General features: G+C 60.1%; 217 protein-coding genes, 3 tRNA genes and 4 pseudogenes (1 of these 224 running past the window's edge). 113 read left to right on the top strand and 111 right to left on the bottom strand.

The window, feature by feature from the left end:
• Positions 1-2,267, top strand: the 3' portion of a protein-coding gene (gene ydiJ, locus ACJ8HT_RS17085) for a D-2-hydroxyglutarate dehydrogenase YdiJ (protein WP_197653411.1). 790 nt of this gene lie to the left of the window's left edge; only the last 2,267 of its 3,057 coding nucleotides appear in the window; its start codon lies off the left edge, out of view; the stop codon is at positions 2,265-2,267.
• Positions 2,264-2,680, top strand: a complete 417-nt coding sequence (gene menI / locus ACJ8HT_RS17080; RefSeq protein ID WP_016927938.1) for a 1,4-dihydroxy-2-naphthoyl-CoA hydrolase — start codon at positions 2,264-2,266, stop codon at positions 2,678-2,680. The genes ydiJ and menI overlap by 4 nt, the downstream gene beginning before the upstream one ends.
• 45 nt (positions 2,681-2,725) lie before the next feature.
• Here the strand turns inward: menI and ACJ8HT_RS17075 are convergent, their stop codons facing one another.
• Positions 2,726-3,130, bottom strand: coding sequence for a hypothetical protein (locus tag ACJ8HT_RS17075; RefSeq protein ID WP_047727659.1), 405 nt, complete (start codon positions 3,128-3,130; stop codon positions 2,726-2,728).
• A 527-nt stretch (positions 3,131-3,657) separates the two neighbouring features.
• Here ACJ8HT_RS17075 and sufA point away from each other — a divergent pair.
• From sufA to ACJ8HT_RS17040, 7 genes are all read left to right on the top strand, one after another.
• A complete protein-coding gene (sufA, locus tag ACJ8HT_RS17070; RefSeq protein WP_004931368.1) occupies positions 3,658-4,029 on the top strand; it encodes a Fe-S cluster assembly scaffold SufA in 372 nt (123 codons plus the stop codon).
• A 14-nt stretch (positions 4,030-4,043) separates the two neighbouring features.
• Complete coding sequence (gene sufB, locus ACJ8HT_RS17065) at positions 4,044-5,540, top strand: Fe-S cluster assembly protein SufB (protein WP_033638360.1); 1,497 nt, start codon at positions 4,044-4,046, stop codon at positions 5,538-5,540.
• Positions 5,541-5,583: 43 nt separating this feature from the next.
• Entirely contained in the window at positions 5,584-6,330 is a 747-nt protein-coding gene (gene sufC / locus ACJ8HT_RS17060; protein WP_004931365.1) for a Fe-S cluster assembly ATPase SufC, read from the top strand.
• The gene (gene sufD / locus ACJ8HT_RS17055; protein WP_197653412.1) at positions 6,305-7,591 is read left to right on the top strand and encodes a Fe-S cluster assembly protein SufD; all 1,287 of its coding nucleotides are present in this window, start codon (positions 6,305-6,307) and stop codon (positions 7,589-7,591) included. The genes sufC and sufD overlap by 26 nt, the downstream gene beginning before the upstream one ends.
• A complete protein-coding gene (gene sufS / locus ACJ8HT_RS17050; RefSeq protein ID WP_194572158.1) occupies positions 7,588-8,814 on the top strand; it encodes a cysteine desulfurase SufS in 1,227 nt (408 codons plus the stop codon). The genes sufD and sufS overlap by 4 nt, the downstream gene beginning before the upstream one ends.
• A gap of 36 nt (positions 8,815-8,850) precedes the next feature.
• Positions 8,851-9,267, top strand: a complete 417-nt coding sequence (gene sufE / locus ACJ8HT_RS17045) for a cysteine desulfuration protein SufE (RefSeq protein ID WP_194572157.1) — start codon at positions 8,851-8,853, stop codon at positions 9,265-9,267.
• 298 nt (positions 9,268-9,565) lie between these two features.
• Positions 9,566-10,579, top strand: a complete 1,014-nt coding sequence (locus ACJ8HT_RS17040; RefSeq protein ID WP_126179604.1) for a L,D-transpeptidase family protein — start codon at positions 9,566-9,568, stop codon at positions 10,577-10,579.
• Between the two features lie 140 nt (positions 10,580-10,719).
• Here the strand turns inward: ACJ8HT_RS17040 and ACJ8HT_RS17035 are convergent, their stop codons facing one another.
• From ACJ8HT_RS17035 to ACJ8HT_RS17005, 7 genes are all read right to left on the bottom strand, one after another.
• Positions 10,720-10,956, bottom strand: a complete 237-nt coding sequence (locus tag ACJ8HT_RS17035; RefSeq protein WP_004931354.1) for a major outer membrane lipoprotein — start codon at positions 10,954-10,956, stop codon at positions 10,720-10,722.
• Between the two features lie 308 nt (positions 10,957-11,264).
• A complete protein-coding gene (gene pykF / locus ACJ8HT_RS17030; RefSeq protein ID WP_060419184.1) occupies positions 11,265-12,677 on the bottom strand; it encodes a pyruvate kinase PykF in 1,413 nt (470 codons plus the stop codon).
• Positions 12,678-13,071: 394 nt separating this feature from the next.
• Complete coding sequence (locus ACJ8HT_RS17025) at positions 13,072-13,377, bottom strand: cupin (RefSeq protein ID WP_194572156.1); 306 nt, start codon at positions 13,375-13,377, stop codon at positions 13,072-13,074.
• A gap of 118 nt (positions 13,378-13,495) precedes the next feature.
• Positions 13,496-13,572 (bottom strand) — tRNA-Val (locus ACJ8HT_RS17020).
• A gap of 20 nt (positions 13,573-13,592) precedes the next feature.
• Positions 13,593-13,669, bottom strand: a tRNA-Val gene (locus ACJ8HT_RS17015).
• Positions 13,670-13,689: 20 nt separating this feature from the next.
• Positions 13,690-13,766: transfer RNA gene (locus ACJ8HT_RS17010), tRNA-Val, on the bottom strand.
• A gap of 180 nt (positions 13,767-13,946) precedes the next feature.
• Positions 13,947-15,323, bottom strand: coding sequence for an MATE family efflux transporter (locus ACJ8HT_RS17005; RefSeq protein WP_194571403.1), 1,377 nt, complete (start codon positions 15,321-15,323; stop codon positions 13,947-13,949).
• 237 nt (positions 15,324-15,560) lie between these two features.
• Between ACJ8HT_RS17005 and ACJ8HT_RS17000 the strand changes: the two genes are divergently transcribed.
• Together ACJ8HT_RS17000 and ACJ8HT_RS16995 are read left to right on the top strand one after the other, a co-directional pair.
• Positions 15,561-16,211 carry a riboflavin synthase subunit alpha gene (locus ACJ8HT_RS17000; RefSeq protein ID WP_110157762.1) on the top strand — a complete coding sequence of 217 codons (651 nt, stop codon included), beginning with the start codon at positions 15,561-15,563 and terminating at the stop codon, positions 16,209-16,211.
• A gap of 54 nt (positions 16,212-16,265) precedes the next feature.
• On the top strand, positions 16,266-16,559 hold the full coding sequence (locus tag ACJ8HT_RS16995) for an I78 family peptidase inhibitor (RefSeq protein WP_038874785.1): 294 nt from the start codon (positions 16,266-16,268) through the stop codon (positions 16,557-16,559).
• Positions 16,560-16,631: 72 nt separating this feature from the next.
• Here the strand turns inward: ACJ8HT_RS16995 and cfa are convergent, their stop codons facing one another.
• On the bottom strand, positions 16,632-17,783 hold the full coding sequence (cfa, locus tag ACJ8HT_RS16990) for a cyclopropane fatty acyl phospholipid synthase (protein WP_038874787.1): 1,152 nt from the start codon (positions 17,781-17,783) through the stop codon (positions 16,632-16,634).
• Positions 17,784-18,127: 344 nt separating this feature from the next.
• Positions 18,128-19,339 carry a purine nucleoside transporter PunC gene (punC, locus tag ACJ8HT_RS16985; protein WP_197653413.1) on the bottom strand — a complete coding sequence of 404 codons (1,212 nt, stop codon included), beginning with the start codon at positions 19,337-19,339 and terminating at the stop codon, positions 18,128-18,130.
• Between the two features lie 123 nt (positions 19,340-19,462).
• On the opposite strand from punC, the gene punR reads away from it, so the two are divergent.
• Positions 19,463-20,407, top strand: coding sequence for a DNA-binding transcriptional activator PunR (gene punR, locus ACJ8HT_RS16980; protein WP_197653414.1), 945 nt, complete (start codon positions 19,463-19,465; stop codon positions 20,405-20,407).
• Here the strand turns inward: punR and purR are convergent.
• Entirely contained in the window at positions 20,404-21,429 is a 1,026-nt protein-coding gene (gene purR, locus ACJ8HT_RS16975) for an HTH-type transcriptional repressor PurR (protein WP_033638375.1), read from the bottom strand. The genes punR and purR overlap by 4 nt on opposite strands.
• Before the next feature lie 324 nt (positions 21,430-21,753).
• Between purR and cydH the strand changes: the two genes are divergently transcribed.
• Positions 21,754-21,843 (top strand): cytochrome bd-I oxidase subunit CydH, encoded by a 90-nt coding sequence (cydH, locus tag ACJ8HT_RS16970; RefSeq protein WP_019455989.1) that lies wholly within the window; start codon positions 21,754-21,756, stop codon positions 21,841-21,843.
• A gap of 61 nt (positions 21,844-21,904) precedes the next feature.
• Here the strand turns inward: cydH and sodB are convergent, their stop codons facing one another.
• Entirely contained in the window at positions 21,905-22,483 is a 579-nt protein-coding gene (sodB, locus tag ACJ8HT_RS16965) for a superoxide dismutase [Fe] (RefSeq protein ID WP_004931333.1), read from the bottom strand.
• Between the two features lie 199 nt (positions 22,484-22,682).
• Positions 22,683-23,501, bottom strand: a complete 819-nt coding sequence (locus ACJ8HT_RS16960) for a C40 family peptidase (RefSeq protein WP_048233575.1) — start codon at positions 23,499-23,501, stop codon at positions 22,683-22,685.
• Between the two features lie 415 nt (positions 23,502-23,916).
• Here ACJ8HT_RS16960 and ACJ8HT_RS16955 point away from each other — a divergent pair, with 415 nt between their 5' ends.
• Positions 23,917-24,264, top strand: a complete 348-nt coding sequence (locus tag ACJ8HT_RS16955; protein ID WP_004931329.1) for a Grx4 family monothiol glutaredoxin — start codon at positions 23,917-23,919, stop codon at positions 24,262-24,264.
• 68 nt (positions 24,265-24,332) lie between these two features.
• Here ACJ8HT_RS16955 and rnt read toward each other — a convergent pair whose 3' ends face one another.
• From rnt to ACJ8HT_RS16925, 6 genes are all read right to left on the bottom strand, one after another.
• Entirely contained in the window at positions 24,333-25,016 is a 684-nt protein-coding gene (gene rnt, locus ACJ8HT_RS16950) for a ribonuclease T (RefSeq protein WP_038874795.1), read from the bottom strand.
• Positions 25,017-25,094: 78 nt separating this feature from the next.
• Complete coding sequence (gene gloA, locus ACJ8HT_RS16945) at positions 25,095-25,502, bottom strand: lactoylglutathione lyase (RefSeq protein ID WP_004931325.1); 408 nt, start codon at positions 25,500-25,502, stop codon at positions 25,095-25,097.
• A 338-nt stretch (positions 25,503-25,840) separates the two neighbouring features.
• Entirely contained in the window at positions 25,841-26,944 is a 1,104-nt protein-coding gene (locus ACJ8HT_RS16940; protein ID WP_197653415.1) for an alkene reductase, read from the bottom strand.
• 84 nt (positions 26,945-27,028) lie between these two features.
• Positions 27,029-27,649, bottom strand: a complete 621-nt coding sequence (locus ACJ8HT_RS16935; RefSeq protein ID WP_047727651.1) for a TetR/AcrR family transcriptional regulator — start codon at positions 27,647-27,649, stop codon at positions 27,029-27,031.
• 103 nt (positions 27,650-27,752) lie between these two features.
• Complete coding sequence (eptA, locus tag ACJ8HT_RS16930) at positions 27,753-29,390, bottom strand: phosphoethanolamine transferase EptA (protein ID WP_142109803.1); 1,638 nt, start codon at positions 29,388-29,390, stop codon at positions 27,753-27,755.
• A 138-nt stretch (positions 29,391-29,528) separates the two neighbouring features.
• A complete protein-coding gene (locus ACJ8HT_RS16925) occupies positions 29,529-30,170 on the bottom strand; it encodes an NAD(P)-dependent oxidoreductase (protein ID WP_004931317.1) in 642 nt (213 codons plus the stop codon).
• Between the two features lie 138 nt (positions 30,171-30,308).
• Between ACJ8HT_RS16925 and ACJ8HT_RS16920 the strand changes: the two genes are divergently transcribed.
• The 3 genes from ACJ8HT_RS16920 to ACJ8HT_RS16910 all read left to right on the top strand — a co-directional run bounded on the left by ACJ8HT_RS16920 (position 30,309) and on the right by ACJ8HT_RS16910 (position 32,495).
• Complete coding sequence (locus ACJ8HT_RS16920; RefSeq protein WP_197653416.1) at positions 30,309-31,238, top strand: LysR substrate-binding domain-containing protein; 930 nt, start codon at positions 30,309-30,311, stop codon at positions 31,236-31,238.
• Positions 31,239-31,259: 21 nt separating this feature from the next.
• Complete coding sequence (locus ACJ8HT_RS16915; protein ID WP_015377731.1) at positions 31,260-31,499, top strand: DUF1289 domain-containing protein; 240 nt, start codon at positions 31,260-31,262, stop codon at positions 31,497-31,499.
• A gap of 99 nt (positions 31,500-31,598) precedes the next feature.
• Entirely contained in the window at positions 31,599-32,495 is an 897-nt protein-coding gene (locus ACJ8HT_RS16910) for an aldo/keto reductase (RefSeq protein ID WP_197653417.1), read from the top strand.
• A gap of 62 nt (positions 32,496-32,557) precedes the next feature.
• On the opposite strand, the gene ACJ8HT_RS16905 is transcribed toward ACJ8HT_RS16910, so the two are convergent.
• Entirely contained in the window at positions 32,558-34,402 is a 1,845-nt protein-coding gene (locus tag ACJ8HT_RS16905; protein WP_197653418.1) for a polyurethane esterase, read from the bottom strand.
• 241 nt (positions 34,403-34,643) lie between these two features.
• Here ACJ8HT_RS16905 and sodC point away from each other — a divergent pair, with 241 nt between their 5' ends.
• Positions 34,644-35,165 carry a superoxide dismutase family protein gene (gene sodC, locus ACJ8HT_RS16900; RefSeq protein WP_194572096.1) on the top strand — a complete coding sequence of 174 codons (522 nt, stop codon included), beginning with the start codon at positions 34,644-34,646 and terminating at the stop codon, positions 35,163-35,165.
• Here the strand turns inward: sodC and ACJ8HT_RS16895 are convergent, their stop codons facing one another.
• Genes ACJ8HT_RS16895 through ACJ8HT_RS16885 form a run of 3 tightly spaced genes read right to left on the bottom strand, consistent with a single transcriptional unit; the run spans position 35,166 to position 38,303 of the window.
• Positions 35,166-37,196 (bottom strand): FUSC family protein, encoded by a 2,031-nt coding sequence (locus tag ACJ8HT_RS16895; protein ID WP_174134646.1) that lies wholly within the window; start codon positions 37,194-37,196, stop codon positions 35,166-35,168.
• 3 nt (positions 37,197-37,199) lie between these two features.
• Positions 37,200-38,063, bottom strand: a complete 864-nt coding sequence (locus ACJ8HT_RS16890; protein ID WP_197653419.1) for an efflux RND transporter periplasmic adaptor subunit — start codon at positions 38,061-38,063, stop codon at positions 37,200-37,202.
• A 3-nt stretch (positions 38,064-38,066) separates the two neighbouring features.
• Entirely contained in the window at positions 38,067-38,303 is a 237-nt protein-coding gene (locus ACJ8HT_RS16885; RefSeq protein ID WP_123894809.1) for a DUF1656 domain-containing protein, read from the bottom strand.
• Positions 38,304-38,483: 180 nt separating this feature from the next.
• Here ACJ8HT_RS16885 and slyA point away from each other — a divergent pair, with 180 nt between their 5' ends.
• Positions 38,484-38,915: a transcriptional regulator SlyA gene (gene slyA / locus ACJ8HT_RS16880; protein WP_004931301.1), complete on the top strand. Its 432-nt coding sequence runs from the start codon at positions 38,484-38,486 to the stop codon at positions 38,913-38,915.
• Positions 38,916-39,007: 92 nt separating this feature from the next.
• On the opposite strand, the gene ACJ8HT_RS16875 is transcribed toward slyA, so the two are convergent.
• On the bottom strand, positions 39,008-39,472 hold the full coding sequence (locus ACJ8HT_RS16875) for a glycine zipper 2TM domain-containing protein (protein ID WP_025159710.1): 465 nt from the start codon (positions 39,470-39,472) through the stop codon (positions 39,008-39,010).
• A 362-nt stretch (positions 39,473-39,834) separates the two neighbouring features.
• Between ACJ8HT_RS16875 and anmK the strand changes: the two genes are divergently transcribed.
• From anmK to pdxY, 5 genes are all read left to right on the top strand, one after another.
• Entirely contained in the window at positions 39,835-40,956 is a 1,122-nt protein-coding gene (anmK, locus tag ACJ8HT_RS16870; protein WP_194572097.1) for an anhydro-N-acetylmuramic acid kinase, read from the top strand.
• Between the two features lie 45 nt (positions 40,957-41,001).
• Positions 41,002-41,304: an MliC family protein gene (locus ACJ8HT_RS16865; protein WP_004931294.1), complete on the top strand. Its 303-nt coding sequence runs from the start codon at positions 41,002-41,004 to the stop codon at positions 41,302-41,304.
• An 88-nt stretch (positions 41,305-41,392) separates the two neighbouring features.
• Entirely contained in the window at positions 41,393-42,046 is a 654-nt protein-coding gene (gene pdxH / locus ACJ8HT_RS16860) for a pyridoxamine 5'-phosphate oxidase (protein ID WP_169318383.1), read from the top strand.
• A gap of 138 nt (positions 42,047-42,184) precedes the next feature.
• Positions 42,185-43,459 carry a tyrosine--tRNA ligase gene (gene tyrS / locus ACJ8HT_RS16855; RefSeq protein WP_021505454.1) on the top strand — a complete coding sequence of 425 codons (1,275 nt, stop codon included), beginning with the start codon at positions 42,185-42,187 and terminating at the stop codon, positions 43,457-43,459.
• Positions 43,460-43,542: 83 nt separating this feature from the next.
• Complete coding sequence (gene pdxY / locus ACJ8HT_RS16850; RefSeq protein ID WP_060419156.1) at positions 43,543-44,403, top strand: pyridoxal kinase PdxY; 861 nt, start codon at positions 43,543-43,545, stop codon at positions 44,401-44,403.
• A 39-nt stretch (positions 44,404-44,442) separates the two neighbouring features.
• Here the strand turns inward: pdxY and gstA are convergent, their stop codons facing one another.
• From gstA to ACJ8HT_RS16830, 4 genes are all read right to left on the bottom strand, one after another.
• On the bottom strand, positions 44,443-45,048 hold the full coding sequence (gene gstA, locus ACJ8HT_RS16845) for a glutathione transferase GstA (protein ID WP_038874842.1): 606 nt from the start codon (positions 45,046-45,048) through the stop codon (positions 44,443-44,445).
• Positions 45,049-45,140: 92 nt separating this feature from the next.
• Positions 45,141-46,025 carry a 4-hydroxy-tetrahydrodipicolinate synthase gene (gene dapA / locus ACJ8HT_RS16840; RefSeq protein WP_197653420.1) on the bottom strand — a complete coding sequence of 295 codons (885 nt, stop codon included), beginning with the start codon at positions 46,023-46,025 and terminating at the stop codon, positions 45,141-45,143.
• 361 nt (positions 46,026-46,386) lie between these two features.
• Positions 46,387-46,650, bottom strand: a complete 264-nt coding sequence (locus ACJ8HT_RS16835; protein ID WP_004938373.1) for a DUF3811 domain-containing protein — start codon at positions 46,648-46,650, stop codon at positions 46,387-46,389.
• Between the two features lie 95 nt (positions 46,651-46,745).
• The gene (locus ACJ8HT_RS16830; RefSeq protein WP_197653421.1) at positions 46,746-47,441 is read right to left on the bottom strand and encodes an HD domain-containing protein; all 696 of its coding nucleotides are present in this window, start codon (positions 47,439-47,441) and stop codon (positions 46,746-46,748) included.
• 201 nt (positions 47,442-47,642) lie between these two features.
• On the opposite strand from ACJ8HT_RS16830, the gene ACJ8HT_RS16825 reads away from it, so the two are divergent.
• Positions 47,643-48,035: a nuclear transport factor 2 family protein gene (locus tag ACJ8HT_RS16825; RefSeq protein ID WP_004938379.1), complete on the top strand. Its 393-nt coding sequence runs from the start codon at positions 47,643-47,645 to the stop codon at positions 48,033-48,035.
• Here the strand turns inward: ACJ8HT_RS16825 and ACJ8HT_RS16820 are convergent.
• On the bottom strand, positions 48,032-48,301 hold the full coding sequence (locus ACJ8HT_RS16820; RefSeq protein WP_004938382.1) for a hypothetical protein: 270 nt from the start codon (positions 48,299-48,301) through the stop codon (positions 48,032-48,034). The two genes, ACJ8HT_RS16825 and ACJ8HT_RS16820, sit on opposite strands and share 4 nt — an antisense overlap.
• A 276-nt stretch (positions 48,302-48,577) precedes the next feature.
• On the opposite strand from ACJ8HT_RS16820, the gene ACJ8HT_RS16815 reads away from it, so the two are divergent.
• A complete protein-coding gene (locus tag ACJ8HT_RS16815; protein WP_038874851.1) occupies positions 48,578-48,958 on the top strand; it encodes a nuclear transport factor 2 family protein in 381 nt (126 codons plus the stop codon).
• Positions 48,959-48,965: 7 nt separating this feature from the next.
• On the opposite strand, the gene ACJ8HT_RS16810 is transcribed toward ACJ8HT_RS16815, so the two are convergent.
• The gene (locus tag ACJ8HT_RS16810) at positions 48,966-49,346 is read right to left on the bottom strand and encodes a RidA family protein (protein WP_197653422.1); all 381 of its coding nucleotides are present in this window, start codon (positions 49,344-49,346) and stop codon (positions 48,966-48,968) included.
• 182 nt (positions 49,347-49,528) lie between these two features.
• Between ACJ8HT_RS16810 and ACJ8HT_RS16805 the strand changes: the two genes are divergently transcribed.
• Positions 49,529-50,383, top strand: coding sequence for an aminoglycoside phosphotransferase family protein (locus tag ACJ8HT_RS16805; protein ID WP_194572224.1), 855 nt, complete (start codon positions 49,529-49,531; stop codon positions 50,381-50,383).
• Here ACJ8HT_RS16805 and ACJ8HT_RS16800 read toward each other — a convergent pair.
• The 3 genes from ACJ8HT_RS16800 to ACJ8HT_RS16790 all read right to left on the bottom strand — a co-directional run bounded on the left by ACJ8HT_RS16800 (position 50,348) and on the right by ACJ8HT_RS16790 (position 52,815).
• A complete protein-coding gene (locus tag ACJ8HT_RS16800; protein ID WP_048233594.1) occupies positions 50,348-50,851 on the bottom strand; it encodes a cupin domain-containing protein in 504 nt (167 codons plus the stop codon). The genes ACJ8HT_RS16805 and ACJ8HT_RS16800 overlap by 36 nt on opposite strands.
• A 24-nt stretch (positions 50,852-50,875) precedes the next feature.
• Complete coding sequence (locus ACJ8HT_RS16795; RefSeq protein WP_194572225.1) at positions 50,876-51,541, bottom strand: O-methyltransferase; 666 nt, start codon at positions 51,539-51,541, stop codon at positions 50,876-50,878.
• An 86-nt stretch (positions 51,542-51,627) separates the two neighbouring features.
• Entirely contained in the window at positions 51,628-52,815 is a 1,188-nt protein-coding gene (locus tag ACJ8HT_RS16790; protein WP_142109812.1) for a benzoate/H(+) symporter BenE family transporter, read from the bottom strand.
• A 115-nt stretch (positions 52,816-52,930) separates the two neighbouring features.
• Between ACJ8HT_RS16790 and ACJ8HT_RS16785 the strand changes: the two genes are divergently transcribed.
• Positions 52,931-53,494, top strand: a complete 564-nt coding sequence (locus ACJ8HT_RS16785) for a helix-turn-helix domain-containing protein (RefSeq protein ID WP_197653423.1) — start codon at positions 52,931-52,933, stop codon at positions 53,492-53,494.
• Between the two features lie 194 nt (positions 53,495-53,688).
• A complete protein-coding gene (locus ACJ8HT_RS16780; RefSeq protein WP_197653424.1) occupies positions 53,689-55,782 on the top strand; it encodes a prolyl oligopeptidase family serine peptidase in 2,094 nt (697 codons plus the stop codon).
• A 76-nt stretch (positions 55,783-55,858) separates the two neighbouring features.
• Here ACJ8HT_RS16780 and dtpA read toward each other — a convergent pair whose 3' ends face one another.
• From dtpA to rsxD, 5 genes are all read right to left on the bottom strand, one after another.
• Entirely contained in the window at positions 55,859-57,373 is a 1,515-nt protein-coding gene (gene dtpA / locus ACJ8HT_RS16775) for a dipeptide/tripeptide permease DtpA (RefSeq protein ID WP_038873079.1), read from the bottom strand.
• Between the two features lie 604 nt (positions 57,374-57,977).
• On the bottom strand, positions 57,978-58,619 hold the full coding sequence (gene nth, locus ACJ8HT_RS16770) for an endonuclease III (protein ID WP_019455952.1): 642 nt from the start codon (positions 58,617-58,619) through the stop codon (positions 57,978-57,980).
• Positions 58,619-59,317, bottom strand: coding sequence for an electron transport complex subunit E (locus ACJ8HT_RS16765; protein ID WP_038873082.1), 699 nt, complete (start codon positions 59,315-59,317; stop codon positions 58,619-58,621). The genes nth and ACJ8HT_RS16765 overlap by 1 nt, the downstream gene beginning before the upstream one ends.
• Positions 59,314-59,943 (bottom strand): electron transport complex subunit RsxG, encoded by a 630-nt coding sequence (rsxG, locus tag ACJ8HT_RS16760; RefSeq protein WP_033652583.1) that lies wholly within the window; start codon positions 59,941-59,943, stop codon positions 59,314-59,316. The genes ACJ8HT_RS16765 and rsxG overlap by 4 nt, the downstream gene beginning before the upstream one ends.
• A 9-nt stretch (positions 59,944-59,952) precedes the next feature.
• Positions 59,953-61,038 (bottom strand): electron transport complex subunit RsxD, encoded by a 1,086-nt coding sequence (rsxD, locus tag ACJ8HT_RS16755; protein ID WP_197653425.1) that lies wholly within the window; start codon positions 61,036-61,038, stop codon positions 59,953-59,955.
• Between the two features lie 364 nt (positions 61,039-61,402).
• On the opposite strand from rsxD, the gene ACJ8HT_RS16750 reads away from it, so the two are divergent.
• The gene (locus tag ACJ8HT_RS16750) at positions 61,403-62,296 is read left to right on the top strand and encodes a helix-turn-helix domain-containing protein (protein ID WP_194572229.1); all 894 of its coding nucleotides are present in this window, start codon (positions 61,403-61,405) and stop codon (positions 62,294-62,296) included.
• Positions 62,297-62,330: 34 nt separating this feature from the next.
• On the opposite strand, the gene rsxC is transcribed toward ACJ8HT_RS16750, so the two are convergent.
• From rsxC to ACJ8HT_RS16730, 4 genes are all read right to left on the bottom strand, one after another.
• Positions 62,331-64,760, bottom strand: coding sequence for an electron transport complex subunit RsxC (gene rsxC, locus ACJ8HT_RS16745; protein WP_197819193.1), 2,430 nt, complete (start codon positions 64,758-64,760; stop codon positions 62,331-62,333).
• The gene (rsxB, locus tag ACJ8HT_RS16740; protein WP_004938428.1) at positions 64,753-65,325 is read right to left on the bottom strand and encodes an electron transport complex subunit RsxB; all 573 of its coding nucleotides are present in this window, start codon (positions 65,323-65,325) and stop codon (positions 64,753-64,755) included. The genes rsxC and rsxB overlap by 8 nt, the downstream gene beginning before the upstream one ends.
• Positions 65,325-65,906, bottom strand: coding sequence for an electron transport complex subunit RsxA (gene rsxA / locus ACJ8HT_RS16735; RefSeq protein ID WP_004938443.1), 582 nt, complete (start codon positions 65,904-65,906; stop codon positions 65,325-65,327). The genes rsxB and rsxA overlap by 1 nt, the downstream gene beginning before the upstream one ends.
• 135 nt (positions 65,907-66,041) lie before the next feature.
• The gene (locus tag ACJ8HT_RS16730) at positions 66,042-66,482 is read right to left on the bottom strand and encodes a DUF2569 domain-containing protein (RefSeq protein ID WP_047567683.1); all 441 of its coding nucleotides are present in this window, start codon (positions 66,480-66,482) and stop codon (positions 66,042-66,044) included.
• A 231-nt stretch (positions 66,483-66,713) separates the two neighbouring features.
• Between ACJ8HT_RS16730 and ACJ8HT_RS16725 the strand changes: the two genes are divergently transcribed.
• Complete coding sequence (locus tag ACJ8HT_RS16725) at positions 66,714-67,754, top strand: oxidoreductase (RefSeq protein WP_197653453.1); 1,041 nt, start codon at positions 66,714-66,716, stop codon at positions 67,752-67,754.
• 74 nt (positions 67,755-67,828) lie between these two features.
• The gene (locus tag ACJ8HT_RS16720) at positions 67,829-68,833 is read left to right on the top strand and encodes a bile acid:sodium symporter family protein (protein ID WP_197653454.1); all 1,005 of its coding nucleotides are present in this window, start codon (positions 67,829-67,831) and stop codon (positions 68,831-68,833) included.
• Positions 68,834-68,844: 11 nt separating this feature from the next.
• Here ACJ8HT_RS16720 and ACJ8HT_RS16715 read toward each other — a convergent pair whose 3' ends face one another.
• The 3 genes from ACJ8HT_RS16715 to ACJ8HT_RS16705 all read right to left on the bottom strand — a co-directional run bounded on the left by ACJ8HT_RS16715 (position 68,845) and on the right by ACJ8HT_RS16705 (position 71,391).
• Positions 68,845-69,390, bottom strand: a complete 546-nt coding sequence (locus tag ACJ8HT_RS16715; RefSeq protein ID WP_194572231.1) for an AAA family ATPase — start codon at positions 69,388-69,390, stop codon at positions 68,845-68,847.
• Between the two features lie 110 nt (positions 69,391-69,500).
• Entirely contained in the window at positions 69,501-70,499 is a 999-nt protein-coding gene (gene add, locus ACJ8HT_RS16710) for an adenosine deaminase (protein ID WP_019455941.1), read from the bottom strand.
• A 136-nt stretch (positions 70,500-70,635) separates the two neighbouring features.
• Positions 70,636-71,391: a DeoR/GlpR family DNA-binding transcription regulator gene (locus tag ACJ8HT_RS16705; protein WP_194571246.1), complete on the bottom strand. Its 756-nt coding sequence runs from the start codon at positions 71,389-71,391 to the stop codon at positions 70,636-70,638.
• 97 nt (positions 71,392-71,488) lie between these two features.
• Between ACJ8HT_RS16705 and ACJ8HT_RS16700 the strand changes: the two genes are divergently transcribed.
• Both ACJ8HT_RS16700 and ACJ8HT_RS16695 read left to right on the top strand, forming a co-directional pair.
• The gene (locus ACJ8HT_RS16700) at positions 71,489-72,085 is read left to right on the top strand and encodes an NUDIX domain-containing protein (RefSeq protein ID WP_060419136.1); all 597 of its coding nucleotides are present in this window, start codon (positions 71,489-71,491) and stop codon (positions 72,083-72,085) included.
• Positions 72,082-72,450 (top strand): NUDIX hydrolase, encoded by a 369-nt coding sequence (locus ACJ8HT_RS16695; protein WP_194571248.1) that lies wholly within the window; start codon positions 72,082-72,084, stop codon positions 72,448-72,450. Before ACJ8HT_RS16700 ends, ACJ8HT_RS16695 begins: the two co-directional genes overlap by 4 nt.
• Before the next feature lie 35 nt (positions 72,451-72,485).
• Here the strand turns inward: ACJ8HT_RS16695 and ACJ8HT_RS16690 are convergent, their stop codons facing one another.
• Both ACJ8HT_RS16690 and malX read right to left on the bottom strand, forming a co-directional pair.
• Positions 72,486-73,664 carry a MalY/PatB family protein gene (locus ACJ8HT_RS16690; protein WP_194571250.1) on the bottom strand — a complete coding sequence of 393 codons (1,179 nt, stop codon included), beginning with the start codon at positions 73,662-73,664 and terminating at the stop codon, positions 72,486-72,488.
• Positions 73,657-75,276, bottom strand: coding sequence for a maltose/glucose-specific PTS transporter subunit IIBC (malX, locus tag ACJ8HT_RS16685; RefSeq protein WP_049201912.1), 1,620 nt, complete (start codon positions 75,274-75,276; stop codon positions 73,657-73,659). The genes ACJ8HT_RS16690 and malX overlap by 8 nt, the downstream gene beginning before the upstream one ends.
• 221 nt (positions 75,277-75,497) lie before the next feature.
• Here malX and ACJ8HT_RS16680 point away from each other — a divergent pair, with 221 nt between their 5' ends.
• Positions 75,498-76,529 carry a Mal regulon transcriptional regulator MalI gene (locus tag ACJ8HT_RS16680; protein ID WP_195873664.1) on the top strand — a complete coding sequence of 344 codons (1,032 nt, stop codon included), beginning with the start codon at positions 75,498-75,500 and terminating at the stop codon, positions 76,527-76,529.
• On the opposite strand, the gene ACJ8HT_RS16675 is transcribed toward ACJ8HT_RS16680, so the two are convergent.
• On the bottom strand, positions 76,526-77,407 hold the full coding sequence (locus ACJ8HT_RS16675) for a LysR family transcriptional regulator (protein WP_049196838.1): 882 nt from the start codon (positions 77,405-77,407) through the stop codon (positions 76,526-76,528). The genes ACJ8HT_RS16680 and ACJ8HT_RS16675 overlap by 4 nt on opposite strands.
• A 206-nt stretch (positions 77,408-77,613) precedes the next feature.
• Here ACJ8HT_RS16675 and blaSRT point away from each other — a divergent pair, with 206 nt between their 5' ends.
• The gene (gene blaSRT / locus ACJ8HT_RS16670; protein WP_194571028.1) at positions 77,614-78,750 is read left to right on the top strand and encodes an SRT/SST family class C beta-lactamase; all 1,137 of its coding nucleotides are present in this window, start codon (positions 77,614-77,616) and stop codon (positions 78,748-78,750) included.
• Between the two features lie 26 nt (positions 78,751-78,776).
• Here blaSRT and ACJ8HT_RS16665 read toward each other — a convergent pair whose 3' ends face one another.
• Positions 78,777-79,685: a LysR family transcriptional regulator gene (locus tag ACJ8HT_RS16665; RefSeq protein ID WP_195873666.1), complete on the bottom strand. Its 909-nt coding sequence runs from the start codon at positions 79,683-79,685 to the stop codon at positions 78,777-78,779.
• A 102-nt stretch (positions 79,686-79,787) separates the two neighbouring features.
• On the opposite strand from ACJ8HT_RS16665, the gene ACJ8HT_RS16660 reads away from it, so the two are divergent.
• A complete protein-coding gene (locus tag ACJ8HT_RS16660; protein WP_197653455.1) occupies positions 79,788-80,954 on the top strand; it encodes a serine hydrolase domain-containing protein in 1,167 nt (388 codons plus the stop codon).
• A 41-nt stretch (positions 80,955-80,995) separates the two neighbouring features.
• Here ACJ8HT_RS16660 and ACJ8HT_RS16655 read toward each other — a convergent pair whose 3' ends face one another.
• Positions 80,996-82,528 carry a YdgA family protein gene (locus tag ACJ8HT_RS16655; RefSeq protein WP_194571542.1) on the bottom strand — a complete coding sequence of 511 codons (1,533 nt, stop codon included), beginning with the start codon at positions 82,526-82,528 and terminating at the stop codon, positions 80,996-80,998.
• Positions 82,529-82,668: 140 nt separating this feature from the next.
• The gene (manA, locus tag ACJ8HT_RS16650) at positions 82,669-83,847 is read right to left on the bottom strand and encodes a mannose-6-phosphate isomerase (protein ID WP_194571544.1); all 1,179 of its coding nucleotides are present in this window, start codon (positions 83,845-83,847) and stop codon (positions 82,669-82,671) included.
• Positions 83,848-83,964: 117 nt separating this feature from the next.
• On the opposite strand from manA, the gene ACJ8HT_RS16645 reads away from it, so the two are divergent.
• From ACJ8HT_RS16645 to fumC, 3 genes are all read left to right on the top strand, one after another.
• Complete coding sequence (locus ACJ8HT_RS16645; RefSeq protein WP_197653456.1) at positions 83,965-84,255, top strand: hypothetical protein; 291 nt, start codon at positions 83,965-83,967, stop codon at positions 84,253-84,255.
• Between the two features lie 68 nt (positions 84,256-84,323).
• Positions 84,324-84,656, top strand: a complete 333-nt coding sequence (locus ACJ8HT_RS16640; protein WP_197653457.1) for a hypothetical protein — start codon at positions 84,324-84,326, stop codon at positions 84,654-84,656.
• Between the two features lie 229 nt (positions 84,657-84,885).
• Positions 84,886-86,283, top strand: a complete 1,398-nt coding sequence (gene fumC, locus ACJ8HT_RS16635) for a class II fumarate hydratase (protein ID WP_197653458.1) — start codon at positions 84,886-84,888, stop codon at positions 86,281-86,283.
• 41 nt (positions 86,284-86,324) lie between these two features.
• Here the strand turns inward: fumC and ACJ8HT_RS16630 are convergent, their stop codons facing one another.
• Positions 86,325-86,990 carry a peroxiredoxin-like family protein gene (locus ACJ8HT_RS16630; RefSeq protein ID WP_197653459.1) on the bottom strand — a complete coding sequence of 222 codons (666 nt, stop codon included), beginning with the start codon at positions 86,988-86,990 and terminating at the stop codon, positions 86,325-86,327.
• Between the two features lie 102 nt (positions 86,991-87,092).
• Between ACJ8HT_RS16630 and ACJ8HT_RS16625 the strand changes: the two genes are divergently transcribed.
• From ACJ8HT_RS16625 to ACJ8HT_RS16615, 3 genes are all read left to right on the top strand, one after another.
• The gene (locus ACJ8HT_RS16625) at positions 87,093-87,983 is read left to right on the top strand and encodes a LysR family transcriptional regulator (protein ID WP_194571552.1); all 891 of its coding nucleotides are present in this window, start codon (positions 87,093-87,095) and stop codon (positions 87,981-87,983) included.
• Between the two features lies 1 nt (position 87,984).
• The gene (locus tag ACJ8HT_RS16620; protein WP_195873668.1) at positions 87,985-88,674 is read left to right on the top strand and encodes a helix-turn-helix transcriptional regulator; all 690 of its coding nucleotides are present in this window, start codon (positions 87,985-87,987) and stop codon (positions 88,672-88,674) included.
• 90 nt (positions 88,675-88,764) lie between these two features.
• Positions 88,765-89,133 carry a VOC family protein gene (locus ACJ8HT_RS16615; RefSeq protein WP_028128189.1) on the top strand — a complete coding sequence of 123 codons (369 nt, stop codon included), beginning with the start codon at positions 88,765-88,767 and terminating at the stop codon, positions 89,131-89,133.
• On the opposite strand, the gene tus is transcribed toward ACJ8HT_RS16615, so the two are convergent.
• Positions 89,123-90,061: a DNA replication terminus site-binding protein gene (gene tus / locus ACJ8HT_RS16610; RefSeq protein WP_194571701.1), complete on the bottom strand. Its 939-nt coding sequence runs from the start codon at positions 90,059-90,061 to the stop codon at positions 89,123-89,125. The genes ACJ8HT_RS16615 and tus overlap by 11 nt on opposite strands.
• Before the next feature lie 331 nt (positions 90,062-90,392).
• Here tus and ACJ8HT_RS16605 point away from each other — a divergent pair, with 331 nt between their 5' ends.
• Complete coding sequence (locus tag ACJ8HT_RS16605; protein WP_194571702.1) at positions 90,393-92,189, top strand: glycoside hydrolase family 3 protein; 1,797 nt, start codon at positions 90,393-90,395, stop codon at positions 92,187-92,189.
• A 129-nt stretch (positions 92,190-92,318) separates the two neighbouring features.
• Positions 92,319-93,605, top strand: a complete 1,287-nt coding sequence (locus ACJ8HT_RS16600; protein WP_197653460.1) for a glycoside hydrolase family 10 protein — start codon at positions 92,319-92,321, stop codon at positions 93,603-93,605.
• 51 nt (positions 93,606-93,656) lie between these two features.
• Here ACJ8HT_RS16600 and ACJ8HT_RS16595 read toward each other — a convergent pair whose 3' ends face one another.
• Complete coding sequence (locus ACJ8HT_RS16595) at positions 93,657-94,925, bottom strand: MFS transporter (protein ID WP_197653489.1); 1,269 nt, start codon at positions 94,923-94,925, stop codon at positions 93,657-93,659.
• A 147-nt stretch (positions 94,926-95,072) separates the two neighbouring features.
• Here ACJ8HT_RS16595 and ACJ8HT_RS16590 point away from each other — a divergent pair, with 147 nt between their 5' ends.
• The 3 genes from ACJ8HT_RS16590 to bioD all read left to right on the top strand — a co-directional run bounded on the left by ACJ8HT_RS16590 (position 95,073) and on the right by bioD (position 98,153).
• Positions 95,073-95,963 carry a LysR substrate-binding domain-containing protein gene (locus ACJ8HT_RS16590; RefSeq protein WP_049199177.1) on the top strand — a complete coding sequence of 297 codons (891 nt, stop codon included), beginning with the start codon at positions 95,073-95,075 and terminating at the stop codon, positions 95,961-95,963.
• A 159-nt stretch (positions 95,964-96,122) separates the two neighbouring features.
• A complete protein-coding gene (gene mlc, locus ACJ8HT_RS16585; RefSeq protein WP_197653461.1) occupies positions 96,123-97,343 on the top strand; it encodes a sugar metabolism global transcriptional regulator Mlc in 1,221 nt (406 codons plus the stop codon).
• Positions 97,344-97,487: 144 nt separating this feature from the next.
• On the top strand, positions 97,488-98,153 hold the full coding sequence (gene bioD, locus ACJ8HT_RS16580; RefSeq protein WP_049199186.1) for a dethiobiotin synthase: 666 nt from the start codon (positions 97,488-97,490) through the stop codon (positions 98,151-98,153).
• Between the two features lie 6 nt (positions 98,154-98,159).
• Here bioD and ACJ8HT_RS16575 read toward each other — a convergent pair whose 3' ends face one another.
• Positions 98,160-98,654 carry a DUF2938 family protein gene (locus tag ACJ8HT_RS16575; RefSeq protein ID WP_197653462.1) on the bottom strand — a complete coding sequence of 165 codons (495 nt, stop codon included), beginning with the start codon at positions 98,652-98,654 and terminating at the stop codon, positions 98,160-98,162.
• Positions 98,655-98,722: 68 nt separating this feature from the next.
• Here ACJ8HT_RS16575 and ACJ8HT_RS16570 point away from each other — a divergent pair, with 68 nt between their 5' ends.
• Complete coding sequence (locus tag ACJ8HT_RS16570) at positions 98,723-99,115, top strand: helix-turn-helix domain-containing protein (RefSeq protein ID WP_169318395.1); 393 nt, start codon at positions 98,723-98,725, stop codon at positions 99,113-99,115.
• Here ACJ8HT_RS16570 and clcB read toward each other — a convergent pair.
• The 5 genes from clcB to ACJ8HT_RS16545 all read right to left on the bottom strand — a co-directional run bounded on the left by clcB (position 99,112) and on the right by ACJ8HT_RS16545 (position 103,975).
• A complete protein-coding gene (gene clcB, locus ACJ8HT_RS16565) occupies positions 99,112-100,413 on the bottom strand; it encodes a voltage-gated ClC-type chloride channel ClcB (protein WP_197653463.1) in 1,302 nt (433 codons plus the stop codon). The genes ACJ8HT_RS16570 and clcB overlap by 4 nt on opposite strands.
• A gap of 125 nt (positions 100,414-100,538) precedes the next feature.
• Positions 100,539-101,678 carry an osmoprotectant ABC transporter ATP-binding protein OsmV gene (osmV, locus tag ACJ8HT_RS16560; RefSeq protein WP_197653464.1) on the bottom strand — a complete coding sequence of 380 codons (1,140 nt, stop codon included), beginning with the start codon at positions 101,676-101,678 and terminating at the stop codon, positions 100,539-100,541.
• On the bottom strand, positions 101,675-102,325 hold the full coding sequence (gene osmW, locus ACJ8HT_RS16555) for an osmoprotectant ABC transporter permease OsmW (RefSeq protein WP_197653465.1): 651 nt from the start codon (positions 102,323-102,325) through the stop codon (positions 101,675-101,677). Before osmW ends, osmV begins: the two co-directional genes overlap by 4 nt.
• Before the next feature lie 11 nt (positions 102,326-102,336).
• The gene (locus tag ACJ8HT_RS16550) at positions 102,337-103,194 is read right to left on the bottom strand and encodes a glycine betaine ABC transporter substrate-binding protein (protein WP_376787979.1); all 858 of its coding nucleotides are present in this window, start codon (positions 103,192-103,194) and stop codon (positions 102,337-102,339) included.
• Positions 103,195-103,258: 64 nt separating this feature from the next.
• Positions 103,259-103,975 carry an ABC transporter permease gene (locus tag ACJ8HT_RS16545; protein WP_004938551.1) on the bottom strand — a complete coding sequence of 239 codons (717 nt, stop codon included), beginning with the start codon at positions 103,973-103,975 and terminating at the stop codon, positions 103,259-103,261.
• Between the two features lie 509 nt (positions 103,976-104,484).
• On the opposite strand from ACJ8HT_RS16545, the gene ACJ8HT_RS16540 reads away from it, so the two are divergent.
• Positions 104,485-105,972 carry an MDR family MFS transporter gene (locus ACJ8HT_RS16540; RefSeq protein WP_197653467.1) on the top strand — a complete coding sequence of 496 codons (1,488 nt, stop codon included), beginning with the start codon at positions 104,485-104,487 and terminating at the stop codon, positions 105,970-105,972.
• Between the two features lie 50 nt (positions 105,973-106,022).
• Here the strand turns inward: ACJ8HT_RS16540 and ACJ8HT_RS16535 are convergent, their stop codons facing one another.
• The gene (locus ACJ8HT_RS16535; RefSeq protein ID WP_194572637.1) at positions 106,023-106,322 is read right to left on the bottom strand and encodes a DUF1161 domain-containing protein; all 300 of its coding nucleotides are present in this window, start codon (positions 106,320-106,322) and stop codon (positions 106,023-106,025) included.
• 89 nt (positions 106,323-106,411) lie between these two features.
• A complete protein-coding gene (locus ACJ8HT_RS16530; RefSeq protein WP_038873959.1) occupies positions 106,412-106,780 on the bottom strand; it encodes a DUF1283 family protein in 369 nt (122 codons plus the stop codon).
• 148 nt (positions 106,781-106,928) lie between these two features.
• On the opposite strand from ACJ8HT_RS16530, the gene ACJ8HT_RS16525 reads away from it, so the two are divergent.
• A complete protein-coding gene (locus ACJ8HT_RS16525) occupies positions 106,929-107,255 on the top strand; it encodes a YnfA family protein (protein WP_197653468.1) in 327 nt (108 codons plus the stop codon).
• A gap of 36 nt (positions 107,256-107,291) precedes the next feature.
• On the opposite strand, the gene ydfG is transcribed toward ACJ8HT_RS16525, so the two are convergent.
• The 6 genes from ydfG to ACJ8HT_RS16495 all read right to left on the bottom strand — a co-directional run bounded on the left by ydfG (position 107,292) and on the right by ACJ8HT_RS16495 (position 113,072).
• Positions 107,292-108,041 carry a bifunctional NADP-dependent 3-hydroxy acid dehydrogenase/3-hydroxypropionate dehydrogenase YdfG gene (gene ydfG / locus ACJ8HT_RS16520; RefSeq protein ID WP_025302722.1) on the bottom strand — a complete coding sequence of 250 codons (750 nt, stop codon included), beginning with the start codon at positions 108,039-108,041 and terminating at the stop codon, positions 107,292-107,294.
• A 125-nt stretch (positions 108,042-108,166) separates the two neighbouring features.
• Positions 108,167-108,688: a GNAT family N-acetyltransferase gene (locus tag ACJ8HT_RS16515; protein WP_197653469.1), complete on the bottom strand. Its 522-nt coding sequence runs from the start codon at positions 108,686-108,688 to the stop codon at positions 108,167-108,169.
• A gap of 198 nt (positions 108,689-108,886) precedes the next feature.
• Positions 108,887-111,238, bottom strand: a complete 2,352-nt coding sequence (fecA, locus tag ACJ8HT_RS16510) for a TonB-dependent Fe(3+) dicitrate receptor FecA (RefSeq protein WP_197653470.1) — start codon at positions 111,236-111,238, stop codon at positions 108,887-108,889.
• 115 nt (positions 111,239-111,353) lie between these two features.
• Positions 111,354-112,310: a ferric citrate uptake sigma factor regulator FecR gene (gene fecR / locus ACJ8HT_RS16505; protein ID WP_197653471.1), complete on the bottom strand. Its 957-nt coding sequence runs from the start codon at positions 112,308-112,310 to the stop codon at positions 111,354-111,356.
• Positions 112,307-112,831, bottom strand: a complete 525-nt coding sequence (fecI, locus tag ACJ8HT_RS16500) for a ferric citrate uptake sigma factor FecI (RefSeq protein WP_194572635.1) — start codon at positions 112,829-112,831, stop codon at positions 112,307-112,309. The genes fecR and fecI overlap by 4 nt, the downstream gene beginning before the upstream one ends.
• Before the next feature lie 58 nt (positions 112,832-112,889).
• A complete protein-coding gene (locus tag ACJ8HT_RS16495; RefSeq protein WP_194572634.1) occupies positions 112,890-113,072 on the bottom strand; it encodes a hypothetical protein in 183 nt (60 codons plus the stop codon).
• 187 nt (positions 113,073-113,259) lie between these two features.
• Between ACJ8HT_RS16495 and guaD the strand changes: the two genes are divergently transcribed.
• Complete coding sequence (gene guaD, locus ACJ8HT_RS16490; protein WP_197653472.1) at positions 113,260-114,576, top strand: guanine deaminase; 1,317 nt, start codon at positions 113,260-113,262, stop codon at positions 114,574-114,576.
• Here the strand turns inward: guaD and ACJ8HT_RS16485 are convergent.
• Positions 114,561-115,724 (bottom strand): MFS transporter, encoded by a 1,164-nt coding sequence (locus tag ACJ8HT_RS16485; RefSeq protein WP_197653473.1) that lies wholly within the window; start codon positions 115,722-115,724, stop codon positions 114,561-114,563. The two genes, guaD and ACJ8HT_RS16485, sit on opposite strands and share 16 nt — an antisense overlap.
• 103 nt (positions 115,725-115,827) lie before the next feature.
• On the opposite strand from ACJ8HT_RS16485, the gene ACJ8HT_RS16480 reads away from it, so the two are divergent.
• Both ACJ8HT_RS16480 and dcp read left to right on the top strand, forming a co-directional pair.
• Positions 115,828-116,742 carry a LysR family transcriptional regulator gene (locus ACJ8HT_RS16480; protein ID WP_197653474.1) on the top strand — a complete coding sequence of 305 codons (915 nt, stop codon included), beginning with the start codon at positions 115,828-115,830 and terminating at the stop codon, positions 116,740-116,742.
• Between the two features lie 106 nt (positions 116,743-116,848).
• Positions 116,849-119,050, top strand: a complete 2,202-nt coding sequence (gene dcp, locus ACJ8HT_RS16475; RefSeq protein ID WP_060419080.1) for a peptidyl-dipeptidase Dcp — start codon at positions 116,849-116,851, stop codon at positions 119,048-119,050.
• Between the two features lie 105 nt (positions 119,051-119,155).
• On the opposite strand, the gene ACJ8HT_RS16470 is transcribed toward dcp, so the two are convergent.
• Positions 119,156-120,058, bottom strand: a complete 903-nt coding sequence (locus tag ACJ8HT_RS16470; protein WP_197653475.1) for a LysR family transcriptional regulator — start codon at positions 120,056-120,058, stop codon at positions 119,156-119,158.
• Between the two features lie 106 nt (positions 120,059-120,164).
• Between ACJ8HT_RS16470 and ACJ8HT_RS16465 the strand changes: the two genes are divergently transcribed.
• The 3 genes from ACJ8HT_RS16465 (at position 120,165) to ACJ8HT_RS16455 (ending at position 122,909) form a co-directional block, all read left to right on the top strand.
• Positions 120,165-120,911 carry a sulfite exporter TauE/SafE family protein gene (locus ACJ8HT_RS16465; protein ID WP_197653476.1) on the top strand — a complete coding sequence of 249 codons (747 nt, stop codon included), beginning with the start codon at positions 120,165-120,167 and terminating at the stop codon, positions 120,909-120,911.
• A 98-nt stretch (positions 120,912-121,009) separates the two neighbouring features.
• Entirely contained in the window at positions 121,010-122,068 is a 1,059-nt protein-coding gene (locus ACJ8HT_RS16460) for a P1 family peptidase (protein WP_194572630.1), read from the top strand.
• 16 nt (positions 122,069-122,084) lie between these two features.
• Entirely contained in the window at positions 122,085-122,909 is an 825-nt protein-coding gene (locus ACJ8HT_RS16455) for a M55 family metallopeptidase (RefSeq protein ID WP_197653477.1), read from the top strand.
• A gap of 12 nt (positions 122,910-122,921) precedes the next feature.
• Here the strand turns inward: ACJ8HT_RS16455 and ACJ8HT_RS16450 are convergent, their stop codons facing one another.
• The gene (locus ACJ8HT_RS16450; protein WP_171555241.1) at positions 122,922-123,413 is read right to left on the bottom strand and encodes a DUF1003 domain-containing protein; all 492 of its coding nucleotides are present in this window, start codon (positions 123,411-123,413) and stop codon (positions 122,922-122,924) included.
• Between the two features lie 270 nt (positions 123,414-123,683).
• Here ACJ8HT_RS16450 and ACJ8HT_RS16445 point away from each other — a divergent pair, with 270 nt between their 5' ends.
• Genes ACJ8HT_RS16445 through ACJ8HT_RS16435 form a run of 3 tightly spaced genes read left to right on the top strand, consistent with a single transcriptional unit; the run spans position 123,684 to position 127,680 of the window.
• Entirely contained in the window at positions 123,684-125,906 is a 2,223-nt protein-coding gene (locus ACJ8HT_RS16445; protein WP_057523674.1) for a xanthine dehydrogenase family protein molybdopterin-binding subunit, read from the top strand.
• The gene (locus ACJ8HT_RS16440; RefSeq protein WP_194572628.1) at positions 125,906-126,364 is read left to right on the top strand and encodes a (2Fe-2S)-binding protein; all 459 of its coding nucleotides are present in this window, start codon (positions 125,906-125,908) and stop codon (positions 126,362-126,364) included. The genes ACJ8HT_RS16445 and ACJ8HT_RS16440 overlap by 1 nt, the downstream gene beginning before the upstream one ends.
• An 11-nt stretch (positions 126,365-126,375) precedes the next feature.
• Complete coding sequence (locus tag ACJ8HT_RS16435) at positions 126,376-127,680, top strand: c-type cytochrome (protein ID WP_197653478.1); 1,305 nt, start codon at positions 126,376-126,378, stop codon at positions 127,678-127,680.
• A gap of 118 nt (positions 127,681-127,798) precedes the next feature.
• Here the strand turns inward: ACJ8HT_RS16435 and ACJ8HT_RS16430 are convergent, their stop codons facing one another.
• Positions 127,799-128,689, bottom strand: a complete 891-nt coding sequence (locus ACJ8HT_RS16430; protein WP_197653479.1) for a LysR substrate-binding domain-containing protein — start codon at positions 128,687-128,689, stop codon at positions 127,799-127,801.
• Positions 128,690-128,799: 110 nt separating this feature from the next.
• Between ACJ8HT_RS16430 and ACJ8HT_RS16425 the strand changes: the two genes are divergently transcribed.
• From ACJ8HT_RS16425 to ACJ8HT_RS16400, 6 genes are all read left to right on the top strand, one after another.
• Positions 128,800-129,543: an SDR family oxidoreductase gene (locus ACJ8HT_RS16425; RefSeq protein WP_159317992.1), complete on the top strand. Its 744-nt coding sequence runs from the start codon at positions 128,800-128,802 to the stop codon at positions 129,541-129,543.
• Between the two features lie 165 nt (positions 129,544-129,708).
• Positions 129,709-130,554 carry an MBL fold metallo-hydrolase gene (locus ACJ8HT_RS16420; RefSeq protein ID WP_228286094.1) on the top strand — a complete coding sequence of 282 codons (846 nt, stop codon included), beginning with the start codon at positions 129,709-129,711 and terminating at the stop codon, positions 130,552-130,554.
• Between the two features lie 167 nt (positions 130,555-130,721).
• Positions 130,722-131,537, top strand: a complete 816-nt coding sequence (locus ACJ8HT_RS16415) for an AraC family transcriptional regulator (RefSeq protein ID WP_350429864.1) — start codon at positions 130,722-130,724, stop codon at positions 131,535-131,537.
• A 67-nt stretch (positions 131,538-131,604) separates the two neighbouring features.
• Complete coding sequence (locus ACJ8HT_RS16410; protein ID WP_197653480.1) at positions 131,605-132,237, top strand: LysE family translocator; 633 nt, start codon at positions 131,605-131,607, stop codon at positions 132,235-132,237.
• A gap of 127 nt (positions 132,238-132,364) precedes the next feature.
• Positions 132,365-133,114 (top strand): SDR family NAD(P)-dependent oxidoreductase, encoded by a 750-nt coding sequence (locus tag ACJ8HT_RS16405; protein ID WP_033634470.1) that lies wholly within the window; start codon positions 132,365-132,367, stop codon positions 133,112-133,114.
• A gap of 22 nt (positions 133,115-133,136) precedes the next feature.
• Positions 133,137-134,600 (top strand): aldehyde dehydrogenase family protein, encoded by a 1,464-nt coding sequence (locus ACJ8HT_RS16400; protein ID WP_194572621.1) that lies wholly within the window; start codon positions 133,137-133,139, stop codon positions 134,598-134,600.
• 39 nt (positions 134,601-134,639) lie between these two features.
• Here ACJ8HT_RS16400 and ACJ8HT_RS16395 read toward each other — a convergent pair whose 3' ends face one another.
• The gene (locus ACJ8HT_RS16395) at positions 134,640-135,554 is read right to left on the bottom strand and encodes an AraC family transcriptional regulator (RefSeq protein WP_194572620.1); all 915 of its coding nucleotides are present in this window, start codon (positions 135,552-135,554) and stop codon (positions 134,640-134,642) included.
• Positions 135,555-135,779: 225 nt separating this feature from the next.
• Between ACJ8HT_RS16395 and ACJ8HT_RS16390 the strand changes: the two genes are divergently transcribed.
• From ACJ8HT_RS16390 to ACJ8HT_RS16380, 3 genes are all read left to right on the top strand, one after another.
• Positions 135,780-136,982 (top strand): MFS transporter, encoded by a 1,203-nt coding sequence (locus ACJ8HT_RS16390; protein WP_197653481.1) that lies wholly within the window; start codon positions 135,780-135,782, stop codon positions 136,980-136,982.
• 494 nt (positions 136,983-137,476) lie between these two features.
• On the top strand, positions 137,477-138,532 hold the full coding sequence (gene add / locus ACJ8HT_RS16385) for an adenosine deaminase (protein ID WP_197653482.1): 1,056 nt from the start codon (positions 137,477-137,479) through the stop codon (positions 138,530-138,532).
• On the top strand, positions 138,529-139,512 hold the full coding sequence (locus tag ACJ8HT_RS16380) for a nucleoside hydrolase (RefSeq protein WP_197653483.1): 984 nt from the start codon (positions 138,529-138,531) through the stop codon (positions 139,510-139,512). The genes add (ACJ8HT_RS16385) and ACJ8HT_RS16380 overlap by 4 nt, the downstream gene beginning before the upstream one ends.
• Positions 139,513-139,535: 23 nt before the next feature.
• Here ACJ8HT_RS16380 and ACJ8HT_RS16375 read toward each other — a convergent pair whose 3' ends face one another.
• Positions 139,536-140,447, bottom strand: coding sequence for a LysR family transcriptional regulator (locus tag ACJ8HT_RS16375; RefSeq protein WP_197653484.1), 912 nt, complete (start codon positions 140,445-140,447; stop codon positions 139,536-139,538).
• Positions 140,448-140,598: 151 nt separating this feature from the next.
• Between ACJ8HT_RS16375 and ACJ8HT_RS16370 the strand changes: the two genes are divergently transcribed.
• Positions 140,599-141,519: an alpha/beta hydrolase gene (locus ACJ8HT_RS16370; RefSeq protein ID WP_194572615.1), complete on the top strand. Its 921-nt coding sequence runs from the start codon at positions 140,599-140,601 to the stop codon at positions 141,517-141,519.
• Between the two features lie 42 nt (positions 141,520-141,561).
• On the opposite strand, the gene ACJ8HT_RS16365 is transcribed toward ACJ8HT_RS16370, so the two are convergent.
• Entirely contained in the window at positions 141,562-142,731 is a 1,170-nt protein-coding gene (locus ACJ8HT_RS16365; protein ID WP_197653485.1) for a cupin domain-containing protein, read from the bottom strand.
• Between the two features lie 290 nt (positions 142,732-143,021).
• The gene (locus ACJ8HT_RS16360) at positions 143,022-143,933 is read right to left on the bottom strand and encodes a LysR family transcriptional regulator (RefSeq protein ID WP_100395832.1); all 912 of its coding nucleotides are present in this window, start codon (positions 143,931-143,933) and stop codon (positions 143,022-143,024) included.
• Positions 143,934-144,036: 103 nt separating this feature from the next.
• Between ACJ8HT_RS16360 and ACJ8HT_RS16355 the strand changes: the two genes are divergently transcribed.
• Both ACJ8HT_RS16355 and ACJ8HT_RS16350 read left to right on the top strand, forming a co-directional pair.
• Positions 144,037-144,603 (top strand): chromate transporter, encoded by a 567-nt coding sequence (locus ACJ8HT_RS16355; RefSeq protein ID WP_033634481.1) that lies wholly within the window; start codon positions 144,037-144,039, stop codon positions 144,601-144,603.
• Positions 144,600-145,121, top strand: a complete 522-nt coding sequence (locus ACJ8HT_RS16350; RefSeq protein WP_060440697.1) for a chromate transporter — start codon at positions 144,600-144,602, stop codon at positions 145,119-145,121. The genes ACJ8HT_RS16355 and ACJ8HT_RS16350 overlap by 4 nt, the downstream gene beginning before the upstream one ends.
• A 4-nt stretch (positions 145,122-145,125) precedes the next feature.
• Here ACJ8HT_RS16350 and ACJ8HT_RS16345 read toward each other — a convergent pair whose 3' ends face one another.
• Complete coding sequence (locus ACJ8HT_RS16345) at positions 145,126-145,479, bottom strand: AprI/Inh family metalloprotease inhibitor (RefSeq protein WP_197653486.1); 354 nt, start codon at positions 145,477-145,479, stop codon at positions 145,126-145,128.
• A gap of 411 nt (positions 145,480-145,890) precedes the next feature.
• On the opposite strand from ACJ8HT_RS16345, the gene ACJ8HT_RS16340 reads away from it, so the two are divergent.
• Positions 145,891-147,507: a serralysin family metalloprotease gene (locus ACJ8HT_RS16340; protein WP_197653487.1), complete on the top strand. Its 1,617-nt coding sequence runs from the start codon at positions 145,891-145,893 to the stop codon at positions 147,505-147,507.
• A gap of 42 nt (positions 147,508-147,549) precedes the next feature.
• Here ACJ8HT_RS16340 and ACJ8HT_RS16335 read toward each other — a convergent pair whose 3' ends face one another.
• Positions 147,550-148,200, bottom strand: coding sequence for a dihydrofolate reductase family protein (locus ACJ8HT_RS16335; RefSeq protein WP_195873673.1), 651 nt, complete (start codon positions 148,198-148,200; stop codon positions 147,550-147,552).
• A 69-nt stretch (positions 148,201-148,269) separates the two neighbouring features.
• On the bottom strand, positions 148,270-149,271 hold the full coding sequence (locus tag ACJ8HT_RS16330) for an alpha/beta fold hydrolase (protein ID WP_194571583.1): 1,002 nt from the start codon (positions 149,269-149,271) through the stop codon (positions 148,270-148,272).
• Positions 149,272-149,505: 234 nt separating this feature from the next.
• On the opposite strand from ACJ8HT_RS16330, the gene ACJ8HT_RS16325 reads away from it, so the two are divergent.
• The 15 genes and pseudogenes from ACJ8HT_RS16325 to ACJ8HT_RS16255 all read left to right on the top strand — a co-directional run bounded on the left by ACJ8HT_RS16325 (position 149,506) and on the right by ACJ8HT_RS16255 (position 161,503).
• Positions 149,506-149,937: a DcrB-related protein gene (locus ACJ8HT_RS16325; RefSeq protein WP_033655257.1), complete on the top strand. Its 432-nt coding sequence runs from the start codon at positions 149,506-149,508 to the stop codon at positions 149,935-149,937.
• A 31-nt stretch (positions 149,938-149,968) separates the two neighbouring features.
• Positions 149,969-154,264: an RHS repeat-associated core domain-containing protein gene (locus ACJ8HT_RS16320; RefSeq protein ID WP_206190087.1), complete on the top strand. Its 4,296-nt coding sequence runs from the start codon at positions 149,969-149,971 to the stop codon at positions 154,262-154,264.
• A complete protein-coding gene (locus tag ACJ8HT_RS16315) occupies positions 154,264-154,614 on the top strand; it encodes a DUF7716 domain-containing protein (RefSeq protein ID WP_038874581.1) in 351 nt (116 codons plus the stop codon). Before ACJ8HT_RS16320 ends, ACJ8HT_RS16315 begins: the two co-directional genes overlap by 1 nt.
• Positions 154,615-154,921: 307 nt before the next feature.
• Positions 154,922-155,693: pseudogene (locus ACJ8HT_RS16310) on the top strand (RHS repeat-associated core domain-containing protein); the annotation flags it as partial.
• A gap of 1 nt (position 155,694) precedes the next feature.
• Positions 155,695-156,030, top strand: a complete 336-nt coding sequence (locus ACJ8HT_RS16305; protein ID WP_244664455.1) for a hypothetical protein — start codon at positions 155,695-155,697, stop codon at positions 156,028-156,030.
• 395 nt (positions 156,031-156,425) lie between these two features.
• Complete coding sequence (locus tag ACJ8HT_RS16300; RefSeq protein ID WP_341534843.1) at positions 156,426-156,755, top strand: hypothetical protein; 330 nt, start codon at positions 156,426-156,428, stop codon at positions 156,753-156,755.
• A 209-nt stretch (positions 156,756-156,964) separates the two neighbouring features.
• Positions 156,965-157,342 carry a hypothetical protein gene (locus tag ACJ8HT_RS16295; RefSeq protein ID WP_197653569.1) on the top strand — a complete coding sequence of 126 codons (378 nt, stop codon included), beginning with the start codon at positions 156,965-156,967 and terminating at the stop codon, positions 157,340-157,342.
• A 243-nt stretch (positions 157,343-157,585) separates the two neighbouring features.
• A complete protein-coding gene (locus ACJ8HT_RS16290; protein WP_197653570.1) occupies positions 157,586-158,131 on the top strand; it encodes an SMI1/KNR4 family protein in 546 nt (181 codons plus the stop codon).
• A 122-nt stretch (positions 158,132-158,253) separates the two neighbouring features.
• A pseudogene (locus ACJ8HT_RS16285) lies at positions 158,254-158,767 on the top strand (RHS domain-containing protein); the annotation flags it as partial.
• 93 nt (positions 158,768-158,860) lie between these two features.
• Positions 158,861-159,082 (top strand): hypothetical protein, encoded by a 222-nt coding sequence (locus ACJ8HT_RS16280; RefSeq protein WP_197653571.1) that lies wholly within the window; start codon positions 158,861-158,863, stop codon positions 159,080-159,082.
• Between the two features lie 50 nt (positions 159,083-159,132).
• On the top strand, positions 159,133-159,483 hold the full coding sequence (locus ACJ8HT_RS16275; protein WP_197653572.1) for a hypothetical protein: 351 nt from the start codon (positions 159,133-159,135) through the stop codon (positions 159,481-159,483).
• A 135-nt stretch (positions 159,484-159,618) separates the two neighbouring features.
• Positions 159,619-159,969, top strand: coding sequence for a hypothetical protein (locus ACJ8HT_RS16270; protein WP_208523558.1), 351 nt, complete (start codon positions 159,619-159,621; stop codon positions 159,967-159,969).
• A gap of 229 nt (positions 159,970-160,198) precedes the next feature.
• Entirely contained in the window at positions 160,199-160,864 is a 666-nt protein-coding gene (locus ACJ8HT_RS16265) for a hypothetical protein (protein WP_197653574.1), read from the top strand.
• Between the two features lie 44 nt (positions 160,865-160,908).
• Positions 160,909-161,102 (top strand): annotated as a pseudogene (locus ACJ8HT_RS16260) (RHS repeat-associated core domain-containing protein); the annotation flags it as partial.
• Between the two features lie 38 nt (positions 161,103-161,140).
• Entirely contained in the window at positions 161,141-161,503 is a 363-nt protein-coding gene (locus ACJ8HT_RS16255) for an SMI1/KNR4 family protein (protein ID WP_197653575.1), read from the top strand.
• Between the two features lie 440 nt (positions 161,504-161,943).
• Here ACJ8HT_RS16255 and ACJ8HT_RS16250 read toward each other — a convergent pair whose 3' ends face one another.
• Positions 161,944-162,840, bottom strand: coding sequence for a PhzF family phenazine biosynthesis protein (locus ACJ8HT_RS16250; protein ID WP_197653576.1), 897 nt, complete (start codon positions 162,838-162,840; stop codon positions 161,944-161,946).
• Positions 162,841-162,894: 54 nt separating this feature from the next.
• Positions 162,895-163,812, bottom strand: coding sequence for a DMT family transporter (locus tag ACJ8HT_RS16245; protein WP_047727600.1), 918 nt, complete (start codon positions 163,810-163,812; stop codon positions 162,895-162,897).
• A 181-nt stretch (positions 163,813-163,993) separates the two neighbouring features.
• Between ACJ8HT_RS16245 and ACJ8HT_RS16240 the strand changes: the two genes are divergently transcribed.
• The 4 genes from ACJ8HT_RS16240 to ACJ8HT_RS16225 all read left to right on the top strand — a co-directional run bounded on the left by ACJ8HT_RS16240 (position 163,994) and on the right by ACJ8HT_RS16225 (position 166,579).
• Positions 163,994-164,863 (top strand): helix-turn-helix domain-containing protein, encoded by an 870-nt coding sequence (locus tag ACJ8HT_RS16240; protein ID WP_142109856.1) that lies wholly within the window; start codon positions 163,994-163,996, stop codon positions 164,861-164,863.
• A 17-nt stretch (positions 164,864-164,880) separates the two neighbouring features.
• On the top strand, positions 164,881-165,315 hold the full coding sequence (locus ACJ8HT_RS16235; RefSeq protein ID WP_084827828.1) for a glyoxalase: 435 nt from the start codon (positions 164,881-164,883) through the stop codon (positions 165,313-165,315).
• A gap of 310 nt (positions 165,316-165,625) precedes the next feature.
• Entirely contained in the window at positions 165,626-166,078 is a 453-nt protein-coding gene (locus ACJ8HT_RS16230) for a MoaF-related domain-containing protein (RefSeq protein ID WP_204275775.1), read from the top strand.
• A gap of 9 nt (positions 166,079-166,087) precedes the next feature.
• On the top strand, positions 166,088-166,579 hold the full coding sequence (locus ACJ8HT_RS16225; protein WP_047727596.1) for a nuclear transport factor 2 family protein: 492 nt from the start codon (positions 166,088-166,090) through the stop codon (positions 166,577-166,579).
• Between the two features lie 171 nt (positions 166,580-166,750).
• Here the strand turns inward: ACJ8HT_RS16225 and ACJ8HT_RS16220 are convergent, their stop codons facing one another.
• A complete protein-coding gene (locus ACJ8HT_RS16220; protein WP_060439983.1) occupies positions 166,751-167,950 on the bottom strand; it encodes a multidrug efflux MFS transporter in 1,200 nt (399 codons plus the stop codon).
• A gap of 251 nt (positions 167,951-168,201) precedes the next feature.
• On the opposite strand from ACJ8HT_RS16220, the gene ACJ8HT_RS16215 reads away from it, so the two are divergent.
• Entirely contained in the window at positions 168,202-168,651 is a 450-nt protein-coding gene (locus ACJ8HT_RS16215; protein ID WP_197653577.1) for a MarR family winged helix-turn-helix transcriptional regulator, read from the top strand.
• 37 nt (positions 168,652-168,688) lie between these two features.
• Here the strand turns inward: ACJ8HT_RS16215 and ACJ8HT_RS16210 are convergent, their stop codons facing one another.
• Entirely contained in the window at positions 168,689-168,970 is a 282-nt protein-coding gene (locus tag ACJ8HT_RS16210; protein ID WP_033634498.1) for a YjcB family protein, read from the bottom strand.
• Positions 168,971-169,264: 294 nt separating this feature from the next.
• Here ACJ8HT_RS16210 and mrdA point away from each other — a divergent pair, with 294 nt between their 5' ends.
• Complete coding sequence (gene mrdA / locus ACJ8HT_RS16205) at positions 169,265-171,190, top strand: penicillin-binding protein 2 (protein ID WP_197653578.1); 1,926 nt, start codon at positions 169,265-169,267, stop codon at positions 171,188-171,190.
• Positions 171,191-171,297: 107 nt separating this feature from the next.
• Positions 171,298-173,016, top strand: a complete 1,719-nt coding sequence (locus tag ACJ8HT_RS16200; RefSeq protein ID WP_038875183.1) for a penicillin-binding transpeptidase domain-containing protein — start codon at positions 171,298-171,300, stop codon at positions 173,014-173,016.
• Here the strand turns inward: ACJ8HT_RS16200 and ACJ8HT_RS16195 are convergent.
• Together ACJ8HT_RS16195 and ACJ8HT_RS16190 are read right to left on the bottom strand one after the other, a co-directional pair.
• A complete protein-coding gene (locus ACJ8HT_RS16195) occupies positions 173,006-173,419 on the bottom strand; it encodes an SRPBCC family protein (RefSeq protein ID WP_197653579.1) in 414 nt (137 codons plus the stop codon). The genes ACJ8HT_RS16200 and ACJ8HT_RS16195 overlap by 11 nt on opposite strands.
• A 49-nt stretch (positions 173,420-173,468) precedes the next feature.
• Positions 173,469-174,707, bottom strand: coding sequence for a hypothetical protein (locus ACJ8HT_RS16190; RefSeq protein ID WP_197653580.1), 1,239 nt, complete (start codon positions 174,705-174,707; stop codon positions 173,469-173,471).
• A 336-nt stretch (positions 174,708-175,043) separates the two neighbouring features.
• Here ACJ8HT_RS16190 and ACJ8HT_RS16185 point away from each other — a divergent pair, with 336 nt between their 5' ends.
• A complete protein-coding gene (locus tag ACJ8HT_RS16185) occupies positions 175,044-176,666 on the top strand; it encodes a methyl-accepting chemotaxis protein (RefSeq protein WP_442520133.1) in 1,623 nt (540 codons plus the stop codon).
• 155 nt (positions 176,667-176,821) lie between these two features.
• Here the strand turns inward: ACJ8HT_RS16185 and osmB are convergent, their stop codons facing one another.
• A complete protein-coding gene (gene osmB, locus ACJ8HT_RS16180; protein WP_004940700.1) occupies positions 176,822-177,034 on the bottom strand; it encodes an osmotically-inducible lipoprotein OsmB in 213 nt (70 codons plus the stop codon).
• A 231-nt stretch (positions 177,035-177,265) separates the two neighbouring features.
• On the opposite strand from osmB, the gene ACJ8HT_RS16175 reads away from it, so the two are divergent.
• The 3 genes from ACJ8HT_RS16175 (at position 177,266) to ACJ8HT_RS16165 (ending at position 178,591) form a co-directional block, all read left to right on the top strand.
• The gene (locus ACJ8HT_RS16175; RefSeq protein ID WP_174134785.1) at positions 177,266-177,661 is read left to right on the top strand and encodes a DUF427 domain-containing protein; all 396 of its coding nucleotides are present in this window, start codon (positions 177,266-177,268) and stop codon (positions 177,659-177,661) included.
• A 131-nt stretch (positions 177,662-177,792) separates the two neighbouring features.
• Complete coding sequence (locus ACJ8HT_RS16170; protein WP_048321542.1) at positions 177,793-178,263, top strand: Rrf2 family transcriptional regulator; 471 nt, start codon at positions 177,793-177,795, stop codon at positions 178,261-178,263.
• 193 nt (positions 178,264-178,456) lie between these two features.
• Positions 178,457-178,591, top strand: a complete 135-nt coding sequence (locus tag ACJ8HT_RS16165; protein ID WP_033643027.1) for an AcrZ family multidrug efflux pump-associated protein — start codon at positions 178,457-178,459, stop codon at positions 178,589-178,591.
• A 49-nt stretch (positions 178,592-178,640) separates the two neighbouring features.
• On the opposite strand, the gene ACJ8HT_RS16160 is transcribed toward ACJ8HT_RS16165, so the two are convergent.
• Positions 178,641-179,519: an alpha/beta hydrolase gene (locus ACJ8HT_RS16160; RefSeq protein WP_197653581.1), complete on the bottom strand. Its 879-nt coding sequence runs from the start codon at positions 179,517-179,519 to the stop codon at positions 178,641-178,643.
• Positions 179,520-179,667: 148 nt separating this feature from the next.
• Here ACJ8HT_RS16160 and ACJ8HT_RS16155 point away from each other — a divergent pair, with 148 nt between their 5' ends.
• The 3 genes from ACJ8HT_RS16155 to ACJ8HT_RS16145 all read left to right on the top strand — a co-directional run bounded on the left by ACJ8HT_RS16155 (position 179,668) and on the right by ACJ8HT_RS16145 (position 183,005).
• Entirely contained in the window at positions 179,668-180,417 is a 750-nt protein-coding gene (locus ACJ8HT_RS16155; RefSeq protein WP_197653582.1) for a DeoR/GlpR family DNA-binding transcription regulator, read from the top strand.
• Between the two features lie 12 nt (positions 180,418-180,429).
• Complete coding sequence (locus ACJ8HT_RS16150) at positions 180,430-181,497, top strand: oxidoreductase (RefSeq protein WP_197653583.1); 1,068 nt, start codon at positions 180,430-180,432, stop codon at positions 181,495-181,497.
• A 113-nt stretch (positions 181,498-181,610) separates the two neighbouring features.
• Positions 181,611-183,005 (top strand): MFS transporter, encoded by a 1,395-nt coding sequence (locus ACJ8HT_RS16145; RefSeq protein WP_197653584.1) that lies wholly within the window; start codon positions 181,611-181,613, stop codon positions 183,003-183,005.
• On the opposite strand, the gene ACJ8HT_RS16140 is transcribed toward ACJ8HT_RS16145, so the two are convergent.
• The 6 genes from ACJ8HT_RS16140 to ACJ8HT_RS16115 all read right to left on the bottom strand — a co-directional run bounded on the left by ACJ8HT_RS16140 (position 182,990) and on the right by ACJ8HT_RS16115 (position 186,307).
• Entirely contained in the window at positions 182,990-183,529 is a 540-nt protein-coding gene (locus ACJ8HT_RS16140; protein WP_197653585.1) for a dihydrofolate reductase family protein, read from the bottom strand. The genes ACJ8HT_RS16145 and ACJ8HT_RS16140 overlap by 16 nt on opposite strands.
• Entirely contained in the window at positions 183,529-183,930 is a 402-nt protein-coding gene (locus tag ACJ8HT_RS16135) for a VOC family protein (protein WP_194571105.1), read from the bottom strand. Before ACJ8HT_RS16135 ends, ACJ8HT_RS16140 begins: the two co-directional genes overlap by 1 nt.
• A 145-nt stretch (positions 183,931-184,075) precedes the next feature.
• Positions 184,076-184,270, bottom strand: coding sequence for a ribbon-helix-helix domain-containing protein (locus ACJ8HT_RS16130; RefSeq protein ID WP_038872997.1), 195 nt, complete (start codon positions 184,268-184,270; stop codon positions 184,076-184,078).
• 79 nt (positions 184,271-184,349) lie between these two features.
• Positions 184,350-185,138, bottom strand: coding sequence for a spermidine synthase (locus tag ACJ8HT_RS16125; protein WP_197653586.1), 789 nt, complete (start codon positions 185,136-185,138; stop codon positions 184,350-184,352).
• Positions 185,139-185,168: 30 nt separating this feature from the next.
• A complete protein-coding gene (fabZ, locus tag ACJ8HT_RS16120; RefSeq protein ID WP_194571109.1) occupies positions 185,169-185,624 on the bottom strand; it encodes a 3-hydroxyacyl-ACP dehydratase FabZ in 456 nt (151 codons plus the stop codon).
• Between the two features lie 188 nt (positions 185,625-185,812).
• Complete coding sequence (locus tag ACJ8HT_RS16115; RefSeq protein ID WP_025302805.1) at positions 185,813-186,307, bottom strand: TIGR00645 family protein; 495 nt, start codon at positions 186,305-186,307, stop codon at positions 185,813-185,815.
• 215 nt (positions 186,308-186,522) lie between these two features.
• Here ACJ8HT_RS16115 and ACJ8HT_RS16110 point away from each other — a divergent pair, with 215 nt between their 5' ends.
• Complete coding sequence (locus ACJ8HT_RS16110) at positions 186,523-187,185, top strand: CPBP family intramembrane glutamic endopeptidase (RefSeq protein WP_195873432.1); 663 nt, start codon at positions 186,523-186,525, stop codon at positions 187,183-187,185.
• A gap of 22 nt (positions 187,186-187,207) precedes the next feature.
• On the opposite strand, the gene ACJ8HT_RS16105 is transcribed toward ACJ8HT_RS16110, so the two are convergent.
• Together ACJ8HT_RS16105 and ACJ8HT_RS16100 are read right to left on the bottom strand one after the other, a co-directional pair.
• Positions 187,208-187,501: a SelT/SelW/SelH family protein gene (locus tag ACJ8HT_RS16105; protein WP_025159743.1), complete on the bottom strand. Its 294-nt coding sequence runs from the start codon at positions 187,499-187,501 to the stop codon at positions 187,208-187,210.
• Positions 187,502-187,742: 241 nt separating this feature from the next.
• The gene (locus tag ACJ8HT_RS16100; protein WP_197819216.1) at positions 187,743-188,981 is read right to left on the bottom strand and encodes an NAD(P)/FAD-dependent oxidoreductase; all 1,239 of its coding nucleotides are present in this window, start codon (positions 188,979-188,981) and stop codon (positions 187,743-187,745) included.
• A 191-nt stretch (positions 188,982-189,172) separates the two neighbouring features.
• Between ACJ8HT_RS16100 and ACJ8HT_RS16095 the strand changes: the two genes are divergently transcribed.
• The 3 genes from ACJ8HT_RS16095 to adhP all read left to right on the top strand — a co-directional run bounded on the left by ACJ8HT_RS16095 (position 189,173) and on the right by adhP (position 192,478).
• Positions 189,173-189,958: a sulfite exporter TauE/SafE family protein gene (locus tag ACJ8HT_RS16095; protein ID WP_341534844.1), complete on the top strand. Its 786-nt coding sequence runs from the start codon at positions 189,173-189,175 to the stop codon at positions 189,956-189,958.
• Positions 189,959-189,975: 17 nt separating this feature from the next.
• Positions 189,976-191,265: a bifunctional sulfur transferase/dioxygenase Blh gene (gene blh / locus ACJ8HT_RS16090; protein WP_197653565.1), complete on the top strand. Its 1,290-nt coding sequence runs from the start codon at positions 189,976-189,978 to the stop codon at positions 191,263-191,265.
• 196 nt (positions 191,266-191,461) lie between these two features.
• Positions 191,462-192,478: an alcohol dehydrogenase AdhP gene (gene adhP, locus ACJ8HT_RS16085; RefSeq protein ID WP_004928541.1), complete on the top strand. Its 1,017-nt coding sequence runs from the start codon at positions 191,462-191,464 to the stop codon at positions 192,476-192,478.
• A 67-nt stretch (positions 192,479-192,545) separates the two neighbouring features.
• On the opposite strand, the gene exaC is transcribed toward adhP, so the two are convergent.
• Positions 192,546-194,066: an acetaldehyde dehydrogenase ExaC gene (gene exaC, locus ACJ8HT_RS16080; protein WP_195873433.1), complete on the bottom strand. Its 1,521-nt coding sequence runs from the start codon at positions 194,064-194,066 to the stop codon at positions 192,546-192,548.
• A 276-nt stretch (positions 194,067-194,342) separates the two neighbouring features.
• Here exaC and ACJ8HT_RS16075 point away from each other — a divergent pair, with 276 nt between their 5' ends.
• Positions 194,343-196,118 carry a sigma-54-dependent Fis family transcriptional regulator gene (locus tag ACJ8HT_RS16075; protein ID WP_197653564.1) on the top strand — a complete coding sequence of 592 codons (1,776 nt, stop codon included), beginning with the start codon at positions 194,343-194,345 and terminating at the stop codon, positions 196,116-196,118.
• A 37-nt stretch (positions 196,119-196,155) separates the two neighbouring features.
• On the opposite strand, the gene ACJ8HT_RS16070 is transcribed toward ACJ8HT_RS16075, so the two are convergent.
• Together ACJ8HT_RS16070 and ACJ8HT_RS16065 are read right to left on the bottom strand one after the other, a co-directional pair.
• Positions 196,156-197,154 (bottom strand): colicin-like pore-forming protein, encoded by a 999-nt coding sequence (locus tag ACJ8HT_RS16070; RefSeq protein ID WP_197653563.1) that lies wholly within the window; start codon positions 197,152-197,154, stop codon positions 196,156-196,158.
• A 297-nt stretch (positions 197,155-197,451) separates the two neighbouring features.
• The gene (locus ACJ8HT_RS16065; RefSeq protein ID WP_194572149.1) at positions 197,452-198,369 is read right to left on the bottom strand and encodes an ABC transporter substrate-binding protein; all 918 of its coding nucleotides are present in this window, start codon (positions 198,367-198,369) and stop codon (positions 197,452-197,454) included.
• 145 nt (positions 198,370-198,514) lie between these two features.
• On the opposite strand from ACJ8HT_RS16065, the pseudogene ACJ8HT_RS16060 reads away from it, so the two are divergent.
• Positions 198,515-199,712 (top strand): annotated as a pseudogene (locus ACJ8HT_RS16060) (MFS transporter).
• Here the strand turns inward: ACJ8HT_RS16060 and ACJ8HT_RS16055 are convergent.
• A complete protein-coding gene (locus ACJ8HT_RS16055; protein ID WP_197653562.1) occupies positions 199,709-201,802 on the bottom strand; it encodes a putative bifunctional diguanylate cyclase/phosphodiesterase in 2,094 nt (697 codons plus the stop codon). The pseudogene ACJ8HT_RS16060 and the gene ACJ8HT_RS16055 overlap by 4 nt on opposite strands.
• Positions 201,803-202,700: 898 nt before the next feature.
• Here ACJ8HT_RS16055 and ACJ8HT_RS16050 point away from each other — a divergent pair.
• The gene (locus ACJ8HT_RS16050; protein WP_197653561.1) at positions 202,701-205,736 is read left to right on the top strand and encodes an autotransporter domain-containing protein; all 3,036 of its coding nucleotides are present in this window, start codon (positions 202,701-202,703) and stop codon (positions 205,734-205,736) included.
• Between the two features lie 179 nt (positions 205,737-205,915).
• On the opposite strand, the gene pqqF is transcribed toward ACJ8HT_RS16050, so the two are convergent.
• The 10 genes from pqqF to ACJ8HT_RS16000 all read right to left on the bottom strand — a co-directional run bounded on the left by pqqF (position 205,916) and on the right by ACJ8HT_RS16000 (position 216,706).
• A complete protein-coding gene (gene pqqF, locus ACJ8HT_RS16045; RefSeq protein ID WP_197653560.1) occupies positions 205,916-208,240 on the bottom strand; it encodes a pyrroloquinoline quinone biosynthesis protein PqqF in 2,325 nt (774 codons plus the stop codon).
• A 2-nt stretch (positions 208,241-208,242) separates the two neighbouring features.
• The gene (gene pqqE, locus ACJ8HT_RS16040; RefSeq protein WP_194572140.1) at positions 208,243-209,379 is read right to left on the bottom strand and encodes a pyrroloquinoline quinone biosynthesis protein PqqE; all 1,137 of its coding nucleotides are present in this window, start codon (positions 209,377-209,379) and stop codon (positions 208,243-208,245) included.
• Complete coding sequence (gene pqqD, locus ACJ8HT_RS16035) at positions 209,372-209,650, bottom strand: pyrroloquinoline quinone biosynthesis peptide chaperone PqqD (protein ID WP_016927749.1); 279 nt, start codon at positions 209,648-209,650, stop codon at positions 209,372-209,374. Before pqqD ends, pqqE begins: the two co-directional genes overlap by 8 nt.
• Entirely contained in the window at positions 209,650-210,405 is a 756-nt protein-coding gene (gene pqqC, locus ACJ8HT_RS16030; protein WP_197653559.1) for a pyrroloquinoline-quinone synthase PqqC, read from the bottom strand. Before pqqC ends, pqqD begins: the two co-directional genes overlap by 1 nt.
• A gap of 9 nt (positions 210,406-210,414) precedes the next feature.
• Positions 210,415-211,326, bottom strand: a complete 912-nt coding sequence (gene pqqB / locus ACJ8HT_RS16025; protein ID WP_197653557.1) for a pyrroloquinoline quinone biosynthesis protein PqqB — start codon at positions 211,324-211,326, stop codon at positions 210,415-210,417.
• A 58-nt stretch (positions 211,327-211,384) separates the two neighbouring features.
• Positions 211,385-211,462, bottom strand: coding sequence for a pyrroloquinoline quinone precursor peptide PqqA (pqqA, locus tag ACJ8HT_RS16020; protein ID WP_004937827.1), 78 nt, complete (start codon positions 211,460-211,462; stop codon positions 211,385-211,387).
• 117 nt (positions 211,463-211,579) lie between these two features.
• Positions 211,580-212,629 (bottom strand): dipeptidase, encoded by a 1,050-nt coding sequence (locus ACJ8HT_RS16015; RefSeq protein WP_197653555.1) that lies wholly within the window; start codon positions 212,627-212,629, stop codon positions 211,580-211,582.
• 133 nt (positions 212,630-212,762) lie between these two features.
• Complete coding sequence (locus tag ACJ8HT_RS16010) at positions 212,763-213,689, bottom strand: LysR family transcriptional regulator (RefSeq protein ID WP_197653553.1); 927 nt, start codon at positions 213,687-213,689, stop codon at positions 212,763-212,765.
• 146 nt (positions 213,690-213,835) lie between these two features.
• Positions 213,836-215,305, bottom strand: a complete 1,470-nt coding sequence (locus ACJ8HT_RS16005; protein ID WP_089186868.1) for a pyridoxal phosphate-dependent decarboxylase family protein — start codon at positions 215,303-215,305, stop codon at positions 213,836-213,838.
• 18 nt (positions 215,306-215,323) lie between these two features.
• Positions 215,324-216,706 carry a diaminobutyrate--2-oxoglutarate transaminase gene (locus ACJ8HT_RS16000; protein WP_197653551.1) on the bottom strand — a complete coding sequence of 461 codons (1,383 nt, stop codon included), beginning with the start codon at positions 216,704-216,706 and terminating at the stop codon, positions 215,324-215,326.
• A gap of 626 nt (positions 216,707-217,332) precedes the next feature.
• On the opposite strand from ACJ8HT_RS16000, the gene ACJ8HT_RS15995 reads away from it, so the two are divergent.
• From ACJ8HT_RS15995 to ACJ8HT_RS15985, 3 genes are read left to right on the top strand one after another with little or no spacing between them, the layout of a single operon-like run.
• On the top strand, positions 217,333-218,871 hold the full coding sequence (locus ACJ8HT_RS15995) for a hypothetical protein (protein ID WP_197653550.1): 1,539 nt from the start codon (positions 217,333-217,335) through the stop codon (positions 218,869-218,871).
• A gap of 15 nt (positions 218,872-218,886) precedes the next feature.
• Entirely contained in the window at positions 218,887-219,288 is a 402-nt protein-coding gene (locus ACJ8HT_RS15990; RefSeq protein WP_197653548.1) for a hypothetical protein, read from the top strand.
• A gap of 10 nt (positions 219,289-219,298) precedes the next feature.
• Positions 219,299-219,703: a fucose-binding lectin II gene (locus ACJ8HT_RS15985; protein ID WP_195873440.1), complete on the top strand. Its 405-nt coding sequence runs from the start codon at positions 219,299-219,301 to the stop codon at positions 219,701-219,703.
• 46 nt (positions 219,704-219,749) lie between these two features.
• On the opposite strand, the gene ACJ8HT_RS15980 is transcribed toward ACJ8HT_RS15985, so the two are convergent.
• Positions 219,750-220,973, bottom strand: coding sequence for an NADH:flavin oxidoreductase/NADH oxidase family protein (locus tag ACJ8HT_RS15980; RefSeq protein ID WP_197653546.1), 1,224 nt, complete (start codon positions 220,971-220,973; stop codon positions 219,750-219,752).
• A gap of 72 nt (positions 220,974-221,045) precedes the next feature.
• Between ACJ8HT_RS15980 and ACJ8HT_RS15975 the strand changes: the two genes are divergently transcribed.
• Positions 221,046-221,468: a MerR family transcriptional regulator gene (locus ACJ8HT_RS15975; RefSeq protein ID WP_060418915.1), complete on the top strand. Its 423-nt coding sequence runs from the start codon at positions 221,046-221,048 to the stop codon at positions 221,466-221,468.
• On the opposite strand, the gene eno is transcribed toward ACJ8HT_RS15975, so the two are convergent.
• Positions 221,455-222,738 carry a phosphopyruvate hydratase gene (eno, locus tag ACJ8HT_RS15970; RefSeq protein WP_197653544.1) on the bottom strand — a complete coding sequence of 428 codons (1,284 nt, stop codon included), beginning with the start codon at positions 222,736-222,738 and terminating at the stop codon, positions 221,455-221,457. The two genes, ACJ8HT_RS15975 and eno, sit on opposite strands and share 14 nt — an antisense overlap.
• Positions 222,739-223,409 lie beyond the last annotated feature (671 nt).

Raw genomic sequence — 223,409 nt, 5'->3', positions numbered from 1 at the left:
CCGAAGGCACGCTGGCGTTTATCACCGAGGCGCGGCTGGACATCACGCCGCTGCCGAAAGTGCGCCGTTTGGTTAACGTAAAATACGACTCCTTCGACTCGGCGCTGCGCAATGCCCCCTTTATGGTCGAAGCCAAGGCGCTGTCGGTGGAAACCATCGATTCCAAGGTGCTGAACCTGGCGCGTGAAGACATCGTTTGGCACTCGGTGAGCGAACTGATCGCCGACGTGCCGGATAAAGAGATGCTCGGGCTGAACATCGTCGAGTTCGCCGGTGACGATCGGGCGCTGATCGACGGCCAGATGGAAAACCTGTGCCAACGGCTGGACGAACTGATCGCGCAACGGCAGGGCGGCGTGATCGGTTACCAAATCTGCGGCGATCTGGCGGGCATCGAGCGCATTTACAACATGCGCAAGAAAGCGGTCGGGCTGCTGGGCAACGCCAAAGGGCGCGCCAAGCCGATTCCGTTCGCCGAGGACACCTGCGTGCCGCCGCAACACCTGGCGGACTATATCGTCGAATTCCGTCAACTGCTCGACGACCACCACCTGAGCTACGGCATGTTCGGCCACGTCGACGCCGGGGTGCTGCACGTGCGCCCGGCGCTTGACATGTGCGACCCGCAGCAGGAGGTGCTGATGAAGCAAATCTCCGATCGGGTGGTGGCGCTGACCGCCAAATACGGCGGCCTGCTGTGGGGGGAGCACGGCAAGGGGTTCCGCGCGGAATACAGCCCTGAGTTCTTCGGCGAAACGCTGTATGAAGAGCTGCGCCGCATCAAGGCGGCATTCGATCCCGATAACCGCCTGAACCCGGGCAAGATCTGTTCGCCGCTGGCGGTGGATGCGCCGATGATGCAGGTGGACGCGGTCAAACGCGGCGCCTTCGATCGCCAGATCCCGGTCGAGGTGCGCACCTCATTCCGCGGCGCGCTGGAGTGTAACGGCAACGGCCTGTGCTTCAACTTCGACGTGCGCAGCCCGATGTGCCCGTCGATGAAGATCAGTGGCAACCGCATTCATTCACCGAAAGGGCGGGCGACGCTGGTGCGCGAGTGGCTGCGTCTGTTGGCCGAGCAGGGCGTCGATCCTTTGGCGCTGGAAAAACAGTTGCCGCAGCAGCGGGTCAGCCTGCGCGGTTTGATCGAAAAGACCCGCAACAGCTGGCACGCGGGCAAGGGCGAGTATGACTTCTCGCACGAAGTGAAAGAGGCGATGTCCGGCTGCCTGGCCTGCAAGGCCTGCTCCACCCAGTGCCCGATCAAGATTGACGTGCCGGGATTCCGTTCGCGCTTCCTGCAGCTCTACCACACCCGCTATCTGCGCCCGGTAAGCGACTACATGGTCGCCGGCGTGGAGAGCTATAGTCCATTGATGGCCCGCGCGCCGAAGGTGTTCAACTTCTTCTTCCGCCAGCCGTGGCTGCGGGAGATGAGCCGCAACGCCATCGGTATGGTCGATCTGCCGCTGCTGTCCAGCCCAACGTTGCGTCAGCAGCTGTCCGGCCACCGCGCGACCACGCTGACGCTGGAGCAGTTGGAAGGGCTGAGCGCCGAGCAGCGCGCAGATCACGTGCTGATCGTCCAGGATCCGTTCACCAGCTATTACGACGCCAAAGTGGTGGCGGACTTTGTCCGGCTGGTGGAGAAGCTCGGCTATAAACCGGTGCTGCTGCCGTTCTCGCCGAACGGCAAGGCGCAGCATGTGAAAGGTTTCCTGACGCGCTTTGCCCGCACCGCGCGCAAAACCGCCGATTTCCTCAACCGTGTGGCCCAGCTTGGCATGCCGCTGGTGGGCGTCGATCCGGCGCTGGTGCTGTGCTACCGCGACGAATACCGCGAGATCCTCGGCGCCGAACGCGGCGATTTCCAGGTGCAGCTGGTGCATGAATGGCTGCAGCAGCGGATCGCGGATCGCGCCGAACAGCCGGCGACCGGCGAGCCGTGGTATCTGTTCGGCCACTGCACCGAAACCACCGCGCTGCCGGCCAGCGGCCAACAGTGGGCGGCGATCTTCGCCCGCTTCGGTGCCAAACTGGAGAACGTCAGCGTCGGCTGCTGCGGCATGGCGGGCACTTACGGCCATGAAGCCAAGAACCTGCAAAACTCGCTCGGCATTTATGAGCTATCATGGCATCCGACGCTGCAGCGTTTGCCGCGGCAGCGCTGCCTGGCGACCGGCTATTCCTGCCGCAGCCAGGTGAAACGCATCGAGGGCAATGGCGTGCGCCACCCATTACAGGCACTTCTGGAGATGATTGAGTGAAATTGTGGAAACGTGAAACATCGCTGGAGCAGCTGAACCGCGCCGGCGACGGCTGCATGGTCAGCCATGTGGGCATCGAGTTTACCCAGCTGGGCGAAGATTTCCTCGAGGCCACCATGCCGGTCGATGGCCGCACCCGGCAGCCGTTCGGGCTGTTGCACGGCGGGGCATCGGTGGTGTTGGCGGAGTCGATGGGATCGATGGCCGGCTACCTGTGCAGCGAAGGCGAGCAGAAAGTGGTGGGGCTGGAGATCAACGCCAACCACCTGCGCGCGGTGTTCGATGGCCAGGTGCGCGGGGTGTGTCGCGCACTGCACGTCGGCCGTCGCCATCAGGTGTGGCAAATCGAGATCTTCGACGCGCGCGATCGGCTGTGCTGCACCTCGCGTCTGACCACGGCGGTCATCGACTGATTCCCGCCGGTTTCCGCAGGCGATCGGCCTGCGGAGCCTTTCGCCTTACAGCTGAAACGGCACGCGTTTGACGAAGTCCTTTTGAAACGCGTTCGCCTTCTCCCAGGTGCCTTCCATTGCATATTTTTGGCAGATCAGCGTCAGCGTGTGGCGGGCGAAGTGGTAGCTTTGCACCCGAAACAGCTGGCAGCGCTGTGGGTTGTTGATCTCGACGATCAGCCGGTTGTGCAGCTTGCTGAGCGCGTGCAGGTAGCTGTCGTCGTCGCCGTTCTCCAGACAAAGATTGGCCATGGTGAGGCTGACGCTGTTGTACCGCTTCAGATGGTCGATATTGCATTCCGGGCGCCGCAGCGCCGCTTCGGCCATATAAAAGTCCACCGTGGCGTCGCGCACGCTGAATTTGTATTCATCAATCTTGCCCAGCAACCATGCGTTGATCGAAAGAGTCATTGGCTTCGCGCTCAAATTCAAATTGAATGATAATCATTATCATATAAACTGCCGCGTTGCCGATCAATCCCGGCGCGGCGTTTTTTTATTGCTCAGGAGGGTAAAAGACCGCCGCCGACCCAACTTAATCCTGAGCGACTAAACTTTAACCTGAGGGCCGCGCGCTTGCGCCGCGCCACGAAATGCCGATAAACGCACATTTACGACAGACAGAATGCAGAAATAGGTATTTTCTATGAATGTTTAGATCGGCAACGCACCGCAGCGCTGTAACGCTGACGGGCCACCGGGGAGTGCGGTACGGTGATGCAGGATAGATAACGAATTCATAGGGATAGCATGCACACCTTGCCGCCAGACGCCGCAAGCCGCCACGGGTGTCCCGTTGGCTTGCCGCGCGCCGCAGCGAAAAACCGCGCTCGCGGCGGATACCCCCGCAAAACAAACGGTTGAAGTGATAATCGTTATCACTAACATATAAGCAACCCAGATTGGCTGTGGCCAAACACGAGTGTGAGGTAGACCCTATGCAAACGGAAAATGTCGGCACTTTTTCTCTGGATGAAAATGTCTGGCAAGGCATTTCGCTCAGCGACAGCGCCGTACGACAAATAACGAAACTGATGCAGCAGGATCCGCAGGTGAAAGGGCTGCAGCTAGGGGTGAAACAATCCGGCTGCGCCGGCTTTGCCTATGTGCTGGATCTGACCCGCGAACCCGCCGATGACGATCTGCTGTTTGAGCGCGACGGCGCCAAACTCTATGTGCCGCTGAAGGCTATGCCGTTCATCGACGGCACCACGGTAGATTATGTCCGCGAAGGGCTGAATCAGATATTCAAATTCAACAACCCTAAAGCTCAGCATGCCTGCGGGTGCGGCGAGAGCTTTGGCGTTTGAGCGATGCAATCAACATGACACGAAGCAATGTAGAAATGCCTAATGAAGTGCAGGCTTGGGTCAGCGAAGGTCGCTACAAAGAAGGTTTCTTCACCCAGCTGGCAACCGATGAGTTGGCCAAAGGCATCAACGAAGAGGTGGTGCGCGCCATTTCGGCCAAGCGCAACGAACCCGAGTGGATGCTGGAATTCCGCCTCGAGGCCTACCGTGCCTGGTTGCAGATGGAAGAGCCGCACTGGCTGAAGGCCAATTACGATCGCCTGAACTACCAGGACTACAGTTACTATTCGGCGCCGTCCTGCGGCAGCTGCGACGATGCCTGCGGTTCGCAACCCGGCGCCGAGCAGCAACCGGGCGCGGCGACGGAAAAAGATTACCTGACCAGCGAAGTGGAGCTGGCGTTCAACCAGCTCGGCGTGCCGGTGCGCGAGGGCAGCGAGGTGGCGGTGGACGCCATCTTCGACTCGGTCTCGGTCGCTACCACTTACCGTGAAAAACTGGCGGAGAGCGGGGTGATCTTCTGCTCGTTCGGCGAAGCGATCCAGGAATACCCGGACCTGGTGCGTCAGTACCTGGGCCGCGTGGTGCCCTCCAACGATAACTTCTTCGCCGCGCTGAACGCCGCGGTGGCTTCCGACGGCACCTTCGTCTATGTGCCGAAAGGCGTGCGCTGCCCGATGGAGCTGTCGACCTATTTCCGTATCAACGCCGCCAAAACCGGCCAGTTCGAGCGCACCATCCTGATCGCCGACGAAGGCAGCTATGTCAGCTACATCGAAGGCTGCTCGGCACCGGTGCGCGACAGCTACCAGCTGCACGCGGCAGTGGTGGAAGTGATCCTGCATAAAGACGCCGAAGTGAAATACTCGACGGTGCAGAACTGGTTCTCCGGCGGCGAGAGCAAGGGCGGCATCCTCAACTTCGTCACCAAGCGCGCGCTGTGTGAAGGCGCCGGCTCGAAAATGTCCTGGACCCAGTCGGAAACCGGCTCGGCCATCACCTGGAAATACCCGAGCGTGATTTTGCAGGGCGACAATTCGATCGGCGAATTCTTCTCGGTGGCGCTGACCAGCGGCCATCAGCAGGCGGACACCGGCACCAAGATGATCCACATCGGCAAAAACACCAAGTCGACCATCATCGCCAAAGGCATCTCCGCCGGCCACAGCGAGAACACCTATCGCGGCCTGGTGAAAATCCTGCCGGGGGCGGAAAACGCCCGTAACTTTACCCAGTGCGACTCGATGCTGATCGGGCCGGACAGCGGTGCCCACACGTTCCCTTACGTTGAAGCGCGCAACAACAGCGCTCAGCTGGAGCACGAAGCCACCACCTCGAAGATCGGCGACGACCAGCTGTTCTACTGCCTGCAGCGCGGCATCAGCGAGGATGACGCCATTTCGATGATCGTCAACGGTTTCTGCAAGGACGTTTTCTCCGAGCTGCCGCTGGAGTTCGCCGTCGAGGCGCAGAAACTTCTGGCCATCAGCCTGGAACACAGCGTGGGTTAATCGCCGCATTTTTAGCGCCGTCGGCGCTATCTGAGGACACAGCATGTTAAGCATCAAGAATTTGAAAGTCAGCGTGGAAGGCAACGAGATCCTCAAGGGATTGGATCTGGAGATCAAACCGGGCGAAGTGCACGCCATCATGGGGCCGAACGGCTCGGGCAAGAGCACGCTGTCCGCCACGCTGGCCGGGCGTGAAGAGTACGAAGTGACCGAAGGGGAAGTCACCTTCAAGGGCAAGGATCTGCTGGAGCTGGATCCGGAAGATCGCGCCGGCGAAGGCGTGTTCCTGGCCTTCCAGTACCCGGTGGAGATCCCTGGCGTCAGCAACCATTTCTTTCTGCAGACGTCGGTCAACGCGGTGCGCAAATACCGCGAGCAGGAGCCGCTGGATCGCTTTGACTTCGCCGATTTCATCGAAGAGAAAATCGCGCTGCTGGATATGCCGGCCGATCTGTTGACCCGTTCGGTCAACGTCGGCTTCTCCGGCGGTGAGAAAAAACGCAACGATATTCTGCAGATGGCGGCGCTGGAGCCGGATCTGTGCATTCTCGATGAAACCGACTCGGGCCTGGACATCGACGCGCTGAAGATCGTCGCCAACGGCGTCAACTCGCTGCGGGACGGCAAGCGCGCCTTTATCATCGTGACCCACTATCAGCGCATTCTGGACTACATCAAACCGGATTACGTACACGTGCTGTCCCAGGGGCGCATCGTTAAATCCGGCGATTTCTCGCTGGTGAAACAGTTGGAGGAGCAGGGCTATGGCTGGCTTACCGACCAACAGTAATTCAAACGCGCTGCAGCAGCTGTATCGCCTGTTCGAAGGCCGCGGCGGCGAGCGTTCGCCGCATGCGCTGGCGCACTGGCAGCAGGCGCTGCGCCTCGGCTGGCCGACGCGCAAGCATGAAAACTGGAAATACACGCCGCTGGAGAGCCTGCTGGAGCAGCAGTTCCTCGATCCGCAGCCCGCGCCGGTGAGCGCAGAGCAGCTTGAGGCGCTGGCGCTCGGTATCGATGCCTGTCGGCTGGTGTTTATCGACGGCCGTTACAGCGCCGCGCTCAGCGATGGCGATCTGGGCGACTACCAGTTCGAGTTGACCGCCTACGGCACGCCGCAGGCGCTGCCGGAGCCGATCCAGCCGGAGATTTTCCTGCACCTGACCGAAAGCCTGGCGCAGGAAACCAGCCTGATTCGCTTGCCGGCCGGCAAGGCCCCGGCCCGCCCGCTGTACCTGCTGCACATCAGCAGCGGACGCGGCGCCACCGGGGAAGTGAACACCGTGCATCATCGTCACCATCTGGAGATCGGGCGCGGCGCCGAGGCGGAAGTGATTGAACACTATGTCAGCCTGGACGAGGCCGCGCACTTCACCGGCGCGCGCCTGACCGCCAACGTGGCGGACAACGCCGGGCTGTTGCACTGCAAGCTGGCGTTTGAGAGCCAGCCGAGCTACCACTTTGCCCATAACGATCTGGTTATCGGCCGCGACGCGCGGGTGAAAAGCGACAGCTTCCTGTTGGGTGCCGGCCTGACGCGGCACAACACCAGCGCACAGCTGAACGGCGAAGGCGCAAACCTGGTGATCAACAGCCTGGTGCTGCCGGTGGGCAAAGAGATTTGCGATACCCGCACCTATCTGGAGCACAACAAAGGCTATTGCGAAAGCCGCCAGCTGCATAAAACCGTGGTCAGCGATCGCGGCAAGGCGGTGTTTAACGGCATGATCAAAGTGGCCAAGCACGCGATCAAAACCGACGGCCAGATGACCAACCATAACCTGCTGTTGGGTAAGGTGGCGGAAGTGGATACCAAGCCGCAGCTGGAGATCTACGCCGACGACGTCAAATGCAGCCACGGCGCCACCGTGGGGCGTATCGATGAAGAGCAGCTGTTCTATCTGCAGTCGCGCGGCATCGACAAACACGCGGCGCAGCAGATGATCATCTTTGCCTTCGCCGCCGAGCTGACCGAAGGCATCGCCAACGACATCATCCGGGAACGGGTGCTGGCGCGCATCGCCCAGCGTCTGCCGGGGGAGGCTGCATGAGTTATCCGATTGAACGCGTGCGCAGCGATTTTCCACTGCTGGCGCGTGAGGTGAACGGCCAACCGCTGGCCTATCTCGACAGCGCCGCCAGCGCGCAGAAACCGCAGGCGGTGATCGACCGCGAGCTGGAGTTCTACCGCCACGGTTATGCGGCGGTGCATCGCGGTATCCACACCCTGAGCGCCGAGGCGACTCAGCAGATGGAAGCGGTGCGGGAGCAGGCGGCGCGCTTTATCAACGCCGCCTCGGCGGAAGAGATGGTGTTCGTCAAGGGCACCACCGAAGGCATCAATCTGGTGGCCAACAGCTTTGGCCGCCACCTGCTGCAGCCGGGCGATGCGATTCTCATCACCGAGATGGAGCACCACGCCAACATCGTGCCGTGGCAGATGCTGGCGGAGGAGCGCGGGCTGCAGCTGCGGGTGTGGCCGCTACAGCCGGACGGTACGCTGGATCTGGCGCGACTGCCGGAACTGGTCGATGCGTCCTGTAAACTGCTGGCGCTGACCGAGGTCTCCAACGTGCTGGGCACCGTCAACCCGGTGCGCGACATTATCGCCCGCGCCAGAGCCCTGGCGCCGAATTTGACGGTGCTGGTGGACGGCGCGCAGGCGGTGATGCACCAGCGCGTCGATGTCCAGGCGCTGGACTGCGATTTTTATGTGTTTTCCGGCCACAAGCTGTACGGTCCTTCCGGCATCGGCATGCTGTATGGCCGCCAGGCGCTGCTGCAGCAGATGCCGCCGTGGGAAGGGGGCGGCTCGATGATCCGCCAGGTCAGCCTGACGGCGGGCACCACCTTCGCCGATCCGCCGTGGCGCTTCGAGGCCGGTTCGCCGAACACCGCCGGCATCATGGGGATGGGGGCGGCGTTTGATTACGTTGAAGCCCTGGGCCTGAATGCGATCCACGATTATGAACAGTCGCTGATGCACTACGCGTTGGAGGCGCTCAGCCAGGTGCCGACGCTGAAAGTCTATGGCCCGGCCCATCGCGCCGGGGTGATCGCCTTCAATCTGGGGGAACACCATGCCTATGACGTCGGCAGCTTCCTCGATCAGTACGGCATCGCCATTCGCACCGGCCATCACTGCGCCATGCCGCTGATGGCGTTTTATCAGGTGCCGAGCATGTGCCGCGCTTCGCTGGCGTTATATAATACCCGCGAAGAGGTGGACCGGCTGGTGGCCGGGCTGCAACGCATTCATCAGCTATTAGGCTAGGCCGGGGCGCGTCCCCGGCGGTACAAAAGGATCCCCATGGCGAATTTGCCGGACAAAGATAAATTGGTGCGAAATTTCTCCCGCTGTTTGAACTGGGAGGAGAAATACCTGTACGTGATTGAACTCGGCGCCAAATTGCCGCCGTTGGACGAGGCCGAGCGGCAGGCCGGCAACCTGATCTCCGGCTGTCAGAGCCAGGTGTGGATTGTGATGCACCTCGATGAGCAGGGGCAGGTCGAGTTTCACGGCGACAGCGACGCGGCGATCGTCAAAGGCCTGCTGGCGGTGGTGTTTATTCTGTATCGCCAATTGACGCCGCAGCAGATTGTCGAGCTCGACGTACGGCCGTTTTTCGCCGAGCTGGCACTCAGCCAACACCTGACGCCTTCGCGTTCACAGGGGCTGGAGGCGATGATCCGCGCCATTCGCAGTAAAGCCACGCAGCTGAGCTGAACCTGAACGGCCCCCGTCCTTGAGGGCTCATTGATACATTCGTTTTGTCAATGAGCCTTTACAATCTACGCTTTCCCCCCAGATAACATCCCCAATTCAGTGATATTTCAGCAGCTTATCCGTTGACGTTTCGTTGACAATTAGCGGCGACGATTACGTTATAACGTGTTGATTTTTAGAGAACTTATTGCCTTTGATACCAGCGTTGCTAGTATTAATCAGGTATTGTCTGATTTACCCGCCGCCGGGCGCTCGTTAGCCTTGGGGACGAACCGTCATAAAAAATATAGGGATGATAATGAAACGTGCGTTGAGTTTAATGGGCATGGTCTTCGCCACCGTATTGGCCGGCACGCAGGCCGCCAGTGCGACCGAGTACCCGCTGCCGCCGCCGGACAGCCGTCTGATCGGTGAAAACACCACTTATACCGTGCCAAACGACGGCCGTCCGCTGGAGGCGATCGCCGCCGACTACAAGATTGGCCTGCTGGGCATGCTGGAAGCCAACCCCGGCACCGACCCGTTCCTGCCTAAGCCGGGTACGGTGCTGACCATTCCGACCCAAATGCTGCTGCCTGATACCAAGCGTGAAGGGATCATCGTCAACCTGGCCGAGCTGCGCCTTTACTACTATCCGAAAGGCGAGAACAAAGTGATCGTCTATCCGATCGGTATCGGCCAGACCGGGATGCACACGCCGCTGGAAGTGACCTCCGTGAGCCAGAAGATCCCCAACCCGACCTGGACGCCTACCGCGAACATCCGCAAACGCTATCAGTCCCAGGGCGTGACGCTGCCTGCGGTGGTGCCGGCCGGCCCTGAGAACCCGATGGGGCTGTTCGCCCTGCGTCTGGCGATGGGGCGCGGTGAATACCTGATCCACGGCACCAATGCCAACTTCGGGATCGGCATGCGCGTTAGCTCCGGTTGTATTCGTCTGCGTCCGACGGACATCGAGGCGCTGTTCAATCAGGTGCCGCGCGGTACGCGGGTGCAGGTGATCAACGATCCGGTGAAGGTTTCGGTCGAACCGGACGGCAAGCGCTATGTGGAAGTGCATCAGCCGCTGTCGCGGGTAGAAAGCGACGATCCGCAGACCATGCCGATTGCGTTGTCTAAAGCGGAAAAAGCCTTCGCTGCAGATGGGCAAACCGATCGCGCCGTGTTCGATAGCGCGGTTGTACGCCGTTCTGGCATGCCGGTGCTGGTCAACGTGGGGGAGAACCCGTCTGAGGTGAGTTTAACGCCTGTAGCGGCTCCTGCGGCGAATAAGAGCCCATTCAAGGCAGCGCCAATCAGTTCTGTGAACTAAGTTTGCAGGATTGAGCGGTCGAAGAGGGGTTCAGCGTGCTGAGCCTCTTTTTTTGTCTGCCAAAGAGGAACCCCCGGGCCGACGAGCAGGCAAAAAAAAACGGCGCACAATGTGCGCCGTTTTCAATAACCAAAGCTATCTTACTTTTTGTAAGCGTGAGCTTGGTTGTCCAGACGCTGGTTAGCGCGTGCTGCGTCGTCTTTAGCAGCTTGAACGTCAGAACGCATTGCGTTCACGTCGTTGCTCAGCTGATCAACTTTAGCGTTCAGAGTCTGAACGTCAGAAGACAGTTGATCGATTTTAGCGTTGCTAGAGCAGCCAGCCAGCAGAGTGGAACCCAGGATTACCGCGCCCAGTACCAGTTTAGTACGATTCATTATAACACCCTCTAGATTGAGTTAATCTCCATGTAGCGTTACAAGTATTACACAAACTTTTTTCGAAAGAGAATAATTTTTTAGTGTTGAGGTGCTTTATTTTGATCGTTCGCTCAAACTTGCATCTGGTTTTACAAATTAGTTAAAAAAACGAGGGAAAACAGCCGGCTTCCATGGGACTACTCCGATTTGTTATTAGTTAAATAATGAGCGGATCGCGGTTGCGTTTTGAGAAAAATAGGTTACTGCCGATAAAAAAAACGCCGCAAAGCGGCGTTTTGATCAAGGCAATTATGTCACGTTTTATATTACAGCACGTGTACCGAGGCGGTATTGGTGGTACCGCTCGGCACCAGCGCGCCGGAAACCATCACCACGACGTCGCCTTTCTGCGCCAGGCCGCTGGCCAGCGCGGCTTCTTTACCGATGCGGTAGAAGTCGTCGGTGGAGGCGATTTCCTTGACCATCTGCGGGATAACGCCCTTGCTCAGCACCAGCTGATGCGCGGTGGTTTCATTGGTGGTCAGCGCCAGGATCACTGCGTTCGGGAAGTACTTACGCACGGATTTCGCTGACTTGCCGCCGCTGGTGGCGACGACGATCAGCGGCGCGTCCAGTTTCTCGGCGGTTTCAACCGCACCGCGGCACACTGCTTCGGTGATGCGCAGCTTGCGACGGTCGTTCAGGGTATCGATACGGCTAGGCATCACGCGATCGGTACGCTCGCAGATGGTGGCCATGATGTTGACCGCTTCCAGCGGGTATTTGCCCTTGGCGCTCTCGCCGGACAGCATGACGGCATCGGTACCGTCCAGGATGGCGTTGGCAACGTCGCCGGCTTCCGCGCGGGTAGGGCGCGGGTTCTTGATCATGGAGTCGAGCATCTGGGTGGCGGTGATCACCACTTTACGCGCGCGGTTGCACTTCTCGATCATCATCTTCTGGGCGAAGATCACTTCTTCGACCGGGATCTCGACGCCCAAGTCGCCACGGGCAACCATGATGCCGTCGGACGCTTCGAGGATCTCGTCGAAGTTGTTCAGGCCTTCCTGGTTTTCGATCTTGGAGATGATCTGGATCTGCTCGCCGCCGTGGGCTTTCAGGTGTTCGCGGATCTCCAGCACGTCGGAGCGCTTACGGATGAAGGACGCCGCCACGAAGTCGACGCCTTGTTCGCAGCCGAAGATCAGGTCGCGTTTGTCTTTTTCGGCCAGCGCAGGCAGCTGGATGGAAACGCCCGGTAGGTTAACACCCTTGTTCTCGCCGAGATCGCCGTTGTTCAGCACCTTACAAATGACTTCGTTCTCGGTCACGTTGGTGACTTCCATGCCGATCAGGCCGTCGTCAACCAGCACGGTGTTGCCGATCTTCAGGTCGGCGGCGAAGCCGGCGTAGGTGACCGCCACGCGATCGCTGTTACCGATCACGCTCTGGTCGGTGGTGAAGGTGAAGGTTTGGCCGGCGACCAGCGAGGCGTCTTTACCGCCTTCCAGTTTCATGGTGCGAATTTCCGGGCCTTTGGTATCCAGCAGGATGCCGGCGTTGATACCGGTTTTCGCCATCACGGCGCGCATGTTCTTGATGCGGTTGCCGTGCTCTTCATAGTCGCCGTGAGAGAAGTTGAGACGCATCACGTTCATGCCTGCATTGAGCAGGTTGGTCAGCATTTCTTCCGATTCGGTTTTTGGACCGATGGTACAAACAATTTTGGTCTTTTTCATGGCGGAGTTTTCTACAAGTTGTGATGGATAAAAAAACGAATTTGACCGGCGTTGTTTACGCCGATAGGGAATTTGAGCCGTATCTGGTGGTGAAAAACATAGTTAAGGATAGGTGACGACAGTTGAAGTGGGGCGGAAAAATTCAGCCCGCGTGGGGGCGCGGGGATGCTGCGCAACGGGGTAAGATCAGATCGTGTTGTTATTGCGTTTTCGCAGATCAAGGGCTGAAACCATTCAACTGATAGACGTTGCGCATTATAAAGGCTAAGCGGCGGGAAACAAAATAAAAAACCTCTGCCGCGCGGCGGATATGTCAAAACGGGGGCAAATGTGGCGCAAATGCAACGCGTTGCGGGCCGCTTGTTGCGCAAATAACCTTGCTGTAAATACAGGTTTAACGCGTTTGGGGAATTTCCAACAGCACGCCGGCGCTCAGGCAGAAGCAGCCGCTGGCGACGTTGGCCGGCAAGATCAGGCTCTCGCCGGCCCGAACCACCCGCGTGTCGCCGCCGAGGGTAAACTCGAATTCACCGGATATCACCCGGGTTTGCCGCGCGTGCGCGGGCTTTTGCAGTTGGCCAAAGGCGCCGGCCTCGAAACGCACTTCCGCCGCCGGCGAACCGTCGCTCATCACGCCTTCACGGCGGGCAAGGCCATTGTCGAGCGGTAAAAAGGCGGTTTTGGCGATAAAGGTGGTCATACGGCGTTCCTGATGGCTGATGGCGGTAGCACGGCGCGAACGACATAAGCATCGAGCGGTCGGGCAGAGACGTAACAACGGGAAGTATAACGCGATAGGGGGAGATGAATCAGCAATATGGTGCGTCCGAGTGGACTCGAACCACCGACCCCCACCATGTCAAGGTGGTGCTCTAACCAACTGAGCTACGGACGCACTGCGCTGCTTCTGAAATTTGGTGCGTCCGAGTGGACTCGAACCACCGACCCCCACCATGTCAAGGTGGTGCTCTAACCAACTGAGCTACGGACGCACTGAACTGCTTCAGGAATTTGGTGCGTCCGAGTGGACTCGAACCACCGACCCCCACCATGTCAAGGTGGTGCTCTAACCAACTGAGCTACGGACGCATCTTTTCCTGTCTGTCATGGCTGACAGCGGGGACGAATATTAACGAGCTACCCGCGTGCTGGCAAGGGGAAAAACGCAATTTTATTCGGTATTTCACGCGATTGCTGAGGTTGTGCGCAGTCCGGCGCTTTTTTCCGCAAACCGCAGTCCGGCCGGGAGAAAACCGGCCGGACGCGGGCTCAGCGCGTGGAACGCTGCAGAATGGCGGCGGTCGGCTGTTTCTGCAGCCAGCGCATGCGCAGCGCCATCATGATGGCGGCGAAGGTCAGGCCGATGATAAAGCCGATCCAGAAACCGCTTGGCCCCATCGCCGGCACCACCACATCGGTTAACGCCAGCAGATAGCCGCTCGGCAGGCCCAACACCCAATAAGCGATGAAGGTGATGAAGAAGATCGCGCGGGTGTCTTTATAACCACGCAGCACGCCGCTGCCGATCACCTGGACAGAATCCGAGATTTGGTACAGCGCCGCCAGCAGCATCAGCTGCGACGCCATCGCCACCACCGCCGGGCTATCGTTGTACAGCAGGGCGATCGGTTCGCGGAAGGTGGCGGTAAACAGCGCGGTGCAGACGGCCATGGTGATGCCGACGCCGATGGCGGAGTAGGCGGCGACGCGCGCGCCTTCAACCGAACCTTCCCCCAGCCGGTAACCGACGCGGATAGTGGCGCCGACGCCCAGCGACAGCGGCAGTACGAACATCAGCGCGCTGAAGTTAAGCGCGATCTGGTGGCCGGCGACCGCGACGATCCCCAGCGGCGAAACCAGCAGCGCCACCACGGCAAACAGTGTGACTTCGAAGAACAGCGCCAGCGCCACCGGCATGCCGATGCCGATCAGGCGCTTCAGCGCCGCCCAGTCCGGGCCGCCGAGATCGCCCGTTTGGCGTTTAATGTCGCGCTGCGAGGGCGCGCGCTTCACGTACCAGCGCATCATCAGGAACATGATCCAGTAGACGCTGCCGGTGGCGACGCCACAGCCGACGCCACCCAGCTCCGGCATACCGAACTTGCCGTAGATGAAGATGTAGTTGATCGGGATATTCACCAGCAGGCCAAGGAAGCCGATCACCATGCCGGGCTTGGTTTTGGACAGGCCTTCGCACTGGTTGCGCATCACCTGGAAGAACAGGTAACCCGGCGCCCCCCACATGATGGCGTGCAGATAACCGACGGCTTTATCCGCCAGCTGCGGATCGATGTTGTGCATCATGTCGATGACGAACTTGCAGTTATACAGCACCACGATCAGCAGCACGGACACGCCGGAAGCCAGCCAAAAACCCTGGCGCACCTGGTGAGCGATGCGATCGCGCCGCCCGGCGCCGTTAAGCTGGGCGATAACCGGGGTCAGCGCCAGCAGCAGGCCGTGGCCGAACAGGATGGCCGGCAGCCAGATTGACGTGCCGACCGCAACCGCCGCCATGTCGGTGGCGCTGTAGGCGCCGGCCATGATGGTATCCACCACGCCCATGGCGGTTTGCGATATTTGCGCGATGATGACCGGGATAGCGAGAGCCAATAAACTACGCGCTTCAATTAAGTACTTCTGCACGCATACACCTTTCTATTTATATATGTGGGAGGGAGGGCTGCCGCGAGAGGACAACAATTAAAATAGCGGAATTTTGTCAAAAATATTGTACCTGCTCGGCGTCGTTAAGCAAACGCCGCAGATAAATAGTTATTAAATGCGCAGGCCCGCGTTTTTCGCCTACGCGGATTTGGTTTTCAGCGCCAACTGGGGCAAACTGCCGGGAGCGTTTTAACCTATTAGTAAGAAGAGGCACATATGTTCACCGGTATCGTACAAGGCACCGCGCCGCTGGTCGCCATTGATGAGAAACCCAATTTCCGCACCCACGTGATCGAGATGCCTGCCGAGCTGTTGCCGGGGCTGGAGCTGGGCGCGTCGGTGGCCCATAACGGCTGCTGCCTGACCGTGACCGCGGTGGAAGGCAACCGCGTCAGCTTCGATTTGATCAAGGAAACGCTGCGCCTGACCAACCTCGGCGATCTGGCGCTGGGCGACATCGTCAATATCGAGCGCGCGGCGAAATTCAATGACGAGATTGGCGGTCATTTGATGTCCGGCCATATTATCTGCACGGCGGAAGTGGCCAAGATTTATACGTCGGAAAATAACCGCCAGGTATGGCTGCGCATGCCGAATGCGGAATTGATGAAATATGTGCTGCACAAAGGTTTCATCGGCATCGACGGCATTAGCCTGACCATCGGTGAAGTGGTGAATAACCGTTTCTGCGTGCACCTGATCCCGGAAACGCTGGAGCGAACCACGCTGGGTAAGAAACGCCTGGGCGACAAGGTGAACATCGAAATCGATCCGCAAACGCAGGCGGTGGTGGACACCGTCGAGCGCGTACTGGCCAACCGCGAAGCGACGCTGGCGGCGGCGATGGCGCCGGCGCACAAAGACTGACAGCGATTCTGGCGTTGCCGCCGGTATCGAATCATAAGCAGAGAGGAGAAACGCGTGAAGTTTTATGGGAAAACGTTGTTGTTAACCGCGTTGCTGGCGCTGAGCGCCTGCAGCAGCTCACCTGAGCAGGGCGCCGGCGCGCAAATGGCCGATGCGGACGATACCTGCGGCGCTTCGCAGTATCAAAACTTCGTCGGTAAGCCGATGACCTCGCTGGAAGGCGTGCGGATCGACGCCAAGGTGCGCGCCATTCCGTACAACTCTGCCGTCACCATGGATTTCAACCTGCGCCGCCTGAACTTCCTTGGCGATAGCAACGATAAAATCATTCGCGTTTATTGCGGTTAACCCGCAGGGTCCGAAAGAGCAAAAAAAAGCCCCGACGATGATGTTGCCGGGGCTTTTTTATCGGGAAAGCATTCAACGGGCGACGCGGATGCCGCCTTCAACGCCTTTCGGGCTGAACACCACCTGCCACAGTTGCAGATCGCGCGCCCGGAACGCGCCGGCGCAGGCGTTCAGGTAGTAGCTGAACATCCGCTCGAAGCGTTCGGAATAGCGCGGGGCAAGCTGCGGCCACGCCTGTTTGAAGCGTTCGAACCAAGCCATCAGCGTGCGATCGTAGTCGGCACCGATGTTGTGCCAGTCTTCCATCACGAAATGGCCTTCGCTGGCTTCGGCGATATGGCTCACTGAAGGCAGGCAGCCGTTCGGGAAAATGTACTTGTTGATCCACGGATCGACGTTCATGTCGGTTTTGTTGGAGCCTATGGTGTGCAGCAGGAACAAACCGTGCGGCGCCAGATTACGCTCTACCACGTTGAAATAGGTGCGGTAGTTTTTCGGCCCGACGTGCTCGAACATGCCGACGGACACGATGCGATCGAACTGCTGATGCAGATCGCGGTAATCCTGCAGCAGGATCTGCACATCCAGCCCGGCGCAGCGCGCCTGAGCCAGCTTCTGCTGCTCGGCGGAAATGGTCACGCCGACCACCGACACGCCGTAATGCTTCGCCGCATAGGCGGAGAGGCCGCCCCAGCCGCAGCCGATATCCAGCAGGCGCATGCCCGGTTGCAGCTGCAGTTTTTCGCAGATCATCCGCAGCTTGGCTTCCTGCGCTTCCTCCAGCGTAGTAGCGTCTTTCCAGTAGCCGCAGGAATATTGCATGTAAGGGTCGAGCATCAAGGTAAACAGATCGTTGCCAAGATCGTAATGTTCTTTGCCGACGATCCAGGCGCGCTTTTTCGATTGCAGATTGGTCAGGCGCGCGGCGGCGATACGCAGGGTATCTTTCAGGTGGTGGGGGAGTTTCTTCTCCAGCCCGGCGCTGACCACACGCTGGAAGAACATATCCAGCCGTTCGCACTCCCACCAACCGTCCATGTAGCTTTCGCCCAGGCCCAGCGACCCTTGCTGCAAGACGCGTTTAAAGAAATCGGGGTTTTTAACCTGAATATCGAAAGGGCGCGATCCGTTGATTTCAATGCCGGCCAGACCGAGCATTTCGTGCGCGATACGGTACCACTGATTGTCCTGGATGCTCAGATCTTCTATACACGATGAACTCATAGCTTCTCCATCACCTTCTTCTGACTGATGACCCGTTAGGAAACAGCTTAGACAATTTCTGCGGGTGCATACGTTTACCGGCGGAAAATAGGCCCGCGGCGTCTGATATCCGACTATGAACAGAGGAAATTTTAAGAAGCTACCCGACGCGAACGGCGCGGGATAAACGCATCCTTAAAAAAAGAGTGTGACGCAAGGCGCGTACACAAGCGCTAATTGAGATATAGAGATTATAAGGTGTTACTTTACAAGGTTGTTTTTGAGTATAGGCGTGCCGAGGCGTTGACTCAACTGTAAATCGCACTCGGCACGCATATTCTTTAAGTGATTATTAAACTTGGTAATTATGACGCTGAGTTAGCATGTTCCCGCTGCGCCTTTCGCTGCGCATCGGCCGCTTTTCCCCGCTGCAGGAAATACCCCAGCACGGCCAGGATCACCGTCGATACCATCACCGTCACCGTCGCCAACAGCGGTTGGGCAATAAACGCCGACACCAGCATGCTCGCCACAAAGCACAGCCCCAGCTGCAGCGTATTTTGCAGCGCGGCGGCTTTACCGCTGCTTTCCGGGAACGGCATCAGCGCATTCGCCACCATGATCGGGTAGCCGGCGCCGTTGACCAGCGCCATCACGCAGAACGGGATCAGCAGCGTGGTGAGCGTCGGTGCGGTCAGGGTCGCCACCAGATACAGCGCCACCATGCTGACACCATAAGCTACCAGCAGCCACGGCAGCAGGGTTTTGCCATTGATGCGCTTGAGCGCGGCGCGGCAGCCGTAGCCACCCAGCAGGAAGGCCAGCGTTTGCGGCACGTAACTCAGACCGATGTCGCTCGGGCTGTAGCCCATGTCACCGAGGATGAACGGCGAGCCGGTCAGCCAGGCGAAGAAGCCGGCCGAGCAGGCGGCGTACATGGCGACGTTGCCGCTGAACACCGGGGATTTCAACAATTGCCAGAAGCTGACGCCGTTTTTTGGCGCATCGGCGGTGGGTTGCGTTTTGGCGCGTTCTTTGAGCATCAACGTCGGCAGCAGCAGAAGCGCGGTGATCACCAACAGCGCGGCGAAGATCGCGCGCCAGCTGGCGTGGTTCAGCAACCAGGCGCCCAGCAGCGGCGCCAGCGCCGGCGATAGCGCGACCAGCGGCATAATGGTGGCGAATACGCGGTTGGCCTGGCCTTCACGGTAGCGGTCGACCACCAGAGCTTGCCAGATGGCGGCGGCGGCACAGACGCCGACGGCCTGAATAAAGCGCAAGATCCAGAGCTGCACGGCGTTTTCCACCCACAGCATGCCCAGACAGCCGAGGGCGAACAGCGTCAGGCCGATCAATAATACCGGTTTGCGGCCCAGACGGTCGGAGAGCGGCCCCCACAGCAGCTGCGCAAAGGCGAAGCCGGCCAGGAAGATGCTCAGGCTGGCGCTCACCGCGCCGGCGGAAATTTGCAGCTCCTCCCGCATGGCGCCGAAGGCGGGCAGGTACATATCGGTCGCCAGATAACCCAGCATGCTCAGGCCGGCGAGGTAGAACATAAAGCCAAAGGAATTTCGCATGGTATTTCTCGTTAATATTTTAATGTCGCAGGTTTTTAGCGCCGGCCAGTGTATCCGGCTGGATCTCTGCTTGTGAAACGGTAATATTTGCAAAGTGCTGTTAAAAAAATTGAAGGCAAAGCGATGTGGTCTGAATATTCTCTTGAAGTCGTCGACGCGGTGGCGCGCACCGGCAGTTTCAGCGCGGCGGCGCAGGAGCTGCACCGGGTGCCGTCGGCGGTGAGCTATACCGTACGGCAGCTGGAGCAATGGCTGGCGGTGCCGCTGTTCGAGCGGCGTCACCGCGATGTGGAATTGACGCCGGCCGGCGCGATGTTTATCAAGGATGCGCGAGCTGTTATCAAAAAAATGCTCGACACCCGCCGCCACTGTCAGCAGGTGGCCAACGGGTGGCGCGGCCAGCTGAATATCGCGGTGGACATCATCGTCAAACCGCAGCGCAGCCGCCAACTGGTGCTGGATTTCTACCGTCATTTCCCCGACGTCGAACTGATGCTGCAACCCGAAGTGTTCAACGGCGTGTGGGATGCGCTGGTGGACGGCAGGGCAGACATGGCGATCGGCGCCACGCGCGCGGTGCCGGTCGGTGGCGGTTTCGCCTTTCGCGACATGGGTTATATGAACTGGTTGTGCGTGGTCAGTCCGCAGCACCCGCTGGCGCAGTTGGCGGGGCCGCTGAAGGACGATCAGCTGCGGCCGTACCCTTCGCTTTGCCTGGAGGACACCTCGCGCAACCTGCCCAAGCGCGTCACCTGGACGCTGGATAACCAGCGGCGGCTGGTGGTGCCGGACTGGACTTCGGCGCTCGACTGTTTGTGCGCGGGGCTGTGCGTCGGCATGATGCCGGCACATCGGGCGCTGCCGCGGGTGCAGCGCGGTGAGCTTAAGGCGTTGCAGCTGCAGCAGCCGTTTCCCGCCAGCCCTTGCTGCCTGACCTGGCAGCAGGATAAACCCTCACCGGCGATGAGCTGGCTGCTGGCGTATCTGGGCGATGGGGAGACGCTGAACCAGGAGTGGCTGAGCGAGGCGGAACCGGAAGCCGCGCAGGCTTCCGGCGCGGAGGATTAGCGGCGGTAGTCGATGAACGGGCCGTCGGCGACCGAGCGGCGTTCAATCAGCTTCGGATGCACTTCGATCACCTGCGACTCTTCGCGTTTGCTGATAATGCGATCCAGCAGCATGGTGAAGGCCATTTCGCCCAGGCGTTCTTTAGGCTGGTGAATGGTGGTCAGCGCCGGGGTGAAGTAGCGGGCGTTACGCACGTTGTCGTAGCCGATCACGGAAATATCCTGCGGCACCCGCAGCCCCAGCTCGTCGGCGGCGCAGATGGCGCCCATCGCCATGATGTCGCCGCCGCAGAATACCGCGGTCGGCCGCTGCTTTTGCGACAGAATTTGGTGCATCGCCTTGTAGCCGGACTCCGGCTCGAAGTCACCCTGGACGATCCACTCTTCGCGAATGTCGATATGCGCTTCCTGCAGCGCCTTCATAAAGCCCTGGTGACGGCCGCCGCCGGTATTGCGCGACAGTTGGCCCGGAATGGCGCCGATATCGCGGTGGCCGCGCTCGATCAGGTAACGGCCGGCCAGATAGCCGCCTTCGAAGGCGTTATCGATGATGGTATCGGTGAAGTCGCCGCGCGCGGCGCCCCAGTCCATCACCACCATCGGGATATTGCGGTAGTCTTCCAGCATGCCCAGCAGCTGATCGGGGTACTCGGAGCACATGACCAGCAGGCCGTCGACGCGCTTTTGCGCCAGCATCGCCAGGTAGGCGCGCTGCTTGTCCAGATTGTTGTGCGAGTTGCACAGGATCAGGGTGTAGCCTTTGCTGTAGCAGCTGTTTTCCACCGCCTCGATCACTTCGGCAAAGTAGGGCGCTTCGCTCGAGGTGGCCAGCAGGCCGATCGACTTGGTGTGATTGACTTTCAGGCTGCGCGCCACGGCGCTCGGCGAGTAGTGCAGCTCTTTGATGGCGGCCCACACGGCCGCTTTGGTCTCTTCGGCGACGAAACGAGTCTTATTGATGACGTGCGAAACGGTGGTGGTGGAAACGCCCGCGCGTTTGGCCACATCTTTAATCGTTGCCATGTAAGGAATGACTCCTGAACTCACATGTTTACAGCATGTAAGTGTGATGTTAATCGTTTGCCTACGTAGATCCTTCTCCAGAGAAGCGAAAACTGAGTTTTTAGTGTGTTGAAGTCTTCAGCGCTTAATCAGGAGGGGCATGGATGCCGGTACGCAGTTGTGAACTGCGAATTTTGTCGCATATTGAACAAAAGTGGAAGAGGTAATCGAGATTATAAACAGGGAAATGATAACAAGATTTTATCGGCGAACTGTGGGAAAATGATTTGACGTACTAATTGTGCGCCTTTTATCCTTAGGAAAGCCCATTTTAAAGGAGTTGTCATGGATACCGAATTGAAGATGTCGCTGTTCACCACCGTCTGCGCATTGGCGGTCATTATCGCTTTCAGCTTCGTTGCCGCGTTGAACTGATTTACCCCCGGTTATAAAAAAGGCGCAGCCTGGCTGCGCCTTATCACCTCAGAACCTGCGCTTAGGCCAGGTTTTCCGCTGCGAAGGTCCAGTTGACCAACGCCCAGAAGTTTTCCAGGTATTTTGGACGCGCATTGCGGTAATCGATGTAATACGCGTGTTCCCACACGTCAACGGTCAGCAGCGGTTTGTCTTCACCGGTCAGCGGGGTGGCCGCGTTGGAGGTGTTGACGATCGCCAGCGCGCCGTCCGGTTTTTTCACCAGCCAGGTCCAGCCTGCACCGAAGTTTTTCACTGCGGCATCGGTGAACTGCTCTTTGAACGCAGCGAAAGAGCCGAAGGATTTGACGATTGCCGCCGCCAGTTCGCCCTGCGGTTCACCGCCGCCCTGTGGCGACAGGCAGTGCCAGTAGAAGGTGTGGTTCCACACCTGCGCGGCGTTGTTGAAGACGCCGCCGTTAGAGGTCTTGATGATCTCTTCGAGCGATTTGCCCTCGAACTCGCTGCCTTTCACCAGGTTGTTCAGGTTAACCACGTAGGTGTTGTGGTGTTTGCCGTAGTGGTATTCCAGGGTCTCGGCGGAGATGTGCGGCTCGAGCGCGTTTTTCTCATACGGTAATGCAGGTAATTCAAACGACATTGCTTCCTCCTTTACAGCGCCATTCGCTTCCCGCCGGGGCGAGAGCCGTATGGGCCGTTTTTTATTGTGGTCATTCAATCTTAACAATTTTCATCATAAAAAACAGGAGGAAAAGCGAGAAATGCGCGTGGGGAAGTGCGATGGGCGATAGCTTGAGCAGGCGGTTGCGACCGGGGCCGCAACCGCGCAGAGCAGGGTATTAACGAATGGTTTTCGGCGTCACTACGCGGCGCGCGCCGATGTAGTGGTTCTGCCAATAGTCGTTGTCGAGCTGACTGATGCGGATCTCTTCACCGGTGCGCGGCGACTGGATGAATTTACCGTTGCCGAGATAGACGCCGACATGGTCCGCCACGCCGCGGTTGTTGATGCGGAAGAACACCAGATCGCCGCTTTCCAGTTCGCTTTTCTTGATCGGCGCCGCATCACGCAGGTGATACATCTCGTTGGCGGTGCGCGGCATCTTGATTTTCACTACGTCTTTATAGGCGTAATAGATAAGGCCGCTGCAATCGAAGCCGGTGCGCGGCGAGCTGCCGCCCCAGCGGTAAGGTTTGCCCATCTGGCCCATCAGCTTGGCCATCGCGGTCTGCTTGGCGTGCTGGTAGCGTTTTTTGTGCGCGGGACTGAGTTTCAACGGTTTTTCTTCACGCGCCAGTTTGGCGGTGGCCATACCGGCTTCGCGGTGGCGACCATAGCCTTTTTTATAGCCTTTTTTCGGCGGGGTGACTTTAATCTTGGCGGTTTTCTGCGCTTTGGCCTTGGGTTTGGCGCTGACGATCTTTTTCGCGCTTTTCTCGCTTTTTGCCTTGGCGGTCTTGGTTTTTTTCTCGGGGGCCGTCACTTTGGCTTTTTTAGCGGCTTTGTCCGCCTTCTTTTTTCTGCGGTCATCAGGCCGCGCTTCATTAGCATGGCTTTTACGCTGCTCGGCGGCAACACGCGCCTGTGGCGCAGCGTGCGCCAAATTGAAGAAGAGCTGCGTAAACAGCAGCGCAAAGAGCGTAAGAATTAAACGCATGTCGACGTCACCAACCTTGGCCCCGAAACGGATATCGAAAGAGTTACAGTATTCCCGAATTTCGCCATATAAAACAGCGAAGAACTCATAAATAATAATCCATATTGTGAGAAAACGTTAATGACATTTTTTTTGGTTCAAAATCAGCCTGTTGATGTATGAAAAAGCGCCAGTTGGCGGTGGGGATATAATTAATCCGCGCCGTCATCGCGACGCAATATATTAGTGAAATGGTCGGATTAAAAATGTTATTCTCGACGTATGTTTTGACCGGAATGACGTGGCCGGTGAAACGCGATCGGCGGCGGGCGAATATCCTTGCAAAAGATGGCGTTTTCTTGCGACTGTTCCAGCCGCTACAATAGCCCGCGTGATGCATGTTGTAGCCATGAAATGTGGCTTGAGGAAGCAATAAATGACGACGACACTTGAAAAAATTCAGCACCAGATCGCTGAAAACCCGATTCTGCTGTACATGAAAGGTTCGCCTAAGCTGCCGAGCTGCGGCTTCTCCGCACAGGCTGTGCAAGCGCTGTCCGCCTGCGGCGAGCGTTTCGCCTACGTGGATATTCTGCAAAACCCGGACATCCGCGCCGAGCTGCCAAAATACGCCAACTGGCCGACGTTCCCGCAGCTGTGGGTAGACGGTGAGCTGGTCGGTGGTTGCGATATCATCATCGAGATGTATCAGCGCGGCGAACTGCAGCAGCTGATCAAAGAAACTGCGGAAAAGTATAAAGCGCAGGAAGACCAACAGTCTTAATCGACAGGCTTACGGTTATCGCGCAATGGGCGGCGCCAGTGCAAACTGGGCCGCCTTTTTTATTGGGCTTATTCGGCGAGGTCGCCGGCGGGCAGCGGCCAGCCGCCGAGACGTTTCCAGCGGTTAACCAGCTCGCAAAACAGCAGGGCGGTTTGTTCGGTGTCATACAGGGCGGAGTGCGCCTGGCTGCTGTCGAACGGCATGCCGGCGGCGATGCAGGCTTTCGCCAGCACCGTTTGGCCCAGCACCAGGCCGCTCAGCGCGGCGGTGTCGAAGGTGGCGAACGGATGGAACGGGTTGCGCTTCAGGCCGGCGCGCTCGGCCGCGGCCATCAGGAAGCTGTGATCGAAGTTGGCGTTGTGTGCCACGATAATGGCCCGGTTGCAACCGCGATCCTTGAGCCCTTTGCGCACCGCTTTGAAAATGGCGTGCAGCGCGTCATATTCGCTGACCGCGCCGCGCAGCGGGTTGTGCGGATCGATGCCGTTGAACGCCAGCGCTTCCGGCTGCAGGTTGGCGCCCTCGAAAGGCTCCACGTGGAAGTGCAGGGTCTCGTCCTGCTGCAGCCAGCCGTCCTCATCCATTTTCAGCGTGACGGCGGCGATCTCCAGCAACGCATCGGTATTGGCGTTGAAGCCGGCGGTTTCAACATCTATTACTACGGGATAAAACCCACGAAAACGACCACTCAGGGCGTTAAGATCACTTTTCTCGGCCATCAGTTTCTTATCTTCATCGAATGCAGCGCGCATTATGGCAAATTTTGCGCCCGGTTGCAGGCGCTATCGCGCGGAGAATCAGCAGGGCGCAGCGCGCCCTGAAGGGGAGGCTTAGTGGCCGAGGCCCTGACCGGCATGTTTATTTTCGATCAGCTCGATTTTGTAGCCGTCCGGATCTTCGACGAAGGCGATGACCGTGGTGCCGCCTTTCACCGGGCCGGCTTCGCGGGTGACCTTGCCGCCTGCGCGGCGGATGCTGTCGCAGGTGGCGGCAACGTCGTCCACGCCCAGCGCCAGGTGGCCGAAGGCGGTGCCCATGTCGTAGCTGTCGGTGCCCCAGTTATAGGTCAGTTCGATAACCGCGCCTTCGCTCTCTTCCGTATAGCCGACGAAAGCCAGCGAGTATTTGTACTCTGGATTTTCGCTGGTGCGCAGCAGGCGCATGCCTAATACCTTGGTGTAGAAGTCGATGGCGCGTTGCAGGTCACCGACGCGGATCATGGTATGGAGTAAGCGCATAATTCCTCTGAATTGGCTGTGCCGTGGCAGACGGCGGGTGGATTGAAGCACCAGCGAGTATAGCCTTGTCCCGCAAGGGAATTCAACGTAACGAATGAGTGACAATGTCACTTATGGGGCTCGCGACGGTGATGTCTAAATATTGATCGAGCGTACCGATCGATACAGAGTAATTGATCTGCACAATCAATTATCTATTTCGACGGCAAGCGTGTAAAAATTGAACGGCAGTAGAGCACAACACCAGGGAACACCGGCCCGCCCCGTGCGGGCTTTTTTGCGTGCGGCGCATAAAAAAACGGCCAGGCAGTCGCATGGCCGTTTGGGATCAGGACGGGTTACTTCGCCAGAAACGGATAGTCGGTATACCCTTCGCCGCCGCCGCCGTAGAAGCTTTCCGGTTTAGGTTCGTTCAGCGGCGCGTGCTGGCGGAAGCGCTCCACCAGATCCGGGTTGGCGATGTAGCTGCGGCCGAAGGCCACCGCGTCGATGAAACCTTTTTCGATCAAGGCTTCGGCTTTTTCGGCGGTGTAGGCGCCGGCGCCGACGATCACCCCTTTAAAGTGGGCGCGCACCGAGTCGCGGAAGGCGTCGGAATACGGCTTTCCGCCGGCCCAGTCCGGTTCGGAGATGTGCAGGTAGGCGATGTTGCGCTTGTTCAGCTCTTCCACCAGATACAGCGCCGCGTCTTCCTGATCTTCACCGTTGTCCAACCCGTTGAACGGCCCCAGCGGCGAGATGCGGATGCCGATGTGCTCGGAGCCCCATTCGGCGACCGCCGCGTCGACCACTTCCAGCGTCAGGCGGGTGCGATTCTCGATGCTGCCACCGTATTGATCGGTACGTTGGTTAGAGGCCGGCGACATGAACTGGTGAAGCAGATAGCCGTGGGCGGCATGCAGTTCGATGAAGTCGAAGCCGGCTTCCCGCGCGTTGGCGGTCGCCTGGCGGAAATCGTTGACGATGCCCGGGATCTCGCTGGTTTCCAGCGCGCGCGGCGTGGAGGTCGGTACGCGCACCCAGGCGCCGGTTTCATCACGCACGGTGGTGCGGGTTTCGGCGTTGATTGCCGAAGGGGCGACCGGTGCTTGCCCACCCGGTTGCAGGCTGTTGTGGGAGATGCGGCCTACGTGCCACAGCTGCACGGCGATATGGCCGTTTTTATCATGCACTGCTTGCGTGATGTTTTTCCATGCGGCGATCTGCTCCGGCGTATGCAGCCCCGGCGCACCGGCGTAGCCTTTCGCCTGGAAGGAGACCTGCGTCGCTTCGGTCACGATCAGGCCCGCGCCGGCACGCTGTGCGTAATACTCCGCCATCAGCGGCGTAGGAATATCGCCCGGCTCGATGCTGCGCAGACGCGTCAGCGGAGCCATAAACACGCGGTTGGGCAGGGTGATGGCGCCAACCTTCAGCGGAGAGAGCAATTTTTCAGTCTTCATAGTGCATCCTGTATTTAATAGACCGGTCGTCTAGTAATGGGCGATAAAAAACCACGAACTGCATTTTTCAATAAAAAGAAATTGTTACGGTTGCGGCGGGCGCAACAGCAACTCGATGCTTTCCAGCGCGCTGGTCAACGGCGCCAGCGAGTGGCGGATCTTGGCGCGCAGCGAAGCGCCGAGCCACAGTGAGTACAGCGTCTCTGCGGTCGCTGCCGGGCTCATGGCCACCGACAGCGAGCCCTCGGCGATACCGCGTTCGATGGCCTCCTGCAGGTGGCCGATCACGCGAGCGGTGCCCGTTTCCAGCGCATGGCGCATCGGTTCTGACAGGTCGCTCACCTCGGCGGAAAGCTTCACCGCCAGGCAGGCGTTATGGCATTCGCTGCGGCAGTGGTAGCTGATGGCCTGGGCGTAATAGCCGAGCAGCTGGTGGCGGGCATCGCCGTGCTCATCGGCAAACAGCGCCTGCATTTCTGCATCATAATGCGCGAAATAGCGTTGCAGCATCGCTTCGCCGAAGGCTTCCTTCGAGCGGAAATAGTGGTAGAACGAGCCTTTCGGCACGCCCGCAGTGGCCAGCAGTTCGCTCAGCCCCATGCCGGTAAAGCCCAGGCGCAGGCTGAGAGTTTCGCCGGTGGCGAGCAGATGTTCACGTGTGTCCACGTTGCAATGCGTTGATTTGGTCATCATGGTGCCGAGCATAATAGACCGATTGGTCTAGGTCAATGGGAATAAAAAAACCGGCGCACAAAACGCCGGTTGTCTGCGAACTATTGTGCCCCAGCGGCACGAGGAAGTTAAGCGCTTACGCCGCGTTGCGGCAACGCTGCAGGATATCCAGCCGGGATTGATATTCGCGGCTCTGTACGTTCAGCATGCCCAGCAGGGTATGGAACAGGTTGTCCTGCGACACATCGTCCTTTTCCGCCAGCGCGTTCAGGCACTGGCGATCGACGCCGAAGTTGCGCTGATAGTCGGCCGACATCCACATCAGGAAAGGCACGTGTGTTTGCTGGCTAGGCGCGAAGACATAAGGCGTGCCGTGCAGGTACATGCCGTTTTCCCCCAGTGACTCGCCGTGATCGGACAAATAGACCAGCGCGGTATTGAAGCGGTCGTCATACTGCTGCAGCAGCTTGATGGTGGCATCGAGCATCGCGTCGGTATACAAGATCGAGTTGTCGTAGGTGTTCACCAGCTGTTCATGGCTGCAATCCTGGATCTGATTGCTGTTGCAGGTCGGCGAAAACGTCTGGAATTCTGGCGTGCTGCGGCGGTAGTAAGCCGGGCCGTGGCTACCCATCTGGTGCAGCACGATCACGCCGTCGTCTTTCAGGCTATTGATGTAATCGTTCAGCTTATACAGCAGCACGTTATCCATGCAAACTTCGCCGTCACAGTCCTGCGGCAGTTTCAATTTGGTCATGTCGATGTGCGGCACCCGGTCGCAGGCGCCTTTGCAGCCGCCGTCGTTATCGCGCCACAGCACGTTGACGCCGGCATGCGCCAGCACGTCGAGCATGCCCTCCTGGTGTGCCGCCTGAGTCGCGTCGTACTCTCTGCGCGGCATGTTGGAGAACATGCAGGGAACGGAGATCGCCGTCTCGGTGCCGCAAGAGCTGGCGTTCTTGAAGTAGACCACGTCGTCCTGCTTCAGGCGCGGGTTGGTTTCGCGCTCGTAGCCGCCGAGGGAGAAGTTTTCGGCGCGGGCGGTTTCGCCCACCACCAGGATCACCAGCGTTTTCTTGGCCTGCCCGGCGATCAGCGGCCCTTTGCGCGCGTCTTCACCGATTTTTACCAGCGGCAGATTGCGGGTGAAATAGCGCTGTTCGGTAAATTTGAGCGTGCCGGCGACGAAGTTGGAAGGCGTCAACATCTTCACCACGCTTTTATTGTTGCGGATCAGCGAAGCGTAGTCTTTGTAGAACAGCGCGGCGACGATCAGGATCACCACCAACGACAGCATGACGTTGGCGGCGCGCAGCCCGACCATATACCACCAGGGGCGGGTCTGGCGAATATGGGTGAAGCAGACCGCCACCGCCGGCAGAACGCCGAGCAGCGCCAGCCACAACCCCATGCGCGGCGTCAGCAGCGCCGTCGCTTCCTGGGTATTGGTTTCGAAGGCGTTCTGCATCATGTTGCCGTCGATCACCACGCCATAGCTGTACATGAAATAGTTGGCTGCGGCGCTGCCCAGCAAGAAAAAGACGATCAGCGGCTTGCGCAGGTAGGGCACGGTCAACACGCTGAAGATGATATTCAGCGCACAGAAAATCACCACCGGCATGCTGGCGGCGAAAATGACGCTGTGGACGCTATCGAAGGTGATATACGACCAGGCGCGGTGCAGGAATAACGCGTTTTGAAACAGAGTGAAGAACAGGGCGGTGGCGAGGATAAAACCGAGGCTGTTGCACTGTAAGCGTTGACGTAACCACATTGCCAAATCTGGATCCTGAGAGGAGATAATGCCTTGAAATCTACCGGATGAAACTTAAGAAAACCTTAGAAATTCAGAATACTGGCGGGGGTGAACGCAGGGAAAAGGCCAGGCCGGGCGGCCTGGCAATGAGGCAGTTTAGTAGGCGGCGGTGAACTGCGCGCGAATAAACTGTGGTTTTTCAATCTCATCGACGATGGCGACCGCCAGATCTTCCACCGAAATGCTGGCCGGCGCTTCGCCGTTCATCAGCAGCTGGGTGGTGCCGAGGCGGAACTGACCGGTGCGTTTGCCCGGTTCCAGCAGGGCAGCCGGCGAGAGATAGGTCCAGTCGAGCGCCGATTCATTGCGCAGCTTGTTGCGCAGATCGCGTACCGCCTGCGCACCGGGGCGGATATTTTCCGGGAACTGCGGCGTATCCACCAGTTCAACGCCCGGCGCCACTTCCAGGCTGCCGGCGCCGCCGACCACCAGCAGGCGCTTGACGCCGGCCTGTTCGACCGCGGTGAGGATCTGTTGGGCGCCGCGGGTGGTTTTTTCATACAGGTTGTCTTCGCCCCAGCCGGGGTTATAGGCACTGATCACCGCATCCTGACCGCGCAATTGCCCCGCCAGCCAGGCGGTATCGGCAACGTCGCCCAGTGCGACGGTCAGATTGGCGTGCTCCGGCAACTCTTTTTTCTGGCGGGCGATCGCCGTCACCTGAATGCCGCGAGCCAGCGCTTCATCCACCACGCGGCGGCCAACAAAACCGGTTGCTCCAATAATGGCTACTTTCATCTGTATGCTCCTTCAGGAATGGGTCAGTCTCGTCATGCAGGCTGATGTGCCTGCTGCGTGGAATCTACTCTAGTCCTTAACAATAGCCGTGATTAGTGCCATATTCATGCTTTCTTGATTAAGTAAAACTTCATAATCGTGGATAAACTCAATCGAATGGCGGTGTTCGCCACCGTGGTAGCGGAGGGTTCGCTGGCCGGCGCGGCGCGGCGGCTGGGCATGACGCCGTCGGCGGTCAGCCAGCATATGCGCTCGCTGGAGAAGGTGCTCGGGGTGCCGCTGCTGCATCGCTCCACCCGTCGTCTGGCGCTAACTGAGGCGGGGGCGGCGTTTTACCCCGGCTGCGAGGCGATGCTGCAACAGGCGCAGCAGGCGGAACAGCGGTTGGCGGAGCTGCGAGATACGCTGGTGGGCGAGCTGCGCATCGCCACCCCGGTCGGCATCGGCGGCCGCTCGCTGGCAGAGGCGCTGGCGCCGCTGCTGCAGGCGCATCCCAAGCTGACGCTGCGGGTGCTGGCGGACGATCGGATCGTCGATATGATAGAGCAGCGGGTCGACATTGCGCTGCGGGCCAACCGGCAGCTGGCGGACGCCAATATGATTGCGCACCCGCTGACGGCGTGGCCGATGGTGCTGTGCGCCGCACCGCGTTATCTCAGCCAGCATGGGGTGCCGGAAAAACCGCAGGATTTGGTGCAGCATCGCTGGATCTCCAGCGGCTACAGCGGGGCCCATCTGGACTTGCTGCACCAGTCCGGCCAGCAGGTTAAGCTGCGGCTGGCGGAAGGGCAGATCGTCAGCGAGAGCATGAACGTGATGCGCGCCTTTACCCGCGCTGGGCTGGGCATTTCCATTCAGCCGCTGTATGAAATTGGCGACGAGCTTCAGCGCGGCGAGCTGTTGCTGCTGTTGCCGGAGTGGCGGCCGGCGCCGCTGCGGCTGCACGCGCTGACGCTCGAGCGTAACGTGCCGGAGAAAAGCCGCCAGGCGCTGCGTTATTTGCGCGACTATTTTCGCCGCAATGGCGAAAAGGGACTTGCCAGCGGCGGCGATGGCGTCTTCAATTAGCAAGAGAACGCAGGAGGCCCCGTGGCGCAGCAGCTTGAATTTTTCGACATCCCCAGCCCGTGTCGCGGCATTTGCCAGGCCGACGATCGCGGATTCTGCCGTGGCTGCCTGCGCAGCCGCGAGGAGCGCTTCGGCTGGATGAACATGAGCGACGCGCAAAAGCGCGAGGTGCTGCGCCTTTGCCGTCAACGCTTCCTGCGCCTGCAACGCGCCAATAAAGCGCCCGACGAGCCGCTGCCGGAACAGCCGTCGCTGTTTTAACCTTTCCTGATCTGCCGCACGTTCGTGTGGCTTACCGCTTCCCTGTGCCTCACCGGCTTGTGTATGCTGGCTGACAACTAATGTCATGAGGTTTTCGCAATGGTAGAACGTATACGCCTCGCGCCGCAGGGGCCTGAATTTTCCCGCATGATTTGCGGTTACTGGCGGTTGATGGAATGGGGCATGTCGCCGCAGCAGCTGCTGACGTTCATCGAACAGCATGTTGAACTGGGCGTCACCACCGCCGACCACGCGGATATCTACGGGGGTTATGCCTGCGAACAGGCGTTCGGCAACGCGCTGCGCCTGAAGCCGGCGCTGCGCCAGTCGCTGGAGTTGGTGAGCAAATGCGGCATCGCCACCACCGCCAAGCCCGGCAACCCGATCGGCCATTACATCACCGACCGCGACCATATCGTACAGAGCGCGGAACAATCGCTGCGCCATCTGCATACCGACTACCTCGATCTGCTGCTGATCCACCGGCCGGATCCGTTGATGGATGCTGACGACGTGGCCGAAGCCTTCGTCGCGCTGCATAAAAGCGGCAAGGTGCGCCATTTCGGCGTCTCCAACTTTACGCCCGCGCAGTTCCAGCTATTGCAGTCGCGCCTGCCGTTCACGCTGGCGACCAACCAGGTGGAGATCTCGCCGATTCACCAGCCGGCCATTCTCGACGGCACGCTCGACCAGTGCCAGCAACTGCGCATCAAGCCGATGGCCTGGTCCTGCCTGGGCGGCGGGCGCCTGTTCAACGACGCCGAGTTCCAGCCGCTGCGCGACGAGCTACAGCGGGTGGCGCAAGAGATCGGCGCCGATACCATTGAACAGGTGGTGTACGCCTGGGTGATGCGCCTGCCGTCGTCGCCGCTGCCGATTATCGGCTCCGGCAAGATTGAGCGGGTGCGCTCGGCGCTGAAGGCGCAGAAACTGGTGCTGAACCGCCAGCAGTGGTTCCGCATTCGCAAGGCGGCGCTGGGGTATGACGTGCCTTAAGGCGGAGCAAAAAAAGAGGAAAGCCGGGCGGCGAAAGCGCCCGGCTTTTTTTACGCCGATCCTTAGGCCAACACCACCTGATCGGTGTTGAAGTGATCGAGCGAGACGCCGATCAGCGTGACCTGGCTGTGGCCGAAGGCCAGCACCAGATCGTCGTTTTGCTGCGTGGCGTAGTCGCGGATATTCCCGCTGGCGCCTTCGGTGCCGATAAACACCAGTTTATCGGTGGCGTTGAAGCCATACAGCTGGTCGCGGCCAAAATCGCCGCTGAACAGGAAGGTATTGCCGTTGCCGACGCTTTTCAGGATGTCATCGCCGCTGCCGCCGACGAAGGTCAGGTTGCCGCCGGCATGGCCGATCAGCGTGTCGTTGCCGGCGTTGCCGAACAGCCAGGCGTCGTGGCTGCGAGCCTGCAGGACGTCATCGCCGTCGCCGCCGGTGGCAGCAGCGGCATAGGCTTTGAGGCCCGAATCCGATTTCAATCCGGCCGCGGTCACCTGATGATCCACCTCTTTGTTGAAAATCAACCAGGAGGTTTCTTTGCTGCGCAGGGTGCTGATGTCGTCCGCCAGCGTAATGCCGCCTTTGGCGTCGCGCAGGTAAAGCGTATTGCCGTCGTAGGCGACCTCGGTGTTCTTCAGCGCCTGCTGGGTATCGAAGGTATTGTGGCCTTTGCCGCCGGCGATCAGGTTGTAGCCGCCGGCGTCGCGGAAGATATCGTCGCCGTCGCGGCCCTCGAGATAGTCGTTGCCTTTGCCACCCTTGATCAAATCATTGCCGTCGCTGCCGATGATAAACGTCGGTCCGCTGTGCGTCTCCGCGTTGCGGTTCAGGTCTTCCACCCAGGTATTGCCGCGCGTCACGTTCGACAGGTTGGAGACGATGATGGTCGAGTCCTTGTCGGTCAGCGAATAAAACTCGGAGTTGAGCACCCGCATCAGACCGTCCTGATAGAAGAACGGCAGGTGCGACAGCCAGGTCGGTACGTTGAGAATGGAAAACGGCAGCAGGTTCCAGGCGTCTGATGCGTAGTGGTCGTTGAAGTTGACGATATTGTTGGTGGCGGAGGCATGGGGCGCATCATGCACACCCAGCGACGCCCCGGTCAGCGTGGTACCGTCGAGCACGCGAAATACCGGATCGTTCTCATAACCGATGTTGATTACTTTGTCGCCGGTTTCGTACTGGGTCGGCGAGGCGAAAGCGACATAGTTGGACTGCGCGTAGAAGCCGCCCCAGTTGGCGTCGCTCTGCGCCGCCATGCTGTTGACCGCCAGCCCGCCGAGGCTGTGGCCGCTGACCACCACGTCTTCGCCGCTCAGCCCGTGCGCCTGCGCGAACTTCGCCACGTCGCCCAGCAGATTGCCGAAGGCGTTCAGCGTGTAACCGTCGGCGTAGCCTTTCGGCCCGATGCCCGCCAACAGATCGTTAATCGCATCGCCGATGGTATCGCCAATCAACGACTCGCGCGGGCCGCTGGTACCGCGAAATGAGATGCCAATGGCGGTGAGATTGCCTTCGCTGTCATATTTGCCCAGCACCTCGGCCTGAGCGGTGGTGTAACCAGCGGCCTCTCCGTAGTAGGTGCCGCGCGCGTCGGTTTTGCCGGCGTAACCCAGCTGTGCGGCGCTGATGACGGACCAGCCGGCATTGTTCACCGCCTCCTGCGCAGCCTGTTCGGAGTCGGGGTTCCAGGGAATGCCGGGCAGACCGCCCTGCGATTGGGTGCTGCCGATGAGTGCGGTGATCAGCGTCAGCGGCAGGCCCAGCCCGAAACCGCTTTGGTGGTAGCCTTCGTCGAAGCCGTTATCGATATTGTGGTAAGCGTAGGTAGAGATGGCCAAGGCGTCGGAAAACAGTGCTTTCGACGTGTTTTCGTCCAGATCCTTATAGCTAAAGATGCCCATATCAGTTCCTTATGAAGTATGCCGCCTGGCCGGGAAGTGAACTCTCGTGCGTCGGCGGTGGAAACAGGGAAACAACGTTAGCCGAACGACAGCTGGTCAGAGGACCAACATCGGTAAAATAATTATTAGCGCCAAGTATTAATAATGCGAATCAAATTGACGAGATTGTGCATTGACCAACAGCGCCGCTGCTGGGGCTTCTATACTGAAAGTTCAGCATAGTCATTAAGGAGATTGATTGATGAAACGATATTGGTATGCAGCGTTTGGTCTAATGGCGTGTGGTGCGGCTCAGGCGGCGACCGCTGACGTCGAGATGCACCTGGTGACCGGGCAGGGGATCGGCCAGGACATCGGCAAAGTGGTTATCAGCGAAACGCCGTACGGCTTGCTGTTTACGCCGAGCCTGAAAGCGTTGCCGGCCGGGATACACGGCTTTCACGTGCATGAGAAAGGCAGCTGCGAGCCGGGCATGAAGGACGGCAAAGCGGTGGCGGCGCTGGCGGCTGGCGGGCACTTCGACCCGCAAAAGACCGGGAAACACCTCGGACCTTATGCCGACGGGCATCTGGGCGATTTACCGGCCATCTATGTGACCGCCGACGGCATGGCGAACGACCCGGTGCTGGCGCCACGGCTGAAAAAAATCAGCGAAATTGAGGGCAAGGCGCTGATGGTGCATGCCGGCGGCGATAATCACTCGGATCATCCACTGCCGCTCGGCGGCGGCGGTGAGCGTTTCGCCTGCGGGGTGATCAAGTGATCACCCGCCGCTAACGGCCGGCGCGGTGGCGGGCTGGCCCATCGCCTGCTGCAACTGCTGCAGCGAGCAGTAGAGTCGCCAAATCAGACCGGCCAAATCGCGTGCCGCCTGTTCCGGGTGGTGCGCCAGCGCGTTGCTCATGCGCAGCAGCTCCTGCAGCGTGGCGTCCAGCGAACTGTGCTGCACGCCTTTCTCCGTCATGATACCGCGCAGGCAGTGGATGCAGACATCGCGCACCGCCGACAGCGGATCGGAACGGGTTTGCCAGTCGCGCAGCTGCCAGACGATATGGCTGCAGTTGAGCAGCACCACGCCCCAGCGCAGCAGCCAGGTGCGCGCTTCCTGATCCTGACTTTGATTGAGTTGGCTGATGCGATGGTAGATCAGCGATTCGAACTGGCTTTCGCTCTGCTGCGGCCGTTTGCTCAACTGATCGATAAAATCGCGCCGCAGCGCGCGGATAATGCGGCGGCTTTTGCGCTTGTCCGAGCTGGGGCGCAGGATCTGAAACGCCAGCCCGGCCAACAGCACGCCGACGACTTTAGCAATGTTGTCATTGATGAAGGACTGGTAATCATAGCTCGGCGGGTTGCTGACGGTCAGAAATGAACCCATAAAGACGATCAGCTGCCCCCAGAGCGCGGCATACGGCGGGTTTTGCAGCTTGAGCATCTGCATGGTCACCAGGATCGGAAACAGGAAGGCGCAGAACACCCAGAAGTCGTCAATCTGGATCATCAAACCGAATTTCACCACAAAGCAGGCGACCGAGAGCAGCAGTATCGCCTTGAGCAGGGTGCTGACGCTGTTGATCGGCGAGGGCGTAGAGGAGTAGAGCACGCAGCTGATGGCGGTGAGCGTCAGCGCTGCGCTGCCGGCGTCCCACTGGGTGTTAATCCAGTAGGCGCAGCCGATCACGATGCATAAAAAGGTGCGTAGCCCGTTGTAAGCGGCTTCGTAGCTGTCGGTATGACGCGCCAATGGGGTGACGCGCGGCGGCTGGAGATCGCTGACCGCCGTGGCGCTCTCCAACCGCCGCAGCCAGCGGTTGCAGCGTAGGTAAAGCCAGCAGAAATGGCGCAGGCGCAGCCAGAAGGCGCGATGGCGGTAATCCGCAGGATCGTGTGGGGCGATCTGCTGGAGCAGGCGAGCCAAGCGGTATTTGTCGGTGGCAGGATCGCGCAGTTCGTCCAGCAGTTGCGTCAGTACCGGCATCAGATTGGCGGGGCGATCCGGCCAGTTCAACAGCATGCGGCGCAGGCTAGAGATGACGCTGGTGATGCGCAGCTGCTGGTGCAGCAGATAGTTGAGCAGATTGTTTTGCCGCCGCAGCCGGTAGTGGCTCCAGAAAGCCTGAATGCGCAGCAGGTTCATGGTCAGGATCTGGCCGATGACCCCTTCGTGCGAGGTACGCATCTGCGCGGTGATCTCCGGCTGCCACAGCATGGCGGCGTGCTCCAGCAGGCGTAGCTGCATGCGCCGCAGCGAGGTCAGTAGGGCTTCGCCGTCGGAGGTGCTGGGCAGGATCATCATCATCAACCCGCCGCACAGAATGCCGGTGATCACTTCACAAACTCGCGCCTGCGCGATATCGAAGATCTGTTGGGTGTCGGTGACGTTGACCGTGCCGAAGGCGATGATGGCGGCGGTATAACCCGCCAGCGCGAACGCGTAAGAGACGTTGTTTTGGTAATGGTTGGAGATGTAGGTGCATAGCCCGATCCAGGCGGCGATGAACAGCGTAAACAGCCAAGGGTCGTTCAGGCAGTGGCCGGCGATCGCGACCGACGCAGCGGCGCCGATCAGGCTGCCGAAAATACGGCCAATACTTTTGCTGATCACGCCCCCGATGGTGGGGAAGCTCACCACCGCCGCGGAGGTGAGCGCCCAATAGGGTTCGTCGAGCTCGAGCACGAACGCCACCCACAGCGCCAGACACATCGCCAGCGAGTTACGCAGCGCATAGCGCCATTGGCCGCCGGTCGCCTTACCCCATGGGGTGCGGCTCCACTCCAGAAAAGGCAGGTTCACACTTTAGTTCCGCTGATGAATCGAAATGGTGCAGGTGGTGCCGGCGACCAGCGTTAAATCGGCGGGCACGTTGAGCAATTTTATCCGCACCGGCACGCGCTGAGCCAAACGCACCCAGGGAACATTAGGCTTAACGTCCATTAATAGATCGTTGCTGCTGTCGACGCTCTGATCGTAAATGGCGCGGCCGATGCTCTCGACTTCCCCCTGCAGCGGCGTGTTGCCGTTATATAAAACGATGTCCGCTTTATTGCCTTCTTTTATATGCTTCAGCTTGGTTTCTTCGAAATAACCGAGCACATAAAACGAATGCACATCCACCAGCGCCACCAGCGGCGTGCCGGCGTTGGCGTAGTTCCCGACCCGCGCCTGCAGGTTGGTGATATAGCCGTCGGTTGGCGCGTAAATTTTGGTTTTGCTCAAATTCCATTTAGCCTGTTCCAGGTTGGCCAAGGCGGCTTTATAGGCGGCCTTCATTGCCTGAGCGGCTAAATTGGCGGCGTCCAAATCTTCAGCGGAAATAACGTTACGCGGCAAACCACGGCGGCGTGCGGCCTCGTGTTCCGCCTTGGCGAGATCGGATTGCGCTTTTGCCACCGCGGCCTCGGCATTGTCCAACGCGATCTGGTAGGGCACCGGGTCGAGGGTAAAAATCAGACTTCCCGCAGGTACGAACTGATTGTCATTCGCGCTTATTTTCTCTAATCTTCCAGAGACTTCAGGGGTGATATTGACAAGTTCGGCGCGCACTTTTCCATCACGGGTCCACGGGGATTGCATATAATAATTCCAGAGCCACCAACCGGCGCAGACGGCAATAGCGCAAACGATCACCGAAGAAAAGTATTTTAATGTTTTATGCTGCATGGGTTACCAACTCGCTAAAATCCATAAGGAACCGCTGACGGTCATAACGAAAATGGACAGATCCATCAACATGGGATGCCAGATTTCACCGGAATACATCCAGTCTCTCAGCAGCTGATGAATCAACAGCCATAAGACCAGTCCTAGCAAAAAAGCTTTAAATATAGGTGGAAAATAAAGCGATGCCCCCAGGACCAAATCGGGTAAGGGGGATGAGGTGTGTAACCATGATGTATTCACATTAGCAATCCCTAAGGGTGAATATGTTGAATATTTGCATAACGATTAAACAATAGCGGCTAAAAACAGTGGCTATTTCCACAATATACATTATATACATTTGTGTTTTTAATGTGAGTTACCCAAAATAGTCTAAACTCTGGGAGGTAATGTTAGCATGCTAATTATAAGGAGGGGGAAGTGGAGTCAACATTAGGTTCAGATTTAGCACGATTAGTTCGTGTTTGGCGCGCGCTCATCGATCATCGGCTCAAGCCGTTGGAGCTGACCCAAACGCACTGGGTCACTTTGCACAATATCAATCGCTTGCCGCCGGAGCAGTCGCAAATCCAGCTGGCCAAAGCGATCGGTATCGAGCAACCGTCACTGGTTCGTACGCTGGACCAACTGGAGGAGAAGGGGCTGATCACGCGCCACACCTGTGCCAACGATCGCCGCGCGAAGCGCATCAAGCTGACCGAAGCGGCCGATCCGATCATCAGGGAAGTGGATAGCGTGATCACGTCGACACGCAGTGAGATTTTAAGCGGCATTACCGCCGACGAAGTGCATCTGTTGGTAGGGCTGATTGGCAAGTTAGAACAAAATATCACCGAACTGCAGAACAAATAATAATATTCTTATTTTTCTACGATTACAGTTTCACAGCATCAGAAATAAAACCGGAGGCGATTGCCTCCGGTTTGCCGTTTACGCCGACTGACTTACAGCGGAGATACGGTGATGGTATCGCCCATGCGCGCCATGCGCACGCGCTGGCCTGGGCTGAACTTGGTGTCGCCCGCTTTCTGCACCACCACGATGTTTTCTTTCTGGTCGGTTTTGATTTCCAGCTCGTAGCCTGAGGTACGACCGGCCACTTCACCGATGCTGTTGCCTGCCGCGCCGCCGGCGATAGCGCCCGCTGCGGTTGCCAGCGTACGGCCGGTGCCGCCGCCAACGGTGTTACCCAACAGTCCGCCAATCACCGCGCCGCCGATCATCCCCAAGGCGTTGGAGCCTTCGCCGCCCTGAATTTTAACCGGACGCACGGAAACCAGCGTCCCGTAGGTGACGTTCTGCACCTGCTTGGCCTGCGAGGACGAGTAGACATCGCCGGACATGGATTCATTGGCACAGCCAGCCAGCGTAACGGCGGCGACGGCAACGACGAGAAGACGCTTGATCATATAAAACTCCTGATGGTAGTAGTCCATAACCTGGCAATGCTCTCCAGGCAAGATTCAGTGAAAATGATAGACAAAGTATGGCTGAAAGTTGGCATATCACCATGCTCCATCGCTGCACGCAGCTTAACTTTTCTCTGTTCAACCAATAATAAACCGCGGTTTACCTTTATGACAGCCTTGGCGACATTCCGTTGCCTGTTATGGCACGGTTTAACACATAACATGTGCCACAGCGACGCCGGGAGGCGGTGTTTGGCTCACGGCCTGTAAAAAAAGCATCATAATTCATGGCGTTAATCCGGCAATTCTGGTTTATTTGTCAGGATAAAATTTGCTTACCGCGCGGGTTAGAGGATGTTGCTATGAAGTCAGGCCGCTATATAGGCGTCATGTCCGGCACCAGTCTGGACGGAATCGATGTGGTATTGGCCGCGATCGACGATCGCATGGTGGCGCAGCAGGCCAGCTATAGCCATCCGATGCCGATGGCGCTGAAAAAAGAGATTCTGGGCATGTGTCAAGGGCAGCAGACCACGTTGGCGGCCGTTGGCCGGCTGGATGCGCAGCTGGGCACGCTGTTTGGCGAGGCGGTGCTCGGCTTGCTGAAACAAACCGGCATCGACGCCGAGCAGATCACCGCTATCGGTTGCCACGGCCAGACGGTGTGGCACGAACCGGAAGGCGAAGCGCGTTTCTCGATGCAGCTCGGCGATAACAACCGCATCGCCGCGCTGACCAATATCACCACCGTCGGCGATTTCCGCCGGCGCGACATGGCCTACGGCGGGCAGGGCGCGCCGCTGGTGCCGGCGTTTCATCAGGCGCTGCTGGGGCATCCCGTCGAGCGGCGCATGGTGCTGAACGTCGGCGGCATCGCCAACCTTTCTCTGCTGTTGCCCGGTACGCCGGTGCGCGGTTTCGACACCGGGCCGGGCAACATGCTAATGGACGCCTGGGTGTGGCGCCACCGCGCGCAGCCTTACGATCAGGACGGCGGCTGGGCCATGCAGGGGCGGGTTTGTTTACCGCTGTTGCAGCAGATGCTGGCGGATCCTTACTTTGCGCTGCCGGCGCCGAAAAGCACCGGCCGCGAGTATTTCAATATCGCCTGGCTGGAGCGGCAGCTGGCTGGATTGCCGGCGATGGCGCCGGTCGACGTGCAGGCCACGCTCACGGAGCTGACCGCCGTCAGCATCAGCGAACAGGTGCTGCTGGCCGGCGGGTGCGAGCGCTTGCTGGTATGCGGCGGTGGGGCGCGCAACACGTTGCTGATGGCACGCCTGTCTGCGCTGCTGCCGGGCACGGAAGTTGGGCTGACCGACGATTTCGGCGTCAGCGGCGACGACATGGAGGCGCTGGCCTTCGCCTGGCTGGCGTTTCGCACGCTGTCCGGCCAGGCTGGCAACCTGCCTTCGGTGACCGGCGCCAGCCGTGAAACGGTGTTGGGTGGGATTTATCCGGTTTTGCCATTGGGGGGCCGTTAGCTCTGTTAGGATAGCCTGTGAAGGATTTTTCTAAGGAGCAACAGCATGAAAAAAGTCATTTTCGTCGCCGGCGCGCTGGCGCTGTCTGGCTGCAGCTACATCCTGCCGCAAAGCAGCCAGACGATGCACTACCAGTGCGGCACTACGCCGCTGACGGTGGCGCTCGACGGCAAGGCGAGCGAAGTCAGCCTGCTGATGGATGGCGAGCAGCTGCATCTCAAGCAGGTGCTGGCGCTGACCGGTGCCAAATACAGCGACGGCAAATACACTTTTTGGTCGAAAGACCGTAACGCCTATCTTGAGCGCAACGGCAAGGTAGTCATGAGCGACTGCGTGTTGACGGAGTGACGGTCGGCGGCGGCGTCGGAGCGATTGAGTTCCTGGCGCCGCAGGCGCAGAATGTAACGACGGATTTTTCAGTTGGTCGATAACCCAGATGATTGAAAAGAATGAGTTTGATGTTGCGGACCTGCGCCGTGAATACACCCGAGGCGGCCTGCGCCGCAACGATCTGACCGCCAACCCGCTCGAACTGTTCGAGCGTTGGTTGAAACAGGCCTGCGACGCCCGCTTGGCCGATCCTACCGCCATGTGCGTCGCGACCGTCGACGAACACGGCCAGCCTTATCAACGCATCGTGCTGCTCAAGCATTTCGATGAGCAGGGGCTGGTGTTCTACACCAACCTCGGCAGCCGCAAGGCGCAGCAGCTGGCGCACAACCCGCATATCAGCCTGCTGTTCCCCTGGCACATGCTCGATCGCCAGGTGATTTTCCTCGGCCAGGTGGAGCGTCTGTCGACCCTCGAAGTGCTGAAGTATTTCAACAGTCGCCCGAAAGACAGCCAGATCGGCGCCTGGGTATCGCAGCAATCGTCGCGCATTTCCGCGCGCGGCGTGCTGGAAAGCAAATTCCTCGAGCTGAAGCAGAAGTTTCAGCAGGGCGAGGTGCCGTTGCCGAGTTTCTGGGGCGGATTCCGCGTGAAATTCGACTCCGTCGAGTTCTGGCAGGGCGGCGCCCATCGCCTGCATGACCGTTTCCTGTATCAGCGGGACGGGAATGACTGGAAAATTGACCGACTGGCACCCTGAAGACGGAAAATCCCCTCTAAGCGCTGGTGCTGACGCCGCCGGCGCTTTATTCTATGCGTTACCCTGAATTTTTATTTCGCCACTGGGCGAAAGGCCGTGTACCGGCAAAGGTGCATTCGTTTATACATGGAGTCATTGATGGCAAGCAGCAACTTGATTAAACAACTGCAAGAGCGGGGCCTCGTTGCCCAGGTTACGGATGAGGAAGCGTTAGCGGAGCGACTGGCGCAAGGGCCAATTGCACTGTATTGCGGTTTCGATCCGACCGCTGACAGCTTGCATTTGGGCCATCTGGTTCCTCTGTTGTGCCTGAAGCGCTTCCAGCTGGCCGGCCACAAGCCGGTCGCACTGGTGGGCGGCGCCACCGGCCTCATCGGCGATCCGAGCTTCAAAGCGGCGGAGCGCAAGCTGAACACCACCGATACGGTGAACGAGTGGGTCGAGAAGATCCGCAAGCAGGTTTCTCCGTTCCTCGATTTCGACTGCGGCAGCAACAGCGCCATCGCGGCCAACAACTACGACTGGTTCGGCGGCATGAACGTGCTGACCTTCCTGCGTGACATCGGCAAGCACTTCTCCGTCAACCAGATGATCAATAAGGAAGCGGTTAAGCAGCGCCTGAATCGCGACGACTCCGGCATCTCCTTCACCGAGTTTTCCTATAACCTGCTGCAGGGCTTCGATTTCTCCGAGCTGTACAACCGCCACCAGGTGGAGCTGCAGATCGGCGGTTCCGATCAGTGGGGCAACATCACCTCGGGTATCGATCTGACGCGTCGCCAGCACCAGAAGCAGGTGTTCGGTCTGACCGTGCCGTTGATCACCAAAGCAGACGGCACCAAGTTCGGTAAAACCGAAGGCGGCGCAGTCTGGCTGGCGCCGGAAAAAACCAGCCCGTACAAGTTCTACCAGTTCTGGATCAACACCGCCGATGCTGACGTCTACCGCTTCCTGAAGTTCTTCACCTTCATGAGCCTGGAAGACATCAACGCGCTGGAAGAAGAAGACAAGAACAGCGGCAAGGCGCCACGCGCCCAGTACGTGCTGGCGGAAGAAGTGACCGGCATGGTGCACGGTGCGGAAGGCCTGGCGGCCGCCAAGCGCATCACCCAGAGCCTGTTCTCCGGTGCGCTGCACGACATGACCGAGGCGGACTTCGCCCAGCTGGCGCAGGACGGCATGCCGACCATCAAACTGGACCGCGACGCCGATCTGCAGCAGGCGCTGGTGAATGCTGAACTGGTGCCGTCACGCGGCCAGGCGCGCACCATGATCGGTTCCAACGCGGTGACCATCAACGGCGAGAAACAGTCCGATGCCGAATACCGCTTCAGCGATTCAGACCGTCTGTTCGGCCGCTACACGCTGCTGCGCCGCGGCAAGAAACACTACTGCCTGGTGGATTGGCAATAACGAATAATGACGGTAAGGGGCCCTGGCGGCCCCTTTATTTTTGGGCAGCCGCCCGGCTGCCGTATTCCGAACGAGTTCTGTCGATGAAAAACATTCTTTCTATCCAGTCGCACGTGGTGTTTGGTCACGCCGGCAACAGTGCGGCGGAGTTCCCGATGCGCCGCATGGGCGTCAACGTCTGGCCGCTAAACACGGTGCAGTTCTCCAACCATACGCAATACGGTCAGTGGACCGGCTGCGTCATGCCGGCCAGCCACCTGACCGAGATCGCGCAGGGCATCGCCAATATCGATCAGCTGAAATGCTGTGATGCGGTGTTGAGTGGCTATATCGGTTCGCCGGAGCAGGGTGACCATATTCTGGAGATCGTGCGTCAAGTTAAGCAGGCGAACCCGAATGCCTGGTATTTCTGCGATCCGGTGATGGGGCATCCGGAAAAGGGCTGCATCGTGGCGCCGGGCGTGGCCGAGTTTCACTGCCGCCAGGCGCTGCCGTGCAGCGACATGATGGCGCCGAACCTGCTGGAGTTGGAGATGCTGAGCCAGATGGCCGTCGCCGACGTGGCCGATGCGGTGCAGGCCGCCCGCGCGCTGATCGCCAAAGGGCCGCGGCTGGTGCTGGTCAAGCACCTGGCCCGCGCCGGCTATCACGCCGACTGTTTTGAAATGCTGCTGGTGACGGCGGACGAGGCCTGGCACATCAGCCGGCCGCTGGTGGATTTCGGCGCGCGTCAGCCGGTCGGCGTCGGCGATTTGACCAGCGGTCTGCTGCTGGTGGATCTGCTGAAGGGCGAGGCGCTGGATAAAGCGCTGGAGCACGTGACCGCCGCCGTGTATGAGGTGATGCTGACCACGCAGGAGATGGGCGAGTACGAACTGCAGGTGGTGGCGGCGCAGGATCGGATCGTGCAGCCGCGCAGCGAATTCAAAGCGGTAAAACTGTAAGTGCAACGGGCCCCGGCGATAGCCGCCGGGGCTGAATGTTTACTTCAATCCTTCGGCGTTCAGCGCCGCATCTACCGCCGGGCGCGCCGCAACGCGATCGAACCAGGCCGCCAGATGGGCGTGCTTGCGCACGTCGAACTGCAGGGCAAACGCCCAACGCAACACGGTGAACAGGTAGGCGTCGGCCACGCTGAAGCGGCTTCCCAACAGGAAATGCTGCTTCGCTAGCACCGAATCCAGATAGCTGAACTGCTGCTCCAGCTTGGCGCGCGCGATGGTTTTATATTCCTCGGGCGTTTTCGGGTTGAACAGCGGGCTGAATCCTTTGTGCAGCTCGGTGGCGATGTAGTTCAGCCATTCGATCGCGTGGTAGCGCGACAGGGTGCCCGCCGCCGGGATCAGGTTGCGGTCCGGCACGCGATCCGCCAGGTATTGCACGATCGCCACGCCCTCGGTCAGCAGGCTGCCGTCATCCAGCTGCAGCGCCGGTACCTGTCCCTTGGGGTTGATGGTGAGGTAATCGGCGCCGCTCTCGGTTTTCTTCTGCGCCAGGTCGACCTTCTCCGCCGTAAAATCCAGCCCTGCCTCACGCAGCACGATATGCGGGGACAGCGAACAGGCGCCGGCTTTATAGAACAGTTTCATCGGAAGCTCCTTGTTGATGACGAATGACGGGCATGCTTAACCTCTCATCGTAGTCCCATAGCACCAAAATTACAGCGGTTTAGCTAACAAATTTAACCGACGATCGCCTCGGCGGGCTGCAGCTGCGCCAGCGTTGCGGCGATCTGCTGCTGCAGCGCCTGCGGCGCCACCTGCATCGGCGAGCGTAGCTCGTTGGCGATCAGCCCCTGCTGGGCCAGCACCGTCTTGACCGGCGCCGGATTCGGGAAGCTGAACATCTGGTGGATCATCGGCAGCAGCTCGTAGAAGTTGCTGCGCGCCGCAGCCAGATCGCCGGCGGCGACCTGCTGCGTCAGCTGAACGAAACGTTCCGGGTGAACATGGGCTGCGGCGGAGATGGCGCCGGTGCCGCCGAGGCACAGCGTGGTGAGGATCAGATTGTCTTCCCCGGTCATCACATCGATCTCGCCATCGGCGATCAGTGCCATGGTGGCGTCAGGATTGCCGCCGCAGTCCTTGATGGCGGCGATGCGCGGGTGGCGTGCGAGTCGGCGCAGCGTGGCCAGCTCCATGGCGATGCCGGTGCGCTGCGGAATGTTGTACAGGATCACCGGCACGGTGGAGGCATCGGCCAACTGGGTGAAATAGTCGATCAGGCCGCATTGCGAAGGGCGGATGTAGTAAGGTGCCGGGATCAGTACGCCGGCGATGTCGCGCAGCTGAATGGCCTGCTGCATTTGCAGCGTGGCGACCATGTTATTGCCGGACAGGCCCATCACCACCTGATGGGCGGGCGCCACGTCCAGCACGGCGTCGAGCACCGCCAGCTGTTCTTCTTTGCTCAGCGCGGCGGCTTCACCGGTGGAGCCGCAGACCACCAGACCGTCGATGCCGGCGTCGAGCAGGTGCCGCGCCAGGCGTTTCACCGCCGGCAAATCGACGGCATCGTGATTGAAAGGGGTAACCATCGCCACCCAAATACCCGAAAATGAGGCCATAAAATATTCCTTCTGTGTGACCGACAGAGAAGCCAGATGAGAAAATTGAAGGCGGGGCGTTGCGTGCCATCCAGTCAGCTCATCTGACGGGACAGCTCGCCCCGGTCAAATGAGCGTCTGTTTCTTCGATTTTACCGCCGCCAAACCACCAATAGGCAACGCAGGCGTCATCAGAATGTCAGCGTTGCGTGGGTAGGCCATGGCGGTCTCGCGAAAAGGGGAAGTGGGGTGATAATGAATAGTCTTCATCAGGCTGTCAATTTACAACAGATTGATAACATTGTTATTCATGATTCGTCGGCGGGAATGAGTTTGGCTAATAAATAAAAATCCCCGCAGCGGCGGGGAGGGGTTGGCTGGCTCAGCGCGGCGGGCGGGAGCCGATGGTGGCGGACCAGCTGAAGGTGTCGCCGCTCGGCCGGTAGCGGTTGGCCTTGCGTTCTGCACGCTCCGCCTTGGCGAGCTTCGCTCTGGCGGCCATGATGCGCGCCACCACTTCATCCTTGACCTTGTGCTGTTCGGCGTTGGTCAGCGGCCTGCCATGGCTTTTGCGTGCCTTGTCCAGTTCGGTTTTCACTTCCCGCTGTTCGCTTTCCGTCATCTCTTTCAACGTCAACTTTTTCATCTGTGCCGCCCGTTCGGTGAAGTTGACTTACAGTTTAGCGGCGTTATGTGACCGAAAATGTTATGGGCATAACGAAAATGCCCGGTAAGCCGGCATTACACCTCTTCCAGCAGATCGTCGACAAAGCGCCGCATGCGTTCGGTGCGCAGTTCGGCCATGTGCCGTCCGGCGGCGGTCTGGAAGCCGTCTTGCAGTTTGAACAGCTTGGTTTCGAAGTGGTCCAGGCTGAAACGCTTGTCGTCATATTGACGATGCTCGGCCCGCGGATCGGCGGCGTCATACAGCGCGCTGCGCATGCGGCCGCCGATATAGAAGCAGCGCGCCACGCCGATCAGGCCGATGGCGTCGAGGCGATCCGCATCCTGCAGGATCTTCGCCTCCAGCGTTTGCGGGGGGATGCCAGCGGAAAAACTGTGCGCTTCGATGGCGTGAGCCACCGCCGCGATATCCGCCGGCGCCCATTCCAGCCGGGTCAGCGTCAACGTGGCTTGCTCCGCTGCCATGCGCGAGGCCAAATGGCGCTGCGACGAATTTTTTTCCACCGCGACGGCGTCGTGCAGCAGCACCGCCGCGCAGAGAATGCGCCGGTCGCCACCTTCCAGCTTGCTGATTCGGCGGCAGTTCTTCCAGACCCGATGCAGGTGCGCGACGTCATGCGAACCGTCGTCCGACTCGAGGGTAAGCGGCAGCAGCGTTTGCGCCAGCGCCTGGTAGGGTGAGAAAGGTTGTAACAGCTCTTGCGTCAGCGAAGGTAAAGACACGTTCAGCTCCTGTTGTGGGAAATCGGTCAATCAGCATAGCCGCGCCGGATGCCGGGAGAATGACAGTAAAACGGCTATTGTTTACTAAAGTGCAACCCACTATTGTCATAACTGCGGTTTTTGCAGCGAAACAAGCAACCTAGAATAGCCGCATTCCGCCGTCTCCGCTTGGTGAGAGCCTGTGTCCGCGGAGATGGCCGGAATATCCTCATCAGCCATTGGAGAAGAGACATGCCAACCCCTCTTGAGATAGTGCGCGCAACCTATGAAGGCAGTTCCGAAGAAAACGGCCGTAATCTGCTGGCGGCGCTGGCCCCCGATGCCGAGTGGACCGAAGCCGCCGGTTTTCCCTACGCCGGTACCTATATCGGCCCGGAAAATATCATCAAGAACGTGCATCAGCGTCTGGGCAGCGAATGGCAAGGTTACCGCGCCGATGTCGACCACTTTTACGACGCCGGCGACAATGTGATCGCGCAAGGTTTTTATCACGGTACCTACCGGGCCACCGGCAAATCCTTCAGCGCCTCTTTTGCGCATATTTATACGCTGCGCGCCGGCAAAATCGTGAAGTTCGTACAGATTGTCGACAGCGCTAAAGTGCTGGAAGCGATGCAGCCTTAATCGCCGCTGCGCTTGCCGAATTTGCGGTCGAACTCGCGCCGGTAACCCCGGGCCTTGTTGCGATCGCGGATCCACAGATAGCCGCACACCAGCGCAACCGCTCCCGAGAAGGTGACGTTGCGCATATCCCGGTCATACCAAAACACCAGCAGCGCGTCCAGCGCCGCAATCAGCGCGATCCATTTATACATATGGGATTGACGCCGCGTGGCGGCGTTGAGTCGCTTTAACTGTCTGGCTTCGTCCAACACCGGTTTTTGCTGCATAGCGTTTCGTTATCATCAGGCTGTTCACGCTAAATTAGCAGAATTTCCCTCGCCGCCGCAAAGATTAACGCACGGTGCCATGCGGTTTTCACCGCCTCTGGCGCGGCGCAGAAAATTTGTGCGCGGGTGCTTGAATTGTCCATTGGGCGTGGTAGGTTATTTATTCGCTATTTTTGGGTTTTTATTCAATTCTCGCCGTGTCATCAAGCTGCAGCACTGGGCGGTTAACGTGATGGGTTCGATACATGCGGCGGTTAACTTCGGCAGGAGGATGTGATGAACGATAAAACGGCACGCCCGCAGGATGTGGTTCAACAACAGCTTGACGCCTATAACGCCCGCGACATCGACGCCTTCATGGCCTGCTGGGCGGACGACGCGCAGTATTACGAGCATCCCGACACGCTGCTGGCGAGCGGCAAGGCGGCGATCCGCGAACGGCATCTGGTGCGTTTCCAGGAGCCGAGCCTGTACGGCGAACGGATAAAACGCATGGCGGTGGGGAACATGGTGGTCGATCAGGAAGTGGTGACGCGTAACTTCCCGCAGGGGCGCGGCAAAATGGATGTCATCGCCATCTACGAAGTGGAGCAGGGGCAGATTGCCAAAGCCTGGTTCAAGATCGGCCCCTGCGTGCCGGATGAGGGCGCGCTCTAGCCGCGCATTATTGCAACGCCATCACCGCCTCTATCTCTACGCACACCTGCGGTGAGAACAACGCGCTGACCGCCACCAATGAACAGGCCGGCAGCGCGCCATCGAAATAGTCAAACAGCACCGGGCGCACGCCCGCCAGATCGGCAATGTCGGTCAGGAACACGCTGATTTTAATCAATGCCTTGAGATTCACGCCTTCGCTGGCGGCGATGGTCGCCAGCTGTTCGAGGATCTCCTGCGTCTGTTCCGGCGCGCTCAAGCCTTGTGCGTCGGTGGCGAAGGCCGTCAATCCCGACACGTACAGGCGATCGCTGTGGCGCACCGCATGCACATAGGGGCCGCCCGGCGTAGGCAACTGCGGATAATTCGTGCGTTTTAATGATGTCATGATCAAACCCCGCGCAAGACCGGTTAATAAAATCGACAAACTTGGTTAGGATACTGAGGAAACGGCGGCCAGACGCCGCACACTGATGATATTTGAGAGTATCATCCCTCTTTATTTTACACGTCGTCTCTCACCCGAATGTGACAGTGCGGCGCAGCACGGCCACAAGGACGCATGAGACGATGAACCCGCTTTTTACTCCCTACCTGCAACGCTGGCAACTGGAACAGGACGGCAAAGCCTTCGAAACCCACAGCAGTCTGCTGATGCCGGTGCGTTACCGGGGCGAGCCGGCTATGTTGAAGATCGCCCGCGAGCAGGAAGAGCGCTTCGGCGGCCAGCTGATGTGCTGGTGGCGCGGGGAAGGCGCCGCGCAGGTGCTGGCGTGGCACGACGACGGCATTCTGCTGGAGCGCGCGCAGGGTGAAGGTTCGTTGGCGCAGCTGGTGCGTGACGGCGACGATGAGCAGGCCACGCAAATCCTGTGCCGGGCGATCGCCGCCTTGCATGCGCCGCGAGCGGAACCGTTGCCCGAGCTGATCCCGCTGCAGGAGTGGTTCAGCTCGCTGTGGCCGGCGGCGCAGGCACACGGCGGCATGCTGCGTCTCAGCGCCACGACGGCGGCTGAGCTGCTGAGCAGCCCGCGAGAAGAAAGCGTGCTGCACGGCGATATCCACCATGACAACGTGCTGGACTTCGGCGAACGCGGCTGGCTGGCGATCGATCCCAAGCGCTTGTACGGCGAACGGGGCTTCGATTACGCCAATATCTTCTGTAATCCCAACTACGGTATCGCCACCGATCCGGCCATTTTCCAGCGGCGCGTGGAACAGGTCTGTCGCTTGGCCGGGCTGGAGCGCCGGCGCTTGCTGCAATGGATCCTGGCCTGGTCGGGGCTCTCCGCCGCCTGGTTTATGGAAGACGGGCAGGCGGCGGATATCGACTTCCGCGTGGCCGAGTTGGCGGCGCGCGCATTGGATCTCCCGCTGCCGGACGGCGATTCAGGGTTCATCCTGCCAGTAATCGAGCGAGGTTGAAGGGCGCTGCAGATAGCGTACCTGCTCGCCGTCTGCGCTGCGCGCCATCGCCTGGTATTTGCCGGAGTCCGGGTACATCACCAGCTCCGGCTGCTCGCGCGTGCTGACGGACAGGTACTTCAGCGGCGCATCCGAGGTGTTGATGATCTGGTGTGGGTATTCCGGGCCCGGCGGAATGAAGATGACATCCCCGCTGACGATCGGCAGCATTTCTCCGGCCACCCGCAGCGTACCGCTGCCTTCCAAAATGATGAACATTTCCTCCTGAGCGTAGTGAAAATGGTAGGGGCAGGAACGCATGCCCGGCGCCACGCAATCGAAGGAGGCGCCCAGCTTGTCGGCGGCGGTGCCGGTGCCGAGGCGAGCGCCGACGCTGTCATACAGCGGCGGCCGCCGATCGTGTTGCTTATCTACCCGTTCGACATTGCGTATCAAGCGCTGAGCTAACAGCGCGGCTTTCTCAGTCATAGGCTTCCTTGGTGACATTGTCACTTAAAAGTTGACGATAGCCAGAGAAAATCCGTCCCAGCCCTTGCTGCCCACGGTTTGCAAGGCGGTGGCGGTCAAGCGGGGCTCCTGCGCCATCATCGTGAAGAACTCGCGTACGCCTTGTACACGGGCGTCCGTACTGGCGGCGTCGGTGACCGCGCCATCGCGCACCACGTTGTCACCGATAATCACCGTGCCTGGGCGCGCGAGTTTAAGCGCCCAACGCAGGTAATCGGGGTTGCTGGGTTTGTCGGCGTCGATGAAGATGAGATCAAAGGGGGCCAGGGTGTGCAGCGTCGGCAGGTGAGTCATGGCGGGGCCGACGCGCAGCTCAACCAGGCCGTCGAGACCGGCGCGAGTGATATTCTGGCGGGCGACGGCGGCGTGCCTTTCATCCGCTTCCAGCGTGATCAATTTGCCGTCCGCCGGTAGCGCGCGCGCCAGCCAAATGGTGCTGTAGCCGCCCAACGTGCCGATTTCCAAAATGCGTTTGGCGTTCACCATGCGGGCGAACAGCTGCAGCAGTTTGCCCTGATTCGGCGCCACATCATGCGCCGGCAGCCCGGCGGCGGCATTGGTCGCCAGCGCCTGCAACAGGGCATCATCTTGTTCTACCAGGCTGTCTGCGATATAGCGATCGACCTGGGACCATTGTTCCTTTTCTTTCATGCGGGCCTCGTGCGGGAAACGCAGTGTGCCCACCAAGTGAAGGCGTCGCCGCCGAGCTTGTCAATGCACGGCGTGCGTTTGGCATTTTATGCTGCGGTTCCTCGCCGTGGCAGCGACAGCAGCAGATGGGCGATGGCGCCGCCGACAATGCCCCAGAAGGCCGAACCGATGCCCAGTAACGTGACGCCGGAGGCGGTGATGAGGAAGGCGATTAGCGCCGCGTCGCGCTGTTTCTCATCATGCAGCGCGCGCTGCAGGCTGCCGCCGATGGTGCCGAGCAGCGCCAGCCCGGCGATGGTGTGGATCAGGGCGACCGGCAACGCGCTGAACAACAGGCCGATGGCGCCGCCGAACAGCCCGGCCAGCAGGTAGAAACCGCCGGCGGCCACCGCGCCCATATAGCGCCGCTGCGGATCGGGATGCACGTCCGGCCCCATGCAGATGGCGGCGGTGATCGCGGCGATGCACACCGAGAAGCCGCCGAACGGCGCCAGCAGCAGCGCGGTGAGCGCCGTCCAGGCGATCAGCGGTGACGTAGGCACGCGGTAGCCAGCCGCCTGCAGCGTGGCGATGCCGGGGGCGTTTTGCGAAGCCATGGTCACCACGAAGAAGGGTACGCCGATGCCCAGCAGCGTCGGCCAACTGAAGTGCGGCGCGATAAATTCCGGCATGGCGAACGCCGGCGCATGCTGCGTCAGCTGGATATTGCCCTGCAGCGCGGCGATCGCCAGCCCGGTCGCCAGCGTCAGCACGATGGCGTAGCGCGGTTGATAACGGCGGCTGAGTAGATAGGCCAGCCCCATGCCGGCGCTCAGAGGGAAATTGAGCTGCAGCGAAGCGAAGGCGTCCAGGCCGAAACGCAGCAGGATCCCCGCCAGCATCGCGGCGGAAATTGCCTGCGGAATGTAGTCCATCAGGCGGGCGAACAGCCCGGTGACGCCGCACAGCAGGATCAGACCGGAAGCGAAGATAAACACGCCGATCGCCTCGTTGATCGGCGTGCCGGGCAGGCTGGTGACCAGCAGCGCCGCGCCGGGCGTCGACCAGGCGGTGAGGATCGGGGTACGGTAGTAAAGCGACAGTCCGAGCGAGGTGACGCCCATCGCGATCCCCAGCGCGCTCAGCCAGCCGCCAATCTGCGCCGGCGTGGCGCCCGCGGCGGCGGCAGCCTGAAAAATGATCGCGGCAGAGCTGGTGTAACCCACCAGAACGGCGACAAAGCCGGCCATAATGGCGGGCAGGGTCAGATGGCGCAGGGAGAGGGCTGGGCGCATGAGTGGCTCCAATCGGTGATTGTGCGTTATAACGCACGGTGAAAAATCAGCATAGCACCGTGCGCTATAGCGCACAAGCGGGTATAATTGGGCTCGACACGCAGAGGAGAACTGGATGCAGGAACTTGCCGGCCATTTGGCACACACCCTTCGCACGCTGCGCGCGCAGCGCGGTTGGAGCCTGACGCAGGCGGCGGAATACACCGGCGTCAGCAAGGCGATGCTCGGGCAGATCGAACGCGGCGAATCCAGCCCGACGGTGGCGACGCTGTGGAAGATCGCCACCGGTTTCAACGTGGCGTTCTCCGCTTTTCTTGAGGCCTCCCCCGCGCAGCAGCAGGCGACGCTGCACCGCTACGGCGATCTGCCGGTGTACGATCAGGACAACGCCAATATGCGCGTGGTGCCGCTGTTTCCCTACGATCGTCAGCTGGGTTTCGATATGTTCGTCATCGATCTTGCACCGGGCGCGCTCAGCGAGTCGTCGCCCCATGAGCCGGGCGTGATCGAGCATGTCATCGTGATCAGCGGCCGGTTGGAGTTGGCGATAGACGGCGAATGGCACAGCCTGGCCGCCGGCGAGGCGATGCGCTTTCAGGCCGATCGGCCGCACGCTTACCGCAACGCCAGTTCACAAACGGTGCGTATCCACGATCTGATCCACTATCCTCAATCCTGACTCAACGCGGCGGCCGTGGGCTTTGACTCTGCGCCGCCAAACGCCTACCTTGTTGAAAATGACTCTTATTTCACAGGCTGTCGCCCACGACGGGGCGGCATCGCAGCCGACTCAAAAGGAGCTTGATTTTGCCGGTCACCAATCGACGTCAGTTCATTAAACTCAGTGCGCAAACCGCAGGAGCCGTATTCGCGATGACTTCATTACCCAACAGTATCCGCCTGGCGATGGCGGCGGAAGGCGGCGCGGCCGCCGGCGATGAATTCCTGTGGCTGGAAGAGTTGCAGGGTAAAAAAGCGCTGCAATGGGTGCAGCAGGAAAATCAGCGCATCGTGGCGCGTTTCGGCCAGGGCGAAGACTTTCAGCGCATTGAGCGCGAGGTGTTGGATATCCTCAATAAAGACACCCAAATCCCGTGGGTGAGCAAGCGCGGCGAGTACTATTACAACTTCTGGCAGGATCAGGCCAACCCGCGCGGCCTGCTGCGGCGCACCACGCTGGACGAGTACCGCAAGGCCAAACCGGCCTGGGAGACGGTGCTGGATATCGATGCGTTGGGCAAGGCGGAAGGCAAGGATTGGGTCTATCAGGGCTCGCAACCGCTGGCGCCGGAATACCGCTATTGCCTGATGCAGCTGTCGCCGGACGGCGGTGACGCCACCGAAATCCGCGAATTCGATCTGGTGGCCAAACGTTTCGTCAAGGACGGCTTCAACGTGCCGGTGGCGAAAAGCCGGGTCTCCTGGGTCGATCGGGACACGCTGTTCATCGCCACCGATTTCGGCCCCGGATCGATGACCCAGTCCGGTTACGCGCGCATCGCCAAACGCTGGCGGCGTGGCACGCCGCTGAGCGCCGCCGAAACGCTGTACGAAGCGCAGCCCGAGGACATGGCGGTCTTCGCCTATCACGATCGCACGCCGGGTTTTGAGCGCGATTTCGTCGGCCGCAGCCTGGATTTCTATCGCCGCGACTATTTCCTGCTGACGCAGGACGGCCGGCAGAAAAAAATCGATATCCCGGCCGACGCCGAGCTGGACACGCATCGGGAATGGCTGCTGATCAAACCGAGCAGCGACTGGGAAGTAGGCGGCAAGCGCTATCCGTCCGGCGCGCTGCTGGCGGCCAACTTCGATGACTATCTGGCGGGTAAGCGCGAGCTGCAGCTGCTGTTTACCCCGACGGCGGAGCAGGCGCTGAGCGGCTACAGCGGCACCCGCGATCATTTGATCCTCAGCATCATGGATAACGTGGTCAACCGGCTGGAAGTGCTGACGCCGCAGGGCGGCAGCTGGCAACGTCGCCCGCTGGGCAACCCCGGCGCCATCAGCACCATTTCCGCCGGCGGCATCGACGAAGAGAGCAACGCCTATTTCCTGACCGTCAGCGGCTTCCTGCAGCCGACCTCGCTGTACATGGGCAATCTCGACGGCGGTGAGGCGACGCTGCTGAAACAGGCGCCGCAGGATTTTGACGCGTCAGGCTACCAGGTGAGCCAGCATTTTGCGCGTTCCAAGGACGGCACCCGCGTACCGTATTTCCAGATTGCCGCCAAAGATCTCAAACCGGACGGCAGCACGCCGACGCTGCTGTATGGCTACGGCGGGTTTGAAGTGCCGCTGCTGCCGGGCTATCTCGGCGGCAAGGCGCCGGCCTGGTTGGAGCGTGGCGGGGTGTACGTGGTGGCCAACATCCGCGGCGGTGGCGAATACGGCCCGGCCTGGCACCAGGCGGCGCTCAAGCAGAACCGTCATCGCGCCTACGAGGATTTCGCCGCCGTGGCCGAAGATCTCATCGCCCGCAAGGTGACCTCGGCGCCGCATCTGGGTGCGCGCGGCGGCAGCAACGGCGGCCTGTTGGTGGGCAATATGCTGACGCTGTATCCGCAGCTGTTCGGCTGCATCGTCTGCGAAGTGCCGCTGCTGGACATGCAGCGCTATACCCAGCTTTCCGCCGGCGCGTCGTGGATCGCCGAATACGGTGACCCGAGCAAGCCGGAGGAGTGGGCCTACATCAAGACCTTCTCGCCGTACCACAACATTCAGGCGCAGACGGCCTATCCGCCGGTGCTGTTCTATACCGCGACCAGCGACGATCGGGTCAACCCGGCCCACGCCCGCAAAATGGCGGCGCGCATGCAGGCGATGGGGTATCAGCAGGCCTATTTCTACGAAAATACCGAAGGCGGGCATAGCGCCGCCGCCGACAAGCAGCAGGCGGCGTTCCACAGCGCGCTGGTAAGCGAATTCATGTGGGCCAACCTGAGCGGCAAACCCAAGTCAGCGTAAGCCTTTTTCTTGCAGGCATAAAAAAACACCGGGGCGTTAACCCCGGTGTTTTTATTTACGCTCAATCTTCCGGCGATCAGCGAGCCGCGGTGGCTTCCTGCGCTTTCTGATTGGCGTCTTCGGTGGTGTCCAGCGTCATGCGGTACAGCTTCGGCGCGGTCAGCATCATCAGGATAGCGATGACGGCGGTGACGATGCCGATCTGCATAAACACATGGCTGTAGATGGCCAGCGAAGCGTGCGCGTCGTTGATGTCGCTCGGGACGGCGGTCAGACCGGCAACCTTACCGGCGATCAGCGCGGCGGCGGCGGTGGTCAGGAACCAGGAGCCCATGATGAAGCCCATCAGACGCTGTGGCACCAGCTGCGCCACCATCGCCAGACCCAGGCCGGAAATCATCAGCTCGCCGATGCTCTGCAGCGCGTAGCTCAGGATCAGCCAGTTGACCGACACGATGCCCTGTTCGTTGGCGAAGCTGGCGCCCCATGGCAGCACCAGGAAGGCGCAGGAGCAGAGGATCATGCCGAAAGCGAACTTGTGCGGCATCGGCAGGCGATCGCCCATTTTGTTATACAGCGCGGCCAGAATCGGGCTGGCGAGCATGATCCAGAACGGGTTCAGCGCCTGATACTGCTCCGGCTCGAAGGCAACGCCGAAGATGCTGTGTTCCACGTTATGGATGGCGAAGAAGTTCAGCGAGGTTGGCATCTGGCTGTACAGCACAAAGAACACCACCGCTTCCAGCATCAGCAGGAAGGCGACGATCATCTTGCGGCGTGCGGCGCCGTGCAGGGCGAAGGTTTCTTTGGCGAACACCAATACGATGCCGGCGGAAACCAGGGCCAGCGCCCAGCGCGCGATCACCTGGTTGTGCAGCAGCCAGCTGGACACGGCGATCAGCGCCACGATGCCGACCAGCACCATCAGCAGTTTCGGCAGATGCAGCGGCTTGAAGTCAGGCTTGGAACCGTTTTCCTTCACCCACTTGTGGCACATCATAAAGTTGACCAGGGTGATCAGCATGCCGACCACGCTCAGGGAGAACGCCACGCTCCAGCCGTATTTTGCCGCCAGCCACGGGGTCGCCAGCATGGAGAAGAAGGAACCGATGTTCACCGACATGTAGTACATGGTGAAGGCGCCGTCGATACGCGGATCGTCTTTCTCATAGCAGGTGGACAGCAGGGAGGACGGGTTGGCCTTGAACAGGCCGCTGCCCACGGCGATGGTCGCCATACCCATGTAGACCCAGAAGATGTCGTGGCCGGAGTAAGCCACCATGGCGTAACCGGCGGCCAGCACCAGCGCGCCGAGCACGATCACGCGTTTGGCGCCCAGCACCTTGTCGCCCAGCCAGCCGCCGATGGCGACGAAGCCGTATACCAGGGCGCTGAAGGAAGAGAACAGGGTGATGGAGTCGGCTTCGCTCATGCCGAGCATCTTGACCAGATAAACCGCCATGATGCCCTGCAGGCCGTAATAGCCGAAACGCTCCCACAGTTCGATCGAGAAGATCAGATAGAACGCTTTCGGTTGTTTGAACGCGTTAAGGCTAACGCTCTCCGGGTGTTGGTTGTTTGCTGTTGACACTGGTACCTCTGTTTTTTCGCAGCCCGTCTTTGGAGGACGGGAAAGTACAAAAGTTGATGCGGAACGGCATCCTTTTGCGTTGTTATAGGATGGGGACGGCGGTTAATGTTCACTATCTTTGTCAACGTGGCAAGCAGTTTGTCATATTCGGTTACATTTAACGCCCGCAGGATTATGCCGCGATGTTGCAAATGTTATGCAGTATTAACTTTCGGGTTTTAATGGTTTGCCGATTTTTTGTTTTGATTAAAAGCTATACGGATTTTAAACAGGGATATATTCTGCTGAATTGCTATTTTTTAGCGCATCAGTGTATGTACGGTTATTAATCCGTTGGAATGTTGTGTATATGGCGCGTTTTGTAAAATTATAGAAATTTAGGAAAACGGGACTGGCATTTGTGAACGCCTTGTGATCCCGAAAGCGTGACGTTCACCGCAATTTTCGACTAATTTTTCGCTTGAAAATAACACGGCACTGATTTTTTCACTGAAAACCGCGATAACGCCGGGGTTACTGCTGCGCGATATCACATTTCCGATAAAAAAGAGGCGTTGGCGGGGGAAAGGACGCGGTGGGGTACGGTTTGCCGCACCCCACAAACTCAGGATTCCGGATAAACCTTTTCTTTATACTCGCACAGGTCTTCGATAATGCAGGAGCCGCAGCGCGGTTTGCGCGCGATGCAGGTATAGCGGCCGTGCAGGATCAGCCAGTGGTGGCAATCGACCTTGAATTCGGCGGGCACCACCTTCAACAGCTTCTCTTCCACCTGATCGACGTTCTTGCCCGGCGCGAAGTGGGTGCGATTGCACACCCGGAAGATATGGGTGTCGACGGCGATGGTCGCCCAGCCGAAGGCGGTGTTGAGCACCACGTTGGCGGTCTTGCGGCCGACGCCGGGCAACGCTTCCAGCGCGGCACGGTCTTCCGGCACTTCGCCGCCGTGCAGCTCCAGCAGCATGCGGCAGGTTTTGATCACGTTTTCGGCCTTGCTGTTGAACAGGCCGATGGTCTTGATGTACTCCTTGACGCCATCAACCCCCAGCGCCAGCATGGCGGCGGGGGTGTTGGCGACCGGATAAAGCTTGGCGGTCGCCTTGTTGACGCTCACGTCGGTGGCTTGCGCAGACAGCAGCACCGCAATCAGCAGTTCAAATGGCGTGGTATACACCAGCTCGGTGGTCGGGTGCGGGTTGTTGTCGCGCAGCCGGGTCAGAATTTCCAGTCGCTTCTGCTTGTTCATCAGGCCTTCTCAGCACGTCCTTGTTCCAGCAGCGGTTCCACCGCCACGGCGCGGGCTTTGCGCGCCTTCATTTTTTCGTCGATCAGATATTTGACCGCCAGCAGCAGCCCCAGGCCGATAAAGGCGCCCGGCGGCAGCATCGCTAGCAGGAAAGGGCTGTCGAAATGTACCACTTCGATGCGCAGCGACTTGGCCCAGCCGCCCAGCAGCTGATCGGCGCCGTCGAACAGCGTGCCGTTGCCCAACAGTTCGCGCATCGAGCCCAGCGTCACCATCACGCCGGTAGCGCCGAGGCCGATGGCCATGCCGTCCAGCGCCGAGAGGCCGACCGGCTTCTTGGCGGCCACCGCTTCGGCGCGGCCCACCACGATGCAGTTGGTTACGATCAACGGAATAAAGATGCCGAGCGACTGATACAGGCCGAAGGCATAGGCGTTGATCAACATCTGCACGATGCTCACCACGGCGGCGATGATCATCACGTAGATAGGAATGCGCACCTCGCTCGGCACCCAGCGGCGCACCGCGGAGATGGAGGCGTTGGTCAGCGTCAGCACCAGCGTGGTGGCCAGCCCCAGGCCGAGCGCATTGGTGACGGTGGAGGTCACCGCCAGCAGCGGACACATGCCCAGCAGCTGCACCAGGGCGGAGTTGTTCTTCCACAGCCCCTGGACGATCAATTCTTTGGCTTCACTCATTCGCTGGCTCCACACGCAGGTAAGCTTTCAAGTTTAGGTGGCAGCGTTTCCATATACAACGCCGTGCGGCGTACCGCATTGACCACCGCTCGCGGGGTGATGGTGGCGCCGGTGAACTGGTCGAACATGCCGCCGTCTTTCTTCACCGCCCAGCGCTTATCGTCCGGGCCTTCGATTTTCTTGCCGCTGAAGAAGGAAATCCAGTCGGAAATGCGCAGTTCGATTTTGTCCCCCAGCCCCGGGGTTTCGTGGTGTTCAATCACGCGGGTGCCGAGCACTGTGCCGTTGAAATCGGCGCCGACCAGCAGCTTGATGGCGCCGGAGTAGCCGTCCGGCGCGGTGGTTTCCAGCGCGGCGGCGGTCGGTTGCCCGTTTTTGCGTGCCAGGTACAAGCGGTGCGGTGCGCCGTCGCCCAGCGCTGGATCGCTGACCAGGAAGCATTCGTTCTGCATGACATTGTCGTAGTTTTCCGGCGGCACCACCTGATCGAGCAGCGCTTTTTGCTGCAGCGCCGCCTGATGGGCGATGGTGGTTTTCGTCAGGGCGTAGACCACGGCGGTCAGGCCGGTGGTGACCGCCGCGAACACCGCCAGCGTGGTGCCGTGCTTTCTCATGGAATTCAGCATGGCGGCTCCTTAGCGATGGCCGTACACGCGTGGCTGCGTGTAGTGGTCGATTAACGGGACGGTGATGTTGGCGAGCAGCACGGCGAAGGCCACGCCGTCAGGGTAGCCGCCATAGACACGGATCAGCCACACCAGCACGCCGATCAGCGCGCCGTAGATCAAACGGCCCTTTGGCGTGGTGGAGGCGCTGACCGGATCGGTGGCGATAAAGAACGCGCCCAGCATGCTGGCGCCGGAGAACAGGTGGATCAGCGGCGAAGCCTGATGCGCCGGATCGATCCACCAGGCCAGGCCGGAACAGAAGGCGATGGTGGCCAACATGCTGAAAGGGATCTGCCAATGGATCAGGCGGCGCGCCAGCATAAACAGGCCGCCGGCCAGGAAGCCGAGGTTGACCCACTGCCAGCCGATGCCGGCCAGGGCGCCGCCAAACAGCGGCTGCTGCAGCACCTGTTCCACGCTGTGGCCACTGCGCAGGCCGGTTTTGAAGCCGTCGAGCGGCGTGGCCTGGCTGATGCCATCCACGCCCATCTGCAGTTCGTGCAGCGTTGCGCCTTGCGAAGTATGGCCGCTGAAAATGGCCAGCAGCGTGTCGTGGAGCGACAGCGCGGTGGCGCGCAGCTCATCCGGCGGCAGCCAGCTGGTCATTTGTACCGGGAAGGAGATCAGCAGCACCACGTAACCGACCATTGCCGGGTTGAACGGGTTCTGCCCGAGGCCGCCGTACAGCTGCTTGGCGATGACGATGGCGAAGAAAGTACCGATGACGATCATCCACCAGGGGGCCAGCGGCGGCAGGCTGATGCCGAGCAGCAGCGCGGTCAGCAGGGCGGAGTTATCCGCCAGCCGGCTGCGCACCGGCAGCTTGCGCAGCTTGAGGATCGCGCCTTCCGACGCCAGCGCGACGATCGCCGCCAGCGCCACCTGAATCAATACGCCGTAGCCGAAGAACCAAATCTGTGCCGCGATGCCCGGAATGCACGCCAACATGACCCACAGCATGATGCGGCTGGTGCTTTGCTGGTTGTGGGTGAAAGGCGAGCTGGCGATGTGTAAGCCTTTGGCGGCTGTGGGTGATACCGGCCTGAACTTCATAGAGTAACGATACCTTCTGCGCCGCGCCTGCGGCAGTTTCGATGCGCCGTTCTGAAGGCGCGGCAAAAATGATAGCCGAGCATTCTACCTGATTCGATGCGAGGGTAATACGCCTTAATAATAGGGGTATTCAGCTTTTCGCATTCGCGGCGATCGGGGTGATGCAATTTGATTTTTTTTTGGCCGAAAAATGGGCTAACGTGAGGAATTGTCAGTGGAACTTGTGCCGCTATCGACCGCAAAAAACCGGGTAACCGTATGAATGAGATATGATTTTTCTCCAAATTTCCGCACAAAATAACAACTTTCACATAATCTGTGTAGGTTACTATCGCGACATTATTGAGTTAGTGAATCCATAATAATGACAAATGAAGACATTTTTTTTATTGAAGAGCTAATTGAGTGGGTGGAGATACATCTGGAGAAACGGCCAAACCTGGATGAAGTCGCGCGTATTTCGGGCTATTCCAAGTGGCATCTGCAGCGTAAATTCAAGCGTATTACCGGCATTCAACTCGCCACCTATATCCGTTCGCGCATCCTGACGCGCGCCGCGGTGGCGCTGCGCATCACCCGTCGCTCGATCATCGACATTTCCGATGAGCTGGGCTTCGACTCGCAGCAGACCTTTACCCGCATGTTCAAGCAGCGCTTCAACATCACCCCCAATCGCTACCGCGCGATGGAGCACTGGGACGTGAAAAACCTGATGCCGCGCTTTAACTTCGAAGCCAGCTACGGCGCCGGTTATTATCCGGAGGTGAAGCGGCTGACGCTGCCCGAGATGCAACTGGTCGGCTTCACGCGCCGGCTGGATTTCGCCTCCGAGCAGGAGCTGGAGTACTCTTCCTGCATGGCGATGAAGGACGAGATTTTCAACGACTTCTTCAAGGGACTGCACGTCGACTGCCGGCGGATTTACAGCATCTATTCCCCCCATGCCGGGGAAGGCGACGAGCTGTCATCCACGCTGGTGATGGCGGTCGATCCTGAACACAAAAAGAATATTCTTTCCAACCATCAGATAGACACCTTCCATCTGCCGAGCCGCGAGTTTATCTCCATCAACCATAAGGGCACGGCGAAAGAGTGTCTGCAGTTTTTCGGGTACCTGATGTCGCATGTGATGCCAGGGCTGAAGGATGAGGTGCGCGGCAGTATGGAAATGGAGATCATTCAAACCAAAGAGTGGAATCCGGAATCTAAACTGCGTCAGATTGAGGTGGATTACACCTACCTGATCTCTATCGATTAAACGGCGCCCGGCGTAAGCCCGGCGCCGCTATCGATCATTTTTCTTCCGTTTCGGCCGCCAGCGATTCTCTGGCGGCTTTCTTGGCTTTGGCGCGCGCGATAGCCGCTGCCACCGCCGCCTTGCGCGGATCTTCCTCGGCGGTTGCCGGCGTTGTTTCCGCCGGTGCAGGGGCGTCCGCCTGCTGCGCCGCTTTCTTGGCTTTGGCGCGCGCGATAGCCGCTGCCACCGCCGCCTTGCGCGGGTCTTCCTCGGCGGTTGCCGGCGTTGTTTCCGCCGGTGCAGGGGCGTCCGCCTGCTGCGCCGCTTTCTTGGCTTTAGCGCGCGCGATAGCCGCTGCCACCGCGGCCTTGCGCGGGTCTTCCTCGGCGATTGCCGGCGTTGTTTCCGCCGGTGCAGGGGCGTCCGCCTGCTGCGCCGCTTTCTTGGCTTTAGCGCGCGCGATAGCCGCTGCCACCGCGGCCTTGCGCGGGTCTTCCTCAGTGGTTGCCGGCGCCGTTTCCGCTGGAGCAGGAGCGTCCGCCTGCTGCGCCGCTTTCTTGGCCTTTACACGCGCCAGAGCGGCAGCCACCGCTGCCTTACGCGGGTCTTGCTCGGCGGTTGCCGGCGCCGTTTCCGCTGGAGCAGGAGCGTCCGCCTGCTGCTCTGCTTTTTTGGCTTTGACGCGCGCCAGGGCGGCAGCGACCGCCGCCTTACGCGGATCGTCCTCTGCTACGGCAGGAGCAGTGCCATCTGCGGCCGGCGCTTCTTTGCGCGCTTTCACGCGGGCCAGCGCCGCGGCCACGGCGGCTTTACGCGCGTCGTCGCCGGAGGTTGCCGATGGTGTTTCTGTTTCCGCCTCGGCCGCCAGCTGGGCGCGGCGTTCGCGCGCCTGCGCTTTACGCGCTTCGCGGGCGGCGATCATCTCGCTGTTATCCGGCTGCTCGCCGTCGACCGGCGTGACCGCCGCTTCGGCATTTTTGCTGCGCACGCGCGCCAACGCGGCCTGCACCGCGCCCTGATCGTCGTCAGTCAGTTTGACGGCGGCTTTTTTGTGCCGCTCTTCGCGCGCCAGCTTCTCGCGCTCCAGACGGGCCAGTTTGGCTTCGTAACGCGCCTTGGCCTCGGCGTTGCGCGCCGCTTCCAGATCGATAGCCTTGATCTCGGCCTTTTCCTGGCGGTAGTACTGCACCAGCGGGATGTTGCTGGGGCAGACGAACGCGCAGGCGCCGCATTCGATGCAGTCGAACAGGTTATGGTTGCGCGCCTTGTCGTGCTCTTGTCCGCGGCTGAACCAGTACAGCTGCTGCGGCAGCAGCCCGGCAGGGCAAGCGTCTACGCACAGGCCGCAGCGGATGCAGGACTGCTCCGGCTCCTGCGGCGTCATTTCATCGACCGTCGGCGCCAGAATGCAGTTGCTGATCTTGACGATCGGTACATTCAGCGCGGGCAGGGTGAAGCCCATCAGCGGGCCGCCCATGACCACCATCTGCTGTGCCTGCGGGCGGAAACCGGCGAAGTCGAGCAGGTGCTGCACCGGTGTGCCGATGCGCGCCCACAGGTTGCCCGGGCGCTCGATCGCCTCGCCGGTCAGGGTCACCACGCGCTCAATCAGCGGTTCGCCGTCGACGATCGCTCGTTTGATGGCGAAGGCGGTGCCGACGTTCTGCATCAGCACCCCGATGGCGGAGGAGTGCTTGCCGTGCGGCACTTCCTTGCCGGTCAGGATCTTGGTCAGCTGCTTGGCGCCGCCGGACGGGTATTTGGTGGGGATAACGCGCAGCCCAATGCCGGACTGGCCGCGCAGCGCCTGCTTCAGCGCCGCGATCGCCTCCGGTTTGTTGTCTTCGATGCCGAGCAGCGTGACCTTGGGTTGCAGAATATGTTGCAGGATCTGCGTGCCTTCGATGATCTGGTCGGCATGCTCCTGCATCAGGCGATCGTCGGCGGTGATGTAAGGCTCGCACTCGGCGGCGTTGAGGATCAGCGTTTCCACGCCGCTCATGCCGCCCTGCAGTTTGCTGGCGGTCGGGAAACCGGCGCCGCCCAGACCGGCGATGCCGGCCTGGTGAATACGTTGAATCAGCTCTGCGGCGGGCGCCTGGCGGTAGTCCGCCACCGGCTCGCGCTCGCACCAGCGGTCTTCCCCGTCCGCCTCGATAATCACGCACAGTTCCGTCAGCCCGGAAGGGTGAGCGGTGATGTGTGGCGTGATGGCGCTGACGGTGCCCGAGGTTGGGGCGTGTACCGGCACGGTGCGGCCACGGCCGACGGTCAGCGGCTGACCTTTCAACACCCGATCGCCGGCGTTGACGCACAGCTCGCCTTCCGGCCCCAGATGCTGCTGCAGCGGAATGATAAAGGTCTTGGGCAGGGGAGCGACACGCAGCGGCGCACCGCTGGACTGCGTTTTCATTTCCGGTGGATGGATCCCGCCGTCGAAATCCCAGATCCGGTCTTTTTTAAAGGCGGCGAACAGATTAAGCATGTTGCTCCACGTGGATCACTTGCACCGGGATCGTCTTCATGTCCCACTTCCAGTTGGCGGTGGTGGTGGCGACCGGTCTCATTTCAATACAGTCGGTAGGGCACGGGGCGACGCACAGATCGCAGCCGGTGCAGAGGTCGGTGATGACGGTGTGCATGGCGCGGGTGGCGCCGACGATGGCGTCCACCGGGCAGGCCTGAATGCACTTGGTGCAGCCGATACAGTTGGCCTCGTCGATATAGGCCACCTTACGCTCCGGCTCGGCGGCGGCTTCGCTGCCCAGCGGCTGCGGCTCGACGTTGAGCAGCTCCGCCAGTTTCAGCATCACCTGTTCGCCTCCCGGCGCGCATTTGTTGATCATCTCGCCGTTGGCCACCGCCTCGGCGTAGGGGCGGCAACCGGGGTAGCCGCACTGGCCGCACTGGCTTTGCGGCAGGATCGCGTCGACCTGCTCGGCGACCGGATCCTCTTCCACCTCAAAACGGCGCGCGGCGTAGCCCAGCACCAGTCCGAACAGCAGGCCGAGCGCGCTTAAAGCCGCGATAGCTATCCACAACGCAGTCATTAGAATTTCACCAGCCCGGTAAAGCCCATAAAGGCCAGCGACATCAGCCCGGCGGTGATCAGCGCGATCGAGGAGCCGCGGAACGGCGCCGGCACGTCGGCGACCGCCAGGCGTTCGCGAATGGCGGCGAACAGCACCATGACCAGCGAGAAACCGGCGGCGGCGCTAAAGCCGTAAACGGCGGACTGCAAGAAGTTGTAGCCGAGGTTGACGTTAAGCAACGCTACGCCCAGCACCGCGCAGTTGGTGGTGATCAACGGCAGGAAGATGCCCAGCAGGCGGTAGAGCGCCGGGCTGGTCTTGCGCACCACCATCTCGGTGAACTGCACGACGACGGCGATCACCAGAATGAAGGAAAGCGTGCGCAGATACACCAGATCCAGCGGAACCAGAATAAAGGTGTTGATCACCCAGGCGCTGACGGAGGCCAGCGTCATGACGAAGGTAGTGGCCATTCCCATGCCGATGGCGCTTTCCAGCTTCTTGGAAACGCCGAGGAACGGGCACAGGCCAAGAAACTTCACCAGAACGAAGTTGTTCACCAGTACGGTGCCGACAAACAGGAGCAGGTATTCGGTCATTGCGATGCCTAAAAAAATAAAAGCCGCCTATTATCGGGAATCGGCGGCCGGACGACAACATATGAATCGCAGGGGTATTGCCTTTTTTGGTGAAAATTTACACAAACCACCCAATAAAACGTGCTGCAACCGCCTTTAACGTTCGGTAAAGGTCCCTTTGACCCGCTGCGAGCGCTTGATATAAGGCACCAGCAACGCCGCCATCAGCAGCGGCCAGCCGAGGCTGCGTACCGCCACTTCATCCGGCACCGGCGCGAAGGCGAAGGCTTTCACCGCCAGGATCACCGTGATCAGCAGCCACAGCAAGAACAGCTTGGGGAAGCGCTGCGAGCGCTGGCAAAACAGCCACAGCAGCCACAGGGTGAAGCACCACATCAAGAGCGTGGTCAGCACCGAAAAGTACCATTGCAGGGTAAACGCCTGGGCGTTGGTCAGCAGGTAGTCGCGCGACTCGGGCATAAAGATCGCCATGGCGTACAGGAGCAGCATCAGGCTGGCGCTGAGCAGGGTGACGATCAGATAGGCCATCGGGGCCAGCAACCAACCGCCGATACGAGAGTATTCAGCTTGAGACATAAAGGCTTCCTGATTGAAACGGGGATCACAGGCGGCATAGCTTAGCGGGTAATACCGGCTTCGTCATCTCTATCAACCGGATAGCTCGGCATCACGGCGCGTGGCAGCACGTTTGGCTACTCGACGCCGTATTGAGCCCGCTTCAAATTAACATCTCATTTACTTCTTGTTCCATCCGGCCGCATGGTGTCAAATCGAAAGGTCTGTCGTGAGCCTGCAAGAGGAAATCCCATGGCTGAAAAAATTCGTGTCGGGCTGGTCGGTTACGGCTACGCCGGCAAAACCTTTCATGCGCCGCTGATCGCCGGTACGCCGGGGCTCGAGCTGGCCGCCGTCGCCAGCAGCGATGCCGGCAAAGTGCACGCCGACTGGCCGTCGATGGCGGTGGTGGGCGATGCGCAGGCGCTGTTCGCCGATCCGGCCCTCGATCTGATTGTGATTCCTACCCCCAACGATACCCATTTCCCGCTGGCGCAGCAGGCGCTGGCCGCCGGCAAGCATGTGGTGGTGGATAAACCGTTTACCGTGACATTGTCACAAACGCAGGCGCTGCAACAGCAGGCGCAGCAGAGCGGTTTGCTGCTGTCGGTATTTCACAACCGCCGCTGGGACAGCGACTTCCTTACCCTGAAAGCGCTGCTGAATGAGGGCGCGCTGGGCGAGGTGGTCTATTTCGAGTCGCATTTTGATCGCTACCGGCCGCAGGTGCGCCAGCGCTGGCGCGAACAAGGCGGCGTCGGCAGCGGAATCTGGTACGATTTAGGGCCGCATCTGCTCGATCAGGCGCTGCAGTTATTCGGCAAGCCCGACCGGCTGTTCGTCGATCTGGGGGAGCTGCGGCCGGGCGCGCAGGCGGTGGATTATTTCCACGCGCTGCTGAGCTATGGCAATCGTCGCGTGGTGCTGCACGCCAGCATGCTGGCGGCGGCGGAGAGCCCGCGCTACGTGGTGCACGGCACCCGCGGCAGCTATGTCAAATGCGGCCTGGACCCGCAGGAAGACCGGCTGAAGGCCGGCGAGCGCCTGCCGCAGGCCGATTGGGGCTATGACATGCGCGACGGCGTGGTGACGCTGTCACGTGGCGATCTGCTGGCGGAGCAACCGCTGCTCAACATTCCCGGCAACTACCCGGCTTATTACGCCGCGGTGCGCGACGCGATCGCCGGCATCGGCGAAAACCCGGTGTCGGCCGCCGACGCCATTGCGGTGATGGCATTGATCGAACTGGGGCTGGAGTCGGCCCGGCTGCAGCAGGCGCTGCCGGTGGCCTGATACCGCCCGTTTCTCCAGTGGCCCGGCGCAACGTCGGGCCTTTTTACGACTTTACGTGCAAGGAAATCCGTTTCATGTCCTGGTTGCAGCGTTTGCGCATTGATAAATTTTTGCTGGTTCTGATTTTGGTGGTGATCGTCGCCTCGCTGTTCCCCTGCGAAGGCATCTGGAAAACCTTCTTTGAACACCTGACCACCGCCGCCATCGCGCTGCTGTTCTTTATGCACGGCGCCAAGCTGTCGCGCGAGGCGATCGTCGCCGGCATGAGCCACTGGAAGCTGCATCTGCTGGTGTTCCTCAGCACCTTTGCGCTGTTCCCGCTGCTTGGGCTGGCGATGAACCTGCTGGTGCCGGGCATCATGACGCCGACGGTCTATCTCGGCTTCCTCTACCTGTGCGCGCTGCCGGCCACGGTGCAATCGGCCATCGCCTTTACCTCGGCGGCGGGCGGTAACGTGGCGGCGGCGATCTGCAGCGCCTCGGCGTCGAGCATTCTCGGCGTGTTCCTGTCGCCGCTGCTGGTGGGGGCGTTGATGCATACCCAGGGCGGCAACACCGACGTGCTGCACGCCATCGGTTCAATCATTCTGCAGCTGATGGTGCCGTTCGTGATTGGCCATCTGGCGCGGCCGCTGATCGGCAAGTGGGTCGATCGCCATCGCAAGCTGATCAACCTGACCGACCGCTCGTCGATCCTGCTGGTGGTGTACACCGCGTTCAGCGCGGCGGTGGTGGAAGGGATTTGGCACCGTATCGACGGCTGGTCGCTGCTGACCATCCTGGTGATGTCGCTGGTGCTGCTGACGGTGGTGTTGGTGATCAACACCTATGCGGCGCGCTGGCTGGGCTTCAATACCGCCGATGAGATCACCATCGTTTTCTGCGGCTCGAAAAAGAGCCTGGCGAACGGCATCCCGATGGCCAACGTGCTGTTCCCGGCTGCAGCGGTGGGCGCCATGGTGCTGCCGCTGATGATTTTCCACCAGGTGCAGCTGATGGTGTGCGCGGTGCTGGCGCAGCGCTATGCGCGTAAAACCGCCAAACAGCGGGCCGAGGCGGAGGCGCTGGTGGCCAAATAGACCGCAGGCCGCTAATGGCAGCCCAGCGCGTCGAGCAGAAAGTCGGCGCGCTCGTCGGGTGAGGCGCGCGGCAGTTCCTGCAGCCGATAACCCGATCGGCGGTAGACGGCCAGCATCGCTTGGTAGGTCTGCTCGGCTTCGGCGAAAGATTGTTTTCTCTCGCTGTCCTGCGCGTAGATCGCTCGCCACGGCGGGGCGATGAACACCGTATCGGCATAGCGAAAAGTGTCGATCGCCGCGGTTAAGGGGGCGGGGACCGGCAACCCGCACAGCGTCAGGTAACCGGCGATATCCGGCAGGCCGCGATCGAAGAACCAGCACGTTGCGCCCGTCGCTTCCCACCATGAGCGCAGTTCCCAATCCAGCATCCGCTCGGCGAAAGCCTGGCGATCGCCCCATGGCAGCGCATTGCCGCCAATACTCACCTGATCCTGAATAATCGCCCGGCCCGCCTCCTGCGAATGCGGGTAACCTCGGCGATGAAGAACGTCGATGAGCGTGCTTTTGCCCGAACCCGGGCCGCCGGTCAGCACGATGCGGCGTAGTTTGTCAGACATACGGAATTCCTCTCTTGCGGCAGAGCTATGGGTGAAAACAGCGATAAAGACGAGCAGGCGGAAGAAAATGGGGGGTGAGAAGAAGGCGCCGTTTGGCGCCTTGGGGAGATTTAACCCTGAACTTTGGCGCGCAGCGCCTGTTTTTCCTGCTCGCTGAGGAAGGCCAGTTTCAGGCCGTTTTCCTGTGCGGTGCGGATTTCCTCCGGCGTCAGCCCGGCCTGCGGTGCGGCGACGCGGTATTCGTGCTCGATCTCGATGCCCTGAACCGCCGGATCGTCGGTGTTGATCGATGCCAGCACGCCGTGGCGCAGGAAGGTGGCCAGCGGATGCTGCGCCAGCGAAGGCACGGTGCTGGTCTGGATGTTGGAGGTCAGGCAGGACTCGATGCCGATGCCGTGTTCCGCCAGGAAGTCCATCAGCGCCGGATCTTCGACCGCTTTCACCCCGTGGCCGATACGCTCGGCGCCCAGCTCGCGGATCGCCTGCCAGATGCTTTCCGGGCCAGCGGCTTCGCCTGCGTGCACGGTGATGCGCAGGCCGGCGTCGCGCGCGCGGTTGAAGTGGTTGAGGAACAGGCTGCCGGGGAAGCCCAGCTCATCGCCCGCCAAATCCAGCGCGGTGATGCCGTCGCGGTGCGCCAGCAACCCTTCCAATTCCTGCAGACAGGCGGCCTCGCCAAAGGTGCGGCTCATGATGCCGATCAGGCGAATGTCGATGTCGCGATCGCGGCAGCCCGAACGGATCCCGTCGATCACCGCTTCCACTACACCGGCGACCGGCAGTTGGTGCTTCATCGCCATGTAGTAAGGGGAAAAACGCAGCTCGGCGTAGTGCAGACCGGCGTTGGCGGCGTCTTCGACGTTTTCGTAGGCCACCCGGCGGCAGGCGTCCAGATCGCCCAGCACCGCTACGCCCCAGTCCAGTTTCTGCAGGAAGCTGACCAGATCCGGTTCGGCATGGGTGATCTGCACGTGCGGACGCAGGCTCTCCAAATCATTGGCCGGCAGGGCGAGATTGAACTGGCGACCGAGGTCGAGAATGGTCTGCGCGCGGATGTTGCCGTCAAGATGGCGGTGAATGTCGGTAAGCGGTAGGCGGGGATCGATCATGCTGGGCACTCGCTAATTTATCGTAGGTAAAGTGCAGAACAGTATAAAAACAAATGAATGAAACTTGCCATCTCGTTGCATAAAAAAGTGATGTGAATCACAAATAATGCGAGGTATGTCGCATTATCGCCGTGAATCAGGCTTTCAACACGCTGACGCCCGCCTGCTGCAACGGCGCGATCAATGCGTCGTCGGTGGCGCGTTCAACGATGATGGTATGCGCCAGCGTAATGTCACCGATCGCATACTGCGAGGCGGCGTTAAGCTTGGCGGCGGAAGCCAGCACCACGGTTTCCGCCGCGCGGGCCGCCAGCGCCCGCTTGATGTAGGCCTCTTCCAGATCGCCGGTGCTCAGCCCTGCAGTGGGGTGCACGCCGGTCACGCCCATAAAATAGAGATCGGCGCGAATATGCGACATCGCCTCCACCGCGGCGGCGCCGACGCTGACGATCGAATGCTTGTACAGCCGGCCGCCGATCAGGATCACCTCCACCGTGGGGTGATCGACCAGGCCCACGGCGACGCTGGGGCTGTGGGTGACGATGGTGGCGTTCAGGTTGAGCGGCAGCTGCCGGACCAGTTCTGCAGAGGTGGTGCCACCGTCGATAATCACTACCTGGCCGGGGGCGATCAGCGCCGCTGCGGCTTTAGCGATCGCGCGCTTGGCACCGGATTCCAACTGATTGCGCTCGGCGAAGCTGGCAATGGCAGAGGAAACCGGCAGGGCGCCGCCATGTACCCGCTGCAGCAACCCCTCGGCGTCCAGTTCGCGCAGATCGCGCCGGATAGTATCTTCTGACAACCCAAACATTTCGCTGAGCTGCTTGGCCAACACCTGGCCGTCCTGGGCCAGTTTTTCCAGGATGATCTTCTTGCGCTGGCTGGTCAACATGGCCATTTTCCTCTCAAATTTGCTTTGCACGAAATATCTTGATCATACACGAAGCTGCACGATAGTATCAATTTCCTTCCTCTGGCGGAGTAAACCGATGATAGCCACCAAAGACAGGGTTCGCATTGTCGAAACCCGGGTGTTGTCCGATGACTGGTACCTGCTGAAAAAAACCACCTTTGATTTTCTGCGGCGCGATGGCGTTTGGCAGCGACAAAGCCGTGAGACCTACGATCGCGGCGACGGCGCGGTGATTTTGCTGTTCAACCGGCAGGCGCAAACGGTGATCCTGACGCGCCAGTTCCGTTTTCCGGTCTTCGTCAACGGCCATGACGGCATGTTGATTGAGGCCGCCGCCGGCTTGCTGGACAACGCGTCGCCGGAGGCGCGCATCCGCGCCGAAGCGGAAGAGGAAACCGGCTATTTCGTGCAGAGCGTGGAAAAGGTGTTCGAAGCCTACATGAGCCCAGGCTCGGTCACCGAGAAGCTGCACTTTTTCGTCGGCGAATATCAGGCGGGCGACCGTATCAACGAGGGCGGCGGGGTGGCGGCGGAGGGGGAAGATCTGGAGGTGCTCGAGCTGCCGCTGGCGCAAGCCCTGCAGGCGGTTCGCCAGGGCACGATCGTTGACGCCAAGACCATCATGCTGCTGCAGTTTGTCGCCTTGAACCGGACATTGGAGGAAGAACGATGAAAGCCCAACAAATCCTGATCGCCGGCCCCTACCGCAGCGGCACCGATGGCGATCCGCAGCGTATCGGCGCCAATCTGGCGCGCCTGGAACAGGCGGCGCTGGCGGTTTACCAGCGGGGGCACGTGCCGGTGATCGGCGAATGGCTGGCGCTGCCTTTGGCGGCGGCGGCGGGTTCCACTCAGGTTGGCGATGCGGTGAGCGAGGCGTTTCTTTACCCGGTGGCGCATCGGCTGATTGCGCAGTGTCAGGCGGTGTATCGCATCGAAGGGGCGTCTGCGGGAGCCGATAACGACGTGCGGTTGGCCAACGAGTGGGGCCTGACGGTCTATCACCGCCTGGAGGACATTCCGACTGTTCAGGGGTAATCGAGGGGCGAGCAGAGGCTCGCCCCCTCGCGCTATTACTCGCCCAGCACCAACCGCAATCCGGCGATCAGCTTGTCCATGCCGGCCTCCAGCTTGCTGCGCGGGCAGCCGACGTTGAGGCGCAGGAACCCGCGGCCTTCCTCGCCGTAGGTAAAGCCCGGCATGATCGCCACCTTTTCGCGCTCGATCAGCACCTGCTGCAGCGCCCGATCGTCAACGGCCAACGGCCGCAGATCGATCCAGGCCAGGTAGGTGGCCTGCGGCGGGCGCCAGCCCAGCGCCGGAAACGCCTGCTCCAACCGCTCGGCGACGTAGGTCAGATTATCCTGCAGATAGTCGCGCAGGGAATCCAACCAGGGTTCGCCGTGGCGATAGGCGGCCACGTGCGCGGCGACCGCCAGCACCGCCGGCGAGGAGAGGCCGTCGCGGGCTTTGAGCTGCTGGAAGTAGGCTTCGCGGCTGGCGTCGTCGCTGATGAAGCCGTAGGCGCCGGTCAGCGCCGGGATATTGAAACTCTTGGAGCCGGAGGTCAGCAGGGCCCAGCTGCCGGTCGCCACCTGGCTCCACGGCGTATGGCGGTGTTCCCCCCAGACCATGTCCATGTGGATCTCATCGCTGATGACGCGCACGTCGTGGCGCTCGCACAGTTCGGCCATCTGCTGCAGCTCGTCGCGGCGCCACACTTTGCCGGTGGGGTTATGCGGGCTGCACAGCAGCAGGATCTTGGTCTGTGGCCGCGCCAGCAAGGCCTCAAGGTGCGCCATGTCGCAGCGCCAGTCGTCGCCGGCTTTTTGCAGCGGGCAGGCCAACAGCTGGCGTTGGTTGGCGAGGATCACCTTGTAGAAGGCGTCGTAGGCCGGAGTATGGGTCACCACGTAGTCGCCCGGTACGGACCATTGGCGGATCAGCTGCGCCGCCATGTAGATAACGGAAGGGCCGTACACCGCCGTTGCGGTGTCGATGGCGGCGTTGAAACGTTGCTGATACCAGTGGCGCAGCGCGCCGAGAAAATCCTCGTGCTGCCAGCGGCTGTAGCCCAGCACGCCGTGCTGCAGGCGCTGCTGCAACGCCTCGAGAATGCATGGTGCGGTGGCGAAATCCATATCGGAGATGGTGAACGGCAGCAGATCGGCGCTGCCGAAGCGATCGGCGATATAGTCCCACTGGGTGCACCAGGTACCGTGGCGGTCGATCGGGGTGGAGAAATCAAACATGGGTGGCTCCCTGCAGCGCCGCGGCAGGTTGCGCCGTGGCTATCAGTGAGTCTAATTCATCCTTCACCGATTGCACCTGTGGGCCGATCACCACCTGCAGATTATGCTCGTTGAGATGCACCACGCCGATGGCGCGGTTGGCCTTCAGCGCCGCGTCGTCCACCCGGCTCATGTCGTTGACCGACAGGCGCAGGCGGGTGATGCAGTTGTCCAGCGTGATGATGTTGTCCGGGCCGCCGAGCGCCGCCAAAATCGCCGGCACGTTGTAGCCGGATTTGCCCACCGCGCCGGCCGGCGCGCTCTGGCTGACGGCGCTGTCGCTTTCGCGGCCCGGCGTTTTGATGTTAAAGCGCTGGATGGCGAAGCGGAAAATGGCGTAATAGCCGACGAACCAGACGGCGGCCACCACCGGCACCAGATACCACTTGGTGGCGGTGCCGTGCAGAATGCCGAACACCACGAAGTCGATGATATTGCCGTCGGTATTGCCGATGGTCACGCCCAGCAGCGCCATCACGGTAAAGCCCAACCCGGTGAGCAACGCGTGGATCAGGTAGAGGAACGGCGCGACGAACAGGAACAGGAACTCGATCGGCTCGGTGGTGCCGCCGACCACGCAGGCCACCACGCCGGAAATCAACAGCCCTTTGATTTTATGGCGGTTCTCAGGTTTGGCGCAGTGATACATCGCCAGCGCCGCGCCCGGCAGCCCGCCGAGGAACGCCGGCATTTTACCCTGCGACAGGAAGCGAGTGGCGCTCTCGGCGAAGCCGGTGGTGGTTGGGCAGGAGAGCTGCGCCTGGAAGATGGTCAGGGCGCCGCTGACGCTGTGGCCGCACACTTCCATCGTGCCGCCCGCCTCGGTAAAGCGGATCAGCGCCACCAGAATGTGCTGCAGGCCGAACGGCAGCAGCAAGCGTTCGCCGGTGCCGAACAGCATCGGGCCAAAGGCGCCGGCGCTGTTGATCACCCAGCCCAGCCCGGTGATGCCGGCGGCGAACCACGGCCAGATCAGCGGGATCACCAGGCCGCACAGGCCCAGCACCACGGTGGTGACGATCGGCACGAAGCGCGTGCCGCCGAAGAACGCCAGCGCGTCCGGCAGGCGGATGGTGTGGAAACGTTCATGCAGACGATAGACGATGATGCCGACGATCACCGCGCCGAGGATGCCGGTATCGATCGACTGAATGCCGAGAATGTTCTGGATGTTGTTGGCTTTCAGCACCAGCGGATCGCTGGTGGGCAGCACGCCGGCGGCGGTCAGGTAGAAATTGGTGCCCAGATTCAGCACGGCGAAGCCGACGAAGCCGGAGAAGGCGGCGACGCCCTTGTTCTCACGCGCCATGCCCAGCGGAATGGCGATGGCGAACATCACCGGCAGGAAGCTGAAGGCGAAGGAACCTACCTTGCTCATCCAGGTAAAGATCAGCTGGAAGATCGGGTGGCCGATAAACGGCATCAGGGTGATCACGTCGCGGCTGCTCAGCGAGCTGCCGATCCCCAGCATGATGCCGCAGAAAGAGAGCAAGGCGACGGGCAACATGAAGGTTTTACCCAGGCTCTGGAAGAACTCCCAGAGGGTGATTTTTGGTTTGTTGGCTGCTGACATAACCGACTTCTCCTGGCGAAAAGACGAGCAAAAAGGGGACTTATGATTAGGTAAAAAGAAGATAAAACGTTTTACCTAGCAAAAATGCGCCGCCAATCACAAATCTGCCGCCCGGTTTTTGGCGACAATGCGGCAGGCAGTAAAACGTTTTACTGAGCTAACGGATTCGGTATACCCTTGATCATTACGGCGGGTTGCCCAGGAACGGGTTCGCAGAGACTATGAGCATCAAAAAAATCACCATCACCGATGTGGCGCAGCAGGCGGGCGTGTCGGTCACCACGGTTTCCCTGGTGTTGAGCGGCAAGGGGCGCATTTCGCCGACCACCGTCGAGAAGGTCAATCAGGCGATAGAGCAGCTGGGCTACGTGCGCAATCGCCAGGCGGCGACGCTGCGCGGCGGGGAGTCCGGAGTGATTGGCCTTATTCTGCGCGACATCTGCGAACCCTTCTATGCCGAAATGACCGCCGGGCTGAGCGAAGCGCTGGAGGCGCACGACAAGCTGCTGTTTTTGACGCAGAGCGGGCGCGACGGCCAGGGCTTGCAGCGGGCGTTTGACGCGCTGCTGGCGCAGGGCGTCGACGGCATCGTGCTGGCGGGCGGCATTCGCGCGGCGGCGGGCCTGAAGGAGAAGGCGGCCGAGCAGGGCGTACCGCTGGTCTGCGTGGCGCGCTCCAGCGGCCTCGATGGCGTGGACGTGGTGCGGCCGGACAACATGCAGGCTGCCAAGCTGGCCACCGAATTTTTGATCAAGCGCGGCCACAGCCAAATCGCCTACCTCGGCGGCCAGAGCGATTCATTGACGCGCGCCGAGCGGCTGGGCGGCTTTTGCGCCACGCTGGTGCAGTACGGCCTGCCGTTTCGCAGTGAATGGATCGTCGAGTGCGATTGCCGGCAGCGCCAGGCGGCGGAAGCGGCGGAGCAACTGCTGCACCATTATCCGAACATTACCGCCATCGTCTGCCACAAGGCGTCGGTGGCGCTCGGCGCCTATTTTGGCCTGGCGCGCAGCGGCCGCAGCATCGGTTCGGACGGGGTAGACGCCTACTACGGGCGGCAGGTGGCGCTGATCGGCTTCGGTGACGTGCCGGAAGCCGAACTGACCGAGCCGCCGCTGACCTTCGTCTCCAGCTCGGCGCGGGAAGTGGGGCGCAGTGCCGCCGCGCGCCTGCTGCAGCGCATCGGTGACGCCGACCTGCCGGCGCAGAACGTCATTCTGCCGCCGACGCTGATCCGGCGCGGTTCCGCCTAGCCCTGCCGCTGTTCCTCTTCCGCCTCCCGGCGGATCCAGCCGATAAAGGTTTTCATCGCCGGCGTCAGATCCCGCGATTTCAAATGGGTCAGCCAATAGGCGCCGAGCGCGGCCTCGGCGGCAAACGGCCGCTGCAGCGCGCCGGCGGCCAGTTCGCGGCGGAACATGCTGACCGGCGCCAGCGCCACGCCGTCGCACTGGATAGCGCCTTCCACCATCAGCCTTGACGAGTCGAACACCGGGCCGTTGATCCGCCACGGCGTCACCTGTGCCGCCGCGAACCAGCGCTCCCATTCATCCTTGCGGTAGGTGCGCATCAGCTGCTCGTGCTGCAGATCCTGCGGCGTGCGCAGGCGCGCGGCGACCGCCGGCGGGCAGAGCACCGTCAGCGGCGCGTCGAACAGCTTGATATTGCAGGTGGCGGGCCAGAGCCCTTCGCCGAAGCGGATGGCGAAATCCATGCCGTCGGCCGACAAATTGACCAGGTTGTTGTGGGTGAGCACCCGCAGATCGATAAACGGATGCGCCGTGCGGAACGCCGCCAGCCGCGGCATCAGCCAGCCGACGGCGAAGGTGCCGACCACCGCCACCGTCAGCACCTCGTGGAAATGCCCGCCTTCGAACTGCTGCAGCACCGCCTCGATGCGGTCGAAGGCGTCGCTCAACACCGGCAGCAGCGCCTGGCCCTCTTCGGTCAGATCCAGCCCGCGCGGCAGGCGGCGGAACAGCTGAATGCCCAGCTGTTCTTCCAGCATGCGCACCTGCTGGCTGACGGCGGCCTGGGTGACGCGCAGCTCCAGACCGGCGCGGGTGAAGTTCAGGTGACGAGCGGAGGATTCGAACGCCCGCAGGGCGTTGAGGGGAAGTCGATTGCGCATTGTCGATAGCCATAAGTTTTTCTTTATGCTGGCTGAAATTATTATCGCTTGTCAACCCGGCGGCAAAATCCGATATTTGGCGCGGCTGCTCAGAGTGTCACGGCAGCCGTAAAGGAATGACATCATCAATCAGGGAAAGCGCCGTATATAACGCCAATAAAAACTTTTGGCCGCGGCCGATGCCCTGCAACCTAAGAGCTTCTATCATGACGAAAATGAACCGCCTGGCGGCCGCGCTGATCGCCGCACTGATCCTGCCGACCGCGCACGCCGCACAGCAGCAGGATATCGACGCCGTTATTCAGCCGCTGATGAAAAAATACGGCGTGCCGGGCATGGCGATCGCCGTGTCGGTCGACGGCAAACAGCAGATTTATCCGTATGGCGTCGCCTCGAAGCAGACCGGTAAACCGATCACCGAGCAGACGCTGTTTGAAGTGGGCTCGCTGAGCAAAACCTTCACCGCGACGCTGGCGGTCTATGCGCAGCAGCAGGGCAAACTGTCGTTTAAAGACCCGGCCAGTCACTACCTGCCCGAGCTGCGCGGCAGCGCCTTCGACGGCGTCAGCCTGCTGAATCTGGCGACGCATACCTCCGGCCTGCCGCTGTTCGTGCCGGACGACGTGACCAACAACGTCCAGCTGATGGCCTACTACCGGGCCTGGCAGCCGAAACACCCGGCGGGCAGCTACCGCGTCTATTCCAACCTCGGCATCGGCATGCTGGGCATGATCGCCGCCAAGAGCCTCGACCAGCCGTTTATCCAGGCGATGGAACAGGGGATGCTGCCGGCGTTGGGCATGAGCCACACCTACGTGCAGGTGCCGGCGGCGCAGATGGCCAACTATGCGCAGGGTTACAGCAAGGACGATAAGCCGGTGCGGGTCAATCCTGGCCCGCTGGACGCCGAGTCTTACGGCATCAAGTCCAACGCCCGCGATCTGATTCGCTATCTGGACGCCAACCTGCAGCAGGTTAAGGTGGCGCAGCCATGGCGCGACGCGCTGGCCGCGACGCACGTCGGTTATTACAAGGCGGGCGCGTTCACGCAGGATCTGATGTGGGAGAACTACCCGTATCCGGTGAAACTGTCGCGCTTGATTGAAGGCAACAACGCCGGGATGATCATGAACGGCACGCCGGCCACCGCCATCACGCCGCCGCAGCCGGAACTGCGCGCCGGCTGGTATAACAAAACCGGCTCCACCGGCGGTTTCTCCACCTACGCGGTGTTTATCCCGGCGAAGAATATCGCCGTGGTGATGCTGGCCAACAAGTGGTTCCCGAACGACGATCGCGTCGAGGCGACTTACCACATCATCCAGGCGCTGGAGAAGCGCTGACAATCAGGGGCGCCAGCGGGGCGCCCCTACCACCGATGCTGCCGTTCACGCCGCTCGCGCATGAAATCGATAAAGGCGCGCAGTTTGAGCGGCAAATGCTTGCTGGCGGGGAAGTAGATGAAAAATCCCGACGCTTCGCTGGCGTAACCCGGCAGCACTTCCACCAGTTGCCCCTGTGCCAGCTCCTGCAACACCGTGCCCTGAAAACGCTGTGCGATACCCAGCCCCGCCAACGCCGCATCCTTGATCAGCCTATCTTCGTTAAAAATCAAACTGCCGCTGACGTCCAGCGCGCGTTCATCGTCGCCCAGGCTGAAATACCAGGGTTCCAGTTTGCCGCTGCCGGGGAAACGGTAGCGCAGGCAGTGGTGAGCAGGCAGATCGTCCGGCGTGGCCGGTGCGCCGCAGCGCGCCAGATAGTCAGGCGAAGCGACCAGCACCCGGCGCTGGCCGTTATCGATCGGCACGGCGATCATGTCTTTTTGCAGCATGGCGTGCATGCGAATGCCGGCATCGAAACTGCCCAGCACCAGATCGGAAAAGCGGTCTTCGGTAAACAGCTCCAGCTGCACTTCGGGATAGCGCCGTTGAAATTCCGCCAGGTGCGGCATCACCAGCAGCGAGGCGGCCAGCTGCGGCAGCGTGATGCGCAGCAGGCCCGCCGGCTGTGCGCCCAGGGCGCGCACGTCGTCCGCCGCCACGTCGATCTGGCTCATCGCCGGCGACACCTTCTGATAGAACAACCGGCCCTCGTCGCTGAGACGCACCGAGCGGCTGGTGCGGTGAAATAGCCGCACTCCCAGCTGATTCTCCAGCGCCTGAATGTTTTGCGACACCGCCGGCGGCGTGACGCCGAGCTGGCTGGCCGCGCGGGTAAAGTTGCCCAGGCGTGCCACGGCTTCGAAATAGGGCAGCAGCTGCAGGAGTGAACTCATCTATCAATAACCTGTGCTTAATGATTCATTAAATTATGCCTTATTTTAATTTATGACGAACCTTTTAGACTGATTTTACTTTCCATTAGTGAGATGAAAATCATGTCGACAGAACAACGGGCGTTAACAGAACGGATCGCGGCGATCGATCAACAGGCGATGGCCGAAGGGCGCATCGTGGGCAGCGTGGTGCTGGTGGCGCGGCAGGGCGAGATTTGTTACGCCGGGGCGGCCGGCTATGCCGATCGCGAAGCGCGGCGGCCGATGCGGCGAGAAACGCAGTTCCGGCTGTCGTCGGTCTCCAAACCCTATACCACGCTGGCGGCGCTGCGCCTGATTGAACAAGGCAAGCTGAGCCTGGACGACGCGGTCAGCGACTGGCTGCCGTGGTTTACCCCGGCGCTTGCCGACGGCAGGCGCCCGACGATCAAGATTCGTCATTTGCTGAGCCATACCGCGGGGCTGGATTATCGGCTGAACCAACCGCCGGCGGGCGTTTATCATCAGCTGGGGATCCAGGACGGCGTGGAGCTGTCGACGCTGACGCTGGAGCAAAACCTGCGGCTGTTGGCGCAGGCGCCGTTGCTGTCGGCGCCGGGGGAGCGCTTCAACTATTCGCTGGCGATCGACGTGCTTGGCGCGGTGCTGGAACGGGTGACGGGCATGCCGCTGCCGCAGATGTTTGTCGAATGGGTGGCGCAGCCGCTGGGGCTCGGCAATACCGCGTTCCATGCGACGGACGCCGCGAACCTGGCGACGCCGTATTACAACACCCCGCAAGGGCCGCAATGCATGCATGAAGGCCTGCGGGTGGCGCTGCCGGAGGGGATGGCGGGGGGCGAGGTGCTGTTTTCACCCGCGCGGGCGCTCAACGCCGGGGCCTATCCTTCCGGCGGCGCGGGCATGGTCGGCGATGCCGACGATGTGCTGCGGCTGGTGGAGGCATTACGCAGCGGCGGGCAGGGCATTTTGCAGCCGGACACGGTGGCGTTGCTGCGCAGCCCGCACGTGGGCGCGCAGGCGCAAACGCAAGGGCCGGGCTGGGGATTCGGCTTTGGCGGGGCGCTGCTGGTGGACGCAGAAGCGGCGCAGACGCCGCAGCATGCCGGCACGCTGACCTGGGGCGGCGTTTACGGCCACAGCTGGTTCTTTGATCCACAGGCGCAGCTGAGCGTGGTGATACTGACCAATACCGCGTTTGAAGGCATGTGCGGCCGCTATCCGCAGCAGATCCGCGATGCGGTTTACGCAGCGGAGGTGGGTAAGTAAAAAGGGCCCCGCAGGGGGCCTTTGATCAGACCTTCAGGCGATTACTGCGCCGGTGCCGGAGCGGGTTCCGCTTCCTGCGCCGGTTCACCGTCTTCCGCCGGGGCGCCCAACATGGCGAACTGACCGATGAACTCCTGCAGCGACATCTTGTTGCCGTTGAGGTCAACCTGGTTGTCGGCATAGTGGAACGTGCTCGCGATCACGCCGTCTTTCTGGGTGGTCAGCTTGAACATCTGGCCCATGGCCGCCAGGCCCTGTACTTGCTGCTGTGCCAGTTTCTGCGCGTCTTCCTCGTTGTAACCCTGCAACAGCGCGGTTTTCGCGGTCACTTCGGTGGCCATCGCTTCCGGAATGGTCAGGTTGATATCCAGCTTTTTAACCGCCTGCGCGATCAGCTGATCCGGCGATTGTGCCGGGGAGGCGGCCTTGCTCGGATCGGTCAGCGCCAGATCCAGCGTGAAGGTGCTCTCGCCCTTGCTGTTTTTCCAGCTCAGCGGTGCGATGCTAAGGCTTGGGTTGCCTTTCAGCAGCAGCGGCAGGTTCTTTTGCAGCAGTTCGGCGTTTTGCTGCTCATACACGGCCGGATCCAGGTTCTCGCCCTGTTGCAGCAGCGCCATGGTCTGGCGGTTGTAGCTGTCGGCGAAGTCCTTCAGCGCTTTGCCGTCGACGTTGTCGATTTTCAGCGCCAGCTTGCCGGCGCCGAAGTCGTTGCCCTGCACCTTGAGCGCGTCCATGGTGTAGTCGATCTGGCCGCCGATGTTGCTGCTGCCTTGCTCGCCGAACTTGCTTACCAGGTTGAAACCGTCCAACGCCACGGTATCTTTACCGTCGATCGTCAGTTTGAACTGCTTCAGCGTCATCGTCTGATCGCCGAGCTTCACGCCGAACTTGCTCTCGTTGCTGTTACCTTTCAGGTTGAAGCCCTGGAAGGTGATCTGCTCGTTTTGACCGAATTCGTTCGGGCTGGCGAACACGATATTGTCGCTATTGGCGTCCAGCACGAATTTTTTCAGATCGCTGGACACGTCGGCGTTAATGGTGGCGCCGCTGAATTTCAGCGAAGACTTATCTTTTTGGTAGTCTAGCGGGATGATATCGATGGCGGACGAGGTGTCCCCGCTGTAAGAGATGCGCGAATCGGCGGTAAACAGCGATTTGCCTTTGGTGGTGTCAAACAGGCCCTTCACCGCCGGGGTATTTTCCAGCTCGGTATGCACCGACGCCATGCTCGGCAGCAGATTGAATTTTTTCAGCTGGGCGAAGGGGAACGGGCCGTGATCGATGGTTTCCAGGAACGCCACTTCTTCACCGGCTTTCAGCGCCGCGTTTTCACTGGTATCCGTGCCGTCGGAACGCAGCACATAACGCACTTTACTGCTGAACAGGCCGCGCTGGTAATTTTCATAGCTCAGCTTGACGCCGGCTTTCGGCAGGTAGGCTTTCAGCTGGCCGTTGGCGTTGTCGACGACTTCGCCCATGTGCTGCTCGATCAGTTTCCCGGTGTACCAGGATGCCCCGGTCCATGCTGCGCCAAGAACCACAATGACGCTGACAGCGACTAACGATTTTTTCATAGCTCTGTTTCATCCTTTTTTCTTATCACCCTCCGTTGCGCGGGAGGGGCAAATAGGGGCCGACAAAAAACGCCCGCAGGCGTTTAATTGTGGGGGTAGCTCTCGCTTTCAGCAAGCAATTTGCTGAAATTTATCAACGGTTAGGCCAGCTGGTTATAAACCCTGGCGATGCGGCCGCTGCCGCTGACGTTGACCGGGGATTCGAAAGCCCCGATAAAGCAGGATTCGCCCGGCTTGAGCGTCAGGCGCTGCCCTGATTTTTCCAGCGTCGCTTCGCCTGCGACGCAGAACACGATGGCGGCGCTTCGCTGCGCCAGCGCCTGCGGTGCGGCGGTCAAATCGTGCAGCGAGAAGGCGAAATCCTCCACCGGGATCGGGAAGAACAGCTCGTTGCCGCGTTGTTCCGGCTGAGTCAGCAGGCCGGACGCCGGCTGAGGGCGGAACTGCAGGTTGGCCAGCAGCTCAGGCACGTCGATGAACTTTGGTGTCAGCCCCGCGCGCAGCACGTTATCCGAGTTGGCCATCACCTCCAGCGCCACGCCTTTCAGGTAGGCGTGCGGCGTTTCGGCATACAGGAACATCGCCTCGCCCGGCGCGAGCTGCACCACGTTCAGCAGCAGCGGTGAGAACAGGCCGCTGTCTTCCGGGTAGAAGCCGGCGATAAAGCGCACGGTATCCCAGGGTTCGCCCTGCTGGTTGTTGAGCGCGGCTTTCAACACGCCGAGCGCCAGCGACTTTTGCTCGCCGCTCATGGTCAACAGGCTGGCGAACAGGGTGGACAGATGCGCGGTGTCCGGCTGCTGCAGGAAGGTGGCGATATCGTGGTGCGCGCCGGCGATCGGCTGCAGCAGGGAAACGATATCGGCCAATTCGCGAAAGCCGTTCATCGCCAGGAACGGCGTCAGGGCGAAGACCAGCTCGGGTTTGTGATTGGGATCTTTGTAATTGCGTTCGGCGGCGCTTAGCGGGATGCCGGCGGCGTTCTCTTTCGCGAAACCGACCTCGGCCGCTGCTTTGCTCGGGTGAACCTGGATCGACAACGGTTGATCGGCGCACAGCACTTTAAACAGGAACGGCAACTCGCCAAAGCGGTTGGCAACGTCGGCGCCCAGCTGCTTTGGCTGGTCCTCATCGATCAGCTCGCGCAGCGAACGCAGTGCGCCATCGGCGCCTGGCACGCGGGAAGGGCTCTTGGGATGGGCGCCCATCCACAGTTCGGCCATCGGCTGATTATCGGGGTTGGCGATGCCGTAAAGACGGGTCAGCGCATCGTGGCTGCCCCAGGCGTAATTCTGTACCGCGTTGGTCATTTTTTGCATGTCGATAAACGTCCTTCTGCGTCATTGCCGCACTGCATAGCAATAACTCACTGATTTTATAAAATTAACTTGATCTGTGCCGACGACCATCATACGCCCGCGTCGGCGGGAAAAATCATGGGCGCGATCAAAATAACGCCGGATAACGTCGCGCCCGGCAACGGGCCAAAGTATAACGTGATAACGATCGGCGCCTCAAATGGCGCACTAGCCTCAAGGCGGCTCTCAAACGCCGCCTATCGATTATTCTTTGGGAGAGCGGGGTTATTACCGATAGCCCGGGCATCCTGCCTCATTATTTATTTTTCAGCATGTCAAAATATGTCGGCTGAATTTATTTTTTACCGTCTGAGCCATTCCTTTATTATTATTTTTGCGCTGCGCCGGGCGATCACACGCCGAGCTTAAACCGGCGCGCCAGACCTCTTTACCGTAACGACTAACGAGTCGATTTAACGAAACAAGAGGTCTGTTGCATGAAAAAACTGTTGTTGCTGTTGGGGCTTTGCACCGGCGCAGCCCAGGCGACGGTGATTGTCACCTATCCTTACGCCGCGCCGCGTGCCGTGGTGATCGCGCCGGCGCCGATCGTCGTTGCACCCGCGCCGGTAGTGGTTCCTGCCGCAATCGCGCCCGTAGCCCATCCACTGGCGCTCACCGCCGGCGCGGTGGCGGTCGGGGCCTATCGCCATAATGAACGGCAGGACGCCTACGACGAAATTAATCATCTGCAGCAGCAACGTATCGATGAGCTTAATCATTTACAGGCCCAGCGCCTCAATAACTTTAATTCGCGTCATCCGCGTTAATCGTGACCCACGCTTTTATTCTCCAGGTCATACCCGACCGTTTATTTCGGCGCGGGTTATCCGGCGGAAAATAACCGCGTCGTTAATGGGTAAAAGAGATGAAACGTGCTGTGAGATAACTCTCTTAATGCGAATAGTTATTATGTCACTATACTGGGAGTGCGTGCCGACGGGGGGTAGCGCGTCGGCCTAACCCTACAATTTTAGGAATTATGCTAAGGAGACAATGATGGCAGGCGTTCGTATCGAAAAAGATTCTATGGGCCCCATCGAAGTACCGGCCGACAAGCTGTGGGGCGCGCAAACCCAGCGTTCGTTGGCGCATTTCCGCATTTCCTCCGAAAAGATGCCGACCGCACTGATCCATGCGCTGGCGTTGACCAAGCGCGCTGCCGCACAGGTGAACGTGGATCTGGGGCTGCTGCCGGCCGAGCGGGGCGCCGCCATCATCAACGCCGCCGACGAAGTGCTGGCGGACAGCCATGCCGACCAGTTCCCGCTGTCAATCTGGCAAACCGGTTCCGGCACCCAGACCAACATGAACATGAACGAAGTGTTGGCCAACCGTGCCAGCGAGCTGCTGGGCGGCGTGCGCGGTGAAGAGCGCAAGGTGCACCCGAACGACGACGTCAATAAAAGCCAGAGCTCCAACGACGTGTTTCCCACCGCGATGCACGTGGCGGCGGTGATTGCGCTGCGCGAGCACCTGATCCCCGAGCTGAAAGTGCTGCACAAGACGCTGAGCGACAAGGCCGAAGCTTACCATGACATCGTCAAAATCGGCCGCACCCACCTGCAGGACGCCACGCCGCTGACCCTGGGGCAGGAAATCTCCGGCTGGGCGGCGATGCTGGCGCACAACCTGAAACACATCGAGGACAGTATCCCGCACATCGCCGAGCTGGCGCTGGGCGGCACGGCGGTCGGCACCGGCCTGAACACCCATCCGGAGTACGCGGTGCGCGTGGCTAAAGCGCTGGCGGAGTTGACCCATCAGCCGTTCGTTACCGCCCCGAACAAGTTCGAAGCGCTGGCGACCTGCGACGCGCTGGTGCAGGGGCATGGCGCGCTGAAAGGGCTGGCGGCTTCGCTGATGAAGATCGCCAACGACGTGCGTTGGCTGGCGTCCGGTCCGCGCTGCGGCATCGGCGAGATTTCGATCCCGGAGAACGAACCGGGCAGCTCCATCATGCCGGGCAAGGTCAACCCGACCCAGTGCGAGGCGATGACTATGCTGTGCGCCCAGGTGCTGGGTAATGACGTGGCGGTGAACATCGGCGGTGCTTCCGGCAATTTCGAGCTGAACGTGTTCCGCCCGATGGTGATCCACAACTACCTGCAGTCGATTCGCCTGCTGGCCGACGGCATGCAGGGCTTCAACGAGCACTGCGCGGTGGGCATCGAACCGAACCGCGATCGCATCACCCAACTGCTGAACGAATCGCTGATGCTGGTGACGGCGCTCAATACCCACATCGGCTACGACAAGGCGGCGGAAATCGCCAAGAAAGCGCACAAGGAAGGGCTGACGCTGAAAGCCGCGGCGCTGAAGCTCGGCTACCTGACCGAAGCGCAGTTCGACGAATGGGTGCGGCCGGAAGCGATGGTCGGCAGCATGCAGAAGTAATCACGTCATGTTTAAACGGGGCGCGTTTGCGCCCCGTCTTTTCAAGCCAATCTTTCCAGCACCGACAACAGCGCCTGCGGCTCCGGCCGCCGGGTGTAATCGGCGTGCGCTTCGGCATAGGCGATACGGCCATCGCGGGCGATGACGAACCGCGCCGGCAGCGGCAGCGTCCAGCTATCATCCTGGTTGAACTGCGCCAGATCGAGGCCGAGCCGCTGTTGATACAGGGCGATCAACGCGGCCGGCAGGCGGTAACGCAGGCCGAATTGGGCCGCCAGACGGTTGCCGGCATCGCTGAGCAGCGCAAAGGTGAGATCGTGATCGCGTATGGCCTGGCGGTTATGCACCGTGCTCTGCGGCGAAACGGCCACGAGCTGCGCGCCGTACTGCATGATGGCGGGCAATGCGGCCTGCAGGGCCTGCAGATCGAGCGTACAGTAGGGGCACCAGATCCCGCGATAGAAACTGACGACCAGCGGGCCCTTCGCCAACAGCGCCGCGGAAGAACATGGCCGGCTTTCGCTGTCCGACAGGGTAAAGCCGGGCGCGGCGTCGCCGACCTTCAGGGCGCGTTCGGCGATGCCGGCAGCGATCTGCGTTTGGATCGCCTTACGCATCAGCGCGTGCTCTTGTTCTGTGAGTGTGAACGGCAGTTGGCCGGATTCGAACTCCGCTTTGAAGGCATCAAGTTTGTCTTGCAGTGTCATGCGTTCTCCTGACGGGAATGAGGGGTGCACTCATCTTGCCCATTCCTGAATGGCGCGTGTAGACTGCAATAAATGCTAACTGTTATTCCAGTAAGGAATGTTATGGGCAAGTTTGCCGATTACGAAACCTATGCCTGCGTTTACGAGAGCGGTTCCTTTACCGCAGCGGCGCGGCGGCTGCACGTGGGGCAGCCGGCGGTCTCGAAAGCGGTGGCGCGGCTGGAACAGCAGCTCGGCACACGCCTGATGCTGCGTTCGACCCACGGCCTGCAGCCGACGGATGCGGGGCAGCAGCTGTATCAACGCACCCGGCGTATCCTGAACGAGCTGGCGGAGACGGAAGCGCTGGTGCAGAACGCCGGCGAAACGCTGAGCGGCCGGCTGCGGGTCGCCTCGGCGGCGGTGTTCGCCCGCATCGTTCCCTTGCCTGATTTGACGGCGTTTATGCGCGCCAACCCGCGTTTGAGCGTCGATCTGCTGCTGGATGACGGCAACCTGTCGTTGATTGAAGAGGGCATCGATATTGCCCTGTGTATCGGCGAGCTGGAAGATTCCGGCTTTACCGCCCGCAAACTGGGTGAGGTAAAGCAATGTGTGATCGGCACGCCCGGCTATTTTGCCGCCGCCGGCATGCCGCAGCGGCCGGAAGATCTGTTGCAGCACGAGCTGGTGATTTACCACCGCCGTGGTGGCGGCGAGCACTGGCGCTTCAGCCGCGAAGGAGAACAGCGCGCGCTGCGGCTGCCGGGGCGCATGCGGGTCAATGCGGCGGAGTGCGTGCGCGAGCTGGTGCTGGCGGGATTCGGGCCTACTATCGCCAGCGAAGGCATGTTCCGCAGCGAGCTGCAAAGCGGGGCGGCGATCGCGGCATTAGCGGACTGGCAGCTGCCGCCGCTGGCGCTGTGGGCGGTGTTCCCCTGCGGTCATTTCGTTTCGGCCAAGGCGCGGGCCTTTGCCGACTTTGTCCAAACCGCGTTATGCAGGGAGCCGTGATATGTCGCGCGCACAACGTTTACTCGATCTGATGCAGCTGCTGCGCAGCCACCGTTATCCGGTGGCGGGCCATGCGCTGGCGCAAACGCTGGGCATCAGCATGCGCACGCTGTACCGCGATATCGCTACGCTGCAGCAGCAGGGGGCGGAGATCGCCGGCGAGGCGGGCGTCGGCTATGTGCTGCGCCCCGGCTTTATGCTGCCGCCGCTGATGTTCTCACTGGCAGAGACAGAAGCGCTGGTGCTGGGGATGCGCTGGGTCAGCCGCCGCGGCGACAGCCAACTGGCGAGCGCGGCGGGCCAGGCGCTGGCCAAGATCGCCGACGTGCTGCCGCCGGCGCTGCGGGAGGAGCTGGAGGCCAACACGCTGTTGATCGCGCCGGTTCAGGCGCCGCCGGTGGCGGATGAGCTGCGGGTGCTGATCCGTGACACCATCCGCCGCGAGCGCAAGCTGCATATCGACTATCTCGATCTGGCGGGGCACCGCAGCGAACGCCTGCTGTGGCCCTTTGCGCTGGGTTTTTTCGAGCAGTTCCAGATGCTGGTCGCCTGGTGCGAGCTGCGCCAGGCGTTTCGCCATTTTCGCCTCGATCGCATTCAGGCCGCTACGCCTTTGGAACAGCGCTATCCGCGCGGCCGACGGAGGCTGCTGAAAGAGTGGCGCCTCAACGAGGGCATTGCGGATCAATAGCGGCACGTTGCTGCCATAAACTGTCAGTCGCACCCCTTAGTCTGTGCCTATCGGGAACCGGCCGGTTCCCATCACCCAGAGGACAGACCGATGACCCTTCCCAGCATGACCCTGCTTTACGTCGACAACCCGCTGAACAGCGCCGCCTTTTATCAACGTTTACTGGGACAGGCGCCGGTAGAGCTTTCCCCCGGCTTCGCCCTGTTTGTGCTCAACAATGGCTTCAAGCTGGGGATGTGGGCCAAACAGGGGGTAAAACCTGCGGCGACCCTGACTGGCGGCGGCGGTGAACTGGGCTTTTTGTGCCAGGATCCGCAAGAGGTCGAGGCGCGCTATAACCAGTGGCGCGAGCTCGGGCTGCCGATTGAGCAAACGCCGACCGAGATGGAGTTCGGTTACACCTTCGTGGCGCGAGATCCGGACGGCCATCGCCTGCGGGTATATGCCCTCAGCGAGTAGCGTCGTCGGTATACAGGTGCAGGCGCGGCACCAGCAGCCGCAGCGGACGGGCGTCGGGTTTGTAGCGGTGTTTCACCGCGTCGACGTCGTAGTTGAGCAGCTCGCCAATCTTCGGCACTGCGGCGCCGCTCTCTGCCTGACACAGGGCGATCAGCGGCAGCGGGCAGGGGTGTTGCACCTGTTTTTGCTGCTGCTGATACCACACCCGGGCGATTGGCTGCACTTTGACCGGCCGCTTGATTTTCAGCGTTGCGTGCTGCGGCAGGCGGCTGACGTCGTCTATCTCGCGGCTGACCAGGGCAGCCCACTGTTCACGGCTGTGCGGCGGTACCGCGCGGCCGGCTTTCAGGCTTTTCTCCAGCTGCGCCAGGATGTCGTCCCGCTTGACGTTTTTGATGATGTGCTTGTTGGCCCAGCCGAAGCGCACGGAGTCGGGATTGGTCAGGGCAGTGAGGGTGCGATAGGCGCTAAGGGTAATCAGCCCGTGCAGATGGGTGTGCACGAACTCGAAACGCTGCTCCGGCGCCAGGCCGGAATCGACGGTGATAATCTGTTCCAGTTCACCCTTCAAGCGGTTGATGAGCGCCAGCTGCGTTTGCAGCGCCTGATACTCCGGCTGCTCCACCGCCAGGCAGATGACGCCGGGCAGGCGCACGGCGGCCTTGCTGCTGACATTCTCCCGGTTATGGTGGATGAACAGCCGCTGATAATGCTCCAGCGCCAGATCGCGCGCCGCTTGCCCCACATGCTGTTCGACCGCGATATGCGAGATAGCCTGATGCTCCTGACCTTTTTCAACCTCCGGCAGGCTGAACACCCGCGCCGCCAGCAACCGCAGCGGGGCGATCTGCTGCTGCAGCGCGCCGAGCGCCTGCTCCAGCTCGGTAAAGCAGGTGTTCATCCGGCCAATCACATCGTATCTGCTCATCGCACGCTCCTATATTAGTTACAACATACTATAGAAGAGTGGCAGACTGGGGGCAACATCGGCCCCTTAGCTGACGGCAGCTTCACCGGCCACCCGGCTTACCAGCGGAAAATGCGCCATAGTGGCCTCTACGGCAGGGCACGTAATACACCCGGTATGCGTAGTGTTTTGATTCATTGATGGATTTTCTCCTGTTTGTTTGCGTTTTGTTTAATCCATTTTCCGCTCGCCGTTGTCCAATCCCTGGAACAAACAGAATGGCAGGACGCTATGAGCCCTTGGGGTTATCTTTTCTTCTGTCATTAACGGGTGCTTTAAACGGAGGTTCACTGTGGATATTAAACAGAAAGTCAAAAATATGACGCTGGAAGAGAAGATCGGGCAAAAAATCATGCTGGATTTTCGCTACTGGGATCGGAACGGTAGCAGCAACCAGGATATGACCGTCCCCGATGAAGCCATTGGCAAGCTGATCGCCGATAACCACGTGGGTGGGGTGATCCTGTTCGCCAATAATCTGAAAGACAAGCAGCAGATCAACACGTTGACGGCCTGGTATGCCGCGATGAAAACCCACGCGGGCATTCGTTTGTTTATTGGCACGGATAACGAAGGCGGTAACGTTTTCCGGCTGCCGCGCGGCGATTATGCCTCATTCCCCGGCAATATGGCGCTGGCGGCGGCGATTGAAGGGGGCGCGGATGAACAGCTCGCCGTTGAACAGGGCAAGCTGATGGCCCAGGATATGCGCGCGTTGCATATCAATACCAACTTTGCCCCGGTCGTGGATGTCAACACCAACCCGTTCAACCCGGTGATTAACGTTCGCGCCTTCAGCGATGATAAGAACACCGTTTCTCGTCTGGCAGAGAAAATGGTGGCGGGCATGAAACACCAGGGACTGATCACCGCGTATAAGCACTTCCCCGGCCATGGCAGCACCTCCACCGACTCACATACCGGCCTGCCGCGCGTCGATCGCACGCGGGAAGAGGCCTTTGCCATCGATATCGCCCCTTACAAGCAGGCCATCGATCGCTGCGCGGCGCCGGATATGGTCATGACCGCGCATATTCAGTATCCGGCATTGGATAACCGCCAGATAGATACCCGCAGCGGTGAAAAAATCACGGTGCCGGCCACCATGTCGCATGAAATTCAGACCCAGATCCTGCGCAATGAATTGGGGTATGCGGGCGTAACGATTTCAGATGCGCTGGATATGGGCGCGATTGCCGAGCATTTCAGCCAGCAAGCGGCGGCTGAAAACGTCTTTGCCGCCGGGGTGGATATTGCCCTGATGCCTGTCAGCATCGCCTCGCCGGCCCAGGCGAGCCTGCTGCCGGACCTGATCCGGTACCTTGCGGACAGGGTAAAAGCGGGGCATCTCAGCGAGGCCGATATCGATGCCTCGGTCGAGCGAATTTTGCGCCTGAAATTACGCCATAGCCTGGTGGGCCATAGCGAGAAGCCGTGTTCCAATGACATTGCGTCGTCAGCGCACAAGCTGGAAAAACGCATCGCCGATCGTTCCATTACCGTGGTTATCAACCGCCACAGCCTGTTGCCGTTAAAGGACAAGGCGCTGCGCTACTTTATTCTGACGCCGTGGGGCGAGCAGGCCAACGGCATTGCGCGCGTGATGGCGCAGGAGGGGTATCAGAACGTCGTTGCCGCGAAGGAAACGGAGCTAAGCGACGCCCAGGTCAGGGAACATATTGCCGGCTGTGACGTGTTCTTGCTCGGAACCCTCTCAACCCGCTTTACGCCTGCTGAACAGGATGGGGTCGTTACCTCCGCAACCGGGGCGGGCAATGACAGCAGCCCTTATCCGGGCTGGTTGAAATACGCCGCCGAGCAGGGGAAAAAACGCGTTCACCTCTCACTGCGCGCCCCTTACGATATCGTGAACTATGCCGCCGAGGTGGAGGCGGCCGTCGCCACCTACTCCTACTACGGTTATGACAGCGGCGTGTGGCGTGGCCCTTCGATGGTCTCTTTGGCGCAGGTGCTGACGGGCAAAATCAAACCGCAGGGCAAATTGCCGGTCAATACCTGGCATGACTACGATGTGGAAACCAATACGGGTAAGGTGGCGTTCCCTCGCGGGACGGGGCTGAGCTGGTAATGGGATAAGGGCACCGGCGTCGTCTGAACAGGGCGGCGCCGGCAGCGAAATGGCACTGAGAAATCGGGCCGTTTCTTGCTCTGCATACAACGACATGGGATAACCGTCACTCACGGAAGGAGAACCAGGATGCCGACAGGCGCAATAAAATTAGGCGGATGGCTGTTGATGGCCGCCATGCTGGGCGTGAGCGGGTGCGCCAAGCCACCCGAACCGGAGAAGCCCCCGCAACCGACGCCGCCGATAACACCGATGCGGGGCATCTGGCTGGCCACGGTCATTGGCCTGGACTGGCCGCCGGCGGCCTCCCTGAAAGCGGAAACCGCGCAAGAGCGGGTTCGCCTACAGAAGCAGGGGTTGACGGACGCGTTGGACGAGATGGTGAAAACCGGGATTAACGCGGTGTATTTTCAGGTTAAACCGGACGGCACGGCCCTGTGGCGCTCAAACATCTTGCCCTGGTCAGGAGTCTTGACCGGCACCGTGGGCCAGGATCCGGGGTACGATCCGCTGGCCTTTATGCTGCAAGAAGCGCACCGGCGCGGCATCAAAGTGCATGCCTGGCTGAATCCCTATCGGGTTTCTATGAATACCCGCCCACAAACGATTGACGCACTCAATCATACGCTGCAGTCGCCGCCGGCCAGCGTCTATGCGCTGCATCCCGACTGGATTCGCACCGCCAACGAGCGCTTCGTGCTCGATCCCGGTCTGCCCGACGTGCGCAACTGGATCACCGGCGTGGTGGCTGAAATAGCTAAAAACTATGAGGTCGACGGCATTCAGTTTGATGATTATTTCTATTACGAAACGCCGCAATCGCCGCTGGATGATGAAAAGACGTATCGCGCATACGGCAAAGGGTTTGCAGACAAAGCCGCCTGGCGCAGGGACAACACGCTGCAATTGATAAAACAGGTTTCAGCCACCGTGCGCGCCTTGAAGCCCGCGGTTGCGTTTGGCGTCAGCCCGGCGGGCGTCTGGCGAAACCAGGCGGACGATCCTGCCGGCTCGGCGACGCGGGCCGGCGCGCCATCGTACGATACGGCCTATGCCGATACGCGCCAGTGGGTCAAACTGGGGCTGCTCGACTACATCGCGCCGCAGCTGTATTGGCCTTTTGATCGTGAAATTGTCCGCTACGACGTGCTGGCCAACTGGTGGGCCGATGTGGTGAAAGGCACGCCGGTTCGGCTCTATGCCGGGGTGGCGCTGTATAAAGTGGGTACGCCTGCCGCCAGCGAGCCGGCCTGGACCGTCGATGACGGCGTCCCCGAGCTGAAAAGGCAGCTGGATCTCAACGAGAGCCTGCCGGGAATGGGGGGAACCATTCTGTTCCGGCAACGTTATTTGACTGAGCCGCAAACGGACAAGGCGGTGGAGTACCTGCGCACCCGCTGGAAAACCGACCAATAATCACAGGCACTGGCATGACGAGCCGCGGCGAACCACCGCGGCTTTTTCTTTTCAGAGGCGGGCCGCTTCCGGCAGGCGCTTCAGGTAATGCACCACCAACAGCGCCAGCAGCAGCATCAGGCTGATGAACGCCGCCACGCCATTCCAGCCGAAGCTGTGCCAGAACACGCCGCCGAGGGTGCCGGCTACGCTGGAGCCAACGTAATAGCAGAACAGATACAGCGACGACGCCTGGCCTTTGGCGCGGCGCGCACGGCGGCCGATCCAACTGCTGGCCACCGAATGGGCGGCGAAGAAACCGGCGGTGAACAGCATCATGCCGATAAAGATAGCCGGCACCTGCGGCAGCGCGGTAATCAGAATCCCGATCAGCATAATCACGATCGAGGCCAGCAGCACCGGGCCACGCCCAAAGCGTGAGGTGAGCGCACCGGCCTTGGGCGAGCTGTAGGAGCCGGTGAGGTACACCACCGACAGCAGGCCGACAATCGCCTGGCTCAGGTAGTAAGGATCCGCCAGCAGGCGATAGCCGATGTAGTTGAACAGGGTGACGAAGCTGCCCATCAACAGGAACCCTTCCGCGAACAGCAGCGGCAGGCCCTTATCGTGCCAATGCAGCTTGAAGTTGATCAGCAGGGTGCGCGGGCGCAGCGAGCTGGCGCGAAAATGCCGCGAGGCGGGCAGGATGCGCCAGAACATGCAGGCGGCGGCGAGGGCGAACAGGCCGATGACCCCGAGCGATACGCGCCAGGAGAAGAAGTCGGTCAACACCCCGGTCACCAGGCGGCCGCTCATGCCGCCGATTGAGTTGCCGCTGATGTACAGCCCCATCGAGAAGGCGACGAAGCTGGGGTGGATCTCTTCGCTGAGGTAGGTCATGCCGACCGCCGCCACGCCGCTCAGCGACAGGCCGAGCAGCGCGCGCATCAACAAAATGCCGTGCCAGCTGGTCATAAAGGCGCAGATCAGCGTGCAGACCGCCGCCAGCAGCAGCGCCACCACCATCACCGACTTGCGGCCAATGGCGTCGGACAGTGGCCCGGTGAACATCAGGCCGATCGCCAGCAGGCCGGTGGAGACCGAAAGCGACAGGCTGCTTTCCGCCGGCGATACGCCGAAATCTTGCGACAGTACCGGCAGGATCGGCTGCACGCAGTAGAGCAGCGCGAAGGTCGCCAGCCCGGCGGAAAACAGCGCCAGCGTCACGCGCATAAACTGCGGCGTGCCGCGTTCGATATAGGGGAGTTTGTTGTTGAGGGTGGAGCGTTTTACTTTTGGCGCAGCGGCCGCGTCATCGTTGGCGGCCAGCGTCGACGGCATTGCGGCCGCAGAACGCACAGGGGTTGTCACAGCGTTTCCTTACCGAACTTCGGGGAGATAAACAGACACTTTACAGATAACAAAATGATAGGGAGTGGCGAATTTTTTGTCTAATATATTAATAATTAAAATTAAGACGTTTTAAATATGAATATCGAATTGAGACACCTGCGTTACTTTATCGCCGTGGCGGAAGAGCTGCATTTTGGCCGCGCCGCCGAACGGCTGCGGATCTCCCAGCCGCCGCTCAGCCAGCAAATCCAGGCGCTGGAAGAAATGGTCGGCGCGCGGCTGCTGGCGCGCAACAACCGCAACGTCAGTTTGACCCAGGCCGGGGAGATGTTCCTCAAAGAAGCCTACCAGGTGCTCGATCAGGTCGGGCGCGCGGCGGAAAAGGCGGCGCGTCTGGATCGCGGCGAGCTGGGGGAAATGACCATCGGCTTTACCTCTTCCGCGCCCTTTATCGGCGTGGTGTCGCGCAGCCTGCGCGCCTTTCGTCAGCACTCCCCGCAGGTGCATATCAAAATGCGCGAAATCAACACCAAACAGCAGATCGAGCCGTTGCTGAACGGTGAGCTGGATCTGGGGGTGATGCGCAACACGCGGCTGCCGGAGGCGCTTCACTATCAGCTGCTGCTGCGGGAACCGCTGGTGGCGGTGGTGCCGGAAGGGCATCCGCTGGCGGAAACGCCCGGCGGCGCGCTGCGTTTCCAACATCTGGCGCAGGAGCCGTTTGTGTTCTTCTCGCGCGAAGTGGGCACCGCGCTGTACGACGAAATACTGCTGCTGCTCGGCAAGGCCGGCATTACTCCGTACATCACCCAGGAAGTGGGGGAAGCGATGACCATCATCGGGCTGGTCTCCGCCGGGTTGGGGGTGTCGATTCTGCCGGCCTCATTTGCCCGGGTGCGGGTGGACGGCGTGCGCTATTTGCCGCTGGCGGAGCCGGACGCCACCACCGAAGTGTGGCTGGTGCATCACCGCCGGCGGCCGCTGACCGCCGCCGCGCAGGCGCTGATGGCGTTGATGCTGAAATGACGTTGAGCTTGGGCAAATAAAAATCAATTCACGCTGAAATTGCGAGGAATTTGTGCAGCAAATCACATAACGAATCAAATAGTTGACGCTGTATGACAAAAGCCCCACCATAACCCCTAGTCTTTATTTAGAAGCGCGAAAAATAGTAGGAGCAGGTTTGTGATTGCGGTTGGGCAGCCTGGGCATATCGATCAAATCAAACAGACCAATGCGGGGGCGGTTTATCGGCTAATCGATCAACTGGGCCCGATTTCGCGCATCGAACTGTCAAAACGCGCGCAGCTGGCGCCCGCCAGCATCACCAAGATCGTGCGCGAACTGCTGGAAGCCCATCTGGTCAAGGAAACCGAGTACCAGGAAATCGGCAGCCGGGGCCGCCCGGCGGTGGGGCTGGTGCTGGACACCGAGGCCTGGCACTACCTGTCCGCCCGCATTAGCCGCGGCAGCATCACGCTGGCGCTGCGCGATCTCAGCAGCAAACTGGTGGTTGAGGAGGAGCAGCTGCCGCTGGCGGCCGAACACCCCGAACCGCTGCTGAAACGCATCCTGACCGAAGTCGACCAATTCTTTATCCGCCACCAAAGCAAGCTGGAGCGGCTGACGGCGATCGCCATCACGCTGCCGGGCATGATCGACGTGCAGTCCGGCGTGGTGCATCGCATGCCGTTTTACGACGTGCTGGAGATGCCGCTCGGCCCGGCGCTGGAAACCCGCACCGGCCTGCCGGTTTACCTGCAGCACGATATCAGCGCCTGGACCATGGCCGAGGCGCTGTACGGCGCCTCGCGCGGCAGCCAGAACGTGATTCAGGTGGTGATCGACCACAACGTCGGCGCCGGGGTGATCACCGGCGGCCATGTGCTGCACGCCGGCAGCCACAGCGTGGTGGAGATCGGCCACACCCAGGTCGATCCCTACGGCAAACGCTGTTACTGCGGCAACCACGGCTGCCTCGAAACCGTGGCCAGCATTGAGAACATGCTGGAGATCGCCCAGCAGCGGCTGAGCGGTTCGATGAGCTCCAGCCTGCACGGCGCGCCGCTGACCGTCGAATCGCTGTGCGACGCCGCGCTGGCGGGCGATCAGCTGGCGCGGGACATCATTCTCGGCGTCGGTCACAGCGTGGGGCGCATTCTGGCTATCATGGTCAACCTGTTCAATCCGGAGAAGATCCTGGTCGGATCGCCGCTTAACCGCGCGGCGGAGATCCTGCATCCGGCCATCGCCTCCTGCATTCGCCAGCAGGCGCTGCCGGCCTACAGCGAGCAGGTCAAGGTCGAATCCACGCAGTTCTTCAATCAGGGCACTATGCCCGGCGCGGCGCTGGTGAAAGAGGCGCTGTACAACGGTTCATTGCTGGTACAGCTGCTGCAGGGCTAACATCAGAACTTCTTATTAATCCCGCAAAAGATTGAGCTACCTCAAGCCCCTACGTGGCAGCATCCCCTAGAATTTTTCCGAAAGACTTCTTCGCCGCCGGTGCGGCGACACATTGTTAACGGGGCATTCTGGGGCATTCTATTCATGTTGAAGCGTTTATTTGTGACAGGCACGGATACCGACGTCGGTAAAACCGTGGTTTCCCGCGGGTTGATGCAGGCGCTGGCCGCCGAGGGCCGTTCGGTGGCCGGCTACAAGCCGATCGCCGCACGCTGCCAGGAAACCAGCGAGGGCATCCGCAATAAAGACGCTTTGGTGTTGCAGGCATCTTCAACCCTGCCGCTGTCCTACGAGGAGATCAATCCCATCACCTGCCTGGATGAGGTGTTTCACGCGCATGCGACCGAGGACATCAACTATGGCGTGATGAGCAGCGGTCTGCGGGATCTGTCCGCCAAAGCCGACACGGTGGTAGTGGAAGGCAGCGGCGGTTGGCGGGTGCTGATGAACGATCTGCGGCCTTACGCCGAGTGGGTGGTGCAGGAACAGCTGCCGGTGGTGCTGGTGGTGGGCATCAAGCTGGGCTGCGTCAGCCACGCGCTGCTGACCGCGCAGTCGATCATCAACGACGGCCTGCCGCTGCTGGGCTGGGTGGCCAACCGCATCAACCCGGGGTTGGCGCACTATGCCGAAACCATCGCGGCGCTGCAGCAGCGCATTCCCGCGCCGCTGCTGGGTGAGATTCCCTATTTGCCACGCGCGGAGCAGCGCGAGCTGGCGCACTACCTCGATATTTCCACGCTGCTGTAAGCCTGCTCAGGCGTACAGCGCCGCCAACAGCCGGGCGGCGATCAGCAGGCCCAGCCCATACACCGTGTGGGTGAGCAGGCTAAGGAACCGCGCTTTTCGCGGGTAGGCGGTTTTCGCCGCCGCCACGCCAAAGCCCAACGCGGGCTGCATCACCAGAAACGGCGCCGCCAGGCTCAGCCAGCCGCTCAACAGCGCGATGAGCGGCTCCGGCGCCGCATACCACCCGATGCCCGCCAAACCGATCGGGATAAAGGCAAACGCGATGCCGATGGCGTAATGCAATATCCAGCCGATTGTTCTCTCTCCCCGGCGCGGCGGCGCCGTAACGATGGTGGCGTGAAACCAGCGGCCGTCGAACATGCCGAGAAACCAGCGGCCCACCAGCGCATAATCGAGGGAAGGGATGCCGAAGCGCCGCTTCAGCAGCAGCGCCCACAGATCCATGCAGAGGGTGGCGCCAACGCCGGTTAACAAGATGCGCACTAACAGATCGGGGGTCATAGGGGTGTCCTTGGCTCAGTGACGTGATAATGTGCGCAAGTGTGCAACTTAAAGTCGGCTTCAAGTCAATGGCAAAAGAACTGGATATCGGCGCGGTGGCGCGCCTGAGCGGGATCGCGCCTTCCGCGCTGCGGCATTACGAGAAGAAAGGGCTGATCGCGTCGACGGGCCGCCACGGTTTGCGTCGCCAGTACGCCGCCGGCGTGCTTGACCAACTGCGACTGATCGCGCTGGCGCGCCTGGCCGGTTTTACGCTGGACGAGATGAGCGCCTTGTTTGACGATCGAGGCAAGATAGCGCTCGATCGCGGGCTGCTGGCGGCGCGGGCGGATGAGCTGGATCGCCATATCCAGCGCCTGGTGCAGGTGCGCGACGGGCTGCGCCACCTGGTTGATTGCCCTGAACCCGAGCACCTGCAGTGCCCGCAGTTCAGGAAAATCCTGCAGCAGGGCGAGTTCTAAGCCTCGCGTTTGGGCGGCGGCGCCGAATGATACACCGACACCGGCCGCAGGCCGCGCGACACGGTGGTGGCGATCACGCACGAGAGCAGAATGCCGGGCAGCAGCGCGTACTCGCCGGTCATTTCAAACACCATCAGCGCCGCCATGATCGGCGCATGGGTGGTGGCGGCCAGCAGGGTAGCCATGCCGGTCAGCGCCAGCAGCAGCGGCACCGCCGTATCCATGCCCGGCCACAGGCCAAACAGCTGACCGATGATCGAACCGAGCGCGGCGCCGACAAACAGCGTCGGGGTGAAGACCCCGCCCGGCGCGCCCGACCCGCTGCTGGCGAGGATTGCCAACAGTTTGCACACCAGGATCGCCCCCAGCAGCAGCACCCCCGGCGGCGCGATCAGCAGCGCCTGCACCACGCTGTAACCGTTGCCCCATACCTGCGGGAACAGCAGCGAAAGCAGCCCGACGATCAGGCCGCCCAGCGCCAGCTGCAACGGCGGCTTCAATCTCAGCGAGCGGAAGGCATGGCCGGTGGCGGTCATCAGCCATAAAAACAGCGGCCCGCCGGCGCCGGCCACCACGCCGACCAGCGCCATCAGCAGGTATTGCGTCGGCAAGGGAGCCGCGAGCGGCGTCACCAGATAGAGCGGCGCCTGGCCGCCGTTGAGCAGGTTGGTTATCAGCAGGGCGCTGACCGCGGCGATCACCACCGGGCCAAGCGAGGCCAGCATCAAGGTGCCGAACAGGATCTCGGCGATAAACAGGCTGCCCGCCAGCGGCGCATGATAGGCGCTGGCCATCCCGGCGGCGGCGGCGCAGGCCACCCACAGTTTCCACTCTTTCTCGTGCGTAAAGCGCTGAGCGAACAGCGAGCCCACCAGCGCCGCCAGCAGGATCATCGCGCCTTCGCGGCCGATGGCGCTGCCGCTCGACACCACCAGCAGCGACGCCAGGCATTTCACCAGGCTGGCGCCGGTGTCCAGCTTGCCGTTGCCGGTCTCGATCGCTTCCATATAGTCGGTGGGCGCCGCCGGCCGCTGGTGGCGGTAGCGCTGGTGAATATACAGCAGCAGGCCCGCCGCCAGGCCGCCCAGCGCCGGAGTGAGGGCGCGCCGCCAGCCGGGCAGCGCGGCGGCGGCGGCCACCAGGCTGCCGTCGGCATTGCCGAGCAGCAGCCACTCGAGGCCAATCATCGAACGGTGGAACAGCCATACCGCCAGAGCGGCGGCGACGCCGATGAACACGGCGATAAACAGGCTGCGCAACAGGGCGCGGTAGTGGTGCAGGTGGACCAATCTTTTCATGCGTGGGCGGCGTCGTGAGAAAAATCAAAGGGTCATCAGCGCATTGTGCTTGGCGCTCCGGCCGATGACCAGTGAATCTTTAGCAAACTGCGGCGTGGCCGGGGCGATGAGCGCCCCGGGGTGGGTTATTGCGGCGTCAGCACCCGGCGCGTGCGGCCGGAGCTGAGGTAGTCGGCGATGTAATCCTGCGAGATTTCGCCGCTGTAGCGGCCGTCTTCATCGACGATCGGCATCCAGGAGGTGTTGTGCTCGTACAGCTTCGACAGCACCACGCGCAGATTCTCCTCCGCACGGGCGGTGACGCGGAAACGGTGCAGACTGTCGGCGCAGACGCCCGGCGCGCCGCGCGCCTCACGGCGTTTGACGTACCCCAGCGGCTTGCCGTCGGCGTCCACCACCGTTACCGAGCGGGCGTCGATATCGTCCATCAACTCGAACGCTTCCACTAGCGGCGTCTCCCGCCGCACCGTCACCGTTTCCTGCTGATCGGCCACGTCGCCGGCCTGCACCAGCAGCAGGCGCTTCAGCGTGCGGTCCTGGCCGACAAAGGAAGCGACGAACTCGTTCGCCGGCCGCGCCAGCAGCTCATCGGCGCTGGCGTTCTGTATGATTTTGCCCTGGCGGAACACCGCGATGCGATCGCCGAGCTTCAGCGCTTCATCGATGTCGTGGCTCACCAGCATCACGGTCTTTTTCAGCTGGCGCTGCATGTCGAGAAACTCGTTCTGGATGGTTTCGCGGTTGATCGGATCCACCGCGCCGAAGGGCTCATCCATCAGCAGCACCGGCGGATCGGCCGCCAGCGCGCGGATCACGCCGATGCGCTGCTGCTGTCCGCCGGACATCTCTTTCGGGTAGCGGTGCAAAAAGCGCTTGGGATCCAGCGCCACCATGCTCATCAGCTCCTCGGCGCGATCGTGGCAGCGTTTTTTGTCCCAGCCAAGCATGCGCGGCACCACGGTGATGTTTTCCTCGATGGTCATGTTGGGGAACAGACCGATCTGCTGGATGACGTAGCCGATTTTGCGGCGCAGGCTGACGGTATCCAGCGCGCTGGTGTCTTCACCGTTGATCAGAATGGTGCCGCCGGTGGGTTCGATCAGGCGGTTGATCATCTTCAGCGTGGTGGTTTTGCCGCAGCCGGAAGGGCCGAGCAGCACGCAGATTTCGCCTTCCGGCACGTCCAGATTGATGTTGTCGACGGCGTTGAACGGCGTGCCGTTCTTCTGCATGAACTGTTTGGTCAGATTTTCCAGTTTAATCATGAGCGGATCCCCTTGGGCGTAAGCGCAATTTGCAAGCGGTGCAATAACCAATCGAGGACGATCGCCAGCAGGCTGATCATCACGGCGCCGGTAATCAACTGGCGGATGTCGCTGCTGCTGATGCCGTTGAGCAGCAGCAGGCCGAGGCCGCCGGCGCCGATCACTGCGGCGATCGCCATCACGCCGATATTCATCACTACGGCGGTGCGAATGCCGCCGAAAATCACCGGCAGCGCCACCGGGATCTCTACCCAGCGCAGGCGTTGCCAGAACGTCATGCCGATGCCGCGGCCGGCTTCGCGCAGCCCGCCGGGCAGGTTGTCGAGCGCGGTGTGGGTGTTGCGCACGATCGGCAGCAGCGAGTAGAGGAACACCGCGGTGATCGCCGGCACGTAGCCGATGCCGTGGCCAATTAAGGAAAACAGCGGGATCATCAGCCCGAACAGGGCGATGGAGGGCACGGTCAGCACCAGCGTGGCCAGGCTCAGCACCGGCGTCGCCAGCCATTTGCGGCGGACGATCAGCACGCCGAGCGGCACGCCGATCAGGATCGCCAGGCCGACGGCGACGCCGACCAGCAGCAGGTGCTCCAGCGTCAATCCGGCGATATAGGCCCAGTTTTGCCAGGCGTAAAGTACAGTATTCATCACATGCCTCCCTAAATCAGGCCGCGCTGCTTGAGGAACGCGTCGGCGACCTGTTGCGGCGTCTGGTAGTCGATATCCACCCTGGCGTTAAGCTCGGTGATCACCTGATTGTTGAACTGTTTCGACAGCGTGTTCAGCGCCGCTTCCAGCCCCGGCGTGTTTTGCAACACGTCGGCGCGTACCACCGGCGTGACCGCATAGCTCGGGAAATAGCCTTTGTCGTCTTCGAGCACTTGCAGATCGAAGCCTTTCACCCGGCCGTCGGTGGTGTACACCAGACCGGCATCGACGAAGCCGTCGCGGATGGCGTTGTAAACCAGGCCGGGGTCCATTTGGCGGATTTGCGGACGATCGAGCGGCATGTCGTACAGCGCCTGCATCGGCTTCAGGCCGTCCGAGCGGCCGGCAAACTCCAGATCCAGCCCCAGCAGCCAGTTGTGTTTCGGGTCGGTTTTACGCACCTGTTCCACTTTGGCCACCAGCTGCGACATGGTGCGAATCTGCTCTTTTTCCGCGCGCTGGCGCTGCATGGCGAAGGCGTAGGTGTTGTTCATGTCCGCCGGCTGCAGCCACACCAGGCCGAGTTTGGCGTCGAGCTTTTTCGCCGTGTCGTAAGTTTCCTGCGGCGTCATGCGCTTATTGATGTGGTTAAAGATGATCAGCGAGGTGCCGGTGTATTCCCAGGTCATGTCGATCTGTTTGTTGATCATGGCGTTGCGGGTGATCACGGTGGCCAGATTGGTCTTGGGTTCGACCTGAAAACCTTTGGCCCGCAGGTATTGCACGGTGATCGCCGACAGAATGCGCTGTTCGGTAAAGTTCTTGCTCGCCAGCGTGAGCGGGGCGGCCCAGGCGGCCGCGCCGGTCATCAGCAAAGAGAACAGCAGCGCGTGGCGGAGGTGTTGTAACCATCGAGTCATCGCGTTTCTCCCATCAGGATGCGGTATGCGGGCTGAGCCGGCGGCCGAGACCGGCCAGCGCCAGATCCAGCAGCAGGGCGATCAGCGCGGTGGCAGCGGCGCCGAGGATCAGCGTCGGGAAGTCGTTCAGGTAGATGCCGGGGAAGATCAGCTCGCCGTAGCTGCTGGCGCCGATCAAAAACGCCAGCGGCGCGGTGCCGACGTTGATCGCCATCGCGATGCGCACCCCGGCGAAGATCACCGGCAGCGCGTTGGGCAGTTCGACCTGGCGCAGCCGCTGCCCGGCGGTCATGCCAATACCGTTGGCGGCCTCGACCAGCGCCGGCGGCACCGAACGCAGGCCGGCATAGGTATTGCGCACGATGGGCAGCAGCGAGGCGAGGAACAGCGCCACCACCGCCGGTCGGTCGCCGATACCGATGATCACCATCGCCAGCGCCAGCACCGCCAGCGGCGGCAGGGTGTTGCCGACGTTAAAGATCTGCATCACGTGCTCCGCCCAGCGGCGGGCGAAGGGGCGGCTCAGCAGGATGCCGCTGGGAATGCCGACCAGCAGCGACAGCAACATGGAACACACCACCAGGAACATGTGCTGCTGGCCGAGGTAAATCAAATCTTCCCGGCGCGACTTGAGGGTTTCCCAACCGATGCCGTAAACCAGCAGCGCGATGACGGCGATAAACAGCAGGCTCCCGAGGAGCAGGCGCCGGTATGGCGCTGACTTGTGCATGATGTTGCGTCCTCCGTTGCGCGGAGCGGCCGACGAGACGGCGCATTCCGCTCTGATTGTTACCCACTGCCCGGCGGGCGTGGCGGTACAAAACGGGCGTTTCGCATGAGGTTAGCGACATTGAGCGCAGGGTGTGTTCGGCATAGCGTGCTGAACGGTGGCTCAATACGTGAGTTAATCAGCATAAGATACTGATATTTAAACTAGAGAAAGCACGAAGCCCAATGACCCCGGCTAGGGAAGGTATAGCACCCTGTCGTTGGCCATGCCAAGTTTTATGAACAAAATCAGTTGATTGAGATTACGCGGATCGGCGCCTCAGCCCGCGTCAGCGCTGGGATGAGGGGAAAGTGAAAAAAATCCGCAGCAAAACGTTACGCCGTAACAATCAGTCCAAATGGTGCGATTCGCCGCCGGCAAAGACAGGATGTGAGGGCGGATAGACTTGGCGCAGGCGCTTGCTGATATACTCAGGGAAAATAAAAACGCCAGGAAACCTGCATAACGCCATGACAAATAACGTTTCACCCGCACCCATCGCCCACCGCCCGTTGATTCTGATCGCCTGCATGCTGGCGATGTTCATGTCGGCGATCGAAGCCACCATCGTCGCCACTGCCATGCCGACCATCATCGGCGATCTCGGCGGCTTCTCGCTGCTGGGGTGGGTATTCGCGGTCTATTTGCTGGCGCAGGCGATCACCATCCCCATCTACGGCCGCTTGGCGGATCTCTACGGCCGCAAGCGGGTGTTCTTCTTTGGCGCTACGCTGTTCCTGCTGGGATCGGTGCTGTGCGGCTTCGCCCCCGACATGTATTGGCTGATCGGCTTCCGTCTGCTGCAAGGGTTGGGCGCCGGTGCCATCATGCCGATCGCCTCCACCATCATCGGTGACATCTACAGCGCCACCGAGCGGCCGAAGGTGATGGGCTACCTGTCGAGCGTATGGGGCGTGTCGGCGATCATCGGCCCGCTGCTGGGCGCGTTTATCGTCCAGCATCTGCCGTGGGCGCTGGTGTTCTGGGTCAATCTGCCGATCGGCCTGCTGGCGATGTTCTTCCTCTGGCGCTATCTGCCGGCGCATCAGCAGCTGCGGCGGCACGCGCTGGATCTGGTGGGCACCGCCTGGCTGACGCTGTTCGTTTCGGCGCTGCTACTGGCGCTGTTGCAGATGGAAAGCCTGGGATGGTGGGTGGCGCCGCTGCTCGCGCTGGCGGCGGCTTCGCTGGCGCTGCTGATACGTCAGGAGCGGCGCGCGGTCGAACCGCTGTTCCCGCTGGCGCTGTGGCAAAGCCGGGTGATCGTCGCCGGTAACATCGGTGGGCTGGTGATCGGCGCGGCGATGATGGGCATCAGCGCCTTCCTGCCGACTTTCATTCAGGGCGTGATGGGCGGCTCGCCGCTGGAGGCGGGCACCACGCTGGCGCTGATGTCGATCGGTTGGCCGCTGGCCAGCACGCTGAGCGGCCGTTTGATGCTGATGACCTCGTATCGCGCGACGGCGCTGCTGGGGGCGCTGCTGTTGGTGGCGGGCGGCCTGATCCTGCTGATGCTGCAGCCGAACGGCGGCCTGCTGTGGGGCCGGGTGGCGGCGTTTATGGTCGGCGCCGGCATGGGGCTGTGCAACACCACGTTTTTAGTGTCGGTGCAGAACGCGGCGCATTACAGCATTCGCGGCATCGCCACCGCCTGCACGGTATTTACCCGCATGGTGGGTTCTGCCATCGGCACCGCCATTCTGGGCGCCACGCTGAACCTCAACCTGCAGTGGCGTTTGCCTGAAATCGACGATCCGGTGCAACGGCTGATGGAGCCGGCGGTGCGGCAGAGCATGGGGAGCGAAGCGCTGGCGCAGCTTATCCAGCAGGTGGCGGCTTCGCTGCATTGGGTGTTCCTGGTGTCGGCGCTGGTGTCGTTGCTGGCGCTGGCGGCGGCGATGCTGATCCCGGCGCGTTGTCGACCGCAGGGCGAAGAGGAAGAGGCGGAGCAGGCTTAAGGGAAAAGGAAAGGGCGCGGCTGTTGCGCGCCCTGGGTAGCCGATGCGGCTTACTGCGTGTTGGAGGTGTCCTGGCTGGTGCCGGTCTGCGCTGCGTCACCGCGATCGTCGCCGTTGTTCAGGCGGGTATAGACGATCTTCTGGGTGTCGTTTTCGCAGTGGCCGACCACTTGGCCGCCGGCCTGATCGGCCTGATCGTTAGGCACGATCTCCAGTTTGAAGCCGGACTCCGGAACGCCGTTATTGATGATTTTTTGCGAAATGTCCGCTTTCACGCTTTCGCAGGAGGCCAGGGCCGCCAACGGCGCGCTGGCCAGCAATACAGCGGTTAATATCAGCGTTTTTTTCATCACGTCATCCTTTTAGACAATGGACTTCCTGTAACAGGATAGCAGTAACGGCGGCCGGGTTTCACGCTTGCCCGCCCGCCGCAGGCGGATTAAGGAATAATCCGACGCCCGGTCTGGCGATCCAGGCATTTACGGGTGTCCGGCTCCCAGTACGCGTTGACGTTGTTGCTGTCGTTGCAGCGGTCTTCGTCATCCGCCGCGCGATCGGCCTTGTCGAACTCTTTCTCGACGCGAGTGTTAACCTTGTGGCGCAGGGTTTTGGTATCATTCCACTGCTCTTTGCTCTGGCGCGCTTCTTCGGTGCTCATCGCGCCGCTGCCTTTGCCATCGACGGTGACGCAGGTGCTGCCCTGAGTGCAGGTGGCGGCCAGCGCCGGCGCCTGCCAGGCGCCCATGACGGCCAGCATGGCGACCGGCAGCATCCCGCGTAGCAGTCGTTGGGTCGAAAATGTTTTCATCGTTTCATCCTTATGAGTGAGTGCGCCTGATGATGGCGACACTGGCGTTACCTCGCCCGCAGGCGTGGTGACAAATATACCACTGCGTTCCTGGAATTCACCAGCCAAGCGCCGATTCGTTTAATTTACCGAGAGAAAACTGCGACCGATGTTAAAAACCACGCTGTTGTTTTTCGCCACTGCGCTCGCCGAAATTATCGGCTGTTTCCTGCCTTATCTCTGGCTCAAGAAGCAGGGCAGCGCCTGGCTATTGCTGCCGGCGGCATTGAGCCTGATGCTGTTTGTCTGGCTGTTGACGCTGCATCCGGCGGCCAGCGGGCGGGTCTACGCGGCCTACGGTGGCGTGTATGTGGCGACGGCGCTGCTGTGGCTGCGGGTGGTGGACGGGGTGAAGCTGTCCGCGCTGGACTGGGTGGGCGCCGGAGTGGCGCTGCTGGGCATGCTGATCATCGTTTCCGGCTGGCGCGCGGCCTGAGGAAACAGGGCGGGAGTCGCCTCCCGCCGTTGGAGATCAGGCGCCGCGGTGGATATTCAGCCCGGCGAAGGACTGGCTGACCGGCATCATTTCCAGCGTGTTGATGTTGACGCGCGCCGGCAGCGTCGCGACCCAGAACACCGACTCGGCGATGTCTTCCGGCGTCAGCGCATCGGCGCCTTCGTAGGTTTTGTTGACCTTGCCGTCATCGCCCTTGAAGCGCACGTTGGAAAATTCGGTGCCGCCCACCAGGCCCGGCTCGATATCGGTCACGCGGATGCGCGTGCCGTGCAGATCGGCGCGCAGGCCCAGGCTGAACTGTTTGACGAACGCCTTGGTGGCGCCGTACACGTTGCCGCCGGCGTAAGGCCAGTTGGCGGCGGTGGAGCCGATGTTGATCACATGGCCGACGTTGCGCTCGACCATGGCCGGCAGCAGCGCACGCGTCATGTTCACCAGCCCTTTGGCGTTGGTGTCGATCATGGTTTCCCAGTCATCGGCGTTGGCCTTGTGCGCCGGCTCCAGCCCCAGCGCCAGCCCGGCGTTGTTCACCAGTACGTCGATCTGGCGCAGCTCGGCCGGCAGTGCTTCGATTGCCTGTTGAATGGCGGCGCGGTTGCGCACGTCGAGCCGCACGATGTGCAGGGCTTGCCCTAATTCGTCCTGCAGCTCTTCGAGACGCTCAAGGCGGCGCCCGGCGGCGATCACCTGATGGCCTTCACGGATAAAACGGCGCGCAATGGCCTCGCCGAAACCGGAGGTGGCGCCGGTAACAAAAATAATCATGTTGCTGTTCCTCAACTGTTTTTACCCTACATGCCTCTATCATTAGCACAAACCCGCAGGCAGTGGCAGCGGTTATCACGGCGGAACGCAAAAAAGGTCACACCGGGCCGGCGGCCCGATGCTGATTAGCGCTGAGGCGGCAGGTGGTACACTACGGCGTCATACTTGATGCGTTCGCAGCGGCCGGCCAGCACGCCGCCCAGCGACTCGGCCAGGCGGCGGCTGGCGGTATTCTGCTCGGCCACCGGGTAGACAAGGTGCGGTGGCTGAAAGCGGTCGGTGGCCCAGCGCGCGATACTTTGCACGATTTCGCGGCCGTAGCCCTGGCCGTGCAGGCCCTCTTTCACCCAGATGCCCAGCTCCGGGGTGCGGCTGCGCAGGTTATGCGCGCCGCCGACGCCGACGAACTGCCGGTCTTCGCGCCGACGGGCGACGAAGATCACTTCTTCACCTTCGCGCATCAGCGGCAGCCAGCCTTGCCAGACGTTGGCGAAATCTTCCGGCGACGCCTCCGGCTCAAAGGTCATAAAGCGCGTCAGAGTGGGGGTGATCGCCTGGTAAACATCGTCGGCGTCTGCTGCGGTAAAAGGGGCAATCAACAAACGGTCGGTGTCCACGCGGCACTGAGAAAGGTCATTATGATTCATCTTATTTTCCCTCGCTTTTCAGGCCAGAACGGCAAAAATCCGCGCCCATAAATTAGGGCGGATTGTCGATATTACGCGCATTGGCGGCAGAAGCGACTTATTTTTCGTCGCTTGGGCAAGGTGAGAAAAATGGATGGGTGACAATGTCACGTTATGGATGAAGCGGCGAGCGCGATGAGGTGCGCCCGCCGCTGAGTGTCAGAACTTCACCGAGCCTTGCAGATAGATCGTGCGCGGCTGGCCGATGTACAGACCTTTGTTATTGTCGTCATAGGCGCGGGTGAAATACTCGTGGTTGAACAGGTTTTTCACGCCGACGCCCAGATTCAGGCCGGCCATTTCCGGGCCGAAATCATAGGCGGCGCGCACGCCCCACAGCATATAGCCGGGAATGCGGCCGGTGCTGCCGTCGGCGCTTTCCGCCACGGTGTTGGCGTTGTCGGCGAACTGGCTGGATTGGAACTCGCCGTTAAGGTTAAACGCCCAGTTGCCTGGCGTGTAGTCCAGCCCCAGCGTGCCTTTATGCTTCGGCGAGAACGGCACCTGATTGCCCTTGTAGCCACCGTCTTCACGGATGGTGGCGTTGACGTAGGCGTAGCTGGCGTAGGCGGTCAGGTCGTCCAGTTTCGGCGTCAGCTGCGACAGATCGTAACGCAGGCTGCCTTCCAGCCCGGCGTGGCGGGTTTTGCCGCGCGCGGTCACGCTGTCGGTCACCTGGTTGGAGTCGTACTGGTTGTTGAAGTTGATCAGGAACAGCCCGATCTCACCGGTCAGCGCATCGCCGGCGTAGCGGGTGCCCAGCTCCCAGGTGCGCGCCTTCTCGGGTTCAATCTTGCCGCTGTCGACCGCTTTGCCCATCTGGCTGTACTGTACGGTGCCGAAGGAGCCTTCGGTGTTGGCGTACAGGTTCCAGTATTCGTTCAGGTGATACATCACGTTCAACGCCGGCAGCGGCGCGTTATAGCTGACGTCGAGGCGGTTGTTCTTGATGTAGTTGTTCTGATACGACTTGATGTACTCGTAGCGCATGCCCGGCGTGATGGTCCAGTCGCCGATATCGATGCGATCGTCGATATAGAAGGCGTGCGCCTCGGTGCCGGACTGGGTATCGCGATCGTACGGGCTGGCGGTGGACGGCAGCCGGCCGGTGCTGGCCTTGCTGGTGTAGCGCAACTCGTGGGTGGATTCGCTGACGTAGCGGTAGCCGACGCCCACCTCATGCGCCGAATCGCCCCAGCGGAAGCTCTGGCTGTAGCGCGGCTCCACGCCGCGCACCCAGTATTCGCGCGGCGACAGCGTCAGGTTTTTGCCCTGATCCAGATAGCCGCTGCGCAGGGTGTAGGTGTAGAAGCTCTGCACGTCGAACTTGTGCTGCTGATCCGGCTGATACTGATAGCCGAAGTTCGCCAGCTGGCGCCGGCCCCAGAACTTGTCGTACGGGCGCGTGGACTGGAACGGGTTGGCGTTGTAGTCCGCCCGGCTCAGGCCGCCCGGCATGTCCGCTTCGCCTTCGTAGTATTGCAGCAGGCTGTTGAAGGTGTGCACCTCGTTCGGGGCGTAACGGCTTTTCAGCATCACGTCGTCGATCTTGGTCGCGCTGTGTTCGCGCCAGTCGCTGCCGCGGGTGCCGGAGTAGAGCAGCGCCGCGCCGAGGCCGTTGTCGGCGGTGCCGCCGATCATCAGGTTACCGGTGCCTTTCGGGTGATCCTGGCGCGAGGTCGGGCTGAGCTGCCCCTGCATGCCGGCCTCCATGCCGAAGGTTTTCGGGATGGCACGGGTGACGAAGTTGACGACGCCGCCGACGCTCTGTGGCCCGTAGCGCACCGCGCCGCCGCCGCGCACCACGTCAATCGCATCCATATTGCCGAGCGAGACCGGCGCCAGCGACAGCTGCGGCTGGCCGTAAGGGGCGAAGGGCACCGGGATGCCGTCCATCAACACGGTGGAGCGGCTGGCGAGGCGCGGGTTGAGGCCGCGAATGCCGAAGTTCAGCGCCATGTCATGGCTGCCGGTGCCGTTGTTCTCAGGTGCCACCACGCCCGGCACGCGGTTCAACGCTTCGCGCACGGTGGTGGTGCCGGTTTTGGCGAATTCTTCGCGGCGCACCACGTCGCGTGCGCCGGGATGTTCGAACACGTCTACCTGACGGCCTTCCGCCAACCAGTCACCGACCACGGTGATGTCTTCTTCCTTCTGCGGCTGCGGCAGTTTGGCCAGCGTGTAACCGTGGTTGCCGAGCGCTTTAGCCTGCAGGCCGCTGCCGGCCAGCAGGGCGTTCAGGCCGTCATCGACGCCATAGCTGCCGCTCAGGCCCGGCGAACGCTTACCGGCGGTCAGCGTGCCGTCCACCGAGAGCGCGATGCCGGCGCGCGCGGCGAACGCGTTCAGCGCGCCGTCCAGCTCACCGGCCGGAATGTGATAGGTTGCAGCGGCGCTGGCGGCGCTCGCCGTCAGCGGTGCGGCGAAGGCCAGGCCAATGGCCACGGCCAGCGGCGTGGCCCGTTTTCCCCAAAGCGAAGCCGGCGCTCCCTTTCCCCAAGCGTTGTTCATACCTTCTCCTGAATCATTTTTTATTTATTGCTGCAGTGTTTTCCTGGGAGTCGGATGAGCAAAGCAAAAGGGACAATCAAGAATGCGATTTTTTATCATTTTCATTTAAAAAGATTCAGGCGGGGACGATTTGCAGCCAGTAGCGGGTAAAGCTCTGCAGGCGCACCGGCAGGGTCTGGCTGAGCAGGGCGAGGGCGCGATCGGTATCGTTGAGCGGGAAACTGCCGCTAACGCGCAGGCCGGCGACGGCCGGATCGCAGCTCAGATGGCCGCGCCGGTAGCGCGCCAGTTCGGCGATCACCCGGTCCAGCCGCCACTGGCTGACGCTCAGCACGCCGCGCAGCCAGCCGTCCTCCGCCGCAGCCGGTTGCTTTTCGCTGAAGCTCGCGGCGCTGAAGCTTATCTGTTCTCCGGCCTCCACCCGGCGAGTTTGCCGCGCGTCCTGCGCCAGCTGCGCTTCGACCGCATGCTCCAGCACCGTCAGGCGCGTCTCGCCGCCGCTCTCACGTACCAAAAAGCGGGTGCCGAGCGCGCGCATCGCCCCCTGTGGGCTTTGCACCCACAGCGGCCGGGGGTCGCGTCCGGTAACCAGGCTGATCTCCCCGGCGTGCAGGCGGATCAGCCGTTGGCGATCGTCGTAATGCACGTCCACCGCACTGGCGGTGTTCAGCACCAGCTGGGTACCGTCGCTTAACACAATGGGTTTGATCTCGCCGGTGGCGGTGCGGTAGTCGGCGCGCAGCTCCCGGCCGAGCGGCGACTGGTAAAGGAAGCCGCCGCCGCCCACGCCGAGCAACAGCAGCAGGCTTTTCAGCAGGGTGCGGCGATCGATCGCCGATTGGCGGCCGGCGCGATCGAGCGCACGGTAGCTGAACTTGCCCGGTACGCCCTGCAGCTGGCTCTGCAACGCTTCGACGCGCTGCCAGGCCCAGCGGTGATCGTCATGCTGCTGATGCCAGGCTTGCCACTGTTGGCGCTGGCGGTCGGTGACGTGCTCATCGCACAGCAGGGCGTACCAGTGTGCGGCCATTTTCAGCGCCTGGCGCTGCTCGGGGGTGATGGCGGTGCTCATGAGAAAACGTCGTTTTCCAGGCTGAACAGCAGGCAATGCTCGGTGGCCTTGGCCATGTATTTTTTAACCGAGCTGACCGACACGCCGAGGCGTACGGCGATGTCCGCATAGCCCAGGCCTTCGAGCTGCGACAGCAGGAAGGCCTGTTTCACCTTCGGCCCCAGGCCGTCGAGCATGGCGTCTATCTGCTGCAGGCTTTCCAGCAGGCTCTGGCGCTGCTCCGGCGACGGGGCATAGCCGTCCGGGATCAGCGCCAGCATCTCCAGATAGGCGCGCTCCAGCGTTCTGCGGCGAAACAGATCGACCATCACCCGCTTGGCGACGGTGACCAGAAAATCTTTCGGCTCGCGCAGGGTTGCCGCGGCGTCGCTTTTCAGCAGGCGCATGAAGGTGTCCTGCGCCACATCGTCCGCGTCGAAAGCGCAGCCCAGCCGCCTGCGCAGCCATCCCTGCAACCAGGCATGGTGGGTGGCGTAAAGGCGCGACAGCGCGGTGTGCTGGGCAGAAGCGGTGGCGGACATGGTTTTCGCATTGCTGGTCAAAAAGATGCGCGGATGATAATTGAGAATGGTTATCGTTTCAAGTTTGTCGGGTGGCCTGCGGAATACGGCAGACCGCTTTGTATCGCGTTGAAATAACCGCAACGGCCGCGAAAATATCCGCTTGCCCGGTAAAGGTGCAGCGGCGGGGTGTTATTCCGACAAGCAAACGGTTGCTATTGGTCTGCCGTTGAAGAACGCCGCGCGTTTTATTCTTTTTCATCGATTGGTTTTCTTTGATTAAATTAATATGTCTCTGTTTTTAAATGTAAATGTATTTTATGGCCGCCTATTGGCACACGGCTTGCTATGCTTAACCCGGGCTTTGAGTTTGGGTAATAAAGGCATTGTTTCATCAGCGAAGATTATTACGCGGGTGAGCTTGGCCGGTCGTCACAAGGAAGAAAATAATGGCACTGCAATTCACCACGGCTATTCGTGGCAATTTTTTTGATATCACCGCCTGCGTGGAGGAAGCGCAACAGCTCGACGAACGCCTGCGGCACATTCCCGACGGTTTGTTGCTGCTCAACGAGGGCACCATCGTCTGGTTCGGCAGCTGGCAGCAGGGTGAGGCGCTGTTGCCGCCGGGCTTCGCGGTCACGGAGTATCGCGACAAACCGATCGTGCCGGGCTTTATCGACACCCATATCCACTATCCGCAAACCGAAATGATTGGCGCCTATGGCGACCAGCTGCTGGGGTGGTTAAACAATTACACCTTCCCGACCGAAAGCCGTTACGGCTGCGAACAGCACGCCGACGAGATGTCGGCCTTCTTTCTGCGGGAGTTGCTGAGCAACGGCACCACCACCGCGCTGGTGTTCGGCAGCGTGCACCCGCAGTCGGTCGATGCGCTGTTCACCCAGGCGCAAGCGCTGAATATGCGCCTGATCGCCGGTAAGGTGATGATGGATCGCCATGCGCCGGAGGCGCTGCTGGAAACGCCGGAGCAAAGTTATCGCCAGACGCGTGAGTTGATCGAACGCTGGCACGGCAAAGGCCGCCTCGGTTACGCCATTACGCCGCGCTTTGCGCCCACCAGTACCCCGGCGCTGCTGGCGCAGGTGCAGCGGCTGCGCGAAGAATTCCCCGACGTTTGGCTGCAGACGCACCTGAGCGAGAATCCGCAGGAAGTGGCCTGGGTAAAATCGCTGTTCCCGCAGAGCCAATGCTATCTGGACGTTTACCATCGTTACGGCATGACCGGCGGCAAAAGCGTGTTCGCCCACTGCCTGCACCTGGAGGAGCAGGAGTGGGACTGCCTGTGCGAGACCCGCTCGGCGATCGCGTTTTGCCCCACCTCCAACCTGTTCCTCGGCAGCGGGCTGTTCGACCTGCAGCAGGCCTGGCGCAAGCGAGTGAAGCTCGGCATCGGCACCGACGTGGGGGCCGGCACCACCTTCAATATGCTGCGCACGTTGGACGAGGCGTACAAAGTCGGCCAGCTGCAGCATTACCGACTCTCCGCCGTAGAAGCGTTCTATCACGCCACCCTGGGCGGCGCCCGCGCGCTGGCGCTGGACGACAAAATCGGCAACTTCAACGTCGGCAAAGAGGCGGATTTCGTGGTGCTCGATCCGGCGGTCACGCCGCTGCAGCAGTTGCGCTACGCCAACAGCGCCACGTCGGCGGAACAAGGGTTCGTGCTGATGACGCTGGGAGACGATCGTAACATTTATCGCACCTATGTGGATGGCAAGGTGGTTTATCAGGCGCCGCGCTGACGCAGCCGCGCCTGCAGCCAAACGCTGAGCGGCGCGACGGCGACCGCGCTCAGCGCGCACAGCCATAACAGGCGTTGCAGGCTAAGCGGGGTGAGGCCGCTGCTCAGCAACGCGGAGGAGAGCAAGAAGGCCGCCGTGGCGCTCAGGTGTATCAGGGCGGTTTGCAGTACGCCAAAGGCGGCGCGCTGCCGAGCGTCCGGCCAGCGCATGCTCAGGGAAGAGATCGCCACCAGCCGCGCATAGGCCGCCGCGAGAAACGCGACCATGAACAGCTCTCCGCGATCGCCGCCGCGCGCCGCCAGCCACAGGCTGCCCAGCAGCAACAGCGTGGCGCCCACCGTCAGCGTCACGGCGCTAAAGCGTTGCAGCCAGCGGCCCGCCAGCACGGTCGCCAGATAGCCGGCCACGCCGCCGATGAGAAACAGCCAGGGTAAATGCGCGTCTGCCACCTGTAGCCGCTGGGTGAGCAGCGGCGCCAGCACCGGGATCAGCAGCATCGGGCTGAACTGCGTCAGGCCGGCGGCGGCGGCGAACAGCAACAATCGGCGATCGAGCGCGACGGGCGCGGTAGCCCGTGGCTGCGGCGCATCCCTGGGAACGAACAGCGCGACCAAGACGGCCGCCAGCAGACACAGCCCGCCGATAGTCACCAGCGCGGCGCGCCAGCTTGCCACTTCGCACAGGTACAGCATGCCCGGCATGCCGACAATGCTCACCAAAGAAAAGGACGCGATCACCGTCGCCAACATTCTGCCGTGCAGTGCGGCCGGTGCGGCGTTGAGCAGCAAGCCGATCCCAACGCCCATCGTGGTGCCGCCCAACAGCCCGGCCAACAGCCGCAGTGCCAACAGCCAGTAAAACTGCTGGGTTGTGGCGATTAATAAGGTGGTCACGCCCAGCAGCGTGACGTTGAGCATCAGAAAGCGCCGCTTCTCAACGCCGCCGATCCAGAAAAATGCGCCGATGCCGGAAATCACCGCGGCCAGCGTATAGGCCGCGCTGACATAGCCGGCGAAGCTGACGGGCACGGAAAAATCGGCGGCCATGTAGAGGAATATCGGGTTGAATACCATGTATTCCAGTGCGTTGGTGAACTGAATAAAGGCGATGACCAGCGCTATCGCCGTCAGCTTTCTCGTGGGTGTCATAAGCATCTATCGGTTGCAGAGTCAGGCCGGCAGTGTAGCGCTTGGCGTTGATCGGGATTAGATGGTAGAAATGGTATGGTTTGTTATCAAATCAGGGATAATCATGCGCGATAAATTGGATTTAAACCTGTTACGCATCTTCGTGGCGGTGGTGGAGCAAGGCAGCTTCGTCGGCGCGGCGCGGGCGCTGGCGATGCCGACCTCCAACGTCAGCCGCTATATCTCTCAGCTGGAGCGCCAGCTCGAGCAGCGATTGATAGAACGCAGCACCCGCTCAATGCGGCTGACGCCGAACGGCCAGCTGTTGCATGAACACACCCAGCCGCTGCTGGCGTCGCTGGAACACACTGCGCAAACCCTCAGCGAACGGCAGCAACAGCTGCGCGGGCCGCTGCGCCTGTGCGTGCCCAATGAAGTGGGGCCATACCTGTTGGGCGAGCCGCTGGCGGCGTTCGCCCTGCAGCATCCGCAGATCGAAATCAGCTGCGTCACTAACCTGGCGGGTATGACGTCGCTGCTCGACGATGTCGATCTGGCGGTGATGATCAGCCGGGGCATGCTGGACGACAGCGACTATGTCGCGCAGCCGCTGGCGTCTTTCCCCTGCATCGTGGTGGCCGCTCCGGCGCTGCTGGCGCAGTGGCCGCCGTCGTTGGAGATTGAACAATTCACGCAATTGCCCTGCATCAGCACGGTGAATGCGCTGAAGGGGATGCCGTGGCAGTTCATCCGCCCGGACGGAACCTTCGTTACCGTCCCGGTCAATACGCGCTATCGTGTCAACAGCGGGGAGATGGCGCTGAAGGCGGCCTTGGCCGGCGTGGGGTTCGCCATGCTTTCCGAGCTCGGCTGCCGGCCGTTTCTGGCCGACGGCCGTTTGGTTGAGGTGCCGCTGGCACTGCCGCCGGCGCCGTTGCAGCTGTATGCCGTTTACCCCGGCCGGCGTTATCTGCCGGCCAAAACGTGCGCGTTGCTGACGTTCCTGATACAGCAGGTTGGCGAGGCGGCCAACTTCTAATCACTTGTTTTTGCTCAAACTGCCAACTGCACCTAAGCTAGGAGGTGACTCAGAGGGAGCGATTCCCCGAGACCTTATTCCGTGAACATGGAGGAGTTTCGATTTGATGCGTTTATCCACATTGGTGCTGGCGATCGGCATGGCGCTGGGCTCGCAGGCACAGGCAGCAGAAACCCAACCTCACGCCGACCATAGCGCGCTGCCCAGCGGCCAGGCGAAGGAGGCTACCGTGACCGGTGAAGCCAATCAGCACGACAAGCAAAAGACTCAGAACCCGTTCTTCTATCAAAGCCGTCTGCCGTTCCAGGCGCCGCCGTTCAACCTGATCAAGGAGAGCGACTACGCGCCGGCGATTGAAGCGGGCATCAAGCAAAAGCGGGAAGAGGTGGAGAAGATCGCCAACAACCCGGCCAAGCCTAATTTCAAGAATACCTTCGTGGCGCTGGAGCAGGCCGGTTCGCTGCTGACGCGGGTGATGAACGTGTTCGGCGCCATGACCTCGGCCAACACCAGCGACGCGCTGCAGAAACTGGATGAAGAAACCTCGCCGAAGCTGGCGGCATTGAACGACGACATCATGCTCAACGGCAAGCTGTTCGCTCGCATCAAGGCCATCTATCAGGATCGCGATGCGCTGAAGCTGGATCCGGAATCGCGCCGGCTGGTAGAAGTGACCTACAAGAACTTCGAGCTGGCGGGCGCCAACCTGTCGGACGCCGACAAGGCCAAGCTGAAGGCGCTGAACCAGGAAGCGGCGACGCTGAGCACCCAGTTTACCAACAAACTGCTGGCGGCGAGCAAAAACGGCGCGCTGGCGATAACCGACCCGGCGAAGCTGGACGGCCTGTCGGAAGGCGAACTGGCTGCGGCGGCCCAGGCGGCCGCCGAACGCAAGCTGGAGAAACAGTGGCTGCTGGTGCTGCAAAACACCACGCAACAGCCGCTGCTGCAGAGCCTGAAAGATCGCGATACCCGCCAAGCGCTGTTCGACGCCTCCTGGACGCGTGCGGAGAAGGGCGACGGCAACGATACCCGCCAGACCATTTCTCGTCTGGCCAAGGTGCGCGCCGAGCAGGCCAAGCTGCTGGGCTACCCGAACTACGCCGCCTGGAAACTGCAAAACCAGATGGCCAAGACGCCGGATGCCGCGCTGAGCTTTATGCGCAACATCGTGCCGGCGGCTACCGCGCGCGCCGAGCGTGAGGCCAAAGACATTCAGGCGGTGATCGACCAGCAGAAAGGCGATTTCAAGGTGCAGGCCTGGGACTGGCAGTTCTACGCCGAACAGGTGCGCAAGGCCAAGTACGATCTGGACGAGTCGCAGATCAAGCCTTACTTCGAGCTGAACAACGTGCTGAACAACGGCGTGTTCTACGCCGCCAATCTGCTGTACGGCATCAGCTTCAAGGAGCGCAAGGACATCCCGGTCTACCAGCCGGACGTCAAGGTGTATGAAGTGTTCGACAAGGACGGCAAATCGCTGGCGCTGTTCTACACCGACTACTTCAAGCGCGACAACAAGGGCGGCGGCGCCTGGATGAGCAACTTCGTCGATCAGTCGAAGCTTAACGGCACCAAGCCGGTGATTTATAACGTCGCCAACTTCACCAAACCGGCGCCGGGCCAGCCGGCGCTGCTGTCGTATGACGACGTAATCACCATGTTCCACGAGTTCGGCCACGCGCTGCACGGCATGTTCGCCGATCAGGAATACCCGAGCCTGTCGGGCACCAACACCGCGCGCGACTTCGTCGAGTTCCCGTCGCAGTTCAACGAGCACTGGGTCAGCGATCCGAAAGTGTTCAGCCACTTCGCCAAGCATTACCAGACCGGCGAGGCGATGCCGCAGGAACTGGTTGACAAGATCAAGAAGGCCGACAAGTTCAACAAGGGCTACAGCATGACCGAGCTGCTGTCCGCCGCGCTGCTGGACATGCACTGGCACATGCTGACGGCCGACCAGCCGCAGCAGGACGTGGACAAGTTCGAGGCCGAATCGCTGCAAAAAGACAAGGTCGATCTCAGCTACGTGCCGCCGCGCTACCGTTCCAGCTATTTCCAGCACATCTGGGGTAACGGCTACGCCGCGGGCTACTACGCCTATCTGTGGACGGAAATGCTGGCGGACGACGCCTTCCAGTGGTTCACCGAACACGGTGGCCTGACCGCCGAAAACGGCCAACGCTTCCGCGACATGATCCTGTCGCGCGGCAACAGCCAGGATCTGGAGAAGCTGTACATCGACTGGCGCGGCAAAGAGCCGAGCATCGAACCGATGCTGATCAACCGCGGGCTGAAGGACGAGTAAGTTCGGCCATTCCCGGTAAGTAAACAAAAGGGCGCGTTATGCGCCCTTCGTCTTTTTTTTGCATTGAAACGTTAAATGGTGGGGGATAACCCAGTTAGTCTGCCGTCAGAATCTCGGTAAGATCATTTCCCCCTGGCGCAGGAACGCCACCAGCCGCTGCGCCGGCAGCGGCAGCTGCGCCCATTCGCGCACCACCAGCGACAGATGCCGGGTCGCCCAATCGTCCGCCAGCGGCAGGGCGCCGTGTCGGATCTCTGGATGGCGTTGGGCGCTCTCTTCCGGCACTACCGCCAGCCCGGCGCCGCGCCACACCATGCGGCAGATGGCGTCGAAATTAGCGGCGCGCGCCCGTAGCCGCATCGGACCGCCGCTGCGTATCGCCAGCTGTTCCAAATGCTGTTGCAGCGCGCTCTCTTCCGGCAGGCCGATAAACTCAAAAGACAGGGTGTCCGCGAAGCTGACCGTGCGGCGGCCGCTGAGCGCATGCCCTGGCGGCAGCGCCAGCACCAGACGATCCTGCCGGAAGGGATAGCTTGCCAGCCCGCGCAGATCGGCGTGATCCGCCACGATGCCGATATCCGCCGCCTGTTCGGCGATCGCCTGCGCGATGACCGGGCTGGGCAGCTCCTCCAGCGCGATGTCGGTGTGCGGGTGCAGCACCAGAAAATCCGCCAGCAGCTCCGGCAGAAAAGCGTCGGCGGCGACGGTATTGGCGACGATGCGCAGCTGGCTGCGCTGGCCCGGCGCAAATTCGGCCATGTCGCCCCGCAGCCGGTCGCGCTGTTGCAGCAGCACGCGCGCGTGCTGCAACAGGCGCTCACCGGCGGGCGTCGCCTGGACGCCGCGCGGATTGCGCGTTAGCAACGCCACGCCGGCCTGTTGCTCCAGCCCGCGCATGCGTGCGCTGGCGGCGGCCAGCGACAGCCCGACGCGCTCGGCGCCGGCGGTGATGCTGCCGGTCTCAAGCACCGCCGCCAACAGTCGCAGATCGATAAAGTCAAAATGCATGCGTTCTTCCTCTGTCTTTGCCGCAGGCAGGCTCTGCCATTGCCGCATTGTGCCGCGCCGCGCCGCCGGCCACAATCGGGCCGTTGATTGCCATAAGGATAGACGTATGCCGCTGACGTTACTCGAGATTATCGCCCTGACGGGCATTTTTACGCTGGCCGGCACGGTCAAAGGGGCGATCGGCCTGGGCTTGCCGACGGTGTCGATGGGGCTGCTCAGCCTGATGATGCCGCCGGGGCAGGCCGCCGCGCTGCTGCTGTTGCCTTCGTTGATCACCAATCTGTGGCAGTTGCTGTGCGGGCAGCGGCTGGGAGCGCTGTGCCGCCGGCTCTGGCCGATGATGCTGTGCGTCACGCTGGGCACGTTGCTGAGCGCCGGCGCGCTCACCGCCACCGACGGCAGCCTGGCGCCGTTGGCGCTGGGCGTTTGCCTGATCGGCTATGCGCTGTTGGGATTCACCCGTTTCGATTGGCGCGTTAGCGCCACAGCGGAACCTTGGCTGGGGCCGCTGTGCGGCCTGGTGACCGGTGCGCTGACCGGCGCCACCGGCGTATTCGTCATACCGGCGGTGCCCTATCTGAACGCCTTGGGCCTGGCGCGTGACGATCTGGTGCAGGCGCTGGGGCTGTCGTTCACCGTCTCGACGCTGGCGCTGGCCGCCGGATTAGCCTGGCATCAGGCGCTGCCCGGCGCACTGCTCGGCGGTTCGCTGCTGGCTCTGCTGCCGGCGCTGGGCGGTATGTGGTTGGGCGGGATCGTGCGTCGTCACAGCAGCCCGCTGATTTTTCGCCGCTGCTTTTTTAGCGGGCTATTGCTGTTGGGGGCGGAGATTGTGTGGCGGGGGATGCATTAGGCGGTAAATTTTACCTGCACCTTCGGCTTTCAATTTACGGCGCGGCGCATTGCGCGATATTCTGGTTTTCTGATGGGCTAACGGCGGATGAGGGAACCATGACAGACAGCCAGGTGTTTGAACAACAAAGCCTCGATAATCTGCTGAGCTATTGGCGGCGCCATCGCCGCCTGCCGGGCGCGCGCTATCCGGCCGGGCCGACCGACAGCCTGTGCGACGTGCCGGGCGTCAGCGTCGGGCATCACACTTTGGCCGACGGTGAATGCCAGACCGGCGTCACCGCCATCGTGCCGCCGGGCGATCTGTTCAACCAGCCGCTGCCGTGCGGCAGCGCGGTGCTCAACGGCTTCGCCAAGCCGCTGGGATTGGTGCAATTGAATGAGCTGGGCGAGTTGCAGACGCCTATTCTGCTGAGCAACACCTTCGCCGTCGGCACGCTGTTCAACGCCATGGTGCGGCGCAGCTGCCTGCGCTACCCGCAGATCGGCCGCGGCAGCGCCACCATCAACCCGCTGGTACTGGAGTGCAACGACGGCTACCTCAACGATATTCAGGCGATGGCGGTGCGTGAGGAGCACGTCTTCAGCGCGCTGGATAACCATTCCACCCGCTTTGCGCGCGGCAGCGTCGGCGCCGGGCGCGGCATGAGCAGCTTCGGCCTGAAGGGCGGCATCGGCACCGCCTCGCGCTATTGCCCGGGATTAGGCACCATGCTCGGCGTGCTGGTGCTGGCCAACTTCGGCACCCTCGACTCGCTGACGCTGAGCGGCGTGCGCGTTGGCCCGGCGCTGGGCAAGCTGTTGGCGGATCCTCCGCCGCAGGTGGACGCCGGCTCGGTCATTATCATCATCGCCTGCGATCGGGCGCTGGACAGCCGCCAGCTGAACCGCATCGCCCGCAGAGCGGGCGCCGGCCTGGGGCGGGTGGGCAGCCATTGGGGGCACGGCTCCGGCGACATCGCGCTGGCGTTTTCCACCCGGTTGCTGGGGGCCACGCTGCCGGACGAAAGGCTGGAGCCGCTGTTTGCGGCGGCGGCGGACGCCACCGAATACGCGGTGCTGGATGCGTTGCTGAGCGCCGAAGGCGTCAGCGGTTTCCAGCAGCATGCGCGCACAGCGCTGGGCCCGCTGCTCGATCGCCTGGCGGCGGTAAATTAAATAACGGGAGTGTGATGTGAAGGTCTTTATCTCTGCGGATATCGAAGGTATTGCCGGCGTGATGCGGCCGGAGCAGTGCAACCCGGCCCACGCCGACTATGCGGCGGCGCGTGAACTGATGGAGCAGGAGGTCAACGCCGCCATCGACGGCGCTTTCGCCGGCGGGGCCACCGAGGTGACGGTGGCCGATAGCCACGCCATGATGCAGAACCTGCGCGCCGATCGTATCGATGGGCGCGCGCGGCTGGTGCAGGGCAAACCGCGCGGGCTGTCGATGGTGGAAGGGCTGCAACACCAACGCTACGACGGCCTGATGTTTATCGGCTACCACAGCGCTGCCGGCGAACATGGCGTGCTGGCGCACACCATCAACGGCCGGGCCTTTTACCGCGTCAGCCTGAACGGCGAAGCGGTGGGCGAAAGCGATCTGTATGCAGCGGCGGCGGCCGAATTGAACGTGCCGCTGTGGCTGGTGAGCGGTGACGACGAGCTGCAACGCTGGATTGCTGAGCGTTATCCTCAGTCTGGCTATGTGTGCGTGAAGCGTGCCATCTCGCAAACCGCCGCCGAATCGCTCAGCCCGCAGCGGGCGCGCGCCGAGATCCGTGAACGGGCGATGCAACAGGTGCGCCAGGGCGGGAAGCTGCCGGTGGAACGCCGCTTCATGCCGCCTTATCGGCTGACGCTGATGGCGGCCAAACCGGTGCTGGCGGATCTGTTCAGCCTGGTGCCCGGCGTGCAGCGCCAGGACGCGCTGACCGTGGCCTTCGACAGCGAGAACATGGCGGCGCAAATCAACCTGCTCAGCGTCTTCTCCTATCTGGCGACAACGCAGAACTGAGAGAGGGCACCGCTACAGGCGCTCGCGGTTGGCGAGCTGAAGGGTGAGATTTTCAATGCGCTCGGCCATCTGCTTCGTCAGGGCGGTTAATTCCGTATTTTGCTTCAGCAGCTCGAGCAGCTGTTCGGACTGCCGTTCGGCCAGGGTTTGCCGCTGCGCCATCGCCTCATCCAGATCTTCCCGGTGCCTGGCATCGGCCAAGGCATGCGCCTGGTCGCGCTCGGCCTGGCGAGTTTGCGCCAGCAGGATCAATGGCGCGGCGTAGGCGGCCTGCAGGCTGAACGCCAGATTCAGCAGAATGAAGGGGTAAGGGTCAAATTTGGTGAAGCCGGCGAGGTTGAGATAGATCCACACGCCGACCACCACCGTTTGTCCCACCAAAAAAGTCGGCGTGCCGAAGAAGCGGGCGAACGCTTCGGCTTTCAGGGCAAACCATTGATCGCCAAAGGTATGGCTTAACCCTTGCAGCGGCCGATACAAACGAAATTTCTTGTGTTCCGACATAGCGGTAAGGCTCATAGAGATTGGAAGTGTTTCATTTATAGCACAAATGCATTTAAAGACGCGCCCAGCGGCGGCCTGGCACCGATGGCCCGCAGCGCACGATTCCTCAACGAAAAATCCCTTATCAAGATTAGGCCTGCTGGATAATAGGCTACGCTAATTATTGCTCTGTTGCGCTATATCACCTGACGGGCGCGACAAGCCATTCCCATAACAAGATTTGTTTCGCCGAAGGCAGTGACGCCTTCGGCTTTTTTGGAGTCATGAGCAATGAGCATATCCCAAGTTCCGCTTTCGCGGCGGCGGTTTATCGTCGGCGCCGGGGCGTTGGTGATCGGCGCCTATCTGCCGTCCACCGGCGCGCTGGCGCGTTCGGCTGCCCCGGCCGCCTCCGGCGCGGCGGCGTTTGACGCCAACGCCTTCGTTCAGATCGGCGCCGACGGCGTCGTCACCGTGATCAGTAAACACACCGAAGTGGGCCAGGGGGTCTATACCGGCATGGCGACGCTGGTCGCCGAAGAGCTCGATGCCGACTGGGCGCAGGTACGGGTCGTCGCCGCGCCGGTGGACACCAATATCTACAAAAACCTGACCTTCGGATTCCAGGGCACCGGCGGTTCCAGCTCGGTGGCCAATGCCTATGAGCAGATGCGGCGCATGGGCGCCATGGCGCGTGCGCTGCTGGTGCAGGCCGCCGCGCAGAGTTGGAAAACCTCGGCGCAGGAAATTACCGTGCAGGCGGGCAAGATCCGCCATGCCGCCAGCGGGCGCGAGGCGGGCTTCGGCGAATTCGCCGCGCTGGCCGCCACGCTGCCGCCGCCCGATCCCGCCAGTCTGACGCTGAAGGATCCGGCCAATTTCACCCTGATCGGCAAAACGCGCGGCCTGCACCGCGTCGATTCGCTGGCGAAAACCAACGGCAGCGCGCAGTTCTCGCAGGATATCCATGAGCCGGACATGTTGACCGTCACCATCAAGAAGCCGCCGCGCTTCGGCGGCAAGGTGGCGACCTTCGATGCCGAACGGGCGCTGGCGGTGCCGGGGGTGGTGGCGGTGAAGCAAATCGCCACCGGCGTGGCGGTTTACGCCAAAAACACCTGGGCGGCGATCCAGGGGCGGGAGCGGCTGAAGGTGACGTGGGACGACGCGCAGGCCGAACGGCGCAACACCGAGGAGATCTACGCCGAATTCCGTCAGGTGGCGCAGAAAACCGGCGTGGTGGCGAAGAGTCTCGGTAAGCCGGACGAGGTGTTCGACAAGGCCGACAAGGTGATCGAGGCCGAATACACCTTCCCCTATGTTGCCCACGCGCCGATGGAGCCGCTGGACGGCTATCTGTTCTGGGACGGCGAGAGCGTCAAAGCGCGCTACGGCTGCCAAATCCAAACGCTCGATCACAAGCAGCTGTGCGATCTGTTCGAGTTGCCGCCGGACAAGGTGCAGATTGAAACCATTCTGGCGGGCGGCAGCTTCGGCCGGCGCATCGATTTAGGCAACCCGACGCTGGGGCCGGATCTGGCGGCCGACATGGCGGCGGCGGCCAAGGGCATCGGCCCCGGCCACGGCGTGAAGGTGGTATGGACGCGAGAGGACGACATCCGCAACGGCTGGTATCGCCCGATGATCCTGCACCGCCTGCGCGGGGCTATCCGCGGCGGCAAGGTGGTGGGCTGGACCGATACCGTGGTCGGCCACTCCTGGACGCGCCACAGCGCGATGGATGCGCTGGTGGTCAACGGCCTCGATCAGATGATGGTCGAGGGCGCCAGCGAGGTGTCATACACCTTCGAAGCCTTCCGCTGCGATGCGCATATCGTGCCGGGCAAGGTGCCGACCACCTCGCTGCGGTCGGTGGCCAGCACCCACACCGGCCACGCGGTGGAGAGCTTTATCGATCAGCTGTTGCAGGAAACCGGGCAGGATCCGGTCGAAGGGCGGCTGGCGCTAATGGGCGATGCGCCGCGCGCGGCGGGCGTGCTGCGCGCGGTAGCGAAAGCCGCTGACTGGCAGGGCGCCAAGGTGGTGGGCGGACGCGCGCGCGGCGTGGGCGTCGCCAAGGCGTTCGACACCTATGTGGCGCAGGTGGCCGAGGTGTCGATCGGCGAAGGCGGCATCCCGAAAGTGCACAAGGTGTGGTGCGCGGTGGACTGCGGCGTGGCAGTGAACCCCGACGTGATCCGCGCGCAGATCGAGGGCGGCATCGGCTACGGCCTGAGCATGGCGCTGTACGGCAACATCACGCTGAAAGACGGCGTGGTCGAACAGTCCAATTTCAATAACTTCCGTCCGCTGCGCATCGATGAGATGCCGGAGATCGAGGTGATCATCGTGCCCTCGAGCGAGAAACCGACCGGCGTGGGCGAGCTGGGGGTGCCGACCATCGCCCCGGCGGTCGGCAACGCGCTGGCGCTGCTCGGGCGGCCGCGCACCTCGCTGAGCCTGCCGCTGCATAATCCTACCGCGAACCCGGCGTCTGACAAGGAGAGAACCTGATGATTCAATTAACCGTAAACGAGCAGCCGCTGACCTTCGAGGGCGATCCGCACATGCCGCTGCTGTGGTTTTTGCGTGACGAAGCCGGCCTGACCGGCACCAAGTTCGGCTGCGGCATCGCCATGTGCGGCGCCTGTACCGTGCATCTGGACGGTGTGCCGGTGCGATCGTGCATGACGCCGGTCTCCGCCACCGTCGGCAAAAAAATCACCACCATCGAAGCCGTGGGCGCCACGCCGGAAGGCAAGGCGGTGCAGGAAGCCTGGCTTGATCTGGATGTGGTGCAGTGCGGCTACTGCCAGTCCGGCCAAATCATGAGCGCCAGCGCGCTGCTGGCGCAAAGCAAGGATCCGAGCGATGCGGACATCGACGCGGCGATGGGCGGCAACGTCTGCCGCTGCGCCACCTATGTGCGCATTCGCGCCGCCATCCACCAGGCCGCCAAGGCGTTGGGTTAGGGAGAGATGCGATGAGCAACGCCTTGAAAGGGCTGTTATGGCTGATTATCGCCGTGGTGGTGTTGGCGGGAGGATACGCGCTGTACACGCTGTTGCGGCCCACCGGCGCGGAGCCTGCGGCGCCGATCGCCGGGGCGCCGGCCGGCATCACCGATAAACTGGCGCGCGGTGAGTACCTGGCGCGCGCCGCCGACTGCGTGGCGTGCCACACCGCGCCGGGCGGCACGCCGTATGCGGGTGGTTTCGCCTTCAAACTGCCGTTCGGCACCATTTACGGCACCAACATCACCGCCGACAAAGAGACCGGCATCGGCAACTGGAGTGACGATCAGTTCGTGCGCGCGGTGCGTGAGGGCATCGGCCCGCAGGGCAACCTGTATCCGGCGATGCCGTACACCTCGTACACCGAACTGAGCCGCGACGACGTGCTGGCGATCAAAGGTTATCTGTTCAGCCTGCCGCCGGTGAAACAGGCCAATCCGCAAAACGACCTGTCGTTCCCGTTCAACCAGCGTTGGGGCATGAAATTCTGGAACCTGGCGTTCTTTCATGAGCAGCGCTTTGCGCCGGATCTCAACAAGGACGAGCAGTGGAACCGCGGCGCCTATCTGGCGACGGCGCTGGGCCACTGCGGCGAGTGCCATACGCCGCGCAATCTGGGGTTCGGCCTCAACCAGAGCAAGCACCTGAGCGGTGAAGTGGTGCAGGGCTGGTTCGCCGCCAACATCACGCCGGATAAGCAGACCGGCATCGGCGGCTGGAGCGACCAACAGCTGTCGCAGTATCTGGCCACCGGCCATGCGCCGGGGCGCAGCAGCGCCGCCGGCCCGATGGCGGAAGCGGTGGAAAACAGCCTGCAGTTCCTGACGTCGGAAGACAATCTGGCGCTGGTGAAATACCTGCGCGATATCGAACCGATCGCCGGCGACGGCGCGGCGGCGGTGAACCTGCAGCCGAAGGGCGCGGGGGCCTCCACGCCGATCCTGCCGGGCGGGCAAGACAGTTCGCTCGGGCGCCGGGTATTTGCCAACGACTGCAGCGGATGCCACCAGTGGAACGGGCCGGGCCGCCAGAGCGAGTATGCGTCGCTGGTGGGCAGCACGGCGGTGAACGATCCGCAGGGGCGCAGCGTGGTGCAGGCCATCCTGAAGGGGACGAGCATCAGCATTGGCGATCGGCATGAAATGATGCCGGCGTTCGGCAGCGCCTATTCCGACGAGGAAGTGGCGGCGGTCGCCAACTTCGTGGTCGGCCACTTCGGCGATAAGCAGGGCAACGTCACCGCCAAACAGGTGGCGGAGCAGCGCAAGCAGTAGCGCATCGCGGCCGCCACGGCGGCGTGCAGATTAAAGGCGGCGATATCGCGGATATTGCCGCTTTTTTTATTGCCGGCATGCCAGCGGCAGTGCGCAATATTGGGCGAGTAAGGCGGGGTTAGCCCTGGCTTAATTGATTGAAAAGATAGTCAAAGACCACGCGCACGCGCGCCGGGCAGGCGTGCTGATGCGTATGATAGAGGTTCACCGGCCAGGGCGGCGGGGCATCGCCCGGCAGAACGGCTACCAGCTCACCCGCAGCGAGGTGTTTTTCAACCAAATACCCGGCCAGTTGGCCAAAGCCTAAACCGGCGAGCACCGCTTTACGCTCTATATCGGGCGTGTCGGTGACGAAGGCGGCGGACTTCGGGTAGAGATAACGTTTTTGGCTAAATTCCCAGGGCCAGTAGCGCCCGGTTTTGCGGTTCACCAGCGCGACAATCGGCAGATGGGCGAGTTGGTCTACCTGCTCCGGCGGCGGCAGGCGTTCGAGCAGCGTCGGCGAGGCAACCAGATGGAAAGGCATGGTTCTGGGCTGGCGAACGATGCAGGTTTGGTCGTGCAGAAAGCCGATGCGAATGCCGATATCAATTCTTTCTTCGACCAGATCGCTGTGGATATTCGACAGGTGGAACTCGATCGTAATCGCAGGATACTGGCGCGCGAATTCCGCCAGTATCGGCATGACGACCTCGCTGCCATAGGTATGCGGCGCCGTAATGCGCACCACGCCACCGAGATCTTCCGCCGCTTTCCCCTGCGGCTGAAACAGCCTGTTCAACTGATCCATCGCCGTTTTGGCCTGCTCAAGAAAGCCGAGGCCGAAATCCGTGATTCTCACGCTGCGGGTATTGCGGTGGAACAGCTGCTCACCGAGCACCGACTCGAGCTCTTTGATGGCTCGGGTGACTTTTTGCGGGGAAATGCCGAGCCTGGTCGCCGTGTGTTTAAAGTTCATCTCCTCGGCGGCGGCGCAGAAAATGCGCAAGGCTTCTTGTCTGTTTTGCACGTTGACCTCTTTGTTCCAAAAAATGGAATTCTAAAAGCATAACACTTCCATTTACCGGGCGTAAACGGCGGATAAAGTATTCGCACTGACCCTAACAAGAGGAACGAGAAATGAACCGTATTTCAGGCAAAGTGGTGGTGATTACCGGCGCCAGCAGCGGGCTGGGCGAGGCGACCGCATTACATCTGGCCGCGCAAGGGGCGACGGTGGTGGTGGTGGCGCGCAGGAAAGATCGTCTTGATGCGCTGGTTCGGCAAATCGTTGGCGACGGCGGCACCGCGTTGGCGCTGCAGGTGGATGTGACGAAGCGCCAGGAGGTCGAAGCGATGATCGCCCAGACCGTCAGGCAGTTTGGCAAGATTGATGTCTTGGTCAACAACGCGGGGCTGATGGCGATCGCACCGCTGAGTGCCGTGAAGGTCGATGAATGGGAACGGATGATCGATATCAATGTGAAAGGCGTGCTGTACGGCATCGCGGCAACCTTGCCGCTGTTCGAAAAGCAGCAATTCGGCCATTACATCACCATTTCCTCCATTGCCGGCAAGAAGGTGTTCAGCCCCGGCGGCACGGTCTATAGCGGCACGAAATTCGCGGTCAGCGCGATCGCCGAAGGTTTGCGTCACGAAGTCGGCGGGAAGATCAGAACCACGACGATCGCCCCCGGCCTGATCGACACCGAGCTGAAACAGGGCAGTTCGCACGCGGAAAGTTTGCAGGCTGTCGGCGAGCTCTACCAGAGCCAGGCAATTTCCGCCGATGCCATCGCGCGCGCCATCGCCTATGCGATCGAACAGCCTTCGGACGTGGACGTGAGTGAGATTGTCATCAGGCCGACCGTGCAGGAGTTTTAAATCGCCAGGGGGCATTCCCAGGGCTTTTAGCCGTATTTTCTTATCGTTATGAGGTTTTCTATGCGTCGCAATCTGCTTATTGGCGCCTTTTTCGCCGCTTTTTCTGCCGCTGCAATGGCCGCGGCGCCTTTTTCTACAATAGACAATCCCGGGTTTTACCGGATCATGCTGGGCGATGTGGAAGTGACGGCCCTGTCTGACGGCATCAGCCCGATGCCCGCCGATAAAATCTTGATCAACACCCGGCCGCAGCAGCTTGAAAAGGCGATGGCGGCCAACAACCTGTCGCTGCCGTTACCGACCTCGGTGAACGCCTACCTGATCAATACCGGAAGCAAGCTGGTTCTGGTCGATGCCGGTACCGGCGCGCTGCATGGCGAAGCGCTGGGCAAAATGATGAAAAACCTGAACGCTTCCGGCTATCAGGCGGAGCAGGTGGATGAGATTTATTTAACGCACCTGCATCCCGACCATGTGGGCGGGTTGATGGCGGGCAAGCGTCTCGCCTTCCCGAACGCCACCGTCTGGGTGGAAAAAGACGAAGTCGCTTTTTGGCTGAGCGAAGAGAAAAAGCGGCAGGCGGAAGAGAAAGATAAACGTTTCTTCGATGCCGCCATCGCCTCATTGCAGCCTTACGTCACGGCGGGGAAACTCAAAACGTTTGAAGGCAATCAGGCGCTCACCCCGGGCATTTCGGCTATCGATACGCGTGGGCACACGCCAGGGCACAGCGTGTTCGCCGTCGAAAGCAAAGGGCAAAAGATGGTGATTCTGGGGGATATGATCCACGTCGGCTCGGTGCAGTTTCCCGATCCGAATGTCGCCATCGCCTATGACATCGACGTCCCCGCCGCCGTTGCGCAGCGCAAGCGGCTGTTCGATGACCTCGCGCAGCAAAGGGCGCTGGTCGCAGGGGCGCATTTGTCCTTCCCGGGCCTTGGCTACATCAATAAACAGGGGAAAGGTTACGACTGGCAGCCGTTGAACTATGGCGCGATGAATCCACATTAATCGGCATGAGGGCAAGGCAAGAAGGCAGACGAACAATGTGAAGGGGCCAGGCGGCCCCTTTTTTCCGACGTTCAGAAAGCCGCTTTCGTGCAGAGCGCAGGGCTTTCACGCCGTACGTTGTGTGTTATTTTGGCCGCTGTGGATAACCGGCAATCGGGTAAAAGAGGATGGGCAATTCGGCATTTATGCATCGTTTTGACGCATTGGGCGGGCTTGAACTGCTCGTTGCGGACTTTTCAGACCATCGGTTTGACGTGCATTGGCATGATACCTGGTCGATTGGCGTGGTCCTGCGCGGCGCCAATAACAACAGCGCCAAAGGCGATGCCGACGGTATCGTCAGCCGTGGGCAAGTCAGCCTCATCGCGCCGGGGCAGATGCATGCCGGGACGGTGCTGGGAGAAGAGGGATGCCATTATTTCATGTTTTACCCCAGCCACGAGATGCTGCTGGACGCGGCGGAAAACATGGAGATGCCTCTGCTGTCGGCAGTGAAGGGGAAGCATATCGACCATGCGCCTTTCGCAAACCGGCTGTGCGAGGCCGCGACGATATTGACCGCGGCGCAATCCAGCCGTTTCGACCGGGAGGTGGCCTGGAGCCACAGTGTGGCGGATCTGCTGGCGGTGTGTTCCCCGCGGCGCGCGCCATTGGCAGATGCCGGCATCGCACCGGGCTTGCGCAGGGCGAAAGAGTATCTGCACGATAACCCGGCGCGGGAAGTGCGTCTGGAGAGGCTGGCGCAGGCCGCCGGTCTGTCCAGGTTTCACCTTTGCCGCCAGTTCTCGGCAACATTCGGCTTGTCGCCGAGCCGCTATCAGCGGCAGCTTAGGCTGCAGCAGGCGAAGGTTTTGCTATCCCGGGGCGGCGATATTGCGGAAATCGCCGTCGCCTGCGGGTTCGCCGATCAGTCGCACCTGGGCAGGGCGTTCAAGTCGAGTTACGGCGTGACGCCGCGCGGCTATCGCGATCGCTGCCTGTGAGCAATATCGTTCTATCTCGCCGACTTACGGGGGCCGACAATGCGCCTATTTACGACGCGAGAAAATCATGGTCATCGAATTATCCACGCTGGGTTTATTTGCCCTTTCGGCCGCCGTCTTAACGCTTATTCCCGGTGCCGATATGCTTTGCGCACTGTCCAATGCCGTCAGCCAGGGAACGAAAGCGGGGCTGATTACCGTATTGGGGGCGGTCACCGGAGTGATATGCCACGTCTGTTTTGCGATTGCCGGCGTCACGGCGCTGATCGCCTCTTCGCCGCTGCTGTATCAGTTTTTCGTCATCGGCGGCGCGCTGTACATCATGTGGGTCGGGTTGGGCATTTTTACCCAGGCAAATGCGATTGGCCTGGAAAGCCACGGCGAGCGCAAAAGCCGCAAAAGGCTCTATTCGCAAGGATTGCTGACCAACCTGCTTAACCCCAAGGCCATTATTTTCATGCTGGCGTTTATTCCGCAGTTTATTCGGGTGGAGGCGGGCAGGCCGGGAATGCAGATGCTGATATTAGGCATTGAACTCATCGTCATCATGTTTCTGATCGAAGTTCCCATGGTATTTCTGGCGGGAAAGATCGCGCTGAGTATAAAACGGCGTCCGGTCATTGGGATTTATATCAATAAATGCTTCGGTGGCGTCATTCTGTTATTAGCCTGCACCATTTTGGCCGCGCGTTTACTCTAAAAATGCCACTTCTCTTTTGGGCAAAGTTGTTCGTTCGATAAGGTTTTATGTTCGCCCCGCTATGCTGCATGGCGAACATTTACCGTAATCTTCTCCCGAGTTTCACAGACACTGAGGAGAATGACGAATGAAACGCTTTGAAAATAAAGTTGCCCTGGTGACGGGCAGTTCAAAGGGCATTGGCGCCGCCATTGCTAAACGCCTGGCGGCGGAAGGCGCCGTGGTTTTCATTAACTATTCCCGCGGGCGTGAAGATGCCAACCGGTTGGTTAAAGAGATCAATGAGCAGGGCGGCGTCGCTTTTCCGCTGCAGGCCAATGTCGGCATTGAGGCCGAAGTCAACGGCCTGATGCAAAACATTGTCGAGCAGTATGGTCGCCTGGACGTGCTGGTCAATAACGCCGGGGTTTATGCCACCAATAGCCTGGAAGCCTTCAGCGACGCGGAATATGAAAGGCACTTCAATTTAAATGTCAAAGGGCTGATTTATTGCTGCAAGGCGGCGGTCGCCGCCATGCCTGAATCGGGCGGCAGTATCGTCAATATCAGCTCCAGCGTGACCTCGTTTACGCCGGCCAATTCGCTGGTTTATACCGCTTCCAAAGCCGCGGTGGACTCGATCACCAAGACGCTGGCCAATGAGCTTGGCGGGCGCAAGATCCGGGTCAATGCGGTCAATCCTGGCTTGGTCATCACGGAAGGCGTGCATGACAGCGGCTTTTTCGATACCGATTTTAAAACGCACATTGAATCCATCACCCCGCTGGGGCGCATCGGCACACCGGAGGATATCGCCCCGGCCGTGGCCTATCTCGCCTCGGACGAGGCGGGTTGGGTGACCGGCGAGAGCCTGATCGTCGGCGGCGGTTTGCATTAATTTAGCGAAGAATGGAACAGAAATGACATTAGATAAAGCCTACGGGCCACTGATTAACGGCGTATTCGAGCTGGATGGCACGGACATTCATCCCGTGATTTCCCCCTCGACCGGGGAGCGCCTGGCGGATTTGCACTACTGCAACGAACGGGACGTCGAGCGCGCCGTGTTGGCGGCGGAAGCGGCTTTCCCCGCCTGGAAGGCATTAGGGCAGCAGGCCCGCGCTCGCCTGGTGGCGCAGCTGGCGGATGTGCTGGAAAGCGATCTGGAAAGAATGGCGCAAATCGACGCGCGGGATGTGGGCCGCTGTATCAGCGAAGTGCGCCGCGATTATCAAACGGCGGTCAGACACTATCGCTATTTCGCCGCGGTTGTCATGGGGCACGAAGACAGCGGCAGAAGCATCGCGGACGGCTACAGCCTGGCGAAACGCGAGCCGCTCGGCGTCTGCGGGCAGATTATCCCCTGGAATGCGCCGGCGATCATGGCGGCGTTCAAGCTGGCACCGGCGCTGGTGACCGGCAACACGGTGGTGCTGAAGGCCGATGAAAACGCCTCGCTCTCCACGCTGGAGCTGGGCAAGATGATCGCCAACATTTTCCCTGCCGGCGTCGTCAACATCATTACCGGGCTCGGGAGCGTGGCGGGGGCGGCGCTGACCGGCAACCGCAAGGTGCGCAAGCTTTCGTTCACCGGCAGCACGGAGGTGGGCAAGCGGGTGGCCAAGGCCGCCGCGGAGCGGCTGGTGCCCGTCACGCTGGAGCTGGGCGGGAAGAGCCCCAATATTGTGTTCCCGGACATCGAAGACCTGGACGCGGTGGTGGACAACGTGACCTTTGCCGCCATCCACAATAACGGCCAGTCCTGCCTGGCGGGCACCCGGCTGTTCGTCCACGCGGACATTTACGAGCGTTTCAGCGCCAAACTGGTGACGGCTTTCGAACGGGTGCGCGTCGGTTCACCGCTGGCCGAGCAATCCCGGGTCAGCTGCCTGGTTTCTGAGAAGCAGGGCGAGCGGGTGCTGGCTTATATTCGGACCGGCCTCGAGGAGGGTGCCACCCTGCTGACCGGCGGCAAACGCCGCGCCGTCGCCGGCTGCGAGCATGGCTACTTCATTGAGCCGACGATCTTTGCTGCGGAAAATGGCATGCGCATTTGCCAGGAAGAAATTTTCGGGCCGGTGCTGACGCTGATCAAATGGTCAGACTACGACGAGATGATCGCCCAGGCTAACGACAGCGAATATGGGCTGGCGTCGGGGATCTACACCCGCAGCCTGAAAAACGCCCTGGCGACCGCAGATCGGCTGGAAGCCGGGTCCGTATGGATCAACCGCTACTCGAACATTACCGATGGCACCGCGTTCGGCGGTTACAAGAACAGCGGGATCGGCCGCGAGTTCTGCAAAGAAACGCTCAATGCCTACACGCAAATAAAAACCATCACGCTGCAGACGGATCTGCCCGCGGCCTGGTTTGCAGAATAAGGATAAGACCGGCACAGGGACGTGCCGCCGTTGGCCGCTTCAGGAAATATGGCTGCCGATATAACTTCTTGGCGACGCGCCCATGCTTTTCTTGAACGCGGTGCTGAAGGCGCTTTCCGATTCATATCCCAGGTCAAAGGCGATCTGGGATATTTTTTCTTTATTGGCGACCATTCGCTCGATGGCCAGGCTAAAACGCCAGATGCGAATGTATTCGTTGACGCTGTAGCCGGCCAGCTTTCTGAAGCGGGTGGTGAAGGCGGTGCGCGACATGCCGGCCACGCCGGCGAGCTCGTCCAGGCGCCATTTCTTGCCCGGCTGGTCGTGTATGCGGGTCAGCGCGAGGCCGATATGTTTGTCCGCCATCGCGTAAAACCAGCCCTCGCCGCGGCCGAGCGCGCCGGAAGAGAGCAGCATGCGCAGCGCCTGCGTCAAAATGATCTGCAGCAGATGCTCGGTGATGAGCTCACTGCCCGGGCCAGGATTTTCTATCTCCGACGAGAGGCGGCTCAGGAAATCCTTGATGCCGGCGTTCTCCTCCCGCTGCGTTTTGATCACGATGGGTTCGGGCAGGCTGGTGATAAAGCGGAAGGTATCGTTGATCTGAAATACGAAGCGGCAACCCACAAAGGAGAAATCGCACCCGCCGTTGCTGAAGCAGGAGGAGCGGTCTTTCATCACGTGAATTTTTGTTATATCGATGGCCGGCGCGTTAGGGTTATCAAAAATGCTGAATTCGCGCCCGCTGGATAAGATCAGCACATCGCCTTGTTCAATCGGGTAACTGTTGGCGTCGCCCGCCAGTTTAATGAAAAAAGATCCGCGCTTGGCGATATAAATTTTCATCCCGGAATAGTCGGGAAACAGCGCTTTGGTATTGGCGCTCATGTCAAACGTCACAATTTTCTGGCTGCTGATTTTTAGCCTGGAAACAATATCGGATAACGGATCCATTATTACCTGCTTGTCTGATACGTTTACTGTTGAGCATAGTCGCTATTGCGCCAGGGCTATGCATGATCCCGGCAGTGCGGCGAGGTGAACGCATTATGGGTGAGGCGCCAGCCGGTGTACAGGTTATCCCGCCGTCCTGTCCGAACGATAAGAAAAAAAGTGCGAACGCGAAAGTTCGCGATCCGGTCGGGTGCTACGATCGGTATTTTCCATGATGGTGGCATAATGACTTCTGACCAGACAAACCGCAGCCAGGTGAGCCTATTAGCGGCGTTGACGATCGCTTTATTTTTTATCTTGTTGAACAGCGGCTCTCCTACGCCGTTATATCCCCTCTATCAAGAAACCCTTGGCCTGAGTAATATCGACCTGACTTTCATTTTCTCTTCCTACGGGTTTGGCGTATTGCTGGCCTTGTTTTTATCACGCAGGCTCACCATCACCGATAAAAATGCCCGGTTGCTGGTGGTGGTGTCGCTGATGGTGGTGGTGGTGCCTACGCTGTGCTTTTCCTTTGCTCGTTCTTTGCAGGCGCTGTGCCTGTTCAGGTTTATCTCCGGTTTAGGGGCCGGTACGGCCACGGCCATCATCAACATCTTGTTGATCAACGTCAGCCGCGGTGACAGCGCCAAACGCGCCGCGCTGTTGGGTAGCCTGGCTTTGGTGACCGGCCTGGCGCTGGGCCCGGTGATCAGCAGCGTTTACGCCCAACTGGCGTTTTACCCGCTCACTTCGCCGGCGGTGACCATCGCCGCGTTGGTTTTCCTCTCCGCGATCGCCATCGTCCTGCTTTGGCCGAAGAAAGGATTGCCTACCCTCGGCGTCGCGGACACGAAAACGGCAGAAAAGGGCGCCGGTTTTAGCCAACCGCTGTTCTATCTGCTTGCGCTGTGCGTGTTTATCTCCTGGTCATACGCCGCGCTGATCCTGTCGTTGGGGCCGACGGCCGCGATCCAGGTCTTCGGGCTCCAGTCACCCGCAGGCTTTGGCTATATCGCCACCGGTTATTTACTGGTGGCCGGCGTGGTGCAGTTCACGATCCCGCGTTTTCTGAAGCCTGAGTTTTCTTTGGTGCTGGGGCTGATTGCGCAGGTTTTCTCTATGGTGATGATGACCATGGCGCTCGAAAGCGGTTCTGTGACCAGCGCGGCGGTGAGTCTGGCGCTGTCCGGCTTCTCGTACGGCGCGGTTTTTGTGGGCGGTGCCATCCTGATCAATAAGCTCTCGCTAGCGGCGCCAGGGTGGAACGCGGTGTCGAAGTTTTACTTTATCGTCTATTTGTTCAATATCATGCCGCCGGCCGCAGGTTGGCTGGCGGATAAAATAGGGGTAGTGGGCGCCTTGTTCACCGCCATTGTTCTTTTTATGGCGATATACATCGCCTTTGCCGTGCTGGCGCTGTGGGCGCTGTTGCTGAGAAAGGCCTGACGTTCCCAGCGTTGGGGAAGGGCTTTACAAGCCCCCTTGGCTTTCATAAGCTTGGCGGCGTGTTTTGGCGCTGATTGCTGGCGATTGCCGCGCATAACAGCGGCTGCCCAGCGACTCTGCTTTAACACGCCATGTTTTACATAGGTTCAGGTAAGAGAACGGCCCCATCGATGATTGCCGGCGCCCATAGAAATCGGGCGTTGCAGTGAGGATGGGGTGATGCCGTGCCGGCTTCGGTGAAGAGAGGCGTGTCCGCCTTCACCGGTTGCCGCACGCATAGGTTACTGACCTGTTGATGAATTTTTAGATGGCCTGCCATCTAACTCATTACAGGATTAACAGATTGCGATGCTTACCCTAGATCATTCCTCGTCTCACCGCGTTTTTTACCGCATTCACTTCCCCTTCAACGAGTCTTTCGCACCCATGCCGTCACTCACGGTGCGCGAAAAAGTGCTCGTTGGCCTGCATAAATAACCCTTGGGAGCCATTTTATGGGATGGAATGTAAACCAAACCATGCTCTCTCGAGCGCAGATGGTTTCCCTGCCGAAGGCGGAAGTGCATGTGCATCTGGAGGGCTGCTTTGAGCCGGAACAGCTCTCGGCCTGGGCGTTATCCTCGGGGATACCGATGCCCAGAAAGCAGGCCGAGCTGCTGAATTTTAACGGGCTTGCCGACTTTCTCGATTTCCTCGATTGGTCCTGCAGCCTGGTGAGCAGCCGCGAACGCCTGGCGCAGTTAAGCTACTCCTATGCACAACGGCTGTCGCGGGATGGCGGGCTGTACGCCGATCTGATTTTCAACCCGACCCATTGGAAAGCGTGGCGCGGCAGGCTCGGTGACATGATCGATGCGATTGATGCCGGTTTGCGCGCGGCCGAAGAGGATGGATTGGCGTCCGTTGGGCTGTGCGTCAGTTTGCTCCGCCGGCAAACCGCCGCCGAGGCGAGTGAGCTGGTGGATTTTTTAACCGCGCTACGGCACCCCAGAGTGGTCGCGTTGTCCGTCGATGGCAATGAGGCCGTCACCAAAGGCAGCGGTGCGCGTTTCGCGCAGGCTTTCGCCCAGGCGGGCAGGGCCGGGTTGAAGCGAACCGTGCATGCCGGGGAGTCCAGCGGCGCAGAGGGCGTGCGCGACGCCATCTTGCTGCTGGGGGCCGACCGCATCGATCACGGCGTTCGGGCGATAGACGACCCGGCCGTCGTGGAATTGTTGGCCGAACGGCGTATCCCCATCGGCGTATGCCTGACCTCGAACATCAAACTGGGCGTCTATCCCGGCTACGCGGAACATCCGCTGCGCCGGCTGCGGGATGCCGGGGTCATCGCGACCATCAATACCGACGACCCGGTCTTATTGCACACCACGTTGGTGGATGAATATCTGATCTGTCAGAGCGAATTTGCATTTTCCACCCAGGATATCGTCGATGTGGCCCTGAATGCTTTTGCCGCCAGTTTCGCCGGCGACGAGGCCAAAATGACGTATCGGAAGAAAATGGATCTTTGGGTTGCCTCTCTTAATACAGAAAATGGAGACAAACGGTGAGCGAGAAGAAAATAAAATTATATTTTGATTGCGATACCGGCATCGATGATGCGATGGCGCTGGGCTATTTGCTCGCAGAAAGCGACAAGGTGGATATTCTGGCGATCGGCACGGTTTGCGGCAACGTCGCCGCCGATGCCGGAGCCAGAAATACGCTGGAGCTTGCCCGTCTGGCCGGTTTTCCCGCGATCCCCGTCGCCGTGGGGGAACGGGACTACCTGCGCCAGGCGTATCTTTGCGATGTGCAGCATATACACGGTGACAACGGCATCGGCGACATCGCGCTGGAAGCCTCACACGCCAAGCTGGCGCCGCTCTCGGCCCCCGAACTGCTGGTTGAGCTGGCCAGAGCGCATCCGGGGGAGCTGGACATCTTGGCGACCGGCCCGCTGACCAACATAGCCAAAGCCTTGCAGCTTGAGCCCGCGCTAGGAGAGCTTATCGGCACGCTGACGATCATGGGTGGTGCGGCACTGGCGCCCGGCAACCGAACGCCCGTTGCGGAGGCGAATATTGCCTGCGATCCGGAGGCGGCGGCCATGGTGTTTAAGGCGATGAAGAATATCGTGATGGTGCCGCTTGATGTCACCATGTCGCATACTTTTGAAGAGGCGGATCGGCTCAAACTGCTGTCGGCCGAGAGCCGGTTTGCGCAGGCCATAGGGCAAATGCTGGAACGGTATATCCAGTTTTATATCAATACCTACGGCCGCAAAGCCTGCGCGCTGCACGATCCGGTGGCTGCGGTGTTGGCGGTGCAGGGCATCGGCGCCTGCCTTGCGCCTAACGTGAAGGTGACGATCGATGATTCCGACGGGCCAGGCCGCGGGCAAACCCTGTGCGATATGCGGGGGCGATATATGAACTATCCGCCGCAGCCCGATGCCAACTGCCATGTGGTATTAAGCACCGAACTTAATATGTCGGAGTTGCTGCTCGCGAAGCTGCTGTCGCTGCCAGCGGAGCCGCATAAACAGTAAAACGAAACGGCGCGCGGGCCGGCTTAGCCTGCGCGCTTCTCGACCAGAAAGTCCAGCAGCGCCCTGACCTTGGAAGACATGTGCTCACGGGAGGGGATATACAGGTAGAAGCCGGGAAACGGCTGCGACCAGGGCTGCAGGATCCGCACCAGTTCACCGCGTTCCACCAGCGCCTTCACGGCGAAATCAAAGTGCTGAATAATGCCGACATGCTGCAACGCGGCGCGGATCATGCCGTCGTCGTCGTTGGTAATCATGCTGCCTTGCGGCTCGACGGAAAAGGTATGGCGCGCGTGCCGCTCAAGGGTGGAAAACTCCCATTGATAAATGGCGCCGCTGGTTGCGTGGCGAAAAGCGATGCAGTTGTGGTTGACCAGATCCGCCGGCGTGGCGGGCGTGCCGTAACGGCTGAGGTATTGCGGCGTGGCCACCACCACCAGTTCCACCTGCGGGGTGATGGGGATCGCCACCATATGCTCGGCGAGGCTTTCACCCAGCCGCACGCCGGCGTCGTAGCCTTCGGAAATGATGCTGGCCATGCCGTCGTCCATCACCAGCTCAAGCTTCAGTCTGGGATAGCGCGCCAGAAATTCGCCAATATGCGGTTCGATAAAGTGCTTGGCGGCCGTGCGCGAGGCGTTTATCCGCAGCAGCCCCGCCGGCTCGTGGCGGCTCTCTTCCAGCGTGCTGACGGCGTGTTCGATCGCGTTGAGGGCGGGCGCCAGAGCCTCGAGCAGGCGTTGTCCTTCCTCCGTGAGCGACATATCGCGGGTGGTGCGGTAGAGCAGCTTGAGATTCAGCTGTTTTTCCAGCGCCTTTAGATTTTGCGACAGCGCGGCGCGGGAAACGCCCATTTGGGCCGCCGCTTTGGTGAAGCTGCGGTGCTGCGCGATATGCGCGAACCACGCCAGTGAGGGAAGCAGGGAAGGATCCATCGAGACGCTCCGCATTGTAAATCACAGCTTAACACTGTAGTCCATTCCCTGTGCTTCTCAAAGAACAATACGACGTCTAAAGTGATCGTTATCCCAGCGGAAGCGATGCCGAGCGCGTTTCCCGAGCCAGCAACCCTGTGAGGAACTCATGATGAAAACGGTCAAAATCAAGCGTCAGTATTGGGACATCGCGGCGGATATCCATTTCCCACCGGATTTCGACGAGCGGAAAAAGTACCCGACGATCATCAGCGCCCACCCGATCGGCAGCTGCAAAGAGCAGACCTCGGGCAATGTCTATGGCGCGGCGCTGGCGAAAGCCGGCTTTGTGGTCATCGCATTCGACGCCAGCTTCCAGGGTGAGAGCGGTGGCGAACCGCGCTTTATCGAAGATCCCGCTCAGCGCGTGGAAGATTTTCGCGTCGTGACCGATTATCTGGTGACGCTGGACTACGTTGACGACCAGCGTATCGGCGTGCTCGGTATCTGCGGCGGCGGCGGTTACGCCATCAACGCTACGATGACGGAGCGGCGCATCAAAGCGGTGGCGACCATCACCGGCGCCAACTATGGCCGGGTGATGCGCGAGGGCGTGTTGGCCAATGGCGATCCAGTGGCTTTTCTGGAGGATATTGCCCGGCAGCGCACCGCAGAGGCGCGCGGCGCGGCGTTGCGCGTGGACGTAGGCCTGTACCCGAGCGTTGAGGCGGCGCAACAAGACGGTGCCGATATCGATCTGCGCGAGGCGACGGAATACTACCGGACGGCGCGCGGCGAGAAGCCGAACGGCGTAAACAAGACGCTGTATTCCCATAACGCGGTGGCCGTGGGTTGGGATGCGTTCCACCTGGCGGAAGTGCTGCTGACCCAGCCGCTGTTGGTGATCGTCGGCAGCAAACCCGGCCTGTTCGGCGCGTTGCGCGACGGCTATGAGATCGTGCGCCGCGCCAAATCGCAGCACAAAGAGCTGGTGGTGGTGGAAGGCTGGTCGCATTACGATCTCTACGACAAACCGGAGCCGGTAGCCCAGGCGCTGGAGAAGCTGGTGCCGTTTTTTAACGCCACGCTGTAAGCGCAGGCCGGAGGGCGAGGGAGTCTCTCCCTCGCCGTGGCGTCAGCGGCTGCGCCGTGACATGACCCGCTTGTCTTTCGGCCGATCCTGCCAGTCCTCAACCTGATTGTTGAAGTTATCCGCCAGCAGGTAGGCCGGGGTTTTCGCCAACCAGTCGGACAACGAAATATCCTGATAAATGCCGTTGTCCATCACGATCAGCACTTTCAAATCCTCATCGCCGATGTTCTCGATGTAATGGCCGAAGCCCTGCGGCACGTAACCGACGTCCGAAGGGGCATACTCTTCCGTCTGCGCGTGGCCGTGTGAGCTGAACACCGTCATGCGGCCCTTACCGGCAATATAGTATTGCCATTCGTTGGCATTGGGGTGCCAGTGCAATTCCCGAATCGCGCCGGGTTTCACGATCTCGATGATGCCGGTCATGGTGGTGGAAATGGGAAACTCTTTCGATGACACCAAATGCACGCTGCCGGCGTCATTTTCAAAGAACGGCTTTTGCTTCATTAATTCATAGCGGTGGGTCAGCGGGGCGTTATTTAATCCGCCGTCGTTTTTCGGTAATGGCAAAGTGGGCGGAACGGCGCCGCCAACAATATAGGCCTCACCCTGTTTGGCCTTGGAAAATACCGCTGCCGGCATGTCGACGCTTTTTTCCAATACCTCTTTCGGCATATGCGCCACCCAGTCGGTGATGCTGAAGGTGCCGAATTCGGAGAAATGGCCGTTATCGAACGCCAGAATAAAATGCGCGCCGTCTGCCAGCGCCTGAATGGAATGGCCGTAGCCTTTTGGGAAATACCACACGTCGCCGGGCCCGAAATCCGCCACTTCGCATTTGCCCTCGGGATCGAGGATGGTGATGCGCGCATGGCCTTCCAGCATAAACGCCCATTCGGCGGCGATTGCGTGCCAGTGCAGCTCGCGCACGCCGCCCGGCTCCAGCGTCATGTCGACGCCCGCCACGCCTTCGGAGATTGGAAACTGCTCGACGGTGGCCTCGCGCGCCCAGCCGCTGGGCAGGCTGCGTTTCTTGCTGTCGGTGAATTTGTACTTATAGAGATGCTGCGCATTAGCAGGCGGCTGATAGCTGCTGGGGGGCACGATATTGCGATGGTCGTCGGCAGCGGCATTTTTAGCGATGCCGCCGATCATGCCGGCGGCCGCTGCGCTGACGGCGGAGACTTTCAATATATCACGACGCGATAGCATAGCGTTTTCTCCAATATAAAACCGTGCGCCCGCAGAGGCAGGCGACAAGGAAGGCGCGAGCGCCATTGAAATGATTTTTTGTCATCGGCGGGAACAGGCTGTGACCCTTAAATCCTAGTGGCTGGAATTTATTGGGTAGGCGCTTATTTGTTTGCGTTTGTTACTAAGTGAGAGCGGGTTTGATTAATTCCCCGGAAGTTGAATAGTCATTAATTGGAATTAATTTTAGTCGCCGACCGGTTTAAATAAATAATAAACGAACGGCATTTTTTATTGGCCGTTCGGGCTTTTTATGACTGCCCCACGGTCTCCAGCACCAGTTGCCGAAAGCGCTCGACGATCGGCGAAGCCGGGCTGCGGCGCAGCGCCAGGTAAAGTGGGGCGCTGAGCTGCGCTTCTTCGGCGAGGGTGCGGTAGACGATGCCGTCGCCGCCCAGCCGCCGCATTGAGCCGGGCACCACTGACAGCCCCAGCCCGGCGCCGACCAGGCTGAGGGTGGCCGGCAGGCGCGGCGCTTCCTGCACGATGCGCGGGCTGAAGCCGGCGCGGTGGCAGGCGGCCAAGATGGCGTCGTACAGCCCCTGGCCGGCCGGGCGGCGATAGAGAATAAACGCCTCGTGGGCCAGTTCGGCCAGCGGCAGCGGCTGCTGCGTTTCTTGTGCCAGCCGGTGGCCCAGCGGCAGGGCGACGATCATCGGCTCGCTGAGCACCGGCTCCACGCTCAGGCCGGGAATGCCGCTGGCCGGCGAGCGCACAAAGGCGGCGTCGAGGCGCTGTTCCAGCAACGCCTCCATCAGTTCGCCGCTGCCGGCTTCTTCCAGCTGGGTGGTGATGCCCGGCAGGATGTCGCGGTAGCGGCGCAGCAGGTTGGGCACGAACGGGTGCAGCGCGGCGGAGCTGGTGAAGCCGATGGCGATGTGCCCCTGCTCGCCGCGAGCGGCGCGCTGCACCGCTTCGCGCAGGCGTTCGGCGCGCGCCAGCAAGGCGCGGGCCTCTTCGAACAGCACGCCGCCGGCTTCGGTGACGCGCACGCCGCGCGGCAGGCGCTGCAACAAGGTGACGCCCAGTTCATCTTCCAGCCCCTGCAGCAGGCGGGTCAGCGGCGGCTGCTGGATAAACAGCCGCTCGGCAGCGCGGGTGATGTTGCCTTCTTCCACCACGGTGACGAATGCCCGCAGGCGACGCAGTTCGATCATAGCCATACCTCAAAGGTATCTTTAGTTGTTCCGGAATGCATTAGACATCATGGCACGGCGGCGCGCATGATACCAGACATCAAAACAAGCGATGTGGAATGGCAATGTCATGTCAGATATCAATACGTTAAAACCGCACCCGGCGGCAGCGCCGGGCAACGCGGAGCTGTTTGTGGGCTTTCTGTGGCTGGGGCTGATCGGCTTCGGCGGCGTGCTGCCGCTGGCGCGCAGTATGCTGGTGGAGCGCCGGCGCTGGTTGAGCGGCGAACAGTTCACCGAGCTGCTCGGGCTGTGCCAGTTCCTGCCCGGCGGCAACGTGATCAACCTGTCGGTGGCGGTGGGGATGGAGTTTCGCGGGCTGCGCGGCGCGCTGTGCGCCTTGCTGGGCCTCATCAGCGCGCCGACGGCGATCGTGGTGGGGTTGGGCGTGGTCTACGCCCGCTTCCAAAACGATCCGCATGTGCAGCATGTGTTCGCCGGGCTGGCCGCCGCCGCCGCCGGGCTGCTGCTGTCGACCGGGATCAAGATGCTGCTGCCGCTGCGCGGCAAATGGCCGGCGCTGGCGATCGTCGCGCTGGCCTTGATCGCCATCGCCTGGCTGCGCCTGCCGCTGTTGCCGACCATGCTGGTGCTGGCGCCGCTGAGCATTCTGCTGATGTGGCGGTGGCCGTCATGAGCGGGGTTTTGATTGCGCTGGCGCTGATCTTCACCGAGCTCTCTCTGCTGGCGTTTGGTGGCGGGATGACCATTTTGCCGGAGATGCAGCGGCAGGTGGTGGAAGTGCATCAATGGATGAGCGCCCAGGAGTTCAGCGCGCTGTTCGCCATGGCGCAGGCCGCACCGGGGCCGAACATGATGATCGTGCCGCTGGTCGGCTGGCATGTGGCCGGCTGGGCGGGGCTGTTGGTTTCTTCGGTCGCCAAGTTCGGGCCGTCTTCCATCGTCACGCTGCTGGTGATGGGCGCCTGGCGGCGCTTTAAGGATCGCCCGTGGCGCCGCATCGTGCAGGCCGGGCTGGTGCCGCTGACCGTGGGGCTGGTGGCGGCCAGCGGTATCTTGATCGCCGAGGCTTCCGCGCCCAGCTGGCGGCTGGCGGCGATCGTGGCGCTGGCGACGGGATTGAGCATGAGCAAGCGCCTCCATCCGCTGTGGGTGCTGGCGGGCGGCGCGCTGCTCGGGTTGCTGTTGGCCTGAGGGATTAGCGCGGGATCAGCACAAAGCGCGAAGGGCCGCCGCGATCGATCAGCTCATAGCGCTTTGGCGCGGTCAGGGCCAGAAACGCCACCATGCCGCCTTCGGCGTCGGTCAGCGTCATGCCGTCCGGCGTCGGCCGCCAGGCGACCGGTAACGTTTGCAGCGCCAGCGGCTGCAGGCACTGGGCGGAGGCGCTGAAGCGGAAGGCGTTGGTGTTGGCCACCGCTTCGTCGCTCAGCTGCACCTCGCAGACGGTTTTACCGTCGCCGATGGCGGCGAGCTGCCAGTCGCCCTTCAGCGCGGCGGGTTCCAGCAACGGCAGTGAACTGCTCAGGGCACTGCTGCACAATACGCTCATAACGACTCCTGTCAGGCTGGCGCGGCGCAAGGCGCGCATAAGGAAATGGGTTGGCATCGGGTCACTCCTTTCGGCTGTCCGTCCACACCTTAGCACGTTCCCAGCGGGATGATGAGGCAAGGATTAGGTTTTTTAATCCTCGATAATTCTGATCTAAGCGGCGATAACATGCCCATAAAGACGAGTCATTAGCCCGCCGATACGCTTATCTTTCTCATTAATACTTCGCTAATACAAATCGTTATGATTATTTCCGTCTTAACGCCCGGCGCGATGATGCGCGGCGGCGTGGGCTCGCGCCGTCGGGGTTAATTACTATACTGGTCAATCCTAAGCCCTGGCTTAGATTAGAACGACTGATGAATAGTCTTACAAAGCGAGTGGATTCCTACTGTGTAAAAGGAGAATGCAATGAGCAGTCGCCACAACGATATTTTGCAAGATGACGATGAGTTCACCAGCCTGTCCGCCACATCCCCCAACGATCATAACTATCAGTTTTACTATCACCAGCCCGGCAGCCTCTATGATGGGTTAGGGTACGGCGCGCTGTTTACGCTGGACAACGCCAACCTGTACAGCAACCAGCGCGGCGGAGCCGCCATTAACAACTTGGGTAAAATCCGCGATAACTTCAGCTTCGATCGCGCCGCCGATCAGCTGACGCGGCCGGGCCTGACGCACAACGGCGATCAGGTCTATCACCAGCCGGTGGCGCTGACCTATTCCTTCCTGACGCAGAGCGCGCTGAACCGCATCGGCCAGACCGGTGACGGTGACAAGGGGCTGCAACCGCTGACTCAGGCGGCGCAGGCACAGGCGCTGAAATCGATGCAGGCGTGGGCCGACGTGGCGAACGTGACCTTTACCGAGGCGGCGTCCACCGATATCAACCACCGCGCGGACATCACCTTCGCGTACTTCACCCAGCGCGCCGACGGCAGCACCGCCGCCGGTAGCGGCCCGAATGCCATCAACGCGTACGCCTATTACCCGCCGAGCTCTAAGCCGGGCAGCGATAACGCCTTTGCCGGCACGGTGTGGTTCAACAAAAACTTTGCCACCCATCAGGCGCCGGTTAGCGGCGACTTCAGCAGCCAGACCTTCACCCACGAGCTGGGGCATGCCCTGGGGCTGGCGCACCCGGGATCTTATGACGCCTCGTTGGGCAACCCGAGCTACCAGAACGATGCCGCTTACTATCAGGATTCGTTGCAATACTCGATCATGAGCTATTTCAACGCTGGTTATACCGGCGCCGACACCAAAGGGGTGTATGGCTATGGCCCGATGGTGGATGACATCGCCGCGATCCAAAAATTGTACGGCGCCAATATGAGCACCCGCACCGGCGACACGGTGTACGGCTTCAACTCCAACACCGGGCGCGATTTCCTGACCGCCACGGCGGACAACGGCAAACCGGTCAACTTCGCGGTGTGGGACGCCGGCGGCAACGACACGCTGGACTTCTCCGGCTACAGCCAGCAGCAAATGATCAACCTGAACGACGGCGCGTTCTCCAGCGTAGGCGGCGGCACGCAGAACGTCGCCATCGCGCGCGGGGCGATCATCGAGAACGCCATCGGCGGCAGCGGGCGCGATGTGATCATCGGCAACGATCAGGACAACCTGCTGGCGGGCAACGCCGGTTCGGACATCCTGTACGGTGGGATGGGGGCGGATCATCTGTGGGGCGGCAAAGATGCCAACAACTTCACCGACTATTTCGTCTATCTCAATGCCAAAGAGTCCACGGTGGCGGCGTTCGACGTGATTGAAGACTTCGAGCACGGCATCGACAAGATCGATCTCTCCGGCCTGCGCTTCAACAACAGCCTGAGCGAGCTGCGCTTTATCGACAGCGGCAGCGCCTTCAGCGGCCAGAAAGGCGAGATCCAGCTCAACTTCGACGCCTTCAACGGCACCACCGATCTGCTGATGAACACCCAGAGCAACAGCTACGCCGCCGACTTCAAGATCCATGTGGTCGGGCAGGTGGAGCAGAGCGATATTCTGTTTGCCTGAGGGCGATGAAGGAAAAGAGAAAAGGGCCGAACGGCCCTTTTTTTACGGCTGGGCCGCCGCCGCGTTTTCCGCCACGAAGGAGCCGGTCGTTACTGCGCCGGCGCGGCGATAGTGGGCCGCGATCACGCCGCCGGGCGAGACCATTGATTGGGCCAGCGTAAAGGCCGCCGGCGCCGCGTTGTCATCAAACAGCCGCTTGCCGCTGCCGAGCAGCACCGGGTAGGTGAGCAGGCGCAATTCGTCCACCAGATCGTTGGCCAGCAGCTGTTGCATCAGCGTGCTGCTGCCCTGCACCAGCAGCACCGGCCCCTGGGTGCGCTTCAGCTCGCGCAGCCGGGCGATGATGTCCCGCCCCAGCCACTGGCTGTTCTGCCACGCCAGCGTCTCGCCGTGGTGGGTGGCGACGTACTTGGTGGCCTGATTGAATACGCGGGCGATATCGGCGGAAAACGGATCGGCCTCGTCGGTGATCTGCGGCCAGTAGCCGGCGAAAATATCGTAGGTGCGCCGCCCCAGCAGCAAATCGAACGGCGCGGAGAAAAGATCGCCCATCGTTTCCGCGATGGCGTCATCCCAGTAGGGGGCTGTCCAGCCGCCGAAGCGAAAGCCGCCGCTGCGATCTTCGTCCTGCCCGCCCGGCGCCTGCATCACGCCGTCGAGGCTGACGAAGGCGCTGGCAATAATCTGTCGCATGGCTGTCTCCTGCCGTTGAGTGCCAGCTGAAAGTTTAGCCGCCGCGCGGCGGCTGCGCCAACCGGCCGCTCAGGGCTGCAGCGCCTTGAGCAGTGCCTGATGGAAACGCTCCGGCTCCTCCATTTGCGGCGCGTGGCCCAGCCCGGCGAACTCGATCAGCGTGGCGTGCGGGATCAGCTTCGCCGCCTGTTTGCCCAGCTCCGCGTAGTGGCCGATCCCGGCCTTGACCGCCGGCGGGGCGATATCGCTGCCGATGGCGGTGGTGTCGGCGGTGCCGATCATCAAGGTGGTGGGCGTTTGCAGATCCTTGAACTCGTAGTACACCGGCTGGGTGAAGATCATGTCGTAGATCAGCGCCGAGTTCCACGCCACCAGGCGATGGCCCGGCCCGTTGTTCAGCCCGGCCAGCATATCCACCCAGCGATCGTACTCCGGCTTCCAGCGGCCGCCGTAGTAGGTGCGCTGCTCATAGTTGCGGATGCCCTCGGCGGAGGTGTTCAGCTCGCGCTCGAACCATTGATCGACGCTGCGCCACGGCACGCCTTTGGCCTTCCAGTCCTCGAGGCCGATCGGGTTGACCATGACCAATTGCTCCACTGCCTGCGGATACATCAGGCTGTAGCGCGTGGCCAGCATGCCGCCGGTGGAGTGGCCGATGACGATGGCCCGGCTGATTTTCAGGTTCTGCAGCAGGCCGTGGGTGTTTTGCGCCAGCTGTTGGAAGCTGTACTGGTAATGCGCAGGTTTGGTGGAGGAGCAAAAGCCGATTTGATCCGGCGCGATGACGCGGTAGCCGGCCTTGCTCAGCGCCTTGATGGTGTCCTGCCAGGTGGCGGCGCAGAAGTTTTTACCGTGCAGCAACAGCGCGGTGCGGCCGTTGGCGGCGCCTTCCGGCGGCACGTCCATATAGCCCATTTTTAACGGCTGCCCCTGCGAGGTGAAACTGAACTGCTGCAACGGATAAGGGTAGTGAAAACCCTGCAGCTCCGGGCCGAACTTCGGCGTTTCTGCGGCGGCGGGGAACGCGGCCAGCGTGGCGCACAGCAGCGCGCTACGGGTGAATCTCAGCATCCTGATCTCCTGAAAAACGGACGATAGCCGAGTATAGCCATAATCAGGGCGTCGGCGCGCCGATGGTTTCAGATAATTCTGTAATGTTACGGCCCGATCCCGGGCAAGGTTCCGGTCACGGCCTTGCACACAGTGAACGCGGTCACGCCGCGCAACATTGGCGGTGCCTGATGGTTTTATTTCAAGGCTAAGTTATGCGATGCTTAAGCATTATTTATGCAAAAGGATCCTCGCATGTCCGCTTTATCCCGCTGCGCTTTCAGCGAAGGCAGCGTCGCTTTGCCGGAAGGCTATGCCGATCGCACCGTCAACGTGCTGTTGGCCGGCGATGATGTTTCCCCCTCAATCAATATTTCCCGCGATGCGCTGCAGCCGGCGGAAAACCTGGAAGGCTACGTCACCCGCCAGCTCGATGCGCTGGCGCAGGGGCTGAAAGGCTGGGCGTTTAAAAGCCGCGAGCCGGCGACGCTGGGCGATGGATTAACCGCCGGTGAATGGGTGCGCGCCAGCTACCTGCGCGACGGCAAACGCATCTGGCAAAACCAGGCGGTGTTCGCGCTGGCGGAGGGCCGGGTGCTGGTGTTCACCCTGGCGATGGCGCGCAAGCTGACGCCGCAAGATGACGCCCTGCTGCAGCAGGTGCTGAGCAGCTACCGGGCGGCATAACGATGAACTCTTCACGTAAAAGGACCTTACGATGACCGAAGCGGCCCGCGTCGGCGATACCATCGGGCATTCCCATGCCCTGGCCGGCATGATTGCCGGCACCCTTGTCGGCGGCCTGATCGCCGCCGCAGGCGCGGTGGCGGCGGGTGCGCTGTTCGTCGCCGGCCTGGCGGCTTCCTGTATTGGCGTTGGCGTGTTGCTCATCGGCGCCAGCCTGGCGGTGGGGTATCTCACCGGGGAGGCGGCCACCGCGGCGCGCGACGGCATTGCCGACGCCGGTGCCGGTAGCCTGACCCCCAAAGGCAATATCGTCACCGGCTCCCCCAACGTCTTCATCAACGGCAAACCCGCCGCGCTCGCCACCAACAGCCAGGTGGCCTGCAGCGACGACGGCCCGAGCATGCAGATGGCGCAGGGTTCCGACAAGGTCAGCATCAACGGCCAGCCCGCCTCGCGCGTGGGGGACAAAACCAACTGCGACGCGCAGGTGATGGAAGGCTCGCCCAACGTGTTTATCGGCGGCGGCACCGTCACCACCTTGCCGATCAAGCCCGAAGTGCCGGATTGGCTGTACAAGGTCTCTGATCTGACGCTGCTGTTCGCCGGCCTGGTGGGCGGTGTGGGGGGCGCCGCCGGCAAACTGGGGGCGCTCGGCAAACTGCTGGGCAAGCTGCCCGGCATCAACAAGCTGGCGCGCATCGCCTGCCGCGCCGGCACCCTGATGACCGCCACCGCCGCCGTCGGCATTATCGCCCGGCCGGTGGATATCGTCAGCGGCCAGAAATTCCTCGACGGCGAAGACGATCTCGATTTCGTGCTGCCTTCGCGCCTGCCGGTCGCCTGGCAGCGCTATTGGCGCAGCGGCAACCCCGGCGACGGCGTACTGGGCCGCGGCTGGAACCTGTTCTGGGAGAGCAGCCTGCAGCCGTATCAGGACGGCCTGGTATGGCGCGCGCCTTCCGGCGACTTCGTCGCTTTCCCCAGGGTGCCGCGCGGCCACAAAACCTACTGCGAAGCCGAAAAATGCTGGCTGATGCACAACGACGACGGCAGCTGGCAGCTGTTTGACGTCGGCGAACAGATTTTCCACTACCCGCCGCTGGCGGGCGACCAGCCGAGCCGGCTCAGCATGATCACCGACGCCATCGGCAACGCTACCTCGCTGTTTTACGACGACGAGGGGTTGCTGAGCGAACTGGTGGACAGCGCCGGGCAGCGCCTGATGTGCCGCTATGCGCAGGGCCGCCTGCGCGAAGTGGCGCTGCAAACCGCCGAAGGCGAACGGACGCTGGCGCGCTACGGCTACGATGAGCAGGGCCAACTGACGACGGTGAGCAACCGCTCCGGTGAGGTAACGCGCCGTTTTGGCTGGCGCGACGGCCTGATGATCAGCCACCAGGACGCCGCCGGGTTGCTGAACGAATACCAATGGCAAGAGATCGACGGCGTGCCGCGCGTGACGGCCTACCGCAACAGCGCCGGGGAATCCCTGGAGTTCGGCTATGACTTCGCCGGCGGGCGCCGCAGCGCGGTGCGCGGCGACGGCAAGCGCGCGGAGTGGCGGCTGGATGACGACGACAACGTGGCGCAGTACACCGATTTCGACCAGCGCCGCTACGGTTTTATCTACCAACGCGGCGAGCTGTGCAGCGTGCTGCTGCCCGGCGGCGCGCAGCGCCAGAGCGAATGGGACTCTTACGGCCGCCTGCTGTCGGAGACCGATCCGCTCGGCCGCGTGACGCGCTATCAATATTCGCGCAACAGCGGCCGGCTGTTCGCCGTCGCGTACCCGGACGGCAGCAGCGAAGCGCAGCACTGGGACACGCTGGGGCGCCCGACGCGCTATGTCGATGCCCTGGGCAATGCCACGCTGTACCGCTATCCGGATGACGAAGAGAGCCTGCCGGCCGGCGTGATCGACGCGCTGGGCGGGGAAGTGAAGCTGGAGTGGGACGCCCGCGGCCAGCTGACGCGTTACACCGACTGTTCCGGCAGCGTGACGGCTTATACCTACGATGCGCTGGGGCAACTGACGGCGCAGACCGATGCCGAAGGCCACCAGACGCGCTACCGGTGGGATAACGGCGGGCGCCTGCACACCCTGATCCACCCGGACGGCGGCGAAGAGCGCTTTAACTGGAATGCGCACGGCCAGCTGGCCGAACATCAGGACGCGCTGGGCAGCCTGACCCGCTGGCAGTACAACGCCCTGGGGCTGCCGGTCAGCATCACCGACCGCATTAACCGCACCCGGCGCTATCACTACAGCCCGCAGGGCTGGCTGACGCGGCTGGAGAACGGCAACGGCGGCGAATACCGCTTCAGCTACGATGCGGTGGGCCGCGTGCTGGCCGAAGAGCGCCCGGACGACACCCGCCACTATTATCGCTACGGCGCGGCCGGGCTGTTGGAGGAGCACCGCGAGGTCGGCCTGCCGGGCAGCGCGGGCGAGCTGACGCAGCGCGAACAGCGCTTCCGCTTCGACGAGGCGGGGCAGCTGGTCTGGCGCGGCAACGCCAGCGCGGAATGGCATTATCGCTTCGACGCCATGGGGCGGCTGCGCGAGCTGAACCGCCTGCCAACGGCGAGCGGCGCGGCGCTGGGCATCGAACCGGACAGCGTGCAGATGCGCTATGACGCCGCCGGGCGGCTGCTCGGCGAGCAGGGCGTGAACGGCGAGCTGCAATACCAGTGGGATGCGCTGGCCAACCTGCAGGCGCTGACGCTGCCGCAGGGCGATCGCCTGCAGTGGCTGTATTACGGCTCCGGCCACGCCAGCGCCATTAAATTCAACCAGCAGGTGGTGAGCGAATTCACCCGCGATCGCCTGCACCGGGAAACCGGCCGCAGCCAGGGGGCGCTGCAGCAGCAGCGGCGTTACGACGCCATGGGCCGCCGCAGCTGGCAGAGCAGCGCCTTCGGCCACGACAAACTGACCCGGCCGGAAGACGGCGTGCTGTGGCGCGCTTATCGCTACACCGGCCGCGGCGAGCTCGCCGGGGTGAGCGATGCGCTGCGCGGCGAAGTGCACTACGGTTACGACGCCGAAGGCCGCCTGCTGCAACACCGCGAACCCAATCAGGGCAAACCGGGCGTGCGGCTGGTGTACGATCTGGCGGATAACCTGCTGGGCGAGCGCAGCCCGCAGAGCGACATCGACGCGCACCTGCCGCTGGCGCCGATCGCCGATAACCGGCTGACGCACTGGCAAAAACTGTTTTACCGTTACGACGCCTGGGGCAACCTGATCAGCCGGCGCAACGGCCTGTACGAACAGCACTACCGCTACGACGCCGACAATCGGCTGGTGCAGGCGTACGGCCGCGGCCCGCAGGGCGAATTCGAGGCGCAGTACCATTACGATGCGCTGGGCCGCCGCAACCGCAAGGCGGTGCGCTACAAGGGCAAAACCGAACAGACGACCCGTTTCCTGTGGCAGGGTTACCGGTTGTTGCAGGAGCAGCGCGACGACGGCAGCCGCCGCAGCTGGAGCTACGATCCGGCCAGCCCGTGGAGCCCGCTGGCGGCGCTGGAGCAGGCGGGCGACAGCCGCTCGGCAGATATTTACTGGTATCACACCGATCTGAACAGCGCACCGCTGGAGGTGACCGACGCGGCGGGCAACCTGTGCTGGTCCGGGCAATACGACACCTTCGGCAAGCTGCAGGGCCAGACGGTGGCCGGCGCGGCGAAGCGGCAGGGCGTGCAATATCAGCAGCCGCTGCGCTACGCCGGGCAATATCAGGACGACGAAAGCGGCCTGCACTACAACCTGTTCCGCTACTACGAACCCGAGGTGGGGCGTTTCACCACGCAGGATCCGATAGGGCTGCGCGGCGGGTTGAACCTGTATCAGTATGCGCCGAACCCGCTGATGTGGGTGGATCCGTTGGGGCTTTCCAACCGACCAAATAACGGTAAATACCATATATTCCAAGAGCATACTATTGCTCCAGGGAATATTTACTCCAGTGATGCTGTTCAATTTAATCGTGCAAACACAGAGTTTATTGCTCGGATGGACGCCGATCCTTCTTTCCGGCGAGATATGTTGGGCCGATACCCGGAATTGGGAGAATGGATGAAAAACCCGAATAAAGCTTCGAGCCCGCCAGTATTAACATGGCATCATCATGAAGATGTTGGTCGCTTGGTGTTGGTTGATCGTGTAGATCATGCAGACAATCACGCTCTTTATCATCCTACGGGTAAAGGAGGACGAGAAATGTGGGGTGGAGGAGAGCCAGGGAGACGAGGTAAGCTGGATGGCGCCACGGGTAATCCTAAGCCAAGCGGAGCCAGGAGAAGATCAAAAGGGGGATGCTAATGAAAGAACTAGAGTATATGACGCCTTACAGGCTAGAAGATCTAATTATTAAAATCGTTCAAGAGGGTTATATAAAGGATAATTTCTGCCTTTATACCAAAGAGTACGAGGCAATTGCGACACTTGAGCTGACATGCTATCTCGAACGTTATCCAGAGGTTAGTGATGATGATGAAGAAGTTTATCCTGACTATGTTGAACAAAATGAGTTGGAGCTATTCTTTTATGGAGATCAATTCATGGATGTGCTCAGAAGTGCACTGAATCAAAAGCCAAGTGCAACTGTGGATGAGCTTATATCAGCATTGAATTATTACTTGGAGAATGATGCTTTCATCACGTTTTCCTAGGTGTAATAACCTTCGCTCTCCAGTAAAGATTTTTGCTGCATTTCTGAATGTCCTATAGCACTCCTGCGTGGATTCTATCCACGCAGGAGTGCACACCATGAAAACCAATACGTTGATAGGTCCAATAGCCTCGATGGCTAATTGATAGTTGTACCACTTAATGTCTCAGTTCCGCCGACTGGGCCACTGTAACCAAGGGTGATACCGTGAGGCCAGTAACGGAGTGGGCGGTAGCATGTTAAAAAGAGCAATAAGTTCTGAGATCTAGTGATTTTGACGTTGCTGTTTCACATCCTGAGGTATATCAAAAAGCCGCAAGGCGGTGCGCTACAAGGGCAAAACCGAACAGACGACCCGTTTCCTGTGGCAGGGTTACCGGTTGCTGCAGGAGCAGCACGACGACGGCAGCCGCCGCAGCTGGAGCTACGATCCGGCCAGCCCGTGGAGCCCGCTGGCGGCGCTGGAGCAGGCGGGCGACAGCCGCTCGGCAGATATTTACTGGTATCACACCGATCTGAACAGCGCGCCGCTGGAAGTGACCGAAGCGGCAGGGCGCGCAATATCAGCAGCCGCTGCGCTACGCCGGGCAATATCAGGACGACGAAAGCGGCCTGCACTACAACCTGTTCCGCTACTACGAACCCGAGGTGGGGCGTTTTACCACGCAGGATCCGATAGGGTTGCGCGGCGGGTTGAACCTTTATCAGTATGCGCCGAACCCGCTGATGTGGGTGGATCCGTTTGGGTTGAGTAATTTCTTTACACTGGTTGTGTTCAGTGCGCCATCAGGGAGTACTCATACTGTTTATCAACAAGAGATTGATTGGGAGCTTCCTGTTAATACGAGGAATGGTGTTAAGACTACTAAACAAAATGGATTAGGTTCACTATTTGAGCTTTCAGCAGATACACATCAGAAGTATTATGGTACAAATGCACTACATCCTCATTTACCAAACCAACATCCGATAAATCCTGTTAACAGGGATGCTTTTAATGGCGATCGTGATGGCTACTGGCGTCAGCGTGGTGAAAATGAATTGCGCAAACGAAATTTGAAATCTAATTGCAGGGGGTAATATGTTATCTAAAAATATTGTAGTGCATCTTAAGAATAAAGGCTGGTGGTTCGATGATGCATCTGAAGACTACAAGAAAGCCCTTGAGAAATTAGGGGTTGAGCCATCATCTGATATTTCTTTATTTTACTCCCATGCGGAAGATGGGCCTGCTTTTTACAGTCGGAAAAAAGAAATATATCAATTGGGATGGTTTTTACTAAATTCAAACTATGAGTTTGACTTGAAGAGATGTCATGAAGTCCTTGGGTTGCCGAAATCATTTATTCCACTTGACAGCTTCGAGGGGGAAACTGGTTTTTTTACAACAAAGAAACTGGTGAGGTGGTTGACTTAGCTTTAGGTGAGAAGTTGCAAGATTTTAAAAATGGGCGGTTGAAACCTCAATGGAAAGATTTCAACTTATTTTTAGAATGGTTCTTTGAGCTGTAAGTGACAAGCCCGTAAGCTCAATTTTTTCGGGTTTTCATTGGAAACAATGGCTTTCAACAAAATTAAGGGTTGTGTTGAGTGTTGTCTGACGGTGGGGAATAAGTAACTATATTTATAACACCCTGCTTTCAGACAACACCTGGTTTATATGAGGAAATTAAATTGTGAGTAGGTAATCTCCAGTTCTTTAAAAACAAAGAATCATAGAGGTTAAATATTCTAGGTGTCCGGGTACTATGTGCGTTGAATTCGAAAGAAGTAAATTGACCTTTAATCAGATTAAGGCAAGGGGGAGCTGTGGTGGATGAAAATAAAAAGAAAATAATTGTTACTCAGGCTGAGATTAGTGCACTGAAGAAGCTTATCATGTATGTTAAGTTTTCTTGTGATGATGTTGAGTCATTAGAGTATGCTGGTGGTTATGCAATCAATAGTTTCTTTGATAAGTTGATTGCTATTGATTATCTTGGAGAGTTTGAACGAAAGTTTTATGACATACAAAATCCGGATAATGAGATTGCAGTAATGAGCAAAATCAATAAATATCAACATGATTCTTTAAATGAAATGAGTGACGAGACTATGAGGGAAGTCTTTAAACAATGTCTTCATCCATTTAAACCAAGATAAAGTATATTAATAGGAGGGTAATACTCTCTCTTACTAACCACATAGTTTGAAGAGTTTATAAGCCTCCTGTGGCAGCACTGTCGGTTTTCGCAGGAGTGATGTGACAACGGCGACTGTTCGGCGGATATATGCTGATGTTACATTGATTGAATTAGTGCGTTATTGGAAGTAAGTGACACGGCGTATAACCTGGGCGGGTAATGATTAATATGTTTGAAAATAATAGATTAATTGACAAGCTAGTGTTTTTGAATGAATCCAATAAAAATGAAAGTGTCACTGTGAATTTTTATTCTTGGGTCCATACTATTTATGGAGTGATTATTTTTTATGGAAGAAAAAGTGAAGAGGAAGCAAGTTACATAATTAACAATACACATATGTTTACAACCCCACCTAAGAATTTCATGGAGGCTTGTATGTTAGGTCATGAGGATGAGTATTATTGGGGTATGGTAATGTCACATGGTGATAGATATTTTGAGAAGGGTTTTCCTCGTACAGCACCGGATGATTATTATGAATGGGAGGAGGGTTATATAAAAGATCACCAGCTTGAGAGAAACACTCTGGTTTTTAATGATTAAAACAAGTGATGTTGTTAGAGCCGGCAATTCTCAGTCGCTTCTAAATGTCTAGAGTAAAAAAGTATCTAAAAGCAGGTTTGATAATTTTGAAATATCCATTCATAAACATTGATAAATCATTTAATATTACGGTATCTAACGTGATTGATTTTAACGCTAGGATTGTGTCTGGTGTTTCTATAGGGAAGATTGTATGGAAACGTACCACATATAGGATCTGCATCAGATATGAGGAATGGAAAAATGTTGAAAAAGCTAGAAAAACTTGGTGCTGCTCTGAGTAAATTACCGAATGGGGTAGACGATCCTTTATTCAATAAACTTGAAAAGCACTCCGGTGTTTTACCGAGAGAATATTGTGATTTTCTGGCTAACTTTAGCCAGGGAGCTGAGTTTGACTCTTTAATCATTTATAAAGGGGTTGAAGTTTCTCCTTGGGCAAGTAAAGAGGGATATGATTCACTGGAGTATTTCTATGGATTGAGTAACTCAGAGGGAGAGGGGGATGTCTTTGAATTCATTGAAATGTATAAGGATGATCTTGGGAACCAATGGCTACCCATAGCATCATCAGATGGTGGTAATCAAATATGTCTTTGCCTAACGGGGAAAATGGTTGGGCAAGTCTGGTTCTGGGATCATGAAGCAGACCCTTTATATGATAAAAATCACGTAATTTCAGGGTTGTCACTAGCTGCTTACGATTTGAAAGATCTCATTTTTCGTCTTGAAATTGGCAAGGAAGAACCTGATATATCAGGGGTAAAAAAAGTCGTTTTAGATTTTTGAATATATCAAGTTCTTTAAAAAATAAACCATAAAGGCAATAATCAATCTGGTTTTCAGCGCGTTTATACCTACACCTATGCCCGCAGAACGGCATCGACGCGCACCTGCCGTTGGTGCCGATCGCCGACAACCGGCTGGTGCAGGTGCATGGCCGCGGCCCGCAGGGCGAATTCGAGGCGCAGTATCATTACGATGCGCTGGGCCGCCGCAGCCGCAAGGCGGTGCGCTACAAGGGCAAAACCGAACAGACGACCCGTTTCCTGTGGCAGGGTTACCGGTTGCTGCAGGAGCAGCGCGACGACGGCAGCCGCCGCAGCTAGAGCTACGATCCGGCCAGCCCGTGGAGCCCACTGGCGGCGCTGGAGCAGGCGGGCGACAGCCGCTCGGCAGATATTTACTGGTATCACACCGATCTGAACAGCGCACCGCTGGAGGTGACCGACGCGGCGGGCAACCTGTGCTGGTCCGGGCAATACGACACCTTCGGCAAGCTGCAGGGCCAGACGGTGGCCGGCGCGGCGAAGCGGCAGGGCGCGCAATACCAGCAGCCGCTGCGCTACACCGGGCAATATCAGGACGACGAAAGCGGCCTGCACTTACAACCTGTTCCGCTACTACGAACCCGAGGTGGGGCGTTTAAATTAGGTTCAGCGAGGCGTTCTTTAAAAATAAGAATGGAAAGGGAAGAATCTAGGCCTAGACTCACATCACGTTGGACAGAAAAATATTATGAAAGATTTGGTTGAGGGGTATGATCCGGCGACTGCAGCAGCAATGTTGGTTCCACGAGTTGGTCATACTGTTTCAAAAGAAGGTGTTGGCATTGTATCTAGGAGTAAGATCAATACAAGCACAGGGTTGCCATTTACGAATGCTAGAGATGTTGTCGCACGAGATATCAGAGAGTTAAGACGTGTTTATCCAGAAATACCGAATAGCAAGCTTAGATAACTTATTGATTTGAATAAAAATGCATCCAGAGCTAAGGGCGCGAGGAATATATGAGTAATGATGAGAAATTTGTTGCGGCTATTTTTAAGGAATTAATTGAAGAAAACTCAGTCAGGTATAGGATTTCACTAAGTAAGCCTGTAGATGCTGGCTCTGATGTTTATGCAAAAGCCCGCAATGCACTGGCTAAACTAAGTAAAGATGAAAGGGATAATGTTTTTAAATTTATCGACTTGGCTATTGTAGATAGCACCTCTGTGATCTTTGGGACGCTTGATGGTTCTCATTTTCCAGACGGAATAGATGGGGATATTATTGTTGACTACAAAGGTGAGGAGATACAAGGTAGTTTACAGGACTTATTCATAGGAAAGGCTGAGGATAGAGGTATTTATAACTGATGTGCGTGGAGTAAAGGAATGCCACGTATTGGACTGCACGCTGCTGGAAGTGACCGAGGCGGTGTGCAACTTATGCTTCGTACTGGCAGTGCGAAGTCTCTGGCGGTCATAGAATGATTAGGTCTGCTTACAGTGATGGTGCAACCAATAAATACTAAGTATGGAATCATACTAGGACGAGATGCCTTGAACATTTCTGAACATGAAATGAGTTTTTCTCCTTTTACATTTAAAGTTAAAGCGTTGCTTTCGTTATCAGCATGCGAGCCAGAGGTCTTGAATGAGGCAGATGTGAAAATAGAGTTCTTTTTTAGTGACATAGAAAGGATGTCTATTTATAAAGTTGATGACTATCCTTACGAGAGGTATTCAGAGTCAAGCTTTGATTTGTTGGAAGAATACAGTTCAGGAAAAAAAAGAGTTGCGTTAAGTACTTATGATCATGTTTTCGATGTTACAGGTAATTTTAAAATATTGTATGAATAACGGGGCGTTGTGAGTCGCAGAAAAAGGTCGAAGCGGTAGGAGGAAGCATAGTAACAACAGTCGCTGCGCGACGCCTTTGGATTGATAGAGCACCACGAAGCAGGACTACTTGATGTCTCAACACCATCGAGTAGGTACCTGTAACCTATTAGCTGTTAAACCAGTAACGGCATGTGCGGTAGCGTGTTAAAGAAGCTTGTCATGTATGTTAACTACGCCGGGTAATATCATGGCGACGAAAGAGGCCTGTGCCAAAATTTGCTCCTTTACTATAGTGATAAAAATGAAAGAAATAGCTGATAACATCAGGGCTAATTTAGATGAAGTGCGGTCTCTTTTTTTGAATGAAGAGCTATTAGCTGAAAAGATATCTTCGATTAGCCATGCGGAGTCAAAGGTTGTATCGTGGTCTAAAACTAATGCCTTTAGTATTATTCCATTTTACAATGAGTTAACCGGATTTAAAACTGGAGAAATATTGAGTAAAGAGCCTAAGAACAAAAGTAATGCATATTGCTATTTTTCAAATGATGACCATATAAATAAAATAGATAGCTATAACTCAAAAGGAGTTGTAGCGGATACATCTTATGTCATTAGAGATGGTGATGAGGTTCTTGAAATAAGACAGGATGTAAAGAGGAACTATTTGTCTATAAGTAGAGTTCTTTTAAGCCCTCAAGGACAGCCATCTAAAGCTTTTTTTGCAAATGATGATGGTAATGTATCTGGTTATCATTACTTTTATAAAGATGGGAGAATCGATAGTATATTGACGGTAAGTAATTACTCTCCTTTACCATATGTTATTTTATCATGTGTTTATGACGATGGTAAAATTAGTGAAATTTATTTTAATAACGACAATGGAAAGGTAGTTATATATCCTCGCTAGGATATTAAGGTGATTCTTAATTAGCAGGGCGAATTTAGTTATTTACATGCTTCCTGTGGCAGGGCTACCGGTTGCTGCAGGAGCAACGCGACGACGGCAGTCGCCGCAGCTGGAGCTACGTCCGGCCAGCCCGTGGAGCCCGCTGGCGGCGCTGGAGCAGGCGGGCGACAGCCGCTCGGCGGATATTTACTGGTATCACACCGATCTGAACAGCGCGCCGCTGGAGGTGATCGACGCGGCTGATATCTAGACTTTATTTTTCATGCGGAGGTTTTTTTGAATAAAGATGATGTTTTAAAAGTGCTCAGTAAAATAGAGAGTGATATGGGGTGTAAATTCCCTGTGTTATATAAGAAATTTTTATCGGAGGAAGTGGGTGATTCTGACGCATATGAATTCACAAAGAAAAATGGAGAGGCCCTCTATATCTTTAATTATAAAGGTCTGGTTGAGCGTAATGATACATATGCTATTCAAGACTCGGTACCTGACTTTTTATTGATAGGGCAGGATGGTGATTTGGGTTATTTTATAAACCTAAGTGATGGTAGTGATAAGATATATAGCTTAGAACTAGGTGCGCTTGGCAGTTTGGATATGGATGAAGAAGGAAAAAATCTTTACAGTTTACGTATGTAATTATTTTCATGGTAAGGTCGGTGGATTAATGCCTGCCCCGACATTTACTATGTCTGTGGGTTTTAAACTTTTATGATATTATTATTTTCGTTGTAAGTGACAAGCCCGTAAATTAATGGTTTCTGGCTTCCGTTGGAAGTAATGGTTTTCAAATTCACACTAATTTGAACAGTGCGTTATTGGAAGTAAGTGATATAATTTATAGCTTAGGCGGGTAATTATTAACATGTTTGAAAAAGATAGCTTATGATGAACAGTATTGGCTGAAAGGTGTAGAATCCAAACAGCCTGATGGCTACTTTGCCTGGGAAGTGCAACATAGGAAAGAACATAACTTGGCGGAGGAAAGCTTTGTTTTTAGCAATTCATGAATCGCGATCCGATAGGGTCAAACATCCCTCCGAATGTCCAACGCCTTCCTTATCCTACATCCCCCAAAACTAAATACCCAATGTACCATTAATCAGGGTGCGACAGTGCCCGCCGATCCAGGGTTCGCCGTCAATAAAACGCACGCTCACGCGGCCATCTCGCTTCAGTTGGGTGCCCTGGCGCACCTGGTAGCCCTGTGCGGTCTGGCCGCCGTCGGGAAAGCGGTTGGCCTTCAATAAGCGCGCCAGGCAGGCGTTGGCGCTGCCGGTCACCGGATCTTCAATCAAGGCACCGCATTCCACCATAAACGCGCGCATTTCGTAATCGGCCGGTTCGGCCGTGGTGCAGGCGCCATAGATCACCACGCCATCCACATCGCAAGCCGTTTGCAGCCGTTTAATCGTGGCCTGATCCGGTGTCGCCGCCAGGCAGGATTGTGCGTCCGGCAGGCGCACCATCAGCCAGCGAATGCCCATCTCGGCAATCACCGGTAGGGTGCCTTCTTCAATCACCGGGGGCCGTAAAGCGGCCATCAGCCGTTCTGTTTCCTCAGCCGCCATTGGGCGGAACTCAACTTCGGGCGCGGCGAATGCCAATGTGCCTTCCGGCTGGATATTGACCGCCACCAGGCCGACGCCGCATTCCTGCATCACCGTTCCAGGCCGTTTGGGCGCCAATCCGGCTTCCAGCAGGGCGTGGGCGGTGCCCAGCGTTGGGTGGCCGGCGAAGGGCAGCTCTTTTTCGGTGGTGAAAATGCGCACTTTATAATCCGCCGCCGGGTGCGTCGGTTTAAGTACAAAGGTGGTTTCCGAAAGGTTGGTCCAACGGGCCAATGCCAGCATCTGCGCGGTGCTCAGCCCCTCGGCCTCCAGCACCACCGCCACGGGGTTGCCCTGCAGCGGCGTACGGGTAAACACGTCCACTTGTTTGTAGGCGCGGGGTGTCACATCATCACTTCTGAGCATTGGCCATCATCCGTTATCAACAAAACCTGATGATAACGATATTCGCCAATGGCTTCAAAGGGTTGAGTTTTGTTTTGAGATACCCGCCCGTCGCCATTTCAGCCCCGGCTTGGCGAACATCACCAGGTTGCCCAGCAGGATCAGGCACAGGCCCAGCACGGCGTTGAAGTGCCACTGATAGCCTTCGTAGATCGTTGAGATGGTCAGCGCCACCAGCGGGAACAGCAGGGTGCTGTAGGCCGCCGCGCCGGCGCCGATGCGGCCGAGCAGGCTGAAGTAAGCGGCGAAGGCGATCACCGATCCGAAAATTGCCAGGTACAGCAGGGAGCCGATATAGCGGCTGCTGTATTCCATCTGGAACGATGCGCCCTGCGCCAAGGCGATCAGCGCCATCAACAGCGCGCCGTAGGTCATGGCGTAGGTGTTGGTGGAAAAGATATCCAGCCCGCGGCGCTGATGGCGCGTGCTGATCATGTTGCCCAGCGAGAAGCCGTAGGTGCCGAGCGCGCTCAGGCCGATGCCTTTGAGTAGCTCCGGCGCCATGCGGGTGGCGGCCAGATCTTGCCAAAACAGTGCCACGATGCCGGTTAACCCCAGCAGCGCCGCCGGCAGCAGGTTGGGGCTGGGGCGCTGGCGGAAAAACAGCAGGCTGTTGAGGGCGTTGAACAGTACCGCCATCGAGAAGATCACCGATTCCAGCCCGCTGCTGATGTAGGCCGCCGCGTGGTAGAAGCAGAAGAAGTTGAAGCCAAACACGCAGCAGCCCTGCAGCACGCAGAACAGATGATCGCGCGGAGCGAGGCGGCGCAGGCGGCGCGTTAGCAGCAGCACGGCGAACATCACCGCGGCGGAAATGGCGAAGCGGTAAGCGATCGAGACGGGAATGGCCACCGGCCCTTCCTGTTGCAGGGTGATCGCAATCCAGGTGGTGCCCCAAATCAGCACCACGGCGAGGTACAACAGCGCATTCATTCTATTTGTTACTCCGAAAAAACCGATGGCGCAGTATCCGCTTTGGCGCGCGGCGGCGCTTGCAGCGCTTTGCGGCCAGTTGCATATTCTTGCGCTTTTTTTGCCAAAAGCGCGGGGCAGCGGCTGGTATGCGGCGGCGCCACTCTTTACACTGTCGGCATGTCGAACAACGGGGCCGGCGATGTCCAACTATCAGGCGTTTGAAACACTGCGTGAGCACAAGGCGCGGCTGCACGGCAGCGTGCTGCTGGGCACCGGCGTGGAGCTGGCCGCCTGGTCCAACTGCAACGATCGCGTCACGCAGGAAAGCGCCGACCACCATACCCTGAGCCTGTACGTCGCCGACGGCTATGAGTGCTATCAGCAGGTGCCGGGCGGCTGGCGCAACGGCGGCGGGCCGGATCGGTTCTGCATCATGCCGCGCCAATACGCCTCCACCTGGGATGTGCGCAGCGATCTGTCGTTCGTGCATCTGTATTGCACCGACGGGCATCTGCGGCAGCTGGCGGAGCAGACCTGGGATCGCAGCCCGGCGGCGATCAACGTAGAGCCGCGCAGCTTCGGCGAAGATCCGCAGATCACGCTGCTGTATCGCCAGTTTTTACTCAACTGCGACTGGCGGGACAGCGCCAATCTGCTGGCGCTCAGCAGCGCGTCTAACCTACTGATGTCGCATCTGATCCAGCGTTACAGCCAGCTGCAGTGGAAGCTGCCGCAGGCGCGCGGCGGCCTGGCGCCTGCGGTGGCCAGGCGGGTGCGGGAATATATCGAAAACCACCTTGAACGGCCTTTGCTGTTGGCGGATCTGGCGGCGCAGGCCGGGTTGAGCGAATACCATTTCGCCCGCATGTTCAAGCACGCCACCGGGCTGGCGCCGCACCAGTTTGTGATGCGCGCCCGGCTGCAACGCGCGGAACGGCTGCTGCGGCACAGCCAACAGCCGATCACCGAGATCGCGCTGGCGTGCGGCTTCAGCTCCGCCAGCCATTTCAGCAACCGCTTCAAGGCGGCCTATGGATTTGCTCCGCTGCAGGTGCGGCAGGGGCGCTAACCGGAAGGGAGAGCAGCATGGATCAACAATTTGCCGGGCTGGGCGTGTTGTTTGTCGCCGGATTCGGGCCCATCACGCGTGAGAGCGACGAGAGCAAGGCGTTTTATGTCGAGGCACTGGGGTTGCCGCTCAAGCCGATGCCGGGCAACGAAACCTATCTGCTGTCGGAGCAAGGCGCGCTGGACGGGGTGAAGCATTTCGCCCTGTGGCCGCTGGCGCAGGCGGCGCAGTCCTGCTTTGGCGACGATCGCTGGCCGGCGGATCTCGCGGTGCCGCAGGCTTGGATCGAGTTCGACGTGGCCGACATGGCGGCCGCCACCCAGGGGCTGGTCGATCGCGGTTATCGGCTGTTGGTCGCCAACCGCGAAGAGCCGTGGGGGCAGAGCGTTACCCGTTTGCTCAGCCCGGAAGGGTTGCTGGTCGGCGTCACCTATACGCCCTGGCTGCGGTAAACGCCACGCCGTTCGCCGCCGCCTGCCGGCGGTGGGCGGCTTAAGAACAAATACGTATTAGCTTAAAGCGGTCTGCGCTATAGACCCATCAAATCCCCGAGTGGTTTCCCTTCCTGTAAGCAGAAATTACGTTCATTGCGTAAAAACCAAGGGCCAGAACGCGCTATTACCATGCCATTTTACGGCGATTTTCCCCCGTCTTTTTTTGCCGCCAGGTGCCTGATAGGAATAGAGATTATTCTTATATTTCTGCCAATCGTTAAGAAATAATAATGATTCTCGTTTTCAACCACGGAAAGGAGAAGGAACGATGAAAACAGTGAAGCGAACGGGCATCGCGCTGGCGATAGCCCTGACTTTCCCCCTGGCATTGCCCGCCGCTACGGCGGCGCAACCCTCCCTGACTAACAGTAAGGCGGCAACGATGACGGAAAAACACGGGCAGTTCATTGCAGTCGGTAAAGTGGTGCAGGTGACCTTCGGCGATTTCGCCTTCAAGCTGGATTTTACCGATGACAAGACCATGACCTTCACCGGCATCGGCGAGGCGTCGCAGGGCATCACCGATACCGTGCAATACACTGCGGTGGAGATTCGGCCGAAGGTCTATATGGTCTATTGGCACGAACCGCAGTCCGGCGACAACGTGACGCATATCGAGGACTTTGAGCGCGGCGAGGTGTACACCAACATCGCCGCCAAGGACGGCAGCTTCACCCATCTGAAAGGGCAGCTGAAAATCGTAGGTCACTCAGGAAAATAAGGAGCAGTTATGAAAAAGGCATTGATCACCTGTGCGATCGTCGGCGGCTTGCTGGCGAGTTACCCGGCGCTGTCAACGGATCAGGCGGCGTCTTACAAATCGGCCGGCAAAGGCGGTTATCATCATGCCCAGCAGAAGCTGAAGGTGGTGGAAGATCTGTACGCGGGCTTCTTCAACCGCCACGACATCGGCGTGGCGCAGAGGCTGATTGTGGAAAACTACAAGCAGCATAACCCGTTCGTCGGCGACGGCATCAAGCCGTTCCTGGATTTCTTCAGCCAGACCTTTAAGGACAATCCGCAGTACAGCGCCAAAATATACCGCAGCGCGGTCAACGGCGATCTGGTCTACGTTCACGTCAAATACCAAAATAACCCGCAGGATCGCGGCACCGCCAGCGTGGATATTTATCGGGTGAACGATCAGGGGAAAATCACCGAGCATTGGGACGTCAATCAGGATGTGCCGGAAAAATCGGCTAACGACAATACCATGTTCTGATCCGCAAGGGCCGCTGCGGCGGCCCTCAACACGCCCGCAACACTTTATTTACTTACATAAATATTAAATGACCGCCGCGTCGAGTAGGCTACGGCCGCCTTTGGCAGTGGTGGCACGGTTGATGGGCGTCATTGTCCCACCACTGCTTGAGGCGTTTCCCCGCATTTCCCGTTATCCCGCGCGTTGACTCTCCACTTTTTTGAACTGATGGCGCAGCTGCAGCGCATTGCAAAGCACCAACACCGCCGTCACCGCGAACACCCAGCGGAACCCCATCATCGCCGAAATGCCCGAACCCAGCAGCGGGCCAACCACGTTGCCCAGGTACATAAAGGATTGGTTATAGCCGAAGATGCGCCCGGTCACCTGATCGGAGGAATACCTCAGCAGCAGCGCCTGCACCGCCGGCATCAGCGCGCCGTCGGCGAAGCCGAGCAGGAAGCGCAGAATGCCCAGCTGCAGCGGCGTATTGACCCAGGCCATCACGGCGAACAGCCCGGTGGTGAACAGCAGCGCGGCGATCAGGATGCGCGCGGTGCCGATGCGATCGCCGAGGCGCCCGAGGCGCGGCGCCGAGATCAGCGCCGCAATGCCGGGCACGGCGGCGATCATGCCGCTGACAAAGGCAATATTGCTGACGTCGCCGGACAGCTCGCGGATGAACAGCGTCAGGATCGGGCTGATGGACGAGTTGGCCAGCTGAATCATCAGGGTACAAACGAACAGGGTGACGATCAGCGTCGGATAGGGCAGCGAACGGAATACCGCCTTGCCGCTCAGCTGATCCGCTTTTTTCACCGTGATGCGCCGCTCTTTAATCAGGAACAGCGTCACCAGGAAGCTGACGAACATCAGCCCGGCGGTGACGAAAAACACCACCCGCAGCCCCAGATGATCGGCCATCAGCCCGCCCAACAGCGGCCCGGCGATCACGCCGGAGATCTGTCCGGTAGAGAGCGTGCCCAGCGCCCAGCCGCTTTTATCGCGCGGCGCCTGCGAGGCGACCAGCGCCATGGCGTTGGGAATATAGCCGGACGTCAGCCCCATTAGGGCGCGCAGCGCGAACAGCTGCCAGACGTTGGTGGCCAGCCCCTGCAGCGCGATGACGATCGCCATGCCCAGCGAGGCGCGCAACAGCATCAGCTTGCGGCCTTTGCGGTCGGCCAGGCTGCCCCACAGCGGTGAGACTACCGCCGAGACCAAAAAGGTGCCGCTGAACACCAGCCCGGACCACAGGCTGAGGGATTGGTGATCGCTGACGCCGAGCTGTTCGACGTACAGCGGCAGAAAAGGGAGGATTTGGCTCATCGCCAGCCCGGTGAAGAAACACCCGAGCCAGACCGAGATCAGATTGACTTTCCACGCTTCCATCGGCTTACCGTACCACGTTGAATAAGGAGGGATTTATTAAGCAAAATAATAATAACACTGCAAATTAATCGGCGAGGGGCAAATGCGTGAGCAAACGTAACCCTGCCGATGCAGTGTCTTTTTTGCTATATATTAATAGCTATATTATCATAGGTAACTAGGTTAAGCCAGAGCGGCGCGGTAGCCAGGAAGGGCACCGCGCGATCCGGCGGTGTGAAAGCAGGGATAAACTGAACGCTAGATTGATGCCAATGAAGAAAGATCATCCTGAAGACGTGACGCTGCTGCGCACGCAGTTAATGTCGCTGGTGCGCCGTTTACGGCGCGAATCGCGCAGCGACGAAAAATCCTGGGCCCAACTGATGCTGTTGGGGGCTATCGATCGCCACGGCGGCGAGGCGACGCCGTCGCTGCTGGCGGAATCGGAGCGCATGCGTTCCTCTAACCTGGCGGCCGCGTTGCGTGAGCTGGAGGCCGATGGCTTGCTGGTGCGCACGCCGGACGCCGAAGACAAACGCCGGGTGCGGGTGCGCCTGACGCCCGCCGGGCTGGGCCTGCTGCAGCAAAGCCGCAGCCGACGCGAGGCGTGGCTGCTGGCGGCGATGGAGAGCTGTTTAACGGAGCGGGAGCAGGCGCTGTTGATTGAGGCGGGGGCCTTGATGGCGCGGCTGGCGGTGGCGCCGTCAACGGAAACGGAATAATCGGCGGGGCGGCCGGTGCGCCGCCCCTGCGGCGAGATTACGGCATCGGCCAATCGACCGGCATGGTGCTGACCACGTCCACGTAGCGATCCCAGGCCGAAGACCAGAATTGGGTGAAGGCTTCCAGGGTAAGGTGGATGCCCATCAGGCCCATCACGAACCAGCAGGCGGTAAACAGGCCCAGACTGCTGAACATGAACGCCATGCCGTTACGGCTGGTCTTACGGCAAACGACGTTTAACTGACTGGCGAAGAACATCATCACGGCGCTCAGCAACTCCCAGCGCATCATGACTAAACCGGTGGCAATGGTACTCATCGAACTCGATCCTATGTAACAAAAAGCCGCATCCGGCAGGGCGCCGACAGGGAAATGCGGGGGAATATCGGGAATAGTGTGATTAAGATCACATTGTAGCATTGGGGCGAACGGCGGCTCAATGGGAAGCGCGGTGAAAAAAACGCCGACGGTAACATTCCAATATGCTGAAACAGTTATGCCATTTCATTAGCAACCTTTTCATGGGGCGGTGCGCCCGATAACGCTATGCTTGCCGGCTTTTCAGTTCCCTGATTTTGCGGGGAAATGTGACGCAAAAGGTATCGGCACCGCATGGCCCTGTTAAAAGAAAAAATTCGCGACCACTCTGCGGAAGAGAGGCTGTTTATCCGCCGGGCAGGCGTAGCGCTGGCACTGGTGGTGGTCTGTTTCGGCGTGCTGATCGTCAATCTCTACCGGCTGCAAATCCGCCAGCACGGCTTTTACCAGACGCGTTCCAACCAGAACGACATCAAGATGCTGCCGATCGCCCCCAGCCGCGGGCTGATCTTCGATCGCAACGGCATTCCGCTGGTGCGAAACGTGACACTGTATCGTATCGAGGTCACGCCCAGCAAAATCAGCGACATGGCGGCGCTGCTGCAGGCGCTGACGCCGATCGTCGACCTGACGCCGGAGGACATCAGCGCGTTTCGCGACGACATGCACCACAACAGCCGCTACAAACCGGTGACGCTCAAAGCCGGGCTGAGCGACACCGAGGTGGCGCGCTTTGCCGTCAATCAATACCGTTTCGACGGGGTGACGATCGATACCTATCAACAGCGTGAATATCCTTACGGCGCCCAGCTGGCGCACGTGCTGGGCTATGTGTCGAAGATCAACGACAACGATCTCAAACGCCTGGACAAGGCCGGGCTGAGCGAGAACTATGCCGCCGACCGCAACATTGGCAAACAGGGCATCGAGGCCTATTACGAGTCCGAACTGCACGGCACCACCGGCTATCAGGAGGTGGAGGTGGATAACCACGGGCGGGTGATCCGCCTGCTGAAGGAGCAGCCGCCGAAGGCCGGCAAGAACATCTACCTGACGCTGGATTTACCGCTGCAGCAGTACATCGAATCGGTGCTGAAGGGGCAGCGCGCCGCGGTGGTGGTGGAAGATCCGCGCGACGGCGGCATCCTGGCGATGGTCTCCAGCCCCAGCTACGATCCCAATCCTTTCGTCAAAGGCATCGGCTATCAGGCCTATAAGACGTTGCTGACCAACCCGGATTTGCCGCTGATCAACCGCGTCACTCAGGGCTTGTACCCGCCGGCGTCGACGGTGAAGCCCTACATGGCCGTTTCGGCGCTGTTCGCCGGGGTGATCACACCCACCACCACCTTTTTCGGCGCTCCGACCTGGACGCTGCCCGGCACCGAACGCCGCTACCGCGACTGGCTGAAAACCGGCCACGGCATGCTCAACGTCACCAAAGCGATCGAGGAGTCCGCCGACACCTTCTTTTATCAGGTGGCGTATGAGATGGGCATCGATCGTATCCACCATTGGCTGAGCCAGTTCGGCTACGGCCAGTCCACCGGCATCGATCTGAACGAAGAGTACCGCGGCGTGCTGCCGAGCCGCGACTGGAAGCTGAAGGTGCACAAAAAGGGCTGGTATCAGGGGGACACGGTTTCGGTGGGCATCGGCCAGGGGTATTGGGTAGCGACGCCGATCCAGATGGTAAAAGCGCTGACCACGCTGATCAACAACGGTCAGGTGAAAACGCCGCATCTGCTGTATTCGCTGCAGCAGGGCAACAGGGTGACGCGCTATCAGCCGCCGGCGCAAGCGGCGCAGATCGGCGATCCCCACTCGCCTTACTGGGGCATCGTGCGCAACGGCATGTACGGCATGGCTAACTTGCCTAACGGCACCGGTTACAAGCTGTTCCACACCGCGGCGTATCAGATCGCCGCCAAATCCGGCACCTCGCAGGTGTTCAGCCTGAAGCAAAACCAGACCTACAACGCCAAAATGATCCCGGTGCGGCTGCGCGATCACATCTTCTATACGCTGTTCGCGCCTTACAAAACCCCCCGGGTGGCGATGGCGCTGATCCTGGAAAACGGCGGCGGCGACGGCGTGGTGGCGGGGCCGACCGCCCGCGCGATCCTCGACCATATTTTTGACCCGGCCAACGCGCCGCAGCCCGGCGATCCGGCGCAAAGTAAACCGCAGTTAAACGACAGTGCGGATGTGCAACGGTGATGCGGTTTGTTTTTACTTTCTTACAAACTGCAATCTCCTGACCATTTCCGGCAAGGTAGACTGAAATAACACCATAAACCGAATAAAAACGCAGGGTTAACACAACAGTGGCGCCATCGACCAAAAAAAGCGGTAAAACCTATTCCACAGTTCGTTTCGGCTGGATTTGCGCCGGCATGCTGGTCTGTTTTTTTCTGTTGGCGTTCAGGGTCGGCTATCTGCAGCTGCTGGAGCACCAGCAGCTGGCGGATCAAGCTGACCAGCGCTCTATCCGCACCCAGGTGGTGCCGACCAACCGCGCCATGATCACCGATCGCAACGATGAGGCGCTGGCGGTCAGCGTGTCGTCCAAAGACATCGTGCTGGATCCGAAACACATTCTCGATACCCAGACCGACACCGGCAACGAGCGCTGGCAGAGCATGGCCAACGTGCTGAAGATCCCGCTGGCGGACGTGCAGCATCTGATCCAGAGCAACGCGCATAAACGTTTCGTCTATCTGGCGCGCAAGGTGGAGGACGACAACGCCGCCTACATCAGCAAACTGCATCTGACCGGCGTCAGCACCGAGCAGGATTTCAGCCGCTTTTATCCGATGGGCCAGGACGCCGCCGGGCTGATCGGCATCGTCGGCCAGGACAATCAAGGGCTGGAGGGCATCGAGCTGGGCTTCAACCCGCTGTTGCAGGGCAAAAACGGCCTGCGGGTCTATCAGAAGGACGGCAGCGGCGCGGTGATCGGCGTGCTAAAAAGCGTGGATCCGGTGCCGCCGCCGAACGTAACGCTCAGCATCGACAAATTTATCCAGTATGTGCTCTATGCGCAGATCCGCGACGGCGTGGTGGCCAACCAGGCCGACTCCGGCTGTGCGGTGCTGGTCAAGATCGACACCGGCGAGATCCTCGGCATGGCCAGCTACCCGTCGTTCAACCCGAACAACTATGGCAGCACCCCGGCGAAAGACATTCGCAACGTGTGCAGCAGCGACAGCTTCGAACCGGGCTCGACGGTGAAACCGGTGGTGGTGATGGTGGGGCTGGAGCATAAGCTGATCCGGCCGGATACGGTGCTAGACACCACGCCGTATCGGGTGAACGGTCACCTGATCAAAGACGTCGGCCATTGGTCGAAGTTGACCATCACCGGCGTGCTGCAAAAATCGAGCGACATCGCGGTATCGCACATTGCGCTGGCGCTGCCGGCCACGGTGCTGCCGGCGGTCTATCGCAGCTTTGGCCTGGGGCGGCCGACCGAGCTTGGCATCGGCAACGAGAGCAGCGGCTATCTGCCGCAGCATCGTGAACGCTGGGCCGATATCGAACGCGCTACCTTCTCCTTCGGCTATGGGCTGCGCGTGACACCGCTGCAGATGGCGCGCGAGTACGCCGCTATCGGTTCCTTCGGCATTTATCGGCCGCTGTCGATCACCAAGGTGACGCCGCCGGTGATGGGGCAACGTATTCTGCCGGCGGATACGGTACGATCCGTGGTGCATATGATGGAGAGCGACGCCTTGCCGGGGGGCAGCGGGGTGAGCGCCGCGGTGCCGGGCTACCGGTTGGCGATCAAAACCGGTACCGCCGAGAAAATGGGCCCGAGCGGCAAATACGACGGCGGCTACATCAACTACACCGCCGGCGTGGCGCCGGCCAGCGATCCGCAGGTGGCGCTGGTGGTGATGGTCAACAACCCGAAAGCCGGCAAGCACTTCGGCGGTTCGGTGGCCGGGCCGGTGTTCGGCAAGATCATGGCCCAGGTGCTGGAGCACATGAATATTCTGCCGGACGCCCAGCCGCTTAACGTGGTGTCGTCGGTCAAGGGGTAACCGAGGGCGAGTGAGATTCCAGCAGGCGCTTCAGCGCCTGCAGATCGGCGTTCACCAGCCCGGCGTCGCGGGCGAACAGCGCATCGTCCATATCCGGCTGGCGGAACAGGGTGAAGATCACCTCGGTGCCGCGCCGGTTGGCGAGTGCGCGCAGCGGCACGTAGACCACACCGCCGTCCGGCAGCGTCACCCAATGATCCAGCACGCCGAAGGCATTCGGCGTGCTGAAGCGAATGCGGATCCGCCCCTGCGGGGTGTCCGCCACCCAGTCTTCATCTTCTCGCCGCAAGCTGTTGGCTAACCCTTTGGCCCACAAGGGGAAGTTTTCGGGCTGGCTGAGAAAGGCATACACCTCGTCACAAGGGCGGTTGATGGCAACATGCAGCGTTTGTGCGCTCAGCATCGTGGTTTCTCCGATTGGCGGCGATACTTCAGTGTAGATCCCGCCGCGCTTAGAAGTAGTAACCGATGTTCACGTTGGTGCGAAAATACCATTTATTGCTGCCGGAGGACTGGGTGCCGGTCCAGCCGGTGGCGTTTTCTACGCCGCCCCACGGGTTGGCGTTCTGAGCCCAGGTCAGATCCACCCACAGCATCACCGGCATGGCGAACACTTGTACCCCCAGCGTGTTCATTTTAGAGTCGGAGCCGCTGTGCCTGTCCTTCCAGAGCACGCTGTAATCGTTATAGAACCGCAGCTTTTTCACCGGCCCCCAGGGCACGTCGACGTCGCGCGCCAGGTTAATGGCGGCGGTGGTGGCCTGCGACGGGATCAGATAGGCCGGCGTCAGGCCGTTGCCCCCCATCAGGATCACCGAATTGTTGGCTCCGGCCGGGCCTTTGGCATCGTAACCGTAGCGGATTACCTGGCCGGACAGATGCCAGGGATCGTAATTCACCAGCGTATGTAAGCCTGCCGCCCAGAAGCTGCCGTTATCGCCGGTCGCCTGGTTGTAGAGCCGCGAGGCCGCCAGCGAACCGCCGAGCTCATTGTCCCAGCCGCCCTGATGGAAAGCGCGCGTCAGCCGCAGGTTTACCTGATCGCGTTTTTCGTTGCGCTGCAGGTGCTGTGACGCATAGTTGGTGTTTTTCAGATCGTCGTAGCTGGCGACGTCGGGGGCGTAACGCACGCCGGTCGGCATCATGCGCGGGTAGTAGGCGGCGTCGAAGGCCCAATCGTCATGCTGGTATTGGTATTTGGCGCCCAGCCCGGTGTTGACGCCAAAGCCGAGGTAAAACGGAATGCCGTACGACCAGCCGAACTGCGGGTAGGGCATCAGGCCGAACGGTTTGAACGGCGCGCCGAGCTGCACGGCGGAGCGCTCAGACAGGTGGTAGCCGACATAGGCGCGGTCGATGGCGTATTTGCGCCGATCCTGAAACCAGAATCCGCTATCGAAAAACGCGTCGTTTACCTGGCCGGCGGCATCGATGCGAAAGGCGTCAAAGCGTAAATGCGGAGGATTCCGATAATTGCTGCTGTGCCAGTCTTCATAGCGATAATTGGCGCGTAGTGCGCCGCCGATATCAATATTCTTTTTATTATCCTCGCTTTGCCAATGAATATGCGGAAATGCCGGGCGGCTTTTTTTTACCGGCGCCGCGGTGGCGGCAACGTCGTTGGGCAATGCGGTGGCGGTTACATAACTCACTGTTGAAACAAGGAAAAAACAAAGCGTAATCTTGCGCATGCCAAGCCCCTGAAGAAAGTAGACTGTTTATTAAGGCGAGCGAGTTTCACCTGTGAACAAGTTGTTTACGCTCATCGGTTTTATATTTGAGACGGTTTTATCGAGCATTTCATATATTAAATTTAGCGCTGGTTAATATATGAAACTTTGTTTATTTTTTAATGGGAAAACTATAAATCCGGTATTAAACAAGTCAAGAAATAAAAATGAGAGTTGATGAGCAATACCGATTATTGGGTTGTCTTGGTCGGCGGGGGCGGCACACAGCAGGCTGAAATATTAGTGTCATCAATGCCCGTTAGACTCGCGGCATCCTGGTATTACTGACTAAAAATCATGAACATAAAACTGACACTGGGCCGCAGGGTAAAATCTGCGGCGGCGCTGCCGCGCGCGTTTGGCTTCGGCAAGAGCATGGGCTTATTAAGCGGCGTAATTTGCGTTATCGCGCTATTTTCTCTGCTGCAACTGTTTTCCACCGTATTTATTTCCAATATTCTGCGCGACGCCAAGGTTAACCTGGTGGCGGGCGACGGCTTGCATCGCCAGCAGGCGACGATGGATCGCGCCAGGCTGTCGCTGCTGACGGCCAGCGACAGTCTGAACCGTGCGGGCATCTATTACCTGCAGGACAAAGCCACCGGCTCCGACGGCAGTTGGCACAGCCTGCTGGATGAGTCGTTGGCGGCGCTGCAGGCTTCAGAGCAGGCCTTCGCCCAGTACGAGCGCTTGAGCGCGGAGGCGCCCGAGGCGGCGGGCGCGCTGAAAGACAGCTACCGCCTGTTTTATGACGGTCTGAAAGAGCAGGCGCAAGGGTTGCAGGGCAGCAGCATCGATGCGTTTTTCGCCGTGCCGATCCAGGCATTTCAGGCGGATTTCAACGAAAAGTATCTCGCTTACCAGACGCTGAACGAGCGGCGTGGCGATGACGTCAACGTGCGGCAATTGGCGGCGCTGGAGCAGGCCAAGACCTTTGCGCTCGGCGCGCTGGCCGCACTGGCGCTGATCGCCGTGGGGGTGTGGGTCGGCGTCTCTCGCTGGGTGATCGCACCGCTGCGGCGGGCAATCGCACACCTCAACGTGCTGGCCGCCGGCGATCTTTCACGGCCGCTGCCGCCTGAGCGGGCATTCAACCGCGAGATGCACCAGCTGCAGACCAGCATTGGCCACATGCAGGGCGGTCTGCAGCGGCTGGTCAGCGAGGTGCGTGATGCGGCGAGTGGGATCCTGAACGGCGTCGGGCGGCTGGCGGACGGCAATCGACAGTTGACGGCGCAGTCGGCGAAGCAGAACGGTGAATTGCAGTTGGCGACCGAGCACGTGCAGCAGCTGGCGGCTCGGGTGGAGGAAAACGGCCAATATGCGCAGCAGGCCAGCCAACGAACCGAACAGGCCCGGCAGTGCGCCGGCGCCGGTGAGCAGATGATGGAAACCGTCAATGTTTCGATGCAAGGGATCGTCAACCAATCGGCCGAAATGCGCGGCATTGTCGCGCTGATCGACAGCGTGGCGTTCCAGACCAATATTTTGGCGCTGAATGCGGCAATCGAGGCGGCGCACGCCGGCGTTCATGGCCGCGGCTTTGCCATCGTGGCCAAAGAGGTGGGGCTGCTGGCGCAAAAAAGCAGCCATTCGACGCGCGATATTCAGCAGTTGATCAACCGTTCGCTGCGGCAAATCGATCAAGGTTCGCAGGCGGTGGATCTGCTGACGGGCAACCTGCGCCAGATTATCGATCTGGTGAACAAATGCAGTGCGCTGATGGGGGACATTTCCCTGGCGTCGCTCAATCAGGGGGAGAGCATTCAGGACGTGACGGCGCGCATCTCGGCGCTGAATCAGGTGGCGCGGCAAACCGGCACGGTGGTGAACGCGGTGACCGAGGCTTCGCAGCTGTTGCAGGGCGAGTCGGAACGGTTAGAAAAAGCGATGGCGCGTTTCAGGTTGCCGGCGCAATAAATACTTCCGATGCAGGTTAATGAATAATAAAGCTGCGCTTAACGTTATTTATTATATTCGCGCCCTGATAAAGTTCAGCGGTTAAATAAAAGTGCAGGCCGACGCTTATGGATTAAAAAATCATCGGCCTGCAGAGATTATTTTTGACGGGATGATTAACGGCTGGTCTGGTGGCCGATAATGCCGCCGAGCGCTGCGCCGCCAAGGGTGCCCAGCGTGCTGCCGTCGGTCAGCACCGCGCCGCCGACGGCGCCCACGCCCGCGCCGATCGCCGTGTTGCGATCGCGATTGGACATATGCCCACATGCGGTAACGGAAAGCGTTGCCATCACCACCACCAATACACCTGCGGCACGTTTAATATTCATAATGAGTTCCTGGTAAATTGACTGATTAATGGATTAAAAATAATCCGATTAACCTGCCGGTAGAAGTTGGGATGAATGTATTCCTCCGTAAGAAAATCGAACAGGTAAAAATTCTTAATTTTGCGGCGGTGAAAAGCGATTGCTCGCCGAATGTGCGGCCGTCGGTAAAATCGCGGGTCTATACTGGAAAGACGCCTCGCGGGGTGCGGGGCGCATACTCTGGAGGCCGCCATGTCCGATCTCGTTTCCGCATCCGGCAAACCGGTGAAAATCCCCGGCCCGGACCACCCAATCACCTTGACCCGCCATCCGGCGCGGGTTGTCGTGCGTGCAGCCGGTCAGACCCTGGCCGACAGCCGCAACGTGCTCATCCTGCAGGAAGCCACCTATCCGCCGGTGTTTTACTTTCCGCGTGAGGATGTGAATCGGGCGCTGTTGCAGAAAAACGAGCACGTCAGCTACTGCCCTTATAAGGGCGACTGCAGTTATTTCTCCCTTGTGCTTAACGGCGAGCAGGGGGCCAATGTGGCCTGGAGCTATGAAATGCCCTACAACGCCGTGGTGGCAATCAAGGATCATCTGGCATTTTATCCCGATAAAGTGGCGGAGATCCGCACCGAAGCGTGAGCCGCCGCCGCCATCAGGCGGGGGCAGGTTGACATTCTCATTGTCCCTACTCATTATGTGTATTACCGGAAATTGATACGCTTTCCTTATGTTTTAATCCGACATAAACGAAACTCTGAGCAGGTGCCAAGGTGTCTACCTCTACGCGATTTGCCGTTGCCATCCACATTCTGACCAACATCACGCTGTGTCGCGGCCAGACGGTGCGTTCCGAAGATATCGCGCGCAGCGTCAACACCAACCCGACGGTGGTGCGGCGCATCCTCGGCGCGCTGGCGGAGGCCGGGCTGACCTATTCACAGATGGGGCAAGGCGGCGGGGCGCTGCTGGCGCGGCCGGCGGAAGCGATCTCGCTGCTGGACGTGTATCGCGCGGTAGAGGATCAACCGTATTTCATGCTGCACCGTACCCGGCCTAACGATGCGTGCTATATCGGCCACGCGATTACCCCGGTGCTGGAGCAAGAGTTCGCGCGCGTCGGTCACGCGCTGGAAGCCAGCCTGGCGCAAACCAGCATCGCCGAAATGGCCGGGCAGGTCGAGCGGCGCGCAGGCTATCCTTTTGTCCCTTGTTCACCGCAATATCAAGCGGATACGCAATAAAAGCCCACGCCAATTCCCGCTACGCGCAGAGCATTTTTTGCATTGCTTTAATGTAATTGTGTAAGTTACATTAGCTCGCATCAAGTGTGATGTAGCTCACGTTTTAGACTGCCTCCCCACGATACTCAACCGATTGGCCGGAAACCTTTTCTTCCGGCGCAGATTCGCTGTGCTTATAAACCAGGAGAGAACGATGTTAGAAATGATTGAAAGCTTGGCCACCGTGGTGGTCCTGGTGCCGGTAATGGTAGCCGTCTTGCTCGGCGCGATTTACGGCCTGGGTGAAGTGTTCAACGTCTTTTCCGCTATCGGCCGCAAAAACGGCTGATGGCACGCAGGGGGCGCTCAGCCCCCGGCTCTTTTATCTCCTTTCCTCTCTAAGATTGCGCTGTGGCGTCAATCATCGCCATCACCTGCCGAAACATCGCGCTTTCCGCATCGGCCAGCTCGTTGACCAACGTAAAGTGATTGCAGTGGCGATCGGCCAGCAGTTGGACGTCGAGGCCGCACGCCAGGCAGGCGTCATAATAGGCCTGCGTCTGGTTTTTAAACCCTTGTGTTTCCCGCTGGCCGACGTCGAGCAATATCTGCGGCGCATGTTCCTTCGCCGGCAGTAAAAATAGCGGGCTAAGGGTTTGCGCCTGCTCGGGCGTCAGGTGTAGCCAGTCGTTGATATAGATATCGCACAGCGGGCGCAGATCGTAGAGGCCGCTCAGCGCCAACGCGCCTTTGATCGCGTTGGGCGGCAGGCGATAGCGTGGTTGCCAGCCGTCGGCGATCAGCATGCCGCACAGGTGGCCGCCGGCCGAACTGCCGCTGACGAAAATGCGTGCCGGATCGATGCCGAAAGGCGCCCCGTGATGATAAAGCCAGGCGACGGCGCTGCGCACCTCGTGCACGATCTCCGCCAGCGTCGCTTCCGGCGCCAGCGTGTATTCCAGCGTGGCGACTGCCACGCCGCGGCGGGCAAACGCGGCGGCCATCGAACAGGCTTCCTCTTTGCGCTGCGAATGCCAGTAGCCGCCATGAATAAAGATCAGCAGCGGGGCGGGCTGCGTGCAGGCCGGGAACAGATCGAGGCGCTCTGCGGCGCTCATGCCGTAGCGCAGATCGTAAATGCCCGGCGTCTGCGCCTTGGCGCGCTGGGCCAGCACGGCGTATTCCGCCATGCAGGCGTCAAAATCTTCCACCGAAGCGCGGGCGTTGTATTGCACGGCGCGCGCGCTCAGGTCTTCAAACGTCAGATCGATGCTCATCACTTCTCCGGATTGTTATGCGTTATGCCTTCATCATCGTCGTGCAGGCGAAAAGATGTTTGATCTCCGGTGCGCATCATTGCGGCTTCTCCGATGCTGTTTTCTGCTGTATATTGCTGTTTTATGCTTTTTATTGCGGAATAAACCCATGCACAAAGCGGCACGACAGCGCCATTTACTGGATTTGCTCAGCGAACGCGGGCAGGCGGCGGTGGCGGAACTGGCCTCCGCCATCGGCGTTTCCGTCGATACCGTGCGCCGCGATCTGGCCGATCTCGAGCGGCAAGGGTTGGCGCAGAAACATCACGGCGGGGCGATCGCACTCGAACCCTCCGACATGCCGCGCCAGGCGCGTGCGGCGCTGTTGCCGCAGGTCAAGCAGCGGCTCGGCCGCGCGGTGGCCGCGCAGATCCCACCCGGCAGCACCCTGATGCTGGATGCGGGCAGTACGTTGCTGGCGGTGGCGCAGGCGCTGCGTGGGCCGGCCACGGTGATCACCGCTTCGCTGGATATCGCGCAGTGCCTGAGCGACAGGCCGGAGATCAACCTGATTCTGCTTGGCGGCCAATGGGATGCGCGCCAGCGGCTGTTTGCCGGCGGCGCCACCCTGGCGTTGCTGGCGCGCTACCGTGCGGGCATCGCCTTGCTGGGCGCCTGTGCGGTGCATGCGCAGCTGGGGCTGAGCGCCGGCGAGGAGGCCGATGCCGAGGTCAAACGCGCCATGCTGGCCAACAGCGGCGAGTGCTGGCTGGTGGCCGACCATATGAAGCTGGATCGCTGCGAACCGCATCACGTTGCGGATCTGGCGCAGATCCAACGGCTGTTTACCGATCGCCCGTGGGACAACCTGGACGAACAATCACTGATTGAACTTTGTGTCGTCGCCGACGACCGCTAGAGGAGAACACTGATGAACGATACCGCACGACCGTTGCAGGTGGCCCTGATTGGCTACGGCTTTGTCGGCAAGGCGTTTCACGCGCCGCTGATTAACGCGGTGCCGGGGCTGGAACTGAGCGTGGTGGCTTCGCGCGATGCCGCCAAGGTGCATGCCGATCTGCCGCATGCGCAGGTGATCGCCGATCCGCTGGAGGCCATCAGTCGGCCGGAGGTGGATTTGGTGGTGATCGCGTCGCCGAACGACACCCATGCGCCGCTGGCGCTGGCCGCGCTGGAAGCGGGCAAGCACGTGGTGGTGGATAAGCCCTTTACGCTGGATTTGGCGCAGGCGCGCACGCTGATTGCGGCGGCGGAAAAACACGATCGCCTGCTGTCGGTGTTCCAGAACCGCCGCTGGGACAGCGACTACCTGGGCGTGAAGCAGGTGATCGAACAGGGGCTGATCGGCAAGGTAACGCACTTTGAGTCGCACATCGATCGCTACCGCCCTGAAGTGCGGGTGCGCTGGCGCGAACAGAACCTGCCGGGCAGCGGGCTGTGGTTCGATCTGGGGCCGCACATGGTCGATCAGGCGCTGCAGCTGTTCGGTTTGCCGCACAGCGTGCAGGCCAACATCGCCACGCTGCGCCCCAACGCGCAGGTTAACGATTGGGCCCACGTGGTGCTCAACTACTCGACGCACCGCGTGATCCTGCACGGCAGCATGCTGGTGGCGGGGGGCGTGGCGCGCTTTACCGTGCACGGCGAGAAAGGCAGCGTAGTCAAAGCGCGCGCCGACGGACAGGAGAGCCAACTGCTGGCCGGCGTAACGCCGGGCTCGGCGGAGTGGGGCAAAGACGACGACGCGATGAGCCTGTTTATCGGCACGGAGCCGGTGCGCACGCTGCCGACGCCGGATGGCGATCAGCGTCAGTATTACGTCCAGGTGCGCGACGCGCTGCGCAGCGCCGGCAGCAATCCGGTTACCGCCCCGCAGGCGCTGGCGGTGATGGCAGTGCTGGAGGCGGCCACCCTGGCGGCGGAAACCGGTGTGACTCAGCCGTTGCCGCTCACCGAGGCGGAGATCGCCGCCTGGTAACGGCCCGCGTCAGATAAGGCGTCAGACGCATGGATACAGTGCACGCCGTGCGTCTTCCGCCATCCCAACCCCTGGCATAGGCTAACCCTCAGTCTATGTCAGGAGTGTTTATCATGTTATCCCATCCTTCGCCGCAGGGCGTCCGCGGCATATTGGCCGCACTGTCTCTGAGCATGCTGCTGTCATCGCTCGGCATCAGCATCGCCAACGTCGGGCTGCCGGCGCTCGCCACCGCGTTCCATGCTTCGTTCCAGGCGGTACAGTGGGTATTGCTCTGTTATTTGCTGGCCGTCACCACCTGCATCATCGGCATCGGCCGCTTGGGCGACAGCCTTAATCGCCGCCGCCTGTTGTTGGCGGGTATCGCGCTGTTTACTGCCGCTTCGCTGGCTTGTGCGCTGGCCCCGCAGCTTTGGCTGCTGCTGGCGGCGCGCCTGGCGCAGGGGCTGGGGGGCGCGGTCATGATGTCGATCGCCATGGCGCTGGCGGGTGAAGCGCTGGGCACGGAAAAAATCGCCCGCGCGATGGGGCTGCTCGGTACCATGTCGGCAGTGGGCACCGCGTTGGGGCCGTCGTTGGGCGGCGCGCTGATCGCCGGTTTCGGCTGGCGGGCGATGTTTCTGATCAACCTGCCGCTGGGCCTGTTGGCGCTGTGGCTCGCCTGGCGATACTTGCCGGAGGGGACACGCCCGGCAGCGCGCCAGGAACCGTTCGATCGCGCCGGTACGCTGCTGCTGGGCGGCACATTGCTCTGCTATTCGCTGGCGATGACCTTGGGGCGCGGCAATTTCGGCGCGCTCAACCTGGCGTTGATGCTGGGGGCCCTGTTGGCGGGGGCGCTGTTCATCGGCGTGGAGCGCCGCGCTGCATCGCCGCTGTTGGCGCCGACGATGTTCCGCCATCCGGCCCTGACGGCGGGGCTGGCGGCCAGCGCGCTGGTGATGACGGTCATGACCGCCACGCTGGTCGTCGGGCCGTTCTATCTGTCACGCGCGCTGGGGTTAAGCGCTGCGCAGGTCGGGCTGGTGATGTCGGCGGGACCGGCGGTGGCTATCCTAACCGGCATTCCGGCCGGTTATCTGGTGGATCGTTTTGGATCGCAGCTCATCGCCCAGTTTGGGCTGGCGGCGGTGGCCGCCGGTGCGGCGTTGCTGTCGCTGTTTAGCCGCGCCGGCGTGCTCGGCTATGTGGCACCCATCGCGCTGCTGACCGCCGGCTATGCGTTGTTTCAGGTGGCCAACAACACCATGCTGATGAAGGATCTGTTTCCTGAACGGCGCGGTTTGATCGCCGGAATGGTGAACCTGGCGCGCAATCTCGGGGCGATCACCGGCGCCTCGGCGATGGGGGCGCTGTTTTATCTGACCTCGCAGCGGGTGGCGGGAACCGCCGCCGCCGCGGCTTACGGGATGCAGGTGACTTACGGCGTGGCGGCGCTGTTGGCGCTGGCGGCGTTGCTCATCGCCTTCGGCGGCCGCCGGCTGATGCTGCGTTACGACGCGCGCTGAACCGCGTAGCGTTCTTGCACGAAACCGTTGTCCGATTGGGTGGCGGCGAGCAGGCGCAGCCGTTGTTCCGGGCCATCGGCGCCGAACAAGGGAATGCCGCCGCCCAACAGCAGCGGCACGCGCGTGATAGTCAGCTCGTCGATCAACCCGGCCTGCAGGAAGCGCTGGACGGTCTGGCCGCCGTCGATATACAGGTGACGGCAGCCTTGATCGGCCAACTGCGCCACGATGGCCGCCGGTTCGCCAGTCATCCAGCGAACGTGCCCGGTATCTTGTTGTGCTGGCGGCTGCGTCGACAGCACCACCACCGGCAGTTCGCCATAGGGCCACTCGGGAAAGGCGCGGACTTTCTCATAGGTATGGCGCCCCATCACCAGCGCGTCGATGTCGGCGATAAACGCCTCATAGCTTAGCCCGTTGAGCAATGAAACCGCGTACTCGGGCCGCAGCAGCCAGTCGATGTCGCCGTCCGCTCCGGCAATGAAACCGTCCACGCTGGTGGCGATGTAAACCGAGCATTTCATCAGGCGAGATCTCCCCGGTAAACCACATGCACCTTGTTGCCGTCGGGGTCGCGCAGGTAAGCGCCGAAATAGCCTTTGCCGTAGTGTGCGCGTTCGCCGGGTTCGCCTTCGCTGCTGCCGCCCGCCAGCAGGCCGGCGGCGTAGGCGCGTTTGACCTCCAGCTCATCGGCGGCGAGAAAGGCCAGCATGCTGCCGTTGCCGGCGCTGGCAGGCTGTCTGTCGAAGGGTTGGTAGGCATAGAAACGCGGCAGCGCTTGCCCCGGCATCACCCAGCAGCGGGCGGCGGGGCCGCCGTCCGGCGTCACTTCCCGCCGCTGTAATCCCAGCGGCAAAAGAATGGCGTCGTAGAATGCGGCGGCGGCGTCCAGATCGCTGACGCCGACGGTAATATGGCTGAACATGGCGCTTCCTTTCCGAAGAGAGAGTATGAACGCTTAGAACAGTAGCAGCGATGCTGCAGAATAGACAGGCCGCAACGGAGGATTCGGATTAGGGACGCGCGCAGGGGTATAGCGCGCTTCACGGGGTTATGGGGCAGGCCGCCGCTCAGTTGCTTTCGACGCGCGGATTGGCGTGAGTCGGCTGGCTGGGATAGTCCACCTGATGCTTGTGCAGGTAATCGCGGATTAGCTGGCGCACTACCTGGGAAGGCGTGACGTCCTGCTGCAGGCACAGGTCTTCCAGGGCTTTTTTCTTGTCCGGGTCAATCAGCACCGTTAGCCGCGCCGTTTTCTTTTCCATCAGGATCCTCCAGAGAATGATAACTGAATGATAATACCACGTGGGCGAAGCGGCCAGCCAGACCGCGTCGCCTCCGCCTTTAGCGGAAATGCAGCCGCTCTATTTTGCGCGACAGATAGCCGAGCTCGCAGTTGAACAGCTCGCCGCTGCCGGCGGCCAGGTTGCGCAGCGCGCTCAGCGGCACCGCCACCTGCGCCGGCGTGGCGTAAATGATCACGTTGCCACTGGGGGCGATGCAAAACAGCACGGTGCCGAATATCCGATGCAGGCTGTGGTACAGCAAGCTGTTTTCGTCTGGCAGGTCGTGGTAATTCAGCACCAACCAGCCCCCGTCGTTAAGGCGCGCGGCACAGTTTTCCAGGAAAGTCTGGGTTCCTTGCTGCGGATCCATGGCAAACGCCGAATAGAGATCGGAAAAGATCAGGTCGTAGCGCGTTTCGGCGGGCGGACGCACGAAGTCCATGGCGTCGGCGGTGCGCAGGCTGATGGTGTCGGTGGCCGGCAGCGTAAAATAACGGCGTGCGACGGCGATCACCGCGGCGCGCAGCTCGACCACGTCCAGGCGCATCGCCGGATCGAGGGCGTGCAGCGCACGCAGCAGGCTGCCGCCGCCTAATCCCAGGATCAACGCCGACGTCGGCGGCTGCCAGGCCACCGCCATCAGCATCGCTTTGATGTAGTTGTGGATCGGCTGCGCGGGGTTGCTGAGGCTCATTTTGCTCTGCTCGCAGATGCCGTCAAACCGCAGCGTGCGGTAGTCCTTGTGATCGGAAACGATGATTTCGCCCCAGGCGTCGGCTTCGCGGGCGATCACCTGGCCGCGCGGAGAGAAATCGAGGGTTCTGAGTAAGCTGTCAACCAGAGACATGGTATTCGCAGGGCTCCTTTGGCAAGCGGCCTATTTACGGGCGCACATGAAATCGGCGGTGCAAATGCGTTGGCCGTCGATGCTGGCACGGCCGGTAAAGCGGGCGATCGCCCCGCGCCGGCGCACAAAGGCGACCTCCATCAGCACCTGATCGCCGGGGCGGGCGGCGCGATAAAACCGCGCCCGCTGGATGGCGGCGAAATAGTAATGTTCCCCTTCGTTCAGCGCCCCGAGATAGTAATGGGCTAGCAGACCGGTGCTTTGCGCCAGCGCTTCTACCAACAGCACGCCGGGAAAACCGGCGAAGTGGGCGTGGCCGCTCCAGAACGTCGGCTCATTGGCGGTGATGTTCTTGATGGCGGTCAGCCGCCCTTCGGCAATGCAGGTGCCGGCGGGCAGCACGCGATCGACCAACAGGCAGGGATAGCGATGAGGCAAAATCGCCTGAATATCGTTGAATTGCAGGGGATGACCATTCAATGGCATGGGGGCGCGTGATCCTGTCTGCGGCGAAACCGGTGCGATGGCCGGCGTTCAGTCCATAGTGAGTATAATAACATTATAATAAAATTATCATCAGATGTGCCAGATGAAAGACATGATGGCGGAGAAACCGGTGAAAAACGGGGGAAGAGGGAGGCACCCGATCGTGGCGATCGGGTGTGCAGCGGACTTTAGTGCTTGGAACGGGTGACCTTGTCCAGATAGCCCATCACGAAAGCGGACAGCACGAAGGTGAGATGGATGATCACATACCACATCAGCTTATTGTCCGGCACGTTCTTGGCGTCCATAAACACCCGCAGCAGGTGAATGGAGGAGATAGCGACGATAGAGGCGGCGACTTTGTTTTTCAGCGAGGTGGCGTCCATTTTGCCCAGCCAGCTCAGCTTTTCTTTCCCTTCGGTGATATCCAGCTGCGAGACGAAGTTTTCATACCCGGAGAACATCACCATCACCAACAGCCCGCCCACTAGCGCCATGTCGACCAGCGACAGCAGAGTCAGGATCAGGTCGGCTTCAGCAACAGAAAAAATGTTGGGCAGGACGTGCAGGATCTCCTGGAAAAATTTGATCGACAGGGCGACCAGGGCCAGTGAAAGGCCGAAATAAACCGGCGCGAGCAGCCAGCGGGAGGCGTACATCGCGTTTTCGAGCAAGCGTTCAATCATAAAATTTTATTAAATACGTGGCTAAAAGAGCGCTCAGTATAACGCAGGAGACCCGGGCGAAATCAACCGCTTGCCAATGGGTTGGAGAAATTTACGAATGGACGTTCGCGTCGAACGGGTTCATGACAATGATATCGCATGGGGATAAACTGCCGCGGTCTCTTGCCTTGCTACCGTTTCGTCAATCGCTGCTCAAAACTAAGGATGGTTATATGGTCGATAATGCGTTTATCGCGAGAACGCGAGCCGTTAATGGCTGCTTTTCCATGTTTTTGCTGATGTTCCTGATTACATTTATTCCGTTGTTCATTGAGAACAGAACCGCCTTGATGCGACAAGGGCTATTGCTACCGTTGCTGTACGGAATGGAATTTTTCGCTATCTTTTCGTTATACCTGCTCTTTTTCCGCCGTAGAGAAGGATTGGGCAAAGGCGAGGTTAAGCGCAACGATTTTGCGCTGCTGCTGTTCGCGCTGTTGGTGATTCAGTTTATTTTCCCGCGTTTGATGGGCGTGGAAAAAACGGAAACCTGGGTGATGGAGCAGGTGGCATTGCCCAGCGAGATTTTGGCGCTCAATGCCGCTTTGTTGGTTTTCGTCGTCCCCGTCTATGAAGAGATCGTATTTCGCGGCTGTTTGTTTAACGCACTGATGTATTGGTTTAACGATAAGGTGCTTTGGGCTGCGTTAACGGTGTCTGTCATCTTTGCCGTTTTGCATACCCAGTACACCGATTGGCGCACATTGGCAGCCCTGGTGCTCATCTCGCTGGTGTTAACGGCCGCCAGAGTGAGATCCAAAGGGATCTATTTGCCCATTGGGCTGCATATGACCATGAATGGCGTCGTGATGGCGGCCAGCTATGCGTTAAATTGAAGCTGTGCTTGCCGCCGGATGTTCAGTGCCTGGCTTTCTTCCCGTCGCTGTGGCCGAGAGAACGCTCGGGGAAGCTGTGATCGCGCAGCCGCTGCTTCAGCTGCGCCGCATCGGGGAAGCCGCCGTCAATTTTGCGATCCCAAATCATCACGCCATCGACGCTGATTTGATAGACCCCGCCGGTGCCCGGCATCAGCGTGACGGAGGCGAGATCGTCGCCAAAGGTATTGAGCAGCTCTTGCGCCATCCAGCCGGCGCGCAGCAGCCAGTTGCATTGTGAACAGTAGTGGATCGTCACTGCGGGGGCATTTTTCATCGATGATCGACCGGTAGTGGTAACGGCTCGCAATCAGCCTGATGGACCTGCAAGCGATGGTGGCTGTGTCTCGCCCAATAGTCAAGCGTCTGCTGCGGCCAGAGCGGCAAGGGGGCCGAGTGTGCGTCACGGCCGTTTGCTGCCGGCAAACCATTCAACCCCACGCAGCATGCCCGCCCAATAAAACCGGGGTAAAAACCAGGCTTTCAGCCACCAGGCCAGACGGCTGGGCTGGGTTGCGTCACGGCCGTTTGCTGCCGGCAAACCATTCAACCCCACGCAGCATGCCCGCCCAATAAAACCGGGGTAAAAACCAGGCTTTCAGCCACCAGGCCAGACGGCTGGGCTGGGTTGCGTCGAGCAGAGGAAACGTGGGCAGTAACTTACCGTCATAGCCAAACTCCGCCAGCACAACTTTGCCTTTCTCGACCGTCAACGGACAGGAACCATAGCCATCATAATGGGCCGTGAGAGGCGCGCCATGAATCAGCGCCGCGACGTTTTCCGCCACCACCACCACCTGTTTTCGGGCTGCCGCCAGGGTTTTGGCGTTTGGCGTTGAGCAACAGTCGCCTACCGCAAAAATATCCGGCCAATGCTTATGCTGCAGCGTTAATTTATCCACATCGCACCAGCCGGCTCCCTCAGCGAGCCCGCTTTGCGAAATAAATGCGGGGGCCGACTGGGGCGGCACCACGTGGAGCATATCGAAGGGCAGGGTTAACTCGCGTTTTCCCTCTTCATTTGTCTCTACTGCAAATGTTGCTTGCCGATTCGGACCATCAACACGAATTAAATGATGATTGAAATTGACCTTTGCACGGTATTTTTGCAAATACTCGCTCAGCGGAGGGACAAATTGCGGAATGCCGAAAACTGCCGTGCCCGCAAGGCAGAAATTGACGTTAATATTATTCAGGATGCCTTGGCGGCGCCAGTGGTCGCATGAAAGATACAGGGCTTTTTGCGGTGCGCCGGCGCATTTTATGGGTAGCGCCGGTTGAGAAAATATCGCCTGGCCGCCTTTCATTTCTCGGACCAGTTTCCAGGTGTATTCGGCAAGATCAAAGCGATAATTAGAGGTGACGCCGTTTAATCCCAGGGTATCTTCAAGGCCCTCTATTTTATCCCAGCGTAAAACGAGGCCGCACGCAACAATAAGAAAGTCATAGTTTATTTTCTGCCCTTGGCGAGTCTCGATGTATTTTTGGCTGGGCTCAACCCTGACAACGCTATCCTGTACCCATGCGGTTCCTGCGGGCAGGACAGCGCGCAGGGAACGCCGTGTTTTATTGATATCAAAGAGCCCGCCGCCCACCAGGGTCCATGCCGGTTGATAATAATGACAGTCGTTAGGTTCCACGACCGTTATATCGATGTCTTTAATTCGCTTCCTTATGCTTGCCGCGATACCTATTCCGGATGAGCCGCCGCCAATAACAACGACGCTTTTCTGGGTATTTATTTTTTCTGGTTTCATGCAGGCCTCCTTTCATAAGAAAGTAGGGGGTTGCTGGCCAGATTAAAAGCGAATTTATAGAACTTGTGGTTATATAAAAAATCATATATTCCATTTTGCTATATGTAATAACAAATAGAAATAAGTTATTTGACATTGCCGGTGAACTGATCGTTAATAAATGGCATGAGCATCATTAAGGGATTAGTGCAGTGGATTTTTTCCATTTCAGTTTTTATATCGTGATGCTGTTAGTGGTCACCGGGGGAATTGTGGGATTCCTCCTGGCCCTGACCGGCGGCGGCGGGTCAATCGTCTGCGTGCCGTTATTGCTGTATATGGTGAAAGTGCCGGATACGCATTTGATTATAGGAACCAGCGCCATGTCCGTGGCCATTAACGCGCTGATCAACCTGGCCGCACATGCCACCAAAGGCAACGTCAGGTGGCAGACCGGGCTTGTCGTTTCGCTGGTCGCCGTCATGGGCGCTCTGGCGGGTTCTCAGATGGGAAAAATCACGGACGGGCACTACTTAACCCTGCCTTTCTCCTTGCTGATGCTGGTTGTCGCCGGGTTGACGCTGAAAAGAAATCATCCTGCCGGCACCCCCTTGCCGTCCCCCCATGCTGCCGTTCATCCCGCCATCGTTTGGCCCAGCGTCCTGGCCCTGGGCGGGCTGGCGGGCTTTCTGGGCATTGGCGGCGGATTTTTGGTTGTGCCGGCGCTGGTTTGGTTTTTCCGCTTCTCAATGGTTGAAGCGGTGGCAACCTCACTGGTGGTCGTGGCGGCCATGGGGATGTCGACCAGCGCCAGCTACGCCATGTCCGGAAAGGTCTCGATCGCCATTACGTGCTGGCTCATCGTCGGTGGCGTTCTGGGGGGCGTGGTGGGGGTGGCGCTCGCCGAGCGCCTGAAGAAACGCGAAGACATTATCAATGTGCTCTATGCCGTCATGCTCTTGGCGCTGGCCCTGTATATGTTATTTAAAAGCCTATGAAATGGAAGGAAAAAAACATGCGCATCCGCACTTACCACCCTCAGCTCTCCTTTTCGGGCGCGCCTGAAGCGAGTGATTTCAAGGTGCTGTCTCAACAGGGCTATCGCCTTATCGTCAACAATCGGCCGGACGAAGAGCCGGGGGAGTATCTTGATCATCAGCAAGAGAAAGCGTTGGCTGAACAAGGGGGGATGCGTTACGTCTATCTCCCTTACACGTTCGATACGCTGACCTGGGAGATCGTTTACACCTTCCAGTTTCTGCTGCGGCAAGGCAAGAAAACCCTGGCGCACTGCAGAAGCGGGGCTCGATCTGCCTGCCTTTCCCTGCTGTATGCGCTGCGCGAAGGTCAGATAGATGAAGCGCTGTTTCGCCGCCAATGCGACGAATACGGCGCGGACGCCGATAAGGCGCTCAGCTGGTATGGCAAGCATCGGTCCGTGCGGGCCACGGCAGAAGTTCACGCGTTTTATGAGCCGGAAAGCGGCAGCCTGCAGTATGTGGTTGCCGATCCCGAGGCGCGCCGCTGTGCGATTATCGATCCGGTGCTGGATTTTGACCGCCGATCGGGCACGATCTCGCATCAACAGGCCAACGAGATTCTGAATTTTATCCATCAACGGGGGTGGGGAGTGGCTTGGGTGCTGGATACGCACCCGCACGCCGATCATTTTTCGGCTGCCACCTGGCTGGCGCAGAAAACCGGCGCCTTCACCGGTATCGGTGAAAAAATTACCGCCGTTCAGGGGCTGTGGGAAGAGATCTATAATTTAAAAGACCTGCCTGCGGCCAAGACCGTCTGGGATGTGTTGTTCGCGGACGGGGACGTCTTTTTTATCGGCAACCTGCGCGCTGAAGTGTTGCTGTCTCCCGGGCACACGCTGGCTTCCGTCACTTACCACATTGCGGATGCGGCGTTTATCCACGATACGTTCTTCATGCCGGACAGCGGCACCGCAAGGGCTGACTTTCCAGGCGGCAATGCGGAGGCCTTGTGGGACTCATTGCAGCGGATCCTGAGTCTGCCGGCGGATACCCGCCTGTTCACCGGCCATGATTACCGCCCGGCGGGGCGAGAGGCCCGTTGGGAAAGCACAGTGAGAGAGCAGCGCGAGAACAACCCCTGGGTAGTCAACATGGATAAATCCCGGTTCGTTGCGCAAAGAAAACAGCGGGACGCCACGCTGCCGCACCCGGAACTCATGCTGATGGCGCTGCAGGTCAATATTCGCGGCGGCGTTTTGCCTGACTGTGAAGACGATGGGCAACACTATCTGAAAATCCCCGTGAATCGATTTAAGGGTTGAATCAGGTGATGGCGGCGCCAGCGAACAGGCAAATCATTCGCCTGGGATCGCGCCGTCTGTTAATTGTTTTTTATGAAATAATCATGCTGATTCATATTTAATTATTTGTTTTTACACAAAACACGCGGCGCTTGCCCTCACCGAATACAGTCACTACATTAACAACTGTACTTCCCATTCTGCTAAGGAAAACACCATGAAAGCTGCCGTAGTGACGAAAAACCATACCGTAGACATTCAGGATAAAGTGCTGCGCCCGCTGAAGCACGGCGAGGCGGCGTTGAAAATGGAGTGTTGCGGGGTATGCCACACCGATTTGCACGTGAAAAACGGCGATTTCGGCGAGGTGCCAGGCATTACGTTGGGGCATGAAGGTATCGGCGTGGTCTCCGCCGTCGGTGAGGGCGTCACCTCGTTAAAAGTGGGTGACCGCGCCAGCGTCGCCTGGTTTTACCAAGGGTGCGGCCATTGCGAATACTGCGTCAGCGGCAACGAAACCTTGTGCCGCTCGGTGAAAAACGCCGGCTACAGCGTCGACGGTGGCATGGCGGAAGAGTGCATCGTGGTGGCGGACTACGCGGTGAAAGTGCCGGACGGGCTCGATTCTTTCGCCGCCAGCAGCATCACCTGCGCCGGCGTCACCACCTACAAGGCGGTGAAGATTTCCGATATCAAGCCGGGGCAGTGGATCGCCATCTACGGCTTGGGCGGGCTGGGCAACCTGGCGCTGCAATATGCCAAGAACGTGTTTAACGCCAAGGTGATCGCCATCGACGTTAACGACGGCCAGCTGGAGTTCGCCAAACAGATCGGCGCCGATCTGACCATCAACTCCAAAACGCAAAACGCGGAGGAGATCATTCAACAGCAAACCGGCGGCGCTCACGCGGCGGTGGTGACGGCGGTGGCGAAAGCGGCCTTCAACTCGGCGGTGAATGCGGTGCGCGCCGGCGGTAAAGTGGTGGCCGTGGGGCTGCCGCCGGAGAGCATGGATCTAAGTATTCCGCGTCTGGTGCTGGACGGCATACAGGTGGTGGGTTCGCTGGTGGGCACGCGCGAAGATCTGAAAGAAGCGTTCCAGTTCGCCGCCGAAGGAAAAGTGACGCCGAAAGTGACCAAACGGCCGCTGGGCGATATCAACGCTATCTTCGACGAGATGAAGGCGGGCACCATTCGCGGTCGCATGGTGATCGATCTCGGTATGGCGAAATAAATCACGCCATCAACCATGTAAAATAAGAAGGCCACCTGCGGGTGGCCTTCTTGTTGTTACGCCCGGCTCAGAACAGGCCCAACGGTTTAGCGTCGTAGCTGACCAGCAGGTTTTTCACCTGCTGATAGTGCGACAGCGCCGCCTTGTGGGTTTCGCGCCCGATGCCGGAGTTCTTGTAGCCGCCGAACGCGGCGTGCGCCGGGTATAGGTGGTAGCAGTTGGTCCACACGCGGCCCGCCTTGATGGCTCGGCCCATGCGGTAGGCGCGGTTGATGTCGCGGGTCCACAGCCCGGCGCCCAGCCCGAACTCGGTGTCGTTGGCCAGCGCCAGGGCTTCGGCCTCATCCTTGAAGGTGGTGACGCCAATCACCGGCCCGAAGATCTCCTCGCGGAAGAAGCGCATGCTGTTGTTGCCGGTAATCAACGTCGGCTGCAGGTAGAAACCGTTTTGCAATTCATCCCCGTGCTGCGTGCGTTTGCCGCCGGCGAGGATGTTGCCGCCTTCATTCTTGGCGATGTCGATGTAGGACAGGATCTTATCGTATTGCTCCTGCGACGCCTGCGCGCCGAGCATGGTGTCGGTGTCGAAGGGGTCGCCTTGGCGGATGGTGGCGATGCGCGCCAGCACTTTCTCCATAAACTGCGGGTAGATAGACTCTTCGATCAGCGCACGTGAAGGACAGGTGCAGACCTCACCCTGGTTGAAGAAGCCGAGCACCAGCCCCTCAACCGCCTTGTCGATGAACTCCGGTTCCGCCTGCATGATGTCGGCGAAGTAGATATTGGGCGATTTGCCGCCCAGCTCGACTGTGCTGGGGATGATGTTTTCCGCCGCGCAAGCGAGGATATGGCGGCCGACCGGTGTGGAGCCGGTGAACGCGATTTTCTCGATGCGCTTGCTGCGCGCCAGCGCTTCGCCGGCCTCGGCGCCGAAGCCTTGCACCACGTTGAGCACGCCCGGCGGCAGCAGATCGCCGATCTCTTCCATCAGCACGCTGATGCCGAGCGGGGTCTGTTCCGCCGGTTTCAGCACCACGCAGTTACCGCCCGCCAGCGCCGGCGCCAATTTCCAGGCGGCCATCAGCAGAGGGAAGTTCCACGGAATGATCTGGCCGACTACGCCCAGCGGCTCATAGATATGGTAGGCCACGGTGTTCTGGTCGATCTCCGCCGCGGTGCCTTCCTGCGCGCGCAGGCAGCCGGCGAAGTAGCGGAAATGGTCGACCGCCAGCGGCAGATCGGCATTCAGGGTTTCGCGGATCGGTTTGCCGTTGTCCCAGGTTTCGGTCAGCGCCAGCATCTCCAGCCGCGCTTCGATGCGATCGGCGATGGCCAGCAGTACGTTGGAGCGCTCCTGCACGCTGGTTTTGCCCCAGGCGTCCGCCGCCGCATGCGCCGCGTCGAGCGCCAGTTCTATGTCCTTGGCGTCGGAACGCGGGAATTCGGCGATCGGCTGGCCGGTCACCGGCGAGGTGTTGGTGAAGTAGTTGCCGGATACCGGTTCGACGAATTTACCGCCAATGTAGTTGCCATAGCGTTTGCGGAACGAAACCAGCGAGCCAGGCAAACCGGGGTGGACATATTTCATGTGAAGCACCTCTCTGCAGATGATAACCGGCGCTATTGCGCTGCGCCTGTGAGTGCGGCATACCGCCGCAGCACAGAGAAGCACGCCCCGTGCCAGATTGAAGAATGGCGGGCAAGCTTATTAAAAGTGATTATTTATTATGGAATTAGGAATTTTTGTAACTTGACTAATCGGGCGGCGGCGCCGCTGCCGGTGATTTTTTGTGTCCCGTGTCGCAACGACTGATACACATTCGTGATACATATTTGCAACACTCGCGAACGGGGGGAGAAACGCATGTTGCCTGACGACCGCTTGCCCACTGAGGGCGCCAGTTTACTGACCCGCCCGCTGGCGGAATCCTGGCAGCGCAGCCGGGGCTACGGCCTGACGCACGCCGATCAGCATATCCCGTTTATCAAAGCCGGATTGCTCGACGAGCTGCGCAGCCGCAACGATTGGGTGCCGCAACGGGTACAGCCGCTGATCGAGCAGCTGGGCGCGCAAATTACGCGTCAGCCCGCCATTGTGGTCATTGCCGACGCCGACGGGCTGGTGCTGGAAACCTGCGGCAATACCGACTTTCTGCATAAGGCATCGCGCTTTGCGCTGACGCCGGGCAACCAGTGGGGAGAAGCGGAGCGGGGCACCAACGCCATCGGCACCGCACTGGCGCTGGGCGCGTTCTGCGAAGTGCGCGGCGGTCAGCATTTCCTCAACCAAAATGCCGGATTGAACTGCACCGCCGCGCCGATCTACCGGCCGGATGGCCACATTGCCGGGATATTGGATCTCTCCGCGCCCGTGCAGCGGCCGTACCGCGATGCACAGCACCTGATCATGCAGACGGTGCGACATATCGAACACCGCTGGGTCAGAAGTGCGATCGCCGATCGTCACTGGACGCTGCGCCTGCACACCGACGCCGGTAGTCTGGGCAGCGCGCAGGAGCTGCTGCTGGTGTTTCATGACGAAGTGCTGATCGCGGCCAATCGGCTGGCGATGCTGGAGTTCCAGCTCTCATCGGCCGCATTCGGCTCGGTTGAGTTCGCCCAGCTGTTCCCCGATCTGCTGCGACAACCCTCCGGCGCACCGCACCAGACGCTGGCCGGCAATCAACGGCATTATTATTCGCTGCTCGAGGCGCCGCAGCGCCGCGTCAGCGCCCTGCGTTCTGCACCGCCGGCGGAAAGGCATGACGAACAGCATCAGAAAGCGCTGCGCATTCTCAACGCCGGCCTTTCCCTGTGCGTCACCGGTGAAACCGGCTGCGGCAAGGAGCACTTCAGCCGGCGCCTGTTTCAAGAGAGCCGCTGGCGCAACGGCAACTTCGTGGCGATCAACTGCGCGGCGCTGCCTGAGCCGCTGATCGAGTCCGAGCTGTTCGGCTATGCCCCGGGTGCGTTTACCGGCGCCAACCCGAAAGGCTATATCGGCAAGATCCGCGAGGCGGACGGCGGCGTGCTGTTCCTCGATGAAATCGGCGACATGCCGGCGGGCCTGCAGACGCGGCTGCTGCGGGTGTTACAGGAAAAAACGGTCACGCCGCTCGGCAGCCGCAGCGCTTATCCGGTCGAATTCGCGCTGGTCTGCGCCACGCACCACGATCTGCCACGGCAGGTACAGGCGGGGGCGTTTCGCGAGGATTTGCTGTACCGCATACAGGAATACAGCCTGCGCATTCCGCCGCTCAGAGAGCGGGCGCAGCTGGAAGCCTTCATTTTGCAGCTGTGGCGAGAGCTGGGCGGCGAGCGGCGCGACATTCGCCTGCTGCCGGAGGCGCTGGCGATGCTGGCGCGCTACCCGTGGCCCGGCAACGTGCGGCAGCTGTTGAGTACGCTCAAGGTGCTGCTGGCGCTGGCGGACGATCATGCGGTGCTCACCCTGGACGATCTGCCGCAGTCCATTGCGGTGCTGGCACCGCGCCAGGAGAATGCCGATACCGGCCTGGAGGCACTGCAGGCAGCGATCGACGGGGCGGGCGGCAACCTGAGCCGGGCGGCGAAGGCGCTCGGCGTTTCGCGCAGCACGCTGTACCGCAAGCTGGGGAGACAGAAAACGGTAGCGGAATGAAACCAAAGAAAAAGGCGGCAATTGCCGCCTGATGTGCTTAATAAGCCGAAGGAATGAGCTCGCGATTAAGTTTATCCACCAACTTGTCGTCGATGAGCGAACTTAACAGGCTAATCGCGATGATGCCGGCAAAGGTGAGCGCTGTCAGCACTAATCCTGACAAAGAAAATAAAGAGAGAGTCGTGGCCAATATCCCTAACGCGACACCAGAAGCCAGTCCACTAATGGCCATGGATTCAACTTCAAGCAGCAGGGGCTTCCAGTCGCCCGTGGCATAACCTACCAGGCTTTTCTCCCGAATTTTCTCTACTTTCATTGCTGCATCTGCCACTTTGAAAAACTTGCCAACGTTACTCAGCTTGCTTGCCATGTCATTGGCATTAATATTTCGCCAGGCATTGAGCAACGCTTCTTTATCTGTAGGTTTAACCTTCATGTTGGGATTAGCCAGCACTTTTTCTAGTGATTTCATTGCGTCATCAAGGGTGCGTATTCTCTTGCCCTGGAAGTTTTTAATATCGCTCGCGATCTCATTTGCGAAGTCTTGATAGCGCTTGCCGAGATGCTGAGCGATTTCTTTGGCTGAGTCGGCAACGATAGCCGATGCAGATAACAAAAACTCTTTGTCTCTTTTCTCTTGGGCTTCTCGCTTTTTTTTCAACGCATCGGCGAAATTTGCTCGATTCATACCGCTAAATTGCGCGAATTTGGTCATGTGGATTTTTTTTGCAGTCTTCATATCACCGGCTCTTATCGCATCGCGCAACAATTGGTATGACTTTTCCGTTTTGATATAGGGGCAGTTTTTCTTACCACAGACCAAGCAAATGTCGTTATCCAACAGATCTTTGGTTTCTTCGGAAAGTGATGTGTCACCTGTTGGCCAGACAACCAGAGTTTCTTCCGCACCACCAATGCTGATGCCGGTAGTCGGCCATCCCCAACTTTCACCGCTCCAGACCAGACCCGCTTCAGGCGCTATGCCACCGTTGTAACGGTAGGGATCATAATTGATAGTTGAACTGTGTTTCTTCATGTTGATTCCTTAGATGTTAGCAATAAAGTACTGTATTAATAAACAGTAAGTGGGAATCTACATGCGGCTAGGTCAGAACTCAATAATTGATAATAATTATCATTTGTGTTGTTTTTGGCACAAAACTGTCTGAAAATTAACGGTAATGGAAGGTGGAGGATCGGTAGCGATTAACAGGAAAAAGTTTTAGGTAGCAGGCAAGACAAACAAAACAAATAGAGGGCTATCTGGGAATATTCGACAGGCATAGTATCGAGCGGTTCATCAAAGCCCCGCAGTACGGGGCCTGTTGCTCTCTCAATCCCCCAGTCCCGGCGGGTTAATCTCGGAATGGGCGATCTTTTCGTCGCTTTCCGCCCAGCGATCCAACACCTGCAAATAGCTGCCGTTGGCGATGGCGCCGTTGATCGAAGCCTGCACGGCATCCACCAGCCCGTTGCCTTTTTTCAGCGTGACGGCGATGTTGGCGGTCTTCGGCCAGCCGCCGGGCACGATGCCGACCAGCCGGGTTTTGCCGGTCAGCCGCGCCTGGTAAGCGCCGGAGACGTTGGGCCCGAAGGTGGCGTCGGCGCGGCCGGACTGAATGGCCAGCGTGGAGGCGGCCTTGTCGGTGACGTACACCGGCTGCAGCGGCGCCAGTCCCTTGGCACGGTTCTCCTTGTCCCAGGCCAGCAGCACCGCTTCCTGGTTGGTGCCGGAATCGACGATGATCCTTTTACCGGCGATATCCGGCGCGGTGTTGATCTGGGTGATCTTGCTGTCGGATTTGACGTAGAAGCCCAGCGTATCCTGGCGATAGGTGGCGAAATCGAATTTGGTCTTGCGCTCGTTGGTCACGGTGATGTTGTAAACCGCGGCGTCATATTTGCCGGAGGCCACCCCCAGCGGCCAGTCTTCCCACGAGGTGGGCACCAGCTTGAGTTTCAACCCCAAACCGTCGGCCACCAGGCGCGCGATGTCCGCCTCGCTGCCGATCACCGTTTTGTTGTCGCGGGCGTACAGGCCGAACGGTGGGCCGCTGCCCAGCAGGGAAATGGCCACCGTCAGCGTACCGGGCTCCACGAACTTGAAACCGGCGGGGATTTTGGCGACCGCCTCGGCGTTCTTCACCGTATGGATCGGCGTTTCGTTGGCGACGATATCCACCCCTGGCGCGGCCGCGGCGGAAAAGCTCAGCAGCGCCGCCATCACTATCATCTTTTTGCTATCTATCATTATGTTAATTACCTTCATTATTAGGATTGTCACAGGGTCGTTGCACTATCTCTGAAGGCTAAAGGTCTGTGAACGAACAAAATCAACTATCCAATCTTGGAAAAATCATGATGCGCCGCCGGCGCTGAGACATCGAGGACGAACCATGCTGTCGCGCTTCGCTACGTTGGGCCGCATACCGCGCGGCGTGTGGATCTTGGGGGGGGGTGAGCCTGCTGATGGACGTTTCCTCGGAAATGATCCACAGCCTGCTGCCGCTGTTTATGGCGACGACGCTCGGCGTCAGCGTGATTGTCATCGGGCTGATCGAAGGGCTGGCGGAGGCGACGGCATTGATCGTCAAGGTGTTCTCCGGGGTGCTCAGCGATTACCTCGGCAAGCGTAAAGGGCTGGCGCTGCTGGGCTACGGGCTGGGCGCCATCAGCAAACCGTTTTTCGCCGTCGCGTCGTCGTCCGGCATGGTGATGAGCGCGCGCCTGTTGGATCGCGTGGGCAAAGGCATCCGCGGCGCGCCGCGCGACGCCCTGGTGGCCGATTTGACGCCGCCGGAAATTCGCGGCGCGGCCTTTGGGCTGCGCCAGTCGCTGGATACCGTCGGCGCCTTTTTAGGGCCACTGCTGGCCGTCGGCCTGATGCTGCTGTGGCACAACGATTTTCGCGCCATCTTTTGGGTGGCGGCGATCCCGGCGGCGCTGGCGATCGCGCTGCTGTTCTTCGGCCTGAAAGAGCCGACCGCCGCGATAACCGACAAGCGAACCCACCCGATTACCCGCGCCAATCTGCGGCTGCTGGGGCGCGGCTATTGGTGGGTGGTGGGCATCGGCGCCGTCTTCACGTTGGCGCGCTTCAGCGAGGCGTTTCTGGTGCTGAAGGCGCAGCAGGGCGGCACGCCGCTGGCGTTGATCCCGCTGGTGATGGTCGCCATGAACCTGGTCTACGCCTGCTCGGCCTATCCGTTCGGTAAACTTTCCGACCGTATGAGCCATAAAGGAATGTTAAAAGCCGGTTTGCTGGTGCTGATCGCCGCCGATGTGGTGCTGGCGTTGAGCGATCATTGGGCGGGCGTGCTGTTTGGCGTGGCGCTGTGGGGCGTGCACATGGGCATGACGCAGGGGCTGTTGGCGGCGATGGTGGCGCATACCGCGCCGGCGCATCTGCGCGGCACCGCGTTCGGCATGTTCAACCTGGTCAGCGGCGTGGCGCTGCTGCTGGCGAGTCTCGGGGCCGGCATGCTGTGGGAGCTGGCCGGTTCCGCCTCCACCTTTTACGCCGGCGCGATCGTCTGCGTGGTGACGCTTATCGGCATGCAGTTGGCGCCGTTCGATAACCGGCAGGGCGTTTAACGGCCGTCGACAGGCTGCGGTGCTGCCTGCAGCAGCTCGGGTACCCGCTGAGATTCCACCGCCCGGCTGAACAGAAAACCTTGGCCGATGTGGAAACCGGCTTCGCACAGCGTTTGCCGCTGCTGCTCGGTTTCCACCCCCTCGGCGATGATATCGATCGACAGCTTTTGACCGAGAATGCCAATGCTTTCCACGATCGCCAGGATCGCCGGTTCGGTATTCATACGTTGAACGAAGTCGCAGTCCAGCTTAATGCAGTCCAGCGGATAATCCATGATATGGCTGAACGAGGAGTGACCGGTGCCGAAATCGTCCAGGGCGATGCGGATGCCCATCTCCTTGAGCATTTGCAACGCGCGCAGCACGTACTTCGAACCGTGCTTGTTGAACGCGTGTTCGGTCACCTCCAGTTCGATCAGGTGGTGGGGAATGTGGAACTTCAGCAGGCGCTGCAGGAAAGTTTCGGCGTAGTTGTCGCGTAAAAACTCGATCGGCGACACGTTCAGCGAGATGGGCTGCACCGCCACGCCGGCCGCGCGCCAGCGGGCGATATCGGCGAAGACCTTCAGCTGCATGGCTTCGCTGATCTTGGTCGCCAGCTCGTAGTCGTTGAACGCCTCGCCCACCGTCGCCGGCAGCTGCACGCCGTTGATCGGGCAGTGCCAGCGCAGTAAGGCTTCAAAGCCGACGATGCTGCCGTCGGTCAGGCTGACCTTCGGTTGGTAGCTGGGGCGGATGCAGTTGTCGCGCACGATCTGGCGCGCGTAGTTGAGCTGGCTGGCGCGGGCGCGCGCCTTGTCCATCATCTTGCGGTCGAACATATAGACGCCGCCGCGGCCGCCGTCTTTCAGCTCATACAGCGCAGTGTCGGCGCATTTCATCAGTTCCGAAGCGTCGCGTGCGTCTTTGGGGTAGATGGCGCCGCCGATGCTCATGCCGCAATGCAGCGTCTTGCCGCCGTGGGTGATCGGCGTCTCCAGCTGCAGCAGAAACTTGTTGGCGATGCGGAAAATATCCTGCTCGTTTTCGACGTCGCTGATCACGACGGCGAACTCATCGCCGCCGAGGCGAGAGACGAACGAGTGCGTATTCATGCAGGCGCTGAGCCTTTTGCCCAAAACCCGCAGCAGATGGTCGCCCGCCGCGTGGCCCAGCGTGTCATTCACCAGCTTGAAGTGGTCAAGATCCAGCAGCATCAGCCCAAGCGACTTGTTGCCGTGCAGGGCCCGCTTCATCTCTTGCTTCAGTTTCTTCTTGAACAGGCGCCGGTTGGGCAGGCCGGTCAATTCGTCATATTCGCTGGCGAGCAACAGGCGTTGTTCCATCACACGTTGCGAAGTCACGTCGCGTGAGACGCACAAGATCTCGGCCACGGTGCCGTGTTCGTCGCTGACCGGCGTGAGAATGTTGTCCCAGTGCTGTTTTTTGCCCTGCGGCGTCACGCTCAACCCCGTGAAGCGCGCATTTTTTCCGGCTCTGACGCTGCGCAGCGCCTTGCGGCCGCGGCGCCGGATCTCGGGCGACAGCAGCCCCAGCCAGGGCATGCCAAACTCTTTTTGCCCCGGATCAAGGCCGAGCGCCAGGCTGCCGGAGCGGTTCATGTGGCGCAGCGTGCCGTCGTGATTGATCACTTTAATGCAGTCCACGCTGGCGTCCAGCATGTCTTGCTGGATAGACAGCGCCTGAACGTTTTGCTGGCGCTGCAGCATTTGCGGATGAATGTCGGTCGCCGTCAGGTACCAGCTGGGCTCCAGCGCCATGCCGTCCTGCCGGGCGTTAAACGCCAGCATAAACCAACGGTAGGTGCCGCTGCGATCGCACAGGCGGGCCTCGCCGGCGAACGAGGAGAGGGCCATGATCGCCTGGCGCCACTGCGCGGCCAGCCGCTCGCGATCGTCGGGGTGCAGGGCATCGAGCCAGTCGGCGGCGCCGTGTTCACCGGCGATAGCGCCGGTATAGTCGCGCCACTGTTTATTGAAGTAACCGCCAAGGCGGTTGCCGAAGCAAATCAGGCCGGGCAAGTCGTCTACGATTTCGCCATAGAGATCAATCGGATTTTTGTTATTGCTCTGCTTGGGCAACAGGGTCATGCGGTATTTCCTCGGAAAATTACCCATATTCTCGCTCTAGAGCAGAGCTTCTTTCAATATAGTCTTGCCAATGAAAATGGGAATAGCCAGCGGGCGCGGCTAAAAATCGGCCCGCTAGCATGGAATACATCCAGCGTGAACGCATTAGGAATACTCCTGTTATTTATAAGCATCCCTTATATTGCAGCGAAAAATAAGTGATCGGACCACGCCGCGTTATTGCCGTGAAAATTAATCATTCTTGATGTTTCTCTATGGCTAAATGTTCAGTCGCCATGATGAACTCCCGAACGGTATTCTGCCTGCTCTATGCGGTAATACTGACAAAAACCGCAGTCTAGACGGGGGTAAACGCCATTTTATGCACTCTGCAGCGCCCGTTTACTGGGGCTTAGCGGAAAAATCATGATGCAAATCAAGGAATGTTTTGTTTCATATATTGACACTTTGCTTACGAATGGGATAGCCTCGCGAATGAAAATCATTAACAAAATTGGATGATTAAGCGAGATGCACCCACTCTCTGATTCTCGCGCTTCGGCCGGATGGCCGAGCTGCCCCGGCGTAGCGGCGCCGATAAACGTACATTCGCCTCCTGTTTGCCTCTCTGCGCCATAGGTGCCAGGCGCGGCGGCATGCTCTTGTCTGCTCGCACACATTTTCGTCACTCAGCATGTCTTTTCATGCGGCCCGTATCGGGTCTGCATGCGCTATCTGTTATTTCACGATCGGGGGAGGTCGCAGGGCGGTTAAAACGTAAGTTTTCTTCTGGGTATAAATAAACATGGAGCGTAAAATGAAACTTAATAAGAAATTGAAGTTAGCGTATTGCGTTTTTCTGGGGTGTTATGGCTTATCCATTCATTCTTCTCTTGCCGCTTATCAGGATCCCGGTCGGTTGGGCGCGCCTGACAGCTGGAAAACCGCTGAGTTTAATCGCCAATGGGGGCTTGGGGCTATTTCCGCCGAGTTTGCCTATGCCAGAGGCTATACTGGAAAAGGCGTCACCATCGGCATTATCGACAACGCCATTCTTTCCCATTCTGAATTCGCCGGCAAACTGACGCGATTGGATAACGGCAGTTATAATTTCTCGTACGATAAACAAGATAATATGTCTTTCGGCGATCACGGCACCCATGTAGCCGGTATTGCCGCAGCGAAAAGAGACGGCGGCGGCATGCACGGAGTGGCTTTCGACGCGGATATTATCGGTACCAAATTGAATGACTACGGTAACCGCAACGGCCGTGAGGAGTTGATTCAGAGCGCGGCTCGCGTCATCAACAACAGCTGGGGGATTGCACCGGACATTCGCCGTGACGCCAAAGGCGATATCATCTGGTTGCCGAACGGCAGGCCGGACTACGTGGCATTCGTAAAAAGCGACGTGATCGGCGAGATGATGCGCAACAAGGCCAGTGTGGAATGGGGCAGCGAACAACCGGTGCCTACCGGCGCGCACAGCGCGATGCCAACGCTGCTGCGGGCGGCCCGGCACGGTAAGCTGATCGTCTTCTCGGCAGGCAATTACAACAACTACAATATTCCCGAAGCGCAAAAATCGCTGCCTTACGCCTTCCCGGACGTCTTGAACAATTACCTGATCGTGACCAACCTGAGCGACGAAAACACGTTAAGCGTCTCTTCGACCAGCTGCGGGCAAACGGCCAGTTATTGCGTGTCCGCACCGGGCTCCGATATTTACAGCACCGTCGGCCGGCTGGAATCCAATACCGGTGGCGCCGTTAATCGCGAAGCTTATAATAAGGGTGAGCTTTCGCTGAATCCCGGCTACGGCAATAAATCCGGCACCTCAATGGCTGCGCCGCACGTTACCGGCGTTGCTGCGGTATTGATGCAGCGCTTCCCTTATATGAGCGCCGATCAAATATCCGCGGTAATTAAAACCACCGCCACCGATTTGGGTGTCGCCGGTATTGATAATCTGTTCGGCTGGGGGCGTGTCAATTTGCGCGATGCGATCAACGGCCCGAAAATGTTTATTACCCAAGAGGATATCCCACAGGAATATTATGTGCCGGGCTCCTACAGTGAAAAACAGTTCGTGGTGAATATCCCCGGGCTGGGGAATATCGTCGAAGCGGGCACCCCGGTTGAGCGGCGCTGCACGTCGAGCGAATGCGACTTCGATGCGTGGAGTAACGACATCAGCGGGCACGGCGGCTTGACCAAAACGGGCGCCGGGACGCTGGCGTTGTTGGGTAATAACACCTATCGCGGTGATACCTGGGTGAAACAGGGCACGCTGGCGATCAATGGGTCTGTGGCGTCCAACGTCTATATCGAAAATAGCGGCACGTTGGCCGGTGACGGCACCGTGAGTGCTTTCCGGGCCGTTCGGGGCGGCAGCGTTGAGCCGGGCAACGGCATCGGCACGCTGCACGTGTTGCACGACGCCATTTTTGATCGCGGTTCGCAGTATAACGTGGAAGTGGCGGACAATGGCCGCAGCGACAAGATCGACGCACGACGCGCGTTTCTCAACGGCGGCAGCGTGAACGTCAGCCTGGAGCACAGCAAAAACCTGCTGTCGCAGAATGAGGCGCAAAGTTTGTTGGGCAACAAATACACCATCCTGACGACGACGGACGGCGTCAACGGCCGGTTCGAAAACGCCAACCCAGCGTATCCGTTTGTTAATGTGACGCTGGATTATCAGGGAAATGACGTCGGCCTTGGCATCACCCGCACCGCCGCCCGTTTTGACACCCTGGCCAGCACTGAGAACGAGAAAGCGGTGGCCCGCGCGGTGGAAACGCTCAACGCGACGGAACCGGTCACGGAAACGGCCAAACGCAGCGTGGCGGCGCCTAGCGCTGAGGCGCTGAGCACACTGCAAGGTGATGAAGGCAAAGCGCAAGCCGTGACCGAAGAAGCGGGCGTCGTCACCGGCCATCCGGTGTATGAAAGCTTCCTCGGCTTCACGTCGGCCAGAGAGCTGCAACAGGCGACCCGCCAACTGTCCGGCCAGGTCCATGCGGATATGGCTTCCGCCCAGATTAACGAAAGCCGTTACCTACGCGATGCCGCCACCGAGCGCTTGCGCCAGGCGGAAGGCCGTCGTATCGCTTCCGATATCAAAGCGGATGACAACGGCGCCTGGGCGAAACTGCTGGGCAACTGGGGGCATGCTTCCGGCAATGACAATGCCACTGGTTATCAGACGTCCACCTATGGCGTGCTGCTGGGTCTGGATGGCGAGCTGTTTGACGACGGCCGGCTTGGGGTGATGACCGGGTATACCCGCACCTCGCTGGACGGCGGTTATCAGTCAGATGCTCACAGCGACAACTACCATCTGGGGCTGTACGGCGACAAGCGCTTCGGTGCGTTGGCGCTGCGGGCGGGGGGCACGTATACCTGGCATCGTATCGACACCTCGCGCTCGGTGAACTACGGCGCGCAGTCGGATCGCGAGAAGGCCAGCTATAACGCGCGCACCGGCCAGCTGTTTATCGAAAGCGGTTACGACTGGACGAACGACACGGTCAATCTTGAGCCATTCGCCAACCTGGCGTACACCCACTATCGTAATGAGGGGATCAATGAGCACGGCGGTGCGGCGGCGCTGCGCGGCGACAAGCAAAGTCAATCAGCCACCGCTTCGACGCTGGGGCTGCGCGCAGATACACAGTGGCAGGCCGATAGCGTGGCGATCGCGCTGCGCGGAGAATTGGGCTGGCAGCATCAGTACGGCAAGTTGGAGCGCAAAACGCAGCTGATGTTCAAACGTACCGATGCGGCGTTCGACGTGAACAGCGTGCCGGTTTCCCGCGATGGCGCGGTGCTGAAGGCGGGCGTCGATGTTGCGGTCAACAAAAACGCCGTCTTGTCCCTCGGCTACGGCGGGCTGCTGTCGCCTAACCATCAGGACAACAGCGTCAACGCCGGCCTGACCTGGCGCTTCTGATCGCGTTTACCCCGTTTGACCTTACTCAGCCTCCATCGTAACGATGGGGGCTTTTCTCCAGGCCTTCGTTACGCCAATCTGATCCCGGGCGCAGACATTTCCTGGGTGATCAGCATGGTGATCACCGGCATCGCCTACCCATTGTGTTGTTCACGGCGGGCTAACTGGGCGATGCAGGTTTAAACGCTCTCGATCCGGAAAATCCGTTGCTGCCAGCTTCGCAGCTGCACCGCCGTCATTGTAGCCACCCGCGCCACTGCGGGGCGATTCTCCAGTGCGATTTCCCGCGCGCGCTGCAGCGGCGCGGCGCTGAGGCGCTGCAAGCTTTGCCGCAGCGCTTGTTGCGTTTGCTCCAGCTCGCCAGTGCCAACGTGTGCCAGCTCATGGCGCATCTGCAGTAAGAATTCGTCGGTTAACTGCCGCAGCTGTTCAACGTTGAACGTGGGGGATTGCAGCGCAAACAGCAGGCCTTCGGCATCGGCACAGCGGTGGAAAGCGCATTGCACCACATAGCCCACGTTGCGATCCACGCGCAACCGCTGAAAATAACGCGGGGCGTAAAGCTGAGCCAGCACGCGCAGCGCCCAACGGCCTTCGACTTCGCCGTTCGGCAGCGGGTAAAACTGCAGTAAGGCGCTTTCGGGGCCGCTTTCCGTCAGCGTGAAGGGACGATGGTACTGATGTGTCGGCATCTGGGGCTCAGTGGCCACGGAATAGGGGAAGTCGCACAGCAGGTGCGACAGCTGCCGTTTTAACTCGCTATCACCGCCGATTAAGGTGGCGTGCCACCGAGTTGCTGTGGCTATGGGTGCGCTGAGCGCCGTCGGCAATTGGGCTAACAGGCGGCGAATGGCGATATCGTTTCGCTCTGCCAGCAGCGTATGGCGCAGATTTCTCGCCGCCTCGTTGAGGATGGTCGGCGTGAGTGCCGACAGTGCCCGGTTCACTACGCTCAGTCCGTGACAGATCAGCGCGTTGCTGCCCGCCAGCAGCAGCAGCCACACGCCCTGATGGCGTTCGAAGCTTAAATGCCCCTCCCGATGCGCCAGCTCTGCCGCCCCGGCGCGCAGCGCCGACTGCCAGCCGTAGGCTTGTTCATCGCTGAAGGCGCTGGACGGTGCCGGCCGCAGCAGCAGCACCGGTTGCGCCTCTCCGGGGAGCAGGTGCCGCAGCGGCGCCTGGCCGGAAGGCAATGACGGGATCGGCAGCGCCGCCGAGGAGGAGAAAAAGCGGAAAGGTTCCACTGTAGAATTCAGCTCGGCGCCGGCGAAGGGGCCAAGCGCCAGCGGCAGCCCCTGAATTTCATGGGTTTCACTGTCGCCTTCGGGCCGCACGGCCAGGCGGCGACGCGGCGCGTTAATCAGCGCCGCAATATGCCGTGACCAATCGTCGTTATTCTCCGCCGGCGGCAGACCAAGCGCTCTGGCGCGCAGTTGATCGAGCGGCGCCAAACGGTGGAAATCGCGATTGGCCAGCTGCCCATAATGCGCAAGCTGAGCCGGCGCCAGCGTCTGCAGCGCTCGCAGCCACGTCAGCAGCGCGCTTTCGATCTGGGCGGCTTCAGCGGCTGAACCGTGATTGACGGTAAAGATAAAACTCAGCAATGCGTTGTTCTCGCTGCAGCGTGAATAATCGAGCCGAACGGCGTCGCACCACGCCTGAGCGCGCAGGCGGGCCAGCAGCCCGCCGGGGGCTTCGTCCAGCAGCAGGCGCTCCAGCCGCCGCAGCCAACCGCGGGAATGGGAACGCGGTAGGGCAAACACCAGTCTCAGCTGCGGCGTGCCGGGAAGAGACAGGGTGTAATCTACCGCAGCGGTCAGCGGCGGTGAGGCTTCGTGCGGTATGGCGCTGCCCGATGGCAAGCGGCTGCCGCAACGCTGGGCCAGCGCATACAGCTGCGCCAGCGACTGCGGGCCTTGCAGCCACAGCGTCATGTTGGGCGCGCGAAAATAGCGCTGGTGAAACTGCCGCAGCGCCTGCTGCAGGGCGGAAATGTCGTTGCCGAAGACGGCGCGGCTGCCGATATGAAAACGGTGCAATGCGTCCAGGCCGTCGAACATCTGCCGCTGCGCGGCTTCGCAGCGGGTTTCACCATCGGCGCGCAGCAGGCGATATTCGGCGTCGATGACCTCAACCTCCTGTGCGATCGCCTCAGTTGCCAGCAGGGGCGCGGCGAGCATATCGCTCAGCCGCGCCAGCCCCTGCGCCAAATGCTCGGCGCCCACCTCGAAGAAAAATGCGGTTTGCGTGGCCTGGGTGGTGGCATTCAGCCGGCCACCGGTCGATGGTACCCAGCCCATCAGGCCTTCTTGCGCGCTGAAGTTCGCGCTGCCACGAAACAGCATGTGCTCCAGCAGATGCGCCAGACCTGGCCAGGCGACGGGCGCTTGAAAGCTGCCGGCTTCTATGCGCACCAGCGCGGCGGTGCCGGTAGCGGTGGGGTCGCTTATCGCCTTGACGGCCAAACCGTTGTCGAACTGCCAAGAGGCGGCGGCGAGTGCCATCGTCAGCCCTTGAAGATCAGACGGGAGTTGGCCTGATTGCGAAAACGCAGCTGATCGATACCGACCTGCGAGCGATTCGCCGTTTCCCGCGCCGCCAGAATGGTGCCGTGGTGCGGCGATTTGCCGCATACCGGGTCGGCGTTGTCGGCGTTGCCGGTCAGCATGAACGCCTGGCAACGGCAGCCGCCGTAGTCTTTCTCTTTCTCCGAGCAGGAACGGCAGGGCTCCGGCATCCAGTCATAGCCGCGATAGCGGTTAAAACCGAACGAGTGGTACCAGATATGCTGCAGATCGTGCTCCAGCACCGACGGGAAGGCGATCGGCAACTGACGGGCGCTGTGACAGGGTAACGCCATACCTTCCGGCGTTACGCTCATGAAGATCGCCCCCCAGCCGCCCATGCAGCCTTTGGGGCGCTCCTCATAGTAGTCCGGCGTGACGAACAGCAGGTTGGCCAGCTTGCCGTCGGCGGCCATGCGTTCGCGATAGCGTTTCACCACCCCTTCCGCGTCGGCGATCTGCTCGCGGGTCGGCAGCAGGCCCTCGCGGTTGAGGTGCGCCCAGCCGTAGAACTGGCAGGTCGCCAGCTCGACGTCGTCGGCGTCCAACTGGATCGCCAGTTCGATAATGCGGTCGATCTGGCCGATATTATGGCGATGCAACACGAAGTTGAGCACCATCGGATAGCCGAGCGCCTTGACCGCCTTGGCCATGGCCAGCTTCTGCTGAAACGCCTTGGCGGAGCCCGCCAGCGCGGCGTTCAGCGTTTCGTCGCTGGCCTGAAAACTGATCTGGATATGGTCCAGCCCGGCGTCGGCGAAGGTCTGCAGCTTCTTCTCGGTCAGGCCGATGCCGGAAGTGATCAGGTTGGTGTAAAAGCCGAGATCGCGCGCGGCGGCGATCAGCTCGGGCAGGTCTTTACGCACCAGCGGCTCGCCGCCGGAAAAACCGAGCTGCACGCTGCCCATCGCCCGCGCCTGGCGAAACACTTCGATCCACTGCGCGGTGGTCAGCTCTTTTTCCTGCGCGGCAAAATCGAGCGGGTTGGAGCAATAGGGGCACTGCAGCGGGCAGCGGTAGGTCAGCTCCGCCAGCAGCCAGAGCGGCGGGTTCACCGCCGGCGCGCGTGCTTCAGTCACGGAAGGTCACCCATTTTTGTTCATAGGCGCGCTGGAAAAATTCCAGCACGTCATCCGCCAACCCCTCGGCGCCAGGAAAGCGGGCGTTCAGCTGCGCGATGATGCCGTTCAGCGTGGTGTGGCCGTCGACCAGCTGCAAGATGGCGGCGGCGCTGTCGTTCAGCTTGGCCATGCCTTCCGGGTAGAGGATCACGTGGCTGTTTTGCACTTGCTCCCATTGCAGGCGGTAGCCGCGGCGGAAGACGGGGGTGTGTTCAGGGTTCAGCGTCATTACACCAGCCTCTGGTTGTGCCATACCCGCGCGGCGGTCACGCTGTGATAAGGCGGGCGGTTCAGGGTGTAGGCCATGCTCATGGCGTCCAGCATGCTCCACAGAATATCCAGTTTGAACTGCAGGATCTCCAGCATGCGCTGCTGCTTTTCAACGGTGTCGCAATAGTCCAGCGCCAACGCCAGGCCGTGTTCCACATCGCGGTTGGCCTGGCCGAGGCGGCTGCGGAAATAGTCGTAGCCGGCGGCATCGATCCACGGATAGTGCTGCGGCCAGCTGTCGAGGCGCGATTGATGGATTTGCGGCGCGAACAGTTCGGTCAGCGAACTGCAGGCCGCTTCCTGCCAGCAGGCGCGGCGCGCGAAATTGACGTAGGCGTCCACCGCAAAGCGCACGCCCGGCAGCACCAACGCTTCAGAGAGCAGGGTGTCGCGCTGCAGCCCGACGGCTTCGCCCAGGCGCAGCCAGGCTTCTATGCCGCCTTCGCTGCCGCCGTAGCCATCGTGATCCAGGATGCGCTGCACCCATTTGCGGCGGGTTTCCGGCTGTGGGCAGTTGGCCATGATCGCCGCGTCTTTGATCGGAATGCTGGTTTGGTAGTAGAACCGGTTGGCCACCCAGCCCTGGATCTGCTCACGGCTCGCTTCGCCGTTGTGCATCGCGATGTGGTACGGGTGGTGGATATGGTAATAAGCGCCTTTGGCGCGCAGCGCCGCTTCAAATGCCGGCGGAGTCAGGGGCAGTGGTTGCGTCATGGCGGTTCCCTACAGTTCGATATTCATGCCGTCCCAGCTCACTTCAATGCCGGCGGCGGTCAGGCTTTGCCGCTCTACCGAGTCTTCATTGAGGATTGGGTTGGTATTGTTAATGTGGATCAGAATTTTGCGCCTGGCGGGCAAGGTGGCGAGCAGGGCCGCCAACCCGTGTTCTTCCGCCAGCGCCAGATGCCCCATGTCCTTGCCGGTATTGCGGCCCACGCCGGCGTTGGCCAGCTCGTTGTCGCGCCACAGCGTGCCGTCGATCAGCAGGCAGTCCGCGCGGCGCAGCCACGGCAGCAACGCCTCGTCCGGCTCACCCAGGCCCGGTGCGTACAGCAGCCCGACCCCGCGCGCGGTATCTTCGATAAACAGCGCCACGTTGTGGCCCGGCAGCGGGCGATCGCGGTACGGCGAATAGGGCGGCGCGTTGCTGAGTAGTGGAATGGCGGTAAAGCGCACGGTCGGGCAGACCGCTGTGTGGAACGGCTCCCCGGGCGTCACGGGGTGGTGAATCAGCCCGCCGTTCCAGTGGGAGAGCATGGGAAACACCGGGAAACCGGTGCTGAGATCATCATGCACTTCAGGCGTGCACCAGACGTGATGCGGGCAGCCCTCGCGCAAATTGAGCAAGCCCGCGCTGTGATCGATCTGGCTGTCGGTCAACACGATCGCGCCGATACCGGTGCCGCGCAGCACATCGGGATTATTCAATTCGGGCGAGGCCAGCAGCTGATGGCAAATGTCCGGGGAAACGTTGCACAGTACCCAGTTTTTACCGTCGTCGCTGACGGCGATGGAAGACTGGGTGCGGCGCGTGGCGTTGATGCTGTGGTCGCGAACGCCCCGGCAGTTGTCGCAGTTGCAATTCCACTGGGGAAAGCCGCCGCCTGCTGCTGAGCCGAGAACTTTTATCTGCATGTCTAAACCAGAAAGAGAGGGAAAGAAATGCCCGCGCGAAAGGCGGGCAGACGGGCGATTAACGGTTGGAAATGTACAGCGTCACTTCCAGACCCAGACGCAGGTCAACAAACTCAGGTTTAGTCCAGGTAGTCATAGCGGTGCTCCTTAGCATGCATCGTAATAGTTCGAGCCCAATGAGAAACGTTCGCATTCGGCCGGCCCAATGTTGACGAAATGTGACGGAGATCGCAACCTTTAAAGCGTAACCGGGTTATTCGCCCCAGGTGGCGGCGAGCACGTTCAGCCAGTTGCGCCAGGTCAGCTTCTCCAGCAGCCGGTTATCGAACCCGGCCTGTGCCAGCGCTTGCGTCAGCAGCGGCAGGCCGCCAACATCTGCCAACGGGTGCGGTACGTTGACCCCGTCAAAATCAGAGCCAAATCCCACGCGATCTTCACCAAGTTTAGCGATCAAATACTCAACGTGTTTAACAATTTCTGTTAAGCCGGTTGTTGCACTGTCACGTTTGCCGTCCGCACGCAGGAAGGCGGTACCGAAATTGACGCCGACCATCCCGCCGCTCTGAGCGATGGCGTCCAGCTGTGCGTCGGTCAGGTTGCGCGGTTGCGGGCAGAGGGCGTGGGCGTTGGAGTGGGTGGCGACCAGCGGCGCGCGGCTCAGCGCGGCGGTTTGCCAGAAGGTTTTCTCGTTCATGTGCGAGACGTCTATCATGATGCGGCGGCGGTTGCAGGCGCGGATCAGCGCCTTGCCGGCCGGCGTCAGGCCGGGGCCGGTATCGGGTGAGCCGGGGAACGGCCCGCTGACGCCGGTACCGAAGGCGTTCGGCAGATTCCAGAATGGCCCAATACTGCGCACGCCCAGCCGGTAGAAGGCCTCCAGCTGCGTCAGCTCCGCATCGATCATGCCGGCGCCTTCAATATGCAGCACCGCGGCGATTTGTCGGTTGAGACGACACTGTTCTATCTCGGTGGCGGTGCGACAGATGCGCAGCTGCCCCTGAGAAGCCTGCTCCAGCTGCTGCAGGATGGCGATTTGCCGTTCGGCGATCGCCAGCGGATCGAAGGTGGCCTGCGCCTCGTCCTGCGTTTGGTGGCGCATCTGGGCGATATAGCTGACCGGGGGAATAAATACCGCGAACAGCCCGCCGAAAAATCCGCCGCGCCGCATGCGGGCGAAATCGAGGTGGCCCGGCGTGACGCGGGAATAGAAGGCGGTGGCCGGATCGTCGTCATGCTGCAGCCACAGGTTGAGCAGCAGGTCGTTATGGCCGTCGAACACCGGCCAGAGAGGGGGAAGTGTCATGGGCGCTTCACTGAGTCAGGCATCGTGAACGCTATGTTCTCCCATCGCGCGAGGGGGAACAACCCTCAGGCTATGGGGGCTTTGCCGTCGGCGGGATCACTCGCCGTCAGCAGGGCAAAATTTAGTGACATTGTCACTCTGCGCGAAACGGTTCCTGCACGCGTTGGCGGCAGACCGTCAGCAGTAGCTGGCGTAGCCAGCGGTGATCGACCTCGGCGTCCAGGCGCGGATGCCACATTTGCGACACGGTGATGGGCGGCGTTTTCACCGGCAGCTCGAAGACGCGCAGCGGGCCGCCCGCCGGTTGCGCATGCAGGAACGAGGCGGGCAGCAACGCCAGCAGGTTCGAGGCTTGCGCAACTGCCAGCGCGGCCGGAAAGCTCGGCACCACGGCGGCGATATGGCGTGCCAGCCCCAGCTCCGCCAGCGCTGCGTCTACCGGCCCGAGGATGCGCCCGCTGCGCGAGGCCACCACGTGGCCGCAGGCGGCGTAGTCGGCGGCGCCGATCGCCGGCTGCTGCGCCAGCGGGTGTGAGGTTCTCATCACGCCGACGAAGCGATCGCGGAACAGCGCCTGCAGGCGGATTTCCGGGCCCATGTCACCCAGCACGCCAATCTCCAGATCGACCAGCCCTTCACGCAGGGGGCGGTCGCTTTTCTCCGGCTTGGGCGCAAAGCGCAATCGCACCCGCGGCGCCTGTTCGGCCGCGGCGGCGATCAGCGCCGGGCCGAAGGCTTCGACGAAGCCGTCGTTGGCGCGCAGCGTAAAGGTCCGATCCAGCACGGCGGGATCCAATGCCCCCTGCGCCGGGCGCAACACCGCGCGCGCTTCGAACGCCGCGTGCCGCGCCCGCTCGCGCAGCGTTTCGGCATAGGGCGTCAGCACCATATGGCGGCCGGCGCGCACCAGCAGGGGATCGCCGGTGGCCGCGCGCAGCCGGCTGAGGGTGCGGCTCATCGCCGAGGCGCTTAAACCGAGACGCCGTGCGGCGCCGACGACGCTGCCCGCCGTCAGCAGCGCGTCGAGTGCGATCAACAGGTTGAAATCCGGATCGGTCATGATTGATTGGGTGTCCTGTTGTGCTGGAAATGGGGGGAAGGCGTTTGCTGCAGTATATCAGCGTAAACGCTGCGTCTCCTGCGATGGAGGAGCAATAAAAAAGCCGATAACGGAGGTTATCGGCTTGGGTGGCAGGCTGGGCGACGTTAGGCCGGCAGCTGCTGGGCGGTTTTCTCGACCAGCGCCAGCAACAGCTTGATGTCTTCCAGCGTCACGATCGGGTTCAGCAATGTCATCTTCAGGCAGGTCACGCCATCGAACTCGGTCACGCCGACGTTGGCGCGGCCCGATTCCAGCAGGGCGTCGCCGATGCGCTGGTTGAACAGGGCGACGGCCGCGTCGCCGTTCGCCGCCAGCTGAGCCGGACGGTAGCGGAACAGCACGCTGGCCAGCTGCGGCTGCATCACCAGTTCCAGCGATTCTTGATCGGCGATGTAACGCGCCACCTGCTGCGCCAGCGTCACGCCATGATCGATGATCTCGGCGTATTGCTTCTGCCCCAGCGCTTCCAGCCCCATCCACAGCTTCAACGCATCGAAGCGGCGGGTGGTCTGCAGCGATTTGGACACCAGGTTTGGCACGCCTTGCGCTTCGTCGAACTCGGAGTTCAGGTAGGCCGCCTGATAGCGCATCAGCTCATAGTGGCGCTCGTCTTTCAGCAAGAAGGCCCCGCAGCTGATGGTCTGGAAGAACTGCTTGTGGAAGTCCAGGGTAATGGAGTCCACCAGGTCCAGGCCGTCCAGGTAGTCGCGGTACTGCTCGGAAAGCAGCAGCGCGCCGCCCCAGGCCGCATCCACGTGCACCCAAATCTGCTGCTCCGCTGCCAGCCGCGCGATGTCGCGCAGCGGGTCAATGGCACCAGCGTCGGTGGTGCCGGCGGTGGCGACAATCGCCATCACCTGCTCGCCGTTGGCCTTGGCCTGCGCCAGTTTTTCCGCCAGATCGTTCACGTCCATGCGGGCGAAGCGATCGGTTTTCACCAGGGTGACGGACTGATAGCCGAGGCCCATCAGCGCCATGTTCTTCTGCACCGAGAAATGGGCGTTTTCAGAACAGAACACCTTCAGCTTGCGCAGATCGCCCACCAGGCCGTCCTGCTGCACGGAGTGGCCCTGGCGCGCGAAGAACGCATCGCGCGCCAGCATCAGCCCCATCAGGTTGCTCTGGGTGCCGCCGCTGGTGAACACCCCGGCGTCGCCGGGCTGGTAACCGACCTGGGCGCGCAGCCACTCGATCAGCTTCATTTCGATCAGCGTAGCCGACGGGCTTTGATCCCAGGAATCCATGCTCTGGTTGGTGGCGTTGATCAGCACTTCGGCGGCCTGGCTAATTACCAGGCTCGGGCAGTGCAGGTGCGCCACGCACTGCGGGTGGTGCACCGACAGGCTGTCTTTCAAAAAGTACTCGATGGCACGATCGATCGCCGCCTGGTTGCCCAGGCCTTGCGGGGTGAAGTCGAGCTTGATGCGCTCGCGCAGTTCGGCCACGCTTTTGCCCTGATACATCTCGGGCTGTTGCAGCCACTGCACGACGGCTTCACTGCTCTGTGCGATCGCCTGGCGGTAAGCCTCGGCGCTGTGCGCCGAGGAAGCCAGAATCGGGTTTAACTTGGACATCGCGGTCATTCGCTCCAATCAGACTGGCTTGACGCCGGCGGCCAACAGCGCCTGCTCAAATTTATCCAGGAAAATACCCAGCTCATCGTTGGTGATCAGCAGCGAAGGCAGCAGGCGCAGCACGCAGCCGTTGCGCCCGCCGCGCTCCAGGATCAGACCGGATTCAAAGCATTTTTTCTGCAGCAGCGCAGAGAGTTCGCCATCGGCCGGGTAGCAGCCCATGTGATCCTGCGCTTCGTTCGGCTTGACGATCTCGATGCCGATCATCAGGCCCAGACCCCGAACGTGACCGATCACCGGATAACGTTTCTGCAGCTCGGCCAGTTTGCCTTTCAGCCACTCGCCCTGAGCGGCCACTTTGTCGGCGACCTTGTGCTCTTTCAGGTATTGCAGGGTGGTCAAACCGGTGGCCATCGCCAGCTGGTTGCCGCGGAAGGTGCCGGTGTGGTGACCCGGTTCCCAGGCGTCGAACTGTTTCTTGATGCCCAGTACCGCGAGCGGCAAGCCGCCGCCGACCGCTTTCGACATCACGATGATGTCCGGCTCGATGCCCGCGTGTTCGAAGGCGAACAGTTTGCCCGTACGGGCGAAACCGGCCTGGACTTCGTCGATGATCAGCAGAATGCCGTGCTCCTGCGTCACTTTGCGGATGCGCTGCAGCCACTCGGCCGGTGCCGGGTTAACGCCGCCTTCGCCCTGAACGGCTTCCAGGATCACCGCCGCCGGTTTACGCACGCCGCTTTCCACGTCGTTGATCAGGTTGTCGAAGTAGTAGGTCAGCGCCTTGACGCCGGCTTCGCCGCCGATGCCCAGCGGGCAGCGGTATTCATGCGGATAAGGCATGAACTGCACTTCCGGCATCATGCCGTTGATCGCCGCCTTCGGCGACAGGTTGCCGGTAACCGACAGCGCGCCGTGGGTCATGCCGTGATAACCGCCGGAGAAGCTGATCACGCCGGAACGGCCGGTGTGTTTTTTCGCCAGCTTCAGCGCGGCTTCCACCGCATCGGCGCCGGACGGGCCGCAGAACTGCAGGCAATAGGCTTTGCCTTCGCCAGGCAACAGAGAGAGCAGGTAATCGGAGAAACGATCTTTCAACGGGGTCGTGAGATCGAGAGTATGTAACGGCAAGCCGCTGGTAATGACATTTTGGATGCTTTGCAGGACGTCGGGGTGATTATGTCCAAGAGCCAACGTTCCTGCCCCGGCCAGGCAATCAAGATATTGATTATTCTCAACATCAGTGATCCAAACGCCCTGGGCTTTCGCAATTGCCAACGGCAATTTGCGCGGATAACTCCTAACATTCGACTCAAATTCGGCTTGACGCGCCAAATAGGTTTCATTGTTTCCGTTTAATGAGTTTGCAACTAAAGTATCAATACGGACTTTATCCGTCATCATATCTCTCCTACAACCGAAGGTCTCAACACGCTCCGATTGAATTAATGAATAAGAAAAGTAACTGCCTTGTGAAAAGCGCGACTAATATATGGCTTTTTCGCCCGGGACTCAATAGGTTATTTTGTTTCCGGCTGTTTACCTTTTTCTCTAAGAATCAACATGTTGTTGATTTAATGAACGTTCATTTTCTCCTTTCGGTTACACGATCAGGTAAAACCTGCCTGGAAGGGGCTTAGACATGCTTTTTCTGTGGTAATAAGGTGAGCAATTCAGGACGAAGCGGGGCCAGGATTGATGTCGGTGGACCGAACGTTGAATTATTTTACTTAAACTTCATTATCATGGCCTGGGCAGTGACAAAAAAATATAAATTTAATTTACGTTTTTTTGCAAGAGTTTAAATGGAATGCTATATTCATAACGTTTTAACTTAAACTCAAATAATACCCAGACATCAAATCATTTTGGTAAATATAAATATCAGGCTAAGCTAACGCCGCATGCCAGCATGTGCGTCGGCATCTTGTTATTTGTTTATCCCTTTATTATGGAATAATTTTTATTTTTATACGCCCTGAATATAGAGGAGGGCGAGGCTTTGATTATGCACAGATGAGGTATATATGAATGCTCTAATTCGGGCGTTATTTTACACCTTTTTATTCATATTCAGCGTCCCGGTTACCCTCGCCGGGCAACTGATATTAAAGAACACGTCATCCTCGCCCATCACGTGCACGGTAGACGGTTGGACTAAAACGTCTGGTAGCAGCTTTGACTGGTATATTACCGTGCCGGCGGGGCAATCATTTTATGTGGGGCAGAATACCAGCAGACCGAAGTCGCCGGTGATTAATTGGGCAAACTGCAATCAACTGCAGACCCGGCAAATGACTATCACACCCAGCGGCCCCAATCAGACGCTGGTGCTGAACGGGTTACAAACTCAGGTATTGAACGTTTCGCTTTATCCCTATTTGCCTACGCTACCGACGGACAATTTCGAAAACCTGGTTGCCTACGTGGTGCAGACCTATCAGGCGCAGCATCCGCAAGTGCTGCTGAATGCGGTTCTTAATCAGCAGGTCAATATTTACAGCTTTGTCGATCTGCCTCAGTTGCTCGGTCAGGACGGGTTTGACGTCATGGAACTGGACGTTCTTTATTTGGGATTTCTGGCGGAGCAGCGTTTGATTAACCCTGCGCAGATCGCCGGAGAAACGCCCTGGGCCGTGGCGTTGGCCGGTGCTACGTATCAGGGGCAGTTGTGGGGTATCCCCAGCTGGTTATGCATGAATTTCATCTATGCGTTTGACTCGGGGATAAAACAGCAAAACGGCCTGGCGCAGATGCTGAATTATTTAAGTTCGCAGTCAAAAGCCGTCACCGAATTGGTGGGCAGTTTTAATGGCAGCTGGGCCATTCCTTCCGACTACATTAATGCATATGTTCAAACTTATGGTTATGGCGCCCTACAACAAGCGATGCAGATGCCACCCAACAATGCCGTTATTCAACAGTTGGTTTCCCTGTCCGATACCTGTGCTTTCAACGGGGTAAATAAATGCACCAACAATACCTACCACAATGGCGCAAATGGCAACACCGAACAGGTCTTCGCCTCCGGGCAAGCCAGCACCGACATGGGATTCTCTGAACAGTCATTCTTTGTGAACCTTTATTCCTCCACGCAAAAACCGCTGTACGTCGTTCCGACTCCCTGGGGGGAACACCCTCAACCGCTGTTGTTTGAAGATGCGTTTGTCTCTAACGCGGCAACCTGTCCTCCGGCGAGCCAGTGCGCGGCAAACGCCCAGGCCTTTACTACGCTGATGACCGGCACGGCGATGAAGAATTACATCGTGCAGTCAAAGGATCTGCCGGCAGGTTCCCCGTGGCGTACCTTGCTGGTTGCCACGCAAGCTTTCTGGCAACAGCCGAGTATTACCGGCAATAGCTACTATCAGCAGTTGGCGCCAATATTTTCGACTGCGCAAGCGTTCCCCAATAATTTTACTCCACAAAGTCAGGTCGATATGGCCAATGGTATCTGCGCCGCTTTAAAACAACAGCAACCCAATTTTGTGTGTACCAGTAGTAATTCCACCCGCATGTTGGCGCCGGCCCATGGCAGTGCCATCACCGAACGAACCACCCGTTAATCGCAGGAGAAGAGCATGAGTGTAGGTCCTGTATCAGGTAATGGCATCGCCATTAACTTGCCGATAGGCAAAACGCTATTCTGGACGGCAAACGTCCAGGCATCCTATTCACAATATATTGAGGTGCGCGACTCCAACAATAATGTCGTTATTCAAAGCAGCGGTTCATCCACGGGTGGACATTCGCCTACTCAAATAGGACAAGGCTCGTTTATTACCGCAGGCAACGGGGCTTATACCGTTTTTCTCGGTTATAACAATGGCCAGGCCTGGTCGCAGGTCATGTGGGATGAAATAACGCTGAATATAGGCAGTCAAATATATTCCAGCTGTTTCAATTTCATTACCGAAGACGGTGCAGACCAGGACTTCAATGATACCTGCCTGACACTGACCTGGTTTAACAGCATAGGATGAGGGGGCTAAAATGGCGATTGGACCGGTAAGCGGCGGCGGTATTGCCGTCAATATTCCCGTCGGGAAAGTGGTTTTCTGGTCGGCTTTGGTTCAAAGCTCGGCCAATCAGTTCATTCAACTGAAAGACAGCGGTGCTAATGTTATCTTCACTACACAGGGCGCAAGCTCGAGTGGCGGTACACCCACGCAAATTGGGCAGGGTTTCTTTCAGGCTGCCGACCCCTCCGGCAATTACACTATCTGGATTGGCACTAACGGGGGGCAAAAGTATTCACAGGTGATCTGGGCACAGGACGTGATTACCCGTGGCGCCACGGTCTATTTTGGTAAGTATGTCTTCGCGAGCGAAGACTACACCGATAATGATTTCAATGACTCCTTCCTTCAACTGCAATGGTTCCAATTTGTCGGCTAGTCTGCGATGCCCCGATGTCCTTCATCGGGGACACGTCGCGTTAGAGTTAGCTGTGTGTTCTCAACCATGCATGATAACGCTGCAGGATGCGGCGGGTACGCCACTGATCGACGAGCAGCGTGAACAGCGGGGAATAGCGCACGCTGCGCGGCCGATTGTCACTCAGCGCTCGCATCCGGCGCTTGACCAACGCCATGCGGGCGAGCGACGCCATCGCTTTGCTGCGCCAGGTGACCGGGGCGGGCAGCGCATGGGGAGCCTCGCCGGTTTGCCAGCGCCGCGGCAGATCGGGTACTTCCGCCATGGCGGTGGCGATGCCGGCAACCGCGACGCCGCTGTCCAGCACCTGCTGTGCCACCGAAGGACGGGCGATGCCGCCGGTGGTCATCACCGGCATGCGGGCCACCGCGGCAAGATCGCGGGCGAAGGATAGAAAATAGGCTTCTCGCGCCAGGGTGCGGCCGTCCGCCGTTTCGCCTTGCATCGCCGGGCTTTCGTAGCTGCCGCCCGACAGTTCGATCAGATCGACCGGCAGATCGTTCAGCATCAGCACCACCTGGCGGGCATCGTCCGATGAAAAACCGCCGCGCTGAAAATCGGCGGAGTTGAGTTTGACCGCCACGCAAAAGCCCGGCGAGACGCGCTCGCGCACCGCACGCACCACCTCCAGCAGCAGGCGGGCGCGGTTCGCCAACTCGCCGCCCCAGCGATCGTTGCGTTGGTTGGTCAGCGGCGAGAGAAACTGGGAAATCAGGTAGCCGTGCGCCGCGTGGATCTCCACGCCGGTAAAACCGGCCCGTTCGGCAGCGTGCGCGCTGGCGGCGAAGCGCGCGATAACCTCGGCGATCTGCGCTTCATCCATCGCCTGCGGCTGGGCGAACAGCTTGCTGTGCTTGCCCATCGCCAGCGGGATGGCGGAGGGCGCCCATGCGTTGCCGCCCATGTTCGCCATCACCTGCCGGCCCGGGTGGTTAAGCTGCATCCACACCTGCGCGCCGCCCTGGCGCGCGGCATCGGCCCAGGTTTCGAACGGGGCGAGCGGCGTGTCTTGTTCCAGCACCACGCCGCCGGGGCCGGTCATGGCGCGGCCGTCGATCATCACGTTGCCGGTGATGATCAAGCCGGCGCCGCCTTCGGCCCAATAGCGGTATAAGCGCCACAGCGCCGGGCCGGGCAGTTGGCCCGGGGCGGCCAGATTTTCTTCCATCGCCGCCTTGGCCAGACGGTTGGTCAGGCGGCTGCCGTTGGGCAGCGTCAGTGGGGTAAACATCGGTATTGCGCTCCTGTCGTAAGGGGAATGGCGCTATACTAGGTTTAAAGTTAACTTTAAGGTCAATAGGGCATGAAGATCGGAGAATTGGCGCAGCGCGCCGGCGTGGCCGCCTCGGCGATACGCTACTACGAGCAGCTGGGGTTGCTGCCGAAACCGGTGCGCGGCGTCAACGGCTATCGGGTCTACAGCGATAGCGCGCTGGAGCGATTGCACCTGATCCAAATCGGCCAAAATCTGGGGTTTTCGCTGCAGGCGATCCAACGCGTGCTGGCGCTACAGGGCAGCGCTTATGAGGATGGGTTGATACGCGGCGTCGATGAACGGCTGGCGGAGATCGAGCTGATGATGGCCACGCTGAATGAACAACGAGAAACCTTGTTGACGACCCGGCTGACCTTATTGGAGTCCGGCGTTGCCGGGCTGTGCCAAGCCAAGGGCGAAAAACAGGCCGACGCATCGCCGGCCCGGCCGGCAAAGCTTAGCGGCGTTTAAAGGCGGAACGACCGGCATACACCGCCGCGGCGCCCAACTGGTCTTCGATGCGCATCAGCTGATTGTATTTTTCGATGCGCTCGCCGCGGCTCGGCGCGCCGGTTTTCAGATGGCCGGCTCGCATCGCGACCGTCATGTCGGCGATAAAGCTGTCGACGGTTTCACCGCTGCGGTCCGAGATAAAGGTGCCCCAGCCGTTCGCCTGGCAGAGCTGTACGGCGGCGAAGGTTTCGCTCAGCGTGCCGATCTGGTTCAGCTTGATCAGCGCCGCATTGGCCAACCGTTCATCAATCCCGCGCTGGATGTATTTCACGTTGGTGACGAACAGATCGTCGCCGACCAGCTCCACCTGGTCACCCAGGGCGTCGCTCAGAATACGCCAGCCGGCCCAGTCGTCCTCGGCCAAGCCGTCTTCAATCAGCACGATGGGGAAATCCTGCACCAGCCGTTGGTAATAGGCCGTCATCTGGGCTGCGTCCAACTCGAGATTCTCGCTGCGCAGGCGGTACTTGCCGTCGGCATAGAATTCGCTCGAGGCCGGATCCATGCAGATCGCGATATCTTCTCCCGGCCGGTAGCCGGCTTTCTCTATCGCCTGCACAATCAGCTCGAGCGGCTGGCGGTTTGAGGCGACCGCCGGCGCGAAACCGCCTTCGTCACCGACGCCGACCGACAGGCCTTTTTCCAACAGGATTTGGCGCAGCGTCTGATAAACTTCACTGCCCCAGCGCACGGCCTCGCGCAGCGACGGCGCGCCCAGGGGAGCTATCATAAACTCCTGAAAGTCCGCCCCTTGCCACCGGGCGTGCACGCCGCCGTTGATGATATTCATGCAGGGCACCGGCAGCAGGTTGGCGCCGATGCCGCCCAGATAACGATACAGCGGCAGCTGCGACAATTGCGCCGCGAGGCGGGCGGCAGCCAGAGAAACGCCGAGCAGGGCGTTGGCCCCCAATCGGCTCTTGTTCTCGCTGCCGTCCAGCGCGATCAGCCGGCGGTCTATCTCCTCTTGTTGGCGCACATCCACTCCGCGCAGCGCCTCGTTGATCGCCGTTTTGACGCTGTGCACCGCCTCCAGTACGCCTTTGCCGCCGAAACGGTGCGGATCGCCGTCGCGGTGCTCCACCGCCTCGCGCGACCCGGTGCTGGCTCCCGAAGGCACCGAAGCCCGGGCCACGACGCCCGCCGCGCTCATTTCGACTTCGACGGTCGGGTTGCCGCGCGAATCCAGGATCTCTCTGGCGGTTACGCTTTCAATCTCATAGTTCATGGGGTGTCACCTCGTTCTGGGGAGTGGGAACGTGCTTTATCAGCACATCGATGGATATATGGTTGATGAATTCGAAGCCGAATGTAGCGCGGCGAATTTTTTTGGACTATTTCGCGTTAATTTTCGGACTGCATAACGGAGAGATAAAAGCTTGTTCTGGACAGTCCAGAACAAGCCGCAACATAGGATTATGCGTAGTGATAGTACAGCCACAGGTCGCTTAAGTTGGCTGCAAGATATGGGATATTTGTGCCAGGCCTACCCTGTACGTCTTCTGAGGTGACATTGCTGTAACCATAGAACCGGCCTGGGTAGCCTGGACGCGGCCCAAACTCTGACTTGAACGTCTCAGACAGAGCCTTTGCAGCATTTACTGTCGACTGCCTGTTATCCATAAGCAATATAGCCATAGCCCACGCCACAGTTGGCGGCTGACCTCGGCGCGATTCAGACCAGCAATAGTCCAGCTCACGCAACGCGCCTGTACCTGATGTAGCCCTAAGCAGCAGATTTACATTGTCAATTTGCCCATCACTGCGTCCCACAAGCCTGAACGCGAATGCCAGGAAATAGCCAATCCACGATTGGTACGGTAGCCAAAGGTCGGTGGCTGGCGATGCGTTTTGACCATCAGTAACAACGCCAGGGATGAGCTGATAGGTGGTTTCGAG

It is taken from the genome of Serratia sp. CY44782, assembly GCF_052168715.1.
GTDB lineage: Bacteria > Pseudomonadota > Gammaproteobacteria > Enterobacterales > Enterobacteriaceae > Serratia > Serratia nevei.
Note: the sequence above shows the minus strand (reverse complement) of the source record. Positions and strands in the feature narration are given on the sequence as shown.

Excerpts from the sequence above, each read along its gene's own strand:
- ACJ8HT_RS17075 (WP_047727659.1), bottom strand. The coding sequence starts at position 3,130 with ATGACTCTTTCGATCAACGCATGGTTGCTGGGCAAGATTGATGAATAC.
- sufA (WP_004931368.1), top strand. The coding sequence starts at position 3,658 with ATGCAAACGGAAAATGTCGGCACTTTTTCTCTGGATGAAAATGTCTGG.
- sufB (WP_033638360.1), top strand. The coding sequence starts at position 4,044 with ATGACACGAAGCAATGTAGAAATGCCTAATGAAGTGCAGGCTTGGGTC.
- sufC (WP_004931365.1), top strand. The coding sequence starts at position 5,584 with ATGTTAAGCATCAAGAATTTGAAAGTCAGCGTGGAAGGCAACGAGATC.
- sufD (WP_197653412.1), top strand. The coding sequence starts at position 6,305 with ATGGCTGGCTTACCGACCAACAGTAATTCAAACGCGCTGCAGCAGCTG.
- sufS (WP_194572158.1), top strand. The coding sequence starts at position 7,588 with ATGAGTTATCCGATTGAACGCGTGCGCAGCGATTTTCCACTGCTGGCG.
- sufE (WP_194572157.1), top strand. The coding sequence starts at position 8,851 with ATGGCGAATTTGCCGGACAAAGATAAATTGGTGCGAAATTTCTCCCGC.
- ACJ8HT_RS17040 (WP_126179604.1), top strand. The coding sequence starts at position 9,566 with ATGAAACGTGCGTTGAGTTTAATGGGCATGGTCTTCGCCACCGTATTG.
- ACJ8HT_RS17035 (WP_004931354.1), bottom strand. The coding sequence starts at position 10,956 with ATGAATCGTACTAAACTGGTACTGGGCGCGGTAATCCTGGGTTCCACT.
- pykF (WP_060419184.1), bottom strand. The coding sequence starts at position 12,677 with ATGAAAAAGACCAAAATTGTTTGTACCATCGGTCCAAAAACCGAATCG.
- ACJ8HT_RS17025 (WP_194572156.1), bottom strand. The coding sequence starts at position 13,377 with ATGACCACCTTTATCGCCAAAACCGCCTTTTTACCGCTCGACAATGGC.
- ACJ8HT_RS17000 (WP_110157762.1), top strand. The coding sequence starts at position 15,561 with ATGTTCACCGGTATCGTACAAGGCACCGCGCCGCTGGTCGCCATTGAT.
- cfa (WP_038874787.1), bottom strand. The coding sequence starts at position 17,783 with ATGAGTTCATCGTGTATAGAAGATCTGAGCATCCAGGACAATCAGTGG.
- punC (WP_197653413.1), bottom strand. The coding sequence starts at position 19,339 with ATGCGAAATTCCTTTGGCTTTATGTTCTACCTCGCCGGCCTGAGCATG.
- punR (WP_197653414.1), top strand. The coding sequence starts at position 19,463 with ATGTGGTCTGAATATTCTCTTGAAGTCGTCGACGCGGTGGCGCGCACC.
- purR (WP_033638375.1), bottom strand. The coding sequence starts at position 21,429 with ATGGCAACGATTAAAGATGTGGCCAAACGCGCGGGCGTTTCCACCACC.
- cydH (WP_019455989.1), top strand. The coding sequence starts at position 21,754 with ATGGATACCGAATTGAAGATGTCGCTGTTCACCACCGTCTGCGCATTG.
- sodB (WP_004931333.1), bottom strand. The coding sequence starts at position 22,483 with ATGTCGTTTGAATTACCTGCATTACCGTATGAGAAAAACGCGCTCGAG.
- ACJ8HT_RS16960 (WP_048233575.1), bottom strand. The coding sequence starts at position 23,501 with ATGCGTTTAATTCTTACGCTCTTTGCGCTGCTGTTTACGCAGCTCTTC.
- ACJ8HT_RS16955 (WP_004931329.1), top strand. The coding sequence starts at position 23,917 with ATGACGACGACACTTGAAAAAATTCAGCACCAGATCGCTGAAAACCCG.
- rnt (WP_038874795.1), bottom strand. The coding sequence starts at position 25,016 with ATGCGCGCTGCATTCGATGAAGATAAGAAACTGATGGCCGAGAAAAGT.
- gloA (WP_004931325.1), bottom strand. The coding sequence starts at position 25,502 with ATGCGCTTACTCCATACCATGATCCGCGTCGGTGACCTGCAACGCGCC.
- ACJ8HT_RS16940 (WP_197653415.1), bottom strand. The coding sequence starts at position 26,944 with ATGAAGACTGAAAAATTGCTCTCTCCGCTGAAGGTTGGCGCCATCACC.
- ACJ8HT_RS16935 (WP_047727651.1), bottom strand. The coding sequence starts at position 27,649 with ATGCTCGGCACCATGATGACCAAATCAACGCATTGCAACGTGGACACA.
- eptA (WP_142109803.1), bottom strand. The coding sequence starts at position 29,390 with ATGTGGTTACGTCAACGCTTACAGTGCAACAGCCTCGGTTTTATCCTC.
- ACJ8HT_RS16925 (WP_004931317.1), bottom strand. The coding sequence starts at position 30,170 with ATGAAAGTAGCCATTATTGGAGCAACCGGTTTTGTTGGCCGCCGCGTG.
- ACJ8HT_RS16910 (WP_197653417.1), top strand. The coding sequence starts at position 31,599 with ATGGTAGAACGTATACGCCTCGCGCCGCAGGGGCCTGAATTTTCCCGC.
- ACJ8HT_RS16905 (WP_197653418.1), bottom strand. The coding sequence starts at position 34,402 with ATGGGCATCTTTAGCTATAAGGATCTGGACGAAAACACGTCGAAAGCA.
- sodC (WP_194572096.1), top strand. The coding sequence starts at position 34,644 with ATGAAACGATATTGGTATGCAGCGTTTGGTCTAATGGCGTGTGGTGCG.
- ACJ8HT_RS16890 (WP_197653419.1), bottom strand. The coding sequence starts at position 38,063 with ATGCAGCATAAAACATTAAAATACTTTTCTTCGGTGATCGTTTGCGCT.
- ACJ8HT_RS16875 (WP_025159710.1), bottom strand. The coding sequence starts at position 39,472 with ATGATCAAGCGTCTTCTCGTCGTTGCCGTCGCCGCCGTTACGCTGGCT.
- anmK (WP_194572097.1), top strand. The coding sequence starts at position 39,835 with ATGAAGTCAGGCCGCTATATAGGCGTCATGTCCGGCACCAGTCTGGAC.
- ACJ8HT_RS16865 (WP_004931294.1), top strand. The coding sequence starts at position 41,002 with ATGAAAAAAGTCATTTTCGTCGCCGGCGCGCTGGCGCTGTCTGGCTGC.
- pdxH (WP_169318383.1), top strand. The coding sequence starts at position 41,393 with ATGATTGAAAAGAATGAGTTTGATGTTGCGGACCTGCGCCGTGAATAC.
- tyrS (WP_021505454.1), top strand. The coding sequence starts at position 42,185 with ATGGCAAGCAGCAACTTGATTAAACAACTGCAAGAGCGGGGCCTCGTT.
- pdxY (WP_060419156.1), top strand. The coding sequence starts at position 43,543 with ATGAAAAACATTCTTTCTATCCAGTCGCACGTGGTGTTTGGTCACGCC.
- gstA (WP_038874842.1), bottom strand. The coding sequence starts at position 45,048 with ATGAAACTGTTCTATAAAGCCGGCGCCTGTTCGCTGTCCCCGCATATC.
- dapA (WP_197653420.1), bottom strand. The coding sequence starts at position 46,025 with ATGGCCTCATTTTCGGGTATTTGGGTGGCGATGGTTACCCCTTTCAAT.
- ACJ8HT_RS16835 (WP_004938373.1), bottom strand. The coding sequence starts at position 46,650 with ATGAAAAAGTTGACGTTGAAAGAGATGACGGAAAGCGAACAGCGGGAA.
- ACJ8HT_RS16825 (WP_004938379.1), top strand. The coding sequence starts at position 47,643 with ATGCCAACCCCTCTTGAGATAGTGCGCGCAACCTATGAAGGCAGTTCC.
- ACJ8HT_RS16820 (WP_004938382.1), bottom strand. The coding sequence starts at position 48,301 with ATGCAGCAAAAACCGGTGTTGGACGAAGCCAGACAGTTAAAGCGACTC.
- ACJ8HT_RS16815 (WP_038874851.1), top strand. The coding sequence starts at position 48,578 with ATGAACGATAAAACGGCACGCCCGCAGGATGTGGTTCAACAACAGCTT.
- ACJ8HT_RS16810 (WP_197653422.1), bottom strand. The coding sequence starts at position 49,346 with ATGACATCATTAAAACGCACGAATTATCCGCAGTTGCCTACGCCGGGC.
- ACJ8HT_RS16805 (WP_194572224.1), top strand. The coding sequence starts at position 49,529 with ATGAACCCGCTTTTTACTCCCTACCTGCAACGCTGGCAACTGGAACAG.
- ACJ8HT_RS16800 (WP_048233594.1), bottom strand. The coding sequence starts at position 50,851 with ATGACTGAGAAAGCCGCGCTGTTAGCTCAGCGCTTGATACGCAATGTC.
- ACJ8HT_RS16795 (WP_194572225.1), bottom strand. The coding sequence starts at position 51,541 with ATGAAAGAAAAGGAACAATGGTCCCAGGTCGATCGCTATATCGCAGAC.
- ACJ8HT_RS16790 (WP_142109812.1), bottom strand. The coding sequence starts at position 52,815 with ATGCGCCCAGCCCTCTCCCTGCGCCATCTGACCCTGCCCGCCATTATG.
- ACJ8HT_RS16785 (WP_197653423.1), top strand. The coding sequence starts at position 52,931 with ATGCAGGAACTTGCCGGCCATTTGGCACACACCCTTCGCACGCTGCGC.
- ACJ8HT_RS16780 (WP_197653424.1), top strand. The coding sequence starts at position 53,689 with ATGACTTCATTACCCAACAGTATCCGCCTGGCGATGGCGGCGGAAGGC.
- nth (WP_019455952.1), bottom strand. The coding sequence starts at position 58,619 with ATGAACAAGCAGAAGCGACTGGAAATTCTGACCCGGCTGCGCGACAAC.
- ACJ8HT_RS16765 (WP_038873082.1), bottom strand. The coding sequence starts at position 59,317 with ATGAGTGAAGCCAAAGAATTGATCGTCCAGGGGCTGTGGAAGAACAAC.
- rsxG (WP_033652583.1), bottom strand. The coding sequence starts at position 59,943 with ATGCTGAATTCCATGAGAAAGCACGGCACCACGCTGGCGGTGTTCGCG.
- rsxD (WP_197653425.1), bottom strand. The coding sequence starts at position 61,038 with ATGAAGTTCAGGCCGGTATCACCCACAGCCGCCAAAGGCTTACACATC.
- ACJ8HT_RS16750 (WP_194572229.1), top strand. The coding sequence starts at position 61,403 with ATGACAAATGAAGACATTTTTTTTATTGAAGAGCTAATTGAGTGGGTG.
- rsxC (WP_197819193.1), bottom strand. The coding sequence starts at position 64,760 with ATGCTTAATCTGTTCGCCGCCTTTAAAAAAGACCGGATCTGGGATTTC.
- rsxB (WP_004938428.1), bottom strand. The coding sequence starts at position 65,325 with ATGACTGCGTTGTGGATAGCTATCGCGGCTTTAAGCGCGCTCGGCCTG.
- rsxA (WP_004938443.1), bottom strand. The coding sequence starts at position 65,906 with ATGACCGAATACCTGCTCCTGTTTGTCGGCACCGTACTGGTGAACAAC.
- ACJ8HT_RS16730 (WP_047567683.1), bottom strand. The coding sequence starts at position 66,482 with ATGTCTCAAGCTGAATACTCTCGTATCGGCGGTTGGTTGCTGGCCCCG.
- ACJ8HT_RS16725 (WP_197653453.1), top strand. The coding sequence starts at position 66,714 with ATGGCTGAAAAAATTCGTGTCGGGCTGGTCGGTTACGGCTACGCCGGC.
- ACJ8HT_RS16720 (WP_197653454.1), top strand. The coding sequence starts at position 67,829 with ATGTCCTGGTTGCAGCGTTTGCGCATTGATAAATTTTTGCTGGTTCTG.
- ACJ8HT_RS16715 (WP_194572231.1), bottom strand. The coding sequence starts at position 69,390 with ATGTCTGACAAACTACGCCGCATCGTGCTGACCGGCGGCCCGGGTTCG.
- add (WP_019455941.1), bottom strand. The coding sequence starts at position 70,499 with ATGATCGATCCCCGCCTACCGCTTACCGACATTCACCGCCATCTTGAC.
- ACJ8HT_RS16705 (WP_194571246.1), bottom strand. The coding sequence starts at position 71,391 with ATGTTGACCAGCCAGCGCAAGAAGATCATCCTGGAAAAACTGGCCCAG.
- ACJ8HT_RS16700 (WP_060419136.1), top strand. The coding sequence starts at position 71,489 with ATGATAGCCACCAAAGACAGGGTTCGCATTGTCGAAACCCGGGTGTTG.
- ACJ8HT_RS16695 (WP_194571248.1), top strand. The coding sequence starts at position 72,082 with ATGAAAGCCCAACAAATCCTGATCGCCGGCCCCTACCGCAGCGGCACC.
- ACJ8HT_RS16690 (WP_194571250.1), bottom strand. The coding sequence starts at position 73,664 with ATGTTTGATTTCTCCACCCCGATCGACCGCCACGGTACCTGGTGCACC.
- malX (WP_049201912.1), bottom strand. The coding sequence starts at position 75,276 with ATGTCAGCAGCCAACAAACCAAAAATCACCCTCTGGGAGTTCTTCCAG.
- ACJ8HT_RS16680 (WP_195873664.1), top strand. The coding sequence starts at position 75,498 with ATGAGCATCAAAAAAATCACCATCACCGATGTGGCGCAGCAGGCGGGC.
- ACJ8HT_RS16675 (WP_049196838.1), bottom strand. The coding sequence starts at position 77,407 with ATGCGCAATCGACTTCCCCTCAACGCCCTGCGGGCGTTCGAATCCTCC.
- blaSRT (WP_194571028.1), top strand. The coding sequence starts at position 77,614 with ATGACGAAAATGAACCGCCTGGCGGCCGCGCTGATCGCCGCACTGATC.
- ACJ8HT_RS16665 (WP_195873666.1), bottom strand. The coding sequence starts at position 79,685 with ATGAGTTCACTCCTGCAGCTGCTGCCCTATTTCGAAGCCGTGGCACGC.
- ACJ8HT_RS16660 (WP_197653455.1), top strand. The coding sequence starts at position 79,788 with ATGTCGACAGAACAACGGGCGTTAACAGAACGGATCGCGGCGATCGAT.
- ACJ8HT_RS16655 (WP_194571542.1), bottom strand. The coding sequence starts at position 82,528 with ATGAAAAAATCGTTAGTCGCTGTCAGCGTCATTGTGGTTCTTGGCGCA.
- manA (WP_194571544.1), bottom strand. The coding sequence starts at position 83,847 with ATGCAAAAAATGACCAACGCGGTACAGAATTACGCCTGGGGCAGCCAC.
- ACJ8HT_RS16645 (WP_197653456.1), top strand. The coding sequence starts at position 83,965 with ATGGGCGCGATCAAAATAACGCCGGATAACGTCGCGCCCGGCAACGGG.
- ACJ8HT_RS16640 (WP_197653457.1), top strand. The coding sequence starts at position 84,324 with ATGAAAAAACTGTTGTTGCTGTTGGGGCTTTGCACCGGCGCAGCCCAG.
- fumC (WP_197653458.1), top strand. The coding sequence starts at position 84,886 with ATGGCAGGCGTTCGTATCGAAAAAGATTCTATGGGCCCCATCGAAGTA.
- ACJ8HT_RS16630 (WP_197653459.1), bottom strand. The coding sequence starts at position 86,990 with ATGACACTGCAAGACAAACTTGATGCCTTCAAAGCGGAGTTCGAATCC.
- ACJ8HT_RS16625 (WP_194571552.1), top strand. The coding sequence starts at position 87,093 with ATGGGCAAGTTTGCCGATTACGAAACCTATGCCTGCGTTTACGAGAGC.
- ACJ8HT_RS16620 (WP_195873668.1), top strand. The coding sequence starts at position 87,985 with ATGTCGCGCGCACAACGTTTACTCGATCTGATGCAGCTGCTGCGCAGC.
- ACJ8HT_RS16615 (WP_028128189.1), top strand. The coding sequence starts at position 88,765 with ATGACCCTTCCCAGCATGACCCTGCTTTACGTCGACAACCCGCTGAAC.
- tus (WP_194571701.1), bottom strand. The coding sequence starts at position 90,061 with ATGAGCAGATACGATGTGATTGGCCGGATGAACACCTGCTTTACCGAG.
- ACJ8HT_RS16600 (WP_197653460.1), top strand. The coding sequence starts at position 92,319 with ATGCCGACAGGCGCAATAAAATTAGGCGGATGGCTGTTGATGGCCGCC.
- ACJ8HT_RS16595 (WP_197653489.1), bottom strand. The coding sequence starts at position 94,925 with ATGCCGTCGACGCTGGCCGCCAACGATGACGCGGCCGCTGCGCCAAAA.
- ACJ8HT_RS16590 (WP_049199177.1), top strand. The coding sequence starts at position 95,073 with ATGAATATCGAATTGAGACACCTGCGTTACTTTATCGCCGTGGCGGAA.
- bioD (WP_049199186.1), top strand. The coding sequence starts at position 97,488 with ATGTTGAAGCGTTTATTTGTGACAGGCACGGATACCGACGTCGGTAAA.
- ACJ8HT_RS16575 (WP_197653462.1), bottom strand. The coding sequence starts at position 98,654 with ATGACCCCCGATCTGTTAGTGCGCATCTTGTTAACCGGCGTTGGCGCC.
- ACJ8HT_RS16570 (WP_169318395.1), top strand. The coding sequence starts at position 98,723 with ATGGCAAAAGAACTGGATATCGGCGCGGTGGCGCGCCTGAGCGGGATC.
- clcB (WP_197653463.1), bottom strand. The coding sequence starts at position 100,413 with ATGAAAAGATTGGTCCACCTGCACCACTACCGCGCCCTGTTGCGCAGC.
- osmV (WP_197653464.1), bottom strand. The coding sequence starts at position 101,678 with ATGATTAAACTGGAAAATCTGACCAAACAGTTCATGCAGAAGAACGGC.
- osmW (WP_197653465.1), bottom strand. The coding sequence starts at position 102,325 with ATGAATACTGTACTTTACGCCTGGCAAAACTGGGCCTATATCGCCGGA.
- ACJ8HT_RS16550 (WP_376787979.1), bottom strand. The coding sequence starts at position 103,194 with ATGACCGGCGCGGCCGCCTGGGCCGCCCCGCTCACGCTGGCGAGCAAG.
- ACJ8HT_RS16545 (WP_004938551.1), bottom strand. The coding sequence starts at position 103,975 with ATGCACAAGTCAGCGCCATACCGGCGCCTGCTCCTCGGGAGCCTGCTG.
- ACJ8HT_RS16540 (WP_197653467.1), top strand. The coding sequence starts at position 104,485 with ATGACAAATAACGTTTCACCCGCACCCATCGCCCACCGCCCGTTGATT.
- ACJ8HT_RS16535 (WP_194572637.1), bottom strand. The coding sequence starts at position 106,322 with ATGAAAAAAACGCTGATATTAACCGCTGTATTGCTGGCCAGCGCGCCG.
- ACJ8HT_RS16530 (WP_038873959.1), bottom strand. The coding sequence starts at position 106,780 with ATGAAAACATTTTCGACCCAACGACTGCTACGCGGGATGCTGCCGGTC.
- ACJ8HT_RS16525 (WP_197653468.1), top strand. The coding sequence starts at position 106,929 with ATGTTAAAAACCACGCTGTTGTTTTTCGCCACTGCGCTCGCCGAAATT.
- ydfG (WP_025302722.1), bottom strand. The coding sequence starts at position 108,041 with ATGATTATTTTTGTTACCGGCGCCACCTCCGGTTTCGGCGAGGCCATT.
- ACJ8HT_RS16515 (WP_197653469.1), bottom strand. The coding sequence starts at position 108,688 with ATGAATCATAATGACCTTTCTCAGTGCCGCGTGGACACCGACCGTTTG.
- fecA (WP_197653470.1), bottom strand. The coding sequence starts at position 111,238 with ATGAACAACGCTTGGGGAAAGGGAGCGCCGGCTTCGCTTTGGGGAAAA.
- fecR (WP_197653471.1), bottom strand. The coding sequence starts at position 112,310 with ATGAGCACCGCCATCACCCCCGAGCAGCGCCAGGCGCTGAAAATGGCC.
- fecI (WP_194572635.1), bottom strand. The coding sequence starts at position 112,831 with ATGTCCGCCACCGCTTCTGCCCAGCACACCGCGCTGTCGCGCCTTTAC.
- ACJ8HT_RS16495 (WP_194572634.1), bottom strand. The coding sequence starts at position 113,072 with ATGAAAAAGAATAAAACGCGCGGCGTTCTTCAACGGCAGACCAATAGC.
- guaD (WP_197653472.1), top strand. The coding sequence starts at position 113,260 with ATGGCACTGCAATTCACCACGGCTATTCGTGGCAATTTTTTTGATATC.
- ACJ8HT_RS16485 (WP_197653473.1), bottom strand. The coding sequence starts at position 115,724 with ATGACACCCACGAGAAAGCTGACGGCGATAGCGCTGGTCATCGCCTTT.
- ACJ8HT_RS16480 (WP_197653474.1), top strand. The coding sequence starts at position 115,828 with ATGCGCGATAAATTGGATTTAAACCTGTTACGCATCTTCGTGGCGGTG.
- dcp (WP_060419080.1), top strand. The coding sequence starts at position 116,849 with ATGCGTTTATCCACATTGGTGCTGGCGATCGGCATGGCGCTGGGCTCG.
- ACJ8HT_RS16470 (WP_197653475.1), bottom strand. The coding sequence starts at position 120,058 with ATGCATTTTGACTTTATCGATCTGCGACTGTTGGCGGCGGTGCTTGAG.
- ACJ8HT_RS16465 (WP_197653476.1), top strand. The coding sequence starts at position 120,165 with ATGCCGCTGACGTTACTCGAGATTATCGCCCTGACGGGCATTTTTACG.
- ACJ8HT_RS16460 (WP_194572630.1), top strand. The coding sequence starts at position 121,010 with ATGACAGACAGCCAGGTGTTTGAACAACAAAGCCTCGATAATCTGCTG.
- ACJ8HT_RS16450 (WP_171555241.1), bottom strand. The coding sequence starts at position 123,413 with ATGTCGGAACACAAGAAATTTCGTTTGTATCGGCCGCTGCAAGGGTTA.
- ACJ8HT_RS16445 (WP_057523674.1), top strand. The coding sequence starts at position 123,684 with ATGAGCATATCCCAAGTTCCGCTTTCGCGGCGGCGGTTTATCGTCGGC.
- ACJ8HT_RS16440 (WP_194572628.1), top strand. The coding sequence starts at position 125,906 with ATGATTCAATTAACCGTAAACGAGCAGCCGCTGACCTTCGAGGGCGAT.
- ACJ8HT_RS16435 (WP_197653478.1), top strand. The coding sequence starts at position 126,376 with ATGAGCAACGCCTTGAAAGGGCTGTTATGGCTGATTATCGCCGTGGTG.
- ACJ8HT_RS16425 (WP_159317992.1), top strand. The coding sequence starts at position 128,800 with ATGAACCGTATTTCAGGCAAAGTGGTGGTGATTACCGGCGCCAGCAGC.
- ACJ8HT_RS16420 (WP_228286094.1), top strand. The coding sequence starts at position 129,709 with ATGCTGGGCGATGTGGAAGTGACGGCCCTGTCTGACGGCATCAGCCCG.
- ACJ8HT_RS16415 (WP_350429864.1), top strand. The coding sequence starts at position 130,722 with ATGGGCAATTCGGCATTTATGCATCGTTTTGACGCATTGGGCGGGCTT.
- ACJ8HT_RS16410 (WP_197653480.1), top strand. The coding sequence starts at position 131,605 with ATGGTCATCGAATTATCCACGCTGGGTTTATTTGCCCTTTCGGCCGCC.
- ACJ8HT_RS16405 (WP_033634470.1), top strand. The coding sequence starts at position 132,365 with ATGAAACGCTTTGAAAATAAAGTTGCCCTGGTGACGGGCAGTTCAAAG.
- ACJ8HT_RS16400 (WP_194572621.1), top strand. The coding sequence starts at position 133,137 with ATGACATTAGATAAAGCCTACGGGCCACTGATTAACGGCGTATTCGAG.
- ACJ8HT_RS16395 (WP_194572620.1), bottom strand. The coding sequence starts at position 135,554 with ATGGATCCGTTATCCGATATTGTTTCCAGGCTAAAAATCAGCAGCCAG.
- ACJ8HT_RS16390 (WP_197653481.1), top strand. The coding sequence starts at position 135,780 with ATGACTTCTGACCAGACAAACCGCAGCCAGGTGAGCCTATTAGCGGCG.
- add (WP_197653482.1), top strand. The coding sequence starts at position 137,477 with ATGGGATGGAATGTAAACCAAACCATGCTCTCTCGAGCGCAGATGGTT.
- ACJ8HT_RS16375 (WP_197653484.1), bottom strand. The coding sequence starts at position 140,447 with ATGGATCCTTCCCTGCTTCCCTCACTGGCGTGGTTCGCGCATATCGCG.
- ACJ8HT_RS16370 (WP_194572615.1), top strand. The coding sequence starts at position 140,599 with ATGAAAACGGTCAAAATCAAGCGTCAGTATTGGGACATCGCGGCGGAT.
- ACJ8HT_RS16365 (WP_197653485.1), bottom strand. The coding sequence starts at position 142,731 with ATGCTATCGCGTCGTGATATATTGAAAGTCTCCGCCGTCAGCGCAGCG.
- ACJ8HT_RS16360 (WP_100395832.1), bottom strand. The coding sequence starts at position 143,933 with ATGGCTATGATCGAACTGCGTCGCCTGCGGGCATTCGTCACCGTGGTG.
- ACJ8HT_RS16355 (WP_033634481.1), top strand. The coding sequence starts at position 144,037 with ATGTCAGATATCAATACGTTAAAACCGCACCCGGCGGCAGCGCCGGGC.
- ACJ8HT_RS16350 (WP_060440697.1), top strand. The coding sequence starts at position 144,600 with ATGAGCGGGGTTTTGATTGCGCTGGCGCTGATCTTCACCGAGCTCTCT.
- ACJ8HT_RS16345 (WP_197653486.1), bottom strand. The coding sequence starts at position 145,479 with ATGAGCGTATTGTGCAGCAGTGCCCTGAGCAGTTCACTGCCGTTGCTG.
- ACJ8HT_RS16340 (WP_197653487.1), top strand. The coding sequence starts at position 145,891 with ATGAGCAGTCGCCACAACGATATTTTGCAAGATGACGATGAGTTCACC.
- ACJ8HT_RS16335 (WP_195873673.1), bottom strand. The coding sequence starts at position 148,200 with ATGCGACAGATTATTGCCAGCGCCTTCGTCAGCCTCGACGGCGTGATG.
- ACJ8HT_RS16330 (WP_194571583.1), bottom strand. The coding sequence starts at position 149,271 with ATGCTGAGATTCACCCGTAGCGCGCTGCTGTGCGCCACGCTGGCCGCG.
- ACJ8HT_RS16325 (WP_033655257.1), top strand. The coding sequence starts at position 149,506 with ATGTCCGCTTTATCCCGCTGCGCTTTCAGCGAAGGCAGCGTCGCTTTG.
- ACJ8HT_RS16320 (WP_206190087.1), top strand. The coding sequence starts at position 149,969 with ATGACCGAAGCGGCCCGCGTCGGCGATACCATCGGGCATTCCCATGCC.
- ACJ8HT_RS16315 (WP_038874581.1), top strand. The coding sequence starts at position 154,264 with ATGAAAGAACTAGAGTATATGACGCCTTACAGGCTAGAAGATCTAATT.
- ACJ8HT_RS16305 (WP_244664455.1), top strand. The coding sequence starts at position 155,695 with ATGTTATCTAAAAATATTGTAGTGCATCTTAAGAATAAAGGCTGGTGG.
- ACJ8HT_RS16295 (WP_197653569.1), top strand. The coding sequence starts at position 156,965 with ATGTTTGAAAATAATAGATTAATTGACAAGCTAGTGTTTTTGAATGAA.
- ACJ8HT_RS16290 (WP_197653570.1), top strand. The coding sequence starts at position 157,586 with ATGTTGAAAAAGCTAGAAAAACTTGGTGCTGCTCTGAGTAAATTACCG.
- ACJ8HT_RS16280 (WP_197653571.1), top strand. The coding sequence starts at position 158,861 with ATGAAAGATTTGGTTGAGGGGTATGATCCGGCGACTGCAGCAGCAATG.
- ACJ8HT_RS16275 (WP_197653572.1), top strand. The coding sequence starts at position 159,133 with ATGAGTAATGATGAGAAATTTGTTGCGGCTATTTTTAAGGAATTAATT.
- ACJ8HT_RS16270 (WP_208523558.1), top strand. The coding sequence starts at position 159,619 with ATGGTGCAACCAATAAATACTAAGTATGGAATCATACTAGGACGAGAT.
- ACJ8HT_RS16265 (WP_197653574.1), top strand. The coding sequence starts at position 160,199 with ATGGCGACGAAAGAGGCCTGTGCCAAAATTTGCTCCTTTACTATAGTG.
- ACJ8HT_RS16250 (WP_197653576.1), bottom strand. The coding sequence starts at position 162,840 with ATGCTCAGAAGTGATGATGTGACACCCCGCGCCTACAAACAAGTGGAC.
- ACJ8HT_RS16245 (WP_047727600.1), bottom strand. The coding sequence starts at position 163,812 with ATGAATGCGCTGTTGTACCTCGCCGTGGTGCTGATTTGGGGCACCACC.
- ACJ8HT_RS16240 (WP_142109856.1), top strand. The coding sequence starts at position 163,994 with ATGTCCAACTATCAGGCGTTTGAAACACTGCGTGAGCACAAGGCGCGG.
- ACJ8HT_RS16235 (WP_084827828.1), top strand. The coding sequence starts at position 164,881 with ATGGATCAACAATTTGCCGGGCTGGGCGTGTTGTTTGTCGCCGGATTC.
- ACJ8HT_RS16230 (WP_204275775.1), top strand. The coding sequence starts at position 165,626 with ATGAAAACAGTGAAGCGAACGGGCATCGCGCTGGCGATAGCCCTGACT.
- ACJ8HT_RS16225 (WP_047727596.1), top strand. The coding sequence starts at position 166,088 with ATGAAAAAGGCATTGATCACCTGTGCGATCGTCGGCGGCTTGCTGGCG.
- ACJ8HT_RS16220 (WP_060439983.1), bottom strand. The coding sequence starts at position 167,950 with ATGGAAGCGTGGAAAGTCAATCTGATCTCGGTCTGGCTCGGGTGTTTC.
- ACJ8HT_RS16215 (WP_197653577.1), top strand. The coding sequence starts at position 168,202 with ATGAAGAAAGATCATCCTGAAGACGTGACGCTGCTGCGCACGCAGTTA.
- ACJ8HT_RS16210 (WP_033634498.1), bottom strand. The coding sequence starts at position 168,970 with ATGAGTACCATTGCCACCGGTTTAGTCATGATGCGCTGGGAGTTGCTG.
- mrdA (WP_197653578.1), top strand. The coding sequence starts at position 169,265 with ATGGCCCTGTTAAAAGAAAAAATTCGCGACCACTCTGCGGAAGAGAGG.
- ACJ8HT_RS16195 (WP_197653579.1), bottom strand. The coding sequence starts at position 173,419 with ATGCTGAGCGCACAAACGCTGCATGTTGCCATCAACCGCCCTTGTGAC.
- ACJ8HT_RS16190 (WP_197653580.1), bottom strand. The coding sequence starts at position 174,707 with ATGCGCAAGATTACGCTTTGTTTTTTCCTTGTTTCAACAGTGAGTTAT.
- ACJ8HT_RS16185 (WP_442520133.1), top strand. The coding sequence starts at position 175,044 with ATGAACATAAAACTGACACTGGGCCGCAGGGTAAAATCTGCGGCGGCG.
- osmB (WP_004940700.1), bottom strand. The coding sequence starts at position 177,034 with ATGAATATTAAACGTGCCGCAGGTGTATTGGTGGTGGTGATGGCAACG.
- ACJ8HT_RS16175 (WP_174134785.1), top strand. The coding sequence starts at position 177,266 with ATGTCCGATCTCGTTTCCGCATCCGGCAAACCGGTGAAAATCCCCGGC.
- ACJ8HT_RS16165 (WP_033643027.1), top strand. The coding sequence starts at position 178,457 with ATGTTAGAAATGATTGAAAGCTTGGCCACCGTGGTGGTCCTGGTGCCG.
- ACJ8HT_RS16160 (WP_197653581.1), bottom strand. The coding sequence starts at position 179,519 with ATGAGCATCGATCTGACGTTTGAAGACCTGAGCGCGCGCGCCGTGCAA.
- ACJ8HT_RS16155 (WP_197653582.1), top strand. The coding sequence starts at position 179,668 with ATGCACAAAGCGGCACGACAGCGCCATTTACTGGATTTGCTCAGCGAA.
- ACJ8HT_RS16150 (WP_197653583.1), top strand. The coding sequence starts at position 180,430 with ATGAACGATACCGCACGACCGTTGCAGGTGGCCCTGATTGGCTACGGC.
- ACJ8HT_RS16145 (WP_197653584.1), top strand. The coding sequence starts at position 181,611 with ATGTTATCCCATCCTTCGCCGCAGGGCGTCCGCGGCATATTGGCCGCA.
- ACJ8HT_RS16140 (WP_197653585.1), bottom strand. The coding sequence starts at position 183,529 with ATGAAATGCTCGGTTTACATCGCCACCAGCGTGGACGGTTTCATTGCC.
- ACJ8HT_RS16135 (WP_194571105.1), bottom strand. The coding sequence starts at position 183,930 with ATGTTCAGCCATATTACCGTCGGCGTCAGCGATCTGGACGCCGCCGCC.
- ACJ8HT_RS16130 (WP_038872997.1), bottom strand. The coding sequence starts at position 184,270 with ATGGAAAAGAAAACGGCGCGGCTAACGGTGCTGATTGACCCGGACAAG.
- ACJ8HT_RS16125 (WP_197653586.1), bottom strand. The coding sequence starts at position 185,138 with ATGTCTCTGGTTGACAGCTTACTCAGAACCCTCGATTTCTCTCCGCGC.
- fabZ (WP_194571109.1), bottom strand. The coding sequence starts at position 185,624 with ATGCCATTGAATGGTCATCCCCTGCAATTCAACGATATTCAGGCGATT.
- ACJ8HT_RS16110 (WP_195873432.1), top strand. The coding sequence starts at position 186,523 with ATGGTCGATAATGCGTTTATCGCGAGAACGCGAGCCGTTAATGGCTGC.
- ACJ8HT_RS16105 (WP_025159743.1), bottom strand. The coding sequence starts at position 187,501 with ATGAAAAATGCCCCCGCAGTGACGATCCACTACTGTTCACAATGCAAC.
- ACJ8HT_RS16100 (WP_197819216.1), bottom strand. The coding sequence starts at position 188,981 with ATGAAACCAGAAAAAATAAATACCCAGAAAAGCGTCGTTGTTATTGGC.
- blh (WP_197653565.1), top strand. The coding sequence starts at position 189,976 with ATGCGCATCCGCACTTACCACCCTCAGCTCTCCTTTTCGGGCGCGCCT.
- adhP (WP_004928541.1), top strand. The coding sequence starts at position 191,462 with ATGAAAGCTGCCGTAGTGACGAAAAACCATACCGTAGACATTCAGGAT.
- exaC (WP_195873433.1), bottom strand. The coding sequence starts at position 194,066 with ATGAAATATGTCCACCCCGGTTTGCCTGGCTCGCTGGTTTCGTTCCGC.
- ACJ8HT_RS16075 (WP_197653564.1), top strand. The coding sequence starts at position 194,343 with ATGTTGCCTGACGACCGCTTGCCCACTGAGGGCGCCAGTTTACTGACC.
- ACJ8HT_RS16070 (WP_197653563.1), bottom strand. The coding sequence starts at position 197,154 with ATGAAGAAACACAGTTCAACTATCAATTATGATCCCTACCGTTACAAC.
- ACJ8HT_RS16065 (WP_194572149.1), bottom strand. The coding sequence starts at position 198,369 with ATGATAGATAGCAAAAAGATGATAGTGATGGCGGCGCTGCTGAGCTTT.
- ACJ8HT_RS16055 (WP_197653562.1), bottom strand. The coding sequence starts at position 201,802 with ATGACCCTGTTGCCCAAGCAGAGCAATAACAAAAATCCGATTGATCTC.
- pqqF (WP_197653560.1), bottom strand. The coding sequence starts at position 208,240 with ATGGCACTCGCCGCCGCCTCTTGGCAGTTCGACAACGGTTTGGCCGTC.
- pqqD (WP_016927749.1), bottom strand. The coding sequence starts at position 209,650 with ATGACGCTGAACCCTGAACACACCCCCGTCTTCCGCCGCGGCTACCGC.
- pqqC (WP_197653559.1), bottom strand. The coding sequence starts at position 210,405 with ATGACGCAACCACTGCCCCTGACTCCGCCGGCATTTGAAGCGGCGCTG.
- pqqB (WP_197653557.1), bottom strand. The coding sequence starts at position 211,326 with ATGCAGATAAAAGTTCTCGGCTCAGCAGCAGGCGGCGGCTTTCCCCAG.
- pqqA (WP_004937827.1), bottom strand. The coding sequence starts at position 211,462 with ATGACTACCTGGACTAAACCTGAGTTTGTTGACCTGCGTCTGGGTCTG.
- ACJ8HT_RS16015 (WP_197653555.1), bottom strand. The coding sequence starts at position 212,629 with ATGACACTTCCCCCTCTCTGGCCGGTGTTCGACGGCCATAACGACCTG.
- ACJ8HT_RS16010 (WP_197653553.1), bottom strand. The coding sequence starts at position 213,689 with ATGACCGATCCGGATTTCAACCTGTTGATCGCACTCGACGCGCTGCTG.
- ACJ8HT_RS16005 (WP_089186868.1), bottom strand. The coding sequence starts at position 215,305 with ATGTCCAAGTTAAACCCGATTCTGGCTTCCTCGGCGCACAGCGCCGAG.
- ACJ8HT_RS16000 (WP_197653551.1), bottom strand. The coding sequence starts at position 216,706 with ATGACGGATAAAGTCCGTATTGATACTTTAGTTGCAAACTCATTAAAC.
- ACJ8HT_RS15995 (WP_197653550.1), top strand. The coding sequence starts at position 217,333 with ATGAATGCTCTAATTCGGGCGTTATTTTACACCTTTTTATTCATATTC.
- ACJ8HT_RS15990 (WP_197653548.1), top strand. The coding sequence starts at position 218,887 with ATGAGTGTAGGTCCTGTATCAGGTAATGGCATCGCCATTAACTTGCCG.
- ACJ8HT_RS15985 (WP_195873440.1), top strand. The coding sequence starts at position 219,299 with ATGGCGATTGGACCGGTAAGCGGCGGCGGTATTGCCGTCAATATTCCC.
- ACJ8HT_RS15980 (WP_197653546.1), bottom strand. The coding sequence starts at position 220,973 with ATGTTTACCCCACTGACGCTGCCCAACGGCAGCCGCCTGACCAACCGT.
- ACJ8HT_RS15975 (WP_060418915.1), top strand. The coding sequence starts at position 221,046 with ATGAAGATCGGAGAATTGGCGCAGCGCGCCGGCGTGGCCGCCTCGGCG.
- eno (WP_197653544.1), bottom strand. The coding sequence starts at position 222,738 with ATGAACTATGAGATTGAAAGCGTAACCGCCAGAGAGATCCTGGATTCG.